Source organism: Streptomyces sp. DH24 (genome assembly GCF_029813775.1).
Classification (GTDB): Bacteria; Actinomycetota; Actinomycetes; order Streptomycetales; family Streptomycetaceae; genus Streptomyces.
The window spans coordinates 56,904-252,627 of the sequence record NZ_JARVKW010000007.1; the positions used below are offsets into that span (position 1 = coordinate 56,904).

Sequence of the window (195,724 nt, forward strand, 5' to 3'; positions counted from 1 at the left end):
CAGCCCATCTCCTTGGCGGAGGCGAAGTCGGCGGCGGTGACCTCGGTCATGCCCTCGCGGTAGACGTCGTCCAGCCGCGCGCGCGTGTGGAAGGCGATCCCGGCGAGGATGGCGGCCTTCGCGGCGGCGTCGAAGCCCTCGACGTCGGCGGTCGGGTCGGCCTCGGCGTACCCGAGGGCGGTGGCCTCGTCCAAGGCCTCCTGGTAGCCGGCGCCCGTCGAGTCCATCTTGTCGAGGATGAAGTTGGTCGTGCCGTTGACGATGCCCATGACCCGGTTGATCTTGTCGCCGGCGAGGGACTCGCGCAGCGGCCTGATCAGCGGGATCGCACCGGCGACGGCGGCCTCGTAGTAGAGGTCCTTGTCGTGCTCCTCGGCGGCGGCGTGCAGCGCGGCGCCGTCCTGGGCGAGCAGGGCCTTGTTGGCGGAGACGACGGAGGCGCCGTGCTCGAAGGCGGTCGTGATGAGCGTGCGGGCGGGCTCGATACCGCCGATGACCTCGACGACCACGTCGAGGTCACCGCGTTTGACGAGGGCGGTGGCGTCGGTGGTGATGAGGGCGGGGTCGATGCCCTCGCGCACCTTGGACGGCCTGCGGACCGCCACGCCCGCGAGCTCCACGGGCGCCCCGATCCTGGCCGCGAGGTCGTCGGCGTGCGTCGTCATGATGCGCGCCACCTCTGAGCCGACCACTCCACAGCCCAGCAGCGCCACCTTCAGCGGACGCGTACGCATCATCCGACCTCGTTTCCTCACATACCGAATACGCGAATACGGTTCAACCAGTCTCACTCACCGGACGGGACTTCCTGCGCCTCGTCCGGATCGTGAGACGTCTATTTCATTGTGGTGGCCGGGAAGACCGAAGATCTTCCTTGGCCAGGCGGAACCCGGGTGGGCTCCTCTCATCCCACGTCGAGACGCAGGAGATCCTCCTCCGTCTCCCGTCGGACGATCAGCCGGGCCTCGCCCTCGCGCACGGCGACCACCGGCGGGCGCGGCACGTGGTTGTAGTTGCTGGCCATCGACCGGCAGTACGCGCCCGTCGCCGCCACCGCGATCAGGTCACCCGGTGCCAGGTCGGCCGGCAGGAACGCGTCCCGCACCACGATGTCACCGCTCTCGCAGTGCTTGCCGACCACCCTCGTCAGCATCGGCTGCGCCTCGGAGACCCGGGAGGCCAGCGCGACGGTGTACTCGGCGTCGTAGAGCGCCGTGCGGATGTTGTCCGACATGCCGCCGTCGACGGAGACGTACGTGCGCAGCCCGTCGAGCGGCTTGACCGTGCCGACCTCGTACAGCGTGAAGGCGGTGGGCCCGACGATGGCACGCCCCGGCTCGACCGAGATGCGCGGCGTGCGCAGCCTGGCGGCCTCGCACTCACGGACCACGATCTCGTTGAGCGCCTTGGCGATCTCGTGCGGCTCGCGGGGGTCGTCGTCGCGGGTGTAGGCGATGCCGAGCCCGCCACCGAGGTCGATCTCGGGCAGCTCGACACCGTGCTCGTCCCGGATGTCCTTCAGCAGTCCGACGACGCGGTGGGCGGCGACCTCGAACCCGGACATGTCGAAGATCTGCGACCCGATGTGCGAGTGGATCCCGATGAGCTCGAGACCGTCGAGCCGCAACGCCCGCCGCACGGCCTCGGCGGCCTGCCCGCCGGCCAGCGGAATGCCGAACTTCTGGTCCTCGTGCGCGGTGGCGATGAACTCGTGCGTGTGCGCCTCCACGCCGACGGTCACGCGAATCTGCACGCGCTGCCGCTTGCCGAGCTCCTGGGCGATGTGGGCGACGCGCACGATCTCCTGGAAGGAGTCGAGCACGATCCGCCCGACCCCGGCCCCGACGGCCCGCCGGATCTCCCCCGCGTCCTTGTTGTTGCCGTGGAAGGCGATCCGCTCGGGGTCCATCCCGGCGGACAGGGCGGTGGCCAGCTCACCCCCGGAGCACACGTCGAGATTGAGCCCCTCCTCGTTCAGCCACCGCACGACGGCACGCGAGAGGAACGCCTTGCCGGCGTAGAAGACATCGGCGTCCGGCCCGAAGGCGGTACGCCAGGCCCGGGCCCGGGCCCGGAAGTCGGCCTCGTCCAGGACGTAGGCGGGCGTGCCGAACTCCTCGGCGAGCCGGGTGACGGGGATGCCGCCGACGACGAGGACACCGTCCTCGTCACGCGTGACGGTCTGCGCCCACACGTTGGCGTCGAGGGCGTTGAGATCGGTGGGCGGGGCGGTGTAGTGCCCCTCGGGAAGGACGTCGGCGTGACGGGGCCCGGCGGGGTGTGCGGAACGGCTCATTTCTCCGGTAACTCTCTACGTCTCAGAGGTGGTCGGGTGCGTCGATGCCGAGCAGGGACAGGCCGCCGGCCAGCACCGTCCCGGCGGCTTCGGCAAGAGCGAGCCGGGCACGGTGGGCGGCCGAGGGTTTCTCCTCACCGACGGGCAGCACGACGGGAAGGAAGGACAGCACGGCATCGGCAACGTCGACGAGGTGCCGGGCGAGACGATCGGGCGCGTACGCGGTGGCGGCGACGCGGAGGATGCGGGGGTGGTCGGCGAGGGAGGTCAGGAGGGGGGTGGGGGCGGTGATTGCGGTGAGGGCGGGGCCGGGGGTGTGGCCTGGTGCCGTGGCGGCTGTCCCGGCGCTGCCGCCGGGGTTGGCCAGGGGGCCGGGCTCGGGGGTGAAACCGAGGTCGGCGGCGTTGCGCAGGAGGGCGCGGGTACGGGCGTGGGCGTACCGCACGCGGAAGAGCGGGTTGCTCTCACGCTGGACGAGATGCTCCTCGCCGATGCGGGGCCGGTCGTGGGGCGCGGGGTACAGCAGCGCCCAGCGCGCGGCGTCACGGCCGAGGGAGGTGGGGTCGGCGGGGGCGGGGACGGGCCGGACGCGGATGTCGCCGTCGAGCGGTTGCCGCACCTCGTGAGGGCCGAGGTCGAGGCCGAGCGTGCGGAGCCACTCGGCCTCGGGCGGGGCGTCGCAGGCGACCCGCACGTCGGCGCCCTGGGCCCGCAGCAGGCGGGTGGCGACGTCCATGACGACGAGGGCGCGGATCTCACGGGGGGCGTGCAGTGAGAGGCGGGTGGGGGCGGCGTGCCCGTCGGGCAGGGCACCCCCGGCACGGTGCTCGTGTGCGTGCCCGTACCGCGCACCGAGCCGGAGGATTTCCTCGACGAGCAGGGCGGGTGCGGTGTCGCACAGCCGGATGTTGATGAACCCCGGAGGGGTGACGACCACGTCCTCGATGGCGTGCCCGGGGCCGAGGTCGAGCAGATGGGCGCGCAGGATGCCGGCGACACGGAGGGGCGGCTGTCCGGCGGGCCGGGCGAGCCGGAGGGCGACGTTGGTGGCGTAGTCACCACACCCACCGGGCCCGGGAGGCCCGACCACGACCCGCTCAGGAACGGTCACGCTCAGCTCTCCCCCGTCGACAGCACGACGCACGGCGTGCAGCACGGTGCGGGAGAGCTCGACGGGGGTCACGGGACAAGCGTATGGGAGGAGGGGGGTGGGTATGCGAACCGGTTTGGGGGAGGGTCCGGGATGTGGACGGAGGGGACCCGACAGCCATGCCGCGACGAGCCGGCGCGGCGCGCGCGGGCGTGGCGTACCGAACTGCGGCGCGCGCGGGCGTGGCGTATCGAGCTACTGACACCGCGGGACCGAACGACGTCGGCCGACGACAGCTGCGGCACCGGCTACGGCGCCGACTGCGTCGCCGACTGCCGTCAGCTACCGGCGGGCTCGGCCTCCCCGGCCCCGAGCACGCTCCCGAACCCGGATGAGCCGCCGGCGTCGCCCGCCGAACCACCCCCACGGATCCCCCGCTGCCCGTTCCGCTCGACCAGCCGCCGCACGACGCGGACGAGCTCGGCGGGCTCGAAGGGCTTGGCGAGGAACGCGTCGACGCCGACGTCGAGGCCGGCCTCGACCTCGAACTGCGTGCATGCGCTGACGATGGCGAGGGGAAGATCACGGGTGAGCGGATCGGCACGCAGCCGGGCGGCGGTCCGGAGGCCGTCGAGCCGGGGCATGACGACGTCGAGGGTGACAACGTCGGGCCGCACGTGATGGACGACTTCAAGACACTCGGCACCATCGGCCGCGGTCACGACCTCGAGGCCCTCGAGCTCGAGATTGACCCTGATCAGCTGCCGGATGACCTTGTTGTCGTCCACAACGAGGACCCGGCCCGAAGCGCCTGGCACAACTCGAGAGTAGGTCGAGACCGGTCAGCGCGTCCGGGTTTTCCCCACTTCCACCCCCTGCGGGGGACGAGGGGACGGCGGGCTGACGCGATTGGGGGCACCGGATGCCGGGGCGGCGGGGCCCCGAGGGCGATAGGGGGCGGTAGGGACGGGCGGCGGAAGCACCGAGGCCGACGTGGGGCCGAGAACCGCCCGACGTGCGGGAAACCCGTTCATGACCACCCCGGCGGAGCTGGTAGTGTTTCACCCGTCGCCGCGAGCAACACCCAACGCCGCGACACGCCCCCGTAGCTCAGGGGATAGAGCAACGGCCTCCGGAGCCGTGTGCGCAGGTTCGAATCCTGCCGGGGGCACCCTGTATGAGGTGCCCAAAGACCCCGTCACCAGCGGAAACGCTGAGGCCGGGGTCTTCGCGTATGTGCAGGCGTGTGCCGCTCGGAGCGGCTGAATGTCGGGGCCTTGCCTGCCGCGCGTTCTCCCCTCGGGGGCTCGTGTCAGCCACGGCCGCAGATCCGGCAGAGGCCGTGCCGGGCAGGCGAGCCGGTGCTCCGGTACGGCACCGCTGGGACTGATCCGGCGGACACACCGCGTAGACCGCCACCCGGCCGTCGGAGAACTCGATCCACCGATGTTCCGCCGGCACCGTATGGGCCGGCGGATTCAACTCCGGCTCCAGCAGCACCCAGCGACTTCCCGGACGGGCCTGGAGGTGACCGGCCTGCGGGTGCAACGGCGGCGAAGGCGGGCCGGGGGCGCGCCGTTCGCGTCGTGCCGAGGGACCGGCCAGTGGGGAGGACGCCGTGACCTGGGGTGATGGCCGTACCAGGTGAGGTCGGCGAAAGCCGGGGAATACGTGGCGACATCGGATAGGAGGTTGCCGTGGAGGGTGGAGACCTGGAACTGGGCGAGCTTCTGGCCGCCGCGGAGGCCGCACCGCCCGGGGAGTCCGTCGGCGTGATCGCACACGACCTGCGCAAGCGCTTCGGGGCGGAGCGTGTGTCGTTCCTGTTCGTCGATCTCATGGGGCAGCGGCTGCTGCGCCTGACCGCGCCGGCCGAGGGTGACAGGGCGGACGGCGCCGAGCGGATCGGTCTGGAGGGCACCGTCTACAACACGGTTCTCCGCAGGCAGCGCCAGCATGTGGAACCGGACGGCCAGGGCGGGCGGCGCGTGATCTCGCCGGTGACCAATCGCGGTGACTGCATCGGTGTGCTGGAGGTGACACTGCAGTACGCCGACGACACCGTGCTCGGACAGATCAGCGACGCGGCCCACGCGCTGGCCTACATCATCGTCACGGACCGGCGCTTCACCGACCTGTACCACGCGGGCCGACGCACCACCCGGACCAGCCTGGCCGCCGAGATCCAGCACCAGCTGCTTCCTTCCGCCTCCTGCTGCGAGGCCCCCCAGTTCACCCTCGCCGCAGGACTGGTCCCGGCCGACGACATCGGCGGCGACACCTACGACTACACCCTCGACCGGGACACACTGCACCTGTCCATCACCGACGCCATGGGCCACGACACCGACTCCGCCCTGCTGGCCACGTTGGTCATGGGTGCGTTGCGCGGCGCCCGCCGCAGTGGCTGCGACGCGCTCCAGCAGGCCCAGCGCGCCCACGACGCCCTGCTGGCCCACGGTCGCGGACTGGCCACCGGACAACTGCTGTGCGTCCGCCTTGAGACGGGCACCTGCGAGCTGGTCAACGCGGGACATCCCTGGCCTCTGCGTCTGCGGGACGGCGCCGCCGAGGTCGAGGAGGTCAAGCTCGCCGTCAACCTGCCGTTCGGTGTGGCGGCGCCCATCTCCTACGAGCTCCAGGAGCTTCAGTTGCGCCCCGGCGACCGTTTGATCCTGCTCACCGACGGCATGCAGGAACGCGGCGCCGCAGCTGTCGACCTGGCCTCTCTCGTGCGCGACACCCGCTCCTCGCATCCCAGGGAGGCCGTCCGCACGCTGACGGCCGCGGTACTGGATGCCTGCCGGGGCAACCTCAAGGACGACGCCACCGCCCTCATCCTGGACTGGCACGGTCCCCGGCGATGACACCGGCACAGCGGGCCGAGGGCATCTCCCGCCTGTGACCTTGATCCGGGCCCGGCTCATACCGTCTCCGGCCCGTCCGAGGTGGGAACGCGCCGTTGCGCGGCCACCGCCACGCAAGCGTACGCCGCAGCGCGGTGTCGACCACCCCCTGTGTGCGGTCGGCCTGAATCGTCCTTGTGCGGGGCAGCCGACGAGCAGCCGTGCCATGCTGCCCGGGAGACGGCGTGAATTTCTTGTGGCGATCATATGAGGGCGCATGGGGCAGACCGCGGGGCATGAGGGGCAGCGGAGAGGAGACAGCCATCCGCCGTCGGCGTCGGCCGCCTACGACGGTGACTCCTCCTGCATCGGCGCAGCGCGGCACTTGGCCGCCGACTTCCTCACCGACGTGCAGGCCGTGCACGGGCTGCCGGTGTCCGAGCGGGCGCTGGGCATGACACAGCTGGTGGTCAGCGAACTGGTCACCAACGCGGTGAAGTACGCGCCCGGACCGGTCATGCTCGATCTGCAGATCGTTGACGGTGCGGTACGGGTAACGGTGTGGGACAGCGACCCGGTCCTGCCGGACGTCGCCGCCACCGACCCGCAGCGCGTCGGGCGGCACGGCCTGGAAATCACCCTCGCCGTCAGCCAGGGCTATGAAGTCCACCGTGAACCGGTCGGCAAACGCATCACGGCAGTGATCGCTCTGGCCGACGACCCCAGCGGGAACGTCGCCGGCCGCACTGCTCCGTGAAGGGGCCGATGGCGGCGCCGACTTGCATGACAGGGCTCGCTCCGGAGTCCGAGACGACTTCTTCCTGCCGGCCCACGTTCACCCGCCACGACCGCGCTGCACGGATCTTGGTCCCGCCCTACCAGGGCAGCCCCGCGCCGACCACCACCCATCCGGCCAAGGTGAAACGACGGTCGACTCGACAGCGGGCGGTGGCAGCCGGCGCATCGCCTCTCAGTGATGGCGAGGGGCCTGCCCATCCCCACTGCGGTGCGGGGCGCGCTGAGGGCCCAGAAGTTCCGCCGCCTGGTGCTGGGTTCGGGCCGCTGCCTCCTGGGCCGCTGTCACCGCGTCGCCGAGTTCGCGGATCAGGTCCTCGTAGATCGGCGGGTGGTTGCCTTCGGTGGTCGTGCTTGTCACGGTGCCGTTTCTTCCTTTCGCTGTCGCACAGGCCCCGTGCCGTCAGGCGCGGTTGAGGCGGGCCGCTATTCCGTGGCCGACGAGGAGATAGACGACCGCCGGGAGGCCGTAATTGAGGGCGACTCGCAAATTCTCCGTGTCCATCGTGAAAATGTCCTGTGCCCATCCGGACAGCCAGTCGGCCGTGCCGTGGACGAAATCGACGAACGCGTTGGCCTGGTTCGCGTCCAGCAGGTACAGCACGATCCACAGGCCCAAAAAGCCGGCCGCGATGTCCGCGATCGTGCAGATCGTCAGGGCTGCGCGGCGTGCTGTCGCCTGGTTGTCGCGCTGCGGGCGTTCGGGGCGCGCGGGCTGCTGGTCGTAGGTCTGGTGTCCGGGTACCGGGTCAATGCCGCTCACGGGGAATCCGATCTGACGCATGGGGGACGGGGATGTTCGGCTTCTCTCCCCTTCTTCTGCGTCCGGCTGTCGCCGTTGCGTTACACCCCGGGGTTGCGCTGCGCACTTATCGATTTCTGTTCCGGTACTTGTGGATATGACTTTGTGTGTCCTTTATTTGCGGATGCGATCCTCCTTCCGTTCCGAGCCGATCCGCCGCCCGTGATACCCGCGATCCCGCGGTTCCCGCCGTCCCGCGTCATGCCGAGCGCTTGCGCGGTGCGGCCTTCTTCGCCGGTGTCTTCTTCGTTGCCGCCGCTTTCTTAGTCGTCCCGCCCTTGCCCGACGATGACGACGATGACGACGACGCCGATGCCGCCGTCGACTTCTTCGCCCCCGTCGCCTTCGTCCCCGTCGTCTTCTTCGCAGCCGCCTTCTTCGCCGCGGTCTTCTTCGCCGTCGACGTCGACTTCTTCGTGCCCGTCTCCTTCGGCGCCGCGCGGGACGCGGACCGCTTGCGCTGCGGGAGGTCGTGGACCTCGGCCTCCTCGCCCCGCGACTCCTTCGCCGCGCGGACGCTGCTCTCCAGTGCCGCCATGAGGTCCAGGACCTTGCCGCCGGTCGCCGGTTCCGGGGACTCGGGGGGTGCCTCGCCCGCGGCCTTCGCGGCGATGACCTCCTCGACCGCCTCGCGGTACTCGTCGTGCAGGTCCTCCAGGTCCACCTCGCCGAGGGTGTCCATCAGGGCGTCCGCCAGGTCGAGTTCCTTGTCGCGGACCGTGACGTCCGTGTCGGGGGCCACGCCCTCCGGAGCGCGCACCTCGTCCGGCCAGAGCAGGCCGTGCATCGCGATGGCGTCGCCGACCACGCGCAGCATGCCCAGGCGTTCCCGGCCGCGCAGCGCGAACTTGGCGATCGCCACCTTGTGGCTGCGCTTGAGCGCCTCCCTGAGCAGCGTGTACGGCTTGGCCGCCGGCGCTCCGCTCGCCGCCAGGTAGTACGCCGCGTCCATCTGGAGCGGGTCGATGCGGTCCGCCGGCACGAACGCCACGATCTCGATGGTCCTGGCCGTCGGGAGCGGCAGGTGGGACAGGTCTTCGTCCGTGATCGGGATGATCGAGCCGTCCGCGTCCTCGTAGCCCTTGCCGATCTCGGAGGTCGTGACCTCGCGGTCCTCCAGTTCGCAGAACTTGCGGTAGCGGATGCGGCCGCCGTCCTCCGTGTGGATCTGGCGGAACGAGATCGAGTGGCTCTCGGTGGCGTTGACCAGCTTGATCGGGATGCTGACCAGGCCGAACGAGATGGCTCCGTTCCATATGGATCTCACGTGCAGCACCCTTTCGACGGGGTCGACGCCGGGTTCCTCCCGATTTCATGGGATTCTCATCGTATGACGCCGATCACAGAGGTGGAGGGGCGACGGGTCGCGCTCAGCAACCTGGCGAAGGTGCTGTATCCCGCGACCGGCTTCACCAAGGGCGAGGTGCTGCACTACTACGCGACCGTCGCCGAGGTCCTGTTGCCCCATCTGCGTGATCGGCCGGTGTCCTTCCTGCGGTATCCGGACGGCCCCGAAGGTCAGGTCTTCTTCACCAAGAACGTGCCGCCCGGTACGCCCGACTGGGTCACCACCGCCGAGGTCCCCCGCTCCGAGGGGCCGGCCCGGATGGTGCTCGTGCAGGACCTGCCGAGCCTGATGTGGGCCGCCAACCTCGTCACCGAGTTCCACACCCACCAGTGGGTCGTCCAGGAGCCCGGGCTCGCCGACCGGATCGTCTTCGACCTCGATCCCGGTCCGCCCGCCACCGTCGTCCACTGCTGCGAGGTCGCCCTGTGGCTGCGGGACCGGCTGGCCGCCGACGGCATCGAGGCCCACACCAAGACCTCCGGGTCCAAGGGACTGCATCTGCTGGCCGCCGTGCGGGGCGCCTCCTCCGACCGCGTGTCCGAGTACGCCAAGGAACTGGCCGTCGAGGCCGAGAAGGCCATGCCCCGGCTGGTCCTGCACCGCATGACGCGCAGCCTGCGGCCCGGCAAGGTGTTCGTCGACTGGAGCCAGAACGCCGCCCGGAAGACCACCGCGACGCCCTACACGCTGCGCGCCCGCGCCGAACCCATCGTCTCCGCGCCCGTCACCTGGGACGAGGTCGAGGCCTGCGGCGATCCCGCGCAGCTGTCCTTCCGGGCGGGCGACATCGCGCCCCGGCTGCAGGACTACGGGGATCTCATGGCGCCGCTGTTCGACGCGGACCGTGCCGGGGCGGTTTCCTGACCGACGCGGACCGCGCCGGGGCGGTTTCCTGACCGACGCGGACCCCGCCGGACCGGCGTCCTGGCCCTTCACCCACCAGCCGGCCCCGGACGCCTCACACTCTCGCCCACGTCCTCCTGTCCCGCGCCATCGCGTGCAGGCCGTCCACGTCCCCCGGCTTCAGCACGCCGCCCAGTCGGCCCAGGCCCGGCACGTCGTCGTCCGTCAGGACGCGGGTTGCCCGGGGTGCGGCGGTGATCCTCAGGTCCGCCGGGCCGACCAGGACCAGGACCAGGCGGACCTCGGCCGTCAGCGCGTAGGTCGCCCTGGCGGCGTCGGTGCGGAGCCCGCGGAGTACGGGGCCCGGGTCGCGGCGGCCCAGGGCGAGCACGGGGTCGTTCACGGTCACCCGCTGCCTGCGGGCGTACAGGGTGCGCACGGCGAACAGGCCGCCCGGCCCGATCAGCAGGTGGTGGATGCGGCCGCCGCCGGGCAGCGGGACCGAGTGCAGCGCGTACCAGCCGGCGCCGTCCATGCGGTCCAGGGCGGTGCCGACCGTCTGTTCCGCCTCCAGGGCCCGGCGGCGCGGGTCGGGGCGCAGCCGGCGCTGCGGGCCGGGGTCGCGTTCGAGGGCGACGAGGAGGGCCTCGCCGGGGCGGTTGGGGGCCAGGTCGTCGTCCGGGTGGAGGGACAGACGGGCCAGTTCGGCGGGCGTCGGCACGGGAGGCGGGCCCACCGCGACCGGGCCGGTGAGGAAGGGGCCCAGGGCTTCCAGTACGTCGTCCCTGTGGTCGTCGCCGAGGAGGTTGATCCGGGCCGCGTCACGGTCGTACCAGGCGATGTCGCTGCCGTCGCCGGCGCAGACGTACAGCCGTTCCCGGCCGTGGCGCCATGTCGGTACGACGCGCAGGCGGCGCCGGCCGCTGTGTCCGGAGGGTTCGCTCATGCACCATCACCCCACGATCCATGGGAACAGGCGGGGTGCTGCGGGGGCAAGAACCCGGCTACCTTTGACAGGAGTTGACCTGTTCCGCCGGGCGGGGCCCCGGGAGGGGTTGGGGAGGCGCTGTTGCGTACGCGCAGGACAGAACCCGTACCGGCTCCGGATCACCCCTGGGACGAGATCGTGCCGGGGCTGTGGATGGGCGGGCACGAGTTCAAGGGGCACGCCGGGTATCCGGAGTTCGCCGTGGTGCGGGGCCAGTTCGATCTTGTGCAGTCGCTGGTGCGGTTGCCGGGGCACGGGCCCGATCCCGGCGTGGAGCACCAGGTGTGGCCGATCCCCGACGGACCGCTGGACGGGACGCAGCTCGCCGGGGTCATACGGCTGGCGGAGGCGGCGTGCGCGGCGCTGGACGCGGGCCGCAAGGTCCTCGTCCGTTGCTGTCACGGGTACAACCGGTCGGGGATCGTCGTCGCGCACGCCCTGACGCGCCGGGGGATGTCCGCCGACGCCGCGGTCCGGCTGATCCGGGCCCGCCGCTCGTCGTGGGCGCTGCACAACGAGTTGTTCGTGGAGTATCTGCGGGCCGGGCTGGCCACGGCGCGGCTGCTGGAGGAGCTCGCCGAGTAGCGCCCGCCGGGGCGTGGCGTACGGCGTCGTGCCTGCGCAGAGCGGACGTGCGCGCGAATAAGGTGGACGGGCCTGTCGTCGCCGATTCCCTGGAGCACCGTGCCCTCGCGCGTCGCCCGCCGCGTCACCGCCGCCGCCCTGCTGTGCGCGGCGGTCGCCGCGTGCGGTGACGCCGGTGGTCTTGAGGGGGCCGGGCCGACGCCGACCGCGGTCGGTCCGGCGCGGCTGTGGCCCGGGCTGACGCCGGCGTCCAGTCCCGGCTGGGACTACGACGAGGCGGAGACGGAGGTCGTGAAGGGTGTGCGCGTCCCCGGGGACGACATCCGCGGGGCCGACCCGGTCGCCGTCGTACGGGCCGAGATCGCGGCCCACCCCGAGGACTACGCCGGGGCGAGGGCGCCGTACCGCGAGACGGCCCGGCTGTTCCGGGACTGCGGCGGTCCGGCAGGTGCCGGGCGCCCGGCGTGTCCCCTGCTGGAGCCGTACTACCGGGATCTGACCGGTGACGGGCGCGAGGACATGACGCTGGGCTTCCGGTTGCTGCCGGCGAAGATGACGGCCGTACGGGTCTACACGGTGGACGACCGGCACCGGCTCGTGCGGGTCATGGAGAACGACGACGCGGTGAGCGCCGTCGAACTGGCCGGGCGGTCGGTGATCATCCGGGCGCCGTCGGAGGTGCCGGGGTACGAGTACCGGCTCCAGTGGACCTGGGACCCCGACCAGCGGGCGATGCTGCTCACGCACGACGAGATGCTGCGCACCGGCGGCCGGCAGCGCCCCGCCCGGCCCTCGCAGTCCCCCTCCCCGTCCCCCTCCCCCGCGGCGGGCGCCCCGTGAGGCGGCCCCGTCGGTCGGTCCTTCCCGGTTGGGCGGGCGCGCTCGCGGTGCGGGCGGCGGTGTTCATCACGGTGATGTGCTGTGCGCTCGCCGCGCTGCTCGGCGTCCTCGTGCACGTGTCGGTGACGGGCCAGACCGTCGGCCAGGCCCGCGACCTCGCGCTCACGCGGCTGTCGGAGGCCACCGCCGCGTACCAGGCCGGCGACTCCCCCGGGCCCGGTGCCCGGGTCGATCCGCCGGGGCTGCCGGCGTCGCTGCGGGCGCTGGCGGTGGGCGGGGAGCGCGGCACGATGGTCGCGCGGCACCACGGGCGGCCCACGATGTGGGCGGCGGGGCCCGTGGACGGCGGGCGGGCGCTGGCCGTGGCGGTCGACTACTCGCAGCAGGCCCGCACCATCGACGGCCTGGACCGGGCCATCCTGTGGTCGTCGGCGCTCGCGATCGGGGCGACGGTGCTGGTGGGCGCGTTCGCGGTGACGCGGGTGACGCGGCGGCTGCACGCCACGGCGCGGGTCGCGCGGCGGATCAGCGCGGGTGACCTGGACGCGCGGGTGGGCGATCCGCGGGCGGAGCAGGGCTCGGCGCGTCCGCAGGACGAGGTGGCCGCGGTCGCCGCCGCCCTGGACTCCATGGCGGCGTCGTTGCAGGGCAAGCTGCTGGCCGAGCAGCGGTTCACGGCGGATGTCGCGCACGAACTGCGGACGCCGCTGACCGGGCTGCACGCGGCGGCCGAACTGCTGCCGCCGGGCCGCCCGACGGAGCTGGTGCGGGACCGGGTGGCGGCCCTGCGCACGCTCACCGAGGACCTGCTGGAGATCTCCCGGCTGGACACCGGCCGGGAGCGACTGGACGTGGACACGGAGCACCTCGGCCCGCTGGCCGAGCGGGTGGTGCGGGCGTCCGGGGGCGGCGCGGAGGTCAGGGTCGTACGGGACGCGGCGGTGGAGACGGACCGGCGGCGGCTGGAGCGGGTGCTGGGCAACCTCGTGGCCAACGCGCGCCGGCACGGACGGGCACCGGTGGTGGTGACCGTCGACGGCCCGGTGGTCACCGTGCGGGACCACGGCGACGGATACCCGGACTACCTGCTGAAGCACGGACCGCAGCGCTTCCGCACCGAGGGAGGCGCCAAGGGCCACGGCCTGGGCCTGACGATCGCGCGGGGTCAGGCAGAGGTACTGGGAGCGCGACTGACCTTCACGAACGCCGAGGACGGCGGCGCGGTGGCGACGCTGCTCCTGTCGACACGGCACCCGCAGCCGGACCCGGACGCGCCACCAGGGACGAGCTGACCGTCCACCGGCCCCCACCCCTTCTCCTCTTCTCCTCGCCCCCTCCCGATGGCGCAGCGTGGCGGGCGCGGCACGGTTGGCGACCATAGCGTGAGCGATTAGTGAGGTCTTGTTCCTCTTCGCCCGCACATGGAGGTACTCCCATGTCCCTGCGTTCCCGCCTTGCCATAACAGCCGCCGTCGGCATGCTCGCCGCCTCGGCCGCCGCCACGCCCGCCGTCGCGACCGACGACTGGAGCGACGGCACGAGCACCAGCAGCAGCGCCGACGGTACCGGTGGAGGCGACGGCCCCGGCAGCGCCGACGCCCTCGGCTCCGGCGGCGACGGGGGCGGTCACCACGGCCACCACGACGGCCACGGCACCCACAAGCAGCGTTACTACAAGGGCGTCGTGACGGCCCGCACCCTCCCCCTGCGCAGCGCCCCGAACCGCGGTTCGCAGATCATCCGGTACGCCCACAAGGGCGACATCGTCAAGATCTTCTGCAAGACCGGCGGCGAGACGGTCGACGGCAACCCGCTGTGGTACCTCCTCCCGGACGGCACCTGGGCGTGGGGCTCGGCCCGTTACATCGACAACATCGGTCCCGCGCCGCGCTGGTGCTGATGTCCGAAGGACACCACACGCCCTCTTTGGGTAGGTTCCGGGCATGAGCAAGGCCGGAACGACCCTGGCGACGGCGGAGCCGCAGGCGCCCGCCGTCCGCCTCCCCCGACGCCGCGGCGTCGAACTGGCCCTCATCGTCCTGGCCGTGTTCCTCTCGGTGTACGGCTACTGCGCTGTCGGCCTCGCACGGCAAGGCTCCGTCCCGCCCGGCGCCGCCGGTTACGGCGCCGGGCTCGGCGTGCTCGCGCTGCTGGCGCATCTCGCGGTGCGCCTCAGGGCCCCGTACGCCGATCCCCTGCTGCTGCCGATCGGCGTGCTGCTCAACGGACTGGGGCTGGTGCTGATCTACCGGCTCGACCTGGAGACGCCGGGCGACCGCGGCGCCCCGGCCCAACTGGTGTGGTCGACCCTCGGCGTGGCCCTGTTCATCGGTGTCGTCCTGCTGCTGCGGGACCACCGGGTGCTCCAGCGGTACGCGTACGTGTGCGTCGCGGCGGCGCTGGCCCTGCTCACGCTGCCGATCTTCTTCCCGGCGGTGAACGGCGCCCGGATCTGGATCCGGGTCGCCGGCTTCTCCATCCAGCCCGGCGAGTTCGCCAAGGTGCTGCTGGCGGTGTTCTTCGCCGCGTACCTGGCCGCCAACCACAACGCGCTGGCGTACGCGGGCCGCCGCGTCTGGTTCGTGCAACTGCCCACCGGACGCGTGCTCGGCCCGGTCCTCACCATCTGGCTGCTGAGCGTCGGCGTGCTGGTCCTGGAGCGCGACCTCGGCACCTCGCTGCTGTTCTTCGGCCTGTTCGTCGTCCTGCTGTACGTCGCCACCGGCCGCACCGGCTGGATCGCCGTCGGCCTGCTGCTGGCGTCGCTGGGCGCGGTCGCGGTGGGCTGGCTGGAGCCGCACGTGCACGGCAGGGTCGAGGACTGGCTGCACCCGTTCGCGTCGATCGAGGCGGGCCGGGGCCCGAACCAACTGGCGCAGTCCCTCTTCGCGTTCGCGGCCGGCGGGATGCTGGGCACCGGACTGGGACTCGGACACTCGGTGCTCATCGGGTTCGCGGCCAAGTCGGACTTCATCCTGGCCACGGCGGGCGAGGAGCTGGGCCTGGCGGGACTGTCCGCGATCTTCCTGCTGTACGGGCTGCTGGTGGAGCGGGGCTACCGGGCGGGCCTGGCGCTGCGCGACCCGTTCGGCCGGCTGCTCGCGGTCGGGCTCTCCTCGCTGGTGGCGATCCAGGTGTTCGTGATCGCGGGCGGGGTGACGGGGCTGATCCCGCTGACCGGCATGGCGATGCCGTTCCTGGCGCAGGGCGGTTCGTCGGTCGTCACCAACTGGGCGATCGTGGCGCTGCTGGCCCGCGTGAGCGACTCGGCCAGGCGCCGGCACGACGAGGGACCCGGGTCGTGACCGTACGGCGGGCCACCCGCGCCCCGATCCGCCGGGACCGCGCCGCGGCCGGCGGCGTCACCGTGACCGGGGACGGCGCCATGACCGGGGACGGCGCCATGACCCGGTACATCCGGCACGCCGGGGTGTTCTGCGCGCTGCTGCTGGTGGCGCTGCTGGTGAACGCGGCCCGCGTGCAGGTGGTGCAGGCCCCCGCCCACGACGCCAATCCCGCCAACCGGCGGCAGGACATCGCCCGTTACCAGGGCCCGCGCGGCGACATCCTGGTCGGCGGGCGGCCGGTGACCGGCTCCCGCGACACCGCCGAGCAGCTGCGCCACGAGCGGACGTACGCCGACGGCCCGCTGTACGCGCCGGTCACCGGCTTCGCCTCGCAGCTGTACGGGACGTCGCTGCTGGAGCGGGCCGAGGACGGGGTGCTGTCCGGCTCGGACCCGATGCTGGCGCCGCTCCCGCTGTGGAACGACCTGACGCGGGGCCGCAGTTCGGGCGGCGACGTGGAGACCACGATCAACCCGGCGGCGCAGCGCGCGGCGTTCCGGGGGCTCGGCTCCCGCAAGGGCGCGGTGGCGGCGGTGGAGCCGGCGACGGGACGCATCCTGGCGCTGGTGTCGGCGCCGTCGTACGACCCGCAGGTTCTGTCCGGGAACGGGGCGACGGCCGCGCGGTCGTGGGCGCGGCTGAACGGCGACGGTGACAAGCCGATGCTGAACCGGGCGGTGCGGCAGACGTATCCGCCGGGTTCGACGTTCAAGGTGGTCACCGCGGCGGCGGCGCTGGACGCGGGCGTGATCAGGGACCTGGACGCGCCAACCGACTCCCCCGCCCCGTACACCCTGCCGGGGACGACGACGCGGCTGACGAACGAGGCGGACGGCTGCGTGGACGCCTCCCTGCGCGACGCGTTCACGTGGTCGTGCAACACGGTGTTCGCGAAGCTCGGCGTGGACGTGGGCGTGCGGGACATGTCGGCGACGGCGGAGGCGTTCGGCTTCAACGACGGCGGGCTGGGGATCCCGTTCCCCGTCGCGCGCAGCACCTTCGACACGTCGGTGGACGACGCGCAGCTCGCGCTGTCGTCGATCGGGCAGTACAACACGCGTGCCACGCCGCTGCAGATGGCGACGGTCGCGGCGGCGGTCGCCAACGGCGGTCTGGTGCGGACGCCGTACCTCGTGGAGCGGACGACGCGGGCGGGCGGGGAGACGCTCCGGACGGCCGGTGCGCGGCCGGTGCGGCAGGCCATGCACCCGGCGACGTCCGTGCGGCTGAGGAAGCTGATGCGGGACGTCGTGGAGCGGGGCACCGGCCGGAACGCGGCGGTGCGCGGCGCGACGGTCGGCGGCAAGACCGGCACCGCCCAGCACGGCATCGGCAACGCGGGGACGCCGTACGCCTGGTTCGTGTCGTGGGCGCAGGGCAACCGCGACATGGAGCCGAAGGTGGCGGTCGCGGTGGTCGTGGAGGACGCCTCGGCGCGCCGCGGGGACATCACGGGCGGCGGGGTGGCGGCGCCGATCGCGCGCGCGGTGATGGAGGCGGTGCTCGGCACGCGGCCGGGCCGGGCCGGCCGCTGAGCCGAGTCGCTGCCCGGTCGCCGGCGGTTCGTGGGGCCGGGTCGCTGAGCCGGGTCGTAGAGCCGGGTCGTAGAGCCGGGTCGTAGAGCCGGGTCGCTGGGCCGGGGACGTCTCGTCGCGGGGTGGCCCGGCCCGCCCCATCGGCATGGCCGATGCCGTCGTTCCGTGCGGCCCCGGGTGAACAAGTCGTGCGCGGGGGATTGACGGGCTTGCTGACAGGCAGTCTCATAAGGGAAGTGAACCGCCGGTAACCCAGACACGCCCCCGCACGACGAGGTGGAACCAGCATGACGACCCTGACGGAAGCCGACGCGCTCGAAGGGCTGCGCGACGCGCTCGGCCTGCTCAAAGACCGGGAGCAGGTGGCCGAACGGCTGCTCGACTCTTCCGCCAAGCACTCCTTCGACCCGGACAAGGAGCTGGACTGGGACGCGCCCTTCGAGGAGGGCAAGTGGTTCTGGCCGCCGGAGCTGGTCTCGCTGTACGACACTCCGCTGTGGAAGCGGATGAGCGAGGAGCAGCGCATCCTGCTGTCCCAGCACGAGGCCGCCGCGCTCGCGTCCCTCGGCATCTGGTTCGAGATCATCCTGATGCAGCTGCTGTGCCGGCACATCTACGACAAGGCGGCGACGAGCGCCCACGTCCGGTACGCGCTCACCGAGATCGAGGACGAGTGCCGGCACTCGAAGATGTTCGCGCGGCTCATCTCGCGCGGCGGGACGCCCTGGTACCCGGTCAGCCGCGTCCACCAGAACCTCGGCCGGCTGTTCAAGACCATCTCCACCACGCCCGGCTCCTTCACCGCGACCCTGCTCGGTGAGGAGGTCCTGGACTGGATGCAGCGCCTGACCTTCCCGGACGAGCGTGTCCAGCCGCTGATCCGCGGCGTCACGAAGATCCACGTCGTGGAGGAGGCGCGGCACGTGCGCTACGCCCGCGAGGAGCTGCGCCGCCAGATGGTGACGGCGCCGAAGTGGTCGCAGGAGTTCACCCGCGTCACCTCCGGCGAGTTCGCCCGCGTCTTCTCGGTCGCGTTCATCAACCCGGACGTGTACACGAACGTCGGTCTCGACAAGCGCGAGGCGATGGCGCAGGTCAAGGCCAGCGTCCACCGCCGCGAGGTCATGCAGAAGGGCGCCAGGCGCCTGACCGACTTCCTGGACGACATCGGCGTGCTGCGCGGCGTCGGACGCAAGCTGTGGCAGTCGTCGGGCCTGCTGGCCTGACCGCACCCGTGGGCCGGGGCGGGGCGGGCGGCACCGGTTACGCTGCGGTCATGACCCCGCAGGCCGCCAGCCCCGCCTACCGCCGGCTCAGCGTGGAGGAGCGCCGCAGTCAGCTCCTCGACGCCGCGCTGTCCCTCTTCGCGCACCGCGACCCGGAGGACGTCTCCCTGGACGACGTGGCGGAGCGGGCGGGGGTGTCACGTCCCTTGGTGTACCGCTACTTCCCGGGCGGCAAGCAGCAGTTGTACGAGGCCGCCCTCAGGTCCGCCGCCGAGGAGCTGGAGCAGTGCTTCGACGAGCCCCGCGAGGGCCCGCTGCTCGACCGGCTCTCCCGCGCCCTGGACCGCTATCTCGCGTTCGTCGCCGACCACGACACCGGCTTCAGCGCCCTGCTGCGGGGCGGCAGCGTCGCCGCGACCTCCCGCACGAGCGCCATCGTGGACGGCGTGCGGCGGGCCGCCGCCGAGCACATCCTCAGCCATCTCGGCGTCACCGAGCCCGGCCCCCGGCTGCGCATGACGGTCCGCATGTGGATCACGGCCGTCGAGGCGGCGTCCCTGATCTGGCTCGACGAGGGCAAGCAGCCGCCCTCCGACGAGCTGCGGGACTGGCTCGTGGAACAGTTCCTGGCGGTGCTGTCGGTGACCGCGCGCCGCGACCCGCAGACCGAGGCGCTGGTCCTGGCGCTCGCCGGGGATGTCTGACACTGGTGGCGTGAAGAGCGAAGACACCCCGTTCGAGGGCGGCCCCATGGACGGCCGGGTGCTGCCGGTGCTGACCGGCATGACCGGCCACCCGCCCAAGACCTACCGCATCCCCGTACCGGACCCCCGCGGCGGCCCACCCACGGTCCTCGTCTACCGGCGCGTGCCCCGGGACCCGGACGGACGCGTCGGGCTCACCCGCCGCTGGAAGTACGCGTACGACCCCGGGGGCGCGGGCGGCGGCCGCCCGAAGTGGCCGTGGTCCAGACCGGCACCCCGGCCGGACGCCACGCCGGGCGGCAAGCCGGAGGACACCGACGGGTGACGGGGTTGCGCCGAACCGCGCACACTCGGCGCGCGGCCCGCGCGGGCACGGCAGATGCTCGCGGTGCGGAGCGGAGAAGCCGCCCGCACCGGAGGTGATGACGTGTCAGGAAGGCTTCTGCGTCTGGTCTGTGCGGCTGCGGTGGCGACCCAGGCCGTCCTCGTCGCCGTCCCGGCGGCGGCCGAACCGGAACCGGTGGAAACCGGCGAACAGTCCGCCACCGAGCCGGTACCGGACGAATCCGGCGGACAGTCCCCGGCCGAGGCGGAACCGGCCGAGCCCGGTGAGCGGTCCGTGGCCGAGCTGCTGACGGACCTTCAGCGGCTGTACCGGGACGCCGAGCGGGCCACCGAGGCGTACAACGCGACCGAGGAGAAGCTCAGGCAGCGGCGCGCCGAGACCGCGCGCCTCGAACGCGAACTCGCCCGCGCCCGGCTGAGACTGCACGACAGCCGCACCGCCGCCGGACGGCTGGCCCGCCAGCAGTACCAGAGCAGCACCGACATCTCGCCCTACGTACGGCTGCTGCTGGCCCGCGATCCGCAGCGCGCGCTCGACCAGGGGCATGTGATCGGGCAGGTGGCCCGCGGCCGGGCCGAGACGGTGGACCGGCTCACCGGCAGCGAGCAGAAGGCGGACGAGCTGGCCCGCAAGGCACGCAAGGCCCTCGACGACCAACTCGTCCTGGCCGAGCGGCGGAAGAAGGAGCGGGACGACGTCCGGCGGCACCTGAAGGACGTCGAGGAACTGCTCGCCTCGCTCACCGCCGACCAGCTCGCCGAGGTCGCGAAGCTGGAGAGGGACGGGATCGCGAAGGCGCAGGAGCGGTTCGTGGCGTCCGGGGCGCTCAGCAGCGTCGGGCGGCCGACGGCGGCCGGCGAGCGGGCGGTGCGCTTCGCGGTGCGGCAGATCGGCAAGCCGTACCAGTGGGGCGCCGAGGGGCCCCGGGCGTACGACTGCTCGGGGCTGACCTCCGAGGCCTGGGCGCACGCCGGCCGGTCCGTGCCGCGCACCAGCCAGGAGCAGTGGGCGCGGCTGGAGCGGGTCCCGCTGCGGGAGCTGCGGCCCGGCGACCTCGTCGTGTACTTCCCGGAGGCCACGCACGTCGCCCTCTACCTCGGCGACGGCATGGTCGTGCAGGCGCCGCGGCCGGGCGCGAGGATCAAGGTGTCGCCGATCGCGGCGAACCCGGTGCTGGGCGCGGTACGCCCCGACCCGGGCGGGGAGCCCGTGGCGCACTACGCGCCGCCGGAACTCCCCGAGGGTGCCACGGACGGATCGGACGAGGGCTACGCGCCCGCCGCTCCGGAGACCTCCATCAGGTAGGCCTGGGTCTTCTCGGGCTCGTAGAAGAAGTTCTCGAAGTCGGCCGGGTTGTTGAAGCCGTTGGCGAAGCGGTCGGCGACCGCCTGGATCTCGCCGCCCGCGCCGATCAGGTTCAGGACGTGCTCCGGCGGCGGGGCCAGCATCGTGTTCGTCCACTTGGTGACGTGCTGGGCCGTGTCCCAGTAGCGGGCGAAGGTCTGCTCCATCCAGGCCTCGTCGAACGGCTTGTCGCCGTGCTCCAGGATCGAGGCGAGGTAGGCGGCGGCGCACTTGGACGCCGAGTTGGAGCCCTGGCCGGTGACCGGGTCGTTCGCCACGACGACGTCGGCGACGCCGAGCACCAGGCCGCCGCCGGGCAGCCGGCCGACGGGCTTGCGGACGGTGGGGGCGTAGCGGCCTGCGAGGGTGCCGCCCGCGTCGGTCAGTTCGACCTTGGTGGCCCGCGCGTACTCCCAGGGGACGTACCGCTCCATGAGTTCCAGGGTCAGGGAGAGGTGCTCCGCCGGGTCCTTGACGCCGTTGAAGACGTCCAGCGGGCCGCCGGGTATGCCCTCCCAGAACAGGATGTCGGCGCGGCCCGAGGTGGTCAGGCACGGCATGACGAACAGCTCGCCGACGCCCGGCACCAGGTTGCAGCGGACGCCCTCGGTGTCCGGGTGCTCCGGACGCGGGGCGAGGCCGTGCACGTAGGCGACGGCGAGGGCGCGCTGCGGCTCGCTGTACGGGGAGCGCTCCGGGTCGCGCTCGAACATCTGGACCAGCTCGCCCTTGCCCGCGGAGACGAGCACGAGGTCGTAGGCGCGGGAGAAGTAGTCGAGGTCGCCGACCGCCGCGCCGTGGATGACGAGCTGGCCGCCGCGCTGCGCGAACGTCTCCATCCAGCCGGCCATCTTCACGCGCTGGTCGATGGACTGCGCGAACCCGTCGAGGTGACCGAGCCAGTCGATGGCGCGCTGGGCGGGTCCCTCGGCCCACGAGCCGGGTGCCGCGACCGAGACGCCGAGTCCGCGGATCTTCGGGGCCTGGGACTCCCAGAAGTTCAGCTGGAGGTCGCGCTCGTGCTGCAGCGCCGTGTGGAACATGCACTGCGTCGACATGACCCGTCCGGCGCGGATCTCGTCCGCGGTCCGGTTGGACATCAGGGTGACCTCGTACCCCTGCGACTGGAGTCCGAGGGCGATCTGGAGGCCGGACTGACCGGCTCCGACGACGAGTATCTTCCGCATGCGGGTGGTTCTCCTACTCGGGGGTTTCGTCGAGCGCGTGACCGACGAGGGCCAGGAGGGTCTCGATCACCGAGATCCGGCGGCGCGCATCCATGATCATTACAGGTACGTGCGCCGGGATCGTCAGCGCCTCCCTGACATCCTCCGGCTCGTACAGCCGACTGCCGTCGAAGTGGTTGACCGCGACGACGTACGGCAGCCCGCAGCTCTCGAAGTAGTCGAGCGCGGGGAAGCAGTCCTTCAGTCGACGGGTGTCGGCCATCACGACGGCACCGATCGCGCCGCGCACCAGGTCGTCCCACATGAACCAGAACCGCTGCTGGCCCGGCGTGCCGAACAGGTAGAGCACCAGGTCGTCGTCGAGCGTGATGCGGCCGAAGTCCATGGCCACCGTGGTGGTCACCTTCTCCGGCGTGGCCGTGAGGTCGTCGGTCTCCTCACTGGCCTCGGTCATCAGCGCCTCTGTCTGCAGAGGCGTGATCTCCGAGACGGCGGAGACCAGCGTGGTCTTGCCGACGCCGAAGCCGCCCGCCACCACGATCTTCGTCGCGATCGGGGCCCGGGCCCGGTCCGCCTGCCAGGGCTGCAACGGCTCGTCGGGTTCGACGAGTGGGGAGACGCCAGCAGCGGCGTCAGAGACGACGGAGTCCACTCAGCACCCTTTCCAGCAGAGCGCGGTCCGGCCGGCCCGCGCCATGGCCGGTCCCGGTCCCGTACACACGGATTTTTCCCTGGTCCGCGAGGTCGCTCAGCAGCACGCGGACCACACCGAGCGGCATTTTGAGCAACGCGGCGATCTCGGCCACCGTGCGCATCCGGCGGCACAGTTCGACGATGGCCCGCATCTCCGGCATCACGCGGGAGGTGAGCGTACCGTTCGTCAGCTCCCGGCGTTCCTCGGGGGCTTCGAGAGCCGCCGTGCTGGCCACGAACGTCTCCACGAGCAGCACGTGCCCGAAGCGGGTGCGGCCACCGGTGAGCGAATAGGGGCGGACGCGGGCGGGTTTGCGCTCCCCGCCTCGTTTGGGGAGGTTGTGCTTGGGACTGCTCATCGGTCACTCCCCGTCGACTCGGACTCCAGGGATTTTCGGAGCTCGCTGCGGAGTTCGGGCGTCAGGACGTGTCCGGCGCGGCCCACGAACAGGGCCATGTGGTACGCCACGACACTCATGTCGCAGTCCGCGGAGCCGTGCACGCCGAGCAGCGAACCGTCGCTGATCGACATGACGAACAGGCTGCCCTCCTCCATCGCCACCATGGTGTGCTTGACGGAGCCGTAGTCCATCAGCTTGGCGGCGCCGATGGTGAGGCTGCCGATGCCGGAGACGATGGTGGCGAGGTCCGCCGCCGAGCCGCGTGGGCCGCCGGCCCGGTCGCTGCGTACCTCACGTGCCTCGGCGTTGCGGCCGGGGTCGGAGGACAGCAGCAGAAGTCCGTCGGAGGAGACCACCGCGACCGAGAGGAGGCCGGGCACCTCCTCGACGAGGTTTGTCAGCAGCCAGTGCAGATTGCGGGCCTCGCTGCTCAGTCCGAAGGTACTGGGCGCTGTCAACTGCTTGCCTCCTCGACGGTGCCCCCGTTGGCTACTTCGGATTCCGCTGGTTCCGACGTCGTTCCAGCCATCGGCGCCTTGGTGTGGGTGGTCTGTTCGGCGATCTCCGCCTCCACGTCACGGCGCCCGGCCTCCGCGCCCTGGCGGAACCCGCCCAGGCGGCGGCGCAGCGCGTCGGCGTCGACGGTGCCCGTGCGCGGTCGCGGTGCCGCGGCGGGCGCGCTGATCTTGGGGGTCCGCTTGGGCAGCCCCTTCTCGGTGACCCGCTCCTCGGACTCCTCGCCCTGGTCGGAGGCGCGCTCGTGCGTGTCGGGCCCGATGGCGTACGGGTCGGGGGTGGCGGCCGGGGCCGCCGGGGGCTCGGTGCGGGTCTGGCCCGGGACGAACGCGGCCGCGGGGGCCTCGCCGTCCGGCCGCGGGGCGGCCTCCGTGCCCGGGGAGACCGCGTCGCTGGTGCCCGTGCCCGTGGTCGTGGGCGCGGCCGGGGTGACGGTCTGGACCTCGGGGAGCAGCAGCTCCATGGTGGTCTCGGCCGGGCTCTCGGGGACGGGGTCACCGGCGTGGGCGTCCGGTCCGTCCTCGGACTCGTCGCGGGCGGGGGTGCCGCCGGGGGCGGGCGCGGGCGGGGTCCGGTCGGCGCCGGCCGCCTCGGCGTCGGCGTCCTGCCCGGCGTCCTGCTCGGCGCGCTGCCGGGTGGCCGCCTCCGACCGCTCCACCGCCCGTTCCGCCAGCGCGACCAGGGGGTCTCCGTCGCCGCCGACCAGGCGGCCGGGGATCGTGTTGGAGTTGGCCTCCGCGTCCGCGCCGGGCAGGGCGACGGGGTGGCTGCCGCCGGCCGGGGTGGACAGCTTCGGGGCGCCCGGCGCCGCCAACAGCCCCTTGGGCAGCACGACGACCGCCGCGACGCCGCCCTGCTTCTGCTCGCGCAGTTGCACCCGGGCGCCGTGCCGGTGGGCGAGGCGGGCCACGACGTAAAGGCCGAGTCCGAGACCGTCGTCGTCCTCGTGGTCGTACGGCGCTTCCGGGTCGAAGTCGGCGAGGCGGCTGTTGAGGCGCTCCATGCGCTCGTCGGTCATGCCGATGCCCTCGTCCTGGACGGAGAGCATGACCTCGCCGTTCTCCAGGAGCCAGCCGGAGACCTCGACGGGCAGGTCGGGCGGGGAGAACGAGGTGGCGTTCTCCATCAGTTCGGCCAGCAGGTGGGAGAGGTCGTCGGCGGCGAAGCCCGCCACGTGCGCGTGCGGCGGCAGCGCGGCGATGCGGACGCGCTCGTACCGCTCGATCTCGCTGACCGCGGCCCGGACGACGTCGACGAGCGGCACGGGGCTGGAGCTGTGGTGGACGTGCTCGGTGCCGGCGAGGACGAGGAGGTTCTCGCTGTGCCGGCGCATGACGGTGGCGAAGTGGTCGAGCTTGAACAGCGTGGACAGGCGCTCCGGGTCCTGCTCGCGCTCCTCCAGGCTCTCGATGACGGAGAGCTGCCGCTCCACCAGGCCGAGGGTGCGCAGCGCGAGGTTGACGAAGGTGCCGCCGATGCTCTTGCGGACGACGTCCAGCTGGGCGGCGGAGGCGGCGAGTTCGGCGCGCAGTTCCTCGCGGGCGTCGGCCATCTTCTGCCGCTGGCCGACGAGGTGCTTGCGGTCGGCCTCCAGGGTGGTCACGCGCTCGGCGAGGGCCACGGCCCGCGCGTGCAGGGCGTTGACGGAGCGGACGGCCTGGGCGAACTCGTCGTTGCGGCCGGTGAAGGCGACCGGTTCCTCGGCGGCCGGGTCCTCCGCCTGCGCGAGCCGGGCCGAGCCGCGGCGCAGCACGGACAGCGGGCGCGTGAGGGTGCGGGCCATGCCCGTGGCGATGCCGATGGTGAGCAGCATGAGGGCGCCGAGCAGCGCGATGCGGATCTCCAGCGCGGTGACGTCGTCGTCGCGCAGCTGGGCGAGGTCCTTGGTGCGCTTCTCGTAGAGGGCCGACTCCACGCCGCGCATCAGGTCGACGCGGGCGGACAGCGCGGCGTCCAGCTTCTTGGTGCTGGTGGCGAGTTCGGCGTCGGAGAGGGTCGGCTCGTCGGTGAGGTCGGCGAGGTACTTGTCCGCGGAGTTGACCTCGGGGCCGGTGATCGTGGAGTCGTACGAGGCGCGGGCGGACTTCGGGGCCGTGGCGTGGAAGTCGGCGAGCGCGGCGGCCGAGCGCACGTGGGCCTGCCGGGCGGCGGCGGTGAGCGCGTCGCGCTGCTTGGCGTCGGCGTCGGAGGAGGCCGTGACGGGCAGTCCGGTGACCGGGTCGATGACGGTCCGGGTGCCGCGCGGCACGCCGAGGGCGGCGAGCAGCAGGCCGCGGGCGGAGGCGGCCTGCTGGACGGCGGAGTCCAGTTCGGCGAGGGCGTAGGCGCTGGAGCCCGCGCGCGGCGGCATCCGCTCGGCCAGCTGCTCGGCGAGCCGGTGCAGTTCGTTGATGGCGGCGGAGTACGCCTGGTGCGCCTCCAGGGCGGTGCTCTTGCCGGTGAGGGCCGCCCGCCTGACGGTCGCGATGCCGTCGAGGTCGGCGCGGAGCGAGGCGGGGGTGTCGGGGTCCGCCCGCAGCTCCTCGACCTGCCGGTCGACGCGGGCGCCGCGCTGCTCGGAGGGTGCCTTGGCCTCGGGCCGGCCGGCGGCGACGTAGGAGGTGACCTCGTCGCGCTCGTCGGCGAGGGAGTGGGCGAGGGTGAGGGCGTCCTGGGTCTGCTCGGCGAGCGTCACCAGGTCCTGGGAGTCGCTCAGCTGTCCGGACGCCGCGACGACCGAGGGCGCTCCGGCCCCGGCGATCGCGGCTGCCACCACCGCGACGGCGACGATGAGGCGGTTGCGTACGTGGGTCGGACGCCCCTTCCCCACGGGCGTGTTGGGGGTTTCCTCACCGCTTCCCGCGGGGGCCGTCTGCTTGCCTGTGCGACGAGGCCGCGTCTTCTGCACCGGTGCTCGCATTCCTGACTCGTGTACCCATGGGCCCGGGTGACGCCCCGTCAACCGGCGCGTACCCCCGGTACATTTCCCGACCCTCCCAGCGCCGGTGGGCAGTGCACGCGCATCACCTGACCCGCCACCCGAAGGAGTGAACCCCGGACGGGAGTTGGGGGGCAAGTTCCTCCGGCTTGTGCAGCGGCCCTTGTCGGCGGGCCGGTTGGACGTCTGCGGCGGGCGGTGGCAATATTTGCCGCCGCCGATTCCCGGAGTGCAGCATTCCCCCGCAAATCAGACCTCTGACCTGCACGGGTGTGCCGTTTCGGCAACTGTCGACACCACTTTGCGGACGTTGTGAAGGGCTGGTGCAGACTGGCCGGATGCGTACTGAACTCGTCTCGCAGCCCGGCACCCCGGACCGCCCCAACGAGGACTTCGCGAGCGTCGGACTACCGGCTTCCGGGCAGGGCGGTTCGGTCGTCGTGCTGGACGGGGTGACGCCGCCGGCCACCGGAACGGGGTGTCTGCATTCCGTCCCCTGGTACACGGCGCGCCTCGGTGGAGCCCTGTCGGAAATGACTGTTTCGCTCCCTGATGTACCTCTGGTCGAGGTCTTGGCCCGTGCCATCGCTCGTACCGCTGCCACGCACGGCGAAACCTGTGACCTTTCTCACCCTCGTACGCCGCAGGCGACGGTGGTTCTGGCCCGCTGGTCCCCGGCCGCGGTCGAGTACCTGGTGCTGTCCGACTCGGCGCTGCTGGTCGAGTCCCCGGACGGCGCGGTGACGGCCCTGCTGGACGACCGGCTGGCCCGCCTCCCGCGCTCGGCGCTGGCGACGGACGCCCTGGTGGACGCCACGGTCCGGAACAAGGAGGGCGGCTTCTTCACGGCCGCCGCCGACCCGTCCGTCGCCCGGCGCGCGGTGACCGGCACCCTGCCGCGCGAGGAGGTCCGCTCGCTGACGGCGCTGACGGACGGGGCGGCGCGGTGGGTGGAGACGTTCCGCGAGGGCGACTGGGCGGACTGTCTCGCCCTGGTGCGCAAGGAGGGTGCCCAGGCCCTGGTGGACCGGGTGCGGGAGCTGGAGCGGGCCGACCGGGAGCGGCGGGAGTTCCTGGGGCGCGCCAAGGCGCACGACGACGCGACCGTCGTCCACGCGGAACTGGCGGCCCGGTAGGGCGTCACTTCTCCATCTGCCGGTTGAGCTCGTGCAGCAGCCGGGCCAGCTCCGTGACCTCGTCGGGGTCCCAGTGGGCGAGGCGGCCGGCGTAGCGGGCGCGCCGGGCCTCACGGACCCGGCCGACGCGGGTGCGGCCCTCGGGGGTGAGCTCGACCAGCCAGGCGCGTCCGTCGGCCGGGTCGGGCTCGCGGGCGACGAGGCCCAGCTCCTCCAGGGCGCGCAGCTGCCGGGACATGGTCGCCTTGCCGACGCCGATGTAGGCGGCGAGGTCGGTGGCGCGCTGCTTGCCGCACTCGTCGAGCCGCACGAGCAGGCCGTACGCGGACGGCTCCAGGTCGGGGTGGACCTCGCGGGCCATCTCTCCCTGGTTGGCCCGGGCGCGGCGCAGCAGGACCGTCAGCTCGCGCTCCAGTGCGAGGAACGCGGGCTGGTCAACGCCGTTTCCGGCCATCCCCGACCGGTCTCTGCGTCCTTCGCCGTTCCCGTCTCCGTGCACGTCAGCCCCTGCCTCGGTTTCCGCTACTGAAAGTTTCCGCCCTGTGCGGCCGTCACCGCAGCTCCGCAGTATTTCGCAGGTCGAGACCAACGGCGGCGGGAGGGTGCCCGCAGCGCGTCGGGCGCGCTCGCCCCCGGCCGCCGCCGGTCCCGCGCGACGGCGAAGGCCCGGGCCTCGGTCACTGGCCCGGGCCTTCGCCCCTCGTCCGGTCACCGCGGGCGCACCCCGCCGGCGACCGCGGTGGTCACACCGCGACCGGTACCTCCGGCGTCGCGCCGCTCGTGGCCGGGGACAGGGCGAGTTCCAGCACCTGGCGGACGTCCGTCACCGCGTGGACGTCGAGCTTGTCCAGGACCTCGGCCGGGACGTCGTCCAGGTCGGGCTCGTTGCGCTTGGGGATGACCACGGTCGTGACGCCCGCCCGGTGCGCCGCGAGCAGCTTCTGCTTGACCCCGCCGATCGGCAGCACCCGGCCGGTCAGCGAGACCTCGCCGGTCATCGCGACGTCCGTGCGGACCAGGCGGCCGGAGAGCAGCGAGGCCAGCGCGGTCGTCATCGTGATGCCGGCGCTCGGGCCGTCCTTGGGGACCGCGCCCGCCGGGAAGTGGATGTGCACGCCCCGGTCCTTCAGGTCGCCGACCGGCAGTTCCAGCTCGGCGCCGTGGCTGCGCAGGAAGCTCAGCGCGATCTGCGCCGACTCCTTCATCACGTCGCCCAGCTGGCCGGTCAGGGTCAGGCCCGAGGCGCCCGTCTCCGGGTCGGCCAGCGACGCCTCGACGTAGAGGACGTCGCCGCCCGCCCCGGTGACCGCGAGGCCCGTCGCCACGCCCGGCACCGCCGTGCGCCGCTCGGCCGGGTCCTGCGCCGACTCGGGCACGTGGTGCGGCCGGCCGATCAGACCGCGCAGGTCGTCCGCGCCGATGGTGAACGGCAGTTCCCGTTCGCCCAGTTCGTGCTGGGCGGCGACCTTGCGCAGCAGCCGGGCGAGGGAACGCTCCAGGTTCCGCACGCCCGCCTCGCGCGTGTACTCGCCGGCCAGCCTGCGCAGCGCGGCCTCGTCGATCGCGACCTCGTCCGCGCCCAGGCCGGCCCGCTCCAGCTGACGCGGCAGCAGGTGGTCGCGGGCGATGACGATCTTCTCGTCCTCGGTGTAGCCGTCCAGGCGGACGATCTCCATGCGGTCGGCGAGCGCCTCCGGGATCGCCTCCAGGACGTTGGCGGTGGCGAGGAAGACGACGTCGGACAGGTCGAGCTCGACCTCCAGGTAGTGGTCCCGGAAGGTGTGGTTCTGCGCCGGGTCCAGCACCTCCAGCAGGGCGGCCGCCGGGTCGCCCCGGAAGTCCGAGCCCACCTTGTCGATCTCGTCCAGCAGCACGACCGGGTTCATCGACCCGGCCTCCTTGAGGGCGCGGACGACCCGGCCGGGCAGCGCGCCGACGTACGTACGGCGGTGGCCGCGGATCTCGGCCTCGTCGCGGACGCCGCCGAGGGCGACCCGGACGAACTTGCGGCCCATGGCGTGGGCGACGGACTCGCCGAGGCTGGTCTTGCCGACGCCGGGCGGGCCGACGAGGGCCAGGACGGCACCGCCGCGCCGGCCGCCGACGACGCCGAGGCCGCGCTCGGCACGCCGCTTGCGCACCGCCAGGTACTCGGTGATCCGCTCCTTGACGTCCTCCAGGCCCGCGTGCTCGGCGTCGAGGACGGTCTTGGCGTTCTGGATGTCGTACTGGTCCTCGGTCCGCTCGTTCCACGGCATCTCAAGGACCGTGTCGAGCCAGGTGCGGATCCAGGAGCCCTCCGGCGACTGGTCGGAGGCGCGCTCCAGCTTGTCGACCTCCTTCAGGGCCGCCTCACGGACCTTCCCGGGCAGGTCGGCGGCCTCGACGCGGGCCCGGTAGTCGTCGGACTCCTCGCCCTCCTGCTCGCCGTTGAGCTCGCGCAGTTCCTTGCGGACGGCCTCCAGCTGACGGCGCAGCAGGAACTCGCGCTGCTGCTTGTCGACGCCCTCCTGGACGTCCTTCGCGATGGACTCGGCGACGTCCTGCTCGGCGAGGTGGTCGCGCAGTTGCTGGGTGGCGAGCTTCAGACGGGCGACCGGGTCGGCGGTCTCCAGGAGCGCCACCTTCTGTTCGGTCGTCAGGAACGGCGAGTAGCCGGAGTTGTCGGCGAGGGCGGACACGTCGTCGATGGCCTGTACGCGGTCGACGACCTGCCAGGCGCCGCGCTTGCGCAGCCAGGCGGTGGCGAGGGCCTTGTACTCCTTGACCAGTTCGGTGACGTGCCCCGGCAGCGGGTCCGGCACGGCCTCGTCGACCGTCGTGCCCTCCACCCACAGCGCCGCTCCCGGGCCGGTGGTCCCGGCGCCGATCCGCACGCGGCCGCGGCCACGGATCAACGCGCCCGGGTCGCCGTCGGCCAGCCGGCCGACCTGCTCGACGGTGCCGAGGACACCGATGCCGGCGTACGTCCCGTCGACGCGTGGCACCAGCAGCACCCTGGGCTTCCCGGCTTCCGACTTGGCGGCGGCCTGCGCGGCCTCCACCGCGGCACGCACCTCGGAGTCGCTCAGGTCCAGCGGGACCACCATCCCGGGCAGGACCACGTCGTCGTCGAGCGGCAGCACGGGCAGGGTGAGCGGTGTGAACTCCGTGGACTCAGCAGCCATGATCTCCCCTTCGGCAGTCAAGTTGAGCTATGCCGACTCAATGCTGGAGAGTCGCCGATTGTTCCGGAAGCCGGGCACTGTTCGCTGTGAGCGATCACGCGGGCGCCGCGACGTCACCGCCCTCACCCGTTCCGCTTCCTGATGGACCGGCTCGGCAGCGCGGACGACCGCGTCACCGACGAGGTCCTGTCGGCACCCTGGTACCTGGCGGCTGTCGCCGTCGCCGTCTTCGGTTCCGGCGAGGGCCTGTGCCCGGCGCTCGCGGCCCCGCTCGACGTGGCCTTCGGGCGGGCCCGCGCCGAGGGGCGGCTGCCGTCCAACTCCCGCGTCCGACAGCGGCGGTGGGGCGCTCCCGGCCCGACGTCCCCGACGACACCGAGGCCCCGGTGTTCCCGTACGGGCACGGGGTGGACGTCCCGCCTCCTTCCGGTTCAACGCCGGGCGGCGCCCGTGACCGCACTGGCAGGATGGGCGGATGGCCACCTCGTACGACATTCCCGAAGTACTGGACCGTTGTGAGGGCCCGCACGGCGAGGTCGTGCTGCGCAGGCACGGCGGGCTGCTGCAGATCATCGCGAACGGCTGCTTCCTGATGGACACCTCCGACGGGCGTTCGGAGCGGCGCCTGGTCGACGCCGCGCTCGACGCGCTCGACGGGCGCCCCCGGCCGCACGTGCTGATCGGCGGCCTGGGGGTCGGCTTCTCGCTCGCACACGCCGCGGACAACCCCCGCTGGGGCCGCGTCACGGTCGTCGAACGCGAACCGGCCGTCATCGGCTGGCACCGGTCGGGCCCTCTGGCCCCGATCTCGGCGCGGGCGCTCGCCGATCCGCGCACGGAGATCGTGGAGGCCGACCTGATCGCACACGTCAATGAGAGATGCGCCACGTACGACGCCCTGTGCCTGGACATCGACAACGGGCCCGGCTGGACCGTCACGGAGGACAACGGCGGACTGTACTCACCGGCCGGACTCGCCAGCTGCGCAAGGGCGTTGAGGCCGGGCGGGGTTCTCGCGGTGTGGTCGGCGCAGCCCTCTCCGGATTTCGAGGGAACCTTGCGGAATGCCGGGTTCCAACAGGTGCGTACCGAAGAGATCCCCGTTGCCCGGGGCGTTCCGGACGTCGTGCACCTTGGCGTCCGCCCTGGATAGCAAAGGCACGGTAACTCCCCGTACGCTGCATCCCTGGCGCCGATCTTTCAAGCGTCAATCGCAGTCATGCGCAGACGAGGGATCACCCCACTGGTTCCGGAAAGCACACTTCAGGGGCGGGCGATGGAGCAGACACACACCTCCCACAACGGCACGGCGGCGGCTACCCCGGGCGCGCAGCGCCGGGTCCTGGTGGTCGAGGACGACGCGACGATCGTGGACGCCATCGCGACCCGCCTGCGCGCCGAGGGATTCCTGGTGCAAACGGCGGGCGACGGCCCGTCCGGCGTCGACACGGCGGAGGCCTGGCAGCCCGATCTGCTGATCCTCGACGTCATGCTGCCCGGCTTCGACGGTCTGGAGGTCTGCCGCCGCGTGCAGGCCGCCCGGCCCGTGCCGGTGCTCATGCTCACCGCGCGCGACGACGAGACCGACATGCTGGTCGGCCTCGGCGTGGGCGCCGACGACTACATGACCAAGCCGTTCTCGATGCGGGAGCTGGCGGCGCGCGTGCACGTCCTGCTGCGTCGCGTCGAGCGGGCCGCGCTGGCCGCGGCCACACCGCGCAGCGGCATCCTGCGCCTGGGCGAACTGGAGATCGACCACGCGCAGCGCCGGGTGCGGGTGCGCAGCGAGGACGTCCACCTGACGCCCACCGAGTTCGACCTGCTGGTGTGCCTGGCGAACACGCCGCGCGCGGTGCTCTCCCGCGAGCAGCTGCTGGCCGAGGTCTGGGACTGGGCGGACGCCTCCGGCACCCGCACCGTCGACAGCCACATCAAGGCGCTGCGCCGGAAGATCGGCGCCGAGCGGATCCGCACGGTGCACGGCGTGGGCTACGCGCTGGAGACGCCGACGCCATGAGCTCGGGGCGGAATGCCGCACGGAGCAGCCCCGGGGAGCCCTGGGGCGGCGTACGCCCGTTCTCGGTCAAGACCAAGCTCGGTGCCCTCGTGGTCATCTCGGTGCTCATCACCACCGGTCTGATGATGATCGCGATGCGCACCGAGACCGAGCTGCGCTTCATCACGGTCTTCTCGATGATCGCCACGCTGCTGATCACGCAGTTCGTGGCGCACTCCCTGACCTCGCCGCTGGACGAGATGAACGCGGTGGCCCGGTCCATCTCGCACGGCGACTACACGCGCCGGGTGCGCGAGAACCGCCGTGACGAGCTGGGCGACCTGGCCCAGACGATCAACCGCATGGCCGACGAGCTGGCCGCGCAGGACCGGCAGCGCAAGGAACTCGTGGCGAACGTCTCGCACGAGCTGCGCACCCCGATCGCGGGTCTGCGCGCGGTGCTGGAGAACATCGTCGACGGGGTCACGCAGGCCGACCCCGAAACCATGCGGACGGCCCTGAAGCAGACGGAGCGGCTCGGCCGGCTGGTCGAGACGCTGCTGGACCTGTCCCGGCTGGACAACGGCGTCGTCCCGCTCAAGCAGCGGCGCTTCGAGGTGTGGCCGTACCTGTCGGGCGTGCTGAAGGAGGCCAACATGGTCGCCTCGGCCCGCGCGGGCATGGCGTCCGGCTCCGGCAGCCACACCCGCACCGACGTCCATCTGCACCTCGACGTGTCCCCGCCGGAGCTGTCCGCGCACGCGGACCCCGAGCGCATCCACCAGGTCGTCGCCAACCTCATCGACAACGCGGTCAAGCACAGCCCGCCGCACGGCCGCGTGACGGTCCGGGCGCGGCGCGGGCCGCACCCGGAGTCGCTGGAGCTGGAGGTCCTGGACGAGGGGCCCGGCATCCCGCGGTCGGAGTGGCACCGCGTCTTCGAGCGGTTCAACCGCGGCAACGTGAGCCGGCCGCACGGTCCCGGCAGCGACGGCGGCACGGGACTCGGCCTGGCGATCGCCCGCTGGGCCGTCGATCTGCACGGCGGGCGGATCCGAGTGGCCGAATCCGAGCGCGGTTGCCGGATTCTTGTCACTCTTCCGGGACTGTCTTCCGTGCCGAGTTGACGTAAAGTTCGAGGCGGAGCCCCAAGATCCACCGGTGTCCGCGCTGACGGACACGTGTGATCAGGCACAGACCCGCCCCGTCCGGGCGCCGGGTGACGACGCCCCCTTCCCTGCCCAGGGGGAACCTCGCTTGTTTCCCGCCATTTCCGGCACCGAAACACGCTGTTCGATGTGATGTGCGCGACGATGGACCGGCCCGGCCTGACCTTCTCGGTCCGGGAGGCGTAGCCTTTATTTCCGCTGTCCATCACCTTGTGAAGCGGAAGAGGGCGGTTGCCGCCGTGTCGCCACAGTCCCCCAGTAACTCGAGCATCTCGACCGACACCGACCAAGCGGGCAAGAACCCCGCTGCCGCGTTCGGTCCCAATGAGTGGCTCGTCGACGAGATCTATCAGCAGTACCTCCAGGACCCGAATTCGGTAGACCGCGCCTGGTGGGACTTCTTCGCCGACTACAAGCCGGGCGCCGCCGCGACCCCGGTCGCGGAGACCACCACGGCTCAGGCCCCGGCGCAGGCTCCGGCCGCACCGGCGGCCCAGCCCGCGGCTCCCGCCCAGCCCGCGGCTCCCGCCCAGGCTCCGGCCGCCCCCGCGGCGCCGCAGCCGGCGGCCGCCGCACCGGCCCAGCCCGCCGCACCGGCTCCGGCCGCCGCGGCTCCGGCGAAGGCCGCCGCCCCCGCCGCCAAGCCGGCCGCGAAGGCCGCGCCCGCCGCGGAGGCCCCGGCCGGCCGCGAGCAGGTCACGCTGCGCGGTCCCGCCGCCGCGGTCGCGAAGAACATGGACGCCTCGCTGGAGCTGCCCACGGCCACGTCCGTGCGCGCGGTCCCGGTGAAGCTGCTGTTCGACAACCGCATCGTCATCAACAACCACCTCAAGCGGGCCCGCGGCGGGAAGATCTCCTTCACGCACATCATCGGCTACGCGATGGTCCAGGCCATCAAGGCGATGCCGTCGATGAACTGGCACTACGCGAAGGTGGACGGCAAGCCCACCCTGGTCAAGCCGGACCACGTCAACCTCGGTCTGGCCATCGACCTGGTGAAGCCGAACGGCGACCGCCAGCTGGTCGTCGCGGCCATCAAGAAGGCCGAGACGCTGAACTTCTTCGAGTTCTGGCAGGCCTACGAGGACATCGTCCGCCGCGCCCGCGAGGGCAAGCTGACGATGGACGACTTCTCCGGCGTGACGGTCTCCCTGACCAACCCCGGCGGCCTCGGCACCGTCCACTCCGTGCCGCGTCTGATGCCCGGCCAGTCGGTCATCATGGGCGTCGGCTCCATGGACTACCCGGCGGAGTTCCAGGGCACCAGCCAGGACACCCTGAACAAGCTCGGCGTCTCGAAGGTCATGACGCTCACGTCGACCTACGACCACCGGGTCATCCAGGGCGCCGCGTCCGGCGAGTTCCTGCGCCAGGTCGCCAACCTGCTGCTCGGCGAGAGCGGCTTCTACGACGACATCTTCGAGTCGCTGCGCATCCCCTACGAGCCGGTCCGCTGGCTCAAGGACATCGACGCCAGCCACGACGACGACGTCACGAAGGCCGCCCGCGTCTTCGACCTGATCCACTCCTACCGGGTCCGCGGCCACGTCATGGCCGACACCGACCCGCTGGAGTACACCCAGCGCAAGCACCCCGACCTGGACATCGTCGAGCACGGGCTCACGCTGTGGGACCTGGAGCGCGAGTTCGCCGTCGGCGGCTTCGCCGGCAAGTCGATGATGAAGCTGCGCGACATCCTCGGCGTGCTGCGCGACTCGTACTGCCGCACCACCGGCATCGAGTTCATGCACATCCAGGACCCCAAGCAGCGCAAGTGGATCCAGGACCGGGTGGAGCGCCCGCACTCCAAGCCGGAGCGCGAGGAGCAGTTGCGCATCCTGCGCCGCCTGAACGCCGCCGAGGCGTTCGAGACCTTCCTGCAGACGAAGTACGTCGGCCAGAAGCGCTTCTCGCTGGAGGGCGGCGAGTCCGTCATCCCGCTGCTGGACGCGGTCCTGGACTCGGCCGCCGAGTCCCGCCTGGACGAGGTCGTCGTCGGCATGGCCCACCGCGGCCGGCTGAACGTGCTCGCGAACATCGTCGGCAAGTCGTACGCGCAGATCTTCCGCGAGTTCGAGGGCAACCTCGACCCGAAGTCGATGCACGGCTCCGGCGACGTGAAGTACCACCTGGGCGCGGAGGGCACCTTCACGGGCCTGGACGGCGAGCAGATCAAGGTCTCGCTGGTCGCGAACCCCTCGCACCTCGAAGCCGTCGACCCGGTCCTGGAGGGCGTCGCCCGCGCCAAGCAGGACATCATCGGCAAGGGCGGCACGGACTTCACGGTCCTGCCCATCGCGATCCACGGCGACGCGGCCTTCGCCGGGCAGGGCGTGGTGGCCGAGACCCTGAACATGTCGCAGCTGCGCGGCTACCGCACCGGCGGCACGGTCCACATCGTCATCAACAACCAGGTCGGCTTCACCGCGGCCCCCGAGTCCTCGCGTTCCTCCATGTACGCGACGGACGTGGCCCGCATGATCGAGGCGCCGATCTTCCACGTGAACGGCGACGACCCGGAGGCCGTGGTCCGCGTCGCGCGGCTGGCCTTCGAGTTCCGCCAGGCGTTCAACAAGGACGTGGTGATCGACCTCATCTGCTACCGCCGCCGCGGTCACAACGAGTCGGACAACCCGGCCTTCACGCAGCCGCTGATGTACGACCTGATCGACAAGAAGCGCTCGGTGCGCAAGCTGTACACCGAGTCCCTCATCGGTCGCGGCGACATCACCCTGGAAGAGGCCGAGCAGGCCCTGCAGGACTACCAGGGGCAGCTGGAGAAGGTCTTCACGGAGGTCCGCGAGGCCACCTCGCAGCCGGCGGCCGCCGAGCCGTCCGACCCGCAGGCCGAGTTCCCGGTCGCCGTGAACACCGCGGTGACCACGGAGACCGTCAAGCGGATCGCCGAGTCCCAGGTCAACATCCCCGACCACATCACCGTCCACCCGCGTCTGCTGCCGCAGCTGCAGCGCCGGGCGTCGATGGTCGAGGACGGCACGATCGACTGGGGCATGGGCGAGACCCTCGCCATCGGCTCGCTGCTCCTGGAGAACGTCCCGGTCCGCCTCGCGGGCCAGGACTCGCAGCGCGGCACCTTCGGCCAGCGTCACGCGGTCATCATCGACCGCAACACGGGCGAGGAGTACACGCCGCTGCAGTACCTCTCCGAGGACCAGTCGCGTCTCAACGTCTACAACTCCCTCCTCTCCGAGTACGCGGCGATGGGCTTCGAGTACGGCTACTCGCTGGCCCGCCCGGACGCGCTCGTGATGTGGGAGGCGCAGTTCGGTGACTTCGTCAACGGCGCGCAGACGGTCGTCGACGAGTTCATCTCCTCGGCCGAGCAGAAGTGGGCGCAGACCTCCGGCGTCGTCCTGCTCCTGCCGCACGGCTACGAGGGCCAGGGCCCGGACCACTCGTCCGCCCGCCCGGAGCGCTTCCTCCAGCTGTGCGCGCAGAACAACATGACGGTCGCCATGCCGACGTCCCCGTCGAACTACTTCCACCTCCTGCGGTGGCAGGTGCACAACCCGCACCACAAGCCGCTGGTCGTCTTCACGCCGAAGTCGATGCTGCGCCTGAAGGCCGCGGCCTCGAAGGCGGAGGAGTTCACGACGGGCGGGTTCCGCCCCGTCATCGGCGACGCGTCCGTGGACCCGGCCGCCGTCCGCAAGGTCGTCTTCTGCGCCGGCAAGGTCTACTACGACCTGGACGCCGAGCGGAAGAAGCGCGGCGTGACGGACACGGCGATCATCCGCATCGAGCGCCTGTACCCGATCCCGGGTGCCGAGCTCCAGGCGGAGATCGCCAAGTACCCGAACGTCGAGAAGTACCTGTGGGCCCAGGAGGAGCCGGCGAACCAGGGTGCCTGGCCGTTCATCGCGCTCAACCTGATCGACCACCTGGACCTGGCGGTCGGCGCGGACATCCCGCCCGGCGAGCGCCTGCGCCGCATCTCCCGCCCGCACTCGTCGTCCCCGGCGGTCGGCTCGGCGAAGCGGCACCAGGCGGAGCAGGAACAGCTGGTGCACGAGGTGTTCGAGGCGTGAACCGCTGACCTCGCCCGAGGGCAGCACCGCAGGGCCCGGCCCGGAGTCTCTCCGGCGCCGGGCCCTGCGGCGTTCCGCCGCCGCAGGGCCCGGCCGGGCGCCCCGGCGCGTCAGGTGTTCTGCGGTTCGAAGTCCCAGTGGGGGCGGTGGCGGGCGCGGGCGGCGACGGTGAGCGGGTGCCGTGCGCCGAGGGTGGCGTCCAGGGCTGCCAGCGCCCGCCGCTCGACCCCGTCGGCCTCGGTACGGCGTCCCAGGGCGCGCAGATCGGCCGCGAGGGACACCAGCGCGGACAGGGTGAGCGGGTGGGCGGGGCCGAGCACGCGGGCGGCGCGGTCGGCCGTGTCCCGGCCGAGGTCGGCGGCATGGCCCGGGTCGCCGACGAGGGCGCGCAGCGCGGCGGCGTTGAGGGCGCAGCCGAGGGTCCAGGGGTGGTTCTCCCCCACGGTGTCCGTCATCTCGTCGAGGGCCTGCTCCACGAGGGCGTGGCCCTGCTGCCGTTCGCCGGCGTCGCGCAGGATCAGCGCCTGGTTGGCGCGTACGCCGGCGATGAACGGGTGCTTGTCGGGGAACATCACCTCGTACCGCGCGACGACGGACTCGCTGAGTTCCCGTGCCCGGCCGAGGTCGCCGTGCGCCCGGTCGAAGCAGCTCTGCCCCGCGGCGAAGATCAGGGTCAGGGGGTCGTGCTCGCCCAGGACCCGTTCGCACCGCTCCAGCGCGCGGGAGAAGTGGTGGGCCGCGCTGCCGAGGTCGCCCACGGCGTAAAGGCACAGCGCGAGGTTGTGCTCGGCGCGCAGGGCCTGGGTGCTGTTGCCGCCCAGCGCCTCGTGACCGGCGAGCAGGTTCCTCGCCTGCACCGCCTCGGCCTCGGCGTAGCGGCCGAGCAGCCGCAGGTCGACGGCGTACGCGATCTCCGAGCCGAGTGTCCACGGGTGCCGGTCCCCCAGCAGACCGCGGCGTGCCTCCAGGGTGCGCAGGTCGACGTCCCGGGCGTCCTCGTAGCGGCCGAGCAGCCGCAGGGAGACGGCCACGTTGTTCTGCGCGTTGAGGGTGCGGGTGTCCTGGTCCCCGAGGAGCTCGCGGTAGGTGGCCAGGACCCGCCGCGACATCTCCAGCGCCTCCGCGTAGTGGCCGAGGCCGCGCAGGTCCGCGGCCAGACCGCCGAGGGCGCGCAGGAGGTCGGGGTCGCGTTCCCCGCGCTGTTCGAGGTGGCGGACGGCGGCCCGCTCGATCTGCAGGGTGCGCTGGTAGTCGCCGGCCGCGCGCAGCAGGTTGGCGTAGTGGTAGGTCAGTTCCCAGATGAGCGGGTGGCTCTCGGCGAGCAGCTGCCGCCAGGCGCGCATGGCGCGGCGGCCGAGCTTGACGCCCGCCGCGTACTCGCCCGAGAGGTACATGTAGCGCAGGCAGTCGAGGACGAGGGTCTGGACGGCCGGGTCGGTGCCGGCGAGGACGTCGGCGTACTTCAGGTGCGGCACGATCTCCGCGTAGTCGGGCCACCGGTCGGGGTCCGCGGGCCTGCCCGGGGCCGCCGCCGCCAGCGCCCGCCGCACCACGTCGATGAGTTCCTCCCGCTGGGCCTCCGGGATGTCGCGGTGCACGATCTGGTGGACCGCGCGGTGCAGGTAGAAGGTCTCGCGCGCGTCGTCCGCCTCGTGCGGCTCGACCCGGACGACGGAGTAGCGGCGCAGTTGGTCGACCGCCCTGTCCCACAGCCGGGCGTCGCTCAGCAGTTCCGCCAGGGCGCGCGGCAGCCCGTCGAGGGGCATGTCCCTGAGCAGGTGCACGGGGATGGAACCGGGCGCGAAGAAGGTGCACAGCCGCAGCAGTTCCACGGACTCCGGGACGGTCTCGCGCAGTTGGTTGAGCAGCATCGACCAGGCGGTCCGGAAGGCGATCGGGAAGTCCGGGGACACCTTCACCACATGGCTGTCGATGCCGCCCTCCAGCAGGGCGATGTACTCCTCCACCGACAGGTGGGAGTCGTTGAGCCAGCCCGCCGTCTGGTCGAGCAGCAGCGGCAGGTCCTCCAGCAGCTCCGCCAGCTGGTCCGCCTCCGCCTCGGTCACGCGGGGGGCGCGGCGCCGGATGAAGGCCACCGACTCGTCGCGGGCGTAGACGGGCACTTCGAGCAGGGTGCTGTCGCGCTCGCCCCACTCCGGGTTCCGGGACGTGACGACGACGTGCCCGGGGCCCGTCGGGACGAGGTCCCAGATCTGGCCGGGTTCGTCGGCGCCGTCCAGGATCAGCAGCCACCGCGAGTAGGGGTCGCCGCGCCGCAGGGAGTCGCGTACCGCGCGCAGCCGTTCGCCGTACTCCCGGCCGGTCTGCAGCCCGAGTTTCGGGGCGAGTTCGGCCAGCTGGCGGCGGTAGGTGACCCGTTTCTCCGCGTTCACCCACCACACCACGTCGTACTCGGAACCGAACCGGTGGGCGTACTCGGCGGCCAGCTGCGTCTTGCCCACCCCCGACATGCCGTACAGGGTGATGACGCCCGCGCCCGGCTCCGCCGCCTGCAGCAGGCCGTAGGCCTCGTTCAGCAGCGCCTCGCGGCCGGTGAAGCGGGTGTTGCGGCGCGGTACGGAGCCCCACACGTCGGGCAGGGCGGCCGGGTACCGGGGCCCGCGGGACTCCGCCGGGGTCTCGGGCAGCGGGTCCGACGGCAGGTCCAGCCGGTCCAGCAGGCGCCGCTCCGCCTCTTCCGCGCCCACGCTGGTCAGGTCCACGGGCGCGAGGACGGCGGCGGCCGACGGCACGGCCGCGGTGGTCACGGACACGGCCGCGAACCGGGACGGGTCGGGGGCGACGACCTCGCGCAGGGCCGCGTTCCACTCCTCCTGGGTACGGGGGCCGAGGGGGAAGTACCGCTCGCTGAGCACGATCAGGACGCGGCCCTCGGCGAGCCTCAGATCGCGCAGCAGGTCCGCCGGCGGCACATCGGCCGAGGGCTCCCACGGCGCGTACCGCACCGGTACCCCGCGCCGCTCCAGACGGCTGCCGATCCAGACGGCCCACGCCCGGTTGAAGCCGGTGAAGCTGACCGTCACCGTCGGCCGGCCGGGCTCCGGGGTGGGGCGGACCGGTTGGCGGCGGGTGCGGGACCCGTCGCTGCCGGGGCGCAGCACGGGCGGTCTGGGCATGTCCTCGACGGGGCCGGCCGGCTGCCGGTCCCGGTCCGGGGCGCGCTCCCCGTCGCGTATGTGCGACCGCAGCTCCGCCTTGCGGACGGGCACGCCCCACTGGTTGCTGACCGTCAGCCACAGCGACGCCGGTCCGGTCCCGGCGCCCGCGGACACCCGGAACCGCGCGGGTCCGTAGGTGCCGCCGAAGCGGTGCAGGACGACGCTCGGTTCGCCGAGGGCCGCGCAGGAGAAGTGCGGTGCGCCGTCCAGGGCGACGGTGAAGGTGAACTCCTCGGTGCCGTACGGCCATTCGGCCAGGGTGCCGTCCGGGGCCGGGAGCGGGCCGCGCAGGTCGACGGTGACGAGGTAGTCGCATCCCGCGTCCGCCTGCCGGGGCCAGGCCACGACCGGCTCGATGAGCAGCGGGTGCCCGGGAGGCCGCTCGGCACCGCTCACCGCTCACTCCCCCCTCCGGCGCCGCGGCCGTCCGCCGCGGTGAGCCGCAGCGTGGTCTGCGGATGCCCGTAGTAGTGGAACATGAAGGCGTACAGGAGCCGCAGGACGCGTTTCTGGCCGGCGCTGTCGACCTGTCCGTCGTCGTCGCGGACGCTCGGGACGGCCGCCAGTGAGCCGAACTCCTCCAGCGCCCGCGCCCGGAAGGCCCGCAGCGTCTGCGGGACGGGGCGGTGCGGATGCTCGGCGACCTCGCGCACCAGCCGCCGCACCAGCCTGCGGGCCTCCTGGTCGCCGACCTTCCCGGAGGTGACGATGCAGCCGCCCGCCCCCTTGCGCAGGAACAGTTCGGCGAATCCGCGCAGCGCCTCCTCGCCCTGCGCCCGGTTGTCCACGAACCGCCCGGAGTCGCAGGCGTTGAGGCAGACCAGTGAACGGTCGCGGCGCAGGACCGCCATCGGCTCGCCGTTCAGCTCGGCCCAGGTCCGGCCGCCCAGGCTGAGGCGCGGGACGGTGTCGCCGTACGTGCCGTGACAGCCGAGGTAGACCAGGCCGGTGCGGTCCGTGTGGGTGTCGAGGTCGCGCAGGAACGGCGTCATGCGCCGGTGCAGCCGGTGGGTGTACGGGGCGAAGACCCGGCCGTCGTCCGTCATGTCCTGGTGGAGGTAGCCGAGGACCCGGCCCTGGCAGTCGCCGGTCTCCCGGGGCAGCCCCTGGCCCGCGTCGTGCACGGTGGTCCAGCGGGACACCACGGTCAGGGCGCCGAGCGGGCCGCCCTCCAGCTTGTACCGGGCGTCGCCGGGCAGCCAGAACAGCTCCCAGGGCAGGTCGTACCCGGTGTCGTCCCACACGACGAGGCGCAGGCAGTCGCCGTGCCGGGCGCGGATGCGGTTGAGCCAGCCGGTGAGTTCGGGCTGGTTGCCGGACCACAGCCGGATGCCGCGCAGCACCTCGGAGGGGTACTCCCCGCCGTCCTGCCGCAGGTTGGCGAGGCTGACCGCGGGGGCGGTGAGGCGGGTGGGTCCGGGCGCGCAGGTCACCGACAGGTCGCCGCACCAGCCGTGCAGCCGGTAGCCCTGCCGTCCGTCGGCGCCCTCGCTGCGCAGCACGTGGAGCACGGCGAAGCCGTCCTCCAGGCGGGCGCCGGGGTGCGCGTCGGTGCCGCCGAGCCCGGCGGGCGGCTCCTGCGCCCGGCGCAGATGGGACACGGGGGCGGCCGGCCGGCGCGTCACCGCCTTCAGCCCGGGCAGGGAGGCACGGCGCACGACGGTGCCGGCTCCCGTCAGCCAGCGCGGCCCCCGCTGCGGCTCACCGCCCACCGGCACCTCCCGGGGCGGCGTCGGTGCGCCCCTCGACGACGGTCGCGCCGAGGCTGTCCGCGAGGACGAACGGCAGGTCGCCGTACGGCTCCCGGGCGGGGTCGACGACGGCCACGTGCAGCCGGGTCCGGTCCATGGCGGCGATCCGGGCGGCGGCCTCGACGGTGTCCTCGACGCCCGCGGCGGCCACCTCGCCCCGCAGCCGCCCGGTGTGGCTGGCCCGCAGGGGGATGTTGCCGCGGCCGTCGGTGACGACCACGAGCCAGGCCTCCGCCGGTCCGGTGCCGTGCTGCCGGAACGCCCGGCGCAGCGCCTGTGCGGCCAGTTCGACGCCGTGGGCGAGCGGGGTGGCCCGGCCGGCCCGGCGGTACAGCGAGGCGAGCACCCGGGGGTCGAGGACGCCGCGCGCCGCGAAGGCCTCGGCCCGCAGTTCGTCCCGCGCGTCCGCCGCGCCGACCTCGACCACGTGGACGGCGGCACGGCCCGTGTACGCCCACTGCAGGAACGGGGTGAGGGCGTCCTGCCAGTCCCAGTCCGGGCCCCGGCAGGTGTGGTCCAGGAGCAGCACCAGGACGCGTTCGGGCGCCCCGGCGCGGACGTTGCTGTGCAGGTCGACCGGGGAGACGGTGAACCGGTCGGTGCGCCGCACGCGTTGGTGCACGGCGGCCTCCCGGACCGTCCGCACGTAGGCGAGGTCGTGCAGGTCGGTGGCGCGCCGGGTGCCGATCACGGTGCCCCGCGCGGAGGCGGGTCCGCCCGCGCGCCGCCCGGGGCCGCGCAGCGGCGCGAAGTCGCGGGGCCCGGTCGCCTCGTCCTCCGGGAACGGCGTCCCGGGTACGGCGGGGGTGCCGCCGGGGGCGGTGCCGATGCCTTCCGCCGGGCCGGTCTCCAGCAGGGCGCGGTCCCCGCCGCGGGCCCGGGGCGGCTCGTCCCGGCCGGTGCGGCGGCGGGCGGGCACGGTACGGGGCACGGTGCCCGGTCGTGGCGCCGGGTCGGCCGGCGCGGGGTCGGGCTCGGGGCCGTGCGGGGTCTGCGGCACGGCCAGGCCGATGAGCCGGGCCGCCGCGTCGCAGTGCGCCCCGGTGGCCGACGGCGCGCCGTCCAGTGCGGCGACGGTACGGGCGAGCCGTAGGAGCGCCAGTTCCCGGCGGACGCTCGCGTCGGGCCCGAGCAGCTGCGGTACGCGGCTGAGCGCGTCGTCGGCGACCGGCACGGGCCGGGCGCCCCCGGTCGCGGCGGCGCGCCAGGCCGGCGGGAGACCGGCCAGCAGCCGTTCGGGCGACGGCAGCCGCAGGTCCGCCACCGACAGCCGTACGGCGAACCGGTCCAGCAGGTGCCGGCTGAGCCGTCCCACGTCGGCCGACCGGCAGGCGGCGAGCCAGCGCGCCCGGGGCCGGGCCGTGCGGCACAGCCCGGTGCGTTCGACCACGACCACGTCGGCGCCGAGGAGCTGCACGGCGGCGCGCATCCCGGCGACGCTCAGCCGGGCCAGGTCGGGCACCACGACCAGGGGCGGTGTCCCGGGCCGGCCGTCCGCCTCGACGAGCGGGCCGGGCTCGGTGCGGAAGGTGATCCCGTGGGTGTCGCGCCGGAGCCGGGTGCGGGTCCACAGGTCCTCGTCCCGGCCCGCGGAGCCCAGCACGAGGGGCGCGTCCGCGGGTTCCGGGCTGCCGGTGAGGATGCCGGTGAACAGGCGGGCCACCGGATCGACGAGCCGGGGGTCCAGGTCGAGCAGCAGCACCCCGGCGAGGGCGGGGTCGGCCGCCGCGCAGACCAGGGCGTGGGTGAGCCGTCGCGTGAGGTCGTCCGGCTCGGGTGCGCCCGTGGCGGCGCGGCCGGACGGTTCGGTGGCCATGGTGGCTCAGTCCTCGAAGAGGTCCTCGACGCGGCCCCGGTCCTCGGCGCCCCAGTCGAAGGTGCCGCCGTGGGCGGTCTCCGGCCGCCGGTGCCGGAAGGCCATGGGCAGCACCCGCAGCAGATGCCCGGGCTCCACCCGGTCGGCGCCCGCCAGTGCCGCGTAGGCGCGGGCGGCCAGTGTGGCGACGATCTCCCCGCGCTGCCCCACGGCGTCCGTCCGGACCGCGGCCTCGGCGCACAACTGCAGTATCCGGTCCGGCACTTCGACGTCGAGGACGCGGCGCCGGGCGGCGGTCAGCCGGTCGCGGTGGGCCGCGTCCTCCCGCCCGGCGTCCGCCAGCCAGCCCGAGTCCTCCCGGTGCAGCTCCTCCTCGAAGTCCAGGACCGTGCGGATCAGGCGGTGCCGGGCGGTCGCGTCCAGCTGTTCGGCGGTGACCATCAGCCCGAACCGGTCGAGCAACTGCGGCCGCAGCCCGCCCTCTTCGGGGTTCATGGTGCCGACCAGCCCGAACGAGAGGTACTTGCCTGTGGCCAGTCCCTCGCGCTGCACGGACAGCACACCGGTCGAGACGACGTCCAGGATGATGTCGACGAGGTGGTCGTCCAGGAGGTTGACCTCGTCGATGTAGAGCAGCCCCTTGTCGGCCGCGTCCTCCAGCAGCCCGGGTTGCGGCCGGGTCTGCCCGCGCATGAGCGCGTCGAGGTCCCAGCCGCCGAGGACGCGGTCGTCGGTGGCGTTGATGGGGAGGGTGACCGGCAGTTCGCCGTGCGCCATCAGGGCGAAGGCGCGGACCAGCGTGGACTTGGCGGTGCCGCGCGGTCCGGCCATGAGGACGCCGCCGATCCGGGGCACCACGTGGTTGAGTTCCAGCGCCAGCTTCAGCTCGTCCTGCGCCACCACCCGGGAGTACGGCAGGATGCGCACTCCGTCCGCCGCACGGCTCACGAGGCCGCCCCGTCGGCGCTGCCGGGCGCGGGCACGTCCGGCGCGGTCCGCCAGCGCAGCGTGATCTGGAGCTGGGCCTCCGCCCCGCTCCTGACGAGCGTGGCCACACCGGCGTCGATCTTGATGGCGAGCTGCATCTCGATCTCGTCCGGCCGCAGCGCCCCCGGCAGCTCGTTGAACCTCCGCACGGCCTGGGCGGCGCATCTGCGGGCCAGATCCAGCCCGTCGGTGTACACGTCGCGGGCGACCCGCACGACGCGCTGCCCGGCCCCGTCCCGCGTTTCCTCGTCCCCGTACACGAGGTCGAGGCCGTCGACGCCGGACCCGCCGGGTGCCGCCTCGACCTCGACCGGTATGGGCCCGTCCGCGCCGTCCGGGACGGGCCCTACTAAGATCAGCACGCGTCTCCCTGGGTCAACTCACCTGTGTTACGGGCATGTTGAGAGAACCGGGTTCTTCCCCGGTGCGCCGGGGGTTATGCGCACCGGGGCGGGGGCGTGGGTGCCTCAGGTCGTCTGGGGCTCGAAGTCCCAGTAGGGGCGGTTGCGGGCGCGGGCCGAGACGGTGTGGGTGTGGTTGCTGCCGAGCGTCGCGTCGAGGTCGGACAGCGCCTCCTGCTCGACCTTCTCCGCCTGCCGGCGGTCGCGCAGCCCGCGCAGGTCCGCCGCGTACGCGACGCGGGTCGACAGCGTGAGCGGATGCGTGCGTCCGAGCGACTCGATGGCCCGGGTCACCGTGTCCCGGCTGAGCGTTGCCGCGCCCTCGATGTCACCGACCAGGTTGCGCAGCGCCGACGCGTTCATGGCACAGCCGAGGGTCCAGGGGTGGTTCTCCCCGACGGCCTGCGTCATCTCGGCCAGGGCCTGCTCGGCGAGGACGTGGCCGTGCTCGCGTTCCCCCACGTTGCGCAGGATCAGTGCCTGGTTGGCGCGGGACCCGGCGATGAACGGGTGGCCCTCGGGAAGCATCAGCTCGTAGCGGGCGACGACGGCCTCGCTGAGTTCGCGGGCCTGGTCGATGTCGCCGTGCTCGCGGGCGTAGCAACTCTGGCCCGCGGCGAAGATCAGCGTCAGCGGGTGTGCCTCGCCCAGCACGCGTTCGCCGCGCTCCAGAACGCTGGCGAGCATCGGCCCCGGCTGCTCCCGCTTGTCGCCGCGGCCTCGCTCGCCCAGCCGGTAGCGGCACAGGGCGAGGTTGTACTCGGCCTTGAGGGTCTGCGGGTTGTCGGGGCCCATCACGAGGCGGTTCTCGCGGACGTTCTTCGCCTGGATCGACTCGGCCTCGGCGTAGCGGCCCAGCAGGCGCAGGTCGATGGCGTACGTGATCTCGGAGCTGAGCGTCCACGGGTGGCGGGCGCGCAGCAGTTGCCGCCGTGCCTCCATGGTCTGCCGGTCGGTCTCCAGGGTCTCCTCGTAGCGCCCCAGCAGGCGCAGTGAGACAGCCAGGTTGTTCTGGGCGTTGAGGGTCCGCGAGTCCTGGTCGCCGAGGAGTTCGCGGTAGGCGACCAGCACCCACTCGGACAGCTCCAGGGCCTCGTGGTAGCGGGCGAGGCCGCGCAGGTCGGCGGCGAGGCCGGCGGCGGCGCGCAGGTGTTCCAGGTCCTGCGGTCCGCGCTCCTGCCTGAGGTGGTTGACGGCGTCGCGGCTGAGGGCCTCGGTGCGGGAGTAGTCGCCGAGGGCGCGCAGCAGGTTGGTGTAGTGGTAGGTCAGCTCCCAGATCCGCGGGTGGGCCGGGCCGAGCAGCGTCCGCCAGGCCTTCAGGGCGCGCTCGCCGAGCTTGATGCCGGCGCGGTACTCACCGGAGAAGTACATGTACCGCAGGCAGTTGAAGACCAGGCGCTGAACCTGCGGGTCCTTGCTCTTGAGGACGTCCGCGTACTTCAGGTGCGGCACGATCTCGGCGTAGCCGGGCCACAGGTCGGGGTCGGTGGGCCGGCGCGGGTCGGCCGCGGCCAGGGCGCGGCGTACGACGTCGATGAACTCGCCACGGTCGTCGTCCGGCATGTCCTTGTGCACGATCTGGTGGACCATGCGGTGCAGGTAGAGGGACTCGCCGGAGGAGATGGGTTCGTCGAGGGACGCCTCGTGCGACTCCAGGCGGACCACGGAGTACGTGCGCAGCTGGTTGATCGCCTTGTTCCACAGCAGCGGATCGTTGAGGAGACCGGCGAGCTGCTCGGGCAGTTCGTCGCTGGGCATTTCCTTGAGCAGGCGGACCGGGATGAAGCCCGGCGCGAAGAAGGTGCACAGCCGCAGGAGGTCGACGGACTCCGGGACGGTCTCGCGGAGTTTGTTGAGCAGTATCGACCAGGCGGTCTGGAAGGCGAGCGGGAAGTCCGCGGACACCTTCACCACGTCGCTGTCGATGCCGCCCTCCAGCAGGGCGATGTACTGATCGACCGACAGGTCGGAGTCGTTGAGCCAGCCGGCGGTCTGGTCCAGCAGCAGCGGCAGGTCCTCCAGCGCCTCCGCGAGCTGGTCCGCGTCCGGTTCGGTCAGCCGGGGGGCACGGCGGCGGATGAAGGCGACGGACTCGTCACGGGAGTAGACCGGGATTTCGAGCAGCTTGCTGTTGTGCTCGCTCCACTCCGGGTTCCGGGACGTGATGATCACGTGCCCGGGACCGGTCGGGACGAGGTCCCAGATCTGGCCGGGTTCGTCGGCGCCGTCCAGGATCAGCAGCCACCGCGAGTAGGGGTCGCCGCGCCGCAGGGAGTCGCGTACCGCGCGCAGCCGTTCGCCGTACTCCTGGCCGGTCTGCAGCCCGAGTTTCGGGGCGAGTTCGGCCAGCTGGCGGCGGTAGGTGACCCGTTTCTCCGCGTTCACCCACCACACCACGTCGTACTCGGAACCGAACCGGTGGGCGTACTCGGCGGCCATCTGGGTCTTGCCCACCCCGGACATCCCGTGGAGCGTCACCACGCCGGCGCCGGACTCGGCGCTCTGGAGCAGCTGGTAGGCGTCGTTGAACAGCGCCTCGCGGCCGGTGAAGCGGGTGTTGCGGCGCGGTACGACGCCCCACACGTCGGGCATGGCGGCGGGGAAGCGGGGGCCACGACGGGACTCGGCCGTGGTCTCGGGCAGCGGCTCCGACGGCAGGTCCAGCCGGTCCAGCAGGCGCCGCTCCGCCTCTTCCGCGCCCATGTTGGTCAGGTCCACGGGCGCGAGGACGGCAGCGGCCGAGGGCACGGTCGCGGTGGTCACGGACACGGCCGCGAACCGCGAGGGGTCGGGGGCGACGACCTCGCGCAGGGCCGTGTTCCACTCCTCGTGCGTGCGCGGGCCCAGCTGGAAGTACCACTCACTGACCACGATCAGGATGCGGCCCTCGGCGAGCCTCAGGTCGCGCAGCAGGTCCACCAGCGGAACATCGGCCGGGGACTCCCAGCGCAGATGGACAACCCGCAGGCCGCGCCGCTCCAGCCGGTCCCCGATCCAGGCGGCCCACGCCCGGTTGAAGCCGGCGTAATGGATGGTGACTGTCTGCCTCGCGGCCCCCCTCTCGGTCGACCCGACCGGCTTACGAGCTCCAGACATGCAGCGGCCTCCAGCGCGTAGTACCACGAAATCCTAGGACCTCGGCGCGTCGCGCGTAAGTCCGTCGACCGACGTGGAGCACACCCAGGTCCGACGATCTTTCCGTACCTGGCGGCGGCGCGCAGGGATCCTCACTCATTCGGCCGCGGCAGCGCGGCATGGCGTCGCGTCCACAGGGTGCGGGCGGCCTTCACGTAGGCCTGTGCCCGTACGGTGTGCCCCCGGGGCGCGGGGTTCTCGGCCATGCGCTGGTACGTGGCGACCATCTCGTCCACGAACCGCCGTCCCGGCACGGTGAGATCGGGTGAGCCGACGAGGGCGGGCAGTGCCGCGCCGACCTGGGCGCGGTACCGGGCGTGCTGGGCCCACGCGTACTCGCGGTGCGGGGGCTTGGTCAGCAGGAGCGCCCGGCGCTGGAAGAACGCCGCGATCGCGAGGTGCGAGTAGACGCCCTGCAACAGCCCGCCGTACGGCCTGGGGTCGGGGCGCCACGGCGCGAAGTACCGTGCTTCCGCGTCGGCTTGGTGGAGCGTCACCATGTCGGACAGGGCCGCGAGTTTGGTGTGGTGCAGTTCGTGGACGAGCGTCGCCGCGAAGGTCACCGGGTCGGCCGGGGTGCTGCTGAGCAGCGCCCCGAAGGCCTCGCGTCTGGTCGCGCTGCAACTGCCCCGGCCACCGGCTTCGGGCGGCATCTCCAAAGGCACCAGACACCGCAGCAGCGCCACCGCCTCCGCCAGCCGTTGGGCGCCGCCCGATCGCAGCGCGGCGGCCGTTCCGGACCAGGCCTGGAGCCACCGCTTGCGTTCCGCGTCGTCGAGCGTGACCGGGTCGCTGAGGCTGCCGTACCGGGGGCCGTCCGTCACCTCGCGGTACGGGTCCAGGTCGTCGAGCGGCATCGCCGGCGCCGACGGCAGCAGCCCGGGCAGGGCGTGCGCGGGCGTCCAGGCGAGCGCGCCGGACCACGCGCCGGTGCCGGACTCCAGGTGGACGGTCACGTCGGGGGCATCTGCCTGACGCAGCGTCATACGCTCTGCTGCCGTGCGCACTTCCACCGCCACGTCGCCCGATGCCGCCGTGTGCAGTGCCCCGAGGGACGGGAGCGTGAGGACGCCGGAGCGGGCGGTGAGCCGGGTCGTGAAGGTGAGGCCGGCCCGCGCGGCGGCCACGGTGGCGATCGCGCTGAAGTGGGCGAGGTCGCGGCGCAGTTGGCGGGCGCGTGACTCGCCCGGCGGGCCGGTGCCGACGGCGTCCAGACCGCGCAGGCAGGAGCGGGCCCAGGGGCCGGTGAGGGGCTGGAAGAGGAGAGCGCGGGCGGGGCCGACCGGTGACGGGGGTGACCCATCACCGGCCCTCGCGCTCCGTGTCCCGCTGCCCGTCAGGGACTCCGCACCGCCGCCGTACGCGCTCCCCGGCCCATCGGTCCCCCGGCCCGCCGCTCCCCTGTCCGCCTCGACCAGCAGTGCCCAGTCCTCCCGCAGCCGGGTCTTCTGGGCCGGCGTGCAGACGGCGTGGTCCGCCGACTCGGCCGCGTCCAGTACCGCGCGCAGTACGAGCAGCCGCCGCGTGTCCTGGTCGCGTACGAGGAGGCCGAGGGTGTCGGGGCCGCCCTCGGTGCGGCCGAGTTCGGTCAGGACCCGGTCCGGGACCGCCGGAAACATCACGGAGTACCCCCGTCTCGCTGGGTCGGCTCTAAGGCCGCGGCGGCGGTGAGCCGGGCGGCCGCGTGGCGGATGAAGCGCTGGAGGTCGGCGCAGTACACGGACGGGTTCTGGAAGCCGTGCCCGGCGCGGTAGCGGTGCGCGTAGTGGCCGCCGCCGCAGACCCGCAGCAGGGGGCAGGCCCGGCACTGCGCGGCGAGGGCCGCGGCGCCCGTCTGCCGGGCGGCGACGCCCGGGTGCCGCAGCGCCTCGTCGAAGGTGTGCCGGAACACGTCCAGGCCGGTCCACGCCGCCCCGGGATAGGCCGACTTGAGGGAGTCGACCTGCTCGATCGACCCGTCGGTCTCCACGACGACCGCGTCGAACGGTGCAAGGCCCAGCGCCTCGGTGGACGCCGGAAGCCCCAGCAGCAGCGCCACGCACTCCTCGAAGAGCCGCACCCGCGTCTCCCGTCGCCCGGCCGCCCACCAGCGGTCGAAGACGGCGCACAGCCAGTCGCCGTGGCGGAGGTCCCCGAGGTGCGGCGGGGGCGCGGACCAGTTGCCGTGCGGGAGGAGGAGGTCCAGCGCGGGCGGCTCCAGGGCGAGCAGGGATTCGTATGTCTCGACCGGGTCCAGCGTCGGGTCGACGACGGTGAGGACGCCCGCGTACGACTCCGGGAAGCGCTCGGCGACCAGCAGGGCGCCGCGTGCCGCCGCGGGCCACGACGGCCGGCCCGCGTGGTCGACGCGCCGCCTGTTGTGCGCGGCCGTGCCGCCGTCGAGGCTGATGCCGACGCGGATGCCGGCCTCCGCCAGGACGGCGAGGCGTTCCTCGGTGAGGAGCGTGGCGTTGGTCTGGACGGTGGCGTGCACGGCGCAGCCGGCGGGGACGCGCTCGCGCACCCGGGTGGTGAAGTCGGCGAGGGTGTCCGCGCCGGCGAGGAGGGGTTCGCCGCCGTGCAGGACCACGGCGACGTCCGTCAGTTCGTGCGCGCGGGCGTGCTCGGCGATGCGGGTGGCGGTCCGGTCCAGGACGTCGGCGGGCGCGGCGGGCGGCCGGGTGCGCCAGGTGCTGTCGGGGCCGGCGTACAGGTAGCAGTAGGTGCAGGCGAGGTTGCAGCGGCCGTGCGCCTTGACGATGAACTGGCGGAAGGGGAGGGACGTTTCGGGTCCGGGGGGCCGTGCGGGGTGGCCGAGGACCGCGGGGGCCGGATCGGTTGCCGCCTCTCCAGACACTCCAGCACCCCCATGCCGTACGGCCCGCGACGCCCGTGCCACGGGCACGAGGGCAGGCCACGCCGTACGGAGCCGCATTCCCGGCGGGACATGTGCCCGAAACCCGGCTCGATGGAAGTTGTCCGATTCGACCGTCTTAGCGACCGGAAATGTCATTAACCGATCGACGGATGAAAGAAATTGACCGTACAGGGTGGGGGTGAGCGCTGACGCCTCGTCCTCAGAACGAGTTGTCGAACCCCCACAGCATCTCGCTCGGCTCCGCCGCCCGCGCGCGCAGTTCCCCCAGCACCTCCCGCAGCACCGGGTGGTCGATGCTGCCCAGCTCCGCCAGATCCAGCGTCAGCAGATCCGGCAGCGGCTCGTCCGAGCCGTCGAACGCCGGGTCCCGCGAGAACCCGTCCGCTGTGCCCATGCCCCGTTCCCCTCTCACTCCAGTTCGGCCAGCCGCTGCGCCGTCTGCCGCGCCGTCGGTTCGCCCGTGCCCAGGCTGTCGTCCGGCAGCCGTGCCCACTCCGTGTGCGCCGCCCGGTAGGCCTCCCGCGCCGCGCGCGGCCGGGCCGCCGCCTCAAAGGACATACCCCGCCAGTGGTGCGCCTGCGCGGCCAGTTCGACCGACTCCTGGCGGCGGCGTTCCGTTTCGGCCTCCTCCTCCGCCTCCCTGGCCGACTCGGCGGCGGCCCGGAACGCGTCCACCGCCAGGTCCAGGCGGGTGGCGCGGCCCAGGTTCTGGTACGCCTCGAACTGGGCCTGCCCCAGCTCCAGCCGGCACCGCGCGGCCAGTAACGCGTCGTCCGCGTCCGCCGCGGCGAGGCCGAGGAGGTGCTCGGCCTCCCGCAGGTCGACCCGGTCGCCGCGGACCCGGTAGCGCAGCATCAGGGCCCGGCCGAGCAGCAGCAGCCGGTGGGCGACCTTGCGGCTGCCCGCCGGGGTCTCCATCCGGCAGTCGCGCAGCACCCTGATCGCCCGGGACAACTGCTCCTGGGACCGCGGCCCGCCCTCCAGCCCGGCGAGCCGCAGCAGCACCTCACCCCACTCGGCGAGCACGTCGGCGTGCGCGGGCGCGTCCCGGGGCGTGCGCTGGGCGGCCTGCGCGAAGTCGGCGGCGGCACGGTGGAGTTCGGCCGGCTCGCCCGACTCGGCGTAGCGCGCCACGGCGATGCGCCCGGCGCGCACCAGCAGGGCGGCGCGCTGCCCCTGTTCCCGTACGAGCCCGAGCGCCTCGTCGGCCCGTGCCTGGGCGAGGTCCAGCGGGCCGCCGGACAGCAGCATCGCGTCGAGCAGGTCGGTCAGGAGGCGGACCCGGGCGCGTACGGACTCGGCGGTGTCGTCCTGTTCGGTGGTCTCCAGCGCGTTGTGCAGGGACCGCGCGCCCTGTTCCGCGTACAGCCGGGCCTGCACCGGGTCGGCGGTGACCTCGGACAGGCGCAGCAGGACGCGGCCGTGCGCGAGCGGGAGTTCGGGCGGGCGGCTGCGCCGGTCGGGCCAGGCGTCGGCGAACGCCTCCAGCATGCCGACGGCGCCCTGGAGCAGCGCGCTGTCGCCGCCCAGGCGCCACTGGGCCTCCAGGGCGCCGACCCGCTCCAGGGTGAGGCGCAGCGCCTCCTTCTCGTCGAGGCCGGGTGCCGCGCAGGCCACGGCGTACTCGCGGTCGGCGCGGCGCAGCAGGTCGAGCGCGCCGCGCCGGTCGCCGCGGCGTCTGCGGTCGGTGGCGGCGGCGTGCAGCACGCGCGCGAGGACGGCGCGTTCCCTGAGGGCGTGCGGGTGGGCGGCGGCGCGTTCGGCGGCCTGTTCGGCCTCGTGCAGCAGGGCCGCGCCGCCCTGCACCTCCCACAGCCGCAGCGTGCAGTGCGCGTACTCGGCCCACAGTTCCGGGTCGGTCCCGGCGGGCCGTTCGTGTTCGGTGGCCCCGCGCAGCAGCTGCACGGCGTCGATCACGTCCTGCACCATGCCCTCGGCCTCGAACCGGGCGAGCAGGGCGCGGGCGCGGGTGACCGCCTGGTGGGCGGGCCGGTCCTCGGCGGGCCGGGAATCGGTCAGCAGGGCGAACTCCGGTACTTGTGCGGGCAGCGGCATGAACCGTTCGAGGACGCGCGCGGCGACCTCGGCGAACGGCTGCGGGACCGGCGTGGCCTCCGCGTTGCCGCCGTTCTCGCCGGCGTATCCGGCGCCGGGCGTGTGGGGGCGGCCGGGCCCGCCGTGGCCGAGCTGGGCCAGGGCGAGGGCCGGGAAGTTGGGGCCGCCCTTGCCGAAGCGCTGCTCGATGTACTCGGAGCAGTGCTTGAGCACCAGCATGGCCTCGTCGCGGCCGAGGCGGGACAACAGGGCGTCGCGCACGTCCGGTTCGATCTCGTACCACTGGGCGCCGTCTCCGCCGAGGTCGGCGCCGGCCCGTACGACCAGGCCGCTGACCAGGACCTCGGCGAGTTCGGAGGGACCGGAGTCGGGCAGCATCGTGCGCTGCACGAGCTGCATGACCGGCAGGCAGAGGGGGGCCGCCGCGAGGTAGACGGCGAGGCGGCCCGCGATCGGGGAGGCGGCGGAGCTGAACCTGCTGACCCGCTCGAACGGCGTCCGCGGCCGGTCGGGGCGGGCCGCGGCGGCGGGCGGCTGGTCGGCGCGCACCCAGCCCACGGCGCCGGGTACGGGTCCGGCGCCGGCCCCGGACAGCAGCCGCGCCCAGCAGCCGAGGGCGACGGGCTCGGGCGGCAGGACGGGCACGGGCAGGGCGCCGCGGCGGGCCTCGGCCGGGGTGCCGGCCGGGGTGCGCACGCGCAGGGCGGCGCCGCCCGGGGTCTCGCCGCGGGTGAGCTCGCCGAAGGTGACGGGCAACCGGGTGCGGGCCCACATGCGCTGCGGCAGGGGCTGGATCATGGCGACCGGGCCCTGCCGGGACAGGTGGTGGAGGAGCCGGTGGGCGTGGCCGCTGTGCCACAGGGGCCCCGCGCAGTCACTGACCAGCACGACGATGCGGCGTCCGGTCGGGTCGCTGAGCCGGTCGGCCGAGTGCAGCGGCGCGGTCTGCGCGTCCGGGCTGCGGCTGACGGCCGCGGCGCCGTCGGGGCCCTGGTGCAGGTGGCTGATCTGGATGTCGGAGAAGGCGCCCAACTGCCCGAAGACCTGCTCCAGTTCGGCGAACAGCCGGTCCCAGACCCGCATCGAGGAGGAGGCGTCCATCACCAGCTGGAGGCGGGCGTCGCCGCGGGTGACGAAGCGGTGCACGGGCAGGATGAGTCCCCCGGCCTGGGCGCTGGTCTCCGCCGTCGCGACCTCGTCGAGCCGGGTGCGCCGGGGCGGAGCGGCGCTCTTGTAACCCTGCAACGGGCGTAACGCGCGCTGGAGTTCGAGCGGGGCGGGCAGCACGGGCGCGGCGGGTACGCCCACCGGCAGCGCGGCGGCCCGGCCCGTGCCGCGCACCCGGCCCGTCCCGTCGCGCGGCACCGGGTACAGGGCCACGCGCCGGTCGAGCGCGTCGTACGGCGGCTGCTCGGGCGCGGCCTCGGGCGGGCGGGCGCCGTCCGGCGGCGGGACCGCGGGCCGGGCGGGCGGCAGGCCGACGGGCGGCACGTTCCGTCCGCCCGGCCCCGGCACCCGGTCCGCCGGGGCGTCGGCCGGGCGGGTCCACCGGGCCAGCCAGAGCGCGTCGCACAGCTGCTCGGCGTCCGGGTCGAGCTCGATCTCCCGCAGCCGCACGATGAGTTCGGCGATGGGGTCGCCGCCGGGCAGGGCGGAGCGCCCGGCGTCCGGACCCTCGCCGGGACCGCCCGGACCGCCGCCCGGGTCCCCGGGACCGTGACGCGCCGCTGCGTCGGGCATCAGCGCGTCACCTCGGGCGGTCGAGCCGCTGGATGAGCAGGTCGGCGAGCCGGTCGCGGCTGGGCGGCGCGGCGGCGTCGGTGAGGTAGATCGCGTTCAACAGCTGGTCGGTGGCGAGGAGTTCGCTGCGGGACCGTTCCAGGAAGCGGCCGATCAGGTCGTCGCCCGCGCGTGCCGCCTCGTCGCCGAGGTGGGCGCGGACGAAGGTGGCGAGCCGGTTGTGGTCGGGGCGGCCGAGCTCCAGGTGGATGCACCTGCGCATCAGGGGTGCGGGGAAGTCCCGCTCCCCGTTGCTGGTGAGGACGACGAACGGGAAGGCGTTGCAGCGCACCCGGCCGTCGCGCACCGTGGCCTTGACGCCGTCGGCGGTGAGCACCTCGGCCTCGCCGTTCGGCAGCCGGTCGGCGATGCGCTCCAGCTCCGGAATCGCGAACTCGCCCTCCTCCAGCACGTTGAGGAGGTCGTTCGGCAGGTCGATGTCGCTCTTGTCCAGCTCGTCGATGAGCAGGACGCGCGGGGTGTCCGAGGGCAGCAGCGCGGTGCCGAGTGGCCCGAGCCGGATGTAGCTGCCGATGCCCTCGACCGCGCCCGGCGCGCCGGCCGCCGCGTCCCCGGCGCTCTGGGCCGCGATCTGCACGTCCTGGAGCCGGGCGATGGCGTCGTAGTGGTAGAGGCCGTCCTGGAGCGTCGAGCGGCTGACGATGGACCAGCGCAGCACGTTGCCCAGGCCCAGTTCGTACGCCACCGAGTGGGCCAGGGTGCTCTTGCCCGCGCCGGGGCTGCCGGTGACGAGCAGCGGGCGGCGCAGGTACAGCGCCGCGTTGATCATCTCCAGCTCCTCGGCGCCCGGCCGGTGCAGTTCGGCCAGGTGCCGGTGCGCGCCGAGCCTGCGGTCCTCGGAGCCGTCGCCCGTGCCCGCCGCGTCCCGGCTGGAGAAGTCCCGCCACGGGGGCGGGTCCGGAAGCCGCTCGATGCCGTCGTGCGGTTCGCCGGCGCCGCGGTAGATGAGCCACTCACTGGATTCGGTCATGATCCGGTCCTCGTCGTCACTCGTCCGCTGAGCTTGGGGCGGCCGTCCGAACGTGCTTCACCGTATCGATCCTCGGGGTGCCTGATAAGAGGCGGGCGGGCAAGGTGGCAGCTTGGGGTCAAGGAGCCTCCAGCAGGTCACCGCCGGGCAGCGGCTGGTGCGGATCGTCGTAGAGCAGCGCTATGCCGTCGGCCCAGTAGGTCTCGGGCCGGCCCGAGCGCAGCCGCATCCGCAGGTGGTGCACGGCCACCGGGAGGCCGTGCACGCTCGCCGGGCTCGCGATCTCGTCCAGGGTGCCGCGGTGGAACTCCCCGCAGAGGGCGTGCGACTGGGCGCGGCGGCGGCGCCACAGGGCCACTCCGTAGCCGCCGCGCACGATCCGGGCGAGTGCCGCGGCGTCGTCCTCGTAGCGGTGGTCGCCGTAGCGGCACAGGACCGGCACGGTGCCGTGCGAGAGGCTGCGCAGTTGTTCCACGGTCGGCACGGGTTTGCGCAACCCGTCGTCGCAGTCGAGGACTTCGGCCTTCGCGCGGTGCGTGTGCAGCCAGCGCCAGCGGGCCCGGCGCTCCGCGTCGATGTCGTATGGGTCGCTGTCGAGGCCGCCGAACTCGTCGTCCTCGGGCAGCTGGTCCCGGTCGGAGCAGCGCAGCACCACCGGCCGCAGCGTGCCCAGCGGGCCCTCGTCCGGGCGGAGTTGCCAGGTGTCCGCCTCGATGCCGAGGAGCGGGTGGGGCAGGGCCACCTGGAGGACGGCGGGCCGGCCGGGTTCGTCGCAGCGCCGGAAGGCCTCGGCGAGGGGCGCCGCCATGAGCGCGGGCAGGCCGTCCAGCGGGGCCCGTTCGGCCTCGTGCAGGCGGATCACCTCGCCGTCGGCCGCGGCGACGGACACCGACCAGTCGCAGCGGTCCCGCTCCCAGCCCCGCTGCACCAGCTCGACCAGCACGGACGGCTGGGCGCCGCCGGGCACGGGCTCGCGCGGTTCCTCGCCCGGCGTGGCCGCCCCGTCCTGCCGGGGCCCGGTTCCGCCCGGGCGGGGGCGGCGGCGTTCGCGCTGGATCCCGTCCCACTGCTCGGCGAGCTTGTGGCGGTAGCGGGCGTCGAGGCGCTGCGCGGCCCGCCACACCCAGTCCCACAGGGCCTTTTCGGCCTCCGGCGTGCTGGGGGCGACGAACGGGCGCTCGGCGGACAGCGCGCCCATCGCGTAGTCGACCACGAGCCGGAGCGCGCCGTCGTCGCGGACGCTCTCGTACAGGGCGCCGAGGCCGTCGCGCCAGCCGCGCGGGGCGGGCAGCGGGACCGGCGCCTGGAAGTCGGGCAGGTCGTCGAGGATGTCGAGCAGTGCCCGGGTGCTGACCGGCGGCGGCAGGTCCGCAAGGCGGCCGAGCAGCTGGACGCGCTCGTCGGGGCTCAGGGTGCGGCCGGGCCGGGCGCCGAGCCGGCTCTGCACGTCCACCCAGGTGTGCCGGCGTGTGTCCGGCTGGCGCTGGCGGTTCCGGTGGTAGCGGTCGTGGGCGTGGAAGACCGCCTGGTACGGGTCGGTGTGCTCGGCGTCGACGGCCTCGGTGGGCACCGGCAGCGTCCGCAGCTGTTCGAGGCCGGTGGAGGTGCCGCCCCGCGCGTGGTCGGAGCGCGACTTGAGGACGCCGACGACCTCGCCGCGCACGGGGTCGATCACGGGGCCGCCGGAGACGCCGTACGGCAGGTCGTTCTCCCCGAGGCGCATCTGGACGTCCGCGGACCAGCCGCCGATGGTGCCCTGCACGGCGAGCGTGCCGTCCAGGACCTGGAGCCGGCCGGCCATGACGGTCCAGCCCGCGTACAGGACCTTGCCCTCGCCGTAGTACGCGGCCGGGCGCTCGGAAAGGTACACGCACTCGTGGTCCACCGGCTCGCGCAGCTGCACGAGCGCGAGGTCCGGGGCCGGCCAGTTGCCGGGCACCGGGACGGCGCCGTCCGGCAGCGTCGACACCACCCTGCCTGGCACGGCGGACGTGCCGCGGCCCGGGGCGGACTCGTAGACCACCGCGACCTCGCCCCCCTCCCCGCCGCAAGCCACGTGTGCGCAGGTCAGAACCCAGCTCGGGGCGACGAAGAAGCCGCTGCCGAGGAACGTCTCCGGTTCGTCGTGGGCATACCCGACCCCTGCCCGATGAATGCGCACGGTCGCCGCCATCACGAGTCCACGCAGCGCACGGCGGGCGGCATCCAGGGCGCTCGATGCGCCCGGGGCGTGCCCGTCGGTCATGCCCCGCCCCCGGGAGCCGTGCCGTCGGCGCCGCCGTGCACCGGAGCGCCGGGAGACGCGCCCGCGTGAGGTGCGCCGGGTGGTGCGCCCCCGGGCTCGGCGTCGTCCGCGCGGGCGGCCGGTACGACCGGCGCGCCGGGGTCGGGCGGTCCGCCGTTCCAGGTGAGGGTGACGGTGATGCCGGTCTTGGCCTCGCCGTCGGCGAGCAGGCCGACGACCTTGCCGGCCTTGGCGGTCAGCTCGATGCCGAACTGCACGCTCACCTCGTCGGGCCGGACCGCGCGCAGCGGCTCCGCCAGCGACCGGGCCACTCCGGTCACCAGCGAGTTCAGGCTCTCCACGCTGGCCTCGACCCGTTCGGCGAAGCCGGTGTCGGAGTACGACAGCTCGCCCGGCGCCGCCAACTCCGCCGCCCCCGAGATCCGCGCCCACACCGGTGTTCCGTCCGGCAACGCGATGCGCGCCACCCGTGTCACTTCCTGCCCCATGGCACTCTCCCCCGTTCCCCCGTGACCCCCTGGTGCCGGTCGCCGCGTCGCGGGCCGGTCGCAGGGCTCCGACGGCGCGAGGACCCCGGCCACCCCACCGGGCGCGCCGCGGCCTGCGCCTATCCTTTTCCTGTCTTCCTTCACACCTGTCGGAAAGACGACGGAAAACGTTATCTCTTCTCCCCGCAGGAAACAGGGTCCTTCCCGCCAGGGACGCTCCCTACCCCTGCGCCGACCCGACGGAGCACGATCCATGTACTTCACCGACCGCGGCATCGAGGAGCTGGAGAAGCGGCGCGGCGAGGAAGAGGTCACCTTCGAGTGGCTCGCCGAGCAGCTGCGGACGTTCGTCGACCTGAACCCGGACTTCGAGGTCCCGGTGGAGCGGCTGGCCACGTGGCTGGCGCGGCTGGACGACGAGGCCGACGAGTAGGCGCGTAGTCGCGCAGGCGAGAGCAGGCGCGTGGGCGATCCGACGGGCAGCAGCCCTCAGTCGCGCGGCACGCGCGCGGCGTACGCGAGGCCCAGCGTGCCGTGGGCCAGCAGCAGGGCGCCCGCGGTGATCCAGCCGCCGCTGCGCCGCCGCAGACCCCAGAGGGTGAGCGGGACGCCCGCCGCGACCTGGGCGAGGGCCAGCGCGCGGGCGGGCGGTCCGCCGGCCGGCGGGAGCCAGGCGCGCAGGTGGCCGGCGTCGAGTTCGCGCGCGGTGTCGCGCGGCCCGGCCGGTTCGACGGGCCGGGCGCCGGGCGTGGCGCGGGCGGCCTCGCGGAGCCCGTCGGCGGGTGCGCCGGGGCTGAGGCCGGCGGGCAGTTCGACTCCCGCGCGCGTGAGGACGGCGAGCAGGCCGCGCATGCGGGCGCGCGCGTCGGACGCGGGGTCCGGTTTCGTCAGCTGGTCGAGGGACTGCACGTCGAGGACGGGGTCGAGGCCGAGGCGGGCGGCGAAGGTGCGCATCGCCTCGTCCTCGCCGGCCGGGGTGCCGTTGGTGAGCCAGATGTAGCCGACGGTGCGGCGGAAACCGGAGGCGAGGGTGTAGCCGGCGCGGTCGGCGTCCCACCACAGGGCGAGGGCGGGCCAGGAAGCGCCGACGGCGAGGGCGGTGGCCCAGCCGGCGACCACGCGGTCGACCGGTTCGGCGCCGACGAGCCAGGGCTTTCCCTCGGGCACGAGGACGCTCCACTGGTCGCCGGCCCCGGTCAGCAGCATCCGCTCACGCAGCAGCAGGGCGACCGGGGCGACGGTGCGGGGTTCGGCCCGGCACAGCAGCAGGGCACCGGAGGTGGGGCCGCCGGCTCGGCCGGCCGGGAACGCGTCCGTCGACATGCCCACACGCTAGGACATTTTGCCCCGATCTCTCCCTTTTCTCGTCCGTTTTCCGTCCGCCTCTTCGCCACCCCTCGCCCGCGCCCGCCCTCCACTCACCCTCCGCCCGCTCTCTGCCCGCTCTCTGCCCGCTTCGCGGGAGCGGTGGTCACCGGAAAGAGTGTCTTGACTTTCCCCGGCCGCGATATATCGTGAATCACACAGGACGCGATATGGCGTGTCGAGTTCTCTCCGGCTGCCCGTGCGGTCCGGTCCGACCCAGGAGGTCAGCACCATGTCCGAGTGGTCCGTCACGGAGCCCGAGAAGCTCACCTTCGACGACCCAGTGAGCGAACTCCAGGTACGCATCGTCAACGGAACGGTGAACGTCATGGGGACGGACGAAGGTTCCGCCCGCCTGGAAGTCTCCGAGATCGAGGGCCCGCCCCTGATCGTGACCCAGCAGGGCGGCACGCTCACCGTGGCGTACGAGGACCTGCCCTGGAAGGACTTCCTCAAGTGGCTGGACCGCAAGGCCTGGCGGCGCAGGGCGGTGGTCTCCCTGGCCGTGCCCGCCGACACGCGTGTGGAGGTCGGCGTGGTCGGCGCCGCCGCCGTCGTCTCCGGCATCCGGGGCCGGTCGGTGGTCAAGGGCGTCACCGGCGACACGACACTCGTCGGCCTGGCCGGCCCGGTGCGCGCGGACACGGTCTCCGGGAACCTGGAGGCCCAGGCGGTCACGGGCGACCTGCGCTTCCACTCCGTCTCCGGTGACCTCACGGTCGTCGAAAGCTCGGGCCGCTCCGTGCGGGCCGACTCGGTCAGCGGCTCCATGATCGTCGACCTCGACCCGGACGGCCCGACCGACGTCCGCCTGACCAGCGTCTCCGGCGAGATCGCCGTCCGGCTCCCCCACCCGGCGGACGCCGAGGTCGAGGCGAACACCGCGAGCGGGACGATCTCCAACGCCTTCGAGGGCCTGCGGGTGCACGGTCAGTGGGGCGCGCACAAGGTCACCGGCCGGCTCGGCGCGGGCAACGGCAAGCTGCGCGCCACCACCGTCTCCGGTTCCATCGCCCTGCTGCGTCGGCCACCCCGGGCGGACCAGCCGTGGGACGCGGACCCCGGCCCGGCGGCAGCCCCGGCGGCGGACCCGGCGGGAGGACCGCGGCACAGCCCGGGGGACAATTCCGCTTCCGGCCCCGGCACCGGCGCCACCGACGCCCCGGCCGACGGCACGACCGACAAGAAGGTGCTCTGACATGCCTCCCGTCTTCGCCCACGGACGCCTCCGTCTCTACCTGCTGAAGCTGCTCGACGAGGCCCCGCGCCACGGCTACGAGGTCATCCGCCTCCTGGAGGAACGCTTCCAGGGGCTGTACGCGCCGTCGGCGGGCACCGTCTACCCGCGCCTGGCCAAGCTGGAGGCCGAGGGCCTGGTCACCCACACCACCGAGGGCGGCCGCAAGGTCTACTCGATCACGGACGCCGGCCGGGCCGAACTGGCCGACCGCAGCGGCGAACTGGCCGACCTGGAACTGGAGATCCGCGAGTCGGTCGCCGAACTCGCCGCCGAGATACGGGCCGACGTGCGCGGCGCCGCGGGCGACCTGCGCCGCGAGGTGCGGGCGGCGGCGAGCGAGGCCCGGCGCGGCCCGGCGGGGCGGGGCGACAAGGGCGCGTCCGCCGGGGACTTCCCCGGCCTCGGCGACCCGGACGCCTGGCGCGCCGCCAAGGAGGAGATGCGGCGCGTCAAGCAGGAGTGGAAGGAGCAGGCGCGGCGCGCCAAGGACGAGAGCCGCCGGGCCCGCGAGGAGGCCCAGCGGGCGCAGCGCCAGGCCAAGGAGACGCAGGAGGAGATGCAGCGCATCGCCCGCCGCGTCCAGGAACAGGTCCAGGACCACTTCACCCGGGGCGACTGGCCGACCGGCGTGCGCGAGGGCCTGACGGAACTGGTCAAGGAGTTCGGCGAGTTCGGCCGGGACTTCGGCAAGGACTTCGGCCGGGACTTCACCACCGGTCGCCCCGCCGGCGGAACCGGAAAGCCGCCCCGGCAGCCGGAGTACTCCGACACCCCCGAGGACTTCCCCGCCGACTACGAACCGGCCTGGGCCCACGAGGCACCCACCGGCGACCCGGCCCGTGACCTGGACCGCCTGCTCGACCGCTTCCGGGACGACATCCGCGACACGGCCCGCGACCACGGCGTGACGGCCGACCAACTCCGCGACGCCCGGCGCCACTTGTCGACCGCGGCGGCCCACATCGGGGCGCTGCTGCGCACCCCGAAGTCCTGAGCCGACGCCGACCGGCTCCGGCGACCCGCACACGGGCCGCCGGAGCCGCGTCTCAGCCCGCCTTGGCCTGCCCCTCCCCGTAGAGGACCCGCGACACCGACTCATGGGTCACCCCGTGGTCGGCGAGGACCTCCGCGGGCACCCCCGGGCGCGCGGTCAGCGCCAGCAGGATGTGCTCGTCACCGATGTGCCGGTCCCGGCGCGCCAGGGCGATGCGCAGGGCCGCTTCCAGGAGGTCCTTGGCATCACGCCCGAAGGTGCGTCCCGGCCACCACCTCTTCTCCCTGCGGTCACCGGCCATGGCCCCGACGCCGTGCACCTCCTCCACACGGGCGACGATCTCGGCGACGTCGATCCCCAGCCCCGCGAGGGCCTCGGCCTCGGCCTGGGACAGACCGGCGCGGCGCCGCGCCCCGGCCAGTGCCCGGCGTACGGAGTCCCGGCGTTCGGCGAGGCCGAGCGCGGCCAGCGCGAAGGAGGCGCGGCTGCCCTCGCGGTCCAGCAGGGCGAGCAGCATGTGCCCGACGTCGACGCTGCTCGCGCCCGCCGCGTCGGCGTGCTCGACCGCTCCCTTGACGACTGCGCGGGCGTCCTTCGTGAACCGTTCGAACATCAATGCCTCCCGTACTTCTTGTGCACGGCCTGCCTGCTGACGCCGAGTTCGGCGGCGATCTCCTGCCACGACCAGCCCTGGTTGCGCGCGTTGCGCACCTGAACGGCCTCCAACTGCTCCAGCAGCCTCCGCAGCGCGGCGACGGCCCGCAGCCCGACCCGGGGATCACGATCGCCCGCACGCTCGGCGAGATCCGTGGCTTCACTCATGCCCGTCAACCTACGTTGACACGACAACTCTTGTCAACCGCAGTTGACACACAAACGGCCGGCCCGAAGCCGGGCCGGCCGTCACAGCGCTCTCGTGAGCGAGAACCACTCAGGGATTGGTGAGCACGATCTTCCCGAACTGCCCGCCCGCCTCCATGCGCTCGAAGCCCTCCCGGGCGCGGTCCATGGGCAGCACCTCGTCGATGACGGGCCGCACACCGGTGGCGGCGCAGAAGGACAGCAGGTCCTCCAGCTCGTCCTTGGTGCCCATCGTGGAGCCGACGACCTTGAGCTCCAGGAAGAAGATCCGGGTCAGCTCCGCGTGCGAGGGCCGGTCACCGCTGGTGGCACCGGAGATGACGAGGGTCCCGCCGGGACGCAGCGACTTCACCGAGTGGGACCAGGTGGCGGCGCCCACCGTCTCGATGACCGCGTCGACCCGCTGCGGCAGCCGGGCGCCCGGCTCCAGCGCGGCCACGGCACCGAGCTCCTCGGCCCGCTTCCGCTTGGCCTCGTCGCGGCTGGTGGCGAACATCCGCAGCCCGGCCGCCCTGCCGAGCACGATCGCGGCGGTGGCGACACCACCGCCGGCGCCCTGCACGAGGACGGAGTCACCGGGGCGCACACCGGCGTTCGTGAAGAGCATCCGGTACGCGGTCAGCCAGGCCGTGGGCAGACAGGCGGCCTCCTCGAAGGAGAGCTCCTTCGGCTTGGGCAGCACGTTCCACGTCGGCACGGCGACCTGCTCGGCGAAGGTGCCCTGGTAGCGCTCGGTGAGGATGGAGCGAGGCTCCCCGGGGCCGACGCCGTGTCCGGTCTGGCCGATCACGGAGTGCAGGACGACCTCGTTGCCGTCCTCGTCGACGCCCGCGGCGTCGCATCCGAGGATCATCGGCAGCCGGTCCTCGGGGAGGCCGACACCGCGCAGGGACCACAGGTCGTGGTGGTTGAGAGAGGCGGCCTTGACGTTGACGACACTCCAGCCGGGCCGGGCCTGAGGGGCGGGGCGCTCCCCCAACTCCAGACCGGAGAGCGGCTGGTCGCGGTCGATTCGGGCGGCGTAGACAGCGAACATGACCACGACCATAGGTTCCGAGCCCGGCCGAAGGAACCGCCGGGCCCTGTGACACACACCCTCTTGCCGAGCGGCCACGAGTGCGCTGCGTACCACGGGCCCACCCGTGCCCACCCACGCCGGCCGCACTCACCCACGCCGACCCGTGTCCACCTGCGCCGGCCCCGCGCCCACCCGCGCCGGGCCCGGCGCGCATCCGCCCGCGCCACCCGTCCGGACCAACCCGAGGGCAAAGAAATGGCCCCGCCGCGAGCGGCGGGGCCATTCACCCGACCGGAGTCGGCCGCACACCGTGTCAGCGGCGGGCGACGCCTTCCGCTCGCGCGGCCGCGGCGACCGCCGCCGTGACGGCCGGGGCGACCCGGTCGTCGAACGGCGACGGGATCACGTAGTCCGCGGCGAGGTCGTCACCGACGACGGCGGCCAGCGCCTCGGCGGCGGCCAGCTTCATGCCCTCGGTGATGCGGGACGCCCGCACCTGGAGCGCGCCCGCGAAGATGCCCGGGAACGCCAGCACGTTGTTGATCTGGTTCGGGAAGTCCGACCGCCCGGTGGCCACGACCGCCGCGTACTTGTGCGCGACGTCCGGGTGCACCTCGGGGTTCGGGTTGGCCATGGCGAACACGAACGCACCCTCGGCCATGGACGCCACCGCCGGCTCCGGCACCGTACCGCCGGAGACGCCGATGAAGACGTCCGCGCCCGCCAACGCCGACTCCAGCGAACCGGAGAGCCCGGCCTTGTTCGTGAACTCGGCCAGCTCCCGCTTGACGGACGTCAGGTCGTCCCTATCCCGGGAGACGACACCCTTGCGGTCGGCCACCGCGACGTCCCCGATCCCGGCCTCGACCAGCATCCTGGCGATGGCGACACCGGCCGCGCCGGCCCCGGAGATCACCGCGCGCAGCTCACCGAGCGCGCGCCCGCTCAGCCGCGCGGCGTTGCGCAGGGCGGCGAGCGTGACGACCGCCGTGCCGTGCTGGTCGTCGTGGAAGACCGGGATGTCCAGCTCCTCCTGGAGCCGCCGCTCGATCTCGAAGCACCGCGGCGCGGAGATGTCCTCGAGGTTGACGCCGCCGAACGAGGGCGCGAGGCGCACCACCGTCTCGACGATCTCGTCGACGTCCGTGCAGTTCAACGCGATCGGCACCGCGTCGACACCGCCGAACTGCTTGAAAAGAATCGCCTTCCCCTCCATCACCGGAAGGGAGGCCTCGGGCCCGATGTCCCCGAGTCCGAGGACGGCCGTACCGTCCGTCACCACCGCCACGACCGACGACTTCCACGTGTAGTCGTGGACCAGGTCGGGCTGGTCGGCGATCGCGCTGCACACCTTCGCGACGCCGGGCGTGTACGCCAGGGACAGGTCGTCCTTGTCACGGACCGGCACGGTGGCCTGCACAGCCATCTTGCCGCCGCGGTGCAGCGCGAACGCCGGGTCGAAGGAATGGAGGGGCTCGGCCCCGCCGTCCAGCTCGGTACTGGCGTCGCTGTCGCTGCGAGGATTGACGATCTCCGCTGCCACTTCGTTTTACCCCTTAAGTGTTCATGGTTTGAGGGTTTGGGTTGCCACCCCTGGTGAGGGGCGGGCGGGCACCGCGCAAGGCCCTGACCGTTGGTGTGTACGGGCCGAACGCGACGGGCGCGCCGCACACGCGCCCTGAGCCCCGGATGAGGGGTGTAAAGAACCTTCTTACCGGACGGACCTGGCCGCCGACGAGTCCATTCGGTTCAAGGTCACATGACGAACTCGTGCCGGAGTCGTACCCGCCGAACGGGGGACGGCTCTGGCACGGTTGTTCGTGACATGCCTCATAGGCGCACATCGGACAAGCTACTCACCCGGACTTGACAGGCACTCGAGCGCTCACCTTCAGCGCGCAACCATCGTCCAAATCCTGAGATACGCCGCAGATCTTCCGGCCGGAAGGGAGGATTCCCGTAAAGGTTCGGTCGTGATGTACCGACCTGATGCGATTCGGGGGTCACCCGTTATCCGATTTTGACATGGCGGGCCCCCTGAATGGCGCAGTCCGAATGGCAAGATGCCGTAATCACACGAGGTCGCGACACTCGAAGGTGTGTGTCCACATCGGCAGCACGCCGGTCCTCGTCGTGCTTCTGTCGACACGCGTCGACCTCGACGGCCGCCGAACCCATCGACGGCCGTCCGCCCCATCGGCAACTCCACCCATCCGCCGGAGGAACCCACCATGGCCGCAAGCTCCACCCGTCGTACGACCGCCGCGCACTCCCGGCTAGCCGCGGTCGGTGCGATCGCGGTCGCAGGCACCCTGCTGCTCACCGGATGCGGTGACCAGACCAAGGACAACGGCTCGGCCGCCGAGACCACGAAGACGGCCTCGGCCCCGCTGGCCGACAAGCTTCCCGAGGCGATCCGCGACAAGGGCGTCATCAAGGTCGGTTCCGACATCGCCTACGCGCCGGTCGAGTTCAAGGACAGCTCCGGCAAGACCGTCGGCATCGACCCGGACCTGGCCGCGGCCATGGGCAAGCAGCTCGGTGTGACGTTCGAGTTCGAGAACGGCACCTTCGACACCCTGATCACGGGTCTGCGCTCCAAGCGGTACGACATCGCCATGTCCGCGATGACCGACACCAAGGACCGCCAGGAGGGCATCGACTCCGACACCGGCAAGAAGGTCGGCGAGGGCGTCGACTTCGTCGACTACTTCACCGCCGGTGTCTCGATCTACACCAAGAAGGGCGACGACCAGGGCATCAAGACCTGGTCCGACCTGTGCGGCAAGAAGGTCGTGCTGCAGCGCGGCACGGTCTCCGAGGACCTCGCCAAGGCCGAGTCCAAGAAGTGCCCGGCCGGCAAGAAGATCAACCTCGAGGCCTTCGACAACGACCAGCAGGCCCAAACCCGCCTGCGCGGCGGCGGCGCCGACGCCGGTTCGTCCGACTTCCCGGTCGCCGCGTACGCCGTGAAGACCTCCGGCGGCGGCAAGGACTTCCAGCTGGTCGGCGAGCAGGTCGAGGCCGCTCCGTACGGCATCGCGGTCGCCAAGGACAACACCGAGCTGCGGGACGCCCTCAAGGCCGCGCTGGACGCCATCATCAAGAACGGCGAGTACCAGAAGATCATGGACAAGTGGGGCGTCGCGGAAGGCGCCGTCAAGGAAGCCACCATCAACGGCGGCAAGTGACCGCGCGAGCGGGCACTGAAAGGCAACACCCGTGACTGCTGACATCGACAAGACGACGGGACCGGCGGACACGCCCCCGGCCGGACCGGAAGCCATCAAGGCCATCCCGGTCCGGCACTACGGGCGCTACGTCTCGGCCGTCGTCACTCTGGCCCTGCTGGCCGGAGTCATCTACGCGTTCTCCCAGGGCAAGATCAACTGGGGCACGATCCCGGACTACTTCTTCGACGACCGGGTCGTCGGCGGCGTCGGCAAGACGCTCCTGATGACCGTCCTGGCCATGACCATCGGCATCGTCGGCGGCATCCTGCTCGCCGTGATGCGCCTGTCGAAGAACCCGGTGACCTCGTCGATCGCGTGGTTCTACATCTGGTTCTTCCGCGGCACCCCGGTCCTGGTGCAGCTGGTGGTCTGGTTCAACCTGGGCCTGGTCTTCGAGTACATCAACCTCGGGCCGTTCTACAAGGACGAGTGGTCGGACTTCATGACCCCGTTCCTGACGGCGCTGCTGGGCCTCGGCCTCAACGAGGCCGCGTACATGGCGGAGATCTGCCGGGCCGGCCTGCTCTCGGTCGACGAGGGTCAGACCGAGGCGTCGCACGCGCTGGGCATGAGCCACTCCAAGACGCTGCGCCGCATCGTCATCCCGCAGGCGATGCGCGTGATCGTGCCGCCCACGGGCAACGAGGTCATCAACATGCTGAAGACGACCTCGCTGGTGTCCATCGTCCAGTACTCCGAACTGTTCCGGGTCGCCCAGGACATCGGCCAGACCTCCGGCGCCCCCGCCGAGATGCTCTTCCTGGCGGCGTCCTGGTACCTGCTGCTGACCTCGGTGTTCAGCGTCGGCCAGTACTACCTGGAGCGCTACTACGCCCGCGGCTCCAGCCGTCAGCTGCCGGCGACCCCGTGGCAGAAGGTCAAGGCGAACATGCTGTCCCTCTCCAGCCGTTCGAAGGGAGGCATCGCATGAGCAGCGAGAAGCTCAGCAAGACGGACGCCGCCCCCGAGCAGGCCACCGTGCCCATGGTGAAGGCCGAGGGCGTCCACAAGTCCTTCGGTCCGGTCGAGGTCCTCAAGGGCATCGACCTGGAGGTGAAGACCGGCGAGGTGTTCTGCCTCATCGGCCCCTCCGGCTCCGGCAAGTCGACCTTCCTCAGGTGCATCAACCACCTGGAGAAGATCAACGCCGGCCGGCTGTACGTCGACGGCGAGCTCGTCGGCTACCGCCAGAAGGGCGACAAGCTCTACGAGCTGAAGGACAGCGAGGTCGCGCTGAAGCGCCGGGACATCGGCATGGTCTTCCAGCGCTTCAACCTGTTCCCGCACATGACCGCGCTGGAGAACATCATCGAGGCGCCGGTGCAGGTCAAGGGCGTGAGCAGGGCGCAGGCGCGGGAGCGCGCCAGGGAGCTCCTGGACCGCGTGGGCCTGGCCGACAAGGCCGGCAACTACCCCTCGCAGCTCTCCGGCGGCCAGCAGCAGCGCGTCGCCATCGCCCGTGCGCTGGCGATGGACCCGAAGCTGATGCTCTTCGACGAGCCGACCTCGGCGCTCGACCCGGAGCTGGTCGGTGACGTCCTGGACGTCATGCGCGACCTGGCCGAGTCCGGCATGACGATGGTCGTCGTCACCCACGAGATGGGCTTCGCCCGCGAGGTGGGCGACAGCCTGGTCTTCATGGACGGCGGCGTGGTGGTCGAGTCGGGCAACCCGCGCGACGTGCTGACCAACCCGCAGCACGAGCGGACGCAGTCGTTCCTGTCGAAGGTGCTCTGACAGCGGTCACGACAAGGGGCGGTACGGACATCCCGTACCGCCCCTTTCGTACGCCTTTCGTACGCCGGCGGCTACTTCAGCGCCAGCAGCAGCGTGTCCGCCGGCGACGACCACACGGGCCTGACCTCGGCGAAGCCCTTCTCGCGCAGCACGCGCGCGTGCCACGCCGGGGACGGCATGTCGCCGTCGGCGTGCTCGCCGTAGATCTCGTAGCGGCGGGCGGTCGGCTCGGCGAGGACCGGGTCCTTGGCGGCGAGCTGCCACCAGTCGGCCCAGTCCAGGGCGCCGTCCCGCTTGGCCTGTTCCATGCGGGCGTGCCGCTGCGCGCGCTCGGCCGCGTTGATCCGGGGCGTCGACTCGTCGATCATGTGGTCCGCGTTCATGAAGACACCGCCGTCGCGGACGAGGTCCGCGACCCGACCGTAGAGGGCCGCGAGGGGTTCGCTGTGCAGCCAGTGCAGGGCCGTCGCGGTCAGGACGGCGTCGTACGAGTCGTGCGGCAGCCCGGCCGACCAGTCGGGGTCCTTCAGGTCGGCGGTGACGAGGGTGACCCGGTCGTCGCCGGCGAACGTGCCCCGCGCGATGGCCAGGAGCGCCGGGTCGAGGTCGACGCCGGTGCTGGTGGCCTCCGGGAACCGCGCGAGCAGCCTGGACGTGATACTGCCCGTGCCGCACGCGAGGTCGAGCACGCGCGGTGCGGGGCCCACGAGGGCCTCCACCATGTCGAGCATGATCCGGAACCGCTCCTCGCGGTCGGGCATGTACCACTCCTGCTGCCGGTCCCAGCTCTCCTGCCAGGCGTGCCAGTCGGCGCCGGTCGTGGTGGTGTCCGTGTCCGTCATCGAGCCCCTCCTCGCGTCCGTCACGCAATCCCTCGAAGTAATACCCTGAAAGCACGATCGCCTGTTACCCGACCGCAGTCACGACCATAGAGGCCCACCGTAAGGACTACAAGTGGAACTGGCCTATTACTCGGATTACGCCGTACGTCTCGTCAACACCGAGGAACCGGCGCGGGGCAAGGACGCCCTGACCTCGATCCAGGCCGTGCGTGACCTGTTCGTCGGCAACCAGTCGGCGGCCCGCCGCGCCACCGACGCGGACGTGACCCGGTTCCGCTCGGTCCGCGCCCGGCTGCGGTCGGTCTTCGAGGCGGCGGACCAGGGCGACGAGACCCTCGCCGTGGACCTGCTCAACTCGCTGCTGCTGGAGTTCCCCGTCAGCCCGCAGATCTCGGGGCACGACTCCCGCGACGACGACGGCCGCCCCCTGTGGCACATGCACCTGGCGGACCATCCGTCCAACGCGACCGCCGGCTACGCGGCCATCGCGGCGATGGGCCTGGCCTTCCACCTCACCGAGTACGGCGTCGACCGTCTCGGCCTGTGCGAGGCGGCGCCGTGCCGCAACGCCTACCTGGACACCTCGACCAACCGCTCCCGGCGCTACTGCTCGGACCGCTGCGCGACCCGCGCCAACGTGGCCGCCTACCGCGCCCGCAAACGCCTGGAGGCGGACCGGTCGGAGAAGACCGGCCTGGCCGCCGACAGCGCCCAGCGCACCAGCGCGAACGGCGAACGCTGATCGGACTTGCGCGGCCGGTACCTGAACCGCACCCGGCCGAGCACCAGTTCCTCGGGCACGACCCCGTAGTCGGTGCTGTCGCCGCCCGCGTACGCGTTGTCGCCGAGCACCCACCAGCCGCCCTCGCGCCGCTCGGCCGCGCGCTTGACCACGAGCAGGTCCTGCTGGAAGGGATGCCGCAGCACGACGACGTCACCGAGGCGGATCCGGGCGCCCCAGTGCACCAGGAGCCGGTCCCCGTGGTGCAGCGTGGGCACCATGGAGGGTCCGGTCACCTCGGCGGGCCCCAAGGGCAGCAGGCCCTTCGTACGCTCGGTCTCCTGCGACAGCTCCGGCATCTCCCGGCACCTCCCCGGTTCTTCCTCCACCAGTCTCAGTCTCACCCTGGACTTTTGTCCTAAGCCCATGGGGGCACTCGCGAAAACCCCTCCCCCACGGAGTAATGTCCCCTGTGAGAAGACGATCACGAGGAAGGAACGCTTCATGCTTTCCCGCCTGTTTGCCCCCAGGGTCAAGGTCAGCGCCCACTGCGACCTGCCCTGCGGCGTGTACGACCCGGCCCAGGCCCGCATCGAGGCGGAGTCGGTGAAGGCCATCCAGGACAAGATGGCCGGCAACGACGACCCGCACTTCCAGGCGCGTGCCACCACCATCAAGGAGCAGCGCGCGGAGCTCGCGAAGCACCACGTCTCCGTGCTGTGGAGCGACTACTTCAAGCCGCCGCACTTCGAGAAGTACCCCGAGCTGCACCAGCTGGTCAACGACACGCTGAAGGCCCTCTCCGCCGCCAAGGGGTCCACCGACCCGGCGACCGGCCAGAAGGCACTGGACTACATCGCCCAGATCGACAAGATCTTCTGGGAGACGAAGAAGGCCTGACCCACAGTCGGCCTCGTCCGGTCGGCGATCGGTGCACCATCGCGGACCTCGGGCGTCCAGGAGGGGCCCGGCCGGTTCACCCCGGCCGGGCCCCTTCGGCGTCCGTCCACAGCCCCTGCCCGCCGGGCGGGCCCCGTGCGATCCTGGCAGCGTGACTGTCGAGGACCTCGTCCGGCTGCGGCGGGCGCGTGACCGGATGGACCGTGAGTACGCCGAGCCGCTGGACATCGCCGAGCTGGCGCGTACGGCGCTGATGTCGCCGGGGCACTTCCAGCGCAGCTTCCGCGCGGCGTTCGGTGAGACGCCGTACGGCTATCTGATGACCCGTCGCGTCGAGCGGGCCAAGGCTCTGCTGCGGCGCGGTGACATGACGGTGACCGAGGTGTGCATCGCCGTGGGGTGTACGTCGCTGGGCTCGTTCAGCTCGCGTTTCACGAAGCTGGTCGGTGAGACGCCGAGCGCCTACCGGGCCCGCCGGCACGACACGGGTGCCGTGATTCCGGCGTGCGTGGCGCGTACGTTCACGCGGCCGAGACGGGCGTAGCGTGCCGCCATGGACGAGAGAACCGATGTGAAACTCGCGCAGTGTTTCATCGCCGTCGACGACCACGACAAGGCGCTGGCCTTCTACCGGGACGTGCTGGGCCTGGAGGTCCGCAACGACGTCGGGTTCGAGGGGATGCGCTGGGTGACCGTGGGCTCGCCCCTGCAGCCGGACGTGGAGATCGTGCTGGAGCCGCCGGCCGCGAACCCGGACGCCTCCCCCGCCGACCGTCAGGCGATGGCGGAGCTGCTGGCCAAGGGCATGCTGCGCGGCGTCATCTTCACCACCGAGGACTGCGACGCCCTGTACGCCCGGGTCCGCGACGCGGGTGCCGACGTGATCCAGGAGCCGATGGACCAGCCGTACGGGGTGCGGGACTGCGCCTTCCGCGACCCGGCCGGGAACATGCTGCGGTTCCTGGAGCGGCCGGGTGCCTGAACCCGCGTACCGGACAAGGGAGTTCGGGGCCTACCGGGTTGTCGTGTACAGGCACGCGACGATCGTCGTGTCGTCCTGGTCGTCGGGCGGGCACCCGTCCTCGTACACGTCGTAGGGCGTTCCCGCGTCCGGCGGTGCCGGCTCCGGTTCGCTCCGCTGCCAGCCGTGCCGGTCCTGCGGGGCGGTCGTGTCCTGCAGCCACAGGGTGAGTCCGCCCCCGACGGCCACGGCGACCGCCCACACCGTCACGGCCCGACGCCACACCGCACGGCGCCTTCCGCCCGCCTCCGTCACGCCCACCCCTCCCTGTCCGGCAGCCACGCGCCTCACGTCACGGCCTGGTCCGTGGCCCGCGCCGGTCAGTCGCCGGTCTGCCGCAGGCGGGCCGCGCGGGCGTGGAGGTAGTGCTGCTCGGGGTGGCTCAGGGTCCGGGACGCGGCCGATTCGTAGGCGGCGCGGGCCGCTTCGAGGTCTCCGGCGCGCTCCAGGAGGTGCGCGCGGGCCGCGTCCAGCCGGTGGCCCGTGTACTCGCCCCTCAGGGCGTCCAGTTCGGCCAGTCCCGCGTGCGGACCGTGCACCATCGCCACGGCCACGGCCCGGTTGAGGCGCTCGACCGGTCCTGGCACCAGGCGCACCAGCACGTCGTAGAGGCCGAGGATCTCGGGCCAGTCCGTCGCCCGCGCGGTCGGGGCCTCGTCGTGCACGGCGGCGATGGCCGCGCGCAGTTGGTAGGGGCCGGGGCGGCCCTGGGAAAGGGCGGCCACGACGAGCGCGGCGCCCTCCTCGATCGCGGCCCTGTCCCAGCGGTCGCGGTCCTGTTCGTCGAGGGGCACCAGTTCGCCGTGCGGCCCGGTGCGCGCGTCGCGGCGGGCGTCGGTGAGCAGCATCAGGGCGAGCAGGCCCGCGACCTCGGCGCCGTCCGGGAGCAGCCGGTGCACCTGGCGGGTGAGCCGGATCGCCTCGCGTGCCAGGTCACGGCGCTGGAGATGCGAACCGGACGTCGCCGTGTAGCCCTCGTTGAAGATCAGGTACAGGGTCTGCAGAACGGCGGGCAGCCGCCGCTCCCAGTCGTCGGGGCGCCCGAAGCGCACACCGCGCACCTTCTGCTTGGCCCGGCTGATGCGCTGCGCCATCGTCTTCTCGGGGACGAGATGGGCGCGCGCGATCTCCGCGGTCGTCAGGCCGCCGACTGCCCGCAGGGTGAGCGCGATCTGCGCGGGCGGTGTCAGGTCCGGGTGGCAGCACAGGAAGAGCAGGGAGAGCGTGTCGTCCTCGCGCGGGGCCCGGTCGGCGCCGGGCGGCGGGGCCGTGAACGCGTCGCGCGGGGCGAGCGCCGCCGCCCTGTCCTCACGCTGCCGGCGCGCCTCCTCGCTGCGCAGCGCGTCCGTCAGCCGCCGCGAGGCCACCCTGATGAGCCAGCCGCGCGGATTGTCGGGGACACCGGCCGAGGGCCACTGCCCGGCCGCCGCGAGCAGCGCCTCCTGTACGGCGTCCTCGGCGGCGTCGAAGTGCCCGTACCGCCTGACCAGCGCGCCGAGGACCTGCGGCGCGTGTCGGCGCAGCAGGTCCTCGACGTGGGTCGTGCTTCGCACCACCGGCTCAGCAGACGTCGCCGGAGTTGTCCATGATCTCCCGGATCACCACCGGGTAGTACGGCGCCCCGGCGGGCTGGGGGCAGCGGACCACGCGCTCGGCGATCTCCGTGACGCGCTCCAGGCTGTCGCACTCCAGGACCCAGAAACCCGCCAGGAGCTCCTTGGTCTCGCTGTACGGTCCGTCGGTGATCACGCTCTTGCCGTCCGCGCCGAGCTCGACGTGCCGGGTCCGGGCCGGCTCGGCCAGTCCGTGTCCCGCGACGAACTCGCCGGACTCGGAGAGGTCGTCGTTGAGCGCGTTCATGTAGGCGTACATCGCCTGGACCTCCTCCTCGCCCCAGGCCGGCGACGTGTCCGAGGCCTTGCCGCGCATCGCGTCGTAGTCCGCCTGCGCGCCCTGCACCATGACCAGGTACTTCATCGGTCCGCTCCTTCGGTTCGGTCCGCCCCGCGTGGGCGGCTTTCACAGGGGACGTCGGAGCCGGACGGGCGTTCTCGACAGGGCTCGGGGATTTTTCTCAGGACTTTTTCGCGGCGTGCCTGCCGGACCGCTCCCGGGGCCCGGCGGATTCGGCCTCGTCGCCGGGGTACGCCTCGCACTTGGGGTTCTGGCAGGGCCCGGAGACCCATACCGGTACCCATGCGCCCAGCGTCTTGTGGCGCCGGACGACCTGTTCGACTGCCTGTCCGCAGACCGGACAGACGTTCTTCTTGCTGTCCATGTCCCAAGGGTAGGCCGAGGGGGCCGCCCGCGCCCCCCGCCGTGCACCGGCGTTCCGTGCCGTGCCGGTGCCGCGCCCTGGGCCGGCGCGGGGTCAGCGTTCCCTGCTGTACGTCCGGACGACGGCGCCGTTGCCGAAGGTGCGCGTCGACTCCAGCGCGAACCGCGAGAGCGCGAACCCGGAGCCGAACATCGGCATGCCGGTGCCCAGGACGATCGGGTACGTCTTGACGACGAGCTCGTCGACCTCGTCGATCAGTTCCCCGGCGAGTTTCGAGCCGCCGCACAGGTAGATGTCGAGCGCGCTGTCCTCCGCCTTCAGCTCGCGGACCTTGCCCACCACGTCGTCCGCGACGATCTCGACGTTCGGGTCGGGCGACTCGCCCAGGGTGCGGGAGGCGACGTATTCGCGCAGGTGGGCGTAAGGGCTGGTGACGCCCTCCTTGAGGGCGAGGTCGTAGCTGACGCGGCCCTGGATGACGGTGTCGAACCGCTTATTGGGAAGGTCGTCGACCCCGAGCATCCGGCGGCCCTGGCTCGGCAGGGTCTCCGGGTACTCCGCCACGAGGAACCGCAGGAACTCCTCGTCGACGTAGGACACCATCGCCGTCGCGTCGCCGTCCGGGCCGCCGATGAACCCGTCGACGGAGCAGGCGATGAAGTAGCTGAGCTTTCGCAAACCGGCCTCGTTCCGTAGGCTGCGTGGCGTGAACCACTCCAGTTGTAGTACTTCAACTGTAGTGGTTGCAAGGGTGCGCGCGAAGCTTTCGCGGACGGACAACAAAGTGGGAGAGGAGATTCCAGGTGGGCGAGGAGATTCCGCATGGCCGGTAATCCCGAGCGGCGCAGGGCCCTGGTCGACGCCGGTATCGAACTGCTGGCCCGCGAAGGGGCGCGCGGGCTCACCTTCCGCGCGGTGGACGCCGAGGCCGGGGTGCCGGTGGGCACCGCCTCCAACTACTTCGCCGGACGCGACGACCTGCTCCGCCAGATCGACGCCCGGCTGCACGTCCGGCTGGCGCCCGACCCCGAGGCGCTCACCCGGCGCATGGCGGCGCCCCGGGACCGCTCACTGGTCACCGCGCTCATGCACGATCTGGTGGACCGGGCGACGCGCGACCGCACCGGCTATCTGGCCCTGCTGGAAATGCGCCTTGAGGCCACCCGGCGCCCCGAACTGCGCGCCTCCTACACCAAGTCGCTCCGCGGCGACCTGGAGGAGGGCATGCGCTTCCACCGGGAGGCCGGACTGCCCGGCGGCGACGAGACGGTCGCCCTGCTCTACGTCTCCATGCTCGGCCTGATCCTGGAGCACCTGACCCTGCCGGGCGTCCTGGAAGACGTACTTCCCGGCGTGACCGTGCCGGAAGGGCTGGTGGAGCGGATCGTGGCGACGGTGGTGCCGGAAGACTGACGTCCGCCGTGCGCGGGCGACTGAAACGAGGGCCCTCAGAGCGGCCGGTGCGGCTGCGGTTCACGCCACATCGGCCACATCAGAGGGCCGTCCGGCAGTCGCAGCGCGGTGCCGATGACCTCGAAGCCGAGCCGCTCGTACAGGACTTTGCTGCGGGCGCTGCTCGCCTCCAGGTAGGCGGGCAGCCCTTCGCGGTCGCAGCGGTCGAGGACCGAGCCGATGAGCGCGGTGCCGAGGCCCTCGCCCTGCCGGTCCGGCCTCACGCCGATCATCCACAGGTACTGGTGGGCGCGGCCCGACGGGTGGATGTCCGCCGTGAGCCGCCCGATCAGCTCGACGCGTTCGTTGTCGGGGTCGACGGCCTCCCGCATCTGCGCGAACTCGTCGTCGTCCTGCTCACCCGTCTGCTCAGGCCCGTCCGCGTGCTCGCCCTCCGCCGGCACGAACAGCCACAGCGCGCAGGCCGAACCGTCCTCCGTGACATCGATGTGCCCGTCCTCGAACGCCACGTCGGTGAACGCGGCCATGAGTCGGTGGTGCGTCGCACGGCGGTACTCGGCGCCGGGGAAGACCCAGCTGCTCACCGGATCGCTCTGAAAGGCCTCGTCCAACAACCGGACGACCCTCTCACGGTCGCCCGGCCCCGCCCTGCGTATCGCCACGCCCATGTCCCGCCCTTTCGAGTCAACCACCGCCGGTCCTGCGGCGGTTGCAGCCTAGTCGGTGGAGGGAGGCGGGCCCCGCACCGTGGGGACGTGCGGGACCCGCCGGGCCGGAGCCACCGGTGGCCGTGCGGGGTCAGGAGCCGCACGGCGCCGACGACTCCGGAGCCGCGATGCGCTGCCTTCCGGCGCCGCCCTTCTCTTCGGGCTTCTTCCTTGGGCCTCTTCCTCGGGACCTTCTTCCGGCTCTCTTCCGCCTTCTCCTCTGCCTTCTCCCTCTGTCTTGCTTCTGTTGCTTTCCTGCCCCCCTCGGGCCCGTCTCCCCCGTTCCGCCCCGGTCTTGTCTCGATCCCCCCTGTCACCTGTCTCTCCGCGCACCTTCAACTGGTACGGCGGGTCACGAACTCGGCCAGTGAGAGGAGGCCGCCCGCCGATTCCGGGTCCGGCACCGCCCGGGCCAGTTCCTGCACGGCCCGGCCCATCCGGTCGGCCGCCTGGGCCTGCGCCCAGTCCCGGCCGCCCGCGCGCTCCACGGCCGACGCGAGGGTCTCCACGTCCTCCTTGTCGCGTGGCGCCGCGTACAGCGCGGCCAGTTCACGGGCCGCCGGGGTGCCGGCGGTGAGCGCGGCGACCACCGGCAGCGACTTCTTGCGGGCCGCCAGGTCCGCCCCGGCCGGCTTGCCGGTGCGCCGCGGGTCGCCCCAGATGCCGATGACGTCGTCGATCAGCTGGAACGCGAGACCGGCCTGCCGGCCGAACGCGTCCAGCGCCGCCACGTCCTCGTCGCCCGCCCCCGCGTACAACGCGCCCAGCGCACAGGCGCACCCGAGCAGCGCGCCCGTCTTGGCCTCGGCCATCGCGAGCACCTCGTCGAGGGCGACCTCCCCGGGCGCCCGGTGCTCCAGCGCCGTGTCCGCCTGCTGGCCCTCGCACAGTTCCACCACGCAGTGCGCGAGCCGGGCGACGGCGGCCGAGGACGCCGGGTGCGGGTCCTCGGCGATCAGCCGCAGGGCCAGTGCCTGCAGGGCGTCCCCGGTGACGATCGCGTCCGCTTCGCCGAACACGGTCCACGCGGTGGGGCGGTGCCGCCGGGTGGTGTCCCGGTCCATCACGTCGTCGTGCAGCAACGTGAAGTTGTGGATGATCTCCACGGCCACGGCCGCCCGTACGGCCGCCGCCCGCGCCCCGGGCCCGCCGAGCGCGGCGGCGGCGGTGAGGACGAGCGCGGGGCGTACCGCCTTGCCCGCGTTGCCCTTCACCGGTCTGCCGTCCGCGTCCTGCCGGCCGAAGTGGTAGAGCGCGACGCGCCCCAGGGCGCCCGGCAGGGTCATGAGGGCGGCCCGCAGTTCGGGGTCGACCATCGCCCTGGCCCGCTCCAGGAGCACCCCCGCCTCGTGCCCGTCGGCCGGCTCGGGAGCGTTGTCCTCGTGTGCGCCGACGGGGCTCCACCTCTCACGCGCCCCGACGGGACGCTGCGTCGTCTCCGTCACCGACTCACCCCCGGGACCCGTTCGCCGGCCGGGCGGACGGCGGCCACCGCTGCCGCGGGGTGAACGCCCCGGGCGTGTGCCCGCCCCGGGGGGCGGGGACACGGTGCCGTCTCGGGCAGGGTCACTGCCAGCGGCCGATCTCGACGTTCTCCAGGACGCCGAGCGCGTCCGGCACCAGTACGGCCGCCGAATAGTAGGCCGTGACCAGGTACTTGATGATGGCCTGTTCGTTGATGCCCATGAACCGCACGGACAGGCTGGGCTCGATCTCGTCCGGCACGCCCGCGGCACGCAGCCCGATGACGCCCTGGTTCTCCTCGCCGGTACGCATCGCGATGATCGAGGACGTCCGGGCCTCGGTGACCGGGATCTTGTTGCACGGGTAGATCGGGACGCCGCGCCAGGTGGGGATGCGGTTGCCGGCGATGTCGATGGTCTCCGGGACGAGTCCGCGCTTGTTGAGCTCACGGCCGAACGCGGCGATCGCGCGCGGGTGGGCGAGGAACAGCTTGGTGCCGCGCCGCCTGCTGAGCAGCTCGTCCATGTCGTCCGGGGTCGGCGCCCCGTCGTGCGGCTGGATGCGCTGGTCGTACTCGCAGTTGTGCAGCAGCCCGAAGTCCGGGTTGTTGACGAGCTCGTGCTCCTGACGCTCCTTCAATGCCTCTACCGTCAGCCGCAGTTGCTGCTCGGTCTGGTTCATCGGCTGGTTGTAGAGGTCGGCCACGCGCGTGTGCACGCGCAGCACGGTCTGCGCGACGCTCAGTTCGTACTCCCGAGGGCTGGCCTCGTAGTCGACGAACGTGTGCGGGATGTCCGGCTCGCCGGAGTGGCCGGCGGCGAGGTCGATCTCCTGCTCGCCGTACTTGTTGGTGCGCTGCTCGGGGATCGAGCGCCGTTCCTCGATGTGCTCGCGCAGGGACTGCGAGCGTTCCGCGACCTGCTCCACGTCCTCCCGGGGCAGGACGAGGACCGTGCAGGCCGTGACCGCGCGGGCGGTGTACTCCCAGATGGCGTCCGCGTCGAGCAGTGCCTGGTCGCCGAAGTAGGCGCCGTCGGCGAGGACTCCGAGGACCGCGTCGTCACCGTACGGCCCCGTGCCGACCTTCTCGACCTTGCCGTGCGCGAGGAGGTACACCTCGTCTGCGCGGCTGCCGAACGAGGCGATCAGCTCGCCCGGGGCGAACCGCTGCTGCCGGCAGCGCCTGGCCAGTTCCGCCAGCACCTCCGTGTCGTCGTACGACCGCAGTGCGGGCAGTTCGCCCAGTTCCGCGGGGATGACCTCGACCCGGTCACCCGTCTTCACAAAGGTGAGCCGCCCGTCCCCCAGGGCATAGGTCAGTCGCCGGTTCACTCGGTACGTGCCGCCCTGCACGTCCACCCACGGCAGCGTGCGCAGCAGCCAGCGTGAGCTGATCTCCTGCATCTGCGGCACGGACTTGGTCGTGGTGGCCAGGTTCCGCGCTGCCTCTGTCCCCAGGCTCTGCTGCGGCCTGGTGTCCTCGGTGCGGACCTCTTCGCCTACCGACATAGAGAATTGCCCTCCCGGTCGTGCTCCGGCGCCCAACTGCGCCGTGCATCGCTGTGCGAGATCGAGCCTTCCATCACGCAGAGCGTTCGTGCTATTACACGAAAGAGCGGGAATGGATCACCGGCCGCTGGGGCAGGCCTGCGGTTTTCCGCCGACCGGGCGGTCCGCGCCCACCGGCCCCGACGCCGCCCGCCGGGCCCGGCGACAACCCGTCGGAACCTGTCGGCAAACCCATCGGAGCCTGTTGGCAAACCCGTCGGAGCCTGTCGGCAATGCCCCTGAGGGGACCGTCATCGACGTCGGCCGACTGCTGGGCACCGCGTGGGACCTCGCGCAGGCCCGCCCGGCCCTCGGGTGCCCGCCCCGCGGTCGGCGACCGTTCCGGGGGACAATGACCACATGCCCGGCCCCGACGGCTCCCACGACCCCGACCCCGCCTCCGCGCCCGCCCTCACCACCCTGCGCCCCCGGCTGCCCTCGCCGGTGCGGGAGGTCCGGGACGCGCGCTTCGAGCGGCACGGCGTACGGCTACTGCTGAAGCGGGACGACCTGATCCACCCGGAGCTGATCGGCAACAAGTGGCGCAAACTGGCGCCGAACCTCGCGGCGGCGGCCGGCCGCACCGTCGTCACCTTCGGCGGCGCCTACTCCAACCACCTCAGGGCCACGGCCGCAGCCGGACGGCTGCTCGGCCTGCCCACGGTCGGTGTGGTGCGCGGCCACGAACTGGCCGACCGCCCCCTCAACCCGTCGCTGGCGCGATGCGCGGCCGACGGCATGCGGCTGCACTTCGTCGACCGGTCGACCTACCGCCGCAAGACCGAGCCCGAGGCGCTGGCGGCCGTGCTGCGCGCGGCGGACGCCGAGGACGCGTACGTGGTCCCCGAGGGCGGCAGCAACCACCTTGCCGTGCGCGGCTGCCGGGACCTCGGCGCGGAACTGGCCGACCGGTGCGACGTGGCCGCGGTCGCCTGCGGCACCGGCGGCACGCTGGCCGGGCTCGCCGCCGGACTGCCGCCCGGCAGCCGCGCGCTCGGGATACCGGTCCTCAAGGGCGGTTTCCTGGGCCCCGGCATACAGGCCCTCCAGGAGCGCGCCTTCGGCCGCCGCAGCGGCTCCTGGTCCCTCGACGAGCGCTTCCACTGCGGCGGTTACGCCCGCACCACCCCCGGACTCGATGCCTTCGCCGACGACTTCGAGCAGCGCCACGGGCTTGCCGTGGAACGTCTCTATGTCGCCAAGTTGCTGTACGCCCTTGTCGCCCTGGCCGACGAGGGCGCCTTCCCGCGCGGGACCGCGCTGGCGGCCGTGATCACCGGCCGCCCCTTCCCCTGAGCGGCCCGTCGGGCGGGCGGCGTCTCACCGCGCCTCCCGGTACGCCGCCGCCTCCTCCAGGTCCAGCCTGCGCAGCAGGGTCCGCAGCATCTCGTCGTCGATGTAGCGGCCGTCCCGCAGCTTGACGAACACCTCACGCTCGGCGCCGATCATCTCTCCCGCGAGCCGCCGGTAGGTGTCGTCGACGGTCTCGCCGGTGACGGGGTTGACCTGGCCGAGGCGTTCCCAGACGGCGTTGCGTCGACGCTCCAGGACCGTGCGCAGCCGGTCGGCAAGCGGCCCCGGCAGGGCGTTGCGCTCGTCGGCGAGGAGCTCGTCCAGGCGCTGCTCGGCGGCGCGGGAGGCCTGCGCCTGGGCGTTCGCCTCGGCGAGCGTCTCGGCCTGCTGGTCGCGCCCGGGGAACTTCAGCAGCCGGATCAGCGGAGGCAGCGTCAGCCCTTGGACGACCAGCGTGCCGATGACCGTCGTGAAGGTCAGGAACAGGATGAGGTTGCGCTGCGGGAAGGGCTCGCCGCCGTGCACGGTGAGCGGGACGGAGAAGGCGATGGCGAGGGACACCACGCCCCGCATTCCGGCCCACGAGGTGACGGCCGGGCCCTTCCAGGTGGGGTTCTCCTCCCGCTCGCGCACCCGCGCGGACAGCACCCGCGGCAGGAACGTCGCCGGGTACACCCACACGAAGCGCACCGCCACGACCACCAGGAAGACGGCGACCGCGTACCAGGCGGCGTCGACGCCCTCGTACGCGCCGAGTTCCCTGAGCACCACCGGCAGTTGCAGTCCGATGAGCGCGAACACGCTCGACTCCAGGACGAAGGCGACCATCTTCCACACCGCCTCCTCCTGGAGCCGGGTGGCGAAGTCGACCTCCCACGCGCGGTGTCCGAGGTGGAGGGCGACGACCACGACCGCGAGGACCCCGGAGGCGTGCACCTGCTCGGCCGCCGCGTAGGCGACGAACGGGATCAGCAGGGAGAGCGTGTTCTGGAACAGGGCTTCACGCACGTGCGTGCGCAGCCAGTGGATCGGCAGCATCAGCACCAGTCCGATGCCGACGCCGCCGATCGCCGCGATCAGGAACTCGGCGATTCCCCCCGCCCAGGTCGCGCCGGCGCCGACGGCGGCCGCCAGCGCCACCTTGAAGGCGGTGATCGCGGTGGCGTCGTTCAGCAGCGACTCGCCCTGCAGAACCGTCGTGATCCGCGACGGCAGCCCGACCCGGCGCGCCACCGCGGTCGCCGCGACCGCGTCCGGCGGTGCCACCACCGCGCCGAACACCAGCGCCGCCGGCAGCGGCAGGTCCGGCACGATCAGGTACAGGGCCCAGCCGACGGCGAAGGTCGCGAACAGCACGTAGCCCACGGACAGCAGTGCCACCGGCCGGATCTGCGCCCGCAGGTCGAGGTAGGAGCTGTCGGTGGCCGCCAGGTGCAGCAGCGGGGGCAGCAGCAGTGGCAGCACGATGTGCGGGTCGAGGGTGTAGTCCGGCACCCCGGGCAGATAGCTGACCGCCAGGCCGACGGCGACCAGCAGGAGCGGCGCCGGCACCGGGGTGCGCCGGCCGGCCGCGGCGACCGCCGCACTGCCCGCCACCAGCAACAGCAGTGGCATCACGTCCATCGTCCCGCCCGCCCTCTTTTTCCGCGCGGTCATGCGCACAGCCGTCGTAACCTGGCAATCATGAAACAGTGCACGCATGCCGACGCGCTGCCGCACCCGGAACCCGAGGCGCTGACCGACACGTGTCCGGAGTGTCTCGCGGAAGGCACCCACCCGGTTCAGCTGCGGCTGTGCCTGACCTGCGGCCACGTCGGATGCTGCGACTCCTCGCCGGGACGGCACGCGACCGGGCACCACACCAAGTCCGGTCACCCGGTGATGCGGACGTTCGAGCCGGGCGAGGACTGGCGCTGGTGCTTCGTCGATCACGTACTGGTCTGAAGTGGATCACTACGCGTCGGGACGGTTCGACCGTCTGACGTCTGGGTACGTCAAAGCGGCGCGCGCTCTTCCCAATTGGGCCCGCAGACCCCTAGCCACGGAGCGTATCCGTAGGTTTACTATGAGTGACAGCAACGGGGTTGGGGTCCCGGGGACAGAAAGTTCGGAGCGCGATAGCGTCACCGCTGAACCACGTATCGCGTTGTCCCGGGGGGCGACCCTCGGCCCTGAAACGCTTGTACCACCATGGAGGTGAGGGTGTCCCAGATCGCAGGCGAGCCCGCGACCCAGGACTTCGTCGAAGTCCGGCTGCCGGCCGCGGGTGCCTACCTGTCGGTGCTGCGCACGGCCACGGCCGGTCTCGCGGCCCGTTTGGACTTCACCCTCGACGAGATCGAGGACCTGCGCATCGCCGTCGACGAGGCCTGCGCGATCCTGCTCCAGCAGGCCGTGCCCGGCTCCGTGCTCAGTTGTGTGTTCCGGCTGGTCGACGACTCTCTGGAGGTCACCGTCTCGGCCCCGACCACGGACGGCCACGCGCCCTCGCGTGACACGTTCGCCTGGACCGTCCTGTCCGCGCTCGCGGGCAAGGTCTCCTCCGCCGTGGACGAGGACAGAACCGTTTCGATCAGCCTCTACAAACAGCGCGGCGCGGGACCCGGGCCGGCGTGAGGAACGGGGACGGGCCGGTGCGGGACGAAGAGCGCGGCACACGGGAGCTGTCGGCCGAGGCGTCGGCCGCGGGCAGCGCGAGCACATCCCGGCGCATGGACGGCATCGACGGCATTCCCGAGCAGGCCCGGCCGCATCCGGAGGACGAGGCCACCACGGCCGTCCTGCCGGGCGACGGGCGGGAAGGCCGGGAGGGTGCCGCGCAGAGCGCGCCTCCGGACGGGCGGACCGGGGTCTCCCCCGCCCAGGACGGGCCCCCCACGCGCGCGAGGCCGCGGGCGGGGAAGGAGGCGGGGGCTCCGGGAAGGGCTACGGGCGGGACGATGAGCGAGCACGAGCGAAACTCCGAGGAAGACGGGCTGAGCGCGCCCAGGACGCCGGGCGCGCGGCACGACCCGCAGGACCGCAGCGGAGCGCGGGCCCTGTTCCTGGAGCTGCGCACGCTGAAGGACGGCAGCCCGGAGTACGCGGAGCTGCGCAACCGGCTGGTCCGCATGCACCTGCCGCTCGTCGAGCACCTCGCGCGCCGCTTCCGCAACCGCGGCGAGCCGCTGGACGACCTCACGCAGGTCGCCACGATCGGCCTCATCAAGTCGGTCGACCGGTTCGACCCGGACCGCGGCGTGGAGTTCTCGACGTACGCGACCCCGACGGTCGTCGGCGAGATCAAGCGGCACTTCCGCGACAAGGGCTGGGCGGTGCGCGTGCCGCGCCGGCTCCAGGAGCTGCGGCTCGCGCTGACGACGGCGACGGCTGAGCTGTCGCAGCAGCACGGCCGCTCCCCGACGGTGCACGAGCTCGCCGAGAAGCTGGCGATCTCGGAGGAGGAGGTCCTGGAGGGCCTGGAGTCGGCCAACGCGTACTCCACGCTGTCCCTGGACGTCCCCGACACCGACGACGAGTCCCCGGCGGTCGCCGACACCCTCGGCGCGGAGGACGAGGCGCTGGAGGGCGTCGAGTACCGCGAGTCCCTCAAGCCGCTGCTGGAGGACCTGCCACCGCGCGAGAAGCGCATCCTGCTGCTGCGCTTCTTCGGCAACATGACGCAGTCGCAGATCGCGCAGGAGGTCGGCATCTCCCAGATGCACGTGTCCCGGCTGCTGGCCCGCACGCTGGCCCAGCTGCGGGAGAAGCTGCTGGTGGAGGAGTAAGGCGCCCCGGGCGGTGCTACCGCTCGCCGTCCTGGGCGCGGCCCGGTCCCTTGATGCCGAGGGCCTGGGTCGTCTGCGGATTGACCAGCAGCACCAGCGCGGCGACCGCGACGACCGCCAGGGCGATGCCCGCCGGGATCGCGACGCTGTCGGCGCGGAGCAGGTTGTAGGCCACCGGCAGCGCCATGAGCTGCGTCACGACGGCGGGGCCCCGGCTCCAGCTGCGCCGGTCCAGCAGGCCGCGGGCGGCGAGCAGCGGCAGCAGCGAGATGATCATCAGCGTGATTCCCCCGGTGACGGCCTGCTGCCGGTCGGACGGGTGGCCGGTCACGCCGAGGACGAGCATCCAGACCCCGCCGACGAGCAGCGCGAGCCCTTCGAGGCCGACGAGTGCCGCGGCGTACGTCAGGCGGGGCGGACGGGGGCCGCTGTTTTCGGGGGCCGTGGAGATCTGCTCGCTGCTCACCCCAGCAGGGTAGCCCTCGTCGTTCGAGCTCCGGTTGAGGGCTCACGGCTCCGGTGGGTGACCGGATCCGCCCCTCGGTCTGGGCCAGGTACCACCCAGTAGGTACTCTGCACCCCATGCGTGCTCTTCTCGTGGTCAATCCGGCGGCAACCACCACAAGTGCGCGCACACGCGACGTACTGATCCATGCGCTCGCCAGCGAGATGAAGCTGGAGGCCGTCACCACCGAGTACCGCGGCCACGCGCGCGACCTGGGCCGGCAGGCCGCGGAGAGCTCGGACGTCGACCTGGTCGTGGCCCTCGGCGGTGACGGCACGGTCAACGAGGTCGTCAACGGTCTGCTGCACGCCGGCCCGGACCCGGAGCACCTGCCCGGCCTCGCCGTGGTCCCCGGCGGCTCCACCAATGTCTTCGCCCGCGCCCTCGGGCTGCCGAACGACGCCGTGGAGGCGACCGGCGCCCTGCTGGACGCGCTGCGCGAGGGCCGCGAGCGTACGGTCGGCCTGGGCCTGACCTCGGGCACGCCGGGCACGGAGGACGGGGGGGTGCCCGAGCGCTGGTTCACCTTCAACGCCGGGCTCGGCTTCGACGCCGGTGTGGTGGGGCGGGTGGAGCAGCACCGGGAGCGCGGCAGGAAGTCGACGCACGCCCTCTATGTGCGCCAGGTGGTGCGCCAGCTGTTCGGCGAGCCGAACCGACGACACGGTCTGATCACACTGGAGCGGGACGGCGAGGAGCCGGTGTCCGATCTGGTGCTGTCCATAGTCTCGAACACCTCTCCGTGGACGTTTCTGGGGAATCGCCCGATCTACGCGACACCTAAGGCCTCGTTCGACACGGGCCTCGATCTCTTCGGTCTGAGCCGGCTGTCCACGGGTGCGGTTGCCCGGTATGGCACCCAGTTGCTCACTTCGTCCCCGGAGCGCGGACCGCACGGAAAACACGCGGTCTCGCTGCACGACCAGACCCGGTTCACCTTGCATTCGAAGGCCCCGCTCCCCCTCCAGATGGACGGTGACCACCTGGGGCTGCGTACGAGCGTGACGTTCACAGGTGTACGCCGTGCACTGCGTGTGATTGTGTGAGCAGAAAAGGCCAAAGTCCTTTCACTCGAACGTTTAGGCCAGGATCCACCCCATGGAAGTACGGCTGTGACCTAGTCGACACCGAAGAATCAAAAAAAACTTTCCGGAAGGGGTTGTATCCGCCGCCGAGGTTTGCGAGTCTCTACTTGGCGATCGGGACGGCCCGCAACACCGGCCTCCACAGATCACCGGAACCCCTCTTCAAATCCACGGACCACGCCAGGGAATCTGGCGGTCGGCCCTTCACTTGTTGAGGGATTCGTGAAAGCGTTCACATTCACAAGCACCCTGCAGTAATACCAAGGAGAGGTAGCAGCCATGGACTGGCGTCACAACGCCGTTTGCCGCGAGGAAGACCCCGAGCTCTTCTTCCCCATCGGCAACACCGGTCCTGCGCTGCTGCAGATCGAGGAAGCCAAGGCCGTCTGCCGCCGCTGCCCGGTGATCGAGCAGTGTCTGCAGTGGGCGCTCGAGTCCGGTCAGGACTCCGGCGTCTGGGGTGGTCTCAGCGAGGACGAGCGCCGCGCAATGAAGCGCCGCGCCGCCCGCAACCGGGCCCGTCAGGCCTCCGCCTGACCTACCCGCCCCGCTAACAGCCTGAGCTTGGCGGCGCGTACAGCGAGTACGCATCTCCCGCCCCCGAGCCGCAGCGCGCAGTACCCCCGATGCTCCCCAAGCTCTCGAACTCGCTCGAGCAGGGGGGACCCACATCGCGCTTGCACCGCAAGCAAAGAGCTTTAAGCCCCGGACCACCCAGTGGTCCGGGGCTCACTGCTGTGTGGGGCGGACCCGCTACTTGTCGGACGGCACCGGGATGTCGAGGATCACCCGCGTACCGCGCTCGGGCGCCGGGACCATGTCGAACGTTCCTCCCAACTCCCCCTCCACCAGCGTCCGTACGATCTGCAGGCCGAGGTTGCCCGCGCGGTGCGGGTCGAAGCCCTCGGGCAGGCCGACGCCGTCGTCCTGGACGGTGACGAGGAGGCGGGCCTCCTTCGTCGTACCGCCGCGGACCGCCGAGACCTCGACCGTGCCGGTGTCGCCCTGCCGGAAGCCGTGCTCCAGCGCGTTCTGCAGGACCTCGGTCAGCACCATCGACAGCGGCGTGGCCACCTCGGCGTCGAGGATGCCGAAGCGTCCGGTGCGCCGGCCGATGACCTTGCCGGGCGAGATCTCGGCGACCATCGCGAGCACGCGGTCGGCGATCTCGTCGAACTCCACGCGCTCGTCCAGATTCTGGGACAGCGTCTCGTGGACGATCGCGATCGAGCCGACCCGGCGCACCGCCTCCTCAAGGGCTTCTCGACCGCGCTCGGACTCGATCCGGCGGGCCTGGAGGCGGAGCAGGGCCGCGACCGTCTGGAGGTTGTTCTTCACCCGGTGGTGGATTTCCCGGATGGTCGCGTCCTTGGTGATCAACTCGCGCTCGCGGCGGCGCAGTTCGGTCACGTCCCGGAGCAGGACCAGCGAACCGATGCGGGGCCCCTTGGGTTTGAGGGGAATCGCGCGGAACTGGATCACGCCCTCGGCGGACTCGATCTCGAACTCGCGGGGCGCCCAGCCGCTGGCGACCTTGGCCAGGGCCTCGTCCACCGGGCCGCGCGAGGGGGCGAGTTCGGCGGTGGTCTCCCCCAGGTGCTGGCCGACGAGGTCGGCGGCGAGGCCGAGGCGGTGGTAGGCGGAGAGCGCGTTCGGCGAGGCGTACTGCACGAGGCCGTCCGCGTCGAGCCGGATCAGGCCGTCGCCGACGCGGGGCGAGGCGTCCATGTCGACCTGCTGGTTGGCGAACGGGAAGGCGCCGGCCGCGATCATCTGCGCCAGGTCGGAGGCGCTCTGGAGGTAGGTGAGCTCCAGGCGGCTCGGGGTGCGCACGGTGAGGAGGTTGGTGTTGCGCGCGATGACGCCGAGGACGCGGCCCTCGCGCCGCACGGGGATCGACTCCACGCGGACGGGCACCTCCTCCCGCCACTCGGGGTCACCCTCGCGCACGATGCGGCCCTCGTCGAGGGCGGCGTCCAGCATGGGGCGCCGGCCGCGTGGGACGAGGTGGCCCACCATGTCGTCCTGGTAGGACGTCGGGCCGGTGTTGGGGCGCATCTGGGCGACCGAGACGTAGCGGGTGCCGTCGCGGGTGGGGACCCACAGGACCAGGTCGGCGAAGGAGAGGTCGGAGAGCAGCTGCCACTCCGAGACCAGCAGGTGGAGCCACTCGAGATCGGAATCGTCGAGGCCCGTGTGCTGGCGTACGAGTTCGTTCATGGACGGCACGAGTGCGAGCGTACCTGGCGGTTCGGACACCGCTCGAAATCAGCCGCTGCGAGGGGCTCCCGCCGGCCGTCACGGGCCCGGAAACACCCGCGGGCCGCGGCGCCTGAGAGGGACCCTCAACCCTCCCGGCACCGCAGCCCGGAGCAATATCGGCCGTGGGGTGTGCGGTCCCGGTCGGCCGAAGGTTGAGGAGCCGGGGCAGTCAGGGCAGAGAGCTCCGGTTCCTCGGTCCGCCCTCCTGTGCGGGGAGAGCGGAAGCCTTGCGTTCACCTTGTGTCAGTGCCTCTGCGGCCATTCTGGACTAGACCACTGTCCGTGTCCATGCGTTGGAGGATGTTTGTCCTTGTCTTGGTCCGCCAACTTGTCGGACGTCCCAGCACCTCGCAAAGCCTAACCCTGACGGGTCACGCGCGGGGCCAGATGGACAGGGCAATTTCCGCGAGCGCCTCCAGTTCCGCCCGGCTCGCGCCGTCGCGCGCCTGCTGGGACATGCCCTGGATCATGGCGCCGGTGTGCCGGGCGAGTGCCGCCGCGTCCGTGTCCTGAGGGAGGAGACCGGCCGCGACGTCGGCTTTTATACGACTCTCGAACGCGGCGATGTTCCCGTTGCGCCGCTCCCGCAGGGCCGCCTCGACCTCGGGGGTCGAGCAGTTGACGGCGGCGTGGATGACGAGGCAGCCGTGCGGATGCCCGGGCTCCGTGTATACGGCCGCCGCCTCGCGCAGCATCCGCTCGACGCCGGCCCGCGCGGTGGGCTCCTCGGCGAGGGCCCGCTCGGCGAAGGCGCCGTACGTCGCACCGTACTCCCGCACGACCTCCTCGAACAGCGACCGCTTGTCCCCGAAGGCCGCGTAGAGACTCGGGGCGCCGATGTCCATGACGCGGGTCAGGTCGGAGACGGACGTGGCCTCGTAGCCGTGTTCCCAGAAGGCCATGAGCGCCTTCTCCAGGGCGGTGGCGCGGTCGAAGGAACGGGGGCGCCCGCGGGTCCGGCGCCCGGTCGGCGCGGCCTCGCCGGTCGTCTGGCTGCTGCTCACCATGGAGTGGATTTTATAGCGGGCACTAGAGAAGTGTCGGTGGGCTGTTGTACGGTTTTTTCTGTAGCGACCGCTAAACAAATGCGAAGGGGGCGCCGGCATGGGCGTGCTCACGGGCAGGACGGCTCTCGTCACGGGGGCCAGCAGGGGAATCGGGCGGGGCATCGCGGAGCGCCTGGCACGCGACGGCGCACGGGTCGGGGTCCATTACGGCAGGAGCGAGGCCGCGGCGAAGGAGACGGTCGCCGCGATCGAGGCGGCGGGCGGCTCGGCGTTCACCGTCGGGGTGGAACTGGGCGGGCGAGGGGACGCCGAGGCGCTGTGGGCGGAGTTCGACCGGCACGCGGACGGGCTGGACATCCTGGTGAACAACGCGGGGATCGGGACCTCCCGGCCGATCGAGCAGATCGGCGAGGAGGAGTACGACCGCCTCTTCGCGGTGAACGTGAAGGCACCGTTCTTCATCCTCAAGCACGGCATGACGCGGCTGCGCGACGGCGGCCGGGTGGTCAACATCTCCTCGGGCCTGGCCCGGACCGCCGTCATGCCGCACAACATGGCGTACGCGATGACGAAGGGCGCGCTGGACGTGCTTTCCCGGGACCTGTCCAAGGTGCTGGGGGCGCGGGGCATCAGGGTCAACTCGGTGGCGCCCGGGATCATCGACACGGACAACACGGCCCCCTTCCTGCGCGAGACGGAGGACGGCTGGGCGCAGGCCGAGGCGATATCGGCGCTCGGGCGGGTGGGGACGGCGGCCGATGTGGCGGACGTGGTGGCGTTCCTGGCGTCGGACGCGGGGCGCTGGGTCACGGGGAGCTGGGTGGACGCGACGGGAGGGTCGATGCCGTAGCGACCGGCGCGGCCTCGCGCGGGGCGTCAGGGGTACGGCGCGGTCCGGTCCGCGGCACCACTACCGCTGCCCCGCCCCGGCCTCCGAGGCCGTGCCCGTGTGTCCGTGTGTCCGTGTGTCCGTGCGGTCGTGTGCCCATGTGCTCGCGCGACCGTGTCCCACTGTGCTCCCACGACCGTGTGCCCGCGTGTACGCGTGTGCGCGTGCCTGCGTGTCCATGCGCCCATGTGCCCGCGCGGCCATGCGTCCGCGCGAGCGTTTCGCGTCCGGTCGCGAGGCGGAGAGAGGCCGGGAACCCTGGGAGGGAGGGGCCGAGCTCTGTTAGATTGGTCTAAACCACACCGCCCCTACGGGTCCAGTTGAGTCCCCTCTTCAGATCGGCAGGCCCAGCGTGGAAGTTGTCATCGTTCCGGACGCCAAGGCCGGCGGCGAGCTCGTCGCCGAGGCGATGGCGCAGTTGCTCCGGCGCAAGCCCGACGCCCTGCTCGGCGTGGCCACCGGGTCGACGCCGCTGCCCGTGTACGAGGCGCTGGCCGCCAAGGCGCGGTCCGGTGCCGTGGACACCTCACGGGCGCGGATCGCCCAGCTCGACGAGTACGTGGGGCTGCCGGCGGACCATCCGGAGTCCTACCGCTCGGTGCTGCGGCGCGAGGTGCTGGAGCCGCTCGGCATCGGGATGGACAAGTTCCTCGGTCCGGACGGCACGGCCGAGGACGTGCAGGGGGCGTGCGAGGCGTACGACCGGGCGCTCGCCGAGGCGGGCGGGGTCGATCTTCAGCTGCTGGGGATAGGCACCGACGGGCACATCGGGTTCAACGAGCCGTGTTCGTCGCTGGCGTCGCGCACGCGGATCAAGACGCTGACCGAGCAGACCCGGGTGGACAACGCGCGGTTCTTCGACGGCGAGATCGAGCAGGTCCCGCACCACGTCATCACGCAGGGCATCGGCACGATCCTGGAGGCGCGGCACCTCGTGCTGCTGGCCACCGGCGAGGGCAAGGCCGACGCGGTCGCGGCGACCGTCGAGGGACCGGTCGCGGCGGTGTGCCCGGCGTCGGCGCTGCAGCTCCACCCGCACGCGACGGTCGTCGTCGACGAGGCCGCCGCGAGCAAGCTGAAGCTGGCCGACTACTTCCGCCACACGTACGTGAACAAGCCGGATTGGCAGGGGATCTGACGCCCCGACCACCCAGACAGAAGGCGCCGGTTCCGGGGGGACCGACGCCTTCGCCTTGCGCCGGGCGTGAGAGGGCGACTCGTTCAGCGTGTGCCGGGTCGCAGAGGGTGGCCCTGGTGGCCCCTTCGGTGCGCGCCCGGCTACGGGAGGCGGCCCGGTCAACGTGCGCCCGGCTGCGGGAGTTGGCCCCTTCAGTGCGCGCCCGGCTGCGGGAAGCGGCCCGGTCAACGTGCACCCGGCTGCGGGAAGCGGCCCGGCCCGGCTCCATAGAGCGGGGCGGGTGCGGGGCGCCGGGCATGACTGGCTGAGGCGACGCCAGACCGACGTGGATGGCTGAGCGGCGCGGGGCCGAGGGGTGGGTGGCTGAGCGGCGCCGGGCCGAGGTGGGTGACTGAAGCCCGAAGCCAGGCGAGAAGGCGGGGTGCGTGCCGCCCGGGGTGCCCGCCCGGGGTGCCTCTGCCTGCGCGTCGGCCCTTTGCGGCCGCTGGTCGCGCGCCACGCCCGCGCCACGGCGAGCGAGCTCCGTCGCCGAGTGCGTGACGCCACGCCGCTCTCCACCCCGCCATCCCGCTACCCCGCTCCCCCACCCGCCAAGGCGCCGCCCCCTGCCGGGAACGGCGCCTTCGCTGATCGGGCGGTCAGTGAGACCGGGCAGGTCGGGCTACACGCCCGCGATGACCTCCGCCGCCGCTCTGCCGCAGACGCGGGCCGCGCCGTAGGTGGCGATGTGGAGGGCGCCGCGGGGGGTCGCCCGGGGCACGCCCATCTCGACGACCACGGTGTCGGGTCGGGCCGTGAGCAGGGTGTCGAGGGCCGCCGCCATCCAGGGGTGGCGGTGTTCGTCCCGGACGACGGCCACGATGCGGCGGGACCCGGCCGCAGCCAGCGCGTCGGGCCCGGCGTCCGCCCCGGCGAAGCTGCCCGTCTCGGTGCCGGGGAGCAGGCGGAGGAGTTCCGCTGCCACGCCCCACGGCGTCTCGTCGCCGACGGCGATGTTCGCGACGGGGGTGAGGGCGGCGACGTAGGGCGGCTCGGTGAGCGCCGTGAAGTCGTCGGCGCGGGTCACGGTGAGCGCCCGGCGCGCGGCACGCAGGCCCACCGGGTCGCCGGTCGCGTCCCGGCCCTCGCCGTCGCCCGTGCCTCCCGCCGCCCGAGCGTGGCCTCGCCCCGTGTCCCGGGCCGCGCCGGTGTCGCCGTCCGCCGCGCCCGCCGCCGCTGTCCAGCGGGCGAGGCGTCGTACGCGTTCCGCCGCGTCCGCCAGGCGTTCTTCGGGGAGTTCGCCCGTGCGGACCGCTTCGACGAGGGCGTCGCGGAGGCGGCGTACCGTCTCGTCGTCGGCGAGGCCGCCGCCCACGCAGATGGCGTCGGCGCCGGCCGCGAGGGCGAGGACGCTGCCGCGTTCGATGCCGTAGGTGCCGGAGATGGCCTGCATCTCCATGCCGTCGGTGACGATCAGGCCGTCGTAGCCGAGTTCGCCGCGCAGCAGGTCGGTCAGGATGCGCCGGGACAGGGTCGCGGGACGGTCCGGGTCCAGCGCGGGGACGAGGATGTGGGCGCTCATCACCGCGCGGGTTCCGGCGGCGATGGCCGCGCGGAACGGGGCCAGTTCGCGGTCCGTGAGCACCGGGGCGTCGGCGTCGATGCGCGGCAGGGCGTGGTGGGAGTCGACGGCCGTGTCGCCGTGGCCCGGGAAGTGCTTCGTGCAGGCGGCGACGCCCACCGACTGGAGGCCGGTGACGTAGGCGGCGGTGTGCCGGGCGACCAGTGCGGGGTCGGCGCCGAAGGAGCGGACGCCGATGACGGGGTTGCCGGGGTTGGAGTTCACGTCGGCGGAGGGGGCCCAGTTGAAGTTGACGCCGCAGGCCGCGAGGCGGCGGCCCAGTTCGGCGGCCACTTCCCGGGTCAGCTCCACGTCGTCCACCGCGCCGAGGGCGTGGTTGCCCGGGAAGGAGGAGCCGGTCCGCACCTCCAGGCGGGTGACGTCGCCACCCTCCTCGTCGATGGCGACCAGGACGTCGTCGCGTTCCGCGCGCAACTGTGCGGTGAGCGCGGCGAGTTGCCCGGAAGAGGCGATGTTGCGGCCGAACAGGCCGACGGAGGCGAGGCCCTCGCCGAGCCGGCGCAGCAGCCAGTCGGGGGCGGTGGTCCCGGTGAACCCGGGCTGGAGGACCGTCAGCGCGTCGCGCGTGAGGGTGTCGGTGCCGCTGGCGAATGTCGTCATCGGGTGCGTTATCCCTTCACGGCGCCGGCGGTCAGGCCGCTGACAGCCCTGCGCTGGAGGAAGACGAAGAGGATCAGGATCGGGACGGCGAAGAGGGAGGAGGCCGCCATGGTGGCGCCCCAGTCGTCGCCGAAGGCGGTGCGGAAGCTGGACACCCACAGTGGCAGGGTCTGGGCTTCGGCGTCCTTGTTGAGGACCAGCACGAGGGGCAGTTCGTTCCAGGCGGTGATGAAGCCGAACAGCGAGGTCGACATCAGGCCCGGGGCGAGCAGCGGCAGGATCACCTTGCGGAACGCGGTGACGCGGGTGCAGCCGTCGACCATCGCCGCCTCCTCCAGCTCCCTGGGCACGGCGGCGACGAAGCTGCGCAGCGTCAGGATGGTGAAGGGCAGGATCATCATCATGTAGAAGATCGTCAGCGGCACAAGGCTGTTCAGGACGGAGGCGTCGCGCACGATCATGTAGATGGCAATAACCATGACCTCCCAGGGCGCCATCTGGGCCAGCATGAAGCCGACGATGAAGCCGCGCCGCCCCCTGAACCGCATCCGGGCCAGGGCGAACGAGCCGGCGAGCGCGATGGCCAGGGAGAAGACGACCGCGAGGACGGTGACGATCAGGGAGTTGGAGACGTACGTCCAGAAGTGGTCGACGCCGGTCGCGGTGGTGAAGTGCTCGAAGGTGACGTCGGCCGGGAACCAGACCGGGTCCTCGGAGATGATGTCGCCCGTCGGCTTGAAGGCCGTGGAGAACATCCAGTACACGGGGAAGACGAAGAAGGCGAACAGGACGACGGCCGTGACGTTGGGCCAGACGCGGCTGAGCAGTGAGCGCTTCACAGCGCGGCCTCCTCTTCGTTCTCCTGCTTGAGCACGATCCTGAGGTAGTAGGCGGTCAGGCCGAGCAGGATCAGGATGGTCAGGACGGCGATCGCGGCGCCCATGCCGTAGTGCTGGTTGCCGACGCCCTCGATGTAGGCGTAGACGGGCAGGATTTCGGTGAGGCGGTCGGGGCCGCCGCCGTTGATGGTGAAGACCTGCACGAACGCCTTGAAGACCCAGATGATCTCCAGGAAGGTCGTGGCGTACAGGAAGGGGCGCAGGAACGGCAGGGTGACCGTGGTGAAGCTTTTCCACGTGCCCGCGCCGTCGAGGGCCGCGGCCTCGTAGAGCTCGCCGGGGATGGTCGTGGTCGCCGCGTAGAGGTTGATCGCGACGAACGGGATCGACATCCACACGATCAGCAGGGTGACGACGAAGAAGGTCGACATCTGGCTGCTGGTCCAGCTGTAGTCGGCCATCGAGTGCCAGCCGAGCTTGTCCAGCACCCAGTTGACGACACCGAAGCGCTGGGCGAACAGCCACTGGTAGACGGTGCTGGCGGCGACCACCGGCATGGCCCAGGCCAGTACCAGACCGAGCAGCAGCGTCAGCCGCATGCGCTGGCCGAGGCGGGCGAGCAGCAGGCCGACCAGCGTGCCCAGGACCATGATCAGCACGACGTTGACCGCCGTGAACAGGATCGAGCGGAGGGTGACGCGCCAGAAGTCCTCGCCGGTGAGGACCTCCTTGTAGTTGTCGATGCCGTTCCACTCGGTGACGTGCTGGATCAGCTGCGCCATGTTGAGGTTCTGGAACGACAGCAGCACGTCCTTCAGCAGCGGCCAGCCGAGCAGCAGCACGGTGGCCGCGCAGGCGGGCAGCAGCAGGAGGTACGGGGCGAGTGCGCCGGCCCGCGACGCGGCTCGGGGTGTGGGACGGCCGGCTCCCCCGCCGTCCGCCCGGCGGACGTCCGCCGGGCCGGAGGGCGGCCGTTCGGTCTGCACGGTCATGCTCGCGATCTCTCTACTCGGCCTGCGCAGGTCTTGCGACATGCGTACGGGCGCCGGGACGGGGCCGTGTCACACGGTGGCCCCGCCCCGGCTTGAGCGGCCCTACTGCTGCTGTGCCAGACGCTTGTTGAACTCGTCCTCGACCTGCTTGGCGGCGGCGGCCGGGGACTTGCCGTTCAGCACGGCGGTCATGAACGTCTTGACCGGGTTCGGGGCGTTCTCGACGGCGGCCCACTCCGGGATCAGCGGCGTGGTGCCACCGCCCGCGGCGGCCGGCGCGGCGGCCTCGGCGACGGCGTTGCCCTTGAGGTTGCTCTGCAGCGACTCCTTGTTCGGGATGACGCCGTTGAGCTTGGCGAGTTGCCCCTCGAACTTGTCGGAGAGCGCGAGCTTCAGGAACTCCTTGGCGAGGTCCTGCTTCTTGCTGCCCGCGGCGACGGCGAGGTTGGAGCCGCCGACGAAGACGCCCTCGGGCTTGTCGGCCGTGGCACCGGGGATGGTGAAGTAGCCGATCTCCTTCTCGATCTCCGGGTTGGCCTTGATGGCGATGCCGGCTTCCCAGCCCATGCCGATGAAGGCGCCGACCTTGCCCTTGCCGAAGACCTCGCCCTGCTGCGGGGTGGCCTCGTCCTTGTCCTTGGGCGCCTTGGAGAGGGCCTGGAACTTCTTGTAGGTCTCCATGGCGGCGGCGACCTTCGGGTCGTCGAGGTTGGAGACGTACTTGTCGCCGTCCTTCTTGACCAGTTCGGCGCCCTCGCCGATGGCCAGGCCGACGAAGTGGTACCAGTTCTGGCCGGGCAGGTAGATCGGCTCGGCGTCGGTCTTCTCGCCGATGGTCTTCAGGGCGTCGTAGAACTCGTCCCGGGTCTTCGGGGTGTCCTTGATGCCGGCGTCGGCCCAGATCTTCTTGTTGTAGAGGACGACGCGGTTGGCGAAGTACCAGGGCGCCGCGTACTGCTTGCCCTCGAAGACGGACGACTCGTTGAGGGACTCGGTCCACTCGCCGCCGATCTCGGCCTTCAGGTCGGCGAGGTCGGCGAGGCCGCCGGTCTTGGCGTAGGCCGGGGTCTGGGTGTTGCCGATCTCGAAGACGTCCGGCGGGTTCTCCTCGGACAGGGCGGTGGTCAGCTTCTGCTGGATGCCGTTCCACTGCTGGACTTCGAACGTGACCTTGGCCTGCGTCTTCTTCTCGAACTCGGCGGCCAGGTCCTTCTGCCACTGGTCCGGCGACGAGCCGTCCATCACCCACACCGTGAGGGTCTGGCCCTTGTAGCCGTCCGCCCCGGCCTTGTTCTCCTCGCCGTCGTCGCCCCCGCATGCCGCGATGGAGACCATCATGCCCGCGACCGCGATCGCGGATATCAGCTTGCGCTTCACGCCACCCTCCTCAGGGATGCCACAAACCCCCCTGCTCCCCGCGGTGACTGACGACCGCCCATGGGGCCGGGACCTGGACCAATGGTGTAGACCAGTAGGGGGAGCTTGGCCCAGACCAATAGGCCTGTCAAGGGTGTTCATGCGGGCTGTGGCGGTCCGTGATGCGACCGAGATATGCAAGGATCTTTCGTTCCGCAAGCGACAGATCGGACGTACCACTTATGCGGTGGACCGCCACGCCGGGACGGCCGTGTGGACTAGACCAGCGAGGGCCCCGAGGGTATACAAAGGGGATCACGGAGCCGGTGGGGAACATCCCCGCGCGCGGCCGTGCCACGATGTGAGCCGTGACCGACGGGATGTCGGTCGTTTCGGCACTCGAAGCCGGGAAGGCAGAGCATGAGCACCGACGTCAGCAGTGCGGAGAACGAGGGTGGGGCGACCGTCCGTACCGCGCGCGTGCCCAAGTACTACCGACTGAAGAAGCACCTGCTCGACATGACGGAGACGCAGGCGCCGGGCACTCCCGTCCCGCCCGAGCGCACGCTGGCCGCGGAGTTCGACACCTCGCGCACCACCGTCCGGCAGGCCCTTCAGGAACTGGTCGTCGAGGGGCGTCTGGAGCGCATCCAGGGCAAGGGCACCTTCGTCGCCAAGCCGAAGGTGTCGCAGGCGCTGCAACTGACCTCCTACACGGAGGACATGCGCGCCCAGGGCCTCGAACCCACCTCGCAGCTCCTCGACATCGGCTACATCACGGCCGACGACCGGCTCGCCGGGCTGCTCGACATCACGGCCGGCGGGCGCGTGCTGCGCATCGAGCGGCTGCGCATGGCCAACGGCGAGCCGATGGCCATCGAGACCACGCACCTGAGCGCGAAGCGCTTCCCCGCGCTGCGCCGCAGCCTCGTGAAGTACACGTCCCTCTACACCGCGCTCGCCGAGGTGTACGACGTCCACCTCGCGGAGGCCGAGGAGACCATCGAGACGTCGCTGGCCACGCCGCGCGAGGCCGGCCTGCTCGGCACGGACGTGGGCCTGCCGATGCTGATGCTGTCCCGCCACTCCCTGGACCGGGACGGCCAGCCGGTGGAGTGGGTGCGGTCCGTCTACCGGGGCGACCGGTACAAGTTCGTGGCACGGCTCAAGCGCCCGCAGGACTGAGCGGGTTCGGGCCCCGGCGCAGGCGGACGGACCGCCAGGAAAAGGACCCCACGGCAGGGCTACCGGTGCCGCTGAGGATCGGAATGCGGACGAGGGGTTCCGTTCGGCGACCCCCTGACCTAGATTTCCTCCGCATTACCCGGGTGACCTGTGAGGGGACGGAGCCGTCAGATGTCGCAAGCCCCAGATGTGAACAGAGAGCCGGTGGTGACGCCCATGCGCGTCGTCATCGCTCTCTGCCTGATAGCGCCCTTCGTGGCCATGCTGTGGGTCGGTTCCTACACGAAGACCGACCCGGCGTTCATCGGCATCCCGTTCTTCTACTGGTACCAGATGCTGTGGGTGCTGCTGTCGACGCTGCTCACCATGGTCGCGTACAAGCTGTGGCAGCGTGACCAGCGCGCCCGCTCCGGCGGCAAGGGGGGTGCGGCGGAATGAACGACGGCGTGAACGGCGTGGCACTCGCCGTCTTCATCTTCTTCTTCCTGCTCGTCACGGTCATGGGCTTCCTGGCCGCGCGCTGGCGCAAGGCCGAGAACGAGCACAGCCTCGACGAGTGGGGCCTGGGCGGCCGCTCGTTCGGCACCTGGGTCACCTGGTTCCTGCTCGGCGGCGACCTGTACACGGCGTACACCTTCGTGGCCGTACCGGCGGCGATCTACGCGGCGGGCGCGGCCGGCTTCTTCGCGGTGCCGTACACGATCCTGGTGTACCCGCTGATCTTCACGTTCCTGCCGCGCCTGTGGTCGGTGTCGCACAAGCACGGCTACGTCACGACGTCCGACTTCGTGCGCGGCCGGTTCGGCTCCAAGGGCCTGTCGCTGGCCGTCGCGCTCACCGGCATCCTGGCGACGATGCCGTACATCGCGCTCCAACTGGTCGGCATCCAGGCCGTGCTGGACGTGATGGGAGTCGGTGGCGGCGAGGACACCAACTGGTTCATCAAGGACCTGCCGCTGCTGATCGCCTTCGGCGTGCTCGCGGCGTACACGTACTCGTCGGGTCTGCGGGCGCCCGCGCTGATCGCGTTCGTGAAGGACACGCTGATCTACATCGTCATCGCCGTGGCCATCATCTACATCCCGATCAAGCTGGGCGGCTTCGACGACATCTTCGCCAAGGCCGGCGAGGCGTTCTCGCAGACCAACCCGGCGACGGGCGCGCCGCGCGGCTCGCTGGTGCCGGCGGAGGCGGGCCAGTGGACGTACGCCACGCTGGCGCTGGGCTCCGCGCTCGCGCTGTTCATGTACCCGCACTCGATCACCGCGACGCTGTCCTCCCGCAGCCGTGACGTGATCCGCCGCAACACCACGATCCTGCCGCTGTACTCACTGATGCTGGGCCTGCTGGCGCTGCTCGGCTTCATGGCGATCGCGGCCGGCATCAAGGTGCAGAACGGCCAGCTGGCGATTCCGCAGCTGTTCGAGACCATGTTCCCGGACTGGTTCGCGGGCGTGGCCTTCGCGGCCATCGGCATCGGTGCCCTGGTCCCGGCGGCGATCATGTCGATCGCGGCGGCGAACCTCTTCACCCGCAACATCTACAAGGACTTCATCAAGCCCGACGCGACGCCGGCCCAGGAGACCAAGGTCTCCAAGCTGGTCTCGCTGCTGGTGAAGGTGGGCGCGCTGGCCTTCGTCCTGACCATGGACAAGACGGTCGCGATCAACTTCCAGCTGCTGGGCGGCATCTGGATCCTGCAGACCTTCCCGGCCCTGGTCGGCGGCCTGTTCACCCGCTGGTTCCACCGCTGGGCCCTGCTCGCCGGCTGGGCGGTCGGCATGATCTACGGCACGGTCGCCGCGTACGGCGTGGCCTCGCCGACGCAGAAGCACTTCGGCGGCTCCTCGAAGGAGATCCCCGGCATCGGCGAGATCGGCTACATCGGCCTCACGGCGTTCGTGCTGAACGTCGTCGTCACGGTGGTCCTCACCTTCGTCCTCAGGGCCGCGAAGGCTCCCGAGGGCGTGGACGAGACGAAGCCGGAGGACTACACGGCGGACGCGGGCGACCCGGGCGTCCAGGTGGAGCTTCCGCCGGCGACCGCGGGCTCCGCGCACTGACGGGCTCCGCACAGGCAACGGGCCGCCGGGGAGTTCCGGCGGCCCGTTGCCGTACCCGTCGGGCACACTCACTCCATGGACATCGTGATCAGGCGGGCCCGCCCCGCCGAGTACGAGACCCTCGGTGAGATCACCGCGCAGGCCTATCTCCGCGACGGCCTGCTGGACTTCGGGGAGAGCGACGCCTACCTCGACGAGCTGCGCGACGTCGCCAAGCGCGCGGCGCACGCCCAGGTGCTGGTCGCCACCCGGAACGCGGACGTGCTGGGCGGCGTGACGTTCGTACCGTCCGGCGGGTCGATGGCCGACATCGCCGGTCCCTCGGAGGCCGAGATCCGCATGCTCGCCGTGGCCCACGCCGCTCGGGGCCGCGGGGTCGGCGAGGCTCTGGTGCGGTCCTGCGTCGACCGCGCCCGGGCCCTGCCGGACCGGACAGGCGTGGTGCTGTCCACGCAGCGCACCATGCACGCCGCGCACCGGCTCTACGAACGGCTGGGCTTCGTCCGCACACCGGAGCGCGACTGGAACCCCCTCCCGGAGGTCGTCGACATCACGCTGCTCACCTACCGACTGACACTCTGACACAAGATGTGGGGGTGCTTTGACGCCCCGACACAAGATGTATGCTCGTGCTCGCTGTCGCCACAGGGGAATCCGGTGCGAATCCGGAACTGTCCCGCAACGGTGTACCGGCGTGTTCGCGCACGCCCGTTCAGTCCGAGGACCTGCCGACGGCGCGCCCGGCCGTCCGGCCCGGCGCATGACGTCCGGGCCTCGTGGAATGGGCCGGTGGACGCGACGCCGCGTGCGCTCGTGAGCTGCCCCCGTCCCTCGGCGAGGCCCCGTGCCGAGCGAGGGAGAGCCCCACGTGACCATCGCGCCAGCCGATCCGGCTTCAGCGACCCAGGTTCCCGACGACGGTCCCGGTGCCGCGTTGCTGCGGACCCTGACCGAGCTGACCGCCGACCTGCCCGACGCCGACCCCGGCCGGGTCGCCGCCGCGGCACTGCGCGGCCGGTCGGCGCACGCGGACGAGGCCGAGCTGCGGGAGCTGGCCACGGAGGCCGCCGCCGGCCTGATCTCGGAGGACCCCGCCTACTCGAAGCTGGCCGCCCGGCTGCTCACCCTCGGCATCCGCGCCGAGGCCGCCTCGCAGGGCGTCACCGTCTTCACCGAGTCCGTCGCCACCGGCCACCGCGAAGGGCTCATCGCCGATCGCACCGCCGAGTTCGTCCGCCTCCACGCGGCCCGGCTCGACGCGCTGATCGACCCGGCCGCCGACGACCGCTTCGGCTACTTCGGCCTGCGCACCCTGCACAGCCGCTACCTGCTGCGGCACCCGATCACCCGCAAGGTCGTGGAGACGCCCCAGCACTTCCTGCTGCGCGTCGCCGCCGGTCTCGCCGAGGACGACACGCCCCGCGCGGTGGACGAGGTCGCGGCGCTCTACCGGCTCATGAGCCGCCTCGACTACCTGCCGTCCTCCCCCACACTGTTCAACTCCGGCACCCGCCACCCCCAGATGTCGTCCTGCTACCTCCTCGACTCCCCGAAGGACGAGCTGGACTCCATCTACGACCGCTACCACCAGGTCGCCCGGCTCTCGAAGCACGCCGGCGGCATCGGCATCGCCTACTCCCGGGTCCGCTCGCGCGGTTCGCTGATCCGCGGCACGAACGGCCACTCCAACGGCATCGTCCCGTTCCTGAAGACCCTCGACGCATCGGTCGCCGCCGTGAACCAGGGCGGCCGGCGCAAGGGAGCCGCCGCCGTCTACCTGGAGACCTGGCACTCCGACATCGAGGAGTTCCTGGAGCTGCGCGACAACACCGGCGAGGACGCCCGGCGCACGCACAACCTGAACCTCGCGCACTGGGTGCCGGACGAGTTCATGCGCCGTGTGAACGCCGACGAGCAGTGGTCGCTGTTCTCGCCGGCGGACGTGCCGGAGCTGGTCGACCTGTGGGGCGAGGAGTTCGACGCGGCGTACCGGGCGGCGGAGGCCAAGGGCCTGGCGACGAAGACGCTGCCCGCCCGCGACCTGTACGGCCGGATGATGCGCACCCTCGCGCAGACCGGCAACGGCTGGATGACCTTCAAGGACACCGCCAACCGCACCGCCAACCAGACCGCGGAGCCCGGCCGGGTCGTCCACTCCTCCAATCTGTGCACGGAGATCCTGGAGGTCACCGACGACGGCGAGACGGCGGTCTGCAACCTGGGGTCGGTCAACCTCGGCGCGTTCGTCGACACCGCGGCCGGGGACATCGACTGGGAGCGGCTGGACGAGACCGTCCGGACCGCCGTCACCTTCCTCGACCGCGTCGTGGACATCAACTTCTACCCGACCGAGCAGGCGGGCCGCTCCAACGCCCGCTGGCGTCCGGTGGGCCTCGGCGCGATGGGCCTGCAGGACGTCTTCTTCAAGCTGCGGCTGCCCTTCGACTCCCCCGAGGCCCGCGCCCTGTCCACCCGCATCGCCGAGCGCGTCATGCTGGCCGCGTACGAGGCGTCCGCCGACCTCGCCGAGCGCAGCGGCCCGCACCCGGCCTGGGACGGGACCCGGACGGCCCGGGGTGTCCTGCACCCCGACCACTACGACGTCGAGCTCACCTGGCCGGAGCGCTGGGCCGCGCTGCGCGAGCGCGTCGCGGCGGTCGGCATGCGCAACTCCCTGCTCCTCGCGATCGCGCCGACGGCCACCATCGCCTCCATCGCGGGCGTCTACGAGTGCATCGAGCCGCAGGTGTCCAACCTGTTCAAGCGCGAGACGCTGTCCGGCGAGTTCCTCCAGGTCAACTCGTATCTGGTGCAGGAGCTCAAGAGGCTCGGCGTGTGGGACGCCCGCACCCGTGAGGCGCTGCGCGAGTCCAACGGCTCGGTGCAGGACTTCACGTGGATTCCCGAGGACGTCCGGCGGCTGTACCGCACGGCGTGGGAGATCCCGCAGCGCGGCCTGATCGACATGGCCGCCGCCCGCACCCCGTTCCTCGACCAGTCGCAGTCCCTGAACCTGTTCCTGGAGACGCCGACCATCGGCAAGCTCTCCTCGATGTACGCGTACGCCTGGAAGCAGGGCCTGAAGACGACGTACTACCTGCGCTCGCGCCCGGCGACCCGGATCGCCCGCGCGGCCCGCGCCGCCGTCCCCGCGCAGGAGGCCGAAGCGGTGGCCTGCTCCCTGGAGAACCCCGAGTCCTGCGAAGCCTGCCAGTAGTTCCCGCCCGCCACCCGACCACCACCCCTGGAGGACGGCGCTCCGCGCCGACTGTCATGACCCAGAACCTTCTCGACCCCGGCTTCGAACTCACTCTCCGCCCGATGCGCTACCCGGACTTCTACGAGCGCTACCGGGACGCCATCAAGAACACCTGGACCGTGGAGGAGGTCGACCTCCACTCCGACGTCGCCGACCTGGCGAAGCTCACGCCGGGCGAGCAGCACCTGATCGGCCGGCTGGTCGCGTTCTTCGCGACGGGCGACTCGATCGTGGCGAACAACCTGGTGCTGACCCTCTACAAGCACATCAACTCGCCCGAGGCGCGGCTGTATCTGTCGCGGCAGCTGTTCGAGGAGGCCGTCCACGTCCAGTTCTATCTGACGCTGCTGGACACCTACCTGCCCGACCCGGAGGACCGCGCCGCCGCCTTCGCGGCCGTGGAGAACATCCCCTCCATCCGGGAGAAGGCCGAGTTCTGCTTCAAGTGGATGGACTCGGTGGAGAAGCTCGACCGCCTGGAGACGCGGGCGGACCGGCGCCGCTTCCTGCTGAACCTCATCTGCTTCGCCGCGTGCATCGAGGGCCTGTTCTTCTACGGCGCCTTCGCCTACGTCTACTGGTTCCGCGGCCGGGGCCTGCTGCACGGTCTCGCCACCGGCACCAACTGGGTGTTCCGCGACGAGACCATGCACATGAGCTTCGCGTTCGACGTGGTCGACACCGTCCGCAAGGAGGAGCCGGAGCTGTTCGACGACCAGCTGCGGCAGGAGGTCACCGACATGCTGCGGGAGGCCGTCGAGGCCGAGCTGCAGTTCGCGCGCGACCTGTGCGGCGACGGCCTGCCCGGCATGAACACCGACTCGATGCGGCAGTACCTGGAGTGCGTGGCCGACCAGCGTCTCGCGCGCCTGGGCTTCGCCCCGGTGTACGGCTCGGAGAACCCCTTCTCCTTCATGGAGCTCCAGGGGGTTCAGGAGCTGACCAACTTCTTCGAGCGGCGTCCGTCGGCGTACCAGGTGGCGGTGGAGGGCACCGTCGACCTGGACGAGGACTTCTGAGCCCTCGGCCGCGGGTCGAGCTGGCGGTCGATCCGGCGCTCGTGGCGCAGTCCCACGAGCGCCGGCCCGGCGAGGAGGACGAAGAGGGCCAGGACGGTCAGGTATCCGAGGAATGCGTTCATGCCGTAAGTCTCGTACTGGCCGGACACTCCTGACAGTGGCAGGACTGCCGCGCACCCTCGATTTACTGCCAGATCCGAGGCACACTGGCAGCATGCTGAAGAACGTGGCCGCCGTCCTGCTGGACGGTGTGCACCCCTTCGAACTGGGCGTCGTCTGCGAGGTCTTCGGTATCGACCGCAGCGACGAGGGACTCCCGGTGTACGACTTCGCGGTGGTCTCCGCCGAGGGCCCGGCGCTGGGCACCCACGTCGGCGGGCTGACCGTGTCCACGCCGTACGGCCTGGACCGGCTGGACGAGGCCGACCTGATCACCGTGCCCGCCGGGAGCGACTACGCCCGGCGGGAGTATCCGCCGGCGCTGATCGACGCCCTGGTGCGCGCCGTGGAGCGCGGGGCGCGGGTGCTGAGCGTGTGCTCCGGGGTGTTCGTGCTGGGCGCCGCCGGGCTGCTGGACGGGCGGCGGTGCGCGGTGCACTGGCACCACGCGCGGGAGCTGGCCCGGCAGTATCCGCGGGCGGTCGTGGAGCCGGACGTCCTGTACGTGGACGAGGACCCGGTGATCACCTCGGCCGGCACCGCCGCCGGCATCGACGCCTGCCTGCACATCGTGCGCAAGGAGCAGGGGCCGGAGGTCGCCAACAAGATCGCCCGGCGCATGGTGGTCCCGCCGCACCGCGACGGCGGCCAGGCCCAGTACATCGAGCGGCCCCTGCCGCGGTCCCGGTGCGACACGGTCGGCGAGGTGCTGGCCTGGATGGAGCGGCACCTCGACCAGGAGGTCACCGTCGAGCAGCTCGCCGCCCGCGCCCACATGGCGCCGCGCACCTTCGCCCGCCGCTTCCAGCAGGAGACCGGCACCACGCCCTACCGCTGGCTGCTGCGCCAACGGGTGCTGCTCGCCCAGGAGTTGCTGGAGGGCACGGACGACACGGTGGACGCGATCGCCGCGCGCACCGGCTTCGGTACCGCGGCGGCGCTGCGGCACCAGTTCGTCCGGGCGCTCAACACCACGCCGAACGCCTACCGGCGTGCGTTCCGGGGCCCGCAGGCCGCCTGAACGCACGCCGGTCGCCTGGGCTCCGCCGCCCGGTCCGGACGCCTCGCCACGGCCGTCTCACCTCGGTCGCTTCACCTCGGCCGTCCCACGTTGGCTGTCTCACCCCGGTCGCCTCACCGCGCAACGGCCTTCAGCAGCAGCCGGTTGGGGCGGAGCGTGATGCCGACGCGGACGCCGCCGTCGGAGCCCGGCACCTGCTCGAAGCGGTACGCCGTCGCCAGCGCCGCCGTGACCAGGCTGAGCATCGCCATCGAGAAGTGGTCGCTCGGGCACTTCCGATTGCCCACGCCGAATGGCCGCATGGCATATTTCGGGAGCTCCGCGACCCGATCCGGAAGCCACCGGTCCGGGTCGAACTCCAGGTTGCGGGCGTACGACTTCGGATCGCGCTGGATCGCGTACGGACTGTAGATGATGTCCGCCCCGACCGGAATGCGATAGCCGCCGAGTTCGGTGTCGGTGACCGCCCGGCGGGTCAGAATCCAGACGGCCGGGCGCAGTCGCATCGCCTCCACGAGGACATTGTTGGTGTGCGTGAGACTCGGGACGTCGTCGAATCCCACCGGTCGGCCACCGGTCACGGATTCAACTTCGTCGCGCACCTTGTCGCCGTGTTCCGGGTGTTCCGCGAGCACCTGCAGCAGGCTCATGATCGTCGAGGCGATGGTTTCGCTTCCGGGAGTGAGGATGGCGACGACCTGGTCGTGGATCTCCTGGTCCCCGATGGGCTCGCCATTGTCGTCCTTCGCGTCCAGCAAAGCCGTCAGCAAATCGTTCGGCTTTTGACCGGATGCCCGCCGCTCGGCGACGATCTCGTCCACGAGGAGATGCAAATCGGCCAGCGCCCGGTTGAATTCGCGATTGGCCGGAAGCGGCAGCCGGTAGAGCGGGCCGAGCGGGATGACCATCCGCCGGTACATGCCGCGGAACACGGTGGCGAGCGCGCCGCACAGCCGCTCGGCGCGCTCGTCCATGAACCGGCCGCGCAGCAGGCAGCGGGCCGCGACGCGCACCGCGACCCGGAACGACTCCGAGGTGCAGTCGATGACGCCGCCGGAGCGCCAGCGCGCCACGAGCCCGTGCGTCTCCTCCTCCATGATCGGCCCGTACGCCGGGATGGCGTCGAGCCGGAACGCCGGCTGGATGGTGCGCCGCTGCCTCCGGTGCAGCGGACCGTTGGCGGTGGCCACCCCCTCCTTGCCGAGCAGGCCCTCCAGGGACTCCCACAGCGGCCCCGAGATGATGTAGTCGGGGCTGAGCGCGAGGGCGCCGGTGAGGGCCGGCGTGGTCACCGCGTACACCGTCTTCGGGCCGAGCTTCAGCCGTACGACGTCGCCGTGGTCGCGCAGCTGGGCCATGAAGGCCAGCGGGTCGCGGGCCATCTTCCAGCCGTGGCCGAGCAGCGGAACCCCGCCGCCGGTCACGGGCGGCTCACGCAGTTCGGTTCCCTCACCGGTCCTGGTTTCGGGCCCGACCGACTCGACGCTCATTTCTCACCAGCCGCTTCGTTGTTGACGTACGGGGGCGTGGACCGGTCGTCCCAGCTGTCCACCGTGTACCGGCCGGACTCGTGGTGGAACCAGTAGACACTGCTGAACCAGTTCCGCATATTGCGGACGCAGGTCCGTACCGCGACGCTCAGTTCCTTTCCGCGCAGGGTGCCGTCGGCGATTTCGTCGGCGAACCGTAAAGCTTCCCGTTCGGCGACGATGAATTCGGATACGCAGTCCTCGACGCGCCGTCTCAGATCCACGATCGCCTCTTCCAGCGTCAGCCCCTCATGCGTGATGAGGCTGATTCCGAGATTGTGGACCTCGTCCCCCGCTATTTCCTTGGGAAGTGAGCAGAGGTCGTTGTACCAGGCGGCGAATTCCTGGCTCAGGAGCGCCGCCCGCCGAAAGGCGGGGTTTTTCCGCACCCGGTCCGGCAGTTCCCGTCCCGCGCTCGCCTCCAGCAGGTCGGTCCAGATCCAGTGCGCGAAGGTGAGCCGCCGCAGCCGCAGGTACTCCTCGACGGACGGGACGATTCCGTGCGTGCGGTTGTGGAATTCCCGGTCGTACGCGTCGATCACCGCGTGGAAGTGCCGGGCGAACCGGGCGTTCCAGGTCGCCGGCAGGAACGAGTACAGCCGCAGGACACTGTCGGCGAACCCGGCGACCAGCGGGTCCTCGTGGTGCAGGTGGGCCCGGGGTGCGCCGAGTGCCGCGTGCAGCTGCCCGGCCAGACGCCGCCAGGCGGCCGGACGGCCGTGCACGATGTCGCGGTCGTGACGGTCGTCCCAGACGAAGAACCAGGCGCTGTAGTCCGCTATCGCCTGGAGCACGTCGTCGGGTGCGTCCAGGTAGTAGCCCGCCATGAGGTCCGTGTAGCACAGGCCGTCGGCATACTCCCGGACCTTGTCCGCCGGCATGAGACGTTTTTCGAGGAGCCAGGTGCGGGTCTTCTCCTGGAGCCTGGGCCAATACGGGTGCAGCTGCCGGGGAAAGGCCGCCTCGATCACCGGGAGCCGGAGTGAGGGTGGGACTGCGATCGCGGTCGATGTCGTTGTGGTGCCCTGCGAGAAAGCATGCACGAACAAACCCCTCTCAGCCGCCTGTTGGCGCACGCCCGCCCGCTGTGCCGGGCGTGCGCCGGTGCGTATCCCCGCGCTTCCTATTCAGCACCACAACTGACCGGTCTGGGAACGGATTTGCTCCATTCACTGCCCCCCTGCGCTGAGATTCCCCTCTTGCGTGACTGGTTTTTGATCACTGGAGAAGTGAAGCGGACCGAACGCGCGACGCACACGCGAACGGCGCCCGGCCAGGCACGAGAACCTGATCGGGCGCCGTCCGGAAGGCCGTCGCGCAGGGGCCGGGGGCGGTCAGTCGTTGGCGACCACGGGGTAGCGCGGCTCGTTCTCGGCCATCTGCCGCAGCGCGTCCTTGCGCTCGCGCTTGGAGAGCCGGTCGATGTACAGGTAGCCGTACAGGTGGTCGGTCTCGTGCTGGAGGCAGCGCGCGAAGTAGCCGGTGCCGCGCACCTTGATCGGGTTGCCCTTCTCGTCCTGTCCGGTCACCTCGGCGTAGTCCGGCCGGGCGAGCGAGGCGTACGCGGTCGGCACCGACAGGCAGCCCTCGTTGCTGTCGTCCAACCGGCGCCGCTCGGCGGGCAGTTCCACGAGCTTCGGGTTGCAGACCACGCCGACGTGCCGCACGCCCTCGTCGTCCGGGCAGTCGTAGACGAACACCTTCAGGTCCACGCCGATCTGGTTGGCGGCCAGGCCCACGCCCTCGGCGGTGCGCTGGCTGGCGAACATGTCCGCGACCAGCTGCTGGAGTTCCTCACCGAACTCGGTGACGTCCTTGCACTCCTTGTGGAGCACCGGGTTACCGACGACGGTGATCGGCCGCGAGGTGCCGCGCTCCCGCCAGTCCGACTCGCGCGCCTCGCAGTCCTCCGTGTCCACGACGAAGCCCTCGTCGTCGACGGGGAGCACGCCCACGTGCTGCTGATCGGTGTCCTGCTGCGCCATGACCGACGTACGCCTTCCTGACATGAACGGGGAGTGGATGCTCATACAGGGTACGGGGGGATGCGCGCCCGAGCGGCCGGGACCGTGACGGTGGTGCGGCTCCGCCGCGTGGGCGGGACCGGCCGCAACCGGCCCGCGCCCTCAGCACACCTCTTCGAGATCCCGCCAGTCCCGGGACTCCGGACTGTCCGCGACCCATCCGTCCAGCAACCCCCGGACCAGCGAAGCCGGCGCGGCCACCCCGCACTCGCGCTCCGGCACCCACAGCTGCCCGTCCGTCCGGTGCCCGAGCGGCCCGGGATGCCCCGGCTCGCTGTGGTCGTGCGGGTCGAGGTGCTCGCCGTCGCCCTCGTCGGACGGCATCCGTGATTCGGAGCACATCCGGCACAGCAGCCGCACGGAGGACGACCAGTCCTCGGCGGCGAACCCGGCGTCGGCGGCCAGTTGCTCCAGGGCGTCCCGGTCGGCCTCGGTGGCCGCCTCCAGCAGCACCACCCAGGTCGGCACCGGGGACGGCGCCCACAGCTCGATCTCGTCGAACACCGGATACGTGTGCCCGGCGCTGGTGGTGCGCTCCCCGTGCGGCACCCCGTCGTGCAGGACGACCTCGCCCCAGCGCCGGCCCGAGGACGGCAGCGGAATCGACAGCACCTCGATCCGCGCGGGGTCCAGCCGCCGCCCCCACACGACCTCGGCCTCCCCCTCGGGTGACAGCCGTACGGCCGCGCTGCCGAGGTCCATGCCGACGGGTTCCCCGGAGCCGGTCGCGGCGCCGGGCACCCGGAGTCCGTAGGCCTGCCAGGCGCGGCGGGCCAGCGGCCAGTCCTGCAGGGCGGTCGCGGCGATGCCGACGTTCCACCAGTCGGGTGCACCGGTGTCCCGGTCCAGCAGCGCGACGGCTCTGAGGCCCGCAGCCCTGGCCTGCTCCCAGTCGTGCCGGAACTTGTGCAGCAGGGCGAGGTTGAACCAGGACTCCGACAGCCACGGTTCCAGATCGGCGGCCCGCGTCAGCAGTGCGCCCGCGTCCTCGTACCGGCCGTCGCCGATGAGAGTGAACGCCCGGTCCGTGGCCTGCCGCCAGGAGGCGGAGGGCCGGTGCCGTCCCTTGCCGAAGATCCTCACGATTCCCGCCTGCCAGTTCCGTGGAGTGGGCTGGCTGTGCCTTTCTGCGCCCCCGGACACCTTTCCTGCGCATCAAACCACGTACGGCTTGAAGGGCGCTCATTACCCATGGGTTACCCAGCCTCGCACCGGGTCAGACAGCCTCCGGCGTCTTCAGCCGACATGGTCGCGCGCCGCCCCCGCGTCCCGCGACAGTACCCGCGCCAGCGAGGCCACGACCTCCGGCGCGAACTCCCCGACGGTGGCGAGCCGCAGGTCCTCCAGCGCGGCCAGCGCACCGCCGGGCCCGGCGTCCCTCGCCTTCTCCTCGTAGGCGTTCACCACGCGGACGATCCGCGCGGCGAGCGGCTGTTCGCGGCACGGGTCGGCCTGTCGTTCCACGACGACGGCGACGGCCGCGTCGACCCCGGTCTGCCGCACCACGGCCCCGCCGAGCAGCGCGATGCGCCGCTGTTCCGCCGCGGACAGCCCCGCGGTGGCCCCGGCCGGCACCGGGTCGACGAGGCTCAGCTGGCCGATGTCGTGCATCAGCGCCGCGTACTCCAGCACGGTCAGCTCGGGCTCGGTCATCCCGAGGTCCCGTCCGACGGCCAGGCTGAGCGCGGCGACGCGGCGGGCGTGCCCGGTCGGCGTGTACCCGGCGATCTCGGTGGCGCGGGCGAGGGAGGCGATGGTCTGCCGGTAGGTGGCGCGGACGGCCGCGTACCGCCGGTAGGACAGCTGGGTCAGCAGCAGCGGCACCGAGAACACGGGGAGCGCCCACAGCCCGACGACGGCCACCCCCAGCGCCATCACGGCCCCGGTGGCGCACACCGCCGCCCCGGTGCCCAGCTTGCCGCGCAGTTCGTCGCGCAGCAGCGGGACGAAGGGCCACCGGGTGCGGGCGTGGGCCAGGGCGGCGGCGAGGACCGCGTCGAAGAGGGTGGTCAGCGTGAGCAGCGCGATCAGCAGCAGGGCGTACGCGGGGCCGACCCAGTCGTCGAACGCGCCCTTGTTGTAGAGCGGTTGGAAGCAGGTGGCGGCGAAACCGACGCTGAGCACGCGGCGGGCGCGCTGGTCGGCCGTGGGGCCCCGGCCGCACGCCGTGTGCGGCACGCTGCCGATGACGGAGGCGACGACGACGACGGTGACCACCTGCGCGAGACCGTGCCGGGTGGGCTCCCCGGCGGCCGCGCCGAGCAGGGCGTAGGCCAGGGCGGCGGCAGCGCCGAGCGGAGCGGGCTCCCGGACCCGGGCGCCGGTCCACCGGGTCAGCTCGCCGACGGCGACGAGCACGCCGAAGGCGACGGCGACCGGCCGCTCCTCCAGGCCGTGCCAGAGGGTGACGACGAGGCTCCCGGCGGCGAGCAGGCCGGCGGTGGTGTGCACCAGGGCGAGGACCAGGGGCCGCTGCCGCCGCGTCACCGGTGCACTCCCGGCGGGCTGGGGGTGCGGGGCCGGGGCGGGCTGACGGGACGGGTCCCGCTCTCGTCGGCCGTGACCGCGGGCCGCCAGCCGGACCGGGTGATGACGCGCACGAGGGCGGTGACCATCCTCGGGTCGAAGTGGGTGCCCGCGCACCGCTGGAGTTCCTCCAGGGCGGCGGGGACGGGCCGGGCCCGGCTGTAGGAGCGGGTGGAGGTCATGGCGTCGAAGGCGTCGGCCACCGCGACCACCCGCGCCGACTCGGGGATCTGGCTCCCGACGAGCCCGTAGGGGTAGCCGCTGCCGTCCATCCGCTCGTGGTGGTGCAGCACCGCGGCCCGGGCCTCGCCGAGGAAGCCGATGCCCCGCACGATCTCGTGCCCGTACTCCGGGTGCAGTTCGATGACGCGCCGCTCCTCGGGGGTGAGCGGGCCGTCCTTGCGCAGCAGCCGGGTCGGGACGCCGAGCTTGCCGACGTCGTGCAGGATGCCGGCGAACCGCAGGACCTCGACGCGGTCGTCGTCCAGGCCGAGCTCGCGCGCGATCATCATCGAGGCCTGTCCGACGCGTTCGCTGTGGCCGCGCGTGTAGCCGTCCTTGATGTCGACGGCCTGCACGAGGGCGCGGATCGTCGCCTGGTGTGCGGCCCGTTCCCGGTGGTACTGCGCGAACGCCCACCAGGACACGCCCATCGGCAGCATCACCAGCAGCGCGGCGACCGGCCCGTACGGGCTGCGCCACAGCACGGCCATCATCAGTCCGACGAGCCCGTGCACCACGCCCGGCGCCAGGGACCGCGTGAACAGCCCGCGCCAGGCCCGGCGCAGCGGCACCCGCTCGGCCAGCGCGAGGATGCCGCCGTCCAGCACGGTCAGCACCAGGCAGAACACCAGCACGGCGGCACCGGCCGGCAGCAGGGCGTAGCGGAAGTCGGACGCCACGACGGCGTCCCGCCCGCCGAGCGACCAGTGCACGCGGGCGGCGGCCCACACCGCGACGACGAGCTGCGCGGCCCGCCAGAGGCGCCGCAGCGCCACGGGCCGCTGTGCGACGCCGGACAGCAGCGCGCCCGGCACCGCGACGAGCGCGGCGGCGGGCGGCGGGAGCAGGAAGGCCCCGGCGAGCAGCACGGGATGGAACGTGCCGACGAACCGGGACCTGGCGATGTGCTCGCAGCCCGCGTACAGGGCGGCGAGCAGGACGACCGCCCACCACGGGGTGTGGAGCTCGGGCAGGGGGCGCAGACAGAACAGGGCCGCGAGGACGACACAGGCGACGTAGGCACGTGCCCGTGCCGGTACCGCGTCCATGAACCCCTCCCCCGGCCATGCCTGTTCAGGCTCCGGAGCCTAGGCGGCGGCAGGGGGGTCCGCGGGCGGTTGCCCGCGGATTAGCACGTTCGGGTGAAAATGGGACCTCATGTGCGCCGGGCCGCGGGGGCGGCGGCGGAGCTAGGACTCCTGCGGCGTCGCCGTCACGTCGTGCTCGGGGACGGCCTGGCCGGAACGGATCAGATCGATCCGCCCCATGACCTTGGCCCGCAGGTCGCCCGGCACGTCGTCATGGCCGCAGCACCGCTTGACCAGCTTCTTGACGGCCTGCTCCAGCCCGTACTTCTCCAGGCACGGCGAGCACTCCTCGAAGTGGTGCTCGAACTTCACGCAGTCCGAGTCCGGCATCTCCCGGTCGAGGAACTCGTAGAGATGATCGAGGATTTCGCTGCAATCCGTCTCGTGCGGCTCTCCGCAGCTCATGACCCCGAGCCTTTCGCTTCGTTCGACTCTCCGGCGCCGGCCGGGACCAGTCCGCGCTCGCGCGCGTAGTCCTCCAGCATGCCGCGCAGTTGACGACGTCCCCGGTGCAGCCGGGACATCACCGTACCGATGGGTGTCCCCATGATGTCGGCGATCTCCTTGTAGGCAAAGCCCTCGACATCGGCCAGATAGACGGCGATGCGGAATTCCTCGGGAATTGCCTGGAGTGCTTGCTTGACGTCCGAGTCGGGCAGGTGGTCCAGCGCCTGCGACTCGGCGGAGCGCAGTCCGGTCGACATGTGCGACTCGGCACGCGCGAGCTGCCAGTCCTCGATCTCCTCGGCCGCGCTGCGCTGCGGCTCGCGCTGCTTCTTGCGGTACGAGTTGATGAAGGTGTTGGTGAGGATCCGGTACAGCCACGCCTTGAGGTTGGTGCCTTCGCGGAACTGGTGGAAGGACGCGTACGCCTTGGCGTACGTCTCCTGCACCAGGTCCTCGGCGTCGGCCGGGTTGCGCGTCATGCGCAGCGCGGCCGAGTACATCTGGTCGAGGAATTCCAGCGCGTCCCGCTCGAAGCGCGCACTGCGCTCCGCGGTCGACTCCGCGACGCCCCGGCCCTCGGGCTGCTCCGCCTGGCCGTTCTCGGTCCCTGCGTCGGTACCGGTGACCGGACCCACCTCCTCCAGTGTTGGCGTGGCACCGAAACCGGTCCCACTCGATTCGGAGGATAGACGACCCGTGGTCGGGGACGCCTGTCGATTCGGTCCGCCCGACGCCCGGACAGGAGCGGTCTTCGCCGCGTGCAGCACGGTCCAGTCGAGCTCGGCACGGCTGCTGCGGCGCGGGCAGAAGGTGGAACCCATGCGGCGGACTTCCTCTCCTACGACGGCTGTGCCGGCAACCGGCACTTACGTCCGCCACAACAGTGCCCGCCGCCCCGGCATTCCCAGGGCCTCACCCCAGTGACCTGGTCCACTGCACGACGCCGTCGACGATCACCGCGAGGGCCTCGTCCTGGGTGATGTCCGCCCGTTTGGGCACGGCGAATCCGTGGTCGCCGTGGGGCACGACGACGTGTGGCCCGTACTCCTCGGGGAACTCCCCGGGGCGGCCGAAGGGGTCGTTGCCGCCCTGGACGACCAGCAGCGGCAGGCCGGCCCTCCCCACCTCGAACAGTTCTTGCTCGCGCGTCGACTCCGGCTTGCCCGGCGGGTGCAGCGGGAAGCTGAGCGCGAGGACGCCGGCGGCGCCCAGTTCCGCCGCCGTGCGGCAGGCGACGCGGGCGCCGGCGCTGCGGCCGCCCGAGATCACCGGGTGCCCCGGCGCGGCCAGCGCGGGCCAGACGCCGCGCCAGCCTGTGTCGAGGGTCTTCGGGGCGGGCGCCAGCTTCTTGCCGGCCACCCGCCAGGGCTGCTCCACGAGGGCGACGGTCACCCCGTGCGCGGGCAGCGCTGCGGCGAGCGCCACGAGGTCGCGTGCCTCGATGCCGCCGCCGGCGCCGTGGCTCGCGGCCAGTACGAGCCGGGCCTTCTTCGCCCGGTGCCAGGTGATGCGGGCGGTGCCCGCGTCCGTCTCGACGGTCTCGATGGTCACGTCGGTCACGTCGGCCATGTCGGGAGCTCGGTGGTCTGGGTGGTCTCGGTGGTCACGTCAGAAGAGTGTGCCCTCTTCGGGCGCCTCCAGCTCCTTGAGCAGCTCCGCGCCGTTGTTGCGGACGTTGCTGACCGCCGTGGAGACCGGGTAGGCCCGCATCAGGCCGGGCGGCGGGGGCGCCAGCAGCGACCGCAGGTCGTCCAGGTCGGTCCGGGCCGGGTCGAGCCAGGCGTCCCAGCGGTCCGGGGTGAGCATGAGCGGCATGCGCGGGTGGATGTCGGCGAGCGAGCGCGGCCCGTCGGCGGGCGCGACCGCGAGCGGGGTGCTCTCGGCCTCGGTCGTGATCACCGAGCACGTCACCCACCAGGCCCCCGGGTGGTCGTCCGGAAGGGTCTTGTCCCGCCAGAACTCGTACAGGCCGGCCATGGCGAACACCGAGCCGTCCGCCGGCGACACGAAGTACGGCTGCTTGCGCGGCCGCTTCTTCTTCCCCTCGACCTCCAGCTCCCGCTCCTGCGAGCCGGTGACCCACTCGTAGTAGCCGTCGGCGGGCAGGATGCAGCGCCGGGCCGCGAAGGCGCGGCGGAACGACGGCTTCTCGTGGAGGGTCTCCGAGCGCGCGTTGATCATGCGGGCGGCGCCCTCGGGAGTCTTGGACCAGGACGGCACCAGGCCCCACTTCAGCTTCCGCAGCTGACGCACCGGCCGCGGGTCGGGGGCGTCCTTCAGGGGCCGGTCGAGGATTGCGTGGACCTCCTTGGTGGGGGCCACGTTGTAGTCGGGGGCCAGGGTCTCCTCGGGTTCCCACTTCTCGATCTGGAAGATTCCCGCGAGATCCTCGGGCCCACGACTGGCTGCATACCGTCCGCACATACGTGCCACACTGCCAGACTCCGCGCGACCACGAGGAGCCCCTTCCGAACATGCATCAGCTCGCATCCGCCTCGCTCGCCTCCCTCTGGGACGAGGTATCCGGCACCCAGCCCGACCCCGACCTGTGGGTGGTGATCGCGACCCTGGTCGCGGCGCTCGCCGTGGTCGTGCCGCACGGGCCGTGGCGCATAACCCGCAACGCGATCACCATCGCCCACGAGGGCGGCCACGGTCTGGTGGCGCTGCTGACCGGCCGCACCCTCACCGGCATCCGGCTGCACTCGGACACCAGCGGTCTGACCGTCAGCCGCGGCAAGCCGCACGGCATCGGCATGATCCTCACGGCCGCCAGCGGCTACACCGCTCCCCCGCTGCTCGGCCTCGGCGGCGCGGCCCTGCTCTCCTCGGGGCGGATCACGCTGCTGCTGTGGCTGGCGACGCTGCTGCTGGTGGCGATGCTGGTGATGATCCGCAACGCGTACGGGGCGCTGACGGTGCTCCTGACCGGCGCCCTGTTCGTCCTGGTGTCGTGGCTGACCGGACCGCAGGTGCAGGGGGCGTTCGCCTACGCGGTGGTGTGGTTCCTGCTGCTCGGCGGGGTGCGTCCGGCGTTCGAGCTCCAGGCGAAGCGGTCGCGGGGCGGGGCCGGCGACTCGGACGCGGACCAGTTGTCGCGGCTGACGAACGTGCCCGCGGCGCTGTGGCTGTTCCTGTTCCACGCGGTGTCGCTGTGCTCGCTGATAGGCGGGGGCCGCTGGCTGCTGGAGTGGTGAGGGCACGCGGAGGGGCGCGCAGGGGGCGCGGGAGGGGCACGGCCGCGGCCCGCGCGGACGCATATATGCGCGGCATGTGCCACCGCATCTACCACAGCTTCGTTTCGCTCTTATTTCACCGTTTTTGATCAAGATCTCCGGTCATTCGCAACCACTAAAGTGGTGCGCATGACCGTTAACCCTGCGCACACCGCCCTTTGGCCCGCCCCGCACGCGAGCGGAGCCGTCGACGCGACGGTCCACGTGCCCGGGTCCAAGTCGGTCACCAACCGCGCCCTGGTGCTGGCCGCCCTCGCCTCCGAGCCGGGCTGGCTGCGCCGCCCGCTGCGCTCCCGCGACACCCTGCTGATGGCCGGCGCCCTGCGCGCCATGGGCGTCGGCATCGAGGAGGGCGTGGGCCCGGACGGCACCGGCGAGGCCTGGCGTGTGATCCCGGCCGGTCTGCGCGGCCCGGCCACGGTCGACGTCGGCAACGCCGGCACGGTGATGCGCTTCCTGCCGCCGGTCGCCGCGCTGGCCGACGGCCCCGTCCGCTTCGACGGCGACCCCCGTTCGTACGAGCGTCCCCTGCACGGTGTCATCGACGCGCTGCGCGGGCTCGGCGCCCGGATCGACGACGACGGGCGCGGCGCACTCCCGCTGACGGTGCACGGCGGCGGCGCCCTGGACGGCGGGCCGGTCGCGATCGACGCGTCCTCCTCGTCGCAGTTCGTCAGCGCGCTGCTGCTGTCCGGACCGCGCTTCAACCAGGGCGTCGAGGTCCGCCACACCGGTGCCACGCTGCCGTCCATGCCGCACATCCGCATGACGGTCGACATGCTGCGCGCGGTCGGCGCCCAGGTGGACACCCCCGAGTCGGGCGGCGAGGCGAACGTCTGGCGGGTCACGCCGGGCGCCCTGCTCGGCCGGGACCTGACCGTCGAGCCGGACCTGTCGAACGCCCAGCCGTTCCTGGCGGCGGCGCTGGTGACCGGCGGCAAGGTCGTCGTCCCGGACTGGCCGGCCCGTACCACCCAGCCCGGCGACCGGCTGCGGGAGATCTTCACCGAAATGGGCGGTTCCTGCGAGCTGACCGACTACGGCCTGCTGTTCACCGGATCGGGTGCCGTCCACGGCATCGACGTGGACCTGAGCGAGGTCGGCGAGCTCACCCCGGGCATCGCCGCGGTCGCCGCGCTCGCCGACTCCCCGTCCACGCTGCGCGGCGTGGCGCACCTGCGGCTGCACGAGACGGACCGGCTGGCCGCGCTGACCAAGGAGATCAACGAGCTCGGCGGCGACGTCACCGAGACCGCCGACGGTCTGCACATCCGCCCGCGCCCGCTGCACGGCGGGATCTTCCACACCTACGACGACCACCGGATGGCCACGGCGGGCGCGATCATCGGCCTCGCGGTGGAGGGCGTGCAGATCGAGAACGTCGCGACGACGGCGAAGACACTGCCGGACTTCCCCGAACTGTGGACCGGGATGCTCGGGGCGTAAGGACGTTCGCCATGCGCCGCTACGGCAAGCACACCGACGAGGACGACATCCGCAGCCGCCCCAACCGCAAGGGCAACCGGCCGCGCACGCACATCCGGCCCAAGCACGAGGACGCCGCCGAGGGCATGGTCCTCACCGTCGACCGGGGCCGGCTGACCTGCCTCGTCGAGGACCGGGTCGTGCTGGCGATGAAGGCCCGCGAACTGGGCCGCAAGGCCGCCGTGGTCGGCGACCGGGTGGCCCTCGTCGGCGACATGTCCGGCAAGAAGGACACCCTGGCCCGCATCGTGCGCATCGCGGACCGGACGTCGGTGCTGCGGCGCACCGCGGACGACGACGACCCCTTCGAGCGGGTGGTCGTGGCCAACGCCGACCAGCTCGCCGTCGTCACCGCGCTCGCCGACCCCGAACCGCGCTCCCGGCTGATCGACCGCTGCCTCGTCGCGGCCTTCGACGGCGGCCTCACCCCGCTGCTCGTCATGACGAAGTCCGACCTCGCCCCACCGGACAAACTCCTGGAGCTGTACGGCGACCTGGACATCCCCTACGTCGTCACCAGCCGCGAGGAACTGGAGAACGGCGGCGCCGCCGACCGCGTGCGCGAGCATCTCGGCGGCAAGGCCACGGCCTTCGTCGGCCACTCCGGCGTCGGCAAGACGACGCTGGTCAACGCGCTGGTCCCGGAGGAGCGCCGCCGCCTGACCGGTCACGTCAACGCGGTGACCGGGCGCGGCCGGCACACCACCACCTCGGCGCTGGCGCTGCCGCTGGACGGCGTGGACGGCTGGGTCATCGACACCCCGGGCGTGCGGTCCTTCGGCCTGGCCCACGTCGACCCGGGCCGCGTCATCCACGCCTTCCCCGACCTGGGGCCGGGCACCGAGGGCTGCCCGCGCGCGTGCAGCCACGACGAGCCGGACTGCGCGCTGGACCAGTGGGTCGCGGAGGGTCACGCGGACCCGGCACGGCTGTATTCGCTGCGCAGGCTGCTGGCGACCCGGGAGCGCACGGAAGGCGACTGACCTTCGCGTTGTTCGTCCCGGCGTACGGGCCGCGAGTGCATAATCGCACCCAGCCGTAACCGAGCCGGTGCACCGTCCTACCGGGGTCCGACGAGACGCGGACACGCGCGACACGAGGGAGACGACACATGGCGTGGCTACTGGTCATCGTGGCCGGGGTGCTCGAAACCGGCTTCGCCATCTGCCTCAAGCTGTCCCACGGCTTCACCCGGCTCTGGCCGACCGTCGCGTTCTGCGTCTTCGCCATCGGCAGCTTCGGCCTGCTGACGCTGTCGCTGAAGAAGCTGGACGTGGGTCCCGCCTACGCGGTGTGGACCGGCATCGGCGCGACGGGCACCGCGATCTACGGGATGGTGTTCCTCGGCGACGTCGTCTCCACGCTGAAGATCGTGTCGATCAGCCTGGTGATCATCGGCATCGTGGGGCTCCAGATGTCCGGCTCCGCCCACTGATCCTTCCGCCGCTGACCCTTCCGCCACTGACCCCTTCCGCCCGCCCACCTGACGGGTCGCTCAGGCCGACTGCCGCGGCAGCGCGCCGCGCACCAGGTCGGCGACGCCGCCGTCGGCCGGCGGTGCGGCCACGCAGGACAGGGCGAGACGGACGACGAGTTCGCAGGACCGGGCCAGTTCGGCGGTGTCCGCCCGGGGCGTGCCGGGCGGGGCCAGCACCGCCACGGCGCGGTCGCGGACCAGGGCCACGAAGTCGCCGGGCGTCGGCAGCGGGCCGTCCGCGCGGCGCTGCGCCGGGACGGCGGAGGCGGACGGCACCGGTCGCGGCGTGGGCGCGGGCAGCCGCTCGCTCCAGCAGCCGGTGAGCAGGGCGCGGACGAGGGCGCTGTCGCGGGCCGCCGACGCGGTCCACTCGGCGGTCGCGGCGAGGCGGTCGCGGGGGTCGGCGGGCCCGGCGAGGGCGCGGTCGACACCCGCGATGTAGGCGTCCGCCTCCCGCCTGACGAGCGCGCGGGCGAGTCCCTCCTTGCTGCCGAACTCGTTGTAGAGCGTCTGCCGGGACACCCCGGCCGCCGCGGCCACGTCCACCATCCGCACGGCGGACCACGGCCGGCGCGCCAGGGCCGTGCGAGCGGCTTCCAGCAGGGACTCGCGGGCTGCGGGCATCATCGCCTCCCTCGGGGCGAGCGGCTCTGCGGACAGGTTTGACGCGGGTGGAGGCACTGTCAAGGGTTCCCGGAGCGCGGCAGCGTGCGCCCCCGCCGGTGCCGCACGCCCCCCGTAGCCCCGAAAGGCCGCCGCCAGATACGGTTCGTTGCATGCCCGACTACCTCGATGACCTGCGTCTCGCCCACGTCCTCGCGGACGCCGCGGACGCCGCGACAATGGACCGGTTCAAGGCTCTCGACCTCAAGGTGGAGACCAAACCGGACATGACGCCGGTGAGTGAGGCGGACCGGGCGGCGGAGGAACTCATCCGCGGCCAGCTCCAGCGCGCCCGTCCGAGAGACGCGATCCTCGGCGAGGAGTACGGCGTCGAGGGCACCGGCCCGCGCCGCTGGGTGATCGACCCGATCGACGGCACCAAGAACTACGTGCGCGGCGTCCCGGTCTGGGCGACGCTGATCTCCTTGATGGAAGCGGGCGAGAGCGGCTTCCAACCGGTCGTCGGCGTCGTCTCCGCGCCCGCCCTCGGCCGCCGCTGGTGGGCCGCGAAGGACTACGGCGCCTTCTCCGGCCGCAGTCTGTCCACCGCGTCGCGGCTCCAGGTCTCCCGGGTCTCGAAGCTCGCCGACGCGTCCTTCGCGTACTCCTCGCTGAGCGGCTGGGAGGAGCAGGGCCGCCTGGACGGCTTCCTGGACCTGACCCGCGAGGTGTGGCGCACGCGTGCCTACGGCGACTTCTGGCCGTACATGATGGTCGCCGAGGGCTCGGTGGACATGTGCGCGGAGCCCGAGCTGTCGCTGTGGGACATGGCGGCGAACGCCATCATCGTGACCGAGGCGGGCGGCACCTTCACGGGCCTCGACGGCCGCCCCGGCCCGCACAGCGGCAACGCGGCAGCGTCGAACGGCCCACTCCACGACGAACTGCTGGGGTATCTCAACCAGCGCTACTGAGCGCGCCGTCCTGGCACTGCCCTGCCACCACCCCGCCACCGTCGGGCCTCTTGTTGGCCCCCGCTCTGCCTGCCACTCTGAGAGTCCCCCCACTTGTGAATTTGTGAATCCGTGAACTAAGTCCGCGGGTTCCCTAGGAGGTGGCTCCATCCATGCTCGTCCGTGACGCCATGAGCACCGTGGTCCTCACCATCGGCCCCGACCACACCCTGCGCCAGGCCGCCGCCCTGATGTCCGCCCGCCGGGTCGGCGCGGCCGTCGTCCTCGACCCCGACGCCGGCGGCATCGGCATCCTCACCGAACGCGACGTCCTCAACTCCCTGGGCCTCGGCCAGGACCCGGACACCGAACGCGCCCACGCCCACACCACCACCGACGTCGTGTTCGCCGCCCCGTCCTGGACGCTGGAGGAGGCGGCCAGCGCCATGGCCCACGGCGGTTTCCGCCACCTCGTCGTCCTCGACGGCGGCGAGCCCCTCGGCGTCGTCTCGGTCCGCGACATCATCCGCTGCTGGGCCCCGCTGCGACAGCAGGTGCCCGCCTAGTCCGGTAGTCCGGCCGCGCGTCCGCCGAGCGGCGTCGCCGCCCGGGGGCAGCCGCTTCGCGGACACGGACCCAAGCCACCGGGACGACCGAAGGCTCCAGCACCAGGAGAAGCGCGAAACGGGCCGGACCCCCAAGGGGCCCGGCCCGTCGCCGCGGCAAGCGGTCCAGTGCTGGTGATCAGCCGCGCAGGGCCTGGACCGCGGCTTCCAGCCGCTTGCCGAAGTCGCCGTCGGCCTGCCGGAAGTTGTTGATCGCGCGCTCGGCGATGTCCTCGCGCGAGACCTGCGAGATGGCACCCGCCAGGTTGTTGATCAGGCGCTCCTTCTCGTCCTCCGACATCAGCCGGTAGAGGTTGCCCGCCTGGACGAAGTCGTTGTCCTCGGCGTGCGACGGAGCCTCGTAATTGCCGGTGCCGCCGGTGACCTGGACCGGCTCCCACAGCGGACGGTCCGTCTGGAACGGGCCGCCGAAGCTGTTCGGCTCGTAGTTCTTCGCGCCCTTGTGGCGGCCGTCGTACAGGTAGCCGTCACGGGAGTTGGTGCGCGCCTCGGTGGCGTGCGGGCGGTTCACCGGCAGGTGGTCGGCGTTGATGCCGACGCGGTAGCGGTGGGCGTCGCCGTACGCGAAGAGGCGGCCCTGGAGCATCTTGTCCGGGGACGGCCCGATGCCCGGCACGAAGTGGGCGGGACTGAAGATGGACTGCTCGACCTCGGCGAAGATGTTCTCCGGGTTGCGGTTGAGCTCCAGCTTGCCGAACCAGACGACCGGGTAGTCCGCGTGCGGCCACACCTTGGTCAGGTCGAACGGGTTGAAGCGGTACGTCGCCGCCTCGGCCACCGGCATGATCTGCACGCCGACGGTCCAGCTCGGGTACTCGCCCCGCTCGATGGCCTCACGCAGGTCGCGCTGGTGCGAGTCGGGGTCCTTGCCCGCCAGGACCTCGGCCTCCTCGGCGGTCAGGTTCTTGATGCCCTGGTCCGTCTTGAAGTGGTACTTGACCCAGAACGCCTCGCCGGCCTCGTTGCTCCACTGGTAGGTGTGCGAGCCGAAGCCGTCCATGTGACGGTACGAGGCGGGGATGCCGCGGTCGCCGAACAGCCAGGTCACCTGGTGGGTGCTCTCCGGGCTCAGGCTCCAGAAGTCCCAGACGTTGTCCGCCTCCTGCGAGCCCGTGTACGGGTCGCGCTTCTGGGTGTGGATGAAGTCCGGGAACTTGATGGCGTCCTTGATGAAGAACACCGGGGTGTTGTTGCCGACGAGGTCGTAGTTGCCCTCCTCGGTGTAGAACTTCACCGCGAAGCCGCGCGGGTCACGGACGGCGTCCGCCGCGCCCAGGTTGCCCGCCACGGTCGAGAAGCGCAGGAAGACCTCGGTCTGCTTGCCGACCTCGGAGAGGAACCTGGCCCGCGTGTACTTGGTGACGTCGGCGGTGACGGTGAAGGTGCCGTAGGCACCCGCGCCACGGGCGTGCACCACACGCTCCGGGATGCGCTCCCGGTTGAAGTGGGCCAGCTTCTCCAGGAGCAGCTGGTCCTGGACGAGTACCGGGCCACCGACGCCCGCGGTCTCACTGTTCTGGTTGTCGGCGACCGGAGCTCCGGCCTCCGTAGTGAGCGGTCCCTGCGTCACGTTCTGCCTCCTGGTACTGCGTCTGTTCCTGTCCCTTGGCCAAAGCCATTACCGATCCTACAATGGACTTTGTCTAAGTCAAGTAAGACTCCAAAGTCACACTTGTTCGGGACCTGGTCCCCCTAGCTGCTAGGCTGGTGCCATGAGTGACCTTCTGGATCGGCTGCGTGGACGCGGATGGCGGATGACCGCGCAGCGGCGCGTCGTGGCCGAGGTCCTCGACGGCGAACACGTCCATCTGACGGCCGACGAGGTGCACGCCAGGGCTGTCGCCAAGCTGCCCGAGATCTCCCGGGCGACCGTCTACAACACCCTCGGTGAGCTGGTCTCACTGGGCGAGGTACTCGAGGTCGCCACGGACAGGCGCGCCAAGCGGTACGACCCGAACGCGCACCGGCCGCACCACCACCTGGTGTGCGCCCAGTGCGGCGCGATCCGGGACGTGCACCCGGGCGGGAACCCGCTGGCGGACCTGCCCGACTCGGAGCGCTTCGGCTTCACGGTCTCGGACGTCGAGGTGACGTACCGCGGCCTCTGCCCGAACTGCGCGGCGGCGTAGCGCAAAAGCCTGTAAGGAACCCCCGGCACCGACGGTGCCGGGGGTTTCCGGGTTTCGCGTTTCCGGGTTTCCTCGCGCGCCCCGCCGGGGTTGCTCCCGCAAGAGCCTCCGCGGGGCGCCCTCGCGCTGCCGCACGCACAAAAACCGAGGGCCGGAAACCTTTCGGCTTCCGGCCCTCGGCCGTCAGTAGCGGGGACAGGATTTGAACCTGCGACCTCTGGGTTATGAGCCCAGCGAGCTACCGAGCTGCTCCACCCCGCGTCGGTGAATGCAACGTTACGTCAATGCCGACGTCAGAAGCAAATCGGTTGGCTGCGCCCCCCGCAGTGGGCCGCCCCCGGCCGGGTGTCAGGCCGACAGTTCCTCGCGCAGCGCGTCCCGCAGCCGCTCAGCCCGCTCGGCGACGGCGCCCGGTCCGAGCGACGCCGCCCGGTCCGCCCAGCGCTGCCCCTCCGCCAGCTCTCCCCGCCGGGCGTAGACGAGGGCCAGCCGCAGCGCCGCCCGCCCGTGCCCCGCGTCGGCGGCCCGCGTCCACCACACCGCCGCCTCGGGCTCGCTGCCCTCCCTCGCGAGCAGCAGCCCCAGGTTGAAGGCGCCGTTGCGCGACCCGGCCTCCGCCGCCTCGCGGTACCACCGGGCCGCCTCGACGACATCACCGCGCGCGGCGGCCAGCATGCCGACCCGCACCTGCGCCCGCCGGTGCCCCTGCGAGGCGGCGCGCTCGTACCACTCCTCGCACTCGGTCTTCTCGTGCACCGCCTCGCCCAGCTCGTGCGCGGGCGCCGGCGGCCGGCGCGCGTCGAGCACCGTGGCCAGCCGGTACGCGGCCTCCGCGCTGCCGCCCCCCGCCGCGCAGCGCAGGTACCGCTCCGCGTCCTGCTCGTCGCCCTCCCGCAGCCGGGCGATCCCGACCTGGAGCGCCGCCTCGGTGTGCCCGGCGCTCGCGGCACGCTCGTACCAGCGCAGCGCGTCCTTGTCCTCGCCGCGCCCGGCGTACAGGATGCCCAGGTTGAACGCGGCGTCCACGCTGCCCGCCTCGGCCGCCTTGGAGAACCACGGCTCGGCGCCGGTCTCGTCCCCGCTGTGCAGCAGCAGGATGGCCAGCGCGTTCGCCGCCTCGCGGTGTCCGGCGTACGCGGCGCGCCGGTACCACTGCTCGGCCTGCGTGGTCCGGCCCTGCTCCGCGCAGAGCAGCCCGAGGTTGTACGCGCCGTTGATGTCCCCGGCGTCCATCGCGGCCCGGTACCACCGCTCGGCGGTCTGGGTCTCGCCCCGCTCGGCATGCAGCGCGCCCAGCGCGTTGGCGGCGTTGCCGTCGCCGTCCTGGGCGGCTCTCAGCCACCACACGGCCGCGTTCTCGGTGTCGCCCGCGTCGCGCAGCAGGAAGCCGAGCGCGCAGGCGGCCCGTGCCTCCCCGTCCTTGGCGGAGGTCAGGTACCAGCGCCCCGCCTCCTTGAGTTCGCCGCGCTTCTCCAGGATCGCGCCGAGGTGCAGCGCGGCCCGCCGGTGGCCGCGCGCGGCGGCCTGCCGGTACCACTGCTCGGCCTCCTCCGCCGCGGCCGGGCCGGCACCGTCGTCATCGTGGGTCTTCCGCGTCGCCGCGCGGTCCAGGGTGCGCGCGAGCCGGTACGCGGCCTCCCGGTGGCCGCGCTCCGCCGCCGCTCTCATCCACCGCACGGCGCCGCTGTCGCCCCGGTGTTCCAGCAGGTCGGCGAGCGCGTACGCGCCGAGGACGTGTCCCTGTTCCGCGGACTGGCGCAGCCAGTACTCGGCGGCGGGCTCGTCGCCCCGCTCACGGTGGTACCGGCCGAGGGCGTGCGCGGCGGCCGCGGATCCGGCCACGGCGGCGATGCGCCACCAGCCGGCGGCCTCCTCGGCGTAACCACGCTGGTGGAGGAGGACGCCGAGGTTGTTGGCGGCGGCGCGGTCACCGGCGGCGGTGGCGGCACGCAGATGGGCTTCGGCTCCGTCGAGGTCACCGCGGCGCAGCAGCATGGCCCCGAGGACGCTCATCGCCTCGACGTCGCCGACCTCGGCGGCGAGTCTCAGACGCATCTCCTCGGCGGCCTCGCCCGCCTCGTCGCCGGCCTCGTCCCGGCCGGACGGCTGCACAAATCGCCCTGTCCCGAACAGAGTTGCCTTGTCCCCCATAACGTCCATCGTCGCACCACCTGCAACCTGGGTACACCTGGTATACCGCAGCCAGTGAGGTCACTTCAGCGTTTTGTCGACATGCCCACAGAGAGATAAGTCAAACACAGTTCCCCCAACTCCCCACGGCGGCGCGGCCGTCGAAGAAGTCGGCACATGAGTTCGCACGCACAAAAGCCCGGATCCTCGAAGGATCCGGGCTTTTGTGGTCGTGCGGTCGAAACCGCCGACTCCAGTAGCGGGGACAGGATTTGAACCTGCGACCTCTGGGTTATGAGCCCAGCGAGCTACCGAGCTGCTCCACCCCGCGCCGTTGTTCTGCAACCGTATCACGGCGCGGGGTGGGCAATCGGCTCAGCTGCTTTGCGGACTGCCGGAGGGCTTCGGCGACGGACTGCCGGACGGTTTCGGGCTGCTGTCGCCCTTGCCGTCCCCGGCGGCCGCACCGCTGCCCCGCGCGGCCCGGGACTGTGCGTCCTCGGCCCGCTGCAGCGCGTCCTCCAGGTCCTGCTGCGCCTTGCCGTACGCCTCCCAGTCGCCCTTCTTCAGGGCTTCCTGGCCGGCCTCGAAGGCCTTCTGGGCGTCGTCGAGCGCTTCCTGGACCGTCGGGTTGTCGGACGTCGGCGGAGGCGTCGTCTCCTCGTCGCCCTCGTCCGGCGGCGGCTGGGTCGGGGCGCCCGCGGCTCCGAAGACCTTGTCGAGGGCCTCCTCCAGCGTGTCCTCGAAGGCGGTGTTGCCTCCGTAGGTGACCAGCACCTTGCGCAGCAGGGGGTACTTCAGTCCGCCACCGCGCACGTAGACCGGCTCCACGTAGAGCAGTCCGCCGTCGAGCGGGACGGCCAGCAGGTTGCCGTACTCGACTTCGGAGTCGCCGCCTCTCAGCAGCCTGATCGTCTCGGCGATGTCCTGCTCGGAGTTGAACTGGCTCTGCACCTGTTTGGGCCCGGCGGCCGTGGTGCTCGTCGGCAGTTTCAGGATTCTGATGGCGCCGTAGCCGCTGGTGCCCGCCTCGGCGTCGACCGCCATGAACGCGCTCAGGTTGTCACGCCCGTTGGGCGTGAACGTCGTCGTCAGCGAGAACGACTGCGCCTTCTGGTCGGGCATCTTCATGCTGAGGTAGTACGGCGGAACCGCGTTGCCCGACTTGTTGGTCGGGTCGTCCGGCACCTGCCACACCTCGCTGCCGCTCAGGAACGTCTGCGCGTCCTTGACGTGGTAGCGGGTCAGCAGCTCGCGCTGCACCTTGAACAGGTCCTGCGGGTACCGCAGATGAGCCATCAGCGCGTCGGAGATGTCGGTCTTGGACTCGACCGTGCCGGGGAACGCCTTCATCCACGTCTTCAGGACGGGGTCCTTGGTGTCCCACTCGTACAGCTTGACCTCGCCGCTGTACGCGTCGACGGTCGCCTTCACCGAGTTGCGGATGTAGTTGACCTGGTTCTGCTGGGCCACCACCGCGCGGTTGTTGTTGGTGGCGGTCAGCGAGTCGGCCGTCGTGTCGCCGAGCGTCGTCCGCGACGAGTACGGGTAGCCGTTCGTCGTCGTGTACGCGTCCACGATCCACTGGATACGGCCGTCCACGACCGCCGGGTAGGCGTCGCCGTCGATGGTCAGCCACGGGGCGATCGCCTCGACGCGCTCCTTCGGCGTGCGGTTGTACAGGATCCGCGAACCCTCGCCGATGGCACCGGAGTAGAGGATCTGCGGCTCGTTGAACGCCACCGCGTACGCGGCCCGGTTGACCGGGCTGGAGAGGTTGACCCCGCTGTCGCCCTTGTAGCTGTAGGTCTTCTCACCGCTGTCGTCGGAGTAGTCGATCTCCTTCTGGGGACCGCCGACGATCGAGTACGAGGTGGTCTTCTCGCCGTAGTAGATCCGCTGCTCGTACGACCCGAGGTCGCCCTTGGACGGCAGGTCCGACTCGGTGAACTTCGGGCGGCCCTCGGAGTCGGCACTGGTGCCCTCGGCTGCGACGACGCCGTAGCCGTGGGTGTAACGGAAGTGGTCGTTGATCCAGTTGTTCTTCGGGATGCCGTTCAGGTTCAGCTCGCGCAGACCGATGACGGTGTCCTGGTCCTTGCCGTCCTTGTTGTACCGGTCGACGTCCAGGTTGGTCGGGAACGCGTAGTAGTTCCTGATCTGCTGGAGCTGCTGGAACGTCGGGGACACGATGTTCGGGTCGAGGATGCGGATGCTCGCCGTGGCGTCGACGTCGTCGCGCAGCTGGGTCTTGTCCTCGGTCTGGCTCGTGCCCGGGTACTCGGTGACCTTCGTGCCGTCGATGCCGTAGGCGTCACGCGTGGCCTTGAGGTTCTTCTCGACGTACGGGGCTTCCTTGGCCTGCTCGTTCGGCTGCACCTGGAACTTCTGCACGATCGCCGGGTACAGGCCGCCGATGAGGATCGCGGACAGCACCATCAGGCCCAGGCCGATCACGGGCAGCTGCCAGGTACGCCGCCACAGCGTGGCGAAGAACAGCAGCGCGCAGATGACGGCGATGCAGAACAGGATGGTCTTGGCCGGCAGGTAGGCGTTCGCGTCGACGTACCTCAGGCCGGTCCAGTTGTCCGTGGCCTTGAAGTCGCTGGACTTGACCGCGAGTCCGTACCGGTCGAGCCAGTAGGCGACCGCCTTCAGCGCGACGAACACACCGATGAGCACCGACAGGTGGCCGGTGGCCGCCGCGGTGGCGCGGGCGCCCGGGCTGGTGACGCGCAGGCCGCCGTACAGGTAGTGCGTGAGCGCGGCGGCGATCACGGAGAGGATCACAGCGGCGAAGCCGAAGCCCAGCAGGAACCGGTACCAGGGCAGGTCGAACGCGTAGAAGGACACGTCCAGCTTGAACTGGGGGTCCTTCTCGCCGAAGGACACGCCGTTGACCCACATCAGCCAGGTCCGCCACTGGCTGGAGGCGGAGGCACCGGCGATGAGACCCACCAGGGCGGTGATCCCGAGGAGCAGCCACTTCTTGTACGGGTTGATGCTCATCCGGTAGCGGTCGAGGTTCTGCTGCTCGGCCGACATGGCGCTCAGCGGGGGCCGCAGCCGGTGGGCCAGCCAGATGTTGAGCCCGACGGCGACGGCCATCAGCAGACCGAAGACGAAGAAGAGACCGATCTTGGTCCACAGGGTCGTCGTGAAGACCGACGAGTAGTCCACCGAGCGATACCACAGCCAGTCGGCCCAGAAGCCCGCGAACATCGTGAACGCCATGAGAAGCACGGCGAGCACGCCCAATGTCATGAGCAGGGTCCGGACACGCCGGGACGGGCGGCCCACTCTGATCCGTGGCCCCGTCGGGCCTCCGCCGCGGTCCGGCATCTGGAAAGCCAAGGTGCGCACCTCGAAGTCGCTGTTGATCCGTCAGGCCCGCGTGTTCGTGGACCGTGTGTGCGGCCCCTGATCGCGGGCCCCACACCTATGCAACTTACTCACCCTTTACTCGGTTCCCGATTCCGGGCGGGAACGAGGCAGGATTGTGACCATGTCCAACACCCCCATGGCGGCGAGTCCGCTCACCCGGGCCGTACTGGAGATCGACGAGTACGTCTCCGGCCTCGGCTGGGACCAGCCCGCCCGCCTTTTCGCTCTTGTCGACACCGCACGGCTGCGGGCCGAGCAGCCCACGCTGGCGGACCGGCTCGGTCTGCCGGATGAACAGGAGTCCTCCGGCCTCACCCCGATCGAGCAGGACGAAATTGCAACGGACAAGCCGCTCGACGAGTTCCTCGGCACCATCGCCTGGCCCGACGCGGTGGCGGGCTGCGCGCTCGCCGTGGAACGCCTGATGCTGCCGCCGTCCGCCGAGGCGCAGGTCCCGCAGGACCTGAACGAGGCACAGCTGACGAAGTGGGTGGCCGAGCACCCCGAGCGTCAGGAGGTCCGGATGACGGTCGCGGTGCTGCGCGACGGCGCCCGCGAGTCGGCCCTGCGGCTGCGCGCGAAGGACTCCCCGACGGAGGTCCTGACGGGGTCCGACCTGGTGCCGGGCCTGGCGGAGGCACTGGCGGCGACGTTCGAGGACTGAGCGGTCCGGTCGTCACTCACGTGGCTGGGGCGCCCCGCTCGGTGCGGGGCGCCCCAGCCACGTACGGGCGGCCGTCGGCCGGGCGGGGCCGCGGTCAGCCCTTGGCCGAGCACACCGGCAGGTCGGCGGTGTCCCCGGCGCGGATGTCCTTCAGGGCGTCGAGGGCGTCGTCGATGGTGTCCACCTTGACGAGGGTGAGCCCGTCGGGGGTGTCCCTGGCGGCGGTCGCGCAGTTGTCCGCGGGCGTGAGGAAGTACTCGGCGCCCTTGCTGCGGGCTCCCACCGTCTTCATCTCGATGCCGCCGATCGGCCCGACCTTGCCGGCGTCGTCGATCGTCCCGGTGCCGGCCACGAAGGTGCCGCCGGTCAGGCTGCCCGGGGTGAGCTTGTCGTAGATGCCGAGCGCGAACATCAGACCGGCGCTCGGGCCGCCGACGTCGGCGAGCTTGATGTCGATCGTGAACGGGAACGTGTGGTCGGTCCCGGCGGAGATCCCGACGATGGCGCGCTTCTCGCCGTCGTCGTCGGACGTCGCGGTGGTGATGGTGACGTTCTCGGTCTTCGCCGTCGCCCGGTTCTCCTTCTCGGCGGCGGCCTGCTCCTTGGCGGGCACGATCGTGAAGACGGCCTTCTCGCCCGGCTTGTGCTTCGTCACCAGTTCGGCGACGTCCGCGGGCTTCCTGACCGTCGTGCCGTCGACCGCCTTGATCACGTCACCGGCGTGCAGCCGGCCCTCGGCCGGGGAGTCCTTCACGACCGTCGAGACGATGACCCAGGACTTCACCGGGATGCCGAGTTCCTTCAGGGCGGCGACCTTGGCGCTCTCCTGGGACTGGCTGAACTCCTCGGCGTTCTCCTGGGTGGACTCCTCTTCCGTCTTGCCGTCCGGGTAGAGGGTGTCGTGCGGCACGACCTTGTTGTCGTGGGCGAGCCAGCCGTACACGGCCTCGACGAGGTTCATCCGGTAGTCGGCGCTGGTCACCCGCACCGTGGTCATGTTCAGGTGCCCGCTCGTGCCGTACGTCTTCCGTCCCGAGATCCGCAGAACCGGCTCGCCGTCGTGCTGCCCCAGGGTGTTCACCGTCGGCCCCGGGGACATCTCCGCGTACGGCACGGGGATGAACACTCCGACGCACAGGAGTGCGATCAGCATCAGGGTGGAGGCGAGCATCGTCGCGGTGCGGCGTGGCATGGCACGACAGTACGGGACGCTCCTGTCAGGTGACCGTCAGGGCCGTCCGCACGGGCGCCCGGCAGCGCTCAGCCGCGCGGGCTGGTCCGCTCCATGGCCTCGCGGAACCGGGCGTACCCGATCAGCTCGGGCCCGTCGCCGCGCACCCTGCGGGTCCTGTGGGCCCAACTGCCCCACAGACTCGCGCCGATCGCAGCCACAAGCGGAATCAGCAACCAGGCAAGCGCCGCCATGCCGACCTCCCAACCCCGTATGCGCGTCCGCAACTGACTGATCAGCAGATTAACCATCCGCAGTGACAACGCTCACGCCAGGGGTGGGGTTACGCAACCGGAGGCGCCCGGAGAGGGCCCGGCGGGCGGGGTCCCGCTCAGCAGGCGCCGACCCACTCCTCGGTGCCGTCGGAGAACGTCTGGTGCTTCCAGATGGGCACCTCGTGCTTGAGGTCGTCGATCAGCTTCCGGCAGGCCTCGAAGGCCTCCCCGCGATGCGGGCAGGACACGGCGACGACGACGGCGAGGTCTCCGACCGCCAGCTCACCCACCCGGTGGACGGCCGCCAGGGCCCGCACGGGGTGATCGGCGACGACCTTCTCGGCGACCCGCCGCATCTCGGCCTCGGCACTGGGATGGCACGAGTACCCGAGCCGGTCGACGTCCGCCCCGCCGTCGTGGTTGCGCACGGTGCCGACGAACAGGGCCGTGCCGCCGGCGGCGTCGTCGCCCACGGCGCGGAAGACCTCGTCCACGGAGAGCGCGCTGTCCCGGACGGCGATCAGCTTGATCGGGTCCTGCGCCGCCTGCTCACCGGGGTGGTCGTTGGTGGGTGCCATGCCCTCCATCGTGCACCACACCGCCGACAACGCGGAATAGCACCATCCTCCCGGCACATGTGCGTGCGCGTTGGAGCCTTGTCCAACACACCGGGACGAGGGGAAGACGAAGGGAAGGCGGGTGCGGGACGGCGCTCAGATCCGCCGGCGCGCCTTCCGCGCGCGCCGGACCACCGCCGCCGCGCCCAGCAGCGCCACGGTCGCTCCCGCGGCACCGGCGGCCGTCGCGTCCTTGCGGCCGAGCCGCCGCCCGGCGACGGTGTGCCGTCCGGAGACCTCCTCCAGCAGCTCGGCGAGCACTTCCTCGTTGGTGTACTTCGGCCGCCACCCCGCGTCGTGCAGCCGGCTCCCGCTCACCACCCACGGGTACATCGTGTACGCGAGGTCCCCGGCCGGGGACGGCGTGAGCCCGATCCGGTGCAGCCGGGCCGCGGCCCCCAGCGCGACGGTCGACGGCAGCTCCATCCGCCGGATCCCGCTGAGCTCCTCGACCTCCTCCTGTTCCAGCCATCCGTCGCACCCGACGGCGAGCTCGCCCTCGGCCTTCTCCAGGACGGCGTACTCCAGGGCGCTGCACAGGTCCTCGACGTGGCAGAACTGCCAGGCGGGCCGCGACCCGGCGACGACCAGCAGGCGCGGCGACTCGAAATACCTGGTCAGGGCCGTGTCGGTGCCGCCGACCAGGACGGCCGGACGCGCCACGGTCACATTGAGCCCCGGATGCGCCCGGGGCGCCCGCCGGGCCAGCCGCTCGATCTCCAGCAGATCACCGACGCCGGTGGCCTCCGCCGTGGCCCGCAGCTCGGCGTCCTCCGACAGCGGCAGCTCGTTGTCCGGCAGCGCGCCGTACACCATGGCCGAGGTGCACAGCACGACCCGGTGGACACCGGCCGCCGCGGCGGCCGTCAGCACCGTCTGCGTCCCCCGGACGTTGTAAGCCGTCCGGGCAGCCGCGTCGGTCTCCAGATCGAGGTCGAGCGCGAGGTGCACCACCACGTCGGCCCCGCGGAGCTTGTCGGCGATGGCCGGGTCCCGCACGTCGAGGATGTGCCACTGCGCCGCCTCGCAGTCACCGCGCCGTTCGTCGATGGCGACGACCTGCTTGATCTCGTCCGACGCGGCGAGCCGCTCGGTGAGCAGGGCCCCGACGCCGGACGCGGCACCGGTGACCGCCACGACGGGCCCTCTGGGCACGGGACTGGTTGACTGGTTTCGCGCTGCGCGAACCTGCGGATCTGGGGAACTCACCGGGCGTCTCCAGAGGTTGTCTTCAGTACGTACGCGCGCTGCGCGTGCGTACCAGGTGGCATCCATCCTGCCGCAGGCCGTCAGTCGGCGAAGCACCGAGGCCCGATCGGCCGCGGGTGTCTACGCTGGGTGGTGTTGTCGGGCAGCCGTGCCGCCGGAAAGAACCGGCGGCCTTACCAGCCGAGGAACCCCGTGAGTGACACCCCATTCGGATTCGGCCTTCCGCCGGAGGAGCCGGACGACGGCGACGAGGGCAAGAAGAAGGACCAGCAGAACGGTGGTGGTCAGGACCCGGCCAACCCGTTCGGTTTCGGGCTGTCCGGAGCCGGAGGCTTCGGCGGGCCCGGCGCGGACAATCCGTTCGCTGCCATGTTCGGCTCGCTGAACCCCACCGACCTGGGCGCCGCTTTCCAGCAGCTGGGCCAGATGCTCTCCTACGAGGGCGGCCCGGTGAACTGGGACATGGCCAAGCAGATCGCCCGCCAGACCGTCTCCCAGGGCACCTCGGACGGCGTCAAGGACGCGAGCGTCGGGCCCGCCGAGCGCACCGCCGTCCAGGAGGCCGTCCGCCTGGCCGACCTGTGGCTCGACGACGCGACGTCCCTGCCGTCCGGCGCGGGCTCCGCGGTGGCCTGGAGCCGCGCGGAGTGGGTCGAGGCCACCCTGCCCGCGTGGCGGGAGCTCGTCGACCCGGTCGCCGAGCGCGTCGGTACCGCCATGGGCGACGTGCTGCCCGAGGAGATGCAGGCCATGGCCGGCCCGCTGATCGGCATGATGCGGTCGATGGGCGGCGCCATGTTCGGCACGCAGATCGGGCAGGCCGTCGGCGTGCTCGCCGGCGAGGTCGTCGGTTCCACCGACATCGGCCTGCCGCTCGGCCCGGCCGGCCGAGCCGCCCTGCTGCCGGTGAACATCGAGGCGTTCGGCAAGGACCTGGGCGTGCCCCAGGAGGAGGTGCGGCTGTATCTCGCCCTGCGCGAGGCGGCCCACCAGCGCCTGTTCGCGCACGTGCCGTGGCTGCGGTCGCACCTGTTCGGCGCGGTCGACGGCTACGCGCGCGGGATCAAGGTCGACACGGCGAAGCTGGAGGACGTGGTCGGCCAGTTCGACCCGCAGAACCCCGAGCAGCTTCAGGAGGCGCTCCAGCAGGGCATGTTCCAGCCGGAGGACACGCCCGAGCAGAAGACCGCCCTGGCCCGTCTGGAGACCGCGCTGGCCCTGGTCGAGGGCTGGGTGGACGCGGTGGTGCACGCCGCCGCCAAGCCGCGGCTGTCCTCTGCGGACGCGCTGCGCGAGACGCTGCGCCGCCGCCGTGCCTCGGGCGGTCCCGCGGAGCAGACGTTCGCCACGCTGATCGGCCTCGAACTGCGCCCGCGCCGGCTGCGCGACGCGTCCCGGCTGTGGGCGTCGCTCACGGACGCGCGCGGTGTCGACGGCCGGGACGCCTTGTGGGCGCACCCGGACATGCTGCCGACGGCGACCGACCTGGACGACCCGGACGGCTTCGTGCACCGCGAGCAGATCGACTTCTCCGAGCTCGACAAGATGCTCGGCGAGGCGGCCGGCAAGCCCGACCTGGGCAAGAAGGACCAGGACAAGGGCAAGAGCGGCGAGGCGACCGGCGAGGCAAGCGAGGACGACACGCGCAAGGGCGACGACGCCGAGTGAGCCTGCACGACGACGCGGTCCTCGTACTCAAGGCCTACGAGGACCAGGAGGAGCTGCGCCAGGTCTACCTGGACCATCTCGCCGCCCACCCGGACGGCATGTGGAAGGCCTGCTCGGACGGTCACATCACGGCGAGCGCCCTGGTGATCGATCCGTCGCGGGAGCGGGTCCTGCTGACCCTCCACAAGAAGATCCGCATGTGGCTGCAGATGGGCGGTCACTGCGAGCCGGGGGACGCGACGCTGGCGGCCGCAGCCCTGCGGGAGGCGAGCGAGGAGTCCGGCATCGAGGGGCTGACGCTGTTCGCGGGCGGTCCGGTGCGCCTCGACCGGCACCGGACGCCCTGCGCCTGGCACCTGGACGTGCAGTACGCCGCGCTGGCCGCGCCCGGGTCGGTCGAGGCGATCAGCGACGAGTCCCTGGACCTGCGCTGGTTCTCGTACGCGGAGGTCGCGGACGTGGCCGACGACTCGGTCGTACGACTGCTGGAGGCGACGCGCGCGAGGCTGTGAGCCCGGGGCTCACAGCCTTTCGGGAACGTGTAAGGGGCGACCGCACATGCGAGCGCCCCTTACGTTTGCGTCCGTCTGTTTTCCGGACGGTCAGTTCCAGACGTTGCCCTGGTTCTGGCCGCGGGCTCCCTGCTGTCCCATGCCGTACTGCGCGGCGACGCCCGACCCGACCTGGGCGTTCTGCGGCGGCAGCAGCTCGCTGGGCTGGACGAGGGCGAAACCGGTGCCCATGAAGCTGAGCTCCCAGCCCTCGCCGGTGCTGCCGCGGCGCCGCCACACTCCCGAGGAGTGGGTCTGCGCCTGCATCTGCACCCGCAGGCTCGTGGACCAGGCCACGATCGCGTCGGCGTCGCAGTTGACGTACCTGTCGGGCGTCACCTGCATCATCAGCGGCATGCCAGAGGTCATCAGCGCGACCTTGCCGCGGCCGGTGATGTTGAGCTGGTACTTCCCGGAGCCGGAGATGCCGTAGAGGCTGTCCACGGCGATGACGTCGTAGTGCAGCCCGGAGTCCATCGCCAGCACGTAGCTGCTGTCGACGGTGAGGCCGTCCTGGTCGACGTCGACCAGGTGCACGTGCTGCTTGAGGTTGGCGAGGTAGACCGTGCCCTGCCCGTGGCAGCGCATCAGGTCCAGGCCCTCTCCCGTGTGCGCACGCGTGCGTGCCTGGTCGTTGGCCTGGTACTCGGCGTCGAACTCGACCATGCCCTGGTAAGCGACCATGGTGCCCTTGCGGGCGAGGATGTCGTCGTGGCCCTCCAGGGTGACGCGGAGCATCTGCTTGTTCTGCAGGCTCCAGCGCTCCTGGGACTGCTGGTCGTTGTAGGCGAAAATCGGGCTCTGCATGGTGTGGTGCTCCCCCTCAGCCCCGGACCCGGAGACGGTCGGTGCTGTCCTCGCTGGGCTGGACGACGACGATGCCCTGACCGGAGAAGGCCATCTGGTAGGCCTCGCCGCTGCCGCGGCCGATCAGCGACTGCGCCTTGAAGCTGCGCTTGCCCTTCACCTTGAGGTTCGGGGACCAGGCGACGAGCGCGTCCGGGTCGACGTACGTCTCGTCCTCGCCACCGCCGCAGTCGACGACGATGGGCTTGCCCCGGGAGGTCAGCGCGACCCAGCCCTGCCCGGAGATCCTGGTGTTCCACAGGCCCTGCCCGGCGAACTTCGCCAGGCCCTTGACCCGCTCCACGCCCCACTGCAAGTGCGCGTCGAAGGCGAGCAGGTTGGTGGCGTTGACGGAGATCCCGTCGCCGTTGAGGTTGATCACGACGACGTTCGCGCCGTAGTCGGCGAGGTAGAGCAGGCCGTCGCCGGAGCACTTCATCAGGGGCGCGCCCTCGCCGGTGACCCAGTCACGGGCGATCTGGCGCACGGCCGGCGGGTTGGGCTCGTACTGGACGAAGCCTTCGTAGGCGACCATCGAGCCCACGCGCGCGAGGAGGTCGTGCCCGGTCTGCATGGCGACCTTCAGCATGTGGTTGCCGTGGTTCTCCATGCGGGCGGCGACGGGTGCGGGGGCGTAGCCCGCGAGCGGCTGGTTCATGAACGGGCTCTCCCTCAGATCTCGTAGGGCTGGACGATGACGAAGCTGCCGGGCGCCGCGCGGAACTGCAGGTTCACGCTCTCGCCGGTGTCGCCGGGATAGGCGTTGCGCCGCAGTCGCACCTGGCTGGAGACGACCACCTGCGCGGCGGCCGACCAGGCGACCACGGCGTTGCAGTCGGCGAACGTGGTGGGCGTGACGGGCAGCACCACGGGGGTGCCGTGCGTCTTCACCACGATCGTGCCGGTGCCCTGGAACTGCATCGTGAACAGCGCGCCACCCGGAATGCCGTGCCCCTCGATGCGACGGACCTCGTACTGGAGGGTCTCGTCGAACGCGAGGACGTTCTCCGCGGAGACGCACACGGCGTCGCCCTGGAGCTCGATGGGGTGCAGCATGGTCGAATCCTCGGCGAAGAACACCTGGCCCTGGCCGGAGCAGCGCATCAGCTGCATCTCCTGGCCGGTCGCGTTGCCCACGATCCGGCCGGAGAACCCGGCGCCCTTGTAGCTGAAGTCGACCTTGCCCTGGTAGAGCACCATGCTGCCCTGCCGGGCCAGCACGGACTGCCCGCCGACGCCGAGGTCGACGCGGACCATCTTGCGGTTCTGCGGCGTCCAGCGCTGGCCGGTGGGCGTCTCCCGGAACTGCTGGAGCGCGGCGGCCACGCCGGGGCCCTGCGGTGCGCCCTGGGGAACCGCGTGCGGCGCCGGCTGGCCCGGGGCGCCCGAGGGCTGGCCGTACGGCGGCTGCTGACCGTAACCCGGCGGCGGGGTCGGCTGCCCGTACCCGGGGGGCGGCGTCGGCTGGCCGTAGCCGGGCGGCGGGGCCGGGGCATGCGGGGCCTGCGGCTGGGCGTAGCCCGGGGGCGGCGGAGCGCTGGGGGCGGGGGCCTGGCCGTAGGGCGGCTGCTGCCGGCCGGGCTGGCCGTAGGGCGCGGGTGCCGGGGCCGGGGGCGGCACCGGGGAGCCGCCGGGCGGGGTGTGCATGGGCGCGACGATGGTCGGCGCCGTGTGCACGGGCGGCGTCGCGCCGGGCGGCGGAGGCGTGGCACCCGGCGGGGGCGCGAAGGGCGCCGGCGCGGGCGCCGGGGTGGGCGCGGGCGCGGGGCCGCCGGGAGCGCCGAAGGCGGGCGGCGCCGCCGACTGTCCGCCGGGCGGCGCGAAACCGGGGCCGGCGCCAGCCGGTGCCTGCGTCTGCGGCGCGGCGGGCGTCTCCTCCTCGGCCACCTCTCCGCCGAAGTTCTTCAGCAGTGCGTCGAGGCCACCGTCGAAGCCCTGGCCGACGGCGGCGAAGCGCCACACGTCCTTCAGGTAGAAGTCGCCCAGCATCACGGCACGCTCGGTGCTGAACTCCGCGCCGCTGAACGGGTATCGGGCCACTTCCTCACCGCCCGCGACGATGCGGAGGTAGCCGGGGCCGACCTGCGACATCTGTCCGGCGCCGTCGATCGTCGCCGTGAAGGACAGCTTCTGGATCTGCGGCGGGATCCGGTCGAGGGTGACGCGGAAGGACTCGGTGTCACCGGCCTGCGCGCCGAGGAGCTGGATGGACTCCTCGGGCGACTTCGGCTGGTTGTAGAAGATGAAGTACCGGTCGTCGGAGAGCCGCTCGCTCGCGTCGAGACCGAAGCAGCTGATGTCGAAACTCAGCCCGGGCCCGGAGATCTGCACGCCTACGTACAGATCCGTTCCCGCCGTGAGATCACTGACCCTGGCCTTGTGGCCGCGTTGGAATTCCCTGGCCATGCGTAACGACCGTCCCCCATCCCGAAGTGAGTGCGTCGCGTCAGGCTAACGGCAAAACCGGACACCGAACGATGTCGGTACAGACCCGGTACACAACGCGCGCCCGGTCGTGCCGGACCGCACCTTCGGGTACTCGATCACTCTCCGCGCGCGCCGGGCACGTGCGGCAGCCGGTCGGCGGCCACGACCCCTTCGAGGTAGCCGCGGGCCCGCTCGGTGCGCGGATAGGCGTCCAGCAGCCGCCAGAAACGCGGACCGTGGCCGGGGACCAGAAGGTGGGCCAGCTCGTGCAGGAGGACGTAGTCGACGACGTACTCGGGCATGCCCTGCAGCCGGTGCGACAGACGGATGCTGCCCTCGGCCGGCGTGCACGAGCCCCACCGGGTGTTCTGGTTGGTGACCCAGCGGACCGAGTTCGGCCTGGCGCGGCCGTCGAAGTACTGCTCGGAGAGCCGCTCGGCGCGCTCGGCCAGCTCGGCGTCGCCGAGCACCCGTCTGCTCTCCTGGGCGGCGAGTTTGTCCAGCATGACGTTCACCCAGCGCTGCTCCTCCGCCTCGGACATCCGGGCGGGGATGAGCACGACGGTGCGATCACCCTCGCGGTACGCGGAGACCGTCCTGCGTCGGCGGGAGCTCCTGCGCACCTCGATCGCGCTCGCCTTCGAGCCGCTGGGCGGTGGGCTCGTCGTGCTGCGCTGTGGGCTTCCGGCGCGGTGCAGTGGGTCGGCGGACACGCCCCGACCGTACCCGGTGGGTATGGGGGAAGTCCCGGCTCCGGAGGCCTTCCGTACCGATCCCCCACCGAGCGTTTGATTTGTACGACTGACGCGCCGGGACGACGGGACCGACCGACGCGGCCGATTTGTACGACGAATCTCCTTGCCTGTGGACAACTCTCGACGTCCGATCGGCCGGGTCGGGCATGCTGGCCATCGCCGGGGCGGCTTCGACCGAGCCCGACCGGCGCACGGGGACGTTCAGTGGCATACGGGGGCCTGCGATGCATCCAGTGGTGAAGCCCGCGCTCAGGCGTGGCTGGCGCGATCTCAATACGGTGCAGTTCGGGATGAGTCCGGCGCACGCGCTGACGCTCGGCCCGGTCGACACGGCGACGGGCAGCTTCCTGGAGTTGCTCAACGGCACCCGAGGGCTCCCCCTTCTGCGCGAGGAGGGGCGGCGGATGGATCTGCCGGACGGCCATGTCGACCGGCTGGTGACGCGGCTGAGCCGGGCCGGGCTGCTCGACGACGCGAGAGGCGGCGGACCGGCCGCCGCCGCCCTGCGGGAGAAGAAGGACGTCCTCGACCGGCTGCGTCCCGACCTGGCCTCCCTGTCCCTGATCACGTCGGAGCCGGGCGACGCGACGAAGCGGCTGGCCGCGCGCGCCTCGCTGCGGGTGCGGGTGCGGGGCGCGGGCCGGGTCGGCGCGGTGCTGGCCGCGCTGCTGTCCGGAGCCGGTGTCGGGGAGGTCGACGTGCGGGACTGCGGCCGCGTCGAGCCGTGGGACGTCGCACCGGGCGGGCTGCCGGCCGAGGCCGTCGGCGACCGCAGGGCCGAGGCGGCCCGACGTGTGGTGCGCGACGCCGCCCCGGACCGTCCCGCACGTCGGGGCCCGCGGTCGCCGCTTGAGGAACCCGAGCCGGGCTTCTCGCTGGTGGTCGTCGCCCCTCGGGACGACGTCGCCGTGTACGCGCCCGACCCGGCGGCGGCGGAACCGCTCATGGCGTCCGGCACGCCCCATCTGTACGCCGGCGTCGTGGAGGGAACGGGCGTCGTCGGTCCGCTCGTCCTGCCAGGTGAGACGGGCTGCGCCGGCTGTCTGCAGGAGGAGCGCACCGACCGGGACGAGGCCTGGCCCCGCCTGCTCGCCCAGTGGCGGTCCGCGAAGCCGCGCCAGGTGCGCGCCTGCGATCTGACCCTCGCGACGTCCGTGGCAGGGCTGGCGGCGGCTCACGCGCTCGCCTTCCTGGACGGCCGGGTACCGTCGGCGGCCGGAGCGCGTTGGGAGGTCTCCGTGCCGGACCTGCGATGGCGTGCGCGGCCGGTTCGGGCGCACCCCGCGTGCCCGTGCGGAGCGGCGCAGAAAGGTAACCAGGAACACACCTCAAAGAACGGGCAGTGGCACGAGACAATGGCAGAGCAACTGCCGTCAGAACAGCTTCATCGTCAGGCAGACGCGGCGCGGCTGGCTGGGACCTGGAGGGCGCATGTCTGATCTTCCCCGCAAGGCGGTCACCCGGACCGCCAAGCTCGCCGCGCTCCCGCTCGGCTTCGCCGGCCGGGCCACCTGGGGACTGGGCAAGCGGATCGTCGGCGAGTCCGCCGAGCTCGTCGGCCGTGAGCTCCAGCAGCGCACCGCCGACCAGCTTTTCAAGGTGCTCGGCGAGCTCAAGGGCGGCGCGATGAAGTTCGGCCAGGCGATGTCCGTCTTCGAGTCGGCCCTTCCCGAGGAGGTCGCCGGTCCCTACCGCGCGGCGCTGACGAAGCTCCAGGACGCGGCACCGCCGATGCCGACCCGCACGGTGCACGCGGTGCTCGAGGAGCGGCTCGGCGCGGACTGGCGCGAGCTGTTCCTGGAGTTCGAGGACAAGCCCGCGGCAGCGGCGTCGATCGGCCAGGTGCACCGCGGGGTGTGGCACGACGGCCGCGAGGTGGCCGTCAAGGTGCAGTACCCCGGCGCGGGCGAGGCCCTGTTGTCCGACCTGAACCAACTGAGCCGCTTCGCCCGCCTGTTGGGCCCGCTCGTGCCCGGCATGGACATCAAGCCGCTGATCGCGGAGCTGAAGGACCGGGTCTCGGAGGAACTGGACTACGCCCTGGAGGCGCAGGCCCAGCAGACGCACGCCGAGGAGTTCGCGGACGACCCGGACATCGTGGTTCCGGCCGTGGTCCACCAGGGCGAGCAGGTCCTCGTCACCGAGTGGATGGACGGCGTTCCGCTGTCCGAGGTGATCGCGGACGGCACCGACGAGCAGCGCAACCGGGCGGGTCAGCTGCTCACCCGTTTCCTGTTCTCCGGCCCGGCCCGCACCGGCCTGCTGCACGCCGACCCCCACCCGGGGAACTTCCGTCTGCTGCCCGGCGGACCCGACGGCGACGACGACTGGCGCCTGGGTGTCCTGGACTTCGGCACCGTCGACCGCCTGCCCGGCGGCCTGCCGCTGCCGATCGGCGAGTCCTTGCGGATGACGCTCGACGGCGAGGCGGAGGCCGTCTACGAGATGCTCTGCGCGGAGGGCTTCGTCAAGGAGTCCATAGAGCTGGACCCCGACGCGGTCCTCGACTACCTGCTGCCGATCATCGAGCCGGCACAGGCCGAGGCGTTCACCTTCAGCCGGGGCTGGATGCGCGGCCAGGCGGCCCGCATAGCCGACCCCCGCTCCCCCGCCTACCAGTTGGCCAAGCAGCTCAACCTGCCCCCGGCCTACCTCCTGATCCACCGGGTGACGCTGAGCACGATCGGTGTGCTGTGCCAGCTGGGCGCGACGGTGCGGATGCGGGAGGAACTGGAGGAGTGGCTGCCGGGCTTCGTGGAGGACACGGACTTCGTGGCGGACACGGACGAGGAGGAGTCGGCCGCCCCCGCGTGACGTCGGGGCGGTGGGTCGGCGGGCTCCGGGCCGACGGGCTCCGGACCGGCGGGCACCCGGCCGACGCCACTGAGCGGATGGGCCCGCAGCCAGGCACCGGGCCGGAGCCACTGAGCGGCTGGGCCACCGGACTCCGAACCCGCCGGTGGCACAACGCATCGCGGGGGCCGGTCCGTTCGGCCGGACCGGCCCCCGCGGGGAAAGCTCACCTCCCGGGCCGGGAGGTCACCGCTTCAGGTGTGCGTGGTTACTGCATGACGGCCATGGCGAGCGCACGGCGGGCGCGCAGGGAGGCGCGCTCCGCCCGGCGCTGCATCCGGCGGGCGGCCGCCAGGCGCACGGCCTGACGCTCCGCCTCGGCCTCGTGCAGGCGCTCGTGCATATGCGCACGTGCCAGGGCTTCTGGGATGAGTTGCATCTCTCGGGTCCTGTTCTGACGCGAGTCATTCGCATCGCTGAGGGTGACGTCTTCGGTCGCGGAACCTGCGGGCTCGTAAGTGGACGGCTTCATCGGGGCCTGCTTCTTGGGGTCGTGCGTGAGGGGGCGGTCGATCGTTCCTGCGGTGTTCATGCTGTGACCGGGTTCTTGCGCGGGCGGCCACGCGGCCGCTTCCGGGCGACGACAACACCCTGGACGAACAGCTCGCCACCCCAGACGCCCCAGGGCTCACGCCGCTCCTTCGCGCCGGCGAGGCAGGCCTCCATCAGCGGGCAGGTGCGGCAGAGGGACTTGGCGTACTCGACATCGGCCGGCGACTCGGCGAAGAAGACCTCCGGGTCGTAGGAACGGCAGGGGACGGGTACGCCGAGGTTCTCGATGGCGTCGTCGAGCGCGGTGAGCGCGGTGAGCGGAGTCAAGGTGGAGTCCTCCGTGAGGCCGGGCTTGGGGATCGTGTCGGAAGGCGGTACGGACGGGGCGTGCGCTTCGAGTTGCACGGTTCGTCTTCCTCGTCTGGTCGTTCCGGCCGGGTCGGCCGGGGGCGGCTGGGTACCGGGTTCTTTTCTTGTCCCGAGGCTCCTTCGCTCTGTTGTCCACGTTCGGGGACAAACAGAAGGGCCGCGGATCCCGGGTGGGGTTCCGCGGCCCTGAAGGCGCCGGCCTGATCGGCGATCAGGCTGGATCACTCCAGGGTTCTGGCCCACGGAAGGCCCACATCAGGTGGTGCTGCGTCGTCTGCTTCCGGAATGCGGCACCGGTCGCCGTAAAGGCATAGGCCTGGGCCTGTGCCACTACTGCCGCTTCCAGTGCCTTGGTCGGTCGCTCATTGCGCTCACGGACGGGAAGACCCGCGGGAGACACGGCGGACGCCGGACGGGCGGCACGAATGCCGGACAGACCGGTGCCCGGGTTGGAGGCGCCGAGCAGGCAGGTGGAGGCGACGACCGAGCGATCGGTCATTTTCACGGTGCTGAAGGAGCTGGTGTTGATGCTGATCACAGGACTCGCCTCCTCTCGGCGTCTCGGGGGACTGGGGTGAACCAGTCCGCGGATATGCAAGTACAACACGGAATCAGGGCCTACGAGAAGGCCTCCGTTCCCGTGCCTAAGAACCTATGGGGATTGCTGGGGCAGGCGCAAACTATTTTTTCGACGAGTTCGTATCAGACGTCGTCCCGCCGTCCTCGTCGTCGAACGCGAGGTCCTGACCTGCGCACAGGGCGAGGACGTCCGCGCCGTAGCGGTTGAGCTTGCGCATGCCGACACCCGGGATCCGTGCCAGCTCGTGCTCGTCCTCGGGGCCCGTCTCGGCGATCGCCATGAGGGTCTTGTCGGTGAAGACGCAGAAGGCGGGCTGCCCGCTGCGCCGCGCCTGGACGGCACGCCACTCGCGCAGCCGCTCGTAGAGGCCCTCGTCCATGTCGGAGGGACAGTCCTCACAGCGCATCAGTTTCATCTCGCCGGCGTCGGTGAGCGTGCGGCCGCAGACCCGGCAGCGGGCCGGGGCGCGCTGCGTCCGCCGGGGCGCGACGCCCGCGGTGGGCGTGAAGCCGCGCTCGACGCCGCCCGCCCTGCCCGCGGCGCTGCGGCCCGCCGCCCCGGCCGAGCCGGGGCGCAGCCCGTCGAGGAACCGGCTGGGGCGGCGGTTGGCCCGCCCGCCCGGAGCGCGGGACAGCGCCCAGGACAGGTACAGGCGCTCGCGGGCGCGGGTGACGCCTACATAGAGGAGGCGGCGCTCCTCCTCGATCTGCTCGTCGGTCTTCGCGTAGGTGATCGGCATCATGCCCTCGGCGACACCGACCAGGAACACCACGTCCCACTCCAGGCCCTTGGCGGAGTGCAGGGAGGCGAGGGTGACGCCCTGCACGGTCGGGGCGTGCTGGGCGCTCGCCCGCTCGTCGAGTTCGGCGACGAGGTCGCTCAGGGTGGCGCCGGGTCTGGCGGCGGCGAAGTCGTGCGCGTGGTTCACCAGGGCGGCCAGGGATTCCCAGCGCTCTCTGACGGCGCCGGAACCGGCCGGTGGCTCGGACGTCCAGCCCTCTCCCGACAGGACGGCACGCACCTGGGAGGGCAGGTCGACGACGTCGTCGAGCAGGGAGTCGTTGCCGCCGAAGCGGGCCGCGCCACGCAGGGCGATTCCGGCCTTGCGCACCTCGGGCCGGTCGAAGAACCGCTCGGCGCCCCGCAGTTGGTAGGGCACTCCGGCGTCGGCGAGAGCCTGTTCGTAGGTCTCGGACTGGGAGTTCGTGCGGAACAGGACGGCGATCTCGCTGGCCGGCACCCCGGAGGCGATGAGTTCCCGGATGCGGCGGGCGGCGCCCTCGGCCTCGGCGGGTTCGTCGGTGTACTCGGTGTAGACGGGCTCGGGGCCCGGGGCGCGCTGGGAGACGAGCTCCAGCCGGTGGTCGGCGGCGCGGCCGCGGGCCTGGGCGAGCAGGCCGTTGGCGAGGTGGACGACCTGGGGGGTGGAGCGGTAGTCGCGGACCAGCTTGACGACGGTGGCGCCGGGGTGGCGGGTGCGGAAGTCGAGGAGGTGGTCGGGGGTTGCCCCGGTGAACGAGTAGATCGTCTGGCTGGCGTCGCCGACCACGCACAGGTTGTCCCGGTCGCCGAGCCACAGCTCCAGCAGGCGCTGCTGGAGTGGGCTGACGTCCTGGTACTCGTCGACCACGAAGTGCTGGTACTGGGAGCGGACCTGGTCGGCGATGTCCTGCCGGTCCTGGAGGACGGCCACGGTCAGCAGCAGCACGTCCTCGAAGTCGATGACGGCGCGCTCGCGCTTGAGGTCCTCGTAGGCGGCGTAGAGCTGGGCGATCTCGGCCGGGGCGCGGGGTGCCTCGCGGCCGGCCTTGGCGGCGGCGAGCACGTAGTCGGAGGGGACGGTCTGGGTGACCTTGGACCACTCGATCTCCGCGGTCACGTCACGCAGCTCGCCGCGGTCGAGGCGGATCCGGCAGGCGGCCGCCGCGTCGGCGACGAGCTTGATCTTGCGGTCCACGAGCCGGGGCATGGAGCCGCCGATCGCCTTCGGCCAGAAGTACTGGAGCTGACGGAGCGCCGCCGAGTGGAACGTGCGCGCCTGGACGCCCTGGGCGCCGAGCTGGCGCAGCCGGCCGCGCATCTCTCCGGCTGCGCGGTTGGTGAAGGTGACGGCGAGCACGCTGGAGGGCTGGAGGATTCCGGCGCGGACGCCGTAGGCGATCCGGTGGGTGATCGCCCGGGTCTTGCCGGTGCCGGCGCCCGCCAGCACGCACACCGGTCCGTGCAGGGCGGTGGCCACTTCGCGCTGCTCGGGGTCGAGCTCTTCGAGCACCGCGTCGGCCGTGTCCGGTACCTGCGGGAAGAGAGGGGAGTGCGTTGCTGCTGTCACACAGCCATGCTGCCAGGTCGCCGGAGACGGGTGAGCCGGTTGTCCACAGGCTCGGCCTCGCGGTCGTACTAATGCGGCAGGCGTCACGTCACGCAGCGTCCCGTCCCGTCTCCGGGCGGGAATGGCTGCGCGGTCACGTACGTTCCTCCACTGCGACCACCACGCATACCCGAGCCGCCGAAGGAGCGCGAGAAGACAGGTCGGGCACTGTGACGATGTACAGCACCACGTGGTGCGGCTACTGCCGCAGGCTGAAGAGTCAGCTGGACCGCGAGGGCATCGCGTACACCGAGATCAACATCGAGCAGGACCCGGAGTCCGCGGCCTTCGTGGAGAAGGCGAACGGCGGGAACCAGACCGTGCCGACGGTCCGGGTGCTTCCCACCGCGGGCGGCGACGAGGTCGTGATGACGAACCCGAGCCTGGCGCAGGTCAAGCAGGCCCTCGGCGCCTGACCATCCCGGGACGCGCGTGCGAAGGCCCCGGTCGGCGAGACAGCCGGCCGGGGCCTTCGCGCGGGCCGCGCGGCCCGCGCGCGTGTGCTCAGACGCCGCGCGTCGGCAGGGGCTTGCCGTACCAGAGCTCGATCAGGCGGGCCGCGATGGAGATGCCGTACGGCGGGAGGACCTCGCCGGACTCGAAGGCGGCGTCGAGTTCGTCCCGGGAGAACCAGCGGGCCTCGTGGATCTCGTCCCCGTCCACGTCGATGGCGGTGGACGTGGCGCGGGCCACGAAGCCCAGCATGAGGCTCGACGGGAACGGCCAGGGCTGGCTGGCGACGTACTTGACGTGTCCGACGGTGACGCCTGCCTCCTCGTAGACCTCGCGGCGCACCGACTGCTCGATGGACTCGCCGGGTTCGACGAAACCGGCGAGCGTCGAGAAGCGGCCCTCGGGCCAGTGCACCTGGCGGCCGAGCAGGATGCGGTCGTCCTCGTCGGTGACGGCCATGATCACGGCGGGGTCGGTGCGCGGGTAGTGCTCGGCGCCGCAGGCGGGGCAGCGGCGGATGTGTCCGGCGGCGGCGATGACGGTGCGCTCGCCGCAGCGTGAGCAGAAGCGGTGCGTGCGCTGCCAGTTCTCCAGGCCGACCGCGTGCACCATCAGGCCGGCGTCGCGGGGCGACAGCAGCAGGCCCGCCTCGCGCAGGCCTGCGGCGCGGGCGGACTGGTCCATGCGTCCGGGCAGCGAGTCCTTCTGGAGGGCGAAGTACCGCACGCCGTCCTCGTCGATGCCGAGGAAGTAGCGGTGCGCTTCGGTGAGCGGGGCCTCGAAGGACGGGGTCATGACGAGTTCGGTGCGCCCGTCCGGCGTCTCGTCGATGAGGACCTGGCCGCCGGAGACGACGAAGCAGCGCGTCGTGGGGTGGCTCCATGCCGCCGCGAGCCAGGCCTCGTCGAGCCGGTGGTGGGCGGCCCGGTCGATGCCGCTCGGGGCGGTGAGTGAGATGGGGCGGTCGGCGGTGTGGTCGGTCCAGGTGGTCACGGGTGCTTCCATCTCCCCCGGTGGAACGGTTTGGTTCGGTGGTTCAGCTGGCAGTGCGGCGGGAGGCGGGCGGGGCCTGTGCGGGCCGGGTCGGGCGGGGCGGCCCTCCCAGTGTGCCCCGCGCGGGGTACCGCTCCGGACGGTTCGGGGGGCTCAGGGCTCCTGCCTCCAGTGCTCGGCGAGGTCGCCCCACAGGTACGCGCTCGTCTCGGCTCCCTTGAGGAGGAGGTCGAGCTCCACCTTCTCGTTCGGAGCGTGCCAGCCGTCGGAGGGGACCGAGATGCCCAGGAAGAGCACCGGGGCGCCGAGGACCTCCTGGAGGTCGGCGGCGGGTCCGGAGCCGCCTTCGCGCGTGTAGCGGACGGGCTTGTCGAAGGCCCGGCCCATGGCGCGGACGACGGACTGCAGCGCCGGGTGGTCCAGCGGGGTCAGGCACGGGCGCGTGGCCGCGGCGAACGTGATGTCGCAGCGGACCCCGGCGGGCACCTGTTCCTCGGCCCAGGCCCGGACGGCCTTCTCGATGTGGCCGGGGTCCTGGCCGGCGACGAGCCGGAACGACAGCTTCACCATCGCGGAGGACGGGATGATCGTCTTGCTGCCGGGGCCCTGGTAGCCGCCGCCGATGCCGTTGACCTCGGCGGTGGGCCGGGCCCAGATGCGCTCCAGGGTGGTGTGTCCGGCCTCGCCGTGGGTGGCGTGCGACTTGGCGGCGCCGAGCCACCGCTGCTCGTCGAAGGGCAGCTCGGCGAAGAGTTCGCGCTCCCGGTCGGTCAGTTCGATCACGCCGTCGTAGAAGCCGGGGACGGCCACGCGTGCGTGCTCGTCGTGCAGGGCGGCGACCAGGCGGGCTACGGCGGTGGCCGGGTTGGGCACGGCGCCGCCGAAGGAACCGGAGTGGATGTCCTGGTCGGGGCCGTGCAGCCGGATCTCGCACTCGGCGAGGCCGCGCATGCCGGTGCACACGGTGGGGGTGTCCTCGGACCACATGCCCGTGTCGGAGACGATCACGGCGTCGGCGGCGAGGCGGTCGGCGTGCTGCTCGACCAGCGCCCGGAAGTGCGGCGAGCCGGACTCCTCCTCGCCCTCGACGAGCAGCTTCAGGTGGACCGCGGGGGCGGTACGGCCGGTCGCGGCGAGGTGGGCACGGACGCCGAGTGTGTGGAAGAACACCTGGCCCTTGTCGTCGGCGGCCCCGCGCGCGTAGAGGCGGTTTCCGCGGACGACGGGCTCGAAGGGGTCGCTGTCCCAGCCGTCCTCGCGGGCGGCGGGCTGCACGTCGTGATGGCCGTAGACGAGAACCGTGGGCGCCTCGGGGTCGGCGCAGGGCCACTCGGCGAACACGGCCGGGGCGCCGGGCGTCTGCCAGACCTCCGCCGTCGGGAAGCCGGTCTCCTTCAGCTTGGCGGCGAGCCAGTCGGCGCTGCGCCGTACGTCCGCCGCGTGGCCGGGCTGGGCCGACACGGACGGGATGCGCAGCCACTCGGCGAGGTCGTCGAGGAAGGCGGTGCGGTGCTGCTCGATGTACGTACGGACGGCGCTGACGGCACTGTCAACGGGCTGGCTCATGGTCACGAGCCTATCGGCCCGCGCCGGCATCCTCGGAGTGCGGTTCCTCACCGGACGGCTCCCCCAGCAGCAGCCGCTCCAGGGCCGCGCGGTCCGGCAGGCCGTCCGGGCGTACGACCTCTCCGCTGCGGACGTACAGGAACGCGGCCGTGACCGATTCGAGCGGAACGCCCTGCTGCTCGGCCCAGGCGAGGCGGTACACCGCGAGCTGGAGCGGGTCGGCGGTGCGGCCGCGGCCGGTCTTCCAGTCGACGATCTCGTACGCCGCGTGCTTCCCGTCGCCCTCCTTGTAGACGGCGTCGATCCGGCCCCGGACGACGCGGCCGGCGAGGGCGAGCTGGAAGGGGGCCTCCACGCGGTAGGGCGTGCGGTGCGCGTACTCGGTGCGCTCGAAGGCGTCCTTGAGGGCTTCGAGGTCGCGCTCGTCGGCGATCTCGGCCTCGCTGCCCGGCAGGTCCTCGGGTTCCAGCATGGGCAGGGTCAGTTCCTCGAAGCGGGCCTCGATCCAGGCGTGGAACCGGGTGCCGCGGCGGGCGGCGGGCTGCGGCGGGCGGGGCATGGGGCGGGCCAGTTCCTGCGCGAGGCCGTCCGGGTCGGCGGCCAGGCGCAGCAGCTGGGAAGCGGTGAGCGACGCCGGGAGGGGGACGTCGGTGACGCTCTCGCGGGCGCGCAGGAGTTCACCGGCGAGGGCGTCGAGGTCGCGGTCCCAGGAGGCGACGACGCGGGTCTCCTCGGGGGTGAGGGGGGCGCGCGCGGGCTGCCCGCCGGTCTGCGGGGACTCGTGGGCGGACCGCGGAGGCTCACCCGCGGGCCGCAGCCGGCCGGACCGGGTGTCCTCGGGTGCGCCGGGCCCGTGGTGGGCCTCCGGTGCGGTCGCCTGGTGGGGGACGGTCGGGCGGTCCGTGGTCCAGGTGTCCCAGTCGGCCGGTTCCTCCTCGAAGGGGTCGGCGGCGAAGGGGTCGTCCTCGGTGACCGGGATCTCGTCGTCCGGCGGCGGGGGCCAGTCGGGGTCCTCGTAGGTGTCCGGGTCGTGGGTGGCGGCAGGGTGGCCGTCGCCGTCGTCTTGGGAGGCCGCCAGGGAGTCCAGGTGGGCCAGTACGGTCTCGGCGGCTGCCCGGCGCCTGGCCAGCGCCGTGGCGTCCAGGGGCAGCGGCCACACCTGGTCGGCGGTCGCCCGGTGCAGGGCGGGGTTCTCCTCGTCCTCGGCGGGTTCGTCGGCCCAGGCCTCGATCTCGCCGTGTCCGGCGGCGCAGTGCTCGTACAGGGCTTCCAGGAACGGGGACGGCCCGCGCGGCTTCTTCTGGGCGGGCCCCCACCAGTGGCCGGAGCCGAGGAGCAGGGAGCGTGGCCGCGTGAAGGTGACGTATCCGAGGCGGAGTTCCTCGGTGTGCTGGTGCTCCTTCATGGCTTCCTGGAAGGCCTTCAGACCGCGCGCGTCCCACGAGGCGACGTCGGGCAGCGTGTCCGCGTCGCCGCGCAGCTCGTGCGGCAGCACCTTGCCCTGCGCGGTCCACTTCTCGCGGCCCTTGCTGCTGGGGAAGGTGCCGGTGACCAGGCCGGGGACGGCCACGACGTCCCACTCCAGGCCCTTGGACTTGTGGGCGGTGAGCACCTTCACGGTGTTCTCGCCGCCGGGCAGGGCGTTGTCGAGGCCCTTCTCGTACTGCGCGGCGGTGCGCAGGAAGCCCAGGAAGGCCAGCAGGGTCGCCTCGCCGTCGCCGGCGGCGAAGGAGGCGGCGACGTCGAGGAAGTTCGACAGGGTCTCGCGGCGGCGGGCGGCCAGCGCGTGCGGCGACGCCGACAGCTCGACCTCGAGGCCGGTGACGGCGAGGACGCGGTGCAGGACGTCCATGAGCGGGTCGGACAGCGAGCGGCGCAGGTCGCGCAGCTCGGCGGCGAGCCGGGCGAACCGCACGCGCGCGTCCGACGAGAACGGCAGCCCGTCGTCGTCGCCCCGGCCGTCGAACGGCGTCTCCAGGAACGTGTCGAGGGCGTCCGCGAGCGAGATCACCTCGGCCGGGTCGACGCCCTCGACGGCCGCGGCGAGCCGCCGGTCCGGGTCGTCGTCGTCCACGCGCGCGTGCGACACGAGCAGCCGGGCGCGGCGCCCGAGGAGGGCGAGGTCGCGCGGGCCGATGCGCCAGCGCGGCCCGGTCAGCAGCCGCACCAGGGCGGCGTTGGCGCCCGGGTCCTGGAGCACTTCGCAGACGGCGACGAGGTCGGCGATCTCGGGCAGGTGCAGCAGCCCGGACAGGCCGACGACCTCGACGGGGACGTCCCGGGCGACGAGCGCGGCCTGGATCTCGGCGAAGTCGGTCGCGGTCCGGCACAGGACGGCGATCTCGCCGGGCGCCTTGCCGGTGTTCACGAGGTGGGCGATCGAGTCGGCGACCCACTCGATCTCCTCGGCGTGGGTGCGCAGCAGGGCGCAGCGGACCAGGCCGTCGCGTTCGGCGCCGGGGGCGGGGCGCAGGGCCTCCACGCCCGCGTGCATGGCGCGCAGCGGTTCGGCGAGGCCGTTGGCGAGGTCGAGGAGGCGGCCGCCGCTGCGGCGGTTCTCGCTGAGGGCCTGGCGGGTGGCGGGGCGGCCGTCGGCGTGGGCGAAGTGCTCGGGGAAGTCGTCGAGGTTGGCGACGGAGGCGCCGCGCCAGCCGTAGATCGCCTGGCAGGGGTCGCCGACGGCGGTCACCGGGTGGCCGGTGCCGGCCCCGAACAGGCCGGCCAGCAGCAGACGCTGGGCCACCGAGGTGTCCTGGTACTCGTCCAGGAGGACGACGCGGAACTCGTCGCGCAGGATCTCGCCGACCTCGGGGCGGGTCTGCGCGAGGGTCGCCGACAGGGCGATCTGGTCGCCGAAGTCGAGCAGGTCGCGTTCCCGTTTGGCGGCCCGGTAGCGCATCACCAGATCGGCGAGTTCGCGGCGGGCGGCGGCGGCCTCGGGGACCTTGCGCAGGTCGGCGTTGCCGAGTCTGGTGCCTTCCAGGGTGCGCAGCAGATCGGCGTCCCAGGCGCGCAGGTCCTGGGGCCGTACGAGGTGTTCGGCGAGTTCGGAGTCGAGGGCGAGGAGGTCGCTCACCAGGTCCGCGAAGGAGCGGGTCAGGGCCGGGTAGGGGCCGGGGGCCTCGCGCAGCACGCGCGCCGCGAGCTGGTAGCGCGTGGCGTCGGCGAGCAGGCGGGAGGTCGGCTCCAGGCCGATGCGCAGCCCGTGGTCGGTCAGCAGGCGGCCCGCGAAGGCGTGGTACGTGGAGATCACCGGCTCGCCCGGAGGGTTGTCCGGGTCGATGGCGTCGGGGTCGGTGACGCCGGCCTTGATGAGTGCCGTGCGGACGCGTTCGGCGAGTTCGCCGGCGGCCTTGTTGGTGAAGGTGAGGCCAAGGACCTGCTCGGGGGCGACCTGGCCGGTGCCGACCAGCCAGACGACGCGCGCCGCCATCACCGTGGTCTTGCCCGACCCGGCGCCGGCCACGATCACCTGCGGAGCAGGCGGCGCGGTGATGCAGGCCGTCTGCTCCGGCGTGAACGGGATGCCGAGGAGCTCCTTGAGCTGATCGGGATCGGTGATACGAGCGGGCACCTCAGAGAGGCTAGCGGCGGCCACTGACAACGGATGACGGATCGGCCGCCGGGCCGGGAGAAGCGCAGGCCGGCACGGGTGGTGCGACCGGTCACACCGCTGCGCTCACTCCACGACGTGCCGCCCCTCGGGCCGCGCGCTGCACGACGCCCGGAACGCGCAGTGCGTGCAGTGCTGGCCCGCCGTCGGTGTGAACCGCTCGTCGAGCACCTTGCCGGCGGCCGTGGCGAGCAGTTCGCCGATCCACTCCCCCTCCAGGGGCTGCTGCGCCTGGACCTTGGGCAGGGTCTCGCCGCCGTCGCGCTTGGCGGCGCCCTGCCGCAACTGGACGAGTTCGGCGCCGCCCGGCTCGGGGCGCGCCCCGTCGAAGACCTCGTCCACGGCTCCCTCGCGCACCGCGAGCTGGTACACGGCGAGCTGCGGATGACGGGCCGTCTCGGCGGCGGTGGGCGCCTGCTTGCCGGTCTTGAAGTCGACGACGTAGGCGCGGCCGTCGCCGTCGGTCTCGACCCGGTCCATCTGGCCGCGGATGCGGACCTCGTAGTCGCCCGCCCCCAGGGTGACGTCGAAGTCGTGTTCGCTGGCCACCGGTGTGCGGCCCGCGCGGTCCATGACGTGCCACTTCAGGAAGCGTTCGAGCGCCACGCGCGCGTTCTCCTTCTCCTGCGCCGACTTCCACGGCGCGTCGAAGGCGAGCGCGTTCCACACGGAGTCCAGGCGCTCCATGAGGACGTCGAGGTCCGCCGGGGTGTGCCCGGAGGCGACCTCGTCGGCGAGGACGTGGACGACGTTGCCGAAGCCCTGCGCGGCGGTGGCGGGCGCGTCGGCCTTCACCTCGCGGCCCAGGAACCACTGCAGGGAGCAGGTGTTGGCGAGCTGGTCGAGTGCGCTGCCGGAGAGCACGACGGGCTGGTCGCGGTCGCGCAGCGGCACCTTCGACTCGGTCGGCTCGAACATGCCCCACCAGCGGTAGGGGTGCGCGGCCGGCACCAGCGGGCGGCCGTCCTCGTCGGCGAGGGCGGCGAGACGGGCGAGGCGGCGGGCGGCGGCCTCCCGGAGGGCGTCGGACACGCGCGGGTCGACGGTCGTCGCGCGCAGCTCGGCGACGAGCGCGGCGACGGACAGCGGGCGGCGCGGGCGCCCGGTGACGTCCCTGGGTTCCACGCCGAGCTCGGTCAGGAAGCGGGAGGGCTGGTCGCCGTCGTCGGCGGGTGCCTGTACGGCGGTGACGACGAGGCGTTCACGCGCGCGTGTGGCGGCGACGTAGAACAGACGGCGCTCCTCGGCGAGCAGCGCGCCCGGGGTGAGGGGCTCGGCGAGTCCGTCGCGGCCGATGCGGTCGGCCTCCAGCAGGGAGCCGCGGCGGCGCAGGTCCGGCCACAGGCCCTCCTGGACACCGGCGACGACGACCAGACGCCACTCCAGGCCCTTGGAACGGTGCGCGGTCATCAGGCGTACGGCGTCGGGGCGCACGGCACGCCGCGTGAGGGTGTCGGCGGCGATGTCCTCGGCGTCGATCTCCGCGAGGAAGTTCAGGGCGCCGCGTCCGCCGGTGCGCTCCTCCGCGCGCGCGGCGGTCGCGAACAGCGCGCAGACGGCGTCCAGGTCGCGGTCGGCGTTGCGTCCGGCGGCGCCGCCCCGGCGGGCGGCACGCTCCAGGCGGGCGGGCCAGGGTGTGCCGTCCCACAGGTCCCACAGCGCCTCCTCGGCGGTGCCGCCGCTGGCCAGGCGCTCGCGGGCCGTGCGCAGCAGCGCGCCGAGCCGCTGGGCGCCACGCGCGTACGCGGGGTCGTGCACGGCCAGGCGTTCCGGCTCGGCGAGCGCCCGCGCGAGCAGCTCGTCCGACGGCGGCGGCAGCGGGTTTCCGGCGGCCCGCTCCTCGTCGCGCAGGGCACGCCCGAGGCGACGCAGATCGGCGGCGTCCATCCCGGCGAGCGGGGACGTGAGCAGGGTGAGCGCGGTCTCGGTGTCGAGCCAGCAGGCACCGGCGTTCCGTGCCGGCGCGTCGAGACCGGAGTTGGCCTCGGCGACGCGGGCATCGAGGCCGGCGTCCGCCTCCGCGACACGCGCGTGGGAGCCGGTGTCCGCCCCGCCAACCCGCGCATCGGGGCCCGTGTCCGCCCCGGCAACCCGCGCGTCGGAGCCGGTGCCCGCCCCGCCAACCCGCGCGTCCGAGCCCGTGTCCAGGCCTGCGCCACCCCGGTCGGCGTCTTCCTGTACGTCTTCCTGTACGTCTCCCGACTCGTCGCGCCCGGCCCCCGCCTCCGCCTCCGCGACCCGTGCCGCCTCCGCCGTGGCCACCGCCCGCAGCGCCGTCAGCAGCGGCGCCACCGCCGGTTCGTGCCGCAGCGGCAGGTCGTCGCCGTCGATGTCCAGCGGGACACCGGCCGAGGTGAGCGCGCGGCGGACCACCGGGATGGTGCGGGAGCCCGCGCGCACCAGGACGGCCATGTCGCCCCAGGGGACACCGTCCTCCAGGTGCGCCCGGCGCAGGATGTCGGCGATGTTGTCCAGCTCGGTCCCGGCCGTCGGGTACGTGTACACCTCGACGCGTCCGCCGTCCCGTACCGGCGTGAGCTCGCGGTGGGCGCGCACCTGGTCGGCGGGCAGCCGGGGCAGCGGCATCCGCTGGGTCAGCAGGCGCGTGGCGGCGAGCAGCGCGGCGCCGGAGCGGCGGGAGGTGCGCAGCACCTCGACGGGCGCGGGCCGGCCGTCCGCGCGCGGGAAGGCGTGCGGGAAGTCCAGGATGCCGTTCATGTCGGCGCCCCGGAACGCGTAGATCGACTGGTCGGGGTCACCGAAGGCGACCAGCGTGCGGCCGCCGCCGGCGAGGGCGCGCAGCAGCCTCACCTGGGCCGGGTCGGTGTCCTGGTACTCGTCGACGTACACGGCGTCGTACTGGGCGGCGAGCCGGCGTGCGGCCTCGGGGCGGCGGGCGAGGAGCACCGCGCGGTGGACGAGTTCGGCGTAGTCGAGGACGCCCTGGAGGTCGAGCACGTCGAGGTACTCGGCGAGGAACGCGGCGGCGGCCCGCCAGTCGGGGCGGCCGATGCGGCGGGCGAAGGCGTCCAGGGAGCCGGGGTCGAGGCCCAGTTCGCGGCTGCGGGCGAGGACGGCGCGGACCTCGTCGGCGAAGCCGCGGGTGGTCAGGCAGGCGCGGAGCTCGTCGGGCCAGCGCACGTGCGCGAGGCCGTGCCGCTCCAGGTCCGTCTGCCCGGCGAGCAGCTCACGCACGGTGACGTCCTGCTCGGGTCCGGACAGCAGCCGCAGCGGCTCGACGAAGAGGTCGCTGTCCTGGTGGGCGCGGACCAGCGCGTAGCTGAACGAGTGGAAGGTGGTCGCCTGCGGGGCGCGCGCCGCGCCTATGCGCAGGGCCATGCGGTCGCGCAGCTCGACGGCGGCCTTGCGGCTGAAGGTCAGCACCAGGATCCGCTCGGGGTCGGCGCCGCGGGCGATCCGTGCGGCGACGGACTCGACGAGCGTGGTGGTCTTGCCGGTGCCCGGGCCCGCGAGGACGAGCAACGGTCCGGTCACGTGGTCAACCACGGAGCGCTGTGCGGCGTCAAGACGAGGGGGATCCGGTCGGGCCGGCGGGGTACGCACCAGTCGGTAAGCGCCACGGTTCCCCTGTCGCACCTGGGAGTGCGACAGGCGCCTGGTGGAGGATGAGGAGCTCACGTGGTTCGCCGGTCCTGGTGGGTGTGCTGGTGGCCCCACCACCGCGTGCACGGCGGTGGCGGCGGGGTCGGTGGGGCACGCGCAGCCGACGCTACGCCGCCGAGAGGCACGGAAGCAGGGCTTCCGCTTCTTCCCCGGCGACGCTCGTGGCACTCCCGCCCCTTGCCCCACGAACGTACGTCATGCCACGGACGTCCCCCGTTTCCCCCGTACGGGTCACAGGCCGCACCCGGACTAACCGGATGGCGGAAGCTGTCAGGTGTGACCCTCCGCGTGCTCGCCGCCGTCCCACCGCGCCCGCTTCAGGTCGACGCGCGGCAGATGGCCCTCGGCGGCCCGGCTCGCCCCCTTCAGCGGCGTGCCCTCCGCCCGGTAGTGGCCGAGCGCCTCCAGTTCGTGGCCGGGCAGCAGCAGCCCGTCCGCGCGGACGACGCGCCACCACGGCACGGCGCTCCCGTAGAGGGACATCACCCGGCCCACCTGGCGGGGCCCGCCCTCGTCCAGCCACTCGGCGACGTCTCCGTAGGTCATGACGCGGCCCGGCGGGATCAGCTCGGTGACGTCCAGCACCCGCTCGGCGTACTCGGGCAGCGCGTCCGCGGGTGCCGCGCCGGCCTGGCCGGGAAGACTGTCCTCACTCATCCGCCCCATCCTGCCCCACCCCACCGACAACCCGACCCGCTGGCGCCCGGACGGATCCCTCGCCCGCCGGCAGCGGTTCGGGCAGACTGTCCGCCCCCGCATGTGCACCCTGATGCCCCCGTGTGTCGGTGCGGCATGCCACCATCGTGCGGGCGGTGACCGGTGATACGAGACCAAGAAGAGACGATGAAGCAGCAGGGTGCGCACCCCGAGGGCCCGGAGGGCACCTCTGACGCTTCGTCGCGTCCGGGCGCCGCGGACCGTGCCGGCGACGGCGACGCCACGGCGGACGAGCGGCACGCCGACGAGGGCCACATCGACGAGGTCGAGGGCGACGAACCGCTGCTCCCCGCGCGCGTGCACCGTCCCTCGGACCTCATGCGCCTGCTGGTGGGCGTCCTCGCCGTGGTCGTACTGCTGGCGATCGCCGCGTTCGCGCACGGCACGACCTCCGGCCTCGAACAGGACATCAACAAGGGCACCGGACAGGCGCCCGACCTGCTCATCAAGATCGCGGGACTGGCGTCCAGCATCGCGATCCTCCTGGTGCCGGTCGCCTTCGCCATCGAGCGGCTGATCAAACGCGACGGACTGCGCATCGCCGACGGTGTGCTCGCCGCCGTCCTCGCGCACGGCGTGACCCTCGCCACGGACCTGTGGGTCGCCAAAGCCGCCCCGGACTCCATCCAGGAGGCGCTGACCCAGCCCTCCCCCGGCGACATCACCGCCCTCACCGACCCCGTGCACGGCTATCTGGCACCCGTGATCGCCTACATGACGGCCGTCGGGATGTCGCGCCGGCCACGCTGGCGCGCGGTGCTGTGGATCGTGCTGATGCTGGACGCCTTCTCGATGCTCGTCACCGGCTACACGACGCCGTTCTCGATCATCCTGACGGTGCTGATCGGCTGGAGCGTGGCCTACGGCACGCTGTACGCGGTCGGCTCGCCCAACGTGCGCCCCACCGGCCGGACCCTGATGGCGGGCCTGCGGACCGTCGGCTTCCGCCCGGTGAGCGCCTCCCGCGAGGAGGCCCCGGACGCGACCGAGAGCGGCGACCGGGGACGGCGCTACTTCGTCACCCTGGAGGACGGCCCGCCCCTGGACGTCACGGTCGTCGACCGGGAGCAGCAGGCGCAGGGCTTCTTCTACCGCGCGTGGCGCAATCTCACCCTGCGCGGCTTCGCCACCCGCAGCAGCCTCCAGTCCCTGCGCCAGGCCCTGGAGCAGGAGGCACTGCTCGCGTACGCCGCCATCGCGGCCGGCGCCAACGCGCCCAAGCTGATCGCCACCTCCGAGCTGGGCCCCGACGCGGTGATGCTCGTCTACGAGCACTCCGGCGGGCGCTCCCTGGACTCGCTGCCGGACGAGGAGATCACCGACGATCTGCTGCGCGAAACCTGGGACCAGGTGCGGGCGCTGCAGTCCCGGCGGATCGCGCACCGCAGGCTGGTCGGCGACGCCATCCTGGTGGATCGTTCCGGCACGGTGATCCTCACCGACCTGCGGATCGGCGAGATCGCGGCCGGTGACCTGCTGCTGCGCATGGACATCTCGCAGCTGCTGGTGACGTTCGGCCTGCGGGTGGGCGCCGAGCGTGCGGTGGCCTCGGCGGTGGGCGTCCTCGGTCCCGACGCCGTGGCGGACTGTCTGCCGATGCTGCAGCCCATCGCGCTGAGCCGCTCCACGCGCGCGACGCTGCGCAGGCTGGCGCGGGAGCGGACACAGCGCGAGCGCGAGGCGGTGCTGGAGGCGTCCCGGCAGGCCAAGGAGGCCCGTCTGGCGGCGGCCGACGACACCGCGCGGCCCGTGCCGGAGAAGCCGGACAAGAAGGCCGAGCGCGCCGAGGCACGGGCCGAGAAACGCGCCATCGACGAGGCCCTGGACGAGGCGCGCGAGGAGGATCTGCTCACCCAGATCCGCTACGAGGTGCTGCGGATCAGGCCGCAGGCACCGGTGGAGCCGGCCCGTCTGGAACGGGTGCGGCCGCGCACGCTGATCAGTTTCATCGCCGGTGCCATCGGCGCGTACTTCCTGCTGACGCAGCTGACGCACATCGAGTTCGGGCCGCTCATCGCGAACGCCGAGTGGGGCTGGGTCGCCGCCGCGGTGCTGTTCTCGGCCGCCAGCTACTTCGCGGCGGCGATGGCGCTGCTGGGGTTCGTGCCCGAGCGGGTGCCGTTCGTGCGGACGGTCGCGGCGCAGGTCGCCGGGTCGTTCGTGAAGATCGTCGCGCCGGCGGCGGTCGGTGGCGTCGCCCTGAACACGCGGTTCCTGCAGCGCGCGGGCGTGCGGCCGGGGCTCGCGGTGGCGAGCGTCGGCGCCTCGCAGCTGTTCGGGCTCGGCTGCCACATCCTGATGCTGCTGGCCTTCGGTTACCTGACCGGCACCGAGAAGACGCCGTCGCTGTCGCCGTCCCGCACGGTGATCGGCGGACTGTTGACGGTGGCCGTGCTGGTGCTGGTGGTGACGTCGGTGCCGTTCCTGCGGAAATTCGTCGTCACGCGCGTGCGGTCGCTTTTCGCGGGTGTCGTGCCGCGCATGCTGGACGTGCTGCAACGGCCGCAGAAGCTGGTCACCGGCATCGGCGGCATGCTGCTGCTGACCGCCTGCTTCGTGATGTGCCTGGACGCCTCGATCCGAGCCTTCGGCGACGAGACGACGTCCATCAGCATCGCCGGTGTCGCCGTCGTCTTCCTCGCGGGCAACGCGCTCGGCTCGGCGGCCCCCACGCCGGGCGGTGTCGGCGCCGTGGAGGCGACCCTGACGGTCGGTCTGATCGCGGTCGGCCTGCCCAAGGAGGTCGCGGCGCCGGCCGTGCTGCTGTTCCGGCTGCTGACGCTGTGGCTGCCGGTGCTGCCGGGCTGGCTGGCGTTCAACCACCTCACGCGCAAGGGCGCGCTGTAGCTCCACAGGGCAGTGCTGTAGCTCGTCCGGCCCGCGTCCCGAGCGCGGCGACCGGGGCGAGCGCAGGATGGAACCATGCCGAAGCCGTCCCGGATGCGCACCGCTGCCCTGACCGCCACCGCCGTGCTGCTCTCCGCCCTGGCCGCGGGGTGCGGCGGCGACGACGACGCCGAGGACGAGGACCTGCCGAGCCAGGAACTCAGCTGGGAGGACTGCCCGGCGCCGTCGCAGGAGCAGGGCGGAGGCGACGGCCCCTCACCGCTGCCGGGCGGCGGCGACTGGCAGTGCGCCACCATGAAGGCGCCCCTCGACTGGGACGAACCCAAGGGCGAAACGATCGACCTCGCGCTGATCAGGGCGAAGGCGAGCGGCGGCGCCGGCGAGCGGATCGGCTCGCTGGTCTTCAACTTCGGCGGCCCCGGCGGCTCGGGCATCGCCACCCTGCCCGCCTTCGGCGCGGACTACGCGAAACTGCGCACCCGCTACGACCTGGTCAGCTTCGATCCGCGCGGGGTCGGCCGCAGCGCCCCCGTGCGGTGCCAGAACGACCAGCAGCTCGACGCGTACTTCCAGCAGGACGCCACGCCCGACGACAGCGCCGAACGCACCGAACTGCTGGACAGCACCAGGGAGTTCAACGAGGCCTGCGAGAAGAACTCCAAGAAGGTGCTGCCGCACGTGCGGACCACCGACGCGGCCCGCGACCTGGACCTGATGCGCCAGGTCCTCGGCGACGACAAGCTGCACTACTTCGGCATCTCCTACGGCACCGAACTCGGCGGGGTCTACGCCCACCTGTTCCCGAAGAAGGTGGGCCGTGCCGTCTTCGACGCCGTCGTCGACCCGACGCAGACGCCCGAGCAGGGCTCCCTCGGCCAGGCCAAGGGCTTCCAGCTGGCTCTCGACAACTACGCCGAGGACTGTGTGTCGAAGGTCGAGGACTGCCCCGTCGGCGAATCCGCCCAGGACGTCAAGGACCGCATCGCGAAGCTGCTGAAGGACCTCGACAGCAAACCGCTGCCGGGCATCTTCCCGCGTGAACTGACCCAGACGGCCGCGACCAACGGCATCGCGCAGGCGCTGTACTCGAAGGACTTCTGGGAGTACCTGACCGAAGGGCTTCAGGGGGCGTACGAGGGTGACGGCCAGGTCCTGATGCTGCTGTCCGACTCGATGAACGGGCGCAACGAGAACGGCGAGTACAGCAACATCACCGCGGCCAACATCTCCATCAACTGCGCCGACGACAAGCCCCGCTACGCCCCCGAGTACGTGGCGCGGAAGCTGCCCGAGTTCCGCTCCGCCTCCGGGCTGTTCGGCGACTACCTCGCCTGGGGCATGCTCAGCTGCACCGACTGGCCGGTGCCCGGGGCCGCCGACCATCCCGACGTGAGCGCGCCCGGCTCGGCGCCGATCCTGGTGATCGGCAACACGGGCGACCCGGCCACGCCGTACGAGGGGGCGCGGAGGATGGTGGCGGCGCTCGGCAAGGGGGTCGGGGTCGAGCTGACGTACAGGGGCCAGGGGCACGGCGCGTACGACAGCAAGAACAAGTGCGTGCAGGACGCCGTGCACGGCTATCTGCTGGACGGGAAGGTGCCGAGGGCGGGCACGGTCTGCTCCTGAACACACCCTGAGAACCCACAAACCAGCAGGTCAAAGCGTTATCCACAGGCCCCGGCGGCCTTCGGGCGGTCCGTCTACGATGACGGGAAAGCCATCCGCTGCACGGTGCGGACGGCCTGCGAGGGGGGATGCGGCATGGGGCGTTTCGTACGGTGGACGGCGCTGGCGGCCGCCGCGGCGCTGCTGACGGCGGGGTGCGGCGGCGGGTCCGGCGAGGAGAGCGGCCCGCTGACGGAGCAGCGGCTCGACTGGGGGCGCTGCGAGTCGAGCGCGGGCTCCCCCGCCCCGGGCGGCGACTGGCAGTGCGCGACGCTCAAGGCGCCGCTGGACTGGTCGAAACCGGACGGCGAGACGATCGGCCTCGCCCTGATCCGCTCCAAGGCACGCGGGGAAAAGCGCCTGGGCTCGCTGCTGTTCAACTTCGGCGGTCCGGGCGGCTCGGGAGTGTCCGCGCTGCCGGGGTACGGCGACACCGTCGCCGCTCTCCACGACAGGTACGACCTGGTGAGCTGGGACCCGCGCGGAGTGGCCGCCAGCGAGGGGGTCCGCTGCCGCGGCGACAAGGAGATACGGGCCGCCGAGTCGCTGGACGCCACCCCGGACTCCCCGGCGGAGGAGCGGACCTACCTCGGTGACGCCGCCGACTTCGGCAGGGGCTGCCAGGAGTCCGCCGGCAGACTGCTGGAGCACGTCTCGACCACCGACACCGCCCGCGACCTGGACCTGATGCGCCAGGTCCTCGGCGACGACAAGCTGCACTACTTCGGCATCTCCTACGGCACCGAACTCGGCGGGGTCTACGCCCACCTGTTCCCGGAGCGGGTCGGGCGCCTGGTCCTCGACGCGGTCGTCGACCCGACCGCCGACACGGTGGGCCACGCCGAGAACCAGACACGGGGCTTCCAGCGCGCCCTGCACGACTACCTGAGGTCCACCGGGCAGGCCCCGGAGCAGGGAACACGCAAGATCGCGGCGCTGCTTGACCGGCTCGACGCACAGCCCCTGAAGACGTCCGCCTCCGACCGGAAGCTGACGCAGACGCTTGCGGTCACGGGCATCGCCCTCGCGATGTACAGCGAGAGCTTCTGGCCGGACCTGACCGATGCCCTGGACGCGGCGGACGAGGGCGACGGCTCCAAGCTGCTGGCGCTCGCCGACCAGTACAACGACCGCGACCCGTCGGGGCACTACGGCACGACGACGCACTCCCAACGCGTCATATCGTGCCTGGACGACAGGCAGCGGCCGTCGGCCGAGGAGACGAGGAAGCTGCTGCCGCGCTTCGAGAGGATCTCCCCCGTCTTCGGGGAGTTCCTGGCCTGGGACACGGCCGGCTGGTGCCACGACTGGCCGGTGCCCGGGCAGCACGACACCCCGGACGTGAGCGCGCCCGGCGCGGCACCGGTCCTGCTCGTCGGCAACACGGGCGACCCGGCGACGCCGTACGAGGGGGCCCGGAAGATGGCGGACGAGCTCGGCGAGGACGTCGGTGTGGTCCTCACCTGGCGGGGCAAGGGCCACGGCGCCTACGGCAGCGGCAGCCCATGCGTCGACTCCGCGGTCGACGCGTACCTGCTGGACGGCACGGTGCCGCGGGACGGCAAGGTCTGCTCGTGAGGGCAGCCGGGACTTCACCGCCGAGCCCACGAGAAGGAAGTGATCTGCCTCACTTGCTGTCACAGCGATCGATCCGGCGGTGTCTTGAGGTCGAGCCCGTGGAAACGAAGGAGACACCATGGCTGAGAACACCGACGTGATCGTGGTCGGCGGCGGATACGCCGGCGTGATGGCGGCCAACCGGCTGACCCGGCGCGACGACGTGACCGTGACCCTGATCAACCCGCGGCCGGCCTTCGTCGAGCGGATCCGCCTGCACCAGCTGGTGGCCGGCTCCGACGACGCGGTCGTCGACTTCACGGAAGTCCTGGCGGAGGGCGTCCGGTTGGTGGTCGACACAGTGACACGGATCGACGCGGCCGAGCGCACGGTGACGTTGGCGGACGGCGGCTCCGTCGGCTACGACTACCTGATCTACGCGGTGGGCAGTGGCAGCGCCGACCCGCAGGTGCCAGGAGCGGCCGAGTTCGCCCACCCCATCGCCGGCTTGGAGGAGGCGGAGCGGCTGCGGCAGGTCGTCGCCGCCGCGCCCGCGACGGCCGCGGTGACGGTGGTCGGGGCCGGTCCGACCGGCATCGAGACCGCCGCCGAGCTGGCGGAGGAGGGCCGCGCCGTGACCCTGGTCTGCGGTGGGGTGCTCGGCCCGTACCTGCACCCTCGCGGCCGGCGCTCGGTTGCCAAGCGGCTGGCCGCACTCGGTGTGACCGTGGTCGACGGGCCCGACACGAAGGTGACGGCCGTGACGCGCGATTCCGTGCGGCTCGGCGGCGGCCGCGAGCTGCCGAGCGAGGTGACCATCTGGACCGCCGGATTCGGCGTACCCGACCTGGCCGTTCGCAGCGGGCTGAGCACCGACGCGCTGGGCCGGCTGCTCACGGACGAGACGCTGACGAGCGTGGACGACACCCGCGTCGTGGCGGCCGGGGACTCGGCGGCGCCGTCGGGCCTGCCGTTCCGGATGAGCTGCCAGGCCGCGGGACCGCTGGGCGCGCAGGCCGCCGAAACGGTGCTCAGCCGGATCGCGGCGCAGGAACCCACGCCGGTCGACGTCGGGTTCACCGGCCAGTGCATCAGCCTGGGGCGTCGTGTTGGCGTCTTCCAGTTCGCCCACAAGGACGACACCGCGAGGAAGCTCTACATCGGCGGCGGCCTGGGCGGGAAGATCAAGGAGTTCGTTTGCAAGCACACCATCAAGCAACTGGCGGACGAGGCGAGCAAGCCCGGTTCGTTCGCCTGGCGGAAGGATGACAAGCGCCGGCAGGTGCTGGAGGCCGGGCGCGGCGCGGCACAGGCCGCCGCCGAGCGGACAGCCTGACCCCGTACGCGTGGTCGGCCGACCACGAAGGAAAGAGGCCGAGACATGAGCGACCACGTCACCGACCCGGCGACCGAGACGTTCGTCGCCCACCGCAACCTGCTGTTCACCGTTGCCTACGAGATGCTCGGATCGGCGGCCGACGCCGAGGACGTCCTGCAGGAAACGTGGCTGCGGTGGGTCGGCGTCGACCTGGAACAGGTACGCGACAGGCGCGCCTACCTCGTCCGGATCACCACCCGGCAGTCGCTCAACCGGCTGCGCACGATGCAGCGCCGCAAGGAGGCGTACGTCGGCCCCTGGCTGCCGGAGCCGATGCTCACCGCGCCGGACGTCGCCGAGGACGCCGAGCTCGCCGAGAGCGTGTCCATGGCGCTCATGCTCGTCCTCGAAACGCTGTCACCGACCGAACGCGCCGTCTTCGTACTGCGCGAGGCCTTCGACGTGAGCTCCGACGAGATCGCGGCCGCGGTCGGCAAGAGCCCCGCGGCCGTCCGCCAGATCGCGCACCGCGCCCGCCGGCACGTCGAGGCCCGGCACCCGCGCGAGGTCGTCTCCCCGGGGGAGACCCGGGCGGCCCTGGAGTCGTTCCAGCGCGCGCTCGAAACCGGCGACCTGCAAGGGGTCCTCGACGTGCTCGCCCCCGAGGTGGTCCTGGTGAGTGACGGCGGCGGACACAAGCACGCCGCGCTGCGGCCGGTCGTCGGCGCCGACAAGGTGGCGCGCTTCTTCCTGGGCGTCATGGACAAGAAGGAAGGCACGGTCACCGCCGTGCCCACCATGGCCAACGGCAACCCGGCACTCGTCGCACGCGTGGACGGCGAGATCGACGGCATCCTGGCGGCCCGCGTCACCGGCTCCCGCATCACCGGCCTCTACTACGTCCGCAACCCGGAGAAACTGACCCGGGTCGAATCCGAGATACCGCTCACGCTGCGCTGAGACGACGGAAGCCCGCGGCGTCCGAACTGGTCGGAGCCGCGGGCCCCGTGAGGCACGCCGGTCGGCGAGACCGCTGCTAGTACACCGGCTTGTGGGGCTCGATCTGGTTGACCCAGCCGATCACGCCGCCGCCGACGTGCACGGCGTCGGCGAAGCCCGCGGACTTCAGGACCGCGAGGACTTCCGCACTGCGGACACCCGTCTTGCAATGCAGGACGATCTTCTTGTCCTGCGGAAGGCCCTCCAGGGCGGTGCCCATGAGGAACTCGTTCTTCGGGACGAGACGGGCACCGGGGATGGAGACGATCTCGTACTCGTTCGGCTCGCGGACGTCGATGATCTCGATGCCCTCGCCGTCGTCGATCCACTCCTTGAGCTGCTTCGGAGTGATCGTGGAGTCGGCGGCCGCGGCCTGCGCCTCCTCGGAGACGACGCCGCAGAAGGCCTCGTAGTCGATGAGCTCGGTGACGGTCGGGTTCTCGCCGCAGACCGCGCAGCCCGGGTCCTTGCGGACCTTGACCTGGCGGTACTGCATCTCCAGGGCGTCGTAGATCATCAGCCGGCCGACCAGGGGCTCACCGATGCCGGCGAGCAGCTTGATGGCCTCGTTGACCTGGATGGAGCCGATGGACGCGCACAGCACGCCGAGCACGCCGCCCTCGGCGCAGGAGGGGACCATGCCGGGGGGCGGGGGCTCCGGGTACAGGCAGCGGTAGCAGGGGCCGTGCTCGGACCAGAACACGGAGGCCTGGCCGTCGAAGCGGTAGATCGAACCCCACACGTAGGGCTTGTTGAGCAGCACGCACGCGTCGTTGACCAGGTAGCGGGTCGCGAAGTTGTCCGTGCCGTCGACGATGAGGTCGTACTGGCTGAAGATGTCCATCACGTTGTCGGCCTCGAGCCGCTCCTCGTGAAGGACCACGTTCACGTACGGGTTGATGCCCTTGACCGAGTCGCGGGCGGACTCGGCCTTGGAGCGGCCGATGTCGGCCTGGCTGTGGATGATCTGGCGCTGCAGGTTCGACTCGTCGACCTCGTCGAACTCCACGATGCCGAGCGTGCCGACGCCCGCTGCGGCCAGGTACATCAGCGCCGGCGAGCCCAGGCCGCCGGCGCCCACACAGAGCACCTTGGCGTTCTTCAGCCGCTTCTGCCCGTCCATCCCGACGTCGGGGATGATCAGGTGGCGGGAGTACCTGCGGACCTCGTCTACGGTGAGCTCGGCGGCCGGCTCGACCAGGGGTGGCAGCGACACGGGGACTCCGTTGGTCGGTCAATCACTACGGTTGTTCTCCCCGTAACACTGCCATGGGCTTTTTCATTCCGAGACACCCGTTCCGATCCGCGAGACGATTTCGTCCCAGTAGCCGGGCATGGTCTCGAAGGGCTCGACGCGGCCGCCGTGGTCGGCGGGTCCGTCGGGGGTGCCGGTCCGGTCGGTGAAGAAGATCGTCGCGGCGCCCTGCCAGCGGGCGATGCGCAGCGCCTCGTCCAGGTGGGGCAGGGGCAGACCGTGCACGAAGTGGCAGAAGCGCTCGGGCGGATGGTCCGCCGTCCACTCGGCCACCTGCGACCAGCGGTAGTCGCTCCAGGTGCCGGAGAAGGTGACCAGCTGGTCCGCGCTGTCGGCGTAGCCGGGGTGCGGGTGGGTGCCGTGGCCGAAGACGATGTGGGCATCGTCGCGGATGGCGCGGAGCGTGGTGGTGGTGCGGCGCACCTCGGGGAGCGCGCCGCTGTCGGTGGGGCAGCGGTCCAGGAGGAACCCGTCGACCTGGTACCAGTCGAGGTACCGGTGGGCCTCGGAGACCAGATCGCCGAAGGAGCGGGCGCCGCGGTCGGCGTCGAGGTGGCCGAGGACGCGGATGCCCGCGTTGCGCAGCCGGCCCGCGGCCTCCAGGCAGTGCGGGTCGGGCTGCGAGCCGGGGCCGTCGGCGACGTTGAGGACGACCCAGTCCAGGGGGGTGCCGGGGCGGGTGAGCCGGGCCCACTCCGCCGGGGCGAGCAGTGGGTGCGCATAGCCGGGGACACCGAGGCCGGTGCGGACGCCGGTGCTCGCGGTGCCCGCTCTGGTGCTGGTCAGATACGGCATGCCGCCTCCATCCAGATGTCGGCGAGGGACTCTTCGAGGTTGATCCGGGGCCGCCAGCCGAGCCGGTCGCGTGCGGTGCGCACGTCGGCCTGCTGCCAGCTTCCGCAGCCGTCGGGGTAGGGGTAGGCGATCGGGGCCGCGTGGTCGGGGTCGGGGCGGGGGTGCCCGATGGTCGGCCGGAGGTGGCCGCCGGGCGGGCCGTCGAGTTCGTGCAGGGCGCCGCCGTAGCCGGCGACGCGGGCGAGGACCGCGGCGGCGTCGCGCAACCGGACGGCCCGGCCGGAGCCGATGTTGATGACGCCCTGCGCCGCGGAGAGGGAGGCGGCGTGCACGGCCCGGGCCACGTCACGGACGTCGACGAAGTCGCGCTGGGCGCCGAGACCGCCGAGCTTGAGTTCGCCGTCGCCGGACTGCATCGCGCGGCGCATGGCCTCGGCGAGGCGGCCGAGGGGCGAGCCGGCGGGGGTGCCGGGGCCGGCGGGCGAGAAGACGCGGAGGACCACGGCGTCCAGGCCGGAGCCGAGGACGAGTTCGGTGGCGGCGAGCTTGCTCACGCCGTACGGGCCGCCGGGGCGGGGCACCGCGTCCTCGGCCGTGGACGAACCGGGCTGGCTGGGGCCGTACTCGGCGCTGCAGCCGATCTGCACCAGGCGGGCGCCGCAGCCGCTGCGGCGCAGGGCCTCGCAGACGGTGGCGACGGCGACGGTGTTGTGCCGGGTGAGTTCGCGGGCGCCGCCCCGGGTGGCGCCGGCGCAGTTGATGACGACGCCGGGGTGGACGGCGTCGAGGAAGCGGGTGAGCGCGCCGGGGCTGCCGGAGGCGAGGTCGAAGCGGACGTCGGCGTCGTCGCCGCGGCCGAGGGCGGTGAGCTGGACGGCCGGGTCGGCGAGCAGGCGGTCGGCGACGTAGCGGCCGATGTAACCGCCTGCTCCGATCAGCAGGACCCTCATCGGGCGGCTCCCGGGGTGCGTGCTCCGGCGGGTGCCGGGGCGCCGGGTCGGGAGGTGGTCATGTGGTGGTCTCCTTCACGGGGGTGGTGCCGAAGGGGTGGTGCGGGTGCCTGCGTTGGGCGGGCGGTGGCCCCTTGGCGTCTCGCGGCGGCGGGGGCTTCGCCGAGGAGTCGTCGGGTCGCGGGGTGGCCCGGCCGGGGCGGGTCCGTGCGCGGGGCCCGGTACGGCGGGGGTGGGTCCGTGCGCGGGGCCCGGTACGGCGGGGGTGGCGCGTACGGGGACTCGGCGGGGGCGCGGGGCCGGCTTCGGCGGAGCGCGCGTGCGTGGGCTGGGCGGGGTGGGCCCCGGTGGTCTCTGCGGGGTCGGCGTGCGCAGAGGCGCGCGGGGCGGGGCGCGTCAGCATGGGCGCTCCGGGGTGGCGTGGGCCGAGGCGCGGGTCAGGGTCCGGGTCGCGTGGATCAGCAGGGTCAGGGCGGTCGCACCGCAGGCCAGGGCGGGGACGGCGGATGTGCCCCAGGCGGTGACGAGGGTGTCCACGGGGACGGCGAGGAAGCCGCAGCCGGGCAGGCGGCCGGCGAAGACCGTGGCGAGGGCAAGCCCTTCGGCCGTCGCGGCGGCCGTGAGGACCAGCCCGGGGGCGTGGGTGAAGCCGTGGACGGTGAGGAGGCGGGCGAGGAACAGCAGGGCGCCCAGGGTGAGTGCCTTGGCGAAGGCGGCGGGCTCGCCGAGAGCGGTGCCGCACAGCGCGACGAGTGCGGCCAGCGCGCCCAGGAACAGGGCGAACGCGCCGAGCAGCAACGGCCGTACGGAGGCCGCGAATTCCTCCAGGCCGCGGCTGGCCGCCAGTCTGCGGCGGGCGCGGGTGGCGAAGAGGTGGGCGCTCAAGGCGGCGGGTGCGCAGGCCAGGGCGAGGGCCAGGACCGGGGCCGTCGTGAGCGGCCAGGGGCCGTCGGTGTCGCCGGTGGGCAGGCTGTCGGGGCCGCCCATGACGGCGGCTGCCAGCAGGCCGTCGCCGAGGAGGGCGTATCCGACGAGCCAGCAGGTCCAGAGGCCGGTGCCGTGACCGGGCGGGCCGGCCGGGGCGCCGCGGCCGGCGGGGCTCAGCGGGCCTCGGCGCAGCGCCGTGCGCAGGCTCAGGATGACGGCGAGGGCGCCCGCCACGGCGGCGATCAGCCGGGCCTGCCCGTCGGTGAGCCGGAGCGCGGCAACGGTCGCCGCGCACAGTGCTCCGGGCAGCAGGGTGAGGAGCATCCAGCGGGCCCGCGCCACGGGGGCGGCCGGGGCGGCGGGGCGCGACGGCGGCGCCTGCGTGTCGCGGGGGACGCGGGCGTACATCTCCTCCGCGAGCGAGAAGACGTCCCGGTGCCGGAAGCGGGCCGCCGTCCGGTCGGTGACGCCGTGGGCCTCGAGGCCCGCCGCGATCTCCAGGGCGTCGACGGCCCGTTCGCACAGGTCCCGGTGTCGGTGCAGGAGTGCCTTCACCGGGTCGGCGGCGCGACGGGCGGAGGTCCGCCGTCGGCTGCCGGGGGTCGCCCCGGATTCCCGCGCGGCAGCGGCGGCCGACGGGTCTGGGTTCTCCTCCCCCGGCGCCTCCCGGGACCGTTCGTCCCGGGCGCCGGGGCTGTCCGGGGTGCCGGGCAGGTCCAGTTCTCCGAGGCCGCCCATTTACGCTCCCTCCCGGGCGGAAGCCGGCACGGAAGCCGAAGCCGAGCCGGAAGCCGACGCACGGGCCGAACCCGGGCCCGAACCCGGGCCGAAAGCCCGCGCACGGGCCGGGGCCGCCGCCGCAACCGGGACCGGCGCCGCGTCCGGCATCGCCCAGCCGGGTCCGCCCCGGGCCACGAGCCGAGCCGTGGGGTCGGTCCAACGGCCGGGCACATGGGACTCGGCCGGCGCGGCGAACGGCAACGGGTCCCCCGCGTCGTCCAGAACGACGCGACGGACGGGGGTGTGCGAGACGATCTCCAGGTAAATGCCGTGAAATGCCGCGACGTTCTGCTCGACGGTGAACAGTTCGAGCGCACGGGCGCGTGCGGCGGCCCCGAGGCGCTCACGGCGCTCCGGGTCGCGCATTAGTGCCACGCACGCCTCGGCGAGCGCCCGCGGATTGCGCGGCGGTACGACGAGACCCGTGCCGCCGATGACCTCCACGACCGCGCCGACGTCGGTGGACACCGTCGCGCGCCCGCAGAGCATGGCCTCGACCAGGCTGACGGGGAAGCCCTCGACGACGCTGGACAGCACGACGACGGCGCCGGAGGCGTACGCGTCGGCGGGGGTGGGCAGTTCGGGGCCGCCGATCTCCTCGAAGGACACCGGGTTGGCGCCCACGGAGTGCGGCCCGTCCGCCTCGTCGGGAAAGAGCTGCGCGGCCAGCACCCGGCAGTGGCCGAGATAGGCCTCGCCCTCGGGACCCGCGGGGGCGCCGACGACGCGCAGCCGGGCCCTCGGCTCCTCCTTGCGGACCTCGGCGAAGGCGTGCAGCAGGGAGACGATGTCCTTCGCGGGTTCCACCCGGCCGACCCAGACGAGCGTGTCCGGGTCGGCGTCCTCGGGCGCCTCGCCGACCTCGGCGAACGGGCCGGCGTCCATGCCGGGGTAGACGGTGCGGAGCTTGGCGCGGTCGGCGCCGCAGCGTTCCTGCCAGCGCCGGGCGTGGGTGTTGCCGGGGGTGATCACCGCGGCGCGCCGGTAGGTCTCGGCGGCGAGCCCGCCGTGGAAGGCGGCGAGCAGGGACCGCACGGCGGGCGGGGCCTCTCCGGCGGTCAGGTAGTGCGACCGCAGCTGCACCCCGTACTCGGTCACCAGCAGCGGTACGCCGTGGAAGTGCCCGGCGAGCAGCCCGGGCAGCGCGGCGGCGCCGGAGGTCGCGTGGCACAGGTCGGCCGCGCCGAGCCCGTCGTCCTCGTACCAGTCGAGGGAGAGGGGGCGCAGCGCGCGTTCCAGGTGCGCGGCGACGGCGAGCAGGTCGGGGACGCGGGCCTCGCGCGCCGCCCGGTCGGCGCCGGGCGCGCGGCAGGCACGCTCCAGGGCGCGTACGGCGGTCTCGGAACGGAGGGCGCCGACGAGACCTCCTTCGTCGCGGGCGAGTTCGGCGAGGCCGTAGAGGGCGTCGGCGAAAGTGCTGAAACGGTCCGCCTCAGTGGCGGACGACTCCGCGGGGGCGCCGACGGGGCCCGCCGCGCACACCGCCGACGCCAGCGCGTCGTAGCACTCGGCGAAGCGCCGGCGCGCACGGCGCCCGTACAGCACCCCGTCGTCCTCGGCGGTCCACAGGGGCGCGGTGCGCACCCGGGCGACCTGGGGCGGCAGCGGGATCCGGCCCTCGTCCTCCTGGCGCCGGCTGCGGCTGAGCGCGTAGACGTCGAACTCGTGCCGGCGGAGCCCGCGCACGAGCCGGTCGCACCAGAGTCCGGCGTCACCGTTCACATACGGGTAGCCACCCTCCGTAAGCAGTGCGATGCGCACGAGTGCACCCCCGATCTCCCGTCCAGGGAGCCGCCGTTGACCCGGCGGCTCGCAGCGGGACGAACGTATGCGGACAAGGCGGTGGCGCGATGGACGGTTGTCCGTCGCGCCACCAAAAGGGGTGAACGGTCGTGACTTTCCCGTGCGACTCGCGTTCTGTCGCGCTAAGAGATCAGACGGACACGATGCGTGATACGGCGGCCAACGATCGTGTACACGTCGATGACCCCGTCCCGGCCTGAACCCGGTCCCGCCCGGCTGTCAACGGACCGGATAAGGCCAGGCGTTGGGCAGGCAGCGGATGCCGTTGTACTCCAGGAACTTCGTCTGCTGCTGCATGACCGGCGCGAGGTCGCCGTTCTTGTCGCAGGTGACGTGGCCGTAGCCGAGGCGGTGGCCGATCTCGTGGTTGATCAGCATCTGCCGGTAGGCGTGGATGTCGTCGCCGTACGTCTCGGACCCCTGCGCCCACCGATAAGCGTTGATCATCACGCGCTGCGTGGCGGCCGAGTCGCAGGAGACGTTGTCGACGGTGGTGTCGAGGCCCGACTTGGCGCACCAGTCGGCGGTGGTGCCGGGGCTGGCGAGGGTGATCACGAAGTCGACCTCGCCGGAGTAGACGCGCTCGAAGGTGCGGGCGCCGTTGTGGGCCCAGCTCCGGTCGTCGTTCAGCGTCTTCTGCACGGCCTGCGCGAAGAGTGCGCCGTCGAGCCCGAGCCCTTTCTCGACGTCCACGCGGTAGGTGTACTTCTGCCCCTTCCCGGGCGCCTTGTCGACACCGGGGATGGCCTCGAACTTCCCCGAGCCCTTCAGCTCGGCGCCGAGCGGGTACGTCCTGGCCATCTTCTGCGCGTACGTCAGCGGTGCGGGCGCGGCATCCGAGGGCGCCGGCCGTGCGTCGCCGCGGGAGGCGGAGTCGTCCGTGTCCCGGGACTGCTCGGCGGCCGACTGCGTCGGCGAGTCGGCGCCGTCGGCCCCGTCGGTGACCTGGCCGGCCACGACGACGGCCAGCACGGTGGTCACCGCGGCGGCGGCGATGCCGGTGAACGTGCGGCCCTTGCCGCCCCTGTTCTGCGCGGGCTCACCGGTCGGCGGCGCGTCGTCGTCATCGGCGTCGGTGCGGAGGGTGTGCGGGTCGGTGGTGTCCCCGTCGGCGGGAGACCGGTGGGCACGGGACACAGGGGGTGCGAACACGTCGTCGTCCTCGTCGAAGGCGTCGAGGTATTCCGGCCGTGGTCCGGCCGGGGGCGCCTGTCGCTGCCGCGGGATGGGAACACCCGGTCCTGGTGCTCCGGGCACGCCCGGCACACCATGGCCGGCACCGATCCGCCCACTCAAGTCTCCCCAGCCGCCGCCTGCTTCACGCTGCTCCGGATGGCCACCACGCGCCTGGGGGACACCGTGGGCCGGGGTGCCGTCGGGAAAACGCGGCACACCATGGGCTGGCGTCCCGTCAGCAAAACGCGGCACCCCTTGCGCCGGGGTGCCGTCGGAAAAGCGCGGGACACCGTGAGCAGGCGTCCCGTCAGCAAAACGCGGCACCCCTTGCGCCGGGGTGCCGTCGGAAAAGCGCGGCACACCGTGAGCAGGCATCCCGTCCGGCAGCCACGGGCCGCCCTGTCTCCACGTCCCGTCGGCCGGGCCGGGGGCGCCCTGGGCGGGCGGGGCGGCGTCCGGGACGCGGGGGACGCCGCGCGCGGGTGTGCCGTCCGGCAGCCACAGGCCGCCCTGGGTGCTCGGCGCCGGGCGTGCGGGCGCGGTGTCTGCGGCGGGCGGGCGGCCCTTCCGTGTTCCGGTCGTGTCCGCGGCGGCGCCCTTGGGAGCAGGTCCGCGGCGGCTGTGGCGTCCCACCTCTCGCCTCAGCCCCTCGCGCTCTCGCCGGCACCGTCCGCACCGACCCCCGGCTCACCAGCGTTCTCGGCCATCTCGGCCACCCCAGTCACCCCGTCGGCATCGTCGGCCTCGTCCGCGTCGGCGGACCCGTCGGCCCCCACGCTAGGGCCTCCGGCGTCCGTGAGGAGGTCCCGGACCGCCATTGCCACCGTCTCGGGGTACTCCATCATCGCCACGTGACCCGCCTCCGGGAGCGTCAGCAGCCGGGAGTCGCGGAAGGCGCGGGCGGCCCGCCGGGCCATGCGGAAGCCGACGAGCTGGTCGCGTCCGCCGTAGACGAGGAGGGTCGGGGCGAGGACCCGCTCGGCCTGGCGCCACAGTCCTTGCTGCCCGCCCAGCGTGTACGCGTTGACGATTCCGCGTGCCGAGCGCGCCATCGCGTCCCAGAAGTACGGCAGCCGGAGCCGGCGCTCCATCTCCTCCACGGCGTTGCGGAAGCCCTCCTCCGTCACCCGCCCGGGGTCGCCGTAGCAGAGCGCGAGAACGCCCCGCACCCGCTGCTCCGCCGTCCACTCCCGGGTGATCCGTGTGAACAGCTGCGCGACGCCGGGCAGCGCGAGCAGCCCGGTCGGCACGGCGCTGCGCTGGACGCGGATCTCCGGCAGCGCGGGCGAGACGAGCGTGAGCGTCCGCACGAGGTCGGGCCGCACCGCGGCGACCCGGGTGGTGATCGCGCCGCCGAGCGAGTTGCCGAAGAGGTGCACGGGGCCGCGTCCGGCCGCGTCGAGGTAGCGGATGACCGCGCGGGCGTGGCCGGTGATCGAGTAGTCGCCGTCGTCGGGCGGCGGGGAGTCGCCGAAGCCCGGCAGGTCGAGGGCCTCGCCGTCGACCTCGTCGGCCAGCAGCTGCATCAGCGCCGACCAGTTCAGGGAGGACCCGCCGAGCCCGTGCACGTAGAGGGCGGGCGGCAGTCCGGTGCGCTCCGGCGGGCGCGAACGGATGTTGAGCGTGATCCCGGGCAGCTCGACCGACCTGAGCCGCTCGCCCTCCGCGACCCTCACGGGCGCCACCTTCGGGAGGACTTGAGGTGCCTGCACGGAGGGGAGATCGGTCGAAGACATGCGGCAATGTTACGAGACGATCACGTGCCGATTCACGTGTCGGCGGTCACAGAATCGGCCCGCGGCGAGAACCCGGCACATCCGTGGGTACCCACTCGCACGGACCCCGGCGTGCGCGGTGCGTAACGCCCCGGACGCGGATGGCATGGCGTACGGACCGGGTGTCTCCTAGGCTCGTGCAGAGGGCACCCGCGTGTGGCCCCTGCACACCCAGGGACGTTCGTAGGAAGGGAGCCCGTCATGGCTGTAGATCCCACCGATCCCGAGACCTTCGAGGACGGCGACGAGCAGGAACCCGAGGAGTTCGACGTGGAGGCCCCGGAGGTCGACGCGGCGGAACAGCAGACGGACGTCGCGCCCCGGAGGGACGACCCGCTGACCGGCGTGAACCCGGATCGCGCGAACGAGGCCGACCTGGTCGAGCAGGCCCGGATCGTCTCGCTCGACGAGGACGACTACCGGTGAGCCGGAGCTTTTCGGGACGCAGCTGAACCCGCAGGACGGCAGGGTCGTCGACCGGGCGGGGCGGCGGGACCGACGGAGACGTCCGGCGGGGCAGCAGGGCCGACGGAGACGTCCGGCGGGGCGGCGGCCGGTCGGAAGACCGGAAAAACCTGCGGGAGGAAGCCGTATCCTTCCCCTTCCGATCCTGTTCGAAACGGTCTGCGCGGCTATCGCCGCCGTCCGGTCCGTGAAATTCTGCGCTCGCACCGCGCACAGCACGGTTACCGAAAAGTACGATGGCGGCGCGGCGCACACCGCACATGGACGACTGAGTGGGAGGCGGCGTGACAGCCATCGAGCAGACAGAGGCGGTACGCCCGCGGGGCACGCGCCTGCCGCGCCGTGCCCGACGGAACCAGCTGCTGGGCGCCGCCCAGCAAGTCTTCGTGGCGCAGGGCTACCACGCGGCCGCGATGGACGACATCGCCGAGCGCGCCGGTGTCAGCAAGCCGGTGCTCTACCAGCACTTCCCGGGCAAGCTCGACCTCTACCTGGCACTGCTGGACCAGCACTGCGAGTCGCTGATCCAGTCGGTGCGCAACGCGCTCGCGTCGACGACCGACAACAAGCAGCGCGTGCGGGCGACGATGGACGCCTATTTCGCCTACGTCGAGGACGACGGCGGCGCGTTCCGCCTGGTCTTCGAGTCGGACCTGACGAACGAGCCCGCCGTGCGCGAGCGCGTCGACAAGGTCACCAACGAGTGCGCCGAGGCGATCTGCGACGTCATCGCCGAGGACACCGGGCTGTCGCGCGCCGAGTCGATGCTGCTCGCCTCCGGTCTGGGCGGCCTCGCTCAGGTGGTGGCCCGCTCCTGGCTGCACAGCGACCGCAGCGTGCCGCGCGACCAGGCGGTCCAGCTGCTGACGTCGCTGGCGTGGCGGGGCATCGCCGGTTTCCCGCTGCACGGCATCGACCAGCAGCACTGACCCGGCGGCAGCAGGCCGGGCATTCCCGCCCGCTGTTCGCTCCTGGCGTTCCCGGCCGCAGCGTGTACGTCCCTTCACCGGGCTAATGTGTGCTGCGTACGGCGCGCAAGGTCGCGCACTTCACTGACCGTCGGAGGGACATAGCCGTGGAGGTCAAGATCGGCGTGCAGCACGCGCCGCGCGAGATCGTTCTGGAGAGCGGTCAGAGCGCCGAGGAGGTCGAGCGCGCGGTGGCCGAGGCGCTGGCCGGGAAGTCGCAGCTGCTGAGCCTCGTGGACGAGCACGGCCGCAAGATCCTGGTCCCGGCCGACCGCCTCGCGTACGTCGAGATCGGCGAGCCGGCCCCCCGCAAGGTGGGCTTCGGCGCGCTGTAGGCACGCAGCGGCGCTGCGACGCAGCGAGGAAAGGGCCCGGGGGTCGCGCAGACCAGCCGGGCCCTTCCTGATGCTGCTCGTCTCCCCGCGGGTCTCCCCGCTCGGACCTCCGAGCCGGGCCCCTTCCCGGTCCCTTCACGGATGGCCCACATCCCACCCACAGGGAGGGTTGGATTCCGCAGGTCAGGGGTAATACGGGCTTGGACCGTTTTGGGCAGGGCCGGCCAAGTGGGAGGGACCCGACGTGATCTTTGAAGCACTCAGCTCCGCAGTGCTCGGCCTCGTCCTCGCGTGGGCGGCGGCCCACCGTCTGCCCCACCGGCTCCCGGCCCGCCCGCTCGTGCTGTCGACCGGTGTCGCCGGAGCCCTCTTCGGCGCCTTCGTCACGCGCGGCTCGCTCGACGCCGGCGGCATCCTGCTGACCCTCGCCGGAGCGGTGGCCGTCTCGGTCGCTTCCCTGTCGCTGCTGCTGCGCCCCTCGGGCAGACTGCGCGGACGCTCGGCGACGGCCTGAGCCGCCGCCGCAGGCGCCGCCGTCCGTGACCGCGGGCCGGGTCCACCCGGCCGTCGCGGCACGCAGCACGTCAGCCGGTGCGGTGACCGGCGAACCGGACGGTTCAGGCAGCCAGACCGAGCGCCGCCATCCGCTTTGTGTGCGCCTCGGTGATCCGGGAGAACATCCGGCCCACCTCGGCCAGGTCGAAGCCGTCCGCGACACCGCCCACGAGCATCGTCGACAGCGCGTCGCGCTCGGCGACCACCCGCTGCGACTGCGACAGGGCCTCGCCCATCAACCGCCGTGCCCACAGCGCCAGTCGGCCGCCGACGCGCGGGTCGGCCTCGATCGCGGCGCGCACCCGGTCGACGGCGAACCCGGCGTGGCCCGTGTCGTCGAGCACGGCCAGCACCAGCCGGCGCGAGTCGGAGTCGAGACGGGCGGCCACCTCGCGGTAGAAGTCGCTGGCGATCGAGTCACCGACGTACGCCTTGACGAGCCCTTCCAGCCAGTCCGAGGGCGCCGTCTGCTTGTGGAAGCCCTCCAGCGCCGTGACGAACGGCTCCATCGCGCGGGTCGGCTCCTCGCCGATCTCCGTGAGCCGGTCCCGGAGCCGCTCGAAGTGGTGGAACTCCGCCGACGCCATCTTCGCCAGCTCGGCCTTGTCCTCCAGGGTCGGCGCCAGCTTGGCGTCCTCCGCGAGCCGCTCGAACGCCGCCAGCTCCCCGTACGCGAGCGCGCCGAGCAGGTCCACGACCGCGGCGCGGTACTGCGGTTCGGCGGAGGCCGTCGCCCAGTCCTTGGCGGCGACTCCGGTGTGTTCGGCGGACGTGTCGGAGGCGTTGTCAGGGGTCGTCATGAAGCGCACAATAGCCCGCTCTCCGTCGCCCGGAAGTCCCTGGTCAACCAGTGTGACGACGACTACGTGACCAAATCGGCCATCGCGTGTGCGCGAATCCGGGGTATGGTGGTAATGCGCCTGCCGAGTACTCAGTGGCAAATCAGAGGCATCTCGACGGGGCGCACGCATGAGGATGCCCGGTCGGTGGCCCGATCGGCTCCGACCCGACAGCCCTCCGTGGCCGTACGCCTCAGTGCGTACGACGACCGGAGGGGACCCCTCAGCGGTACGAGCGCTAGAGCGTCAGCAGTGGTCCCGTGTCCTACGGCCCGACCGTACGGCGGCCGACGTCCCTGGCACGGTCCGACACGACCCCGCGCTCGCCTCGCACCGCACACACAGAAGAGGCAGCACCCTGACTACGACGTTCCGAGACCTCGGGATCCTCCCCGAGACCGCCGAAGCCCTTGAAGCCGTCGGCATCGTCACCCCGTTCCCCATCCAGGAGATGACCCTCCCCGTCGCCCTTTCCGGCACGGACGTCATCGGCCAGGCCAAGACCGGCACCGGCAAGACGCTGGGCTTCGGCCTGCCGCTCATCGAGCGCGTCACCGTCCCCGCCGACGTCGAGGCCGGCCGCGCCAGGCCCGAGGACCTCACCGAGGCCCCGCAGGCGCTCGTCGTCGTCCCCACGCGCGAGCTGTGCACGCAGGTCACCAACGACCTGCTGACCGCGGGCAAGGTGCGCAATGTCCGCGTCCTCGCGATCTACGGCGGCCGGGCCTACGAGCCGCAGGTCGAGGCCCTGAGGAAGGGCGTCGACGTCGTCGTCGGCACCCCGGGCCGGCTGCTCGACCTCGCCGGGCAGAAGAAGCTGAACCTGAAGCACGTCAAGTCCCTGGTCCTCGACGAGGCCGACGAGATGCTCGACCTGGGCTTCCTGCCCGACGTCGAGAAGATCATCAACATGCTTCCGGCCCGGCGCCAGACCATGCTGTTCTCGGCCACGATGCCGGGCGCGGTCATCGGTCTCGCCCGCCGCTACATGTCGCAGCCCACGCACATCCGCGCCACCGCGCCGGACGACATGGGCGCCACGGTCGCGAACACCACGCAGTTCGTCTACCGCGCGCACAACATGGACAAGCCCGAGCTGGTCTCCCGCATCCTGCAGGCCGACGGCCGGGGCCTTGCCATGGTCTTCTGCCGCACCAAGCGCACGGCCGCCGACCTCGCCGACCAGCTCAAGCAGCGCGGCTTCGCCTCCGGCGCGGTCCACGGCGACCTCGGCCAGGGCGCCCGCGAGCAGGCGCTGCGCGCCTTCCGCAACGGCAAGGTGGACGTGCTCGTCTGCACTGACGTCGCCGCCCGCGGCATCGACGTCGAGGGCGTCACGCACGTCATCAACTACCAGTCGCCGGAAGAGGAGAAGACGTACCTGCACCGCATCGGCCGCACCGGTCGCGCGGGCGCGAAGGGTACGGCGATCACGCTGGTCGACTGGGACGACATCCCGCGCTGGCAGCTCATCAACAAGGCGCTGGACCTGGGCTTCTCCGACCCGCCCGAGACGTACTCGACGTCGCCGCACCTCTTCACCGACCTCGGCATTCCCGAGGGCACCAGGGGCGTCCTGCCGCGCTCGGAGCGTACGCGCGCCGGGCTCGACGCGGAGGAGCTGGAGGACCTGGGCGAGCCCGGTGGCCGCGGGCCGCGCGGGCGCGGTGCCCGGGGCGGCGGCCGGACCGACTCGCGGTCCGGCTCCCGGACCGAGGAGCGGGAGCCGGAGCGCTCGGAGCGTACGCCGCGCCGCCGTCGCCGGATGCGTGGCGGGGCCCCGCTGGAGGAGGCCGCGTCGGCCGGTACGGCTCCGGTCGAGTCCCCGGCGACGGACGCCGTCGCCGCCTCGGACGACGCCACGGCCACGCGTACGCCGCGCCGTCGCCGCCGGATGCGCGGCGGGGTTCCGGCGGAGCAGACGCCGGCCACCGAGCCGGTGACCACGGAGCCGACGGCCGCCGAGACCGCGGTGGCCACGGCCGAGGGCACGACGACCGACGCCGCCGAGTCCCTGGAGAAGCCCCGTCGCCGCCGTACGCGGAAGTCGGCGGCGGCGTCCGAAGCGGTGACGCCCACCGAGACGGACGTGACGGCCGCGCCGGCCACCGACACCGCTCCGGCGGCAGAGGCCGAGCAGGCGGTGGAGGCCCCGGCCACCACCAAGCCGCGCCGCCGCACCCGCAAGGCCGCCGCGACCGCCGAGACGGCGCTCGACACGGCCGAGGGCGCCACCGAGGCGGCCCAGGCCGAGGAACCGACGGAGACCAGGCCGCGCCGCACGCGCAAGGCAGCGGCCACCGCCGAGGCCGCCGTGAACACCGCGGAGGGCGCGGAGGCCAAGCCGAAGACCCGCCGCACCCGAAAGGCCGTCGAGCCGGCCGAGGCCGGGCCGCCGGCCGTCGGCATCCCGGCGCAGGCCGCGCACGAGCCGGAGGCCGCGGCCCCGCGCCGCCGCACCCGCAAGGCGACGACGGCAGCGCCCGCCGAGTCGGCCGACGGTGGCACGACCGAGGCGAAGCCGAGGACGCGCCGCACCCGCAAGGCCACGGCGACCGCGGAGCCCGCGGACAGCTGACAAGCTGCCGGCTGAAAGCCACTGAGACGGCCCGGCCCCACACCACGTGGGACCGGGCCGTCTCGCGTTCCCTGGACCCCGTGATCCCGCGACCCATGAGCCGGACCGCCGCTCACAGTGGCGGGGCGGTGGCGGGGAGGTGGGGAGGCCCACGCCGCCGTCCCGAACACTCCCGTGGCGGTCACCCGCTACCCTCCCCCCGTGAGCAAGAACGCCTCCTTCCAGCGGCCCCCCGGCGCTCGTGCCTACGCGTTGCGTACCGCGCGTGGTGAGTTCGCCGTCGTCGACTCACCCGTTGCCGACGGCGTCGAGGCGCGCGGGGTCGCGTTGTTGCTGCCCGGGTTCACGGGCAGCAAGGAGGACTTCACGCTGTTGCACGAGCCGCTGGCGGCGCGCGGGTACCGGAGCGTCGCCGTGGACGGGCGCGGGCAGTTCGAGTCGGACGGCCCCGCCGAGGACCAGTCGGCCTACGCGCAGGAGGAGCTCGCGCGGGACGTCCTCGCGCAGGCCGCCGCCCTCGGCACCCGGGTGCACCTCGTCGGGCACTCCCTCGGCGGGCAGATCGCCCGCGCCGCCGTCCTGCTGGACCACTCCCCGTTCCGTTCGCTCACCCTGATGTCCTCGGGTCCGGCGCAGATCTCCGACGACCAGCAGGAGCGCGTGAAGCTGCTGCGGGACGCGCTCGCCGTGATGGCGATGGACGAGGTGTGGGTCGCGATCCAGACCATGGGGCCGCCCGAGGAGGTCGGCGGCCCGGCCCGCGGCCCCGGCGACCAGGCCCGGCTCCGGCGCCGCTGGCTGGGCACCAAGCCCGCCCAACTCCTCGCGACGGGACGTCAGTTGTGCGTCGAGCCGGACCGCGTCGCGGAACTCGCCGCCGTACCGTTGCCGTTCCACGTGCTGTCCGGCGCGTTCGACGACACCTGGCCGGTGCCCGACCTGGACGACATGGCGCTGCGTCTGGGCGCGCGGCGCACGGTCGTCGCCGGTGCCGAGCACTCCCCCAACACGGACCGGCCCCTGCCGACGGCCCGCGCCCTCGCCGACTTCTGGGACGACGTCGCGGGCTGAGAGCCGGAGCGCTCAAACAGGCGCCGCGCTGGGCCGTGTCCGCGAAGTGGCGCCTGCCGCGCGACGCCCTCCGGGCGACGACGCCACGTTGCGGACACGGCCTAGTACTGCGCCTGCAAGTGGCCCCAGAACCCGTCCCGCAGGGCGCGCCGCAGGTCCGCCTGGCCGCGCAGCGAGTACTGGAGCAGGCCTTCCGCCTCCACCAGCAGGTCCTGGTCGACCGACCCGGGCAGATACGGGTGTCCCGGCAGCAGTTCGACCAGCGCTTCCCTGCCCCGCGCCACGAGCCACTTCGCCGCGATCTGCGCGCCGACGAAGCGGACGTCCTCGCGGGTGGGCCGGGCGGCGGTCGCCTCGTAGGCCTGGGCCGCGCGCCGGGAGACGTACGGCTTGAAGAAGTCGAGGTCGAAGGTGCGCTGGCTGTCGACCTCCCACAGCAGGGGCTCCGCCTGGTTGCGGCCTTCCGGGGCCTCGATGCCCCAGAGGTGGACCCGGGCGCCGTAGCCCTGCGCCGCCTCCACCGCCGAGACCAGGTCCTCGTCGCCGCCGAGCAGGGCCGCGTCGCTGATGGCGCGGTGCCGGGCGAGTGACTCCAGGTCGGACCGGATGAGGGAGTCGACGCCCTTCTGCTGGTTGTTGGCGTTGAGGTTGCCGAGGCGGACCTTGACGTCGGGCAGTTCGGCGATGGACTGCTGTTCCGCCGTGTGGATGCGGCGCCGGGCGCCGTCGTACCAGTAGACCCGCAGCAGCCGGCTGTCCGCGAAGATCGTGCGGGCGCGGTCGATGAGCGCCTCGATCAGGCCCTCGGCGTCGAGGTCGAAGGCCCGCCGGTCCTCGGTGCCGGCGACCAGTCGGCCCGCGGCCGCGTACAGGTACCCCGCGTCGACGAAGATCGCATGGGTCGAGGGCGTCTTGGCCACCTCGGCGAGCATGCGCTGGAGCAGCTCGTTCGTGCGGTCGATGCGGGCGGTGAGGGCCGCGTGGTCTTCGTTCATCGCCTCTATTGTCCCGACGGTCACGCTGCGAACACAACCGGTCCCGGTCGGTCCCGTTCGGTCCGCCTCCAGTCACGACCGATCCACTTACCGGTGAGTAATTAGTCGTTCGAAAATTTTCTTTAGCGTAGGGAATGTTTGTAACACGCACCGCGTTGACTACGACGGAACACGGGCACTCCTGCGCCGTGGCCCCCACCAGTAGTTCTCCTTCAGGAGGATGACCAGACGAAGGGAGAAGCCGTTGCGCTTCGAAATCATGCGTCTCGACGACGTCGACGGGACCCCCGTGGACACGACGGTCGTGGACGCCGCCTCCGTCAACCGTATCGTTCAGCAGGCCGCCGCCATCGGGCAGCGGCTGTGGATCCGCCCCACCGAGGCCTCGGCCTCGTAACCGGCGGCACGCCTCTGCACACGCCCGGGAGCCCCGGTACGGACACGCCGTACCGGGGCTCCTCGCATGTCCGGCGCCCGGTCAGGACGTCTGGATCACCTGGGTGACGCCGTTGATGATCTGCTGCACGGCGATCGCCGACAGCATCATGCCCGCCAGCCGGGTCACCAGGACCACGCCGCCGTCCTTGATGACGCGGATGATCACGAGCGAGTAGCGCATCACCAGCCACAGCACGACATGGATAGCGAGGATCGCCGACCACACCGACACCTGCGTGGCGACGCTGTCGGCCTTCTGCACGGCGAGGATGACGGACACGATCGCGCCGGGCCCGGCCAGCAGCGGCATCCCCAGCGGCACGAGCGCGACATTGACGTCCTTGGTCTGCTTCGGCTCGTCCGTCTTGCCGGTGAGCAGGTCGAGCGCGATCAGCAGGAGCAGCAGTCCGCCGGCGATCATCAGCGCCGGGACGGACACGTGCAGGTAGTCGAGGATCTGGTGCCCGAGCAGGCCGAAGACGGTGATCACGCCGCCCGCGACGCAGACGGCCTGGAACGCCATCCGCTTCTGCGTCCGGGCGGGCCGCCCGCCGGTCAGCGCGAGGAAGATCGGGGTGATCCCGGGGGGATCCATGATGACAAAAAGGGTCAGAAAGAGAGAGCCGAAGACGGCGACGTCGAACATCGGTGAAGGGCCTTGCCGGAAGTGAGCGGGAGGGGTGGGAGCGAGGTCGCGCGCGGGCGCGCGGCTCAGGCTCCGCCGGTCCCCGGGACCGGGAACGCGCCGGTCGCGCGCCGGGTGATCTCCCCGTACACCTCGGGGTCGGTCGTGTACTCGCCGAGCACGCAGGTCTTGCGGCTGCCGTGGTAGTCGCTGGACCCGGTCACCAGCAGTCCCAGCTCGCCGGCGAGGCCGCGCAGCCGCGTCCGGGCGTCGGCGTCGTGGTCCATGTGGTCGACCTCGATGCCGTCGAGGCCGGCGGCGGCCATCTCGGCGATCGCGGATTCCGGCACCGTACGGCCCCGCTTGGCGGCGGCCGGGTGCGCGAACACGGCGACGCCGCCCGCGCCCTTGATCAGCCGGATCGCCTCGAAGGGGTCGGTCTCGTGCTTCTCCACGAAGGCCCGTCCGCCGTCGGCCAGCCACTCGGGCGTGAAGGCGTCGCCCACGGTCGGCACGACGCCCAGCTCGACGAGCGCGGACGCGACGTGCGGCCGCCCGACCGAACCGTCCCCGGCGATGCGGGACACCTGCTCCCAAGTGACCGGTACATCCAGCGCGTTGAGCTTGGCGATCATGCCCTTGGCCCGCGGCACCCGGTCGTCCCTGACCAGCTCGCGCTCGGCGAGCAGGGCGGGCTCCTCGGGGTCGAAGAGGTAGGCCAGCATGTGCATGCTGATGCCGTCGAGGCGGCAGGAGAGCTCGGCGCCCGTGACGAGGGTGAGCCCTTCCGGCAGCGCGGCGAGGGCCTCGGCGTGCCCGCGCGTGGTGTCGTGGTCCGTCAGCCCGACGACGTCCAGGCCTGCCGCGGCGGCCGTGCGGACCAGTTCCGCGGGGCTGTCCGTGCCGTCGGAAGCGGTGGAGTGGGTGTGCAGATCGATGCGCACGACGCTTACTCCAGGCGGTGACGGGACGGACGGGGACGCTCAAAGGATAACCGGACTTCCGGGCACCCCTGTCACACCCGCAGCCGCACAGCGCCCCCTACACCTTCGCCCAAGGGCCGCTCAGCGGGGTCTCAGGCCTCCAGCAGCCGGGGCGACAGCGCGCCGCACGGCACGAGTTCCACCTCGGCCCCGGCCTCCCGCAGGTCGGCGAGGACCAGCTCGTCGTACATCAGCAGTCCCGACTGCTCGGGCCACACGACCGCCCAGAGCCACAGGCCGAGCGCCTCGCCGGCGAACACGGCACGGTCGGCCGGTGTGCCGGAGACGTGCCACAGCGGGGTGGGGCGTCCGGCGGCCAGCACCTTGGCCTCGGCCGGCTTCTCCACGTTCATGCCGGGGCCCGGGTCGGGGCCGTCGATGCCGGCGTAGCGCGCGCCGAGGCCGACGCCGAGCTCCTCGGCCACCAGGACCATCTCGCCCATCCCGCCGAGCGGCCCCGGCCCGGTGCACGCCACCGCGGTGGCCCGGCCGCCGCTGCGGTCGTCACCGGCACAGGCCACGCCCGTGAACAGCCAGCCGACCGGCAGCGGCCACGGCATCCACACCGGGACCCGCGCGCGGCGCACGACGACGTTGAGGGCGTCGACACTGGGCGGGATCACCGGCTGCAGCGGGTGTACGGCGCCATGGACATCGCACTGCCACGAATCGGCGAAGAGACCGGGAGCCCTGACCCGGCCACCGCACTTCGGGCAACTGGGTTCGCCCCTCATAGAGCCCCACGGTCCTACCCCTGCCCCGCCACGTCAAGGACGATCACCCGTCCGGGGGGCGAAGCGCCGTACGGGCGCCGCCCCGGCCCAATCTAGATGCAACTTGCACTAATTAGCTCAGCTAACTTATTGTGTGTAAACGCCAACCATCTCCTCGTCGGAACCGTCGGCGCCCCCGGACCCGGGTGGCTTCCGCCGGGATTGGAGCAAGCATGGACCCCTTCGACGCGGGAGCGGGCGGGCTCCTGAAGCAACCGAAGGCCGTATGGGCGACCGCGGGCGCCTCCGTGGTCGCCTTCATGGGCATCGGCCTGGTCGACCCGATCCTGCCGTCCATCGCCCACGGCCTCGACGCCTCGGCGAGCCAGGTCTCCCTCCTGTTCACCTCGTACTTCCTCATCACCGCCGTCGCGATGCTGGTCACCGGATTCGTCTCCAGCCGGATCGGCGGCCGCCGGACGCTGCTGCTCGGCCTCGCGCTCGTGGTGGTCTTCGCCGGCCTGTCCGGCACCTCGGGCTCGGTCGGCGAACTCGTCGGCTTCCGGGCCGGCTGGGGCCTCGGCAACGCGCTGTTCGTCTCGACCGCCCTGGCCGTCATCGTCGGCGCGGCGGCCGGCGGCAGCGCGGCGGCGATCCTGCTGTACGAGTCCGCGCTCGGCCTCGGCATGGCGTGCGGCCCGCTGCTGGGCGCGCTGCTCGGCGACGCCAGCTGGCGCTACCCGTTCTTCGGCACCGCGTTCCTGATGGCGGCCGGCTTCCTGTGCATCGCGGTGTTCCTCAAGGAACAGCCGAAGACGGCGCGCAGGACGTCACTGCTGGACCCGATCAGGGCGCTCGGGCACGGCGGCCTGGCCTCCGCCGCCGCCTCGGCCTTCTTCTACAACTACACGTTCTTCACCGTGCTGGCCTTCACGCCGTTCGTGCTGAACATGACCCCGTACAGGTCCGGCGCGGTGTTCTTCGGCTGGGGCGTGCTGCTCGCCGTCTTCTCGGTGATCGTGGCGCCGCGCCTGCAGGAGCGGTTCGGCTCGCTGAAGGTGCTGGGCGGTTCGCTGCTGCTGCTCGCCGCCGACGTGCTCGTCCTCGGCTACGGCGACCACACCACGGCCGTCGTGTGCACGATCCTGTCCGGCGCCTTCATCGGCGTGAACAACACCGTCTACACCGAGCTGGCCCTCGGTGTGTCGGACGCGCCGCGTCCGGTGGCGAGCGCGGGCTACAACTTCGTGCGCTGGTTCGCGGCGGCGGCCGCGCCCTACTTCGCGCCGAAGATCGAGGAGTGGACCGACATCCACGTCCCGTTCGTGGTGGCCGCGGTCACGGCCGTGCTCGGCGCCGCGGTCGTCCTCGTACGGCGCCGGGCGCTCACGCGCGAGGCGGAGGAACTGGAGCCGGGGCACGCCACCGAGGACGGTGTGACGGTCTTCGCGAACTGACCGGCGCCGGACCGGCGTTGGGTGAGCTTCCTCACGCCTCGTCAGTCGAGCGGGACGGACCTGCGGGTCGGATCACGCAGGTCCGTCTTGTGCGCCAGCCAGCGTTCCCGGAGCGCCTGGGCGCCGTGCACGCGTTTCCAGGCGGCCTCGTTCGGCGTCATCGGCAGCAACGGCAGGAACCGCACGGGGTCGAGCGGCTCGTCGAGCTCCAGGTCCTCGACCAGACCGCCCGGCTCGGCGACCAGCACCGAGGTGAACGGGGCGCCGGGCCACAGGGGTTCACCCACGTCCAGCGAGGCGCCGGGGGCCACGACGACTCCCTCGACCTGCGGGGACGCGGCGAGCACGGCGAGCGGGCGGAGCACCTTGTCGGTGTCGGCGGCCCCGGCCCGCACGGACAGGACCAGTTCGGCACGCGGTCCGCCGACGGGGTCGGCGATGACGGCCGTGGGGTCCGTCATGGGGTGCGCGGACATGCCGAGCGAGGCGTACCGGACGACGTCGCCCTCCGTGAAACGCAGCACTTCGATGCGGTCGGTGCCGAGGAAGGTGACCGCCGCGCGCGCGTCCGGTTCGCCCAGCGCGGTGCGCAACCGGGCCTCGACCAGAGGAAGAACATCAGCCATGCGGCGAGCATAGAACTCGTCAGCGCACGGCAAAGCGGCGCCTTGACATGCCGGTCGGCTGATACTCTTGCCCGGTGTCGGGGCAGCACGCAGAAGCGTCGCGATCCAGTCCCGACGCCGATGAGACTCCCCAGGGAGTGGTGATCGTCCCTCAAGAGGGACCGGCCGGAGGAGGTGGGGCTGTCATGGATCGAAGTCGACCGTGCAGTACTACCCGCTCTTCCGACCGCTGACGCAGCTGTTCTGCTTCAGCCGGCTACCTGCCACCTCGCATTCGTGCCCACGGAAGAGCACTCCGTTTCGTTTTGCCTGATCTGTCTGATCTGTGTCAGTACCTGAATCAGTAGCGAAACTCGCCACCGCGACGGTGCGGTGCTCCCCGCTTTGTGGACGTGCCAAACATCCGCATTCAGGACGTCCCCATTCCGGGTAGTTCCACCCGTCGTCGGCGCCTTTCGTTGCCCGCCTGCGAAGGAGCCTGCTCATGTCGATGATCCGCGACCTGCGCGCCGTGGTCCGTCCGTCCCGTGTGTCGCTTCGCAAGGAGGGCGGGGCCTACGACACCACGCGCGACCCCGCGACGCCGTCCGCCGTCGTCGACTGCGCCGTCTACCGCGACGGCCGGCGCGTCCCGACCGAGACGCCGCTCAGCCCGCCCGAGGCGATGCGCCAGGTGCGCCGCGACGGAGGCTTCGTCTGGATCGGGCTGCACGAGCCGACGGAGGAGGAATTCGCCGGTATCGCGGGCGAGTTCGGGCTGCACCCGCTGGCCGTGGAGGACGCCGTCCAGGCCCACCAGCGGCCCAAGCTGGAGCGCTACGACGACTCCCTCTTCACGGTCTTCAAGACGATCCACTACGTCGAGCACGACCAGCTCGACGCCAACAGCGAGGTCGTGGAGACCGGCGAGGTGATGTGCTTCACCGGCCGGGACTTCTTCATCACCGTCCGGCACGGCGGGCAGGGCTCGCTGCGGGCGCTGCGGCACCGCCTCCAGGACGACCCCGAGCTGCTGATGAAGGGCCCCTCGGCGGTGCTGCACGCCATCGCCGACCACGTCGTGGACGGTTACATCGCGGTCGCCGACGCGGTGCAGGACGACATCGACGAGGTCGAGACCGAGGTGTTCTCGCCGGGCCGCAAGGGCACCCCGCGCGGCACCGACGCCGGCCGGATCTACCAGCTCAAGCGCGAGGTCCTGGAGTTCAAGCGCGCCGTGTCGCCCCTGATGCGCCCCATGCAGCTGCTGAGCGAGCGCCCAATGCGGCTGATCGACCCGGACATCCAGAAGTACTTCCGGGACGTCGCCGACCACCTCGCCCGGGTGCAGGAGCAGGTCATCGGCTTCGACGAGCTGCTGAACTCCATCCTCCAGGCCAACCTCGCCCAGGCGTCCGTGGCGCAGAACGAGGACATGCGCAAGATCACCTCGTGGGCCGCGATCATCGCCGTCCCGACGATGGTGTGCGGTGTCTACGGCATGAACTTCGACCACATGCCCGAGCTGCGCTGGAAGTACGGCTACCCGCTCGTCCTGGGGATCACGGTGGCCATCTGTCTGGGCATCCACCGCACGCTCAAGCGCAACGGCTGGCTCTGACGGGCCCTCGATAGGCTGGGCGCATGACAAGCCAACTGCTCGACCGGGCCCTCGTCGAGGAGGCCACGAAGAAGTCCGGCCTCATCTGGGTCAAGGCGCCCGGCGTCCCGGCCCGCGCGCTGTGGCACGTGTGGCACGAGGGCGCGGCCTGCGTCGTCGGCGACGGACCCGGGGAGCAGCCGCTCGCCGGACTGACCGACGGCGCCGAGGCGGAGGTCACGGTGCGCAGCAAGGACAAGGGCGGCCGGCTCGTCACCTGGTCCGCCCGCGTCGCCGAGCTGCCGTCCGGCTCCGAGGCGTGGCAGGCGGCGGTCGCCGAGCTGAAGGGCAAGCGGCTGAACGCCCCCGACGGCGAGGCCATGCCGGACCGCTGGGCCCGCGAGTGCCGCGTCGTGCGCCTGGAGCCGACCGGGCGGACGGCGGCGCTGCCCGACGGCTCGCTGGCCGAGGCGCCGCTGCCGACGTCCGCCACGACCCGCGAGCCGATCCCGGCCGGGCTGCCCCGGCTGCTGCTGAAGCGGCGCAGGCGGAAGTAGGTCCGGGCTAGGAGGAGGGCAACTGCCTGCCGTAGTCGAGGATCTCGTCCTGCGCCGGTTCCTTGAGGGCGAAGTCCTGGCCCCAGTCCGAGAAGCTCAGCGTGCCCGCGCTGCCCGCCCTGACCAGGCGCAGCGGATACGGCGTGCCCTCCAGGGACACGTCCAGCGTGCCGCCGGCGCCCTTGTCGCCGGTGATGCGGATGGTGCGGACGCCGGCCTGCTCGTGATGCCCGTCCGTCGCGAGCTTGCCGTGCAGCGTCAGCAGCCCCTCCAGCAGCAGGTCCTTGTCGGTGAACCCGCTGAACTTCTTGTACGAGGGGTCGCCCTGCGGCACCTTCACGTACTTGCCGCTGAGTTTCTCGGCCGCCGCCGCGTCGCCGTTGTCGCCCTCGCCGTCCGCGTGGCTCCAGAAACCGGCGTCGGCCTTGAGGAACAGTTCCTCGCCGGTCCTCATCAGCTGGAACGTCATCCCCTTGGCGGTGACCGAGCCGGTGCCGCCGTCGGACTTCAGGCGCATGTCGAGTTTGTACGTGCGTCCGCTGGTGACCACTGTTCCGTGAAGACGTACCGCTTCGGCGGCCTCGGCCACCTTCCGGGTCTTGGCCTGGATCTTGTCGGCCGGGAGTCTGCCGACCCCGTTGGTCCCCTCGTTCGGGTCCTCCTCGCCGCACCCCGTCAGCGCCGTCCCCGTGACGAGCAGCGCGCACATCGCGCTCACCAGCGCGGCCCTGCGGTTACGGCTCTGGGGAATCGCAGTCACAGGTGGGGCTGCCTTTCTGACGGAGCTGACGGAGCCGACCGGACCGGCAGGTCCTTCGAGGCGGACCGGGCGGCACGGCGTACCGCAGGGTACCGGGGCCGCGCGCGCCCGGCGGAGCCAGTCCGTCCGGACCCCTCACCAGGGCGTATCCGAACGGTACGGGCTAGCCTGAACCCCACCGAGCGGGCACTTCGGGCAACCGGAACGGACCGTGCAGTACACGGCGGTACGGACAGAACGCCGTACGGAAAGGAGGCGCGGCACATGGCAGCCGGCGCGCCCCGGATCTTCGTCTCGCACCTCGCCGGGATCGCCGTCTTCGACCCGACCGGCGACCAGGTGGGCCGCGTACGCGACCTGGTCGTCATGCTGCGCGTCGGGCGGCGGCCCCCGAGACTGCTCGGCCTGGTCGTCGAACTCGCCACCCGGCGCCGCATCTTCCTGCCCATGACCCGCGTGACCGCCATCCAGTCCGGCCAGGTCATCACGACCGGCGTGCTCAACGTGAGGCGCTTCGAGCAGCGGGCCACCGAACGCCTCGTCTTCGGCGAGCTCCTCGACCGGCGCGTCACGCTCGTCGAGACCGGCGAGGAGGTCACCGTCCTCGACCTGTCGGTGCAGCAGCTCCCGGCCCGTCGGGAGTGGGAGATCGACCGGATCTTCGTCCGCAAGGGCAAGAAGACGGGCGCCTTCCGGCGCGGCAAGGGCGAGGCGCTGACCGTCGAGTGGTCCGCCGTCACCGGCTTCTCCCTGGAGGAGCACGGGCAGGGCGCCGAGAGCCTGCTCGCCACGTTCGAGCAGCTGCGCCCCGCCGACCTCGCCAACGTGCTGCACCACCTCTCCCCCAAGCGCCGCGCCGAGGTCGCCGCCGCCCTCGACGACGACCGGCTCGCCGACGTGCTGGAGGAACTGCCGGAGGACGACCAGATCGAGATCCTCGGCAAGCTCCAGGAGGAACGCGCCGCCGACGTCCTGGAGGCCATGGACCCCGACGACGCGGCCGACCTGCTCGCCGAACTCCCCGTCGAGGAGCAGGAACGGCTGCTGAGCCTGATGCAACCGGGCGACGCGGCCGACATGCGGCGCCTGATGTCGTACGAGGAGCGCACGGCGGGCGGTCTGATGACCACCGAGCCGATCGTGCTGCGCCCGGACGCCACCGTCGCCGACGCCCTCGCCCGGGTCCGCAACGCCGACCTGTCCCCGGCGCTCGCCGCCCAGGTGTACGTCTGCCGGCCGCCCGACGAGACCCCGACCGGCAAGTACCTGGGCACCGTCCACTTCCAGCGCCTGCTGCGCGACCCGCCGTACACGCTGGTCGGCTCGATCATCGACGACGACCTCCAGCCGCTGGCGCCCGACGCCGCGCTGCCGGTCGTCGCCGGGTTCTTCGCGGCGTACGACATGGTGGCGGCGCCCGTCGTGGACGAGGCGGGGGCGCTGCTCGGCGTGGTGACGGTGGACGACGTGCTGGACCACATGCTGCCGGACGACTGGCGCGAGACGGAGTTCCACCTCGACGAGGAGGCCGGTGCGGATGCCTCCTGAGCGCGAGGGCGTCCGCGAGCGCACCCCGGCCGGGGCCACCGCGGCCGGCCGGCACCGGGCCCGCCTCGACCAGCCCCGCCCGCCGCGCCGCCGGATCCTGCCCGAGTGGGACCCGGACGCCTTCGGGCGGCTGTCGGAACGCATCGCGCGGTTCCTCGGCACCGGGCGGTTCCTGTTCTGGATGACCATCGTCATCGTGCTGTGGCTCGTGTGGAACGTGGCCGCGCCGCGCGAGCTGCGGTTCGACGAGTACCCGTTCATCTTCCTGACGCTGATGCTGTCGTTGCAGGCCTCCTACGCGGCCCCGCTGATCCTGCTCGCGCAGAACCGGCAGGACGACCGCGACCGGGTCAACCTGGAGCAGGACCGCAAGCAGAACGAGCGGTCCATCGCCGACACCGAGTACCTGACCCGCGAGATCGCCGCCCTGCGCATCGGTCTGGGCGAGGTCGCGACCCGCGACTGGATCCGCTCCGAGCTCCACGACGTGATGAAGGAACTGGAGGAACGGACCAACGGCCATCACGACCGTGGCGTATTCCCGGCAGGTCACCCGCGGCGGCGTGACATAGACGACCGCTGACGGGGCTTTCCAGGCCCGGTGCCGGGCGCCGTACCATCGTCCTTATGGCTACGGAAGACGCGGTGCGCGAAGCACTGGCGACGGTGAACGACCCCGAGATCAACCGGCCCATCACGGAGCTCGGGATGGTCAAGTCGGTGGAGATCGGCGCGGACGGGGCGGTCGCGGTCACCGTGTACCTGACGGTCTCCGGCTGCCCCATGCGGGAAACGATCACTCAGCGGGTGACCGAGGCGGTCTCGCGGGTCGAGGGCGTCACCCGCGTCGACGTCACGCTCGACGTCATGAGCGACGAACAGCGCAAGGAACTGGCGAACGCCCTGCGCGGCGGCCAGACCGAGCGCGAGGTGCCCTTCGCCAAGCCCGGCAGCCTGACCCGCGTCTACGCGGTCGCGTCCGGCAAGGGCGGCGTCGGCAAGTCGTCGGTCACGGTGAACCTGGCGGCGGCGATGGCGGCCGACGGCCTGAAGGTCGGCGTGGTGGACGCCGACATCTACGGCCACAGCGTGCCGCGCATGCTGGGCGCCGACGGACGCCCCACCCAGGTCGAGAACATGATCATGCCGCCGTCCGCCCACGGCGTGAAGGTCATCTCCATCGGCATGTTCACCCCGGGCAACGCCCCGGTCGTGTGGCGCGGCCCGATGCTGCACCGCGCGCTCCAGCAGTTCCTGGCGGACGTGTACTGGGGCGACCTCGACGTCCTGCTGCTCGACCTGCCGCCCGGCACGGGCGACATCGCCATCTCCGTGGCCCAGTTGGTCCCGAACGCCGAGATCCTCGTCGTGACGACGCCTCAGCAGGCGGCGGCCGAGGTGGCCGAGCGGGCCGGTTCCATCGCCGTGCAGACCCACCAGAAGATCGTCGGCGTGGTCGAGAACATGTCCGGCCTGCCCTGCCCGCACTGCGGCGAGATGGTCGACGTGTTCGGCACGGGCGGCGGCCAGGTCGTCGCCGACGGCCTGACCCGCACGACCGGTACGAACGTCCCGGTCCTCGGCAACATCCCCATCGACGTCCGCCTGCGCGAGGGCGGCGACGAGGGCAAGCCCGTGGTCCTGACCGACCCGGACTCCCCCGCGGGCGCGGCCCTGCGCTCCATCGCCGGAAAGCTGGGCGGCAGGCAGCGCGGCCTGTCGGGCCTGTCCCTGGGGATCACGCCGAAGAACAAGTTCTAGGACGTGGTTCCAGGACGCATGCCTGGGACCACACCGACACACGGAAGGGGCGCCGCACACCCCGGCGCCCCGTCCGTCACCCCTGCGGCGCCGCCGTCACGC

At 72.3% G+C, this 195,724-nt stretch carries 172 protein-coding genes, 3 tRNA genes, 1 pseudogene and 1 riboswitch (1 of these 177 running past the window's edge); of the genes and pseudogenes, 76 read left to right on the top strand and 100 right to left on the bottom strand.

Annotation, left to right across the window (positions count from 1 at the left end; all coding sequences use genetic code 11):
- From QC282_RS07800 to QC282_RS07815, 4 genes are all read right to left on the bottom strand, one after another.
- A protein-coding gene (locus QC282_RS07800; protein ID WP_279548653.1) for a homoserine dehydrogenase crosses the window boundary here: on the bottom strand, nt 1-734 show its 5' portion. It extends 556 nt beyond the left edge of the window; 734 of the gene's 1,290 nt are visible here — the first part of the coding sequence; its start codon is at nt 732-734; its stop codon lies off the left edge, out of view.
- Between the two features lie 170 nt (nt 735-904).
- Nucleotides 905-2,296, bottom strand: coding sequence for a diaminopimelate decarboxylase (gene lysA, locus QC282_RS07805; RefSeq protein WP_279548494.1), 1,392 nt, complete (start codon nt 2,294-2,296; stop codon nt 905-907).
- Between the two features lie 22 nt (nt 2,297-2,318).
- On the bottom strand, nt 2,319-3,479 hold the full coding sequence (nrtL, locus tag QC282_RS07810) for an ArgS-related anticodon-binding protein NrtL (protein ID WP_279548495.1): 1,161 nt from the start codon (nt 3,477-3,479) through the stop codon (nt 2,319-2,321).
- A 245-nt stretch (nt 3,480-3,724) separates the two neighbouring features.
- Nucleotides 3,725-4,204 carry a response regulator gene (locus QC282_RS07815; protein ID WP_279548496.1) on the bottom strand — a complete coding sequence of 160 codons (480 nt, stop codon included), beginning with the start codon at nt 4,202-4,204 and terminating at the stop codon, nt 3,725-3,727.
- Between the two features lie 281 nt (nt 4,205-4,485).
- On the opposite strand from QC282_RS07815, the gene QC282_RS07820 reads away from it, so the two are divergent.
- Nucleotides 4,486-4,557, top strand: a tRNA-Arg gene (locus QC282_RS07820).
- A gap of 170 nt (nt 4,558-4,727) precedes the next feature.
- On the opposite strand, the pseudogene QC282_RS32400 reads toward QC282_RS07820, so the two are convergent.
- Nucleotides 4,728-5,168 (bottom strand): annotated as a pseudogene (locus QC282_RS32400) (DUF6083 domain-containing protein); the annotation flags it as partial.
- Here QC282_RS32400 and QC282_RS07825 point away from each other — a divergent pair.
- Nucleotides 5,084-6,253 (top strand): PP2C family protein-serine/threonine phosphatase, encoded by a 1,170-nt coding sequence (locus QC282_RS07825; protein ID WP_279548497.1) that lies wholly within the window; start codon nt 5,084-5,086, stop codon nt 6,251-6,253. The pseudogene QC282_RS32400 and the gene QC282_RS07825 sit on opposite strands and share 85 nt — an antisense overlap.
- A 256-nt stretch (nt 6,254-6,509) precedes the next feature.
- Nucleotides 6,510-6,989: an ATP-binding protein gene (locus QC282_RS07830; RefSeq protein ID WP_279548498.1), complete on the top strand. Its 480-nt coding sequence runs from the start codon at nt 6,510-6,512 to the stop codon at nt 6,987-6,989.
- Nucleotides 6,990-7,202: 213 nt separating this feature from the next.
- Here the strand turns inward: QC282_RS07830 and QC282_RS07835 are convergent, their stop codons facing one another.
- From QC282_RS07835 to QC282_RS07845, 3 genes are all read right to left on the bottom strand, one after another.
- Nucleotides 7,203-7,388, bottom strand: coding sequence for a hypothetical protein (locus QC282_RS07835; protein ID WP_279548499.1), 186 nt, complete (start codon nt 7,386-7,388; stop codon nt 7,203-7,205).
- Nucleotides 7,389-7,430: 42 nt separating this feature from the next.
- Nucleotides 7,431-7,790 (bottom strand): hypothetical protein, encoded by a 360-nt coding sequence (locus QC282_RS07840; RefSeq protein WP_279548500.1) that lies wholly within the window; start codon nt 7,788-7,790, stop codon nt 7,431-7,433.
- A 238-nt stretch (nt 7,791-8,028) separates the two neighbouring features.
- A complete protein-coding gene (locus QC282_RS07845) occupies nt 8,029-9,096 on the bottom strand; it encodes a Ku protein (RefSeq protein ID WP_279548501.1) in 1,068 nt (355 codons plus the stop codon).
- Nucleotides 9,097-9,159: 63 nt separating this feature from the next.
- On the opposite strand from QC282_RS07845, the gene ligD reads away from it, so the two are divergent.
- Complete coding sequence (gene ligD, locus QC282_RS07850) at nt 9,160-10,041, top strand: non-homologous end-joining DNA ligase (protein ID WP_279548502.1); 882 nt, start codon at nt 9,160-9,162, stop codon at nt 10,039-10,041.
- 94 nt (nt 10,042-10,135) lie between these two features.
- Here ligD and QC282_RS07855 read toward each other — a convergent pair whose 3' ends face one another.
- Nucleotides 10,136-10,966, bottom strand: a complete 831-nt coding sequence (locus tag QC282_RS07855) for a nuclease-related domain-containing protein (protein WP_279548503.1) — start codon at nt 10,964-10,966, stop codon at nt 10,136-10,138.
- Nucleotides 10,967-11,089: 123 nt separating this feature from the next.
- Here QC282_RS07855 and QC282_RS07860 point away from each other — a divergent pair, with 123 nt between their 5' ends.
- The 10 genes from QC282_RS07860 (at nt 11,090) to QC282_RS07905 (ending at nt 20,896) form a co-directional block, all read left to right on the top strand.
- Entirely contained in the window at nt 11,090-11,593 is a 504-nt protein-coding gene (locus tag QC282_RS07860; protein WP_279548504.1) for a dual specificity protein phosphatase family protein, read from the top strand.
- A gap of 99 nt (nt 11,594-11,692) precedes the next feature.
- Complete coding sequence (locus tag QC282_RS07865) at nt 11,693-12,433, top strand: hypothetical protein (protein ID WP_279548505.1); 741 nt, start codon at nt 11,693-11,695, stop codon at nt 12,431-12,433.
- Between the two features lie 74 nt (nt 12,434-12,507).
- Nucleotides 12,508-13,725, top strand: coding sequence for an ATP-binding protein (locus QC282_RS07870; RefSeq protein WP_279548654.1), 1,218 nt, complete (start codon nt 12,508-12,510; stop codon nt 13,723-13,725).
- 143 nt (nt 13,726-13,868) lie between these two features.
- Complete coding sequence (locus QC282_RS07875; RefSeq protein ID WP_279548506.1) at nt 13,869-14,333, top strand: SH3 domain-containing protein; 465 nt, start codon at nt 13,869-13,871, stop codon at nt 14,331-14,333.
- Between the two features lie 43 nt (nt 14,334-14,376).
- On the top strand, nt 14,377-15,738 hold the full coding sequence (locus QC282_RS07880) for an FtsW/RodA/SpoVE family cell cycle protein (RefSeq protein WP_279548507.1): 1,362 nt from the start codon (nt 14,377-14,379) through the stop codon (nt 15,736-15,738).
- A 98-nt stretch (nt 15,739-15,836) separates the two neighbouring features.
- Nucleotides 15,837-17,315, top strand: coding sequence for a penicillin-binding transpeptidase domain-containing protein (locus QC282_RS07885; protein WP_279548655.1), 1,479 nt, complete (start codon nt 15,837-15,839; stop codon nt 17,313-17,315).
- Between the two features lie 287 nt (nt 17,316-17,602).
- Complete coding sequence (locus QC282_RS07890) at nt 17,603-18,541, top strand: diiron oxygenase (RefSeq protein WP_279548508.1); 939 nt, start codon at nt 17,603-17,605, stop codon at nt 18,539-18,541.
- A 50-nt stretch (nt 18,542-18,591) separates the two neighbouring features.
- The gene (locus tag QC282_RS07895) at nt 18,592-19,245 is read left to right on the top strand and encodes a TetR/AcrR family transcriptional regulator (protein ID WP_279548509.1); all 654 of its coding nucleotides are present in this window, start codon (nt 18,592-18,594) and stop codon (nt 19,243-19,245) included.
- Nucleotides 19,246-19,255: 10 nt separating this feature from the next.
- Complete coding sequence (locus tag QC282_RS07900; protein WP_279548510.1) at nt 19,256-19,570, top strand: hypothetical protein; 315 nt, start codon at nt 19,256-19,258, stop codon at nt 19,568-19,570.
- A gap of 102 nt (nt 19,571-19,672) precedes the next feature.
- Nucleotides 19,673-20,896: an NlpC/P60 family protein gene (locus QC282_RS07905; protein WP_279548511.1), complete on the top strand. Its 1,224-nt coding sequence runs from the start codon at nt 19,673-19,675 to the stop codon at nt 20,894-20,896.
- Here the strand turns inward: QC282_RS07905 and QC282_RS07910 are convergent.
- Genes QC282_RS07910 through QC282_RS07930 form a run of 5 tightly spaced genes read right to left on the bottom strand, consistent with a single transcriptional unit; the run spans nt 20,860 to nt 26,631 of the window.
- Nucleotides 20,860-22,122: a styrene monooxygenase/indole monooxygenase family protein gene (locus QC282_RS07910; protein WP_279548512.1), complete on the bottom strand. Its 1,263-nt coding sequence runs from the start codon at nt 22,120-22,122 to the stop codon at nt 20,860-20,862. The genes QC282_RS07905 and QC282_RS07910 overlap by 37 nt on opposite strands.
- Before the next feature lie 13 nt (nt 22,123-22,135).
- Nucleotides 22,136-22,774 (bottom strand): ATP/GTP-binding protein, encoded by a 639-nt coding sequence (locus QC282_RS07915; RefSeq protein ID WP_279548513.1) that lies wholly within the window; start codon nt 22,772-22,774, stop codon nt 22,136-22,138.
- Nucleotides 22,755-23,174, bottom strand: coding sequence for a DUF742 domain-containing protein (locus QC282_RS07920; RefSeq protein WP_279548514.1), 420 nt, complete (start codon nt 23,172-23,174; stop codon nt 22,755-22,757). The genes QC282_RS07915 and QC282_RS07920 overlap by 20 nt, the downstream gene beginning before the upstream one ends.
- Nucleotides 23,171-23,674 (bottom strand): roadblock/LC7 domain-containing protein, encoded by a 504-nt coding sequence (locus tag QC282_RS07925; RefSeq protein ID WP_279548515.1) that lies wholly within the window; start codon nt 23,672-23,674, stop codon nt 23,171-23,173. The genes QC282_RS07920 and QC282_RS07925 overlap by 4 nt, the downstream gene beginning before the upstream one ends.
- Nucleotides 23,671-26,631 carry a nitrate- and nitrite sensing domain-containing protein gene (locus QC282_RS07930; protein ID WP_279548516.1) on the bottom strand — a complete coding sequence of 987 codons (2,961 nt, stop codon included), beginning with the start codon at nt 26,629-26,631 and terminating at the stop codon, nt 23,671-23,673. The genes QC282_RS07925 and QC282_RS07930 overlap by 4 nt, the downstream gene beginning before the upstream one ends.
- A gap of 356 nt (nt 26,632-26,987) precedes the next feature.
- Here QC282_RS07930 and QC282_RS07935 point away from each other — a divergent pair, with 356 nt between their 5' ends.
- The gene (locus QC282_RS07935) at nt 26,988-27,785 is read left to right on the top strand and encodes a protein phosphatase 2C domain-containing protein (RefSeq protein ID WP_279548517.1); all 798 of its coding nucleotides are present in this window, start codon (nt 26,988-26,990) and stop codon (nt 27,783-27,785) included.
- Nucleotides 27,786-27,789: 4 nt separating this feature from the next.
- Here the strand turns inward: QC282_RS07935 and QC282_RS07940 are convergent, their stop codons facing one another.
- Together QC282_RS07940 and lon are read right to left on the bottom strand one after the other, a co-directional pair.
- Nucleotides 27,790-28,239, bottom strand: coding sequence for a MarR family winged helix-turn-helix transcriptional regulator (locus tag QC282_RS07940; protein ID WP_279548518.1), 450 nt, complete (start codon nt 28,237-28,239; stop codon nt 27,790-27,792).
- Between the two features lie 289 nt (nt 28,240-28,528).
- Nucleotides 28,529-30,952 carry an endopeptidase La gene (gene lon / locus QC282_RS07945; RefSeq protein WP_279548519.1) on the bottom strand — a complete coding sequence of 808 codons (2,424 nt, stop codon included), beginning with the start codon at nt 30,950-30,952 and terminating at the stop codon, nt 28,529-28,531.
- Nucleotides 30,953-31,427: 475 nt separating this feature from the next.
- Between lon and QC282_RS07950 the strand changes: the two genes are divergently transcribed.
- From QC282_RS07950 to QC282_RS07965, 4 genes are all read left to right on the top strand, one after another.
- Nucleotides 31,428-32,105, top strand: a complete 678-nt coding sequence (locus tag QC282_RS07950; RefSeq protein WP_279548520.1) for a spermidine synthase — start codon at nt 31,428-31,430, stop codon at nt 32,103-32,105.
- A 123-nt stretch (nt 32,106-32,228) separates the two neighbouring features.
- The gene (locus tag QC282_RS07955; protein WP_279548521.1) at nt 32,229-32,969 is read left to right on the top strand and encodes a response regulator transcription factor; all 741 of its coding nucleotides are present in this window, start codon (nt 32,229-32,231) and stop codon (nt 32,967-32,969) included.
- Nucleotides 32,966-34,075 carry a cell wall metabolism sensor histidine kinase WalK gene (locus QC282_RS07960; RefSeq protein ID WP_279548522.1) on the top strand — a complete coding sequence of 370 codons (1,110 nt, stop codon included), beginning with the start codon at nt 32,966-32,968 and terminating at the stop codon, nt 34,073-34,075. The genes QC282_RS07955 and QC282_RS07960 overlap by 4 nt, the downstream gene beginning before the upstream one ends.
- 281 nt (nt 34,076-34,356) lie before the next feature.
- Entirely contained in the window at nt 34,357-38,166 is a 3,810-nt protein-coding gene (locus tag QC282_RS07965) for a multifunctional oxoglutarate decarboxylase/oxoglutarate dehydrogenase thiamine pyrophosphate-binding subunit/dihydrolipoyllysine-residue succinyltransferase subunit (protein ID WP_279548523.1), read from the top strand.
- Between the two features lie 110 nt (nt 38,167-38,276).
- Here QC282_RS07965 and fxsT (QC282_RS07970) read toward each other — a convergent pair whose 3' ends face one another.
- The 13 genes from fxsT (QC282_RS07970) to QC282_RS08030 form a co-directional block, all read right to left on the bottom strand.
- Nucleotides 38,277-41,741 (bottom strand): FxSxx-COOH system tetratricopeptide repeat protein, encoded by a 3,465-nt coding sequence (fxsT, locus tag QC282_RS07970; protein WP_279548524.1) that lies wholly within the window; start codon nt 41,739-41,741, stop codon nt 38,277-38,279.
- A complete protein-coding gene (locus QC282_RS07975) occupies nt 41,738-43,057 on the bottom strand; it encodes a CHAT domain-containing protein (protein WP_279548525.1) in 1,320 nt (439 codons plus the stop codon). The genes fxsT (QC282_RS07970) and QC282_RS07975 overlap by 4 nt, the downstream gene beginning before the upstream one ends.
- A complete protein-coding gene (locus QC282_RS07980; RefSeq protein ID WP_279548526.1) occupies nt 43,047-44,912 on the bottom strand; it encodes a magnesium chelatase in 1,866 nt (621 codons plus the stop codon). Before QC282_RS07980 ends, QC282_RS07975 begins: the two co-directional genes overlap by 11 nt.
- 6 nt (nt 44,913-44,918) lie before the next feature.
- Nucleotides 44,919-45,860, bottom strand: a complete 942-nt coding sequence (locus QC282_RS07985) for an AAA family ATPase (protein ID WP_279548527.1) — start codon at nt 45,858-45,860, stop codon at nt 44,919-44,921.
- On the bottom strand, nt 45,857-46,261 hold the full coding sequence (locus tag QC282_RS07990) for a CU044_2847 family protein (RefSeq protein WP_279548528.1): 405 nt from the start codon (nt 46,259-46,261) through the stop codon (nt 45,857-45,859). Before QC282_RS07990 ends, QC282_RS07985 begins: the two co-directional genes overlap by 4 nt.
- Nucleotides 46,262-46,366: 105 nt before the next feature.
- A complete protein-coding gene (fxsT, locus tag QC282_RS07995) occupies nt 46,367-49,396 on the bottom strand; it encodes an FxSxx-COOH system tetratricopeptide repeat protein (RefSeq protein WP_279548529.1) in 3,030 nt (1,009 codons plus the stop codon).
- A gap of 131 nt (nt 49,397-49,527) precedes the next feature.
- The gene (locus QC282_RS08000; protein ID WP_279548530.1) at nt 49,528-51,054 is read right to left on the bottom strand and encodes an HEXXH motif-containing putative peptide modification protein; all 1,527 of its coding nucleotides are present in this window, start codon (nt 51,052-51,054) and stop codon (nt 49,528-49,530) included.
- Nucleotides 51,054-52,175 carry an FxsB family cyclophane-forming radical SAM/SPASM peptide maturase gene (locus tag QC282_RS08005; RefSeq protein WP_279548656.1) on the bottom strand — a complete coding sequence of 374 codons (1,122 nt, stop codon included), beginning with the start codon at nt 52,173-52,175 and terminating at the stop codon, nt 51,054-51,056. Before QC282_RS08005 ends, QC282_RS08000 begins: the two co-directional genes overlap by 1 nt.
- A 316-nt stretch (nt 52,176-52,491) precedes the next feature.
- Nucleotides 52,492-52,686: an FxSxx-COOH cyclophane-containing RiPP peptide gene (fxsA, locus tag QC282_RS08010; RefSeq protein ID WP_279548531.1), complete on the bottom strand. Its 195-nt coding sequence runs from the start codon at nt 52,684-52,686 to the stop codon at nt 52,492-52,494.
- A 14-nt stretch (nt 52,687-52,700) separates the two neighbouring features.
- Nucleotides 52,701-56,087 carry an SAV_2336 N-terminal domain-related protein gene (locus tag QC282_RS08015; protein ID WP_279548532.1) on the bottom strand — a complete coding sequence of 1,129 codons (3,387 nt, stop codon included), beginning with the start codon at nt 56,085-56,087 and terminating at the stop codon, nt 52,701-52,703.
- Nucleotides 56,088-56,094: 7 nt separating this feature from the next.
- Complete coding sequence (locus QC282_RS08020; protein ID WP_279548533.1) at nt 56,095-57,117, bottom strand: MoxR family ATPase; 1,023 nt, start codon at nt 57,115-57,117, stop codon at nt 56,095-56,097.
- Nucleotides 57,118-57,235: 118 nt separating this feature from the next.
- The gene (locus QC282_RS08025; protein ID WP_279548534.1) at nt 57,236-59,362 is read right to left on the bottom strand and encodes a trypsin-like peptidase domain-containing protein; all 2,127 of its coding nucleotides are present in this window, start codon (nt 59,360-59,362) and stop codon (nt 57,236-57,238) included.
- Nucleotides 59,359-59,850 carry a CU044_2847 family protein gene (locus tag QC282_RS08030; RefSeq protein ID WP_279548535.1) on the bottom strand — a complete coding sequence of 164 codons (492 nt, stop codon included), beginning with the start codon at nt 59,848-59,850 and terminating at the stop codon, nt 59,359-59,361. The genes QC282_RS08025 and QC282_RS08030 overlap by 4 nt, the downstream gene beginning before the upstream one ends.
- A 253-nt stretch (nt 59,851-60,103) precedes the next feature.
- Here QC282_RS08030 and QC282_RS08035 point away from each other — a divergent pair, with 253 nt between their 5' ends.
- The gene (locus QC282_RS08035; RefSeq protein ID WP_121786959.1) at nt 60,104-60,283 is read left to right on the top strand and encodes a DUF6104 family protein; all 180 of its coding nucleotides are present in this window, start codon (nt 60,104-60,106) and stop codon (nt 60,281-60,283) included.
- A gap of 56 nt (nt 60,284-60,339) precedes the next feature.
- On the opposite strand, the gene QC282_RS08040 is transcribed toward QC282_RS08035, so the two are convergent.
- On the bottom strand, nt 60,340-61,173 hold the full coding sequence (locus QC282_RS08040; protein ID WP_279548536.1) for a hypothetical protein: 834 nt from the start codon (nt 61,171-61,173) through the stop codon (nt 60,340-60,342).
- A gap of 274 nt (nt 61,174-61,447) precedes the next feature.
- Here QC282_RS08040 and QC282_RS08045 point away from each other — a divergent pair, with 274 nt between their 5' ends.
- Entirely contained in the window at nt 61,448-62,413 is a 966-nt protein-coding gene (locus QC282_RS08045) for a DUF4097 family beta strand repeat-containing protein (RefSeq protein ID WP_279548537.1), read from the top strand.
- Nucleotide 62,414: 1 nt separating this feature from the next.
- Nucleotides 62,415-63,449: a PadR family transcriptional regulator gene (locus tag QC282_RS08050; protein ID WP_279548538.1), complete on the top strand. Its 1,035-nt coding sequence runs from the start codon at nt 62,415-62,417 to the stop codon at nt 63,447-63,449.
- Between the two features lie 52 nt (nt 63,450-63,501).
- Here the strand turns inward: QC282_RS08050 and QC282_RS08055 are convergent, their stop codons facing one another.
- From QC282_RS08055 to QC282_RS08070, 4 genes are all read right to left on the bottom strand, one after another.
- Nucleotides 63,502-64,062 (bottom strand): Clp protease N-terminal domain-containing protein, encoded by a 561-nt coding sequence (locus tag QC282_RS08055; protein WP_279548539.1) that lies wholly within the window; start codon nt 64,060-64,062, stop codon nt 63,502-63,504.
- Nucleotides 64,062-64,271: an HTH domain-containing protein gene (locus tag QC282_RS08060; RefSeq protein ID WP_250075886.1), complete on the bottom strand. Its 210-nt coding sequence runs from the start codon at nt 64,269-64,271 to the stop codon at nt 64,062-64,064. Before QC282_RS08060 ends, QC282_RS08055 begins: the two co-directional genes overlap by 1 nt.
- Nucleotides 64,272-64,380: 109 nt before the next feature.
- Nucleotides 64,381-65,346 carry a zinc-binding dehydrogenase gene (locus tag QC282_RS08065; RefSeq protein ID WP_279548540.1) on the bottom strand — a complete coding sequence of 322 codons (966 nt, stop codon included), beginning with the start codon at nt 65,344-65,346 and terminating at the stop codon, nt 64,381-64,383.
- Nucleotides 65,347-65,641: 295 nt separating this feature from the next.
- Entirely contained in the window at nt 65,642-66,871 is a 1,230-nt protein-coding gene (locus QC282_RS08070; RefSeq protein WP_279548541.1) for an NADP-dependent malic enzyme, read from the bottom strand.
- A 688-nt stretch (nt 66,872-67,559) separates the two neighbouring features.
- Between QC282_RS08070 and QC282_RS08075 the strand changes: the two genes are divergently transcribed.
- The 3 genes from QC282_RS08075 to QC282_RS08085 are packed head-to-tail and all read left to right on the top strand — an operon-like array spanning nt 67,560 to nt 70,298.
- Nucleotides 67,560-68,519, top strand: a complete 960-nt coding sequence (locus QC282_RS08075; RefSeq protein ID WP_279548542.1) for an ABC transporter substrate-binding protein — start codon at nt 67,560-67,562, stop codon at nt 68,517-68,519.
- A gap of 31 nt (nt 68,520-68,550) precedes the next feature.
- Nucleotides 68,551-69,492, top strand: coding sequence for an amino acid ABC transporter permease (locus QC282_RS08080; protein ID WP_279548543.1), 942 nt, complete (start codon nt 68,551-68,553; stop codon nt 69,490-69,492).
- Between the two features lie 53 nt (nt 69,493-69,545).
- Nucleotides 69,546-70,298, top strand: coding sequence for an amino acid ABC transporter ATP-binding protein (locus QC282_RS08085; protein WP_279548657.1), 753 nt, complete (start codon nt 69,546-69,548; stop codon nt 70,296-70,298).
- A 71-nt stretch (nt 70,299-70,369) separates the two neighbouring features.
- Here the strand turns inward: QC282_RS08085 and QC282_RS08090 are convergent, their stop codons facing one another.
- Entirely contained in the window at nt 70,370-71,140 is a 771-nt protein-coding gene (locus QC282_RS08090) for a trans-aconitate 2-methyltransferase (RefSeq protein WP_279548544.1), read from the bottom strand.
- 112 nt (nt 71,141-71,252) lie between these two features.
- Here QC282_RS08090 and QC282_RS08095 point away from each other — a divergent pair, with 112 nt between their 5' ends.
- Complete coding sequence (locus QC282_RS08095; RefSeq protein ID WP_279548545.1) at nt 71,253-71,882, top strand: CGNR zinc finger domain-containing protein; 630 nt, start codon at nt 71,253-71,255, stop codon at nt 71,880-71,882.
- Here QC282_RS08095 and sodX read toward each other — a convergent pair.
- The gene (gene sodX, locus QC282_RS08100; RefSeq protein ID WP_279548546.1) at nt 71,786-72,220 is read right to left on the bottom strand and encodes a nickel-type superoxide dismutase maturation protease; all 435 of its coding nucleotides are present in this window, start codon (nt 72,218-72,220) and stop codon (nt 71,786-71,788) included. The two genes, QC282_RS08095 and sodX, sit on opposite strands and share 97 nt — an antisense overlap.
- A 145-nt stretch (nt 72,221-72,365) precedes the next feature.
- Between sodX and sodN the strand changes: the two genes are divergently transcribed.
- From sodN to QC282_RS08115, 3 genes are all read left to right on the top strand, one after another.
- On the top strand, nt 72,366-72,761 hold the full coding sequence (gene sodN, locus QC282_RS08105; RefSeq protein WP_279548547.1) for a superoxide dismutase, Ni: 396 nt from the start codon (nt 72,366-72,368) through the stop codon (nt 72,759-72,761).
- A 151-nt stretch (nt 72,762-72,912) separates the two neighbouring features.
- Nucleotides 72,913-73,305, top strand: a complete 393-nt coding sequence (locus QC282_RS08110; RefSeq protein WP_279548548.1) for a helix-turn-helix transcriptional regulator — start codon at nt 72,913-72,915, stop codon at nt 73,303-73,305.
- Nucleotides 73,306-73,314: 9 nt separating this feature from the next.
- On the top strand, nt 73,315-73,743 hold the full coding sequence (locus QC282_RS08115) for a VOC family protein (protein ID WP_279548549.1): 429 nt from the start codon (nt 73,315-73,317) through the stop codon (nt 73,741-73,743).
- A gap of 30 nt (nt 73,744-73,773) precedes the next feature.
- Here QC282_RS08115 and QC282_RS08120 read toward each other — a convergent pair whose 3' ends face one another.
- The 5 genes from QC282_RS08120 to QC282_RS08140 form a co-directional block, all read right to left on the bottom strand.
- Nucleotides 73,774-74,037 (bottom strand): hypothetical protein, encoded by a 264-nt coding sequence (locus QC282_RS08120; RefSeq protein ID WP_279548550.1) that lies wholly within the window; start codon nt 74,035-74,037, stop codon nt 73,774-73,776.
- A 65-nt stretch (nt 74,038-74,102) separates the two neighbouring features.
- Nucleotides 74,103-75,335, bottom strand: a complete 1,233-nt coding sequence (locus QC282_RS08125) for a sigma-70 family RNA polymerase sigma factor (RefSeq protein ID WP_279548658.1) — start codon at nt 75,333-75,335, stop codon at nt 74,103-74,105.
- A gap of 7 nt (nt 75,336-75,342) precedes the next feature.
- Nucleotides 75,343-75,759: a YciI family protein gene (locus tag QC282_RS08130; RefSeq protein ID WP_279548551.1), complete on the bottom strand. Its 417-nt coding sequence runs from the start codon at nt 75,757-75,759 to the stop codon at nt 75,343-75,345.
- 97 nt (nt 75,760-75,856) lie between these two features.
- A complete protein-coding gene (locus tag QC282_RS08135; protein ID WP_279548552.1) occupies nt 75,857-76,060 on the bottom strand; it encodes a hypothetical protein in 204 nt (67 codons plus the stop codon).
- Between the two features lie 93 nt (nt 76,061-76,153).
- Nucleotides 76,154-76,738 (bottom strand): dihydrofolate reductase family protein, encoded by a 585-nt coding sequence (locus QC282_RS08140; RefSeq protein ID WP_279548553.1) that lies wholly within the window; start codon nt 76,736-76,738, stop codon nt 76,154-76,156.
- 144 nt (nt 76,739-76,882) lie between these two features.
- Here QC282_RS08140 and QC282_RS08145 point away from each other — a divergent pair, with 144 nt between their 5' ends.
- Nucleotides 76,883-77,473 (top strand): TetR/AcrR family transcriptional regulator, encoded by a 591-nt coding sequence (locus QC282_RS08145; protein ID WP_279548554.1) that lies wholly within the window; start codon nt 76,883-76,885, stop codon nt 77,471-77,473.
- Between the two features lie 35 nt (nt 77,474-77,508).
- Here QC282_RS08145 and QC282_RS08150 read toward each other — a convergent pair whose 3' ends face one another.
- From QC282_RS08150 to QC282_RS08160, 3 genes are all read right to left on the bottom strand, one after another.
- Nucleotides 77,509-78,141, bottom strand: a complete 633-nt coding sequence (locus tag QC282_RS08150; RefSeq protein ID WP_279548659.1) for a GNAT family N-acetyltransferase — start codon at nt 78,139-78,141, stop codon at nt 77,509-77,511.
- Nucleotides 78,142-78,515: 374 nt separating this feature from the next.
- The gene (locus QC282_RS08155) at nt 78,516-79,625 is read right to left on the bottom strand and encodes a family 2 encapsulin nanocompartment cargo protein polyprenyl transferase (RefSeq protein ID WP_279548555.1); all 1,110 of its coding nucleotides are present in this window, start codon (nt 79,623-79,625) and stop codon (nt 78,516-78,518) included.
- A gap of 121 nt (nt 79,626-79,746) precedes the next feature.
- Nucleotides 79,747-81,153, bottom strand: coding sequence for a family 2B encapsulin nanocompartment shell protein (locus QC282_RS08160; RefSeq protein WP_279548556.1), 1,407 nt, complete (start codon nt 81,151-81,153; stop codon nt 79,747-79,749).
- Between the two features lie 399 nt (nt 81,154-81,552).
- Between QC282_RS08160 and QC282_RS08165 the strand changes: the two genes are divergently transcribed.
- Nucleotides 81,553-82,488 (top strand): 1-aminocyclopropane-1-carboxylate deaminase/D-cysteine desulfhydrase, encoded by a 936-nt coding sequence (locus QC282_RS08165; RefSeq protein WP_279548557.1) that lies wholly within the window; start codon nt 81,553-81,555, stop codon nt 82,486-82,488.
- Nucleotides 82,489-82,512: 24 nt separating this feature from the next.
- Here the strand turns inward: QC282_RS08165 and QC282_RS08170 are convergent, their stop codons facing one another.
- Entirely contained in the window at nt 82,513-84,108 is a 1,596-nt protein-coding gene (locus QC282_RS08170) for a Na+/H+ antiporter (RefSeq protein ID WP_279548660.1), read from the bottom strand.
- Between the two features lie 60 nt (nt 84,109-84,168).
- On the opposite strand from QC282_RS08170, the gene QC282_RS08175 reads away from it, so the two are divergent.
- From QC282_RS08175 to QC282_RS08185, 3 genes are all read left to right on the top strand, one after another.
- The gene (locus QC282_RS08175) at nt 84,169-84,429 is read left to right on the top strand and encodes a UBP-type zinc finger domain-containing protein (RefSeq protein ID WP_279548558.1); all 261 of its coding nucleotides are present in this window, start codon (nt 84,169-84,171) and stop codon (nt 84,427-84,429) included.
- Between the two features lie 258 nt (nt 84,430-84,687).
- Nucleotides 84,688-85,101 (top strand): anti-sigma factor, encoded by a 414-nt coding sequence (locus QC282_RS08180; RefSeq protein WP_006136266.1) that lies wholly within the window; start codon nt 84,688-84,690, stop codon nt 85,099-85,101.
- Between the two features lie 17 nt (nt 85,102-85,118).
- Nucleotides 85,119-86,252 carry an RNA polymerase sigma factor SigF gene (locus QC282_RS08185; RefSeq protein ID WP_279548559.1) on the top strand — a complete coding sequence of 378 codons (1,134 nt, stop codon included), beginning with the start codon at nt 85,119-85,121 and terminating at the stop codon, nt 86,250-86,252.
- Nucleotides 86,253-86,268: 16 nt separating this feature from the next.
- On the opposite strand, the gene QC282_RS08190 is transcribed toward QC282_RS08185, so the two are convergent.
- Nucleotides 86,269-86,718 carry a hypothetical protein gene (locus tag QC282_RS08190; protein ID WP_279548560.1) on the bottom strand — a complete coding sequence of 150 codons (450 nt, stop codon included), beginning with the start codon at nt 86,716-86,718 and terminating at the stop codon, nt 86,269-86,271.
- Between the two features lie 116 nt (nt 86,719-86,834).
- Here QC282_RS08190 and QC282_RS08195 point away from each other — a divergent pair, with 116 nt between their 5' ends.
- Both QC282_RS08195 and QC282_RS08200 read left to right on the top strand, forming a co-directional pair.
- A complete protein-coding gene (locus tag QC282_RS08195; protein ID WP_279548561.1) occupies nt 86,835-87,803 on the top strand; it encodes a diacylglycerol kinase family protein in 969 nt (322 codons plus the stop codon).
- Between the two features lie 318 nt (nt 87,804-88,121).
- A complete protein-coding gene (locus tag QC282_RS08200; protein WP_003992873.1) occupies nt 88,122-88,379 on the top strand; it encodes a WhiB family transcriptional regulator in 258 nt (85 codons plus the stop codon).
- Between the two features lie 216 nt (nt 88,380-88,595).
- Here the strand turns inward: QC282_RS08200 and QC282_RS08205 are convergent, their stop codons facing one another.
- Nucleotides 88,596-90,062 carry a PAS domain-containing sensor histidine kinase gene (locus tag QC282_RS08205; protein WP_279548661.1) on the bottom strand — a complete coding sequence of 489 codons (1,467 nt, stop codon included), beginning with the start codon at nt 90,060-90,062 and terminating at the stop codon, nt 88,596-88,598.
- A 413-nt stretch (nt 90,063-90,475) separates the two neighbouring features.
- Entirely contained in the window at nt 90,476-91,111 is a 636-nt protein-coding gene (locus QC282_RS08210) for a TetR/AcrR family transcriptional regulator (RefSeq protein ID WP_279548562.1), read from the bottom strand.
- 97 nt (nt 91,112-91,208) lie between these two features.
- Between QC282_RS08210 and QC282_RS08215 the strand changes: the two genes are divergently transcribed.
- Together QC282_RS08215 and nagB are read left to right on the top strand one after the other, a co-directional pair.
- The gene (locus tag QC282_RS08215) at nt 91,209-91,961 is read left to right on the top strand and encodes an SDR family oxidoreductase (RefSeq protein ID WP_279548563.1); all 753 of its coding nucleotides are present in this window, start codon (nt 91,209-91,211) and stop codon (nt 91,959-91,961) included.
- A 391-nt stretch (nt 91,962-92,352) separates the two neighbouring features.
- The gene (nagB, locus tag QC282_RS08220) at nt 92,353-93,138 is read left to right on the top strand and encodes a glucosamine-6-phosphate deaminase (protein ID WP_279548564.1); all 786 of its coding nucleotides are present in this window, start codon (nt 92,353-92,355) and stop codon (nt 93,136-93,138) included.
- Between the two features lie 661 nt (nt 93,139-93,799).
- Here the strand turns inward: nagB and QC282_RS08225 are convergent.
- From QC282_RS08225 to QC282_RS08240, 4 genes are all read right to left on the bottom strand, one after another.
- Nucleotides 93,800-95,359: a glycoside hydrolase family 3 protein gene (locus QC282_RS08225; protein ID WP_279548565.1), complete on the bottom strand. Its 1,560-nt coding sequence runs from the start codon at nt 95,357-95,359 to the stop codon at nt 93,800-93,802.
- 8 nt (nt 95,360-95,367) lie between these two features.
- Nucleotides 95,368-96,198, bottom strand: coding sequence for a carbohydrate ABC transporter permease (locus tag QC282_RS08230; RefSeq protein WP_279548566.1), 831 nt, complete (start codon nt 96,196-96,198; stop codon nt 95,368-95,370).
- The gene (locus QC282_RS08235; RefSeq protein WP_279548567.1) at nt 96,195-97,190 is read right to left on the bottom strand and encodes a sugar ABC transporter permease; all 996 of its coding nucleotides are present in this window, start codon (nt 97,188-97,190) and stop codon (nt 96,195-96,197) included. The genes QC282_RS08230 and QC282_RS08235 overlap by 4 nt, the downstream gene beginning before the upstream one ends.
- 102 nt (nt 97,191-97,292) lie before the next feature.
- A complete protein-coding gene (locus QC282_RS08240; protein ID WP_279548568.1) occupies nt 97,293-98,567 on the bottom strand; it encodes an extracellular solute-binding protein in 1,275 nt (424 codons plus the stop codon).
- A 399-nt stretch (nt 98,568-98,966) separates the two neighbouring features.
- Here QC282_RS08240 and QC282_RS08245 point away from each other — a divergent pair, with 399 nt between their 5' ends.
- The 6 genes from QC282_RS08245 (at nt 98,967) to QC282_RS08270 (ending at nt 106,072) form a co-directional block, all read left to right on the top strand.
- A complete protein-coding gene (locus QC282_RS08245; protein ID WP_279548569.1) occupies nt 98,967-99,731 on the top strand; it encodes a GntR family transcriptional regulator in 765 nt (254 codons plus the stop codon).
- A gap of 171 nt (nt 99,732-99,902) precedes the next feature.
- Entirely contained in the window at nt 99,903-100,169 is a 267-nt protein-coding gene (locus QC282_RS08250; RefSeq protein ID WP_279548570.1) for a DUF3311 domain-containing protein, read from the top strand.
- On the top strand, nt 100,166-101,794 hold the full coding sequence (gene mctP / locus QC282_RS08255) for a monocarboxylate uptake permease MctP (protein WP_279548571.1): 1,629 nt from the start codon (nt 100,166-100,168) through the stop codon (nt 101,792-101,794). The genes QC282_RS08250 and mctP overlap by 4 nt, the downstream gene beginning before the upstream one ends.
- A gap of 75 nt (nt 101,795-101,869) precedes the next feature.
- Nucleotides 101,870-102,376, top strand: coding sequence for a GNAT family N-acetyltransferase (locus QC282_RS08260; protein WP_279548572.1), 507 nt, complete (start codon nt 101,870-101,872; stop codon nt 102,374-102,376).
- A gap of 24 nt (nt 102,377-102,400) precedes the next feature.
- A riboswitch (cobalamin riboswitch) is annotated at nt 102,401-102,542 on the top strand.
- Nucleotides 102,543-102,662: 120 nt separating this feature from the next.
- On the top strand, nt 102,663-105,011 hold the full coding sequence (locus QC282_RS08265; protein ID WP_279548573.1) for a ribonucleoside-diphosphate reductase subunit alpha: 2,349 nt from the start codon (nt 102,663-102,665) through the stop codon (nt 105,009-105,011).
- Between the two features lie 56 nt (nt 105,012-105,067).
- Nucleotides 105,068-106,072 (top strand): ribonucleotide-diphosphate reductase subunit beta, encoded by a 1,005-nt coding sequence (locus QC282_RS08270; RefSeq protein ID WP_279548574.1) that lies wholly within the window; start codon nt 105,068-105,070, stop codon nt 106,070-106,072.
- On the opposite strand, the gene QC282_RS08275 is transcribed toward QC282_RS08270, so the two are convergent.
- Complete coding sequence (locus QC282_RS08275; RefSeq protein WP_279548575.1) at nt 105,985-106,194, bottom strand: hypothetical protein; 210 nt, start codon at nt 106,192-106,194, stop codon at nt 105,985-105,987. The two genes, QC282_RS08270 and QC282_RS08275, sit on opposite strands and share 88 nt — an antisense overlap.
- Before the next feature lie 92 nt (nt 106,195-106,286).
- On the opposite strand from QC282_RS08275, the gene QC282_RS08280 reads away from it, so the two are divergent.
- On the top strand, nt 106,287-107,252 hold the full coding sequence (locus QC282_RS08280) for a GlxA family transcriptional regulator (protein ID WP_279548576.1): 966 nt from the start codon (nt 106,287-106,289) through the stop codon (nt 107,250-107,252).
- A gap of 113 nt (nt 107,253-107,365) precedes the next feature.
- Here the strand turns inward: QC282_RS08280 and QC282_RS08285 are convergent, their stop codons facing one another.
- The 10 genes from QC282_RS08285 to QC282_RS08330 all read right to left on the bottom strand — a co-directional run bounded on the left by QC282_RS08285 (nt 107,366) and on the right by QC282_RS08330 (nt 117,512).
- The gene (locus tag QC282_RS08285; protein WP_279548577.1) at nt 107,366-108,742 is read right to left on the bottom strand and encodes a cytochrome P450; all 1,377 of its coding nucleotides are present in this window, start codon (nt 108,740-108,742) and stop codon (nt 107,366-107,368) included.
- On the bottom strand, nt 108,739-109,824 hold the full coding sequence (gene cyc1 / locus QC282_RS08290; RefSeq protein WP_279548578.1) for an epi-isozizaene synthase: 1,086 nt from the start codon (nt 109,822-109,824) through the stop codon (nt 108,739-108,741). Before cyc1 ends, QC282_RS08285 begins: the two co-directional genes overlap by 4 nt.
- Before the next feature lie 291 nt (nt 109,825-110,115).
- Nucleotides 110,116-110,766, bottom strand: coding sequence for a peptide deformylase (gene def, locus QC282_RS08295; protein WP_279548579.1), 651 nt, complete (start codon nt 110,764-110,766; stop codon nt 110,116-110,118).
- Between the two features lie 141 nt (nt 110,767-110,907).
- The gene (locus QC282_RS08300; RefSeq protein WP_279548580.1) at nt 110,908-111,888 is read right to left on the bottom strand and encodes a hypothetical protein; all 981 of its coding nucleotides are present in this window, start codon (nt 111,886-111,888) and stop codon (nt 110,908-110,910) included.
- A gap of 153 nt (nt 111,889-112,041) precedes the next feature.
- On the bottom strand, nt 112,042-113,292 hold the full coding sequence (locus tag QC282_RS08305) for an HD domain-containing protein (RefSeq protein WP_279548581.1): 1,251 nt from the start codon (nt 113,290-113,292) through the stop codon (nt 112,042-112,044).
- On the bottom strand, nt 113,289-114,602 hold the full coding sequence (locus QC282_RS08310; protein ID WP_279548582.1) for an HD-GYP domain-containing protein: 1,314 nt from the start codon (nt 114,600-114,602) through the stop codon (nt 113,289-113,291). Before QC282_RS08310 ends, QC282_RS08305 begins: the two co-directional genes overlap by 4 nt.
- 141 nt (nt 114,603-114,743) lie before the next feature.
- Nucleotides 114,744-115,046: a mycothiol system anti-sigma-R factor gene (gene rsrA / locus QC282_RS08315; protein WP_279548583.1), complete on the bottom strand. Its 303-nt coding sequence runs from the start codon at nt 115,044-115,046 to the stop codon at nt 114,744-114,746.
- On the bottom strand, nt 115,043-115,723 hold the full coding sequence (sigR, locus tag QC282_RS08320; RefSeq protein ID WP_279548584.1) for an RNA polymerase sigma factor SigR: 681 nt from the start codon (nt 115,721-115,723) through the stop codon (nt 115,043-115,045). Before sigR ends, rsrA begins: the two co-directional genes overlap by 4 nt.
- A gap of 277 nt (nt 115,724-116,000) precedes the next feature.
- Nucleotides 116,001-116,657 (bottom strand): alpha/beta family hydrolase, encoded by a 657-nt coding sequence (locus tag QC282_RS08325; protein WP_279548585.1) that lies wholly within the window; start codon nt 116,655-116,657, stop codon nt 116,001-116,003.
- A gap of 39 nt (nt 116,658-116,696) precedes the next feature.
- On the bottom strand, nt 116,697-117,512 hold the full coding sequence (locus QC282_RS08330) for an SOS response-associated peptidase (protein WP_279548586.1): 816 nt from the start codon (nt 117,510-117,512) through the stop codon (nt 116,697-116,699).
- A gap of 50 nt (nt 117,513-117,562) precedes the next feature.
- Here QC282_RS08330 and QC282_RS08335 point away from each other — a divergent pair, with 50 nt between their 5' ends.
- The 4 genes from QC282_RS08335 (at nt 117,563) to QC282_RS08350 (ending at nt 121,244) form a co-directional block, all read left to right on the top strand.
- On the top strand, nt 117,563-118,285 hold the full coding sequence (locus tag QC282_RS08335) for a M50 family metallopeptidase (protein ID WP_279548587.1): 723 nt from the start codon (nt 117,563-117,565) through the stop codon (nt 118,283-118,285).
- Between the two features lie 168 nt (nt 118,286-118,453).
- Complete coding sequence (aroA, locus tag QC282_RS08340; protein ID WP_279548588.1) at nt 118,454-119,770, top strand: 3-phosphoshikimate 1-carboxyvinyltransferase; 1,317 nt, start codon at nt 118,454-118,456, stop codon at nt 119,768-119,770.
- Between the two features lie 11 nt (nt 119,771-119,781).
- Nucleotides 119,782-120,792: a ribosome small subunit-dependent GTPase A gene (rsgA, locus tag QC282_RS08345; protein WP_279548589.1), complete on the top strand. Its 1,011-nt coding sequence runs from the start codon at nt 119,782-119,784 to the stop codon at nt 120,790-120,792.
- A gap of 128 nt (nt 120,793-120,920) precedes the next feature.
- Nucleotides 120,921-121,244, top strand: coding sequence for a multidrug efflux SMR transporter (locus QC282_RS08350; protein ID WP_279548590.1), 324 nt, complete (start codon nt 120,921-120,923; stop codon nt 121,242-121,244).
- Between the two features lie 60 nt (nt 121,245-121,304).
- On the opposite strand, the gene QC282_RS08355 is transcribed toward QC282_RS08350, so the two are convergent.
- Entirely contained in the window at nt 121,305-121,913 is a 609-nt protein-coding gene (locus QC282_RS08355) for a helix-turn-helix domain containing protein (protein WP_279548591.1), read from the bottom strand.
- Nucleotides 121,914-122,062: 149 nt separating this feature from the next.
- Here QC282_RS08355 and hisN point away from each other — a divergent pair, with 149 nt between their 5' ends.
- Together hisN and QC282_RS08365 are read left to right on the top strand one after the other, a co-directional pair.
- Nucleotides 122,063-122,863 (top strand): histidinol-phosphatase, encoded by an 801-nt coding sequence (hisN, locus tag QC282_RS08360; RefSeq protein WP_279548592.1) that lies wholly within the window; start codon nt 122,063-122,065, stop codon nt 122,861-122,863.
- A gap of 152 nt (nt 122,864-123,015) precedes the next feature.
- Entirely contained in the window at nt 123,016-123,408 is a 393-nt protein-coding gene (locus QC282_RS08365; protein ID WP_279548593.1) for a cyclic nucleotide-binding/CBS domain-containing protein, read from the top strand.
- A gap of 178 nt (nt 123,409-123,586) precedes the next feature.
- Here QC282_RS08365 and QC282_RS08370 read toward each other — a convergent pair whose 3' ends face one another.
- The gene (locus QC282_RS08370; protein ID WP_279548594.1) at nt 123,587-125,038 is read right to left on the bottom strand and encodes a catalase; all 1,452 of its coding nucleotides are present in this window, start codon (nt 125,036-125,038) and stop codon (nt 123,587-123,589) included.
- 142 nt (nt 125,039-125,180) lie between these two features.
- Here QC282_RS08370 and QC282_RS08375 point away from each other — a divergent pair, with 142 nt between their 5' ends.
- Entirely contained in the window at nt 125,181-125,597 is a 417-nt protein-coding gene (locus tag QC282_RS08375) for a Fur family transcriptional regulator (RefSeq protein WP_279548595.1), read from the top strand.
- A 187-nt stretch (nt 125,598-125,784) separates the two neighbouring features.
- On the opposite strand, the gene QC282_RS08380 is transcribed toward QC282_RS08375, so the two are convergent.
- From QC282_RS08380 to QC282_RS08395, 4 genes are all read right to left on the bottom strand, one after another.
- Nucleotides 125,785-125,858, bottom strand: a tRNA-Met gene (locus QC282_RS08380).
- Nucleotides 125,859-125,945: 87 nt separating this feature from the next.
- On the bottom strand, nt 125,946-127,757 hold the full coding sequence (locus tag QC282_RS08385; RefSeq protein WP_279548596.1) for a tetratricopeptide repeat protein: 1,812 nt from the start codon (nt 127,755-127,757) through the stop codon (nt 125,946-125,948).
- Between the two features lie 227 nt (nt 127,758-127,984).
- A tRNA-Met gene (locus QC282_RS08390) sits at nt 127,985-128,058 on the bottom strand.
- A 44-nt stretch (nt 128,059-128,102) separates the two neighbouring features.
- Entirely contained in the window at nt 128,103-131,069 is a 2,967-nt protein-coding gene (locus tag QC282_RS08395) for a UPF0182 family protein (RefSeq protein WP_279548662.1), read from the bottom strand.
- Nucleotides 131,070-131,232: 163 nt separating this feature from the next.
- Here QC282_RS08395 and QC282_RS08400 point away from each other — a divergent pair, with 163 nt between their 5' ends.
- A complete protein-coding gene (locus QC282_RS08400; RefSeq protein WP_279548597.1) occupies nt 131,233-131,775 on the top strand; it encodes a PPA1309 family protein in 543 nt (180 codons plus the stop codon).
- Nucleotides 131,776-131,869: 94 nt separating this feature from the next.
- On the opposite strand, the gene QC282_RS08405 is transcribed toward QC282_RS08400, so the two are convergent.
- From QC282_RS08405 to QC282_RS08420, 4 genes are all read right to left on the bottom strand, one after another.
- The gene (locus QC282_RS08405) at nt 131,870-132,967 is read right to left on the bottom strand and encodes a PDZ domain-containing protein (protein WP_279548598.1); all 1,098 of its coding nucleotides are present in this window, start codon (nt 132,965-132,967) and stop codon (nt 131,870-131,872) included.
- A gap of 68 nt (nt 132,968-133,035) precedes the next feature.
- Nucleotides 133,036-133,167 carry a hypothetical protein gene (locus tag QC282_RS08410; RefSeq protein ID WP_279548663.1) on the bottom strand — a complete coding sequence of 44 codons (132 nt, stop codon included), beginning with the start codon at nt 133,165-133,167 and terminating at the stop codon, nt 133,036-133,038.
- 170 nt (nt 133,168-133,337) lie between these two features.
- Complete coding sequence (locus QC282_RS08415) at nt 133,338-133,799, bottom strand: molybdenum cofactor biosynthesis protein MoaE (RefSeq protein ID WP_279548599.1); 462 nt, start codon at nt 133,797-133,799, stop codon at nt 133,338-133,340.
- Nucleotides 133,800-133,934: 135 nt separating this feature from the next.
- Nucleotides 133,935-135,047 carry an SDR family oxidoreductase gene (locus tag QC282_RS08420; protein ID WP_279548600.1) on the bottom strand — a complete coding sequence of 371 codons (1,113 nt, stop codon included), beginning with the start codon at nt 135,045-135,047 and terminating at the stop codon, nt 133,935-133,937.
- A gap of 192 nt (nt 135,048-135,239) precedes the next feature.
- Here QC282_RS08420 and QC282_RS08425 point away from each other — a divergent pair, with 192 nt between their 5' ends.
- Together QC282_RS08425 and QC282_RS08430 are read left to right on the top strand one after the other, a co-directional pair.
- Complete coding sequence (locus QC282_RS08425; protein WP_279548601.1) at nt 135,240-136,715, top strand: zinc-dependent metalloprotease; 1,476 nt, start codon at nt 135,240-135,242, stop codon at nt 136,713-136,715.
- The gene (locus QC282_RS08430; RefSeq protein WP_279548602.1) at nt 136,712-137,227 is read left to right on the top strand and encodes an NUDIX hydrolase; all 516 of its coding nucleotides are present in this window, start codon (nt 136,712-136,714) and stop codon (nt 137,225-137,227) included. Before QC282_RS08425 ends, QC282_RS08430 begins: the two co-directional genes overlap by 4 nt.
- 90 nt (nt 137,228-137,317) lie before the next feature.
- Here QC282_RS08430 and QC282_RS08435 read toward each other — a convergent pair whose 3' ends face one another.
- The 4 genes from QC282_RS08435 to QC282_RS08450 form a co-directional block, all read right to left on the bottom strand.
- Entirely contained in the window at nt 137,318-138,073 is a 756-nt protein-coding gene (locus tag QC282_RS08435; RefSeq protein ID WP_279548603.1) for an AIM24 family protein, read from the bottom strand.
- A gap of 16 nt (nt 138,074-138,089) precedes the next feature.
- The gene (locus QC282_RS08440; protein WP_279548604.1) at nt 138,090-138,770 is read right to left on the bottom strand and encodes an AIM24 family protein; all 681 of its coding nucleotides are present in this window, start codon (nt 138,768-138,770) and stop codon (nt 138,090-138,092) included.
- Nucleotides 138,771-138,784: 14 nt separating this feature from the next.
- Complete coding sequence (locus QC282_RS08445; RefSeq protein WP_279548605.1) at nt 138,785-140,518, bottom strand: TerD family protein; 1,734 nt, start codon at nt 140,516-140,518, stop codon at nt 138,785-138,787.
- 137 nt (nt 140,519-140,655) lie between these two features.
- Nucleotides 140,656-141,252, bottom strand: a complete 597-nt coding sequence (locus tag QC282_RS08450) for a M48 family metallopeptidase (RefSeq protein ID WP_279548606.1) — start codon at nt 141,250-141,252, stop codon at nt 140,656-140,658.
- Nucleotides 141,253-141,518: 266 nt separating this feature from the next.
- Between QC282_RS08450 and QC282_RS08455 the strand changes: the two genes are divergently transcribed.
- Entirely contained in the window at nt 141,519-142,733 is a 1,215-nt protein-coding gene (locus QC282_RS08455) for a TOMM precursor leader peptide-binding protein (protein ID WP_279548607.1), read from the top strand.
- Complete coding sequence (locus QC282_RS08460) at nt 142,726-144,108, top strand: AarF/ABC1/UbiB kinase family protein (RefSeq protein WP_279548608.1); 1,383 nt, start codon at nt 142,726-142,728, stop codon at nt 144,106-144,108. Before QC282_RS08455 ends, QC282_RS08460 begins: the two co-directional genes overlap by 8 nt.
- Nucleotides 144,109-144,355: 247 nt before the next feature.
- On the opposite strand, the gene QC282_RS08465 is transcribed toward QC282_RS08460, so the two are convergent.
- The 4 genes from QC282_RS08465 to QC282_RS08480 form a co-directional block, all read right to left on the bottom strand.
- Nucleotides 144,356-144,679, bottom strand: coding sequence for a hypothetical protein (locus tag QC282_RS08465; protein ID WP_279548609.1), 324 nt, complete (start codon nt 144,677-144,679; stop codon nt 144,356-144,358).
- The gene (locus QC282_RS08470; protein ID WP_019754617.1) at nt 144,676-145,044 is read right to left on the bottom strand and encodes a WhiB family transcriptional regulator; all 369 of its coding nucleotides are present in this window, start codon (nt 145,042-145,044) and stop codon (nt 144,676-144,678) included. Before QC282_RS08470 ends, QC282_RS08465 begins: the two co-directional genes overlap by 4 nt.
- Before the next feature lie 175 nt (nt 145,045-145,219).
- A complete protein-coding gene (locus QC282_RS08475) occupies nt 145,220-145,546 on the bottom strand; it encodes a hypothetical protein (protein WP_279548610.1) in 327 nt (108 codons plus the stop codon).
- A gap of 142 nt (nt 145,547-145,688) precedes the next feature.
- Nucleotides 145,689-147,917 carry an ATP-dependent DNA helicase UvrD2 gene (locus QC282_RS08480; protein ID WP_279548611.1) on the bottom strand — a complete coding sequence of 743 codons (2,229 nt, stop codon included), beginning with the start codon at nt 147,915-147,917 and terminating at the stop codon, nt 145,689-145,691.
- Between the two features lie 215 nt (nt 147,918-148,132).
- Here QC282_RS08480 and QC282_RS08485 point away from each other — a divergent pair, with 215 nt between their 5' ends.
- Nucleotides 148,133-148,372, top strand: coding sequence for a mycoredoxin (locus QC282_RS08485; RefSeq protein ID WP_279548612.1), 240 nt, complete (start codon nt 148,133-148,135; stop codon nt 148,370-148,372).
- An 88-nt stretch (nt 148,373-148,460) separates the two neighbouring features.
- Here the strand turns inward: QC282_RS08485 and nudC are convergent, their stop codons facing one another.
- From nudC to QC282_RS08510, 5 genes are all read right to left on the bottom strand, one after another.
- Nucleotides 148,461-149,414 (bottom strand): NAD(+) diphosphatase, encoded by a 954-nt coding sequence (nudC, locus tag QC282_RS08490; RefSeq protein ID WP_279548613.1) that lies wholly within the window; start codon nt 149,412-149,414, stop codon nt 148,461-148,463.
- 141 nt (nt 149,415-149,555) lie between these two features.
- Nucleotides 149,556-150,968 carry a dipeptidase gene (locus QC282_RS08495; RefSeq protein ID WP_279548614.1) on the bottom strand — a complete coding sequence of 471 codons (1,413 nt, stop codon included), beginning with the start codon at nt 150,966-150,968 and terminating at the stop codon, nt 149,556-149,558.
- Nucleotides 150,969-150,978: 10 nt separating this feature from the next.
- Nucleotides 150,979-154,542, bottom strand: coding sequence for an ATP-dependent DNA helicase (locus tag QC282_RS08500; protein WP_279548615.1), 3,564 nt, complete (start codon nt 154,540-154,542; stop codon nt 150,979-150,981).
- Between the two features lie 105 nt (nt 154,543-154,647).
- Nucleotides 154,648-158,220 (bottom strand): ATP-dependent DNA helicase, encoded by a 3,573-nt coding sequence (locus tag QC282_RS08505; protein ID WP_279548616.1) that lies wholly within the window; start codon nt 158,218-158,220, stop codon nt 154,648-154,650.
- Between the two features lie 255 nt (nt 158,221-158,475).
- Complete coding sequence (locus tag QC282_RS08510; RefSeq protein ID WP_279548617.1) at nt 158,476-158,871, bottom strand: MGMT family protein; 396 nt, start codon at nt 158,869-158,871, stop codon at nt 158,476-158,478.
- A 177-nt stretch (nt 158,872-159,048) separates the two neighbouring features.
- Between QC282_RS08510 and QC282_RS08515 the strand changes: the two genes are divergently transcribed.
- The 5 genes from QC282_RS08515 to QC282_RS08535 all read left to right on the top strand — a co-directional run bounded on the left by QC282_RS08515 (nt 159,049) and on the right by QC282_RS08535 (nt 167,269).
- Nucleotides 159,049-161,769 (top strand): lysylphosphatidylglycerol synthase domain-containing protein, encoded by a 2,721-nt coding sequence (locus QC282_RS08515; protein WP_279548618.1) that lies wholly within the window; start codon nt 159,049-159,051, stop codon nt 161,767-161,769.
- A 75-nt stretch (nt 161,770-161,844) separates the two neighbouring features.
- The gene (locus tag QC282_RS08520) at nt 161,845-163,395 is read left to right on the top strand and encodes an alpha/beta hydrolase (protein WP_279548619.1); all 1,551 of its coding nucleotides are present in this window, start codon (nt 161,845-161,847) and stop codon (nt 163,393-163,395) included.
- Between the two features lie 135 nt (nt 163,396-163,530).
- Nucleotides 163,531-165,012, top strand: coding sequence for an alpha/beta hydrolase (locus QC282_RS08525; RefSeq protein ID WP_279548620.1), 1,482 nt, complete (start codon nt 163,531-163,533; stop codon nt 165,010-165,012).
- Between the two features lie 118 nt (nt 165,013-165,130).
- Nucleotides 165,131-166,327 carry an NAD(P)/FAD-dependent oxidoreductase gene (locus QC282_RS08530; RefSeq protein ID WP_279548621.1) on the top strand — a complete coding sequence of 399 codons (1,197 nt, stop codon included), beginning with the start codon at nt 165,131-165,133 and terminating at the stop codon, nt 166,325-166,327.
- Between the two features lie 45 nt (nt 166,328-166,372).
- The gene (locus tag QC282_RS08535) at nt 166,373-167,269 is read left to right on the top strand and encodes an RNA polymerase sigma-70 factor (protein ID WP_279548622.1); all 897 of its coding nucleotides are present in this window, start codon (nt 166,373-166,375) and stop codon (nt 167,267-167,269) included.
- A gap of 76 nt (nt 167,270-167,345) precedes the next feature.
- Here the strand turns inward: QC282_RS08535 and moeZ are convergent, their stop codons facing one another.
- The 7 genes from moeZ to QC282_RS08570 form a co-directional block, all read right to left on the bottom strand.
- Nucleotides 167,346-168,524 (bottom strand): adenylyltransferase/sulfurtransferase MoeZ, encoded by a 1,179-nt coding sequence (gene moeZ, locus QC282_RS08540; protein WP_279548623.1) that lies wholly within the window; start codon nt 168,522-168,524, stop codon nt 167,346-167,348.
- A 63-nt stretch (nt 168,525-168,587) separates the two neighbouring features.
- The gene (locus QC282_RS08545) at nt 168,588-169,358 is read right to left on the bottom strand and encodes a spherulation-specific family 4 protein (protein WP_279548624.1); all 771 of its coding nucleotides are present in this window, start codon (nt 169,356-169,358) and stop codon (nt 168,588-168,590) included.
- Entirely contained in the window at nt 169,346-170,308 is a 963-nt protein-coding gene (locus QC282_RS08550) for an NAD(P)-dependent oxidoreductase (protein ID WP_279548625.1), read from the bottom strand. The genes QC282_RS08545 and QC282_RS08550 overlap by 13 nt, the downstream gene beginning before the upstream one ends.
- 396 nt (nt 170,309-170,704) lie before the next feature.
- Nucleotides 170,705-171,973 carry a hypothetical protein gene (locus QC282_RS08555; protein ID WP_279548626.1) on the bottom strand — a complete coding sequence of 423 codons (1,269 nt, stop codon included), beginning with the start codon at nt 171,971-171,973 and terminating at the stop codon, nt 170,705-170,707.
- On the bottom strand, nt 171,974-173,776 hold the full coding sequence (locus QC282_RS08560) for a DUF3492 domain-containing protein (protein WP_279548627.1): 1,803 nt from the start codon (nt 173,774-173,776) through the stop codon (nt 171,974-171,976). It abuts the gene before it with no gap.
- Between the two features lie 261 nt (nt 173,777-174,037).
- Entirely contained in the window at nt 174,038-175,627 is a 1,590-nt protein-coding gene (locus QC282_RS08565) for a DUF3152 domain-containing protein (RefSeq protein WP_279548628.1), read from the bottom strand.
- Nucleotides 175,628-175,635: 8 nt separating this feature from the next.
- Nucleotides 175,636-176,730, bottom strand: a complete 1,095-nt coding sequence (locus QC282_RS08570) for an alpha/beta hydrolase (RefSeq protein ID WP_279548629.1) — start codon at nt 176,728-176,730, stop codon at nt 175,636-175,638.
- A gap of 240 nt (nt 176,731-176,970) precedes the next feature.
- On the opposite strand from QC282_RS08570, the gene QC282_RS08575 reads away from it, so the two are divergent.
- The 4 genes from QC282_RS08575 to QC282_RS08590 all read left to right on the top strand — a co-directional run bounded on the left by QC282_RS08575 (nt 176,971) and on the right by QC282_RS08590 (nt 179,051).
- On the top strand, nt 176,971-177,195 hold the full coding sequence (locus tag QC282_RS08575; RefSeq protein WP_279548630.1) for a hypothetical protein: 225 nt from the start codon (nt 176,971-176,973) through the stop codon (nt 177,193-177,195).
- Between the two features lie 323 nt (nt 177,196-177,518).
- The gene (locus tag QC282_RS08580) at nt 177,519-178,163 is read left to right on the top strand and encodes a TetR/AcrR family transcriptional regulator (protein ID WP_279548631.1); all 645 of its coding nucleotides are present in this window, start codon (nt 177,519-177,521) and stop codon (nt 178,161-178,163) included.
- Between the two features lie 146 nt (nt 178,164-178,309).
- Nucleotides 178,310-178,537: a DUF3107 domain-containing protein gene (locus QC282_RS08585; RefSeq protein WP_055606898.1), complete on the top strand. Its 228-nt coding sequence runs from the start codon at nt 178,310-178,312 to the stop codon at nt 178,535-178,537.
- Between the two features lie 244 nt (nt 178,538-178,781).
- On the top strand, nt 178,782-179,051 hold the full coding sequence (locus tag QC282_RS08590) for a hypothetical protein (RefSeq protein WP_279548632.1): 270 nt from the start codon (nt 178,782-178,784) through the stop codon (nt 179,049-179,051).
- Between the two features lie 103 nt (nt 179,052-179,154).
- Here the strand turns inward: QC282_RS08590 and QC282_RS08595 are convergent, their stop codons facing one another.
- A complete protein-coding gene (locus QC282_RS08595) occupies nt 179,155-179,892 on the bottom strand; it encodes a ferritin-like fold-containing protein (RefSeq protein WP_279548633.1) in 738 nt (245 codons plus the stop codon).
- 490 nt (nt 179,893-180,382) lie between these two features.
- On the opposite strand from QC282_RS08595, the gene QC282_RS08600 reads away from it, so the two are divergent.
- Nucleotides 180,383-182,509: a DEAD/DEAH box helicase gene (locus tag QC282_RS08600; protein ID WP_279548634.1), complete on the top strand. Its 2,127-nt coding sequence runs from the start codon at nt 180,383-180,385 to the stop codon at nt 182,507-182,509.
- Nucleotides 182,510-182,710: 201 nt separating this feature from the next.
- Nucleotides 182,711-183,580: an alpha/beta hydrolase gene (locus tag QC282_RS08605; RefSeq protein WP_279548635.1), complete on the top strand. Its 870-nt coding sequence runs from the start codon at nt 182,711-182,713 to the stop codon at nt 183,578-183,580.
- Between the two features lie 101 nt (nt 183,581-183,681).
- On the opposite strand, the gene QC282_RS08610 is transcribed toward QC282_RS08605, so the two are convergent.
- Complete coding sequence (locus QC282_RS08610; RefSeq protein WP_279548636.1) at nt 183,682-184,575, bottom strand: NYN domain-containing protein; 894 nt, start codon at nt 184,573-184,575, stop codon at nt 183,682-183,684.
- 244 nt (nt 184,576-184,819) lie between these two features.
- Between QC282_RS08610 and QC282_RS08615 the strand changes: the two genes are divergently transcribed.
- On the top strand, nt 184,820-184,972 hold the full coding sequence (locus QC282_RS08615; RefSeq protein ID WP_279548637.1) for a hypothetical protein: 153 nt from the start codon (nt 184,820-184,822) through the stop codon (nt 184,970-184,972).
- A gap of 81 nt (nt 184,973-185,053) precedes the next feature.
- On the opposite strand, the gene QC282_RS08620 is transcribed toward QC282_RS08615, so the two are convergent.
- From QC282_RS08620 to QC282_RS08630, 3 genes are all read right to left on the bottom strand, one after another.
- Nucleotides 185,054-185,659, bottom strand: coding sequence for a MarC family protein (locus tag QC282_RS08620; RefSeq protein WP_279548638.1), 606 nt, complete (start codon nt 185,657-185,659; stop codon nt 185,054-185,056).
- 65 nt (nt 185,660-185,724) lie between these two features.
- The gene (locus QC282_RS08625; RefSeq protein ID WP_279548639.1) at nt 185,725-186,582 is read right to left on the bottom strand and encodes a PHP domain-containing protein; all 858 of its coding nucleotides are present in this window, start codon (nt 186,580-186,582) and stop codon (nt 185,725-185,727) included.
- A gap of 131 nt (nt 186,583-186,713) precedes the next feature.
- Nucleotides 186,714-187,355, bottom strand: coding sequence for a DUF6758 family protein (locus tag QC282_RS08630; RefSeq protein WP_279548640.1), 642 nt, complete (start codon nt 187,353-187,355; stop codon nt 186,714-186,716).
- Nucleotides 187,356-187,567: 212 nt separating this feature from the next.
- Between QC282_RS08630 and QC282_RS08635 the strand changes: the two genes are divergently transcribed.
- Nucleotides 187,568-188,791 carry an MFS transporter gene (locus QC282_RS08635; protein WP_279548641.1) on the top strand — a complete coding sequence of 408 codons (1,224 nt, stop codon included), beginning with the start codon at nt 187,568-187,570 and terminating at the stop codon, nt 188,789-188,791.
- Nucleotides 188,792-188,832: 41 nt separating this feature from the next.
- Here the strand turns inward: QC282_RS08635 and QC282_RS08640 are convergent, their stop codons facing one another.
- Nucleotides 188,833-189,417 (bottom strand): suppressor of fused domain protein, encoded by a 585-nt coding sequence (locus QC282_RS08640; protein WP_279548642.1) that lies wholly within the window; start codon nt 189,415-189,417, stop codon nt 188,833-188,835.
- Nucleotides 189,418-189,901: 484 nt separating this feature from the next.
- On the opposite strand from QC282_RS08640, the gene QC282_RS08645 reads away from it, so the two are divergent.
- Nucleotides 189,902-191,017 (top strand): magnesium and cobalt transport protein CorA, encoded by a 1,116-nt coding sequence (locus tag QC282_RS08645; protein WP_279548643.1) that lies wholly within the window; start codon nt 189,902-189,904, stop codon nt 191,015-191,017.
- A 23-nt stretch (nt 191,018-191,040) separates the two neighbouring features.
- The gene (locus tag QC282_RS08650) at nt 191,041-191,553 is read left to right on the top strand and encodes a hypothetical protein (RefSeq protein ID WP_279548644.1); all 513 of its coding nucleotides are present in this window, start codon (nt 191,041-191,043) and stop codon (nt 191,551-191,553) included.
- Nucleotides 191,554-191,560: 7 nt separating this feature from the next.
- On the opposite strand, the gene QC282_RS08655 is transcribed toward QC282_RS08650, so the two are convergent.
- A complete protein-coding gene (locus tag QC282_RS08655) occupies nt 191,561-192,313 on the bottom strand; it encodes a hypothetical protein (RefSeq protein WP_279548645.1) in 753 nt (250 codons plus the stop codon).
- A gap of 264 nt (nt 192,314-192,577) precedes the next feature.
- Between QC282_RS08655 and QC282_RS08660 the strand changes: the two genes are divergently transcribed.
- The 3 genes from QC282_RS08660 to QC282_RS08670 are packed head-to-tail and all read left to right on the top strand — an operon-like array spanning nt 192,578 to nt 195,622.
- Complete coding sequence (locus QC282_RS08660) at nt 192,578-193,861, top strand: CBS domain-containing protein (protein WP_279548646.1); 1,284 nt, start codon at nt 192,578-192,580, stop codon at nt 193,859-193,861.
- The gene (locus tag QC282_RS08665) at nt 193,851-194,444 is read left to right on the top strand and encodes a DUF1003 domain-containing protein (RefSeq protein ID WP_279548647.1); all 594 of its coding nucleotides are present in this window, start codon (nt 193,851-193,853) and stop codon (nt 194,442-194,444) included. Before QC282_RS08660 ends, QC282_RS08665 begins: the two co-directional genes overlap by 11 nt.
- 44 nt (nt 194,445-194,488) lie before the next feature.
- Entirely contained in the window at nt 194,489-195,622 is a 1,134-nt protein-coding gene (locus QC282_RS08670; protein ID WP_279548648.1) for an Mrp/NBP35 family ATP-binding protein, read from the top strand.
- The last annotated feature ends 102 nt before the right edge of the window (nt 195,623-195,724 follow it).

Excerpts from the sequence above, each read along its gene's own strand:
- lysA (WP_279548494.1), bottom strand. The coding sequence starts at position 2,296 with ATGAGCCGTTCCGCACACCCCGCCGGGCCCCGTCACGCCGACGTCCTT.
- QC282_RS07830 (WP_279548498.1), top strand. The coding sequence starts at position 6,510 with ATGGGGCAGACCGCGGGGCATGAGGGGCAGCGGAGAGGAGACAGCCAT.
- ligD (WP_279548502.1), top strand. The coding sequence starts at position 9,160 with ATGACGCCGATCACAGAGGTGGAGGGGCGACGGGTCGCGCTCAGCAAC.
- QC282_RS07855 (WP_279548503.1), bottom strand. The coding sequence starts at position 10,966 with ATGAGCGAACCCTCCGGACACAGCGGCCGGCGCCGCCTGCGCGTCGTA.
- QC282_RS07870 (WP_279548654.1), top strand. The coding sequence starts at position 12,508 with ATGTGCTGTGCGCTCGCCGCGCTGCTCGGCGTCCTCGTGCACGTGTCG.
- QC282_RS07875 (WP_279548506.1), top strand. The coding sequence starts at position 13,869 with ATGTCCCTGCGTTCCCGCCTTGCCATAACAGCCGCCGTCGGCATGCTC.
- QC282_RS07880 (WP_279548507.1), top strand. The coding sequence starts at position 14,377 with ATGAGCAAGGCCGGAACGACCCTGGCGACGGCGGAGCCGCAGGCGCCC.
- QC282_RS07885 (WP_279548655.1), top strand. The coding sequence starts at position 15,837 with ATGACCCGGTACATCCGGCACGCCGGGGTGTTCTGCGCGCTGCTGCTG.
- QC282_RS07890 (WP_279548508.1), top strand. The coding sequence starts at position 17,603 with ATGACGACCCTGACGGAAGCCGACGCGCTCGAAGGGCTGCGCGACGCG.
- QC282_RS07895 (WP_279548509.1), top strand. The coding sequence starts at position 18,592 with ATGACCCCGCAGGCCGCCAGCCCCGCCTACCGCCGGCTCAGCGTGGAG.
- QC282_RS07910 (WP_279548512.1), bottom strand. The coding sequence starts at position 22,122 with ATGCGGAAGATACTCGTCGTCGGAGCCGGTCAGTCCGGCCTCCAGATC.
- QC282_RS07920 (WP_279548514.1), bottom strand. The coding sequence starts at position 23,174 with ATGAGCAGTCCCAAGCACAACCTCCCCAAACGAGGCGGGGAGCGCAAA.
- QC282_RS07930 (WP_279548516.1), bottom strand. The coding sequence starts at position 26,631 with ATGCGAGCACCGGTGCAGAAGACGCGGCCTCGTCGCACAGGCAAGCAG.
- QC282_RS07935 (WP_279548517.1), top strand. The coding sequence starts at position 26,988 with ATGCGTACTGAACTCGTCTCGCAGCCCGGCACCCCGGACCGCCCCAAC.
- QC282_RS07940 (WP_279548518.1), bottom strand. The coding sequence starts at position 28,239 with ATGGCCGGAAACGGCGTTGACCAGCCCGCGTTCCTCGCACTGGAGCGC.
- lon (WP_279548519.1), bottom strand. The coding sequence starts at position 30,952 with ATGGCTGCTGAGTCCACGGAGTTCACACCGCTCACCCTGCCCGTGCTG.
- QC282_RS07950 (WP_279548520.1), top strand. The coding sequence starts at position 31,428 with ATGGCCACCTCGTACGACATTCCCGAAGTACTGGACCGTTGTGAGGGC.
- QC282_RS07955 (WP_279548521.1), top strand. The coding sequence starts at position 32,229 with ATGGAGCAGACACACACCTCCCACAACGGCACGGCGGCGGCTACCCCG.
- QC282_RS07960 (WP_279548522.1), top strand. The coding sequence starts at position 32,966 with ATGAGCTCGGGGCGGAATGCCGCACGGAGCAGCCCCGGGGAGCCCTGG.
- QC282_RS07980 (WP_279548526.1), bottom strand. The coding sequence starts at position 44,912 with ATGGCCACCGAACCGTCCGGCCGCGCCGCCACGGGCGCACCCGAGCCG.
- fxsT (WP_279548529.1), bottom strand. The coding sequence starts at position 49,396 with ATGTCTGGAGCTCGTAAGCCGGTCGGGTCGACCGAGAGGGGGGCCGCG.
- QC282_RS08000 (WP_279548530.1), bottom strand. The coding sequence starts at position 51,054 with ATGTTTCCGGCGGTCCCGGACCGGGTCCTGACCGAACTCGGCCGCACC.
- fxsA (WP_279548531.1), bottom strand. The coding sequence starts at position 52,686 with ATGGGCACAGCGGACGGGTTCTCGCGGGACCCGGCGTTCGACGGCTCG.
- QC282_RS08015 (WP_279548532.1), bottom strand. The coding sequence starts at position 56,087 with ATGCCCGACGCAGCGGCGCGTCACGGTCCCGGGGACCCGGGCGGCGGT.
- QC282_RS08020 (WP_279548533.1), bottom strand. The coding sequence starts at position 57,117 with ATGACCGAATCCAGTGAGTGGCTCATCTACCGCGGCGCCGGCGAACCG.
- QC282_RS08025 (WP_279548534.1), bottom strand. The coding sequence starts at position 59,362 with ATGACCGACGGGCACGCCCCGGGCGCATCGAGCGCCCTGGATGCCGCC.
- QC282_RS08030 (WP_279548535.1), bottom strand. The coding sequence starts at position 59,850 with ATGGGGCAGGAAGTGACACGGGTGGCGCGCATCGCGTTGCCGGACGGA.
- QC282_RS08035 (WP_121786959.1), top strand. The coding sequence starts at position 60,104 with ATGTACTTCACCGACCGCGGCATCGAGGAGCTGGAGAAGCGGCGCGGC.
- QC282_RS08040 (WP_279548536.1), bottom strand. The coding sequence starts at position 61,173 with ATGTCGACGGACGCGTTCCCGGCCGGCCGAGCCGGCGGCCCCACCTCC.
- QC282_RS08045 (WP_279548537.1), top strand. The coding sequence starts at position 61,448 with ATGTCCGAGTGGTCCGTCACGGAGCCCGAGAAGCTCACCTTCGACGAC.
- QC282_RS08050 (WP_279548538.1), top strand. The coding sequence starts at position 62,415 with ATGCCTCCCGTCTTCGCCCACGGACGCCTCCGTCTCTACCTGCTGAAG.
- QC282_RS08055 (WP_279548539.1), bottom strand. The coding sequence starts at position 64,062 with ATGTTCGAACGGTTCACGAAGGACGCCCGCGCAGTCGTCAAGGGAGCG.
- QC282_RS08060 (WP_250075886.1), bottom strand. The coding sequence starts at position 64,271 with ATGAGTGAAGCCACGGATCTCGCCGAGCGTGCGGGCGATCGTGATCCC.
- QC282_RS08065 (WP_279548540.1), bottom strand. The coding sequence starts at position 65,346 with ATGTTCGCTGTCTACGCCGCCCGAATCGACCGCGACCAGCCGCTCTCC.
- QC282_RS08075 (WP_279548542.1), top strand. The coding sequence starts at position 67,560 with ATGGCCGCAAGCTCCACCCGTCGTACGACCGCCGCGCACTCCCGGCTA.
- QC282_RS08085 (WP_279548657.1), top strand. The coding sequence starts at position 69,546 with ATGGTGAAGGCCGAGGGCGTCCACAAGTCCTTCGGTCCGGTCGAGGTC.
- QC282_RS08090 (WP_279548544.1), bottom strand. The coding sequence starts at position 71,140 with ATGACGGACACGGACACCACCACGACCGGCGCCGACTGGCACGCCTGG.
- sodX (WP_279548546.1), bottom strand. The coding sequence starts at position 72,220 with ATGCCGGAGCTGTCGCAGGAGACCGAGCGTACGAAGGGCCTGCTGCCC.
- sodN (WP_279548547.1), top strand. The coding sequence starts at position 72,366 with ATGCTTTCCCGCCTGTTTGCCCCCAGGGTCAAGGTCAGCGCCCACTGC.
- QC282_RS08115 (WP_279548549.1), top strand. The coding sequence starts at position 73,315 with ATGGACGAGAGAACCGATGTGAAACTCGCGCAGTGTTTCATCGCCGTC.
- QC282_RS08130 (WP_279548551.1), bottom strand. The coding sequence starts at position 75,759 with ATGAAGTACCTGGTCATGGTGCAGGGCGCGCAGGCGGACTACGACGCG.
- QC282_RS08135 (WP_279548552.1), bottom strand. The coding sequence starts at position 76,060 with ATGGACAGCAAGAAGAACGTCTGTCCGGTCTGCGGACAGGCAGTCGAA.
- QC282_RS08145 (WP_279548554.1), top strand. The coding sequence starts at position 76,883 with ATGGCCGGTAATCCCGAGCGGCGCAGGGCCCTGGTCGACGCCGGTATC.
- QC282_RS08150 (WP_279548659.1), bottom strand. The coding sequence starts at position 78,141 with ATGGGCGTGGCGATACGCAGGGCGGGGCCGGGCGACCGTGAGAGGGTC.
- QC282_RS08160 (WP_279548556.1), bottom strand. The coding sequence starts at position 81,153 with ATGTCGGTAGGCGAAGAGGTCCGCACCGAGGACACCAGGCCGCAGCAG.
- QC282_RS08165 (WP_279548557.1), top strand. The coding sequence starts at position 81,553 with ATGCCCGGCCCCGACGGCTCCCACGACCCCGACCCCGCCTCCGCGCCC.
- QC282_RS08170 (WP_279548660.1), bottom strand. The coding sequence starts at position 84,108 with ATGGACGTGATGCCACTGCTGTTGCTGGTGGCGGGCAGTGCGGCGGTC.
- QC282_RS08175 (WP_279548558.1), top strand. The coding sequence starts at position 84,169 with ATGAAACAGTGCACGCATGCCGACGCGCTGCCGCACCCGGAACCCGAG.
- QC282_RS08195 (WP_279548561.1), top strand. The coding sequence starts at position 86,835 with ATGCGTGCTCTTCTCGTGGTCAATCCGGCGGCAACCACCACAAGTGCG.
- QC282_RS08200 (WP_003992873.1), top strand. The coding sequence starts at position 88,122 with ATGGACTGGCGTCACAACGCCGTTTGCCGCGAGGAAGACCCCGAGCTC.
- QC282_RS08205 (WP_279548661.1), bottom strand. The coding sequence starts at position 90,062 with ATGAACGAACTCGTACGCCAGCACACGGGCCTCGACGATTCCGATCTC.
- QC282_RS08210 (WP_279548562.1), bottom strand. The coding sequence starts at position 91,111 with ATGGTGAGCAGCAGCCAGACGACCGGCGAGGCCGCGCCGACCGGGCGC.
- QC282_RS08215 (WP_279548563.1), top strand. The coding sequence starts at position 91,209 with ATGGGCGTGCTCACGGGCAGGACGGCTCTCGTCACGGGGGCCAGCAGG.
- QC282_RS08225 (WP_279548565.1), bottom strand. The coding sequence starts at position 95,359 with ATGACGACATTCGCCAGCGGCACCGACACCCTCACGCGCGACGCGCTG.
- QC282_RS08235 (WP_279548567.1), bottom strand. The coding sequence starts at position 97,190 with ATGACCGTGCAGACCGAACGGCCGCCCTCCGGCCCGGCGGACGTCCGC.
- QC282_RS08245 (WP_279548569.1), top strand. The coding sequence starts at position 98,967 with ATGAGCACCGACGTCAGCAGTGCGGAGAACGAGGGTGGGGCGACCGTC.
- QC282_RS08250 (WP_279548570.1), top strand. The coding sequence starts at position 99,903 with ATGTCGCAAGCCCCAGATGTGAACAGAGAGCCGGTGGTGACGCCCATG.
- mctP (WP_279548571.1), top strand. The coding sequence starts at position 100,166 with ATGAACGACGGCGTGAACGGCGTGGCACTCGCCGTCTTCATCTTCTTC.
- QC282_RS08260 (WP_279548572.1), top strand. The coding sequence starts at position 101,870 with ATGGACATCGTGATCAGGCGGGCCCGCCCCGCCGAGTACGAGACCCTC.
- QC282_RS08270 (WP_279548574.1), top strand. The coding sequence starts at position 105,068 with ATGACCCAGAACCTTCTCGACCCCGGCTTCGAACTCACTCTCCGCCCG.
- QC282_RS08275 (WP_279548575.1), bottom strand. The coding sequence starts at position 106,194 with ATGAACGCATTCCTCGGATACCTGACCGTCCTGGCCCTCTTCGTCCTC.
- QC282_RS08280 (WP_279548576.1), top strand. The coding sequence starts at position 106,287 with ATGCTGAAGAACGTGGCCGCCGTCCTGCTGGACGGTGTGCACCCCTTC.
- QC282_RS08285 (WP_279548577.1), bottom strand. The coding sequence starts at position 108,742 with ATGAGCGTCGAGTCGGTCGGGCCCGAAACCAGGACCGGTGAGGGAACC.
- def (WP_279548579.1), bottom strand. The coding sequence starts at position 110,766 with ATGGCGCAGCAGGACACCGATCAGCAGCACGTGGGCGTGCTCCCCGTC.
- QC282_RS08310 (WP_279548582.1), bottom strand. The coding sequence starts at position 114,602 with ATGGACGCGGTACCGGCACGGGCACGTGCCTACGTCGCCTGTGTCGTC.
- rsrA (WP_279548583.1), bottom strand. The coding sequence starts at position 115,046 with ATGAGCTGCGGAGAGCCGCACGAGACGGATTGCAGCGAAATCCTCGAT.
- QC282_RS08325 (WP_279548585.1), bottom strand. The coding sequence starts at position 116,657 with ATGGCCGACGTGACCGACGTGACCATCGAGACCGTCGAGACGGACGCG.
- QC282_RS08330 (WP_279548586.1), bottom strand. The coding sequence starts at position 117,512 with ATGTGCGGACGGTATGCAGCCAGTCGTGGGCCCGAGGATCTCGCGGGA.
- QC282_RS08335 (WP_279548587.1), top strand. The coding sequence starts at position 117,563 with ATGCATCAGCTCGCATCCGCCTCGCTCGCCTCCCTCTGGGACGAGGTA.
- aroA (WP_279548588.1), top strand. The coding sequence starts at position 118,454 with ATGACCGTTAACCCTGCGCACACCGCCCTTTGGCCCGCCCCGCACGCG.
- rsgA (WP_279548589.1), top strand. The coding sequence starts at position 119,782 with ATGCGCCGCTACGGCAAGCACACCGACGAGGACGACATCCGCAGCCGC.
- QC282_RS08350 (WP_279548590.1), top strand. The coding sequence starts at position 120,921 with ATGGCGTGGCTACTGGTCATCGTGGCCGGGGTGCTCGAAACCGGCTTC.
- QC282_RS08355 (WP_279548591.1), bottom strand. The coding sequence starts at position 121,913 with ATGATGCCCGCAGCCCGCGAGTCCCTGCTGGAAGCCGCTCGCACGGCC.
- hisN (WP_279548592.1), top strand. The coding sequence starts at position 122,063 with ATGCCCGACTACCTCGATGACCTGCGTCTCGCCCACGTCCTCGCGGAC.
- QC282_RS08365 (WP_279548593.1), top strand. The coding sequence starts at position 123,016 with ATGCTCGTCCGTGACGCCATGAGCACCGTGGTCCTCACCATCGGCCCC.
- QC282_RS08375 (WP_279548595.1), top strand. The coding sequence starts at position 125,181 with ATGAGTGACCTTCTGGATCGGCTGCGTGGACGCGGATGGCGGATGACC.
- QC282_RS08385 (WP_279548596.1), bottom strand. The coding sequence starts at position 127,757 with ATGGACGTTATGGGGGACAAGGCAACTCTGTTCGGGACAGGGCGATTT.
- QC282_RS08395 (WP_279548662.1), bottom strand. The coding sequence starts at position 131,069 with ATGCCGGACCGCGGCGGAGGCCCGACGGGGCCACGGATCAGAGTGGGC.
- QC282_RS08400 (WP_279548597.1), top strand. The coding sequence starts at position 131,233 with ATGTCCAACACCCCCATGGCGGCGAGTCCGCTCACCCGGGCCGTACTG.
- QC282_RS08405 (WP_279548598.1), bottom strand. The coding sequence starts at position 132,967 with ATGCCACGCCGCACCGCGACGATGCTCGCCTCCACCCTGATGCTGATC.
- QC282_RS08415 (WP_279548599.1), bottom strand. The coding sequence starts at position 133,799 with ATGGCACCCACCAACGACCACCCCGGTGAGCAGGCGGCGCAGGACCCG.
- QC282_RS08435 (WP_279548603.1), bottom strand. The coding sequence starts at position 138,073 with ATGCAGAGCCCGATTTTCGCCTACAACGACCAGCAGTCCCAGGAGCGC.
- QC282_RS08440 (WP_279548604.1), bottom strand. The coding sequence starts at position 138,770 with ATGAACCAGCCGCTCGCGGGCTACGCCCCCGCACCCGTCGCCGCCCGC.
- QC282_RS08445 (WP_279548605.1), bottom strand. The coding sequence starts at position 140,518 with ATGGCCAGGGAATTCCAACGCGGCCACAAGGCCAGGGTCAGTGATCTC.
- QC282_RS08455 (WP_279548607.1), top strand. The coding sequence starts at position 141,519 with ATGCATCCAGTGGTGAAGCCCGCGCTCAGGCGTGGCTGGCGCGATCTC.
- QC282_RS08460 (WP_279548608.1), top strand. The coding sequence starts at position 142,726 with ATGTCTGATCTTCCCCGCAAGGCGGTCACCCGGACCGCCAAGCTCGCC.
- QC282_RS08465 (WP_279548609.1), bottom strand. The coding sequence starts at position 144,679 with ATGAACACCGCAGGAACGATCGACCGCCCCCTCACGCACGACCCCAAG.
- QC282_RS08485 (WP_279548612.1), top strand. The coding sequence starts at position 148,133 with ATGTACAGCACCACGTGGTGCGGCTACTGCCGCAGGCTGAAGAGTCAG.
- nudC (WP_279548613.1), bottom strand. The coding sequence starts at position 149,414 with ATGGAAGCACCCGTGACCACCTGGACCGACCACACCGCCGACCGCCCC.
- QC282_RS08495 (WP_279548614.1), bottom strand. The coding sequence starts at position 150,968 with ATGAGCCAGCCCGTTGACAGTGCCGTCAGCGCCGTCCGTACGTACATC.
- QC282_RS08510 (WP_279548617.1), bottom strand. The coding sequence starts at position 158,871 with ATGGGGCGGATGAGTGAGGACAGTCTTCCCGGCCAGGCCGGCGCGGCA.
- QC282_RS08515 (WP_279548618.1), top strand. The coding sequence starts at position 159,049 with ATGAAGCAGCAGGGTGCGCACCCCGAGGGCCCGGAGGGCACCTCTGAC.
- QC282_RS08520 (WP_279548619.1), top strand. The coding sequence starts at position 161,845 with ATGCCGAAGCCGTCCCGGATGCGCACCGCTGCCCTGACCGCCACCGCC.
- QC282_RS08525 (WP_279548620.1), top strand. The coding sequence starts at position 163,531 with ATGGGGCGTTTCGTACGGTGGACGGCGCTGGCGGCCGCCGCGGCGCTG.
- QC282_RS08530 (WP_279548621.1), top strand. The coding sequence starts at position 165,131 with ATGGCTGAGAACACCGACGTGATCGTGGTCGGCGGCGGATACGCCGGC.
- QC282_RS08535 (WP_279548622.1), top strand. The coding sequence starts at position 166,373 with ATGAGCGACCACGTCACCGACCCGGCGACCGAGACGTTCGTCGCCCAC.
- QC282_RS08545 (WP_279548624.1), bottom strand. The coding sequence starts at position 169,358 with ATGCCGTATCTGACCAGCACCAGAGCGGGCACCGCGAGCACCGGCGTC.
- QC282_RS08550 (WP_279548625.1), bottom strand. The coding sequence starts at position 170,308 with ATGAGGGTCCTGCTGATCGGAGCAGGCGGTTACATCGGCCGCTACGTC.
- QC282_RS08555 (WP_279548626.1), bottom strand. The coding sequence starts at position 171,973 with ATGGGCGGCCTCGGAGAACTGGACCTGCCCGGCACCCCGGACAGCCCC.
- QC282_RS08570 (WP_279548629.1), bottom strand. The coding sequence starts at position 176,730 with ATGTCTTCGACCGATCTCCCCTCCGTGCAGGCACCTCAAGTCCTCCCG.
- QC282_RS08575 (WP_279548630.1), top strand. The coding sequence starts at position 176,971 with ATGGCTGTAGATCCCACCGATCCCGAGACCTTCGAGGACGGCGACGAG.
- QC282_RS08595 (WP_279548633.1), bottom strand. The coding sequence starts at position 179,892 with ATGACGACCCCTGACAACGCCTCCGACACGTCCGCCGAACACACCGGA.
- QC282_RS08600 (WP_279548634.1), top strand. The coding sequence starts at position 180,383 with ATGACCCTCCCCGTCGCCCTTTCCGGCACGGACGTCATCGGCCAGGCC.
- QC282_RS08610 (WP_279548636.1), bottom strand. The coding sequence starts at position 184,575 with ATGAACGAAGACCACGCGGCCCTCACCGCCCGCATCGACCGCACGAAC.
- QC282_RS08620 (WP_279548638.1), bottom strand. The coding sequence starts at position 185,659 with ATGTTCGACGTCGCCGTCTTCGGCTCTCTCTTTCTGACCCTTTTTGTC.
- QC282_RS08630 (WP_279548640.1), bottom strand. The coding sequence starts at position 187,355 with ATGAGGGGCGAACCCAGTTGCCCGAAGTGCGGTGGCCGGGTCAGGGCT.
- QC282_RS08635 (WP_279548641.1), top strand. The coding sequence starts at position 187,568 with ATGGACCCCTTCGACGCGGGAGCGGGCGGGCTCCTGAAGCAACCGAAG.
- QC282_RS08640 (WP_279548642.1), bottom strand. The coding sequence starts at position 189,417 with ATGGCTGATGTTCTTCCTCTGGTCGAGGCCCGGTTGCGCACCGCGCTG.
- QC282_RS08645 (WP_279548643.1), top strand. The coding sequence starts at position 189,902 with ATGTCGATGATCCGCGACCTGCGCGCCGTGGTCCGTCCGTCCCGTGTG.
- QC282_RS08650 (WP_279548644.1), top strand. The coding sequence starts at position 191,041 with ATGACAAGCCAACTGCTCGACCGGGCCCTCGTCGAGGAGGCCACGAAG.
- QC282_RS08660 (WP_279548646.1), top strand. The coding sequence starts at position 192,578 with ATGGCAGCCGGCGCGCCCCGGATCTTCGTCTCGCACCTCGCCGGGATC.
- QC282_RS08665 (WP_279548647.1), top strand. The coding sequence starts at position 193,851 with ATGCCTCCTGAGCGCGAGGGCGTCCGCGAGCGCACCCCGGCCGGGGCC.
- QC282_RS08670 (WP_279548648.1), top strand. The coding sequence starts at position 194,489 with ATGGCTACGGAAGACGCGGTGCGCGAAGCACTGGCGACGGTGAACGAC.